Origin of the sequence: Bacteroides sp. M10 (assembly GCF_014334015.1) — a bacterium.
Lineage (GTDB): Bacteria > Bacteroidota > Bacteroidia > Bacteroidales > Bacteroidaceae > Bacteroides > Bacteroides intestinigallinarum.
On record NZ_CP060488.1, the window covers coordinates 702501 to 933186 of the forward strand.

Consider the following 230686-nt stretch of genomic DNA (forward strand, 5'->3'; position numbering starts at 1 on the left):
TCTATGGTCCCATTTTCCAAAGGGTTCTTCTCACTAAACTTCTTGCGATGTCGTGGTCCTACAACCCCAATATTGCCGTAACAACATTGGTTTGGGCTAATCCCCGTTCGCTCGCCACTACTAGGGGAATCATTATTATTTTCTTTTCCTACAGGTACTAAGATGTTTCAGTTCCCTGTGTTAGCCTCTTGCTATGCAAGATGTCATTCCTTCAGAATGACGGGTTGTCCCATTCGGAAATCTTCGGATCAAAGGTTATTTGCACCTTCCCGAAGCTTATCGCAGCTTATCACGTCCTTCATCGCCTCCGAGAGCCAAGGCATCCGCCATGCGCCCTTGCTTACTTTCTTTCAAACTTCTTAAATTGAAAATTGAGAATTGAGAATTAAAAAATAATACTCAATGACAATATCAATCACGTACGGTTTGATATATACTTTTAGCTCTTACTAAAATTTTACTTTTTGTACATCATGTCAAAGATCGTTTCTCTTTTCAGAGATGGTGGAGAATAACGGATTCGAACCGTTGACCCTCTGCGTGCAAGGCAGATGCTCTAGCCAGCTGAGCTAATCCCCCAAGAGGTTATCAAGAATTGCTGCATTCCGCTTACGCGTCATTCCTTCGTTCTTGAGCTTGGTAGTCCCAGGCAGAGTTGAACTGCCGACCTCTACATTATCAGTGTAGCGCTCTAACCAACTGAGCTATAGGACTAGTTCAACCTTGTCTACCTGTATGTTAGACTCGGCTTCTTTTTTCTCTTGTTTATCTCTATCTATACTTCTATAGATGGTTGATCTATATATTATAAATAAACAAGTACCAGTAGTACAAAAAACAGAACCTTTAAAGTCTATAAGTGGCTGTCACGTTTAGGTGACAGTTACGACATCGCTCCAGAAAGGAGGTGTTCCAGCCGCACCTTCCGGTACGGCTACCTTGTTACGACTTAGCCCCAATTACCAGTTTTACCCTAGGACGCTCCTTGCGGTTACGTACTTCAGGTACCCCCGGCTTTCATGGCTTGACGGGCGGTGTGTACAAGGCCCGGGAACGTATTCACCGCGCCATGGCTGATGCGCGATTACTAGCGAATCCAGCTTCACGAAGTCGGGTTGCAGACTTCGATCCGAACTGAGAGAGGTTTTTGGGATTAGCATCACGTCGCCGTGTAGCTGCCTTCTGTACCCCCCATTGTAACACGTGTGTAGCCCCGGACGTAAGGGCCGTGCTGATTTGACGTCATCCCCACCTTCCTCACATCTTACGACGGCAGTCTCTCTAGAGTCCTCAGCATGACCTGTTAGTAACTAAAGATAAGGGTTGCGCTCGTTATGGCACTTAAGCCGACACCTCACGGCACGAGCTGACGACAACCATGCAGCACCTTCACAAATGCCTTGCGGCTATATAGTTTCCTACATATTCATTTGCAATTTAAGCCCGGGTAAGGTTCCTCGCGTATCATCGAATTAAACCACATGTTCCTCCGCTTGTGCGGGCCCCCGTCAATTCCTTTGAGTTTCACCGTTGCCGGCGTACTCCCCAGGTGGAATACTTAATGCTTTCGCTTGGCCGCTTACTGTATATCGCAAACAGCGAGTATTCATCGTTTACTGTGTGGACTACCAGGGTATCTAATCCTGTTTGATACCCACACTTTCGAGCATCAGTGTCAGTAACAGTCTAGTGAGCTGCCTTCGCAATCGGAGTTCTTCGTGATATCTAAGCATTTCACCGCTACACCACGAATTCCGCCCACCTCTACTGTACTCAAGACTGCCAGTTTCAACTGCAATTTTACGGTTGAGCCGCAAACTTTCACAACTGACTTAACAATCCACCTACGCTCCCTTTAAACCCAATAAATCCGGATAACGCTCGGATCCTCCGTATTACCGCGGCTGCTGGCACGGAGTTAGCCGATCCTTATTCATATGGTACATACAAAATTCCACACGTGGAAAACTTTATTCCCATATAAAAGAAGTTTACGACCCATAGAGCCTTCATCCTTCACGCTACTTGGCTGGTTCAGGCCTGCGCCCATTGACCAATATTCCTCACTGCTGCCTCCCGTAGGAGTTTGGACCGTGTCTCAGTTCCAATGTGGGGGACCTTCCTCTCAGAACCCCTATCCATCGTAGTCTTGGTGGGCCGTTACCCCGCCAACAAACTAATGGAACGCATCCCCATCGATAACCGAAATTCTTTAATAAAAATATCATGCGATATTCGTATACTATCCGGTATTAATCTTTCTTTCGAAAGGCTATTCCAGAGTTATCGGTAGGTTGGATACGTGTTACTCACCCGTGCGCCGGTCGCCATCTCTTCTATTGCTAGAAGAATGCTGCCCCTCGACTTGCATGTGTTAAGCCTGTAGCTAGCGTTCATCCTGAGCCAGGATCAAACTCTTCATTGTAAAAGTATTTTTTATCATCGGTTAAGATGACTTTTTTGCTCTGTTCAGGACGCCGTAAATTTATTGACCTTATTCAAATACCTATTAGTCTTAACTGTATCGCTACTGAATAAGACAAGTATTGACGGTTCTATTTTTTTACTTGTACTACTTGTATTGTTTATCAATATTTCAAAGAACTTGTTGCTTTCGTTTTAAAAGCGGGTGCAAAGATAAGGGCTTTATTTTTAACTACCAAACTTTTTCGGAAGTTTTTTTTAGTTTTTCTTTTTACTCAATTTCTCTGGCTCTCTATGCGAAAGGGAAAGAATGTATGAAAGAATAACTCTTGCCGTTTTTCTTTGCGAATCGGACTGCAAAGATAAGAACTTTATTTATTATAATCCAAACTTTTTCGGAAGTTTTTTGTTCTTTTCTTTAAGTGGGATTCCGCTTTTTCACTAAGTCAATTTTTCAAGGCTTTCTTCTCTTGGAAAGCGGGTGCAAAAGTACGCCCTTTTCGTATACACTCCAAATATATCAAACTATTTTTTCTAATTATTTTTGAATACATTTGCTAAAGTGCTGATGCATAACGATGTTGTAGAACATATTTTTTAAGTACGGGCAGATTGTGTGCGGAAACGACGAGAGGGATACACATTATTATACCACACGCAGGCGCGTAAAGGCGTGAAAAGAGAATGAAAAGAAAAAGACGAAAAAGAAAACTACAAGAAAATAGATATTAGAAAAAAGCAAGAGGATTTAGAATCAACCGTCAGAATACTTTTTCTAAGCGGTCTAACGGTTGACTATTCCATAGGTATAGATCGGATAAATACAGAGTGGGTACTAATCAGATTCTAACTATAAAATCAGAATGTCATTCTTTTTTAGAGTTCTCTATTCGCAGGCTGACAAGTTCAACCCACTTCTTTATGCCCAAATCAAAGCCGCCTTTTTCTAACAGATGAAGGGCGCCCGCATAATGAAGGGCAGTCTCCTCCCTACTACAGCTTATCTTACAAGACAGTTCACCCAGATAGTATTCCAGCCGGGCCATTTGGATATAGTCCAATAAAGTATAATCCCCTTCGATTGACAAATCAATCAACTCCCGTATCAAAGCATAGGCTAGTTCACATTCCGTATAGGTTAAATCCGAGAGGGGTTTGTACATAACAGGATGCTGAGTCAGCTGAACAACAATTCGATTAAAGTCTCCGTACATAGGTTGCGTTTATTACCGCATCAGTTCCCGGTGGTGCGAGGGTTATAAAAAAAAGAGAGCGTGGAAACTATCTATTCATGCCATATATAGGTATCCGCTAAGACCCCTTTCGTGAACATGAATGATAGCCCCACGCCCAATTGGATATATAACAAGGTTATACAGACAATAGTGCGTGAGACCTGTCATTCATTCCATTCACGAAAGTTAAAATTTAGCGGATTTTATATATGAATGTAACAAATAACCGTTCTCAATAAAATTATTAAAAAACTACTTCCTTCGCTCGAAAGTAAGTTATCACAAAAGTAGAAATAAATATCTATTAAACAAACAATTTTGACAGGAAAAACATGATAGATCAATTAATTCAGTCCATATCGCATAAAAAGCACAACCCCAATATCCTACTAGAAACAATTTTTCTTTTTCATTTCTCATATTCTCATAACACGCACAATATTTTTCTGTAAATCAACAATATAACACAATGAGAATAAAAATACAAAACGGCATTTCACATAGTATGACCCACATTTTGTACATAAAACAACCTATTTCTCATAACTTATCAAGGTATTTCTCATAGCATTTTGACTATTTATCTTATAAATTCTCAAGCTAGATCCTAAGCTAAAGACCAAGTTGAATACCAGACTATGCACCTATTTACAATATATTATCAATGCTTATTGAAAGTATATAGAGCAGACATCCGCATATTTTTCTACCGGCATCTGTATCGTTCCACTCCAGTGGACAGGCCTGTGCACTAGAGTAGAAAGAACCGTCCACTAGAGTGGAACGATCTGTTCACTCGAGTGCAACGATACAGATAGTAGCAGGAAGAAATGGCAATGAGTAAGGGAAAACAGTAAGATATAAGGTGAATGATACACAGGAAAGCAGTAAACAATAGGAAGTTGATTAATAAACGACATAGGGAAAGGAATAATCGTAAGTCCGGCGAGAGTCCGGGAAAAGCCGCAGCCATCATGTATGAGAAATGAGCAAAACAAATAAGAAGGAGTATGAGAATAAGATGAGAAATGATTTGAAACCTATGAGAAATGCATCTTTTTTAGGGGTAAATGATGGAAATACTATGAGAAATGCCATTTCACAGTTCATTTCTCATAGTATTATATCATTGATTTACAAACTGTTATCATATCATTTATGAGAACATGAGAAATGAATATGAAAAAACGTTTGCAGAAGCTGAATTCAGCGAAGACTGCTGAATTCAAATTGTAAATACGACACCTCCTTATGAATCAGGCTGAATTTATCCGGGTAAAATTTGCTCTATTTCTTTCAACTCGTCTGCCGTGAACTCCAAATGTTCCAGCGCTTTCAAATTGTCGGCTAACTGATTCACAGAACTTGCACCTACAATCACTGATGTCATTCTTTCGTCTTTCAGCACCCATGCCAAAGCCATTTCAGCCAGCGTTTGCCCACGGCGGCGGGCTATTTCATTTAATTGACGGGCAGCTTCTACCTTTTCATGCGTCACTTGAGATTGTTGAAGAAAACCCGAAGAACGGGCAGCACGGGAACCTTCCGGAATGCCGTTCAGATATTTATCGGTCAATAATCCTTGTGCCAAAGGAGAGAAAGCTATGAAGCCGGAACCGTACTCCGCTGCTAAAGGAAGTGATTCAGCCTCAACCGCACGATCGAACATACTATATCGATATTGACTGATAAGACAGGGAACACCGGCTTTTGCCATCATCTCATAGGCAACACGGGCTTGTTCGGGAGGATATTTAGAAATTCCGATATACAATGCTTTCCCTTGCTTCACAATATCAATCAATGTCTGGATGGTTTCTTCAACTGGAGTGACTCCGTCATAACGATGACTATAAAAGATATCAAAATACTCCAAACCTGTCCGGCGGAGACTTTGGTCAATGCTCGCCATCAGGTTTTTACGAGAGCTATTTCCGCCATAAGGACCTGCCCACATGTCATGACCGGCTTTGGAGGAGATAATCATTTCATCCCGGTAGCCTTGAAAGTTCTCTTTCAAAATTCGTCCGAAATTTACTTCCGCACTTCCGGGAGTGGGACCATAATTATTTGCCAAGTCGAAATGAGTAACACCGTGATCGAAAGCATACTTAATCATGTCGGTTGCTACATTGAAGTTGTCCACACTACCGAAATTATGCCACAACCCCAAAGAGATTAGAGGTAACTGCAAGCCACTCTTGCCACAATATTTATATGGCATCTGTTCGTAACGATCGGCTGCCGGCTGATAACTGAAAGAGTTTTCCATAAAGCAGAATATTTATATTTTCCTTTCACAAAGAAAGGAAAAATATTCCAATTACGGCTTCAACCGGATATTAAAAAAAAGGCGGATCAGAACTGGAAATAGATAAACGGCTGAATCTCCGAACTCTTCATCTGAATAACAAGGTAAATCAAAGCTACCATCAATACTGCTTTTCCTACGAACGGTAAACGGATCACTCCCCGGCAAGCTGCATTTTCCCAACTATCGGGAGCAAAATGAAGCAGGAAGCCGAGCAACATTAATGCGAATACTTTCCAATATCCTTCAAGTAGCTGTGGGAACAGTTGCGGACGGAAAGTTGTGAATATCTGTCCCAGCATATCCATTGAGTTCTGAAAATCGGCATTACGGAAGAAAATCCAGCAGAAGCAGACAAAATGGAAAGTAATAATCACTCCGAACACACGCCGCCAACCATGACTTTGTTCTCCTTTCTTACGTCCGGTGATGGTCATCCACATTTTATGCAATGCTAAAGCAACACCATGGAAGGTTCCCCAAAGAACGAAGTTCCAAGATGCGCCATGCCACAATCCACCCAGAAACATGGTAATAATAAGATTCAGATATTGCCGGAACTTACCTTTTCGGTTTCCTCCTAAAGAAATATACAGATAATCCCGCAGCCAACTGGACAAAGAGATGTGCCAACGACGCCAGAATTCGGTAATGGAGGCAGACTTATAAGGAGAATTAAAGTTGAGATTAAAATGAAAGCCCAACAATAAAGCGATACCGATAGCCATGTCACTATATCCGGAAAAGTCGCAGTAAATCTGTAAAGCATAACCATACACTCCCATCAGATTCTCAACACCCGAATAGAGAGTAGGATTATCAAAAATACGTTCTACAAAGTTGATGCTGATATAGTCGGAGATAATGGCTTTCTTGAAAAGACCGGATACGATCAGAAAGATTCCGCGGCCGAACATCTCCTGCGAAACAAAGAGAGGTTTCCGGATTTGCGGGATAAAGTCGCGGGCACGCACGATAGGTCCCGCCACCAACTGGGGGAAGAAAGATACATAGAAAGCGTAGTCCAAAAGATTCGTCAATGGCTTTATGTCCCTCCGGTAAACGTCGATGGTGTAGCTTAGCGACTGGAAAGTAAAGAAGGAGATACCGACCGGCAGGAATATATCAAGAGCGGTAAACTCTCCTCCCATCAATGATGCTATCACCCCACCCAGGAAATTGGTATATTTGAAATAGACAAGAAGTCCCAGATTGATACTCAGGCTCAAAACAACTAATCCTTTACGTTTCCAATACCCCTCTGCACGGTCCATTAGCTGTGCAAGAAAGAAGTCGGCAACGGTGACTATAGCAAGCAGGAAAAAGTATGTGCCGCTACTCTTGTAGTAGAAATAATAGGAAAAGAGGGTGACAAACAAGATACGGGCAGTGTATTTACGTTGTAACAACACATACACTACCATGAAAGCAGCGAACAGCCAAAGGAAGATACCGCTGCTAAATATCATCGGGGCTTGCGGATCGTAGGTAAGTACCTCTTTTAGTCTACTGAAATCTATATCAATGGGAAACATAGTCATTATATGCTTGTATAAGTGCTTGGTATAATAAATTTCCTTGCAGGATGTATCCTTCAGGTAAATAATGTACATGATCGGGACGCATCAGGTTTGCCTCCGTCCAGTTGGTGCAGGCACGACGCTTCCCTCCGACTACATCATACATATCCCACACGAGCAGGCGATGGTCTTTAGCATAACGGCGGATAGTTTCCGCTGCTGTTGCCGTACGGGGATTGATGGCATACGTGCGTCTACGCCTCCGTTGCCGGAAACTTTCATAGGAACCGGGAGGGGTAGTCAGAAGAATGGGGATGTTAGGAAGACTGTCGCGCAACAGCTTCACAAGTTCATCCATCTGATTATAGTGCACATTTATATTATAACGCCGGTTATGGCTTTCATTGGTTCCGAAAGAGAGAATCAGCAATTCGGGTTTCAAGGCAGCAATTTCGGCAATACGATCCGGATGGGTAAATGTAAGGCAAGTAGCTCCGTTGACACCTTTATCAATATAAGAAATGGCACCAAAGGTTTCTGTCAAACGGGCACCGGTGGTTTGGGGATAGATATGTCCACGCACGTGGCTATCGCCAATATGAACGATGCGGACTGTATCTTCGGAGAGTCCTGCACGTACCTGACGGAGATGTTCAAAGACGGGAGCCAGCAGAGCAATGCTGTCAATAATCTCATTCCGTCCGGTTTCGCGAAAAGCAGCAGGGAAGGCTACTTGTACGTTGATCGTATCATTCGCCCAGTTCATTTCCCGTAAAGGCTTTATCCGCTTTGCAGTCTTTCCCAATGGAGAGCATACAGGCATACGGTCTTGCGCGATTGTTTCTGTAAGAAAACAAGGGACACTCAACATACCGGCGAGAATGAGAATAAAGATGGACAGCAGGTTACTCTTTCTCATAAGCACGCCTCCTGTCGTATTGTTCCTTACCATAGATCATGGTTTCATAAAGCAATCCTGCCAAATGCTTACCGCCACGGAAGTTTATATGCGTATAATCGTAGTTCGCCATAGAGGGTTTGGCATGGACGAGTTTTGCCATACTGCCCTCTCCGCCCATTGCTTCAAACATATTCCAGAATGCAATGCCGCTTTCAGCAGCAATGTTCTGCTGATAACGAATCAGATTCTTGACACCGGGCATGGTACGGAGTTCGCCGTTTTCGTTCTTATAATCACGGTCGCCAACGCTCAATAACAGGATTCCCGCTTGTGGGAAACATTCTTTCAGATGCTCGATAGCTGTAATCAATCCCTTCTGGTAATTATCATAATTGCGTCCCCGTTCGGTAGCCACATTCAATCCATATTCGAGGATAATCAGGTCGTAAGGACGCTGGCGGTTAAACTGCTTCAACGTTTGTACCGGAATACCGCGCAGGGAAAGACCGGAACTGCCACGCAACGAAAAGTTATCGAGAATGATTCCTTTCTTTCCATCCATTGCCAAGCCATAGAACAGGGTAGAGTCTGCACGATCTACTGTCCAACGGATAGAACCGATGCGTCCATCCACCTGAACTTGTTGCAATCCATCGGAAGGACCTAAAGAGTAATTCTTGTTTTCTCCTTTGTTCACACGGGCAGAAAGAAGAACGGAATCTTTGTTACAGAAGAAAATGGAGGCACGCTGGCAAGTATCGAGCAGGGAGGCGTATTTATTTTGTCCGCGCAGTTCTACATAAGCTCCGTTCCGGGGGACGAAATAGTGTCCGGAAATGCCTTGTTTCTTCTTATCGAAATAGACACTGTCTGTTACTGCATGACTGGACCATCCGCCAAATGTATGCCGTACCGTAGGACGGTAACCGCTTGTCATGGAAGTGATGGTAACAAAACCTACACCGCAACCGCCGAATTGTTTCTGAAGCATTTCGCGCAAGTCGGCTGTAAATATATCCGCTTCGATAAAGGAATCTCCGAATACGGCAATGCGTACCTGTTTGTCATCAGAGTCAGTGGAAGAGACACGGTTGAGTGCTTCGTAGAAAGGAGTCATTCCCCGGAGGGTGGAATCGCTATAATCTTCAATGCAAGTCATGCCTGCGCGGCAGGTATCTACAAAAGCCGGTTTTACAACAGGAGGCAAAGGGATGCTGTCCGAATCAGCTGCAGCAGTCTCCGATTCGGGGTAACGAAGATCGCTCAAAAGGTCTACCCGCCTCATCGTGTGTCCGTCAATAGTCAATACCGGAAGCCAATGAAGCCCGAGTAAGGCTGCAAATACAGTCAGTACGAACCACAACGAATATTTCAAATAATTCTTTATTATCTCCATAATGTTCCTAAAATCCAAAACGACCGCAAAGATAGACAAAAGCCACAAAAAGAAAGGAGAATCTACATTATTTATTAGATTCTCCTTTCCTTTTTATCTATCTACCGGATCGTTTTTAAATGGTCCGTTCAATGTTCCACACAAATGCGCGCAAGCCTAATTGTTGTGTTTCCAAGTCCATTTTATGCAAGGTGTCCAACAACGGATCGACTTTGCTGTCGTCTACTACTGTCAGGATAGCCGAGCACATACTTGGCCAGGCATGGCTTCCGAAATGCGGATCGCCTGTCTTCGAGCCACGTCCCTGTACTTTTTCGAGGTAGGTAAAACCACGACAACCCAAACGGTCGAGCAATGCCATGATTCGTTCGTAATAAGCCTGGTCGAATGTTATCAATACTGATTTCATATTTCTTTTCTATTATTTCTTTATAATGCTGTCTTTATTCTCCTGGAAGTAAACATCCAATTCACGTTGACGACGAAGTTTACGACGACGGTTCTTGATTCCTGTTCCTGCAAATACACAGTATAAAGTAGGAATCAAAATCAATGTCAACACGGTAGATATTGTCAGACCACCAATGACGGCAATCGCCATCGGACTCCACATTTCAGAACCCTGACCACCACCGATAGCCATCGGAATCATACCGAGAACTGTGGTAGCCGTAGTCATTAATACGGGGCGAAGACGGCTCTTACCTGCTGTTACCACAGAGTTCAGCACTGCGAGTCCACGCTCTCGACAGAGGGTGATGTAGTCGATAAGTACGATACCATTCTTCACCACAATACCAATCAACATGATTCCTCCCAACAAACTCATGACGCTCAATGTGCTGTTTGTGAAGAATAGTGCCATCAAAACACCGCTAAATGCAAACGGCAGGGAGAACATGATAATGAACGGATAAGTCAGTGACTCGAACTGTGCTGCCATCACGATAAATACGAGAATGACAATCAGGATGGCAAGTGTTCCCAAATCGCGGAATGAATCCTGCTGGTCTTCGTACGAACCGGAAATCTGGATAGTGACTTCTCCCGGAAGATCCATTTTATCTATCACCTTATTTCCGGCAGCCACTACGTCGCCCAGCGGAGCTCCGGAGATTACAGCGGAAACGGTCACGATACGTTCACGGTCTTTACGTTCGATGGTAGGAGGTGCAAAACGTTCGACTACCTTTCCGACATCTTTCACACGAACGGATTGTCCTTGTGCATTATAAATGAGGATATTTTCCAGACTTTCCAGACTTGTACGGAATTCAGGTGCGTAACGCACTTTGATATCATATTCATCTCCGTCTTCCCGATATTTAGATGCTACCGCACCATTGACACGGTTGCGCAGGTAGTTACCGGCAGTTGAAAGATTTAAACCATGCATGGCCAGTTTCTCACGGTCGAAGTCTACCTGATATTCAGGCTGGTAGTCACTACGGCTGATATTTACCTCGGTCACGCCTTTCACTTTCAACAATTCACGTTTCAGGCGGGCTGCCACGCTATCGGTTACTGTCATATCGTATCCATAAACCTCAAAGTCGGCACTTGCCTGTGCGGACATACCTGTATTACTACCTCCGAGAATTACTTGCGCCTTACTGAATTCGGGATAGGCTTTCAAATCTTCACGCATCTCATCACAGACTGTTTCCAAAGAAACGTTACGATCGCCCGGGTCTACCAAACTGATGTTGAACGAGATAATATGTGAGCCGTTGTCCTGCATGGATGCCCAGGTGTTATCGGAGTCAGCCTGACCGACTGTATAGTTACAGACTTTCATGATGTCTTTATACTTCGTCAGCCATTGGTTGGTTAACTTCTGAGATAATTCCTGCGCTATCTCTTTTCGTGTACCGATTGGAAGTTCCAACTGTACGGCAATACGGGCATTATCCTGTGCCGGGAAGAACTCTGTACCGATACCCTTTGCACACAGCAAACTGATAACGAAGAAAACGATACATCCCACAATCACAATCGGACGATGACGCACAGCCCAGTTCAACATCTTCGCATACCAGGTATCAAGTCCGTCGAGCGCTTTCTCAATCGGAGTAAAGAAGAGCTTGAACATCTTCGACGGCTTCTTCTGTAAACGAAGCAACTGGGAACAGAGCATCGGAGTCAAGGATAGTGCGGCGACCGTAGAAATAAACATGATGGCACACATCATCCAACCCAACTGTTTGAAAAGTACACCGGACATACCGCTTACCATCGTCAACGGGAAGAACACGGCAATCATGGTCAGCGTAGAAGCGATTACAGAGATTGCCACCTCATTGGTTCCGTGCACGGCTGCCTGTTTCGGATCGGAACCACGCTCGATATGGGTCGTTACATTTTCGAGTACCACAATCGCATCATCCACCACCATACCGATAGCGATAGAAAGTGACGAAAGCGAGATGATATTAATTGTATTTCCACTAACCGCCAGGTAAATGAACGAGGCAATCAATGAAAGCGGGATGGTGATACAGATAATCAGCGTCGCACGCCAACGTCCCAGGAAGAGGAACACGACGATGACAACGAAAAGCAAGGCATAAACAACGGTTTCCGTCAAACTGTCGATGGTGTTCAAAATGTTGTCCGAGGTATCGACAATGACACCAATCTTCACGTCGCTCGGCAGGTTCTTTTGAAGCCTCGGCAGCGCGTCGGCCACTTTCTTGGAGATTTCTACCGAATTGGCTCCCGACTGTTTCTGAACTACAATCATAGCACCTTGCACACCATTATTATAGGTTTCCTGTGCACGTTCTTCCACGGTATCGACAATACGGGCTACATCACGCAAAAAGACATTCGCCCCATTGTGTGTACCCACCACTACATCTGCCAACTGACGGGAATCATCAAACTCACCTTCTACACGCAGTGCATAGGTTTCGCTACCAATATCGAAGTTACCACCGGGAATGTTCTTGTTCTCGGCTCCGATAATGGAACTGATTGTTTCGATAGTCAGATGATAGGCTTCCAGTTTGTTAGGATCGCAATATACCTGAATTTCACGTTGCGGCGCACCACTGATAGACACGGTTCCGACTCCCGGAATACGTGCCAGCGGGTTTACCACACGGTCGTCCAATATCTTATAAAGTGCCGACTGGCTTTCATTGGCCTGTACGGAAAGTAACACAATCGGAATCATGTCCGTACTAAATTTGAAGATGATCGGATTCTCGACATCATCGGGAAGCTGTGAGCTTACCATGTCGAGTTTATCGCGCACATCATTGGTCAGCACGTCAATATCGTTACCAAACTCGAACTCCAATGTAATCAATGACATATTCTCGGAAGAACGGGAGGTAATATGTTTCAGGTTACTCACCGCATTCAATGTATTTTCGAGCGGACGAGTCACATTATTTTCTATATCCGAGGCACTTGCGCCGGGATAAGCGGTCATCACCATGATTGTATTCGTGTCAATGTCCGGATACAAGTCGATAGGTAACTTGGACAAAGAGAAAAGACCAAAAATCACTACTGCCAGGAAGCAGAGGGAGGTCATAATCGGTTTCTTAACCGCACCTTCGTATAAACTCATGTTGTTTTATAAATCTGGTTAATTAATTAAAGCATTAGGCGAAAGGTAGTTTGCACCTTCTATTTAGAAGAAGCTTCTACCTCTACTTCCATACCGTTCACCAAACGCGACTGTCCGGCAACTACAACCTGTGAATTATCAGGTACACCGGATTTTAACTCGTACTCTGTACCCATGCGTCTACCTAATTCGACTTTATTATAAGACACTTTGCCGTCTTTATAAACGAATACATAACGGTCGCCTGAACCTGCCTGCTTAACGATTGCCAAATCGGGAACAACAACGTTTTCTGCCGTTCCGAAGTTTAATGTGGCACGGGCAAACATGCCCGGACGTACGCGCTGGTCTTTATTGTCCAGTCTGATCTCTACCTGGAATGTACGGGTAGTAGCATCTATAGTCGGGTAAATCAGGTTGATGGTTCCTGTAAAGACTTCATCACCATATACATCGAGCTTCACGTCGACAGGCGTACCTTTCTTCACTTTCGTAAAGTAGGTTTCGGACACATTAATCAGGAGTTTCACGGGAGTGATCTGCTCTACTACCAGAACCGGTTCTCCACCACTGTACATATCGCCGTTATCATAGTTGCGTGCAGTCACTACACCATTGATAGGGCTTTGCAAAGAGGTATTCTCCAGCAAATTCTTATAAGCGGTTTTCTTCACATCGAGTTGCATCTTCGAAGCATCCCATTCTGATTTGGACGCACCGCCCACTTTATATAGTTCGTCGATACGGCTGAACTCTATTTCCTGATTGTCGAGTTGCAGCTTCGTCTGTTTCAGGTTGGCTGCATCCATCTGCACAAGTTTCTGTCCTTTGGATACGCGGTCGCCCACTTCTACGAAAATCTGATCGATACGTACGGGAGACGAAGGCGCAATATTATTCTTTACTTCAGCTTCCACCGTTGCTGTGTAATCCTGTATTTGATCTACGGGGCGGGCTTTTACGTCTGCCAGCTTCACAATAGGCTTTGCGTCCACATGTTCCGCAGCAGCTTTGTCTTTTCCACCTGTACATGAGCCCATAAACACAGTTAACAGCAGGGCTACCAATTGGATACTTCTTTTCATATTCCTTACTTGTAATTTTTTAGTTGTCTATCTTTATTCTTTTCCCAGAACCTGATCGAGGTCTGCCTTAGCAACCAGGTAATCGTATATGGACTGATTGTAGGTGAGTTGCGCCTGTGTCAGTGACACTTGGGAACTGTTCAGTTCGAGCACCGTGCCCTTACCTACATCATAACGTTTTTCGGCAATCACCACCGCTTTCTTTGCCTGCATCACATTTTCCTTGTTGCTGACTACCTGCTCTGTGCTGGCACTCATATTATTGCGACAACTGACAATCTGCATATTCAACTGTCTTTCCGTATCGATACGATTCCAATCGAGCTGGCGCATCTGTATACGGGCAGATTTCACTTTCGTAAAATTGCTTGCCTTATATAAAGGTATGCTGATATTGAACATCAGGCTGGAACTGTTGCTCCAGTTATAATCGAAAAAATTGATATTCGGATTATACAATGACTGATATTGATAGGAGAAGCTCATGGAAAGAGTCGGCATAAAGTTCGTCTTTAAAGACTTTACATTCTTTTCGAGCAACTTCATGTTCAAGTCCAACTGCTTCATAGTGGTATTGTTGTTCAGATTCACATTCTCTTCTTTCAACTGATTGGCAAACATGGTCGTCTCATAGTTGGTCAGATTATCATTAATCTTTATCTCCACATCGGCAGTGATGCCCATCAGAACTTTCAACTGTAACTTAGCCAAAGTCACCGCATTGGCTGCCGCAATCAGGTTCGGCTTAATGCTGCGCATCTGTACTTCCGCACTGATCTTGTCATATTCGCTCACAGTTCCCTGCTGATATTTGGCATTCACTACATTGTAATTATCTTCTGCCAGTTTATAGCTGCCTTGAAGCACTTCATAGCTATCCTGTGCAAGCATCAACTGATAATAAGCCTTGCTTACCTGATTCACCAGATCCAGTTTGGAAGCACGTGACTTCTCTACTGCCAGTTCAATGTCCGTCTTTGTCATCGACATAGCACGGTAAACACCCGGCACAAAGAGTGGCAGGTTAATACTCAACCCGGCATTGGCGGTGTTCGAACCGTCTTGCCCCATCTTGAACGACATATCGTTCAATTTCATTTCAGCCGCTTTAATTGTATGGTCTAAGGAACCGGCAATGCTGGCCTCCGGCAACAGACTTTGCCAGGCTTCCTTGCTGGCAACTTTCTTTAAGGCGATTTCTTCCGCTGCCACTTTCATTGTCGGATTCTCATCCAATGCAATTTCCAAGGCTTTGTCTAAGGTTAAGGTTAGGGTATTCTTCTCCGTCTGCGTGTCCTGCGCCTTTGCAAAACCAAATGCACAGAATGCCACAGCTACCAGAAGGATCTTCCGACCTGTCAATCTTTTCATCTTGTTCATAAACTGAATTTCTAATTTAATCTTAATTGTTTGTCAATAGAACCTCACTTTTACTCTAGTCTTCGATGCGGTTCTTGCGATATTCTTGTATAAAGTCTTCCAGTACCCTTGCTCCTTTTTCGGTGGAGATGCCGCGTATATAAGTAAACATGATGGATTCGTACACTTCAATGAAAGGGTATTCATTACAGATGTCCGTATTCAAAAGCACATCAAATTGCTCACGTACCAGCAAATTGACAATAGCGAAGTTTACATCCGAACGAAAGATGCCCTGCTCTACTCCTGTTTTGAAGAAGGACATGGTTTTCATCGAATCGCTGTCCTGCCGATTCTTCATCATCTCATATACTTTGGGATATTTCTTAATGTCTTCAAAAAAGCGTTTGTTCGTCTGATGAAACATCTCAATGCTTTTCTGAAAGACTGCAAGTATCACTTCCAACACATTGTGCGACTGTTCAAAGACTTTCTGCAAATACTTGTCTCTGTCTGCCTGTGCCTTCAGTATGCATTCTTTCAACAACGATTCTTTATCCGAAAAGACTTCGTAGAGCGTACGTTTGGAAATTCCTAATGCTGCTGCAATGTCATCCATTGTAATACTCTTGATGCCTTTTGAAGTAAAAGCTTCTGTTGCCGCCGTTATGATCCGTTCTCTTAACTCTACCCGTTGGGAAGCGTCCTTTCCATGCTCTGTCATCATCCGTTTTTCTATTTTATTAAAATGCAGTTTTCGTTTTCTCTTCATTTCCAAAGGAAAAACGGAACAAAGATATACAGAAAACTCAATTAACAAATTAAGTTTCCAGCTATTTATAGTCCATTTGGGATTTATTATCATTCAATAGAGTGAAATGAAAACAAGTGTTAATAGGAAATTTGGAACAAACACAGAAGAAAGGTAAAAGGAGGGAATATAGGAAGTAAAGTTTTATCGTTTATAGAAGAGAGGAGAGCCAATAAATGCCGGATAAATATCGATAAGAATCGACACTTACCCGGCAATAACAGTCACCATTATTAACGAAAAGCGAAAAAGGGTCAATTTATTGTCAGTATTCAATCTGTGTCCTCTTCAGGAAGGCGACTGTTTTATGTATTTCCTTGTACATCACAATGTCATCTTTTACAAAAGGCACTTCTTTCCGATAGGCATGGAGGAAACGCTCAAGAACGGGAGAGGTTTTCTGCGGGCGGCGGAAGTCGATGCCTTGTGCGGCGTTCATCAGTTCGATGGCAAGGATATGTTCCAGGTTGTCCATCACTTTATAGAGTTTGGTGGCGGCATTGGCACCCATGCTTACATGGTCTTCCTGTCCGTTGGAGGAGACGATGGAGTCGCTCGAAGCTGCATAGCAGTACATTTTATTCTGGCTGACCATGGAGGCGGCGGCATACTGGGGAATCATGAAGCCGGAGTTCAGACCGGGGTTGGCTACGAGAAATTCAGGTAGTCCACGGAGTCCCATAATCAATTGGGAGACACGGCGTTCGGAGATATTTCCCAATTCGGCCAAAGCGATGGAGAGGAAGTCATAAGAGATGGCAAGCGGTTGCCCGTGAAAGTTTCCGCCGGAGATGATCCGGTCTTCATCGGGGAAGATGGTGGGGTTGTCCGTGACGGAATTGATTTCGGTCAGCAGTACGGAGGCAACGTAGCGAATGGCATCTTTGGTGGCACCATGTACTTGCGGGATGCAGCGGAAGGAATAGGGATCTTGCACATGTTCCTCGTGGCGTTCGATTAGTTCGCTGCCTGCCAGTAGTTTGCGGAAGGCTTCGCCTGTCTCAATCTGTCCCTGATGGGGACGGATTTGCTGGATGCAGTCCATAAACGGGTCGATACGGCCGTCAAAGGCTTCGAGGGAAAGGGCGGCTATCAGGTCGGCCTTTTTCGAGAGGCGGAAGGCTTTGAGCATAGCAAACACACCGTTGGCACTCATAAATTGGGTGCCGTTCAGCAGGGCTAGTCCTTCTTTGCTCATTAGTTTGACCGGTTCCCAGCCAAATTCGTCGAGTACGCTGATGGCTTCGCACTTTTTTCCTTTATAGTAGACATCACCGACGCCTATCAGAGGAAGGAAAAGGTTGGCTAGCGGTGCCAGGTCGCCGGAGGCTCCAAGGGAACCGCGGTCGTAGACGATAGGCATGACGTCATTATTGAAAAAATCGAGGATGCGTTGCACGGTGATAACTTGTACGCCGCTATGTCCTAATGAAAGGGCATGGGCTTTGAGGAGCATCATCAGTTTGATGATGACGGGGCGAATTTCTTCGCCTACGCTGCAAGCATGGCTTTTTATCAGGTTCTCCTGAAGGGTTCCCAGTTCATCGGGAGATATATTTTTAGTGCATAGAGAGCCGAAACCTGTTGTTATGCCGTATAATGGTTCTTCGGAAGAAGCTATTTTTTGGTCGAGGTAGTCGCGACATTTCTGGATGCGTAACTTGGCTTCGGGAGCTAGTTCCAGTTTCAGGTTTTCGTTTATAATTCGTTCGATGATTTCGAAGGTCAGTGCTCCGGAACCGATATGGTATACATTCTTACTCATACGCGCAGGTCTTGATTTACGGCATCCAACAATTCTTTTTCTCTCTGACAGGCGGTTTGCTCGATGGCATCGGCTTCGGTTTGCAGCTGGAGGACAAAATCTCTGTCTTTGAGCGAACCGAGGTTGATACGGACATTCAGTAAGGCTCCCAATACGGCGGTACGGGCGGACATCATTGCTACACAGGCATCTGTGACAGCATTCCGGTTACCAAGACGGGCAACATCTGCTATAACGGACATCATATCCAGTGCTTTGCGGGCTACTTCCAACGGAACGAGGGCGGCTTGTTTGGTTGCCTTCTGGATAGCGGCACTTCGGGCGGCTTTCTCTTCGTCGGTTGTTTTAGGTAGTTTAAAGCAGGCAAATACTTCGTTGTAGGCAGCTGAATCTTTGTCTATAAGTGCCATAAATTCGTCCAGCAAACGGAGAGTGATGGTTTGTGCGTGCTGCATTACTTCTTCACTGACTTCATATCCTTTTTTTCCTACGGTCAGCCGTGCCACCATCGTAGAAAGGGAGGAAGCCAGCGCTCCATTCAAAGCGGCAATACTACCGCCACCGGGCACAGGGTCACTGCAAGCTACTTTATCTAAGAAATCTTTTACGGTTAAATCTGCTAACATGGTATTCTGTTTTTTAAGTGATTAATGAATGAGAGTTTTTCAACTATTAAGCGACGGGATAAAGTATGCCGCCTTTAATAGTCATGATTACGCAATTCATGCCTATATAGTAAGGTAGAATATGATAGTTGTCGGAATTGAGGATGATGAAATCACCTTGTTTACCTACTTCGATACTTCCAATACGGTCGGCTCGTTGAAGGGCGGCGGCTCCGTTCAGGGTGAGAGCAGTGATGGTTTCTTCGATGCTCATTTTCATATAGATGCAGGCCAAAGCAATGGTCAGCGGGATGGAACCGGAGAAACAACTGCCGGGATTCAGGTCGGTGGCAAGTGCCACAGCACAGCCGGCGTCAATCATTTCACGAGCTCGCGCGTAGGGTTCTTTCAAGGCGAAAGCTGTCAGAGGTAACAGGGTGGCTACTACTCCGGCATCGGCCATTGCACGGATGCCGGCATCGGAAGCATGCAGGAGATGGTCGGCAGACAATGCTCCGAGTTCGGCTGCCAGTTCGGCACCGCCGAGAGAGACGATTTCGTCGGCATGGAGTTTCAACAGGAAACCGTGCTCTTTGGCTGCCTGAAGCAGGCGACGGGATTGTTCGATAGAGAAAACGCCTTGTTCGCAAAAGACATCACAACATTCTGCCCACTTACCGGAATGGATAAGGGGAAGCATTTCACGAATCAGGAAGTCGATGTATTCGTCGCTTCTTCCTGCGTATTCTTCGGGAAGGGCGTGGGCGCCGAGGAAAGTGGAGACTATATCGACGCGTTTATGCTCGGCGTTATTCAGGCTGCGCATTACTTTTAGTTGTAGTAATTCTGTGTCCCGGTCCAAGCCGTAGCCACTTTTACCTTCTACAGTGGTTACTCCCATGGTGCTCATCTTCTTCAGGAAGCTTTCGGCGGCTGAACGAAGTTTAAGGTAGTTCATTTGCCGGGTGGCTTTTACGGTACTTGCAATTCCCCCTCCCCGCTCCATGATTGACATATAGCTTTCGCCTTTCAGACGCCAGGAGAATTCTTCGGAACGTTCTCCGCCAAATACAAAATGGGTATGGGAGTCGACGAAACCGGGTAAAAGGCAATGTCCGCGAGCGTTATAATGCCAATAGTGCTGGTAGTAACCATCCCGATCTTCACCACGGTTTTCACCAACGTAGGTAATGATTCCTTTGGTCACTTCCACGGTTCCGTTTTCTATGATTTGCAGTTGAGACATTTCCTCTCCTTTACGGGCGGAAAAGCCGATGGGGGTTACGATACGGGCGTTAAAAATGATTAGGTTTTCACTCATAAATAGTTCATCATAATTAGTTCATATAATAAATAGAGATATGAATGGCAGTTTTTTTAGAATGATGTTTGCCATAAAGCAATTGTGACTCATTCTGTTTTCTTATTGACTATTCCATGATACGAGCTTCGAGAACTTGCTGCATGGTAAAGTTTTCGAGTCCGAGATAGTAGGAAGCGGTATCAATCAGAGCTTCCATCGGTACAAGGCCGATTATTTCACTACCTACAATCGTAACACCGTAACGACGGGCTTCGATACGTACTAATTCGAAGGCACGGTAGAGTGCGGTACGGGTATAGTCGGTCATGTTAATGGATACTTGGGTAATGTTTCGCTCTTTCAGTTCCACTCCCATTGCTTTTACATAGCGAAGTCCTCCATTGATATGCCGGATATTTTTCGCTATCTTAGTGGCTATCTCCAGATTATCTGTACTCAAATTAATATTGTAGGCAACGAGTGGCATACGGGCTCCGATTGCTACGGTGCCTGCAGTCGGATGTCGTTCAGCAGGTCCGAAGTCAGGTTGCCATTCGGATAGTTTGATCTTTTCGGCCATTCCTTCAAATTCGCCTTTACGAACGGAGGCGAGATTTTCCCGGTGTGGCGCAGTAGCCGACTTTTCATACAGGAAGACGGGAAGATTATATAGCTCCGCAACTTTCGCTGCTACTTTTTTAGAGAGTTCGATGGCTTCTTCCATACTGGTGTTCTTAATCGGGATGAAAGGAATTACATCTACCGCTCCCATACGAGGATGTTGCCCGGTGTGCTGATTCAGATCGATCAAACGGACAGCTACACCAACGGCTTCAACTACTGCTTCACACAGTGCTTCCGGCTCTCCCACAAGTGTGACAACCAGACGGTTATGGTCTTCATCATTACTGTAATCAAGCAGTTTTACTCCGGCTTTACCACGGAAAGGGGCTACTATCTGATCTATTTTCTCCAAATCACGTCCCTCGCTAAAATTGGGGACGCATTCAATAATCTTATTCCAACTCATATCAAATATCTATTATAGAGGTTATACTTTACTGAATAACTATATGTTTTACATCAAATAGCCACATGGTTTATCCGAAATAACTGCATGTTTAAACTGTTCCATATATTGTGGGAATTTATCCCCTCATATTATGAGAATGTTTTCTTTTATATTGTGAGACTACTTTCCCACAATATATGGAACTATCTTCTTTATTAATTCTTCATCCGCCACATACGGCATTGTTATCTGATAATCTCCAGCATGGGACTCATTAAATGCTTCACTCGTTTCCATCGCATGCGGATTACGCGCCCACGAACGACGGGCTACTCCTCCCATCACGTCCCAAAGCATTGCCGAACGGAGTATTTCATCTACCCGTTCGCTACCGTCGCATACCATACCAAAACCACCATTGACTGCTTTGCCAATACCGACGCCGCCTCCATTGTGTAAGGCTACCAGACTCATTCCACGGGCACAATTTCCGGCAAAACATTGCACAGCCATATCTGCCATCACATTACTTCCGTCTTTGATATTCGACGTCTCCCGGAAAGGAGAATCCGTACCACTGACATCGTGGTGGTCTCGCCCCAGCATAATAGGGCCTACTTCACCCCGGCGAACCATCTCATTGAAACGGAGGGCTATCTTCATTCTTCCAACTGCATCCTGATAAAGAATACGTGCCTGTGTACCCACCACGAGTTGATTCTTTTCTGCATCCCGTATCCAATTATAGTTGTCCAAGTCCTGACCGCGCCGATTGACGTCGATACACTCCATAGCCGCATGGTCTGTTTTTATCAGATCTTCGTGTTTACCACTCAAGCAGACCCACCTGAACGGACCGTAGCCGTAATCAAAGAGTTGGGGTCCCATAATATCTTCGACATAACTCGGCCAGATAAATCCGTCTTTTTCATCAACACCATTATAGGAGATTTCTTTTACTCCGGCATCGTATATGGCTTTCATGAAAGAGTTTCCATAATCAAAGAAATAAGTTCCGCGGGCTACCAATTTCTTGATGACCTCGAAATGACGGTGCAAAGATATGTCTACCAAGTGACGGAATTCCTCCGGCGATTCGTGAAGAAGGCGTGTGCGTTCCTCGAAAGTCAGTCCGGCTGGGCAGTATCCACCTTCGTAAACGGCGTGACAGGAGGTTTGATCGGATAATAGTTCGATCAAAATCTTTTCACGCTCGGCATACTCGAGCAGGTCTACTATATTTCCATGATAGGCAATGGAACAAGGTTCACGGCGTCGCATTGCTTCAGCTGCCATCCGGTATGCTTCTATGATATCTGCAGTCACATGCCCCACCCATCCCTGGCGGTAACGTGTTTCAATGCGTGAACGATCTACTTCGGCTATGATAGAGACTGCTCCTGCTATTTCGGCAGCTTTAGGTTGTGCACCACTCATTCCTCCCAAACCGGAAGAAATAAATAAGTGCCCCCGCAAATCTTGGTCTTGTGGAATTCCGAGTTTCAATCGTCCGGCATTCAGGAGGGTGTTGAAAGTGCCATGCACAATGCCTTGAGGACCGATATACATCCAACCACCGGCTGTCATTTGTCCGTAATTGGCAACTCCCATCTGGGCGGCAATATGCCAATCATGTTGATTGTCGAATTGTCCGATCATCATCGAATTGGTAATTATAACGCGGGGAGCATCGGGACGGGAGCGGAAAAGCCCCAATGGATGTCCGGATTCAATAACCAGTGTCTGTTCCTGGGTAAGTTCTTCCAGATATTGCTTAATCAGTCGATATTGCATCCAATTTTGGCAAACTTGCCCGGTTTCACCATAAGTAACAAGTTCGTAGGGATATAAGGCTATATCGAAGCAAAGGTTATTGTCAATCATTACCTGAAAGGCTTTGCCTTCAATACATTGCCCCTGATATTCATCAATCGGCTTTGCTTTCAAGTCTCCGGCAGGACGGAAACGGTATCCGTAAATCCGCCCGCGAGTGCGTAGTTCTTCCATAAATTCAGGAGCCAGTTGTTCGTGCCACTCGGAGGGAATATAACGCAAAGCGTTTTTTAATGCTGTGATGGTCTGCGCCGGGGTAAGTGTATAACCACGGTCGGGAGCTCTCCGGATACCTTCTACAAAATCCGGATAAGGAGGTAGCGTGTTGCCAAGAGTTATTCTCATAATAAACAGAATTAAGGATTACAAACTGTAAGCAATACAGTCTTATAACTCTTCGCAATATAGAAAAAAAGAAGATAAAAGACAAGAGAAATAACAGATTTATTATCAGAAAGGCATTATTACATTTACTGTTTAATAGAATGGTAAGATACAGGCAATGTCAGGAGTCTCTTATGCTTTTACAGATACAAATGCAGGTCTTTTATCCAAACGGATTAATAGGGCTTTTATTAAAATGGATAGCGGATTTTTCCATTAAATCAAAGCTATGAGTTCTGTGTTATTTGCATAATCCGCACCCTAATCATATCACTATGACCATGATTGTATTATGAACATACTCTTTCTCTGCTATACCAACAAAGATCGACAAAATTACTTTTTTTGTTTATTCCGCAACTCCAACAAATATTTAAAGGTATGCTTCGCCTCCTGACTATCATCTTTCAAATATGCCTGTTTCAGTTCCGGATAATTCTTCAATAATTGAAGCATTTTATCTTTTCCTAGAAAATCGACTTTTCCTGTTTCACCATTTAGCTCATAACAGACACGTTTCGTAACCAAACTTGAAGCGGCAAGAGCATCGCCAATATTCCCTCCCAGTTTTACGTCATCCTCTTCTACAAAGTTTCCTCCGATAACCGATCCTAGAGGCATGGCGCAAAAATAGATATTTTTACCCAATTGAACGGCAGGGGCATACCATGCTCCAAAGCGTAACTTTTTATAGCGCAACTTACGACAATTCAAATATAAATCTCCTTTTTCGTCACGCACGGCAAAACAACGCTTCTTCAAGCGTCGACACATCGACTCGTCATCACCGGCCGTTATCCGGTAATCAGCCCCTCCTGTCAATACAATCTGATTTCTGGAACGTTTTTCTACACGCAACACGGCTGTGGTATCACCATGTTGAGCCAGCAACTCTTTCAGGTTGGAATAAATAATATTCTGCGCAATTAACGGAAGGCTAATCACGCTTATCAGCAAACATAAGATACATCCTTTCTTCATAAGCATCCTCCTTTCCTGTCTAACGCCTTTTCGAGTGGAAAGTTATAAATTTTAGCGGATAAATGCAAGAATGAGAAAAGAAATATTGAAAAAAAGCTGCTATCAGGAAATGCCCCTTACTCTTATTAAACGGAAACAGAACTTATATACCCCATTCCTTACAGCTAGTAAAGGCATTATCCAGACAAGTCATAATATGAGCTTGTTATTCCTTTCTATCTTCCGTTAATAAACAGTAAATCTGCTCTCGACAAAAACAAGCTCTTATCCCGACCGTCATGAATTATATTACCTTTGTGGAAAAGAATTAAATTTGTCATGGAAAAACAAGAACAGATCATTACTACATATCAGCAAATCATTCAGAAAACAGAACTGGAGTTACAGAATGCACGGAAACGTATCTATTATATCAGTCTTCTCCGCCTGATCTTATTCGTAGGAGCTGTAGCAAATGCCATTATCTTTTGGTCTGATGGGTGGCTATGTCTCTCTGCTTTCGCCATCTTACCTTTTATCTTATTCATCTGGCTGGTAAAACGCCATAATTTCTGGTTCTACCGAAAAGACTTTCTGAAAAAGAAAATAGAAATCAATGAGCAGGAGCTACGTGCCATGCAATATGACTTTTCTGATTTTGATGATGGAAAAGAATTTGTTAATCCATCTCATCTCTACACTCTTGATTTAGACGTATTTGGCGAACATTCTCTTTTCCAATACATCAACCGCACTGCAACGCCTATTGGCAAACTGCATCTTGCAAACTGGTTCAATGCGCATCTGGAAAACAAAGAAGCTATTGAACATCGCCAGGAAGCTATACATGAATTGTCCACAGACTTAGAATATCGCCAACAAATCCGCTTGCTCGGCTTACTCTATAAAGGAAAACCTGCCGATACCACCGAAATCAAAGAATGGGCAAACAGTCCAAGTTATTATCGGAAGCGTACACTTCTACGCATCCTCCCGACAGCGGTAACGATCATTAATTTCCTATGTATAGGTCTAGCCATTTTAGGTATTATCTCGGCCAGTATTGCAGGAGGAGTGTTTGTTGGCTTTGTATTATTCAGCACTATTTTTTCTAAAGGAATCACTAAACTACAAACGACCTACGGAGAAAAGCTACAAATTCTTTCGACATACGCTGACCAGATTCTTCTCACTGAACAGAAAGAAATGCAAAGTCATATACTGCAAAAGTTAAAAACGGAACTTACAAGTCAGAATCAGACCGCTTCTCAAGCAGTACGCCAGCTTTCAAAACTGATGAACGCGCTCGATCAACGAAGCAATCTGCTAATAAGCACGATACTCAACGGACTAATATTCTGGGAGCTGCGCCAAGTGATGCGAATCGAGAAGTGGAAAGAAATCCACGCATCCGACCTTCCTCGCTGGATAGAAACCATCGGAGAAATTGATGCTTATTGTTCTCTGGCAACATTCGCATATAATCATCCGGATTATATCTATCCTACCATTGCTGCTCAATCTTTCCATCTGCAGGCTGAAGCTTTAGGGCATCCTTTAATGGATCGCAACAAATGTGTACGCAACGGAATAGACATCGAAAGACGTCCTTTCTTTATTATTATCACAGGAGCCAATATGGCAGGAAAAAGCACGTATTTACGTACTGTAGGAGTGAACTATCTACTAGCATGTATAGGGGCTCCCGTTTGGGCAAAGCGGATGGAAATATATCCGGCTCGACTCGTCACCAGCCTTCGGACCAGTGACTCCTTAGCCGACAACGAATCTTATTTCTTTGCCGAACTCAAGCGACTTAAATTAATCATAGACAAGCTTGAAGCAGGAGAAGAACTTTTCATCATCCTTGATGAAATATTGAAAGGTACAAACTCTATGGATAAACAGAGAGGTTCTTTCGCCCTCATCAAACAATTCATGCACATGAACACCAATGGTATCATCGCCACTCATGACTTGTTGCTAGGAACTTTAGTGGACTCCTTCCCACAAAATATCCGAAATTACTGTTTCGAAGCTGACATCACGAACAACGAACTCACCTTCTCTTACCAAATGAGAAACGGAGTTGCGCAAAATATGAATGCCTGCTTTTTAATGAAGAAAATGGGGATCGCCGTCATTAACGACTAATCCCCATCCTTGTATGAAAATCAAAGTTTTCTATTGCAGTAACATCCAAAACCTGCTTTATTTAGTAGCAGCAAACTGAATATAAAATTTCAAGCTACCTGTTTTAATGTGTCGGAAAAAACAAAGTTAAACAGGTTTTGTAGATATACTTTTACTGCATTTTACTTTTTGCCAGAAATGCTATTACCGCTGAAGCTTGTTCATCAGTGAAATACTGCACTGATGTTATTGGCTGATAGGTATAAGGTATAAACTGGAATAACTGTACAGCTGCAAACTTTTTATCAGCAGAAAGTATCACATCCATACGTATATTACCACTAGCCTCACTCTTTATATGCGAACCTGCAGAGAATGAACCCGAATTCACAAGATTCCTCAAAGCATCCATGTGTTTCAAATCAAAGAATATACTATGCTCTTTAGCCACACTTTTGGTTGGTAAATAAATAACTTCTTTTGATTTCCAGAAGAGACGGAAAATCCCCATAAGGAATAGACCTGTTCCCAGAACCATCAAAGCCATACTAACCGTAGAAGACTTATCTTCCAATTCGAAAGTAGAAGCAAAAGCTAAAATACCGACCAATAACATTACAGAAGAAATTAAAACTCCTGAAACACTTGTACGTTTTGCGATATCGGGGTGTGAAGATGCGAAGATAGTAGCATCAATCGTTTGAGTAGTTGCCATAATATTTAAAGTTTAAATTATTAGTAAAAATATAAAGATAAAAAGGATATAGTCACCGGTATTACAGAAGATACCAGTAACCACAAAATAAACAATACCAATAAATAGACTACTAAATAATTATACGCCTCAAAGTATATACATAGTATTCACTTGATGGCTGGCAATAATAGGAAGTTGTTGTACCATAAATCCGCCCCCAGTGTTGTGAAAGTGAGTTATCACGATCAGCACAACATTGTAGCGCATTTTTTAAAGAAAAGAAATATTCTCCAAGTTGCACACGTTGAATACGTGTTACAGATATCTGATGGCTTTGCAAGTTGTTCAATTCAGCCACTGGCTTACCAGGAAGATCCGGTGCGCTGATTTCCCCATGCTGTCTCATTGCATATGTAATAGCACGCTCCTGCTCATCCACCACTTTCGCAGTAGAAACATTGCCTGCTATGCTATGAAAAGCAACAGTCAGCAACAGAAACAATATTACCTTTACAAATTTTGCCATATTCACCTGCAAATATAACAGATTCTCTCTATGAAAAGTTCTATTAAGATATATTTTAATGTATCTTAGTATTAGTAAACGGCAGACAAACAAAAAAGGCTACCCTCACAGGTAGCCTTTTTTATATCTATAAGAATAACTGTAAAATTATTCAGCTGATTCAGCTTTTGGTTCTTCAGCCTTAGGAGCTTCAGTTGCAGGAGCTTCAACAGCGGCAGAAGCAGCTTTCTTCGAACGACGAGTACGAGTAGCTTTCTTAGCAACTTTTTCCTTAGCCATGTTTTCATTGTAGTCAACCAACTCGATGAAGCACATTTCTGCATTGTCACCCAAACGGTTACCAGTCTTGATAATACGAGTATAACCACCCGGACGATCAGCAATCTTAACAGAGATTTCTTTGAACAATTCTGTTACTGCAATCTTATCTTGCAAGTTGCTAAATACAACACGACGAGAGTTCGTAGTATCTTCTTTAGACTTAGTAATCAAAGGCTCAACAAACTTTTTCAAAGCTTTCGCCTTTGCAACAGTCGTAGTGATTCTTTTGTGCTTGATCAAAGAGCAAGCCATGTTAGATAACATAGCGCTTCTATGAGAAGCAGTACGACCTAAATGATTGAATTTTTTATTATGTCTCATTTTTTATTCTTTATCTAATTTATATTTAGAAATGTCGGTTCCAAACGACAGATTCAGACTTTCCAGCAAATCATCAAGCTCGGTAAGCGATTTCTTTCCGAAGTTTCTGAATTTCAGCAGGTCAGTTTTGTTGAATTGTACCAAGTCGCCGAGAGTTTCTACGTCAGCAGCCTTCAAGCAATTGAGGGCACGAACTGACAAGTCCATATCAACGAGTTTAGTTTTCAACAGCTGACGCATGTGCAATACTTCTTCATCAAACTCTTCATTGCCATCAGTATCATTACTTTCAAGCGTGATCTTCTCGTCAGAGAACAACATGAAATGATAAATCAGAATTTTTGCAGCTTCTTTCAGCGCTTCTTTCGGATGTATAGAACCGTCGGTACTAATTTCAAGTACTAGCTTTTCGTAGTCAGTCTTCTGTTCTACACGGAAGTTTTCTACAGCATACTTGACATTACGTATCGGTGTATAAATAGAGTCGATTGGAATTACATTAACATCCGTGCAATACTCGCGATTCTCATCAGCAGGTACATAACCACGGCCTTTGTTAATTGTAATATCAATCTGCATAGTTGACTTAGAATCTAAATGACAAATAACTAATTCCGGATTTAACACTTCAAATCCAGTCAAATACTTACCTATGTCACCTGCTTTAAATTCACTGGAATTCTCGACAGTGATGCTCACTTTTTCGCTCTCGAACTCTTCAACTACTTGCTTGAATCTCACTTGTTTCAGATTCAAGATAATGTTGGTAACATCCTCTTTTACTCCAGGTACACTAGAAAATTCATGCTCCACACCATCGATTCTGATAGTAGTGATAGCAAAACCCTCTAATGAAGAAAGAAGGATTCGGCGTAATGCATTACCTACAGTAATACCAAAACCCGGTTCCAACGGACGGAATTCGAATTTACCGAATCTGGAGTCCGCCTCCAACATTAATACTTTATCAGGTTTTTGAAATGCTAATATCGCCATGAAATTAATTATTATTTAGAATACAATTCAACGATCAAATGTTCTTTAATGTTCTCAGGAATGTCTGCTCTTTCAGGTATGTGCAACATTTTACCAACCTTAGAAGCTTCGTCCCATTCCAACCAAGCATACTTGCTATGATTGAAACCTGCAAGAGAATTAGCAATTACTTCCAAAGATTTAGATCTTTCACGAACACCAATCAATTGTCCTGGTTTTACTGCAAATGAAGGGATGTTTACCACTTCACCATCTACAGTAATGTGCTTGTGACTAACCAACTGACGAGCAGCAGCACGTGTAGGAGCAATTCCCAAGCGGAATACTACGTTGTCAAGACGGCCTTCCAGCAATTGAAGGAGTACCTCACCGGTAATACCTTTAGCAGTAGCTGCTTTTTCAAACAAATTGCGGAATTGTTTTTCTAAAACTCCATAGGTGTATTTAGCTTTCTGCTTTTCACGAAGTTGCACACCATATTCAGAAGTTTTTCTTTTTCTTGAATTACCATGTTGTCCGGGAGGATAGTTCTTCTTTGACAAAACTTTGTCAGCTCCAAAGATTCCTTCACCGAATTTACGGGCGATTCTCGATTTTGGTCCAGTATATCTAGCCATTTCTTTTAAATATTTAATTGTTTATTCATGAACTTAATTTGTTGCAGCCGCGATTACAGAGAGAAATTAAATGTAATCCAAAAACAAAATCAAGATCATTGTGTAAGTTAAAGGTAAATTAAACTCTACGTCTTTTCGGAGGACGACAACCATTATGTGGAAGCGGAGTCACGTCAATGATTTCAGTAACTTCGATACCAGCACCGTGGATAGTTCTAATAGCAGACTCACGTCCGTTACCTGGACCCTTCACATATGCTTTTACCTTTCTCAGGCCAAGATCAAATGCAATCTTTGCACAATCCTGGGCAGCCATCTGAGCTGCATAAGGAGTATTCTTTTTAGAACCTCTAAATCCCATTTTACCAGCAGATGACCAAGAGATAATCTGCCCTTCACTGTTTGCAAGAGAAACAATAATATTGTTGAAAGATGAATGAACATGCAACTGTCCATTAGCGTCTACTTTCACATTTCTCTTTTTAGCTGCAACTGTTTTTTTTGCCATATCAACAATTATTATTTAGTAGCTTTTTTCTTATTAGCAACGGTTTTCTTTCTACCTTTACGAGTACGTGCATTGTTCTTAGTGCTCTGACCTCTAACAGGCAGACCAATACGGTGACGTACACCACGATAGCAACCAATATCCATTAATCGCTTAATGTTCAATTGGATTTCAGAACGAAGATCACCTTCCACTTTATACTCTGCACCGATAATCTCACGAATCTTAGCAGCTTGATCATCTGTCCAGTCTTTAACCTTCAGATCTTTATCTACACCAGCTTTATCTAAAATTTTTGCTGAACTACTGCGACCTATTCCATATACATAGGTCAACGCAATTTCACCTCTTTTGTTCTGAGGTAAATCTACACCAACTATTCTTATAGCCATATACTTAATTATTTTTTTTGCAAAAATAACAAATTATCCTTGACGTTGTTTATACTTAGGATTTTTCTTGTTAATAACATACAAACGGCCATTACGTCTAACGATCTTACATTCTGGCGTGCGTTTCTTTAATGATGCTCTTACTTTCATATCTTATTTTATTTATATCTAAACACAATTCTTCCTTTCGATAAGTCGTAAGGAGACATTTCGACTCTCACTTTATCTCCCGGCAAGATCTTGATGTAATGCATCCGCATCTTACCTGAAATATGTGCAGTAATCTCATGTCCGTTTTCTAATTCAACACGAAACATTGCATTTGACAATGCTTCAACTATAACTCCATCTTGTTCTATTGCAGATTGCTTTGCCATATTATATTGCTTTATCTCCTAAAACTTCTTCTATGAATTTGAATGAAGACAAAATATCAGCTTCACCAGCTCCAACAGCTATCGTATGTTCAAAATGTGCAGCACATTTACGATCTCTGGTCCTCACAGTCCATCCGTCACGTTCCATAATCACTTGTCGATCTCCCAATGTTATCATCGGCTCTATCGCTATGCAAAGGCCTCTTTTCATCAAAGGTCCATATCCTCTTTTACCATAATTAGGCACTTGAGGATCTTCGTGCATCTCTTTACCAATGCCATGACCAACAAACTCACGCACTACACCATAAGAGTGAGACTCACAATATTGCTGAATAGCATACCCGATGTCTCCGATTCTTTTGCCTTGCACTGCGTTCTGAATGCCAATATATAACGCTTCTTTAGTTACCTTCAACAAGTTACGAATTTCTTCGTCCACCTCTCCTACACAAAAAGTATAAGCAGAATCACCACAAAAACCATTCATGTAAGTTCCGCAATCCACTGATACGATATCGCCATCTTTCAGTACAATATCACCTGGGATTCCATGTACAACCTGTTCATTAACAGAAGTACAAAGAGATGCGGGAAATGGTTCTCCATATTGATTCGGAAATCCTTTGAAAGTTGGAGTTGCCCCATGATCTCTAATGAACTCTTCAGCAACTTTATCCAACTCACGTGTAGTTACACCAGGCTTCACCAGTTTGGCAACCTCTGCAAGAGTTTTACCAACAAGCAGATTACTCTGACGGAGCAATTCTATTTCATCTTCTGTTTTAAGAAATATCATTTCTAATCTAAAGAATTAATATGCCGCTACACCAGCGCGTCCTTTAATACGACCAGACTTCAACAGACCATCATAGTGTCTCATCAACAAATGACTTTCAACCTGTTGCAGTGTATCAAGAACAACACCTACAAGAATTAACAAAGATGTACCGCCGAAGAATTGAGCAAATCCTGCTTGCACTCCGAATATACCGGCAAAAGCAGGCATAATAGCAACTAAAGCCAAGAAGAAAGAACCCGGCAAAGTAATACGAGACATTATATCATCAATATACTCTGCTGTTTTCTTTCCCGGTTTAATACCAGGGATGAAACCATTATTTCTCTTCATATCCTCAGCCATCTGAGTCGGATTAATTGTAATTGCAGTATAGAAATATGTAAATAATATAATCATTACCGCAAAAACAAAATTATACCAGAAACTTGTATGATCTGTAAACGCATGCAAGAAACCGCCCGCATCATTTACATTTGAAAAACCGATAAACGTAATTGGAATAAACATGATTGCCTGAGCAAAGATGATAGGCATAACACCAGCAGCATTCACTTTCAAAGGAATGTATTGTCTAGCACCACCATATTGCTTGTTACCAACAATTCTTTTTGCATACTGTACAGGAATTTTTCTTGTACCTTGTACCAAAAGAATAGCAGCACCAATCACTAATAACAAGAATACGATTTCAATTATAAACATGATCAAACCACCACTCTTATTTGCTACTCTGGATACAACTTCTTGCAACAAAGCATCAGGGAAACGAGCGATAATACCAATCAAGATGATAAATGAAATACCGTTACCAATACCTTTATCAGTAATTCTTTCACCAAGCCACAAAATAAACATACTACCTGCTGCCAAAATAATGGTAGAGGTAACCATAAACAGAGTCCAATCTAATGAAGCATTTAAGGAAGGGCCAGCCTGCATTTTAAGATTGAGCAAATAAGAAGGGGCCTGAACTAACAATATAGCAATCGTCAAATAACGAGTATATTGATTCATTTTTCTTCTGCCGCTCTCACCTTCGCGTTGCAACTTCTGGAAATACGGCACAGCGATTCCCAACAACTGGATTACGATAGATGCAGAGATATAAGGCATGATTCCTAATGCAAAAATAGAGGCATTAGAAAATGCTCCTCCAGAGAACATATTTAACAAGGCTAAAAGGCCTTCACTTGTTTGTTCGTGCAATTTTGCCAGCATTGCCGGATTGATACCCGGTAATACGACATATGATCCGAAACGGTAAATTGCCACAAACAATATGGTGATGAGGATCCGCTGTCTCAGATCCTCAATCTTCCATATATTCTTTAATGTTTCAATAGCTTTTCTCATTGAATCAGAGTTTTACTACAGTTCCACCAGCAGCTTCAATAGCAGCAGTTGCAGTCTTAGAGAATGCATGAGCTTCTACTTCCAGCTTGTTAGTCAGAGTTCCGTTACCCAATACTTTTACCAACTGATTTGAAGATATAAATCCTGCTTCGATAAAGTCGTTTACACCAATTTTTGCCAAGCTCTTAGCTTCAGCAAGTTTCTGGATAGTATCCAGATTGATGGCTTTATATTCTACACGATTGATATTCTTGAAACCAAATTTAGGAACTCGACGTTGAAGAGGCATCTGACCACCTTCAAAACCGATCTTCTTAGAGTATCCAGATCTTGATTTAGCTCCCTTATGACCTCTTGTAGAAGTACCGCCTAAGCCAGAACCAGTTCCACGTCCAATTCTTTTTCTTGTCTTAGTAGATCCCTCTGCAGGTTTTAAATTACTTAAGTTCATATTGTAATTTCGTTTTATTATTCAACAAATAATTACTTAACAATGGCAACCAAGTGTTTTACTTTATCTACCATCCCAAGAATTGAAGGAGTGCTTTCGTGTTCAACCACACGGTTCAGTTTACGAAGTCCCAGTGCATCGAGAGTTCTTTTCTGATCAGCTGGAGCACCAATTCTACTTTTAACTTGTTTAATCTTTATAGTTGACATATCTCCTCCTTATCCTCTAAATACTTTTTCAACACTAATACCTCTGTTCTGAGCAACCATTCTTGCATCACGCATTTCACTCAAAGCTTCGATTGTAGCTTTAACAAGGTTGTGCGGATTTGAAGAACCTTTAGATTTAGCCAAAACGTCAGTAACACCAACACTTTCCAATACAGCACGCATAGCACCACCAGCTACTACACCGGTTCCGTGAGATGCAGGTTTGATGAATACTTCAGCACCACCAAATCTAGCTGATTGTTCATGAGGAACAGTACCTTTCAAAATAGGCACTTTCACCAGGTTCTTTTTAGCTGATTCAACACCTTTAGCGATAGCAGCTGTTACTTCACCTGCTTTACCAAGTCCCCAACCAATGATACCTTCTTCGTTACCTACAACAACGATTGCAGAGAAACTAAAAGTTCTACCACCTTTGGTAACTTTAGTAACACGATTAATAGCAACCAATCTATCTTTCAGTTCTATATCGTTAGTAATCTTAACTCTATTATTAACTCCTGCCATAATGATTAAAATTTAAGTCCACCGTTACGAGCAGCATCAGCTACTTCTTTTACTCTCCCATGATACAAGTAACCATTACGGTCGAAAACAACAGTAGTTATACCTGCTTCCTGAGCCTTTTTAGCAATCATTTCACCCACTTTAGCAGCTTGTTCTTTTTTAGCAACTTTATCAGTCAAACCTAAAGAAGAAGCGGCAGCCAGTGTCTTACCAGAAAGATCATCGATAATCTGGACATAAATTTGCTTGTTACTTCTAAATACACTCATACGCGGACATTCAGTAGTACCTGAAATTTTGTTGCGTACTCTATATTTGATCTTAACTCGTCTTTCTATTTTTGTTGTCATAATAATCTAATTTTATATGAATTACTTAGCGCCGGCTGATTTACCAGACTTTCTACGAATTACTTCGCCAACAAACTTAATACCTTTACCCTTGTATGGTTCAGGCTTACGGAAAGAACGTATTTTAGAGCAAACTTGACCAAGCAATTGTTTGTCACACGATTCCAATATAATAAGAGGATTCTTATTTCTTTCAGACTTAGTTTCAACTTTTACCTCAGCAGGTAATTGAATGAAAATATTGTGTGTATAACCTAAAGCAAGCTCAATGATGTTACCTTGGTTAGAAGCACGATAACCTACACCAACAAGTTCCAGTTCCTTCTTGTATCCTTCAGATACGCCCACAACCATGTTGTGAACCAAAGAACGATACAAACCGTGGAAAGCATGTTTTTGCTTTGGGTTATCAAGCATTTCTTTATCGTTTTCTGTTAAAGTTACGTGTCCGTCTTCAATGGCAACATTGATAGCAGGATTCACATATTGGCTCATTTCGCCTTTGGGTCCCTTTACGGTAACCACATTATCCTTCAGAGTGACTGTCACTCCAGCAGGGATACTAATGGGTAATTTTCCTATTCTTGACATTCTAATTCCTCCTAATTAATATACATAACACAAGACTTCACCACCGATCTTCAGTTCTGCAGCCTCTTTGTTAGTCATTACACCTTTGGAAGTAGATATTATAGCAATACCCAGCCCATTAATAACACGCGGCATATCTTTGTAACCAGTATACTTACGCATACCCGGAGAAGATATTCTTTCTAACTTTTTGATTGCGTTAACTTTGTTAACAGAATCATACTTCAAGGCAACCTTAATAGTTCCTTGAGGACCATCTTCTACAAACTTATAATTAAGAATGTAGCCTTTTTCAAAAAGAATCTTAGTGATTTCTTTTTTCAAGTTCGAAGCGGGAACTTCAACAACTCTGTGCTTTGCACCAATCGCGTTCCGCAACCTCGTTAAATAATCTGCTATTGGATCAGTCATATAAAAATAAATTAAATTAATCAGGACTACCCTGACAATATTTAAACAATAATTACCAGCTTGCTTTTTTTACGCCTGGGATCAGTCCGTTAGATGCCATCTCACGGAATTGAATTCTCGAAATTCCGAATTGACGAATATAACCTTTAGGACGTCCAGTCAGTTTGCAACGGTTGTGCATACGAATCGGATTAGAATTCTTTGGCAACTCTTGCAACTTCTGTGCAGCCTCAAAAGCATCAGCAGGGTCACCTGTTCTTACGATTTGCTTCAAAGCAGCTCTTCTTTCGGCGTATTTGGCTACTAATTTAGCACGTTTTACTTCACGTGCTTTCATTGATTCCTTTGCCATATCTATTAGTCTTTTTTAGCGTTTTTAAAAGGTAAACCGAATTCCTTCAGCAAAGCATAACCTTCTTCATCTGTTTCCGCAGAGGTTACAAAGGTAATATTCATTCCGAGAATTCTTGTAATACTATCGATATTTATTTCAGGGAAAATGATTTGTTCCTGAATACCAAGGGTATAGTTACCTTTACCATCAAACTTACTTTCGATACCTTTGAAGTCACGAATACGAGGAAGAGCTACACGAACCAATTTTTCAAGGAATTCGTACATTCTTTCACGACGTAAAGTTACCATAACACCAATCGGCATTTTTTTACGCAACTTAAAGTTTGCGATATCTTTACGAGAAATGGTAGCTACAGCTTTCTGACCTGTGATAGCTGTCATTTCATTGATTGCAACTTCGATAATCTTCTTATCAGCAACAGCCATACCTAACCCTTGATTGATAACAATCTTCTTAAGTACGGGTACCTGCATTGTAGAAGAATACTGGAACTGTGATTTCAATGCAGGTGCTATACGCTCTGCATATTCTTTCTTAAGACTAGCAGTATTACTCATTACTTAATCTCCTCTCCTGATTTTTTAGAATAACGCACTAAAGTTCCTTCCGAACTCTTTTTTCTCCCAATACGCGTTGCTTTACCAGTTTTTGGATCAACCGGGTTCAAGTTTGAAATGTGGATAGAAGCTTCCTGCTTCACGATACCACCTTGCGGATTCTTAGCATTCGGTTTTGTGCTTTTAGATACCATATTGATACCTTCTACAAATGCACGTCCTTCTTTAACAAGAACCTTCAATACACGACCAGTTTTGCCCTTATCTTCGCCAGCATTTACGTAAACTGTATCGCCTTTTTTAATATGTAATTTACTCATTACTTAAATCTTTTACAAATTAAAGTACCTCAGGCGCAAGTGACACAACTTTCATGTTTGTAGCACGAAGTTCTCTTGCTACAGGACCGAAAATACGACTACCTCTAATTTCACCTGCATTATTCAACAACACGCAAGCATTATCATCAAAACGTATATAAGAACCATCAGGACGACGGATTTCTTTCTTTGTACGTACAATCAAAGCCTTTGATACTGCACCTTTTTTAACATCACTAGAAGGGATAACACTCTTCACTGAAACTACAATGACATCCCCCACTGAAGCATAACGACGACCTGTACCACCCAAAACGCGGATACACAACGCCTCTTTCGCTCCACTGTTATCACATACTGTAAGTCTGGATTCTACTTGTATCATAATTACTTAGCTCTTTCAATTATTTCTACTAATCTCCATCTTTTAGTCTTGCTCAAAGGACGAGTTTCCATGATGCTTACAGTATCACCGATATTGCATTCATTCTTTTCATCGTGAGCATGGTACTTCTTCGTTTTACTAACGAACTTACCATATATAGGGTGTTTTTCCTTAAATTTGGCAGCAACTGTGATGGTCTTATCCATCTTATTGCTCAACACAACCCCTGTTCTTTCTTTTCTTAAATTTCTTGCTTCCATCAAGCTGATCATTTATTGTTAAGTTCTCTTTCGCGCAATTCTGTTTTCATACGCGCAATAGTCCTGCGTAATTGTTTGATTTGAGCAGGATTTTCCAAAGGAGAAATAGAATGATTAATAACCATTTGGTTATAATTAGCTGTTTCCGCCTCTACTCTTTCTACTAAATCATTAGTAGTCATTTCTTTTATTTCTGCAATTTTCATAACACTTACGCATTTTGATTTTGAATATCATAATCACGTCTTACGACAAACTTCGTTGTAATAGGAAGCTTTTGAGCAGCTAAGCGCAATGCTTCTTTCGCGATTTCGTAAGATACTCCTTCAGCTTCAATAATGATTCTACCTGGAGTCACAGGAGCCACAAATCCCTCTGGAGCACCTTTACCTTTACCCATACGTACATCGGCAGGTTTTCTAGTGATCGGTTTATCCGGGAATATACGGATCCAGATCTGTCCTTGACGTTGCATATATCTTGTTACTGCAATACGAGCAGCTTCGATCTGACGGCCTGTAATCCACTTAGTCTCCAAAGCCTTTATGCCAAAAGAACCAAAGGCCAGCTGGTTGCCTCTCTGGGCATTACCTTTCTGACGGCCTTTTTGTTGTCTTCTGAATTTTGTCTTTTTCGGTTGTAACATAGTTTCCTAAAATTCAAATTCGTTTAGCGATTATTTTTCTTTCTTTTGAAGTTCTTTCCGCCGTTGTTTCCACCATTGTTTCCACGACCACTTTCTTTGCTTTGTGTAAAGTTCGGAGCCAATTCTTTCTTACCAAACACTTCACCTCTACAAATCCAAACTTTGATACCTAAAAGACCTACTTTAGTCAATGCTTCTGCATGACAGTAGTCGATATCAGCTCTGAAAGTGTGCAACGGAGTTCTTCCTTCTTTATACATTTCAGAACGAGCCATTTCAGCTCCATTCAAACGTCCTGAAATCTGAATTTTGATACCTTCAGCACCCATACGCATTGTATTTGCGATAGCCATTTTAATGGCACGGCGATAGGCAATTTTACCTTCAACCTGGCGAGCGATGTTATTCGCAACAATCACAGCATCCAGTTCCGGTCTCTTCACTTCAAAGATATTGATTTGAATATCTTTGTCGGTAACCTTCTTCAACTCCTCTTTTAACTTATCAACTTCTTGGCCACCTTTACCGATAATAATACCCGGGCGAGCAGTGCAAACAGTAATAGTAACGAGCTTCAGCGTACGTTCAATTACGATTCTTGATACACTTGCTTTTGCAAGTCTTGCATTAAGATATTTACGGATTTTGCTATCTTCCAGCAAAGAATCACCGTAATCATTTCCACCATACCAGTTAGAATCCCATCCTCTGATAATTCCTAAACGGTTGCTTATTGGATTAACTTTTTGTCCCATCTACCTTAATTTTGATCTTCGTTATTACTTTTAGCACCAACGAACAATGTTACGTGATTTGAACGTTTGCGAATTCTATAACCTCTACCCTGTGGTGCCGGTCTCATTCTTTTGAGTGTAGCTCCACCATCAACAAAAATCTGTGTTACGAACAACTCGCCACTTTCCGCTTTACGTTCGTTTTTCTGTTCCCAGTTAGCAATTGCAGAGCGAAGCAATTTTTCCACTCTTGCAGCAGCTTCTTTTGAAGAAAATTTCAAAACACCAAGTGCTCTGTTCACTTCCATACCACGAATCATATCTGCAACCAGACGCATCTTACGCGGAGAAGTAGGAACATTTTGCAATTTTGCAAAATACATGGTCTTAAGGGCTTCTTTTCTCTTTTCAGCCGATATTTTTTTTCTTGCTCCCATTATTATTTATTACTTTATTATTTCAAATAAATCCTGTTATCTTTTCTTGTTACCAGCGTGTCCTCTGAATGTACGAGTTGGAGCAAATTCGCCCAACTTGTGTCCTACCATATTCTCGGTAACATAAACAGGAATAAATTTATTTCCATTGTGAACTGCAACTGTATGGCCTACAAAATCAGGCGAAATCATTGAAGCTCTGGCCCAAGTCTTTACTACGACTTTCTTACCAGATTCATTCATGGCAAGAATTCTCTTTTCAAGCTTAACGTTAATATATGGACCTTTTTTTAATGAACGACTCATAGTTTACTCAATTAATCAGATTACTTTTTTCTTCTCTCAATAATGTACTTAGACGACTGTTTCTTAGGAGCTCTAGTCTTAAGTCCCTTAGCGTACAATCCCTTACGTGATCTTGGGTGACCTCCAGAAGCACGTCCTTCACCACCACCCATCGGGTGATCAACCGGGTTCATTACAACACCACGGTTACGAGGACGACGTCCTTGCCAACGAGAACGTCCAGCTTTACCTGAACTTTCCAATCCATGATCAGAGTTACCTACACTACCGACAGTAGCTTTACAAGTGCTAAGAATCTGTCTAACTTCACCTGAAGGCAACTTAATTACACAATACTTACCCTCACGAGAAGTCAACTGAGCAAAGTTACCAGCTGAACGAACCAGAGCAGCACCCTGTCCCGGACGTAATTCGATATTGTGAATCACAGTACCCACCGGAATGTTTTGAAGAGGAAGAGCATTACCAATCTCTGGCGCTGCTGTTTCACCTGACATCAGAGTCGCACCAACTTGCAATCCATTGGGAGCAATAATATATCTTTTTTCTCCATCAGCATAAAATAACAGAGCGATACGAGCCGAACGATTCGGATCGTATTCAATTGTTTTAACTACTGCTGGAACACCGTCCTTATTTCTCTTGAAATCAACAATTCTAATCACCTTTCTATGACCGCCACCAATGTAGCGCATAGTCATCTTACCTTCGTTGTTACGACCTCCAGATGATTTCTTACCATATACAAGAGACTTTTCTGGTACTGATGCAGTAATTTCTTCGAAAGTACCAATAATTTTATGTCTTTGCCCCGGTGTTGTGGGCTTAAATTTACGTACTGCCATTTTTATTAAATATTGCTATAAAAATCAATAGTATCTCCTTCTTTCAATGTCACGATTGCTTTTTTGAAAGCATTCGTACGACCATTGATGATACCTGCTTTAGTATAACGGCTCTTATTTTTGCCAGCATACTTCACAGTATTCACATCAACTACTGTAACATTATAAAGAGCCTCAATTTCCTTCTTAATTTCCAGTTTGTTAGCTTCAGGACGTACAACAAAGCCGAAACGATTCAGCTTATCTGTGATTGCAGTCATTTTCTCTGTTACCAACGGTTTAATAATAATTCCCATTATTTAAGCCTCCTTTTTAAATTAAGATATTGTCAATAGCCTTCAGAGAGTTTTCAGTAAGCACAACAACCCCAGCATTCAATACTCTGTAAGTATTTAATCCCGAGATAGTCTGTACATTAGCACCCTCAATGTTACGAGCTGACAAATATACGTTTTTATTTGCTTCCGGTAAAATCACAAGTAGCTTTTTATCGGAAACTTTAAGATTTTTTGTCATTGCAACGAAATCTTTTGTCTTAGGAGCTTCAAATGTGAAATCCTCAACGACAACGATTGCATCGTTTTTAGCTTTATAAGACAGAGCTGACTTACGAGCCAATGTCTTAACTTTTTTATTCAACTTGAAGAAGTAGTCTCTTGGTTTCGGACCGAAAACGCGAGCACCACCTACAAGAACCGGCGAGTTCATATCACCACGACGAGCTCCGCCCCCACCTTTCTGGCGACCGATCTTACGAGTTGAACCACTGATTTCACTTCTTTCTTTTGACTTATGAGTACCCTGACGCTGATTAGCCATAAATTGTTTTACGTCCAAATAGATAGCGTGGTCGTTGGGCTCAATTCCGAAGATAGATTCGTTTAACGTAACCTTTCTCCCAGTGTCTTCACCTTTAATGTTATATACGTTAACTTCCATTATTTCTCAATTAATACGATTGAACCTTTGCAACCCGGGATAGAACCTTTAACCAAAAGAAGGTTATGATCCGCGATTACTTTTAATACCTGCAAGTTTTGTATAGTGACTCTGTCACCACCAAGTTGTCCACCCATGCGCATTCCCTTGAATACTTTTGCAGGGTAAGAACAAGCACCAATAGAACCCGGTTTACGAGCGCGGTTGTGCTGTCCGTGAGTAGCCTGACCTACACCACCAAAACCATGTCTTTTTACTACACCCTGGAAACCCTTACCTTTAGAAGTTCCAACAACGTCAACAAAGCTAGCGTCGTTAAACATTTCTACGGTAACAGTATCACCCAGATTCAATTCTGTCTCAAATTCTTTGAACTCAGCCAAGTGTCTCTTCGGTGTTACTCCTGCTCTTTTAAAGTGCCCCATCAACGGTTTAGTTGTATGTTTTTCCTTTTTGTCCTGGAAACCCAACTGAACAGCTGCATAGCCATCTTTTTCTACAGTTTTAACTTGAGTAACAACACAAGGACCTGCTTCGATAACAGTGCATGGTACATTTTTACCATCGGCACTGAAAACGGATGTCATTCCGATTTTTTTTCCTAATAATCCTGGCATTTCACTAATTTTTAATTATCAAACTTTAATTTCTACTTCCACACCACTTGGCAATTCCAACTTCATCAGAGCATCTACTGTCTTAGCTGTTGAACTATAAATGTCGATCAATCTCTTATAAGAAGAGAGTTCAAATTGCTCACGAGACTTTTTGTTTACGAAAGTCGAACGGTTCACAGTAAAGATACGTTTGTGCGTAGGCAGAGGTATCGGACCGCTAACAATAGCACCTGTAGCTTTTACAGTTCTTACAATTTTCTCAGCTGACTTGTCAACCAAGTTGTGGTCGTAAGATTTCAATTTAATTCTAATTTTCTGACTCATTATTTTTTTAATTAATACATTTATAATAAGATAAAGCGGCAGGCTAAGAGTCATTCGCTAGCCTGCTGCTTTAGATATTTTAGAGTAAATCAGCACGTCCTTTTACTTCTTCCAATACAGCCTTAGCAATAGAAGAAGAAAGCTGAGCGTGATGAGAGTAAGTCATTGATGAAGTTGCACGACCAGAAGTGATAGTACGCAAAGCCGTTACATAACCAAACATTTCTGCCAGCGGAACCATCGCTTTCACGATACGGGCACCTGAACGACTAGATTCCATACCTTCAACCTGTCCACGACGTTTGTTCAAGTCACCGATAACATCACCCATATTTTCTTCCGGAGTTACAACTTCCAGTTTCATGATAGGTTCCATCAAAACAGGACCTGCCTTAGCACATGCATTCTTATAAGCTTGCATTGCACAGATTTCGAACGACAACTGGTCAGAGTCAACCGGATGGAATGAACCATCAACCAAAGTAACTTTTAATGAATCCAGCGGATAACCTGCCAAAACACCACTCTTCATGGCATTTGTAAAGCCTTTCTGAACTGCAGGAATAAATTCCTTAGGAATATTACCACCTTTTACTTCGTCAACAAACTGTAAACCACCCAAAGTGAAATCCGCATCAGCCGGACCAATATTCACGATGATATCAGCAAACTTACCACGTCCACCAGACTGCTTCTTATATACTTCACGCAAGTTAACTGTCTTCGTGATAGCTTCTTTATAGTTAACCTGAGGTTTACCCTGATTACATTCAACTTTGAATTCACGTTTCAAACGGTCAATAATGATATCCAAGTGGAGCTCACCCATACCAGAAATAACCGTCTGACCTGTTTGTTCATCTGTCTTCACAGTAAACGTCGGATCTTCTTCAGCCAATTTAGCCAAACCGTTAGACAGTTTATCCATATCCTTCTGAGTCTTAGGCTCTACAGCGATACCGATAACTGGTTCCGGGAAATCCATAGATTCAAGTACGATCGGAGCGTTTTCATCACATAAAGTATCACCAGTGTGAATATCTTTAAAACCTACACCTGCACCAATATCACCAGCACCGACTACTTCAACCGGATTCTGTTTGTTAGAGTGCATCTGGAACAGACGAGAAACGCGTTCTTTCTTACCAGAGCGAGAGTTGTAAATATAAGAACCTGCTTCAATTTTACCTGAATAAACACGAAAGAAAGTCAAACGACCTACATATGGATCAGTTGCAATCTTAAATGCCAAAGCTGATGTTTTTTCATCATCACTTGGTTTACGATCTTCTTCAGCCCCTGTATTAGGATTGGTACCGATAACATTTTCTGTATCCAGCGGAGAAGGCAAGAAAGCGCAAACGTAGTCAAGCAAAGTTTGAACACCTTTATTCTTGAAAGAAGACCCACAAAGCATAGGAACTACAGCCATTTGAACTGTTGCATTGCGAAGAGCTCTCAACACTTCCTCCTCAGTAATAGTAGAAGGATCATCGAAATATTTCTCCATCAAAGCATCATCAAATTCAGCCACTTTTTCAAGCATCTTATCTCTCCATTCGTTAGCTTCATCGATAAGATTTGCCGGAATCTCTTCTACAGTATAGTCAGCTCCCATTGTTTCATCATGCCAGTAGATAGCTTTCATCTTGATAAGGTCAACAAGACCTTTAAAAGACTCTTCTGCACCGATAGGAACAACGATAGGACACGGATTAGCGCCAAGAACATCCTTCATCTGGCGAACCACTTCAAAGAAGTCAGCACCAGAACGGTCCATCTTATTTACATAAGCAATACGAGGAACATTATATTTATCAGCCTGACGCCATACAGTTTCAGATTGAGGCTCAACACCACCAACCGCACAGTAAGCAGCCACAGCTCCATCAAGGATACGCAATGAACGTTCTACCTCTGCGGTAAAGTCAACGTGTCCCGGAGTGTCAATCAAGTTAATTTTGTAAGTATCACCAGCATATTTCCATCTTGTTGTTGTAGCAGCAGATGTAATAGTAATACCACGTTCTTGTTCCTGTTCCATCCAGTCCATAGTAGCAGCACCGTCATGAACTTCACCAATTTTGTGAGTCAATCCGGTGTAGAACAGGATACGTTCAGAAGTTGTTGTTTTTCCGGCATCAATGTGAGCCATGATACCGATATTACGAGTTAAATGTAAATCATGTTTAGCCATCTTCTAATTCCTTTACTTTAAGTTTATATTTGGTTTCTTACAGTATTAGAATCTAAAATGAGCAAATGCACGGTTAGCTTCTGCCATTCTATGCATATCTTCTTTACGTTTGTATGCGCCGCCTTGTTCATTGAAGGCATCCATAATTTCAGCAGCCAACTTGTCAGCCATTGATTTACCGCCTCTTTTACGAGCAAACAAGATCAGATTCTTCATTGAAATCGATTCTTTACGATCCGGACGGATTTCTGTAGGAACTTGGAAGGTAGCACCACCCACACGGCGAGACTTTACTTCCACTTGCGGAGTCACATTATCCAAAGCCTTTTTCCAGATTTCGAGAGCAGATTTTTCTTCGTTAGGAAGTTTTGCTTTCACAGTTTCCAGAGCGGCATAAAAGATTTCATAAGATGTATTTTTCTTTCCATCATACATCAAGTGGTTCACGAACTTAGAAACCTTTTGGTCATTAAACACGGGATCCGGAAGGATAACGCGTTTTTTTGGTTTTGCTTTTCTCATTTGTTTGAAAAATAATGTTTTTTGTTCTTGGTTGTCTACTTCTTGACTTCTTCAACTCTCCCTCCGGAGAATTTACTCAACCTTTAGCATTTCCAACAAACTAAAACGTAAGTTATTACTTTAATTTTAATCAGGTCTTAATCCTTATTTCTTCTTACCTTTAGCAGGAGCAGCAGCTTGTCCCGGTTTCGGACGCTTAGCACCATACTTAGAACGTCTTTGAGTACGACCAGCAACACCTGCTGTATCAAGTGTACCACGAACGATGTGATAACGTACACCCGGAAGGTCTTTTACACGACCGCCACGTACCAAAACGATTGAGTGTTCCTGCAAGTTGTGTCCTTCTCCCGGAATGTATGAGTTCACCTCTTTTTGGTTAGTCAAACGTACACGAGCTACTTTACGCATTGCAGAGTTCGGCTTCTTCGGAGTAGTAGTATATACTCTCACGCAAACGCCACGTCTTTGAGGACATGAATCCAAGGCTGGAGATTTACTTTTCTCCACCAGCACTTCGCGTCCTTTTCTTACTAATTGCTGAATTGTAGGCATTTTAATTGTTTTTTGATTTATATTATTGTTATATTAATTTCGTAACTATACATTTTGGGCTGCAAAAATACGAATAATATTTGAATATTCAATGCGCTACAACTTTTTTTTCTTTTTTAATGTTTTTATATCATCCTCACGCTTCGCCTTTTACACTCGCCAAGGGCGGAAGAGAAGGTTCATCTGAAGTACGAATCGGACCGAATACCCGTTCATACTTTGCTATATTGTCTTCCAATGCCCGCAGCAGGCGTTTTGCGTGTTCCGGAGCCACAATAATGCGAGATTGCACACCAGCCTTCGGTATACCCGGCATTACGCGCACGAAGTCAAGGATGAATTCAGAACTAGAATGAGTAATAATAGCTAGATTTGCATAAGTTCCCTGCGCTACCTCTTCTCTCAATTCAATCTGTAATTGTCCGTTGTTATTTTGTTCTTCCATATTTTATATGATTAAAAAGTTATCCTGCAAAATAACACATTTTTCCTGAGACTAATGGTAATACACACAAGTAAAAAAGAAATAAAAAAAGAGCAATTACCCAATCTGGCAATCGCTCCTTCTCATATAGTCAATTGAATTGTATTTATTCTACTTCATTGTAGTCAAGTACTGTTTTCTTGTTAGCCAAAATACGGTCATACTCTTCTTTTGATCCAACGATGAGTTTTTCGAATTCGCGCTGACCGGTACCTGCAGGAATCAAGTGACCACAGATCACATTTTCCTTCATACCTTCCAACTTATCGATCTTACCGTTGATAGCAGCCTCATTCAAGACTTTCGTTGTTTCCTGGAAGGAAGCAGCCGACATGAAGCTTGAAGTCTGCAAAGCAGCACGTGTGATACCCTGAAGGATCTGAGTAGAGGTAGCAGCAACAGCGTCACGAACCTCAACCGGTTTCAAGTCACGACGTTTCAACATACTGTTCTCATCACGCAACTTGCGGGCAGTTACAATCTGACCAGCTTGCATATTTTGAGAATCACCAGCATCCACTACGACTTTCTTACCCCAGATACGATCATTTTCTTCCATGAATTCCAGTTTGTCTACAACTTGCTGTTCAAGGAAACGAGTATCTCCCGGTTCATCAATCTGAACCTTCCGCATCATCTGACGAACGATAATCTCAAAGTGCTTATCATTGATCTTCACACCCTGCAAACGGTATACATCCTGAACTTCATTCACGATATATTCTTGTACAGCTGTAGGACCTTTAATTGCCAAGATATCTGCCGGAGTAGTAGCACCGTCAGACAACGGAGTACCTGCACGTACATAGTCATTTTCCTGTACCAGAATCTGCTTAGACAATGCAACCAGATATTTCTTAACCTCACCTGTCTTGGAAGTTACAATGATCTCACGGTTACCACGTTTGATCTTACCCATTGTTACCTCACCGTCGATTTCAGAAACGACAGCCGGATTTGACGGGTTACGAGCTTCGAACAATTCTGTAACACGAGGAAGACCACCCGTGATATCACCCGCTTTACCTACGGCACGCGGAATCTTCACGATTACTTCACCAGCTTTTACCTTCTGACCGTTCTCGATGATTACGTGACCACCTACCGGTAAGTTATAAGTACGGATCAAATCACCATCCTCTGTCAAGATATGAGCTGTAGGAACTTTGGTTTTATCCTTGGATTCAATAATAATAATTTCACGAAGACCTGTTGCTTCATCCGATTCAACCTTATAAGTAACGTTTTCAATTACGCCCTCAAATTCGATCTTACCAGTTGCTTCTGTGATAATTACAGCGTTGAACGGGTCCCACTTAGCAATCAGCTTGCCCTTTTCTACCAAATCACCGTCACCTACATACAGTGTTGAACCATAAGGAACGTTATGAGTAGAAAGAACTATACCTGTGTTCACATCCACAAAGCGTACTTCGGCCAAACGACCTACTACCACTTTAGCAGATTCACCCATCTCGTCAACGATGTCTACCGTACGCAACTCTTCAAATTCAAGACGTGCATTGTTTTTAGCAACGATACTTGCATTAGCAGCAATATTCGCAGCAGTACCACCGGCGTGGAATGTACGCAATGTCAACTGTGTACCCGGCTCACCAATAGACTGAGCAGCGATTACACCGACAGCTTCACCCTTCTGAACCATACGGCTCGTAGCCAGGTTACGTCCGTAACATTTAGCACAAACACCCTTCTTCGCTTCACAAGTTAATACCGAGCGGATTTCAACACTCTCAATCGGAGAGTCCTGAATCTTCTTGGCAACTTCTTCTGTGATTTCTTCCCCACCGGCAACAAGCAATTCACCAGTTGTGGGATGAATAATATCATGTACGGAAACACGTCCTAAGATACGTTCGTACAGGGTAGCAATAACTTCATCGTTATTCTTAAGGTCTGTACAAACCAATCCGCGAAGTGTACCGCAGTCTTCTTCTGTAATAATCACATCGTGTGATACGTCCACCAGACGACGAGTCAGATAACCGGCATCGGCAGTCTTCAAAGCGGTATCTGCCAAACCTTTACGAGCACCGTGGGTAGAGATAAAGTACTCCAACACCGAAAGTCCTTCTTTAAAGTTTGACAAAATCGGGTTCTCGATGATCTGACCACCTTCAGCACCTGCTTTCTGCGGTTTTGCCATCAAACCACGCATACCTGACAACTGACGAATCTGTTCTTTAGAACCACGGGCACCAGAGTCAAGCATCATATATACAGAGTTGAATCCCTGATCATCCGAAGAAATTGTCTTCATCAGGATATTAGACAGCTCAGAGTTTACATGTGTCCAGATATCGATCACCTGATTGTAACGTTCATTGTTGGTAATGAAACCCATGTTATAGTTGTTTACGACTTGTTCTACTTCGTCGTAACCTTTCTGCACTAACGTTTCTTTTTCCTTCGGAATGATAATATCACCCAAGTTGAATGACAAACCACCCTTGAACGCCATCTGATAACCTAAGTTCTTGATTCCGTCCAGGAAGTCGGCAGCCTTAGCCACACCACATACTTTAATTACATCACTAATAATATCACGAAGAGATTTCTTAGAGATAATTGTATTGATATAACCAGCTTCAGGCGGAACGATTTCATTAACAATCACACGTCCCACCGAAGTTTCGCGCATTACGTCTACAATGTTACCATTTTCATCAACGTCTTTCACGATAACTTTCACCGGAGCATGAATATCTACCTTACCTTCATTGTAAGCGATCAACGCCTCTTCCGGTCCGTAGAATGTCAGACCTTCCCCTTTCGCACCAGCACGCAACTTAGTTATATAGTACAAACCAAGAACCATATCCTGTGCAGGCACAGTAATAGGCGCACCGTTTGCCGGGTTCAAGATATTATGTGATTGAAGCATCAACATTTGTGCTTCCAAAATTGCTTCATTACTCAAAGGCAAGTGAACAGCCATCTGGTCACCGTCAAAGTCGGCGTTGAATGCCGTACATGCCAACGGGTGCAACTGAATAGCTTTACCTTCAATCATCTTAGGCTGGAAAGCCTGAATACCCAGACGGTGCAATGTCGGAGCACGGTTCAACAGTACCGGATGTCCTTTCATTACATGTTCCAGAATATCCCAGATCACCGGTTCCTTGCGGTCAACGATCTTCTTGGCAGACTTCACAGTCTTAACGATACCGCGTTCGATGAGCTTACGAATAATAAACGGCTTGTATAATTCGGCAGCCATCAATTTAGGAATACCACACTCACCCATCTTCAATTCCGGACCAACGACGATTACCGAACGAGCAGAGTAGTCAACACGCTTACCCAGCAAGTTCTGACGGAAACGTCCTTGTTTACCTTTCAAGCTGTCAGACAATGACTTCAACGGGCGATTGGCGTCTGTTTTCACAGCACTTGACTTACGTGAGTTATCAAACAAAGAATCGACAGATTCCTGAAGCATACGTTTTTCATTACGCAAGATCACTTCCGGAGCTTTGATTTCAATCAGTCGTTTCAGACGGTTATTACGGATAATCACACGACGATAAAGGTCGTTCAAGTCAGATGTAGCAAAACGACCACCATCCAACGGAACCAACGGACGAAGTTCGGGTGGGATAACCGGTACGATACGTACAATCATCCATTCCGGTTTGTTGCGTCCACGTGATGCACGGAACGATTCTACTACCTGAAGACGTTTCAAAGCCTCATTCTTACGTTGCTGTGAAGCATCGTTACCTGCACGGTGACGCAATTCGTAAGACAAAGCATCCAGATCCAGACGAGCCAGCAAATCATAGATAGCTTCAGCACCCATCTTTGCAACAAACTTGTTCGGATCATTATCTTCAAGATATTGATTATCTTTTGGAAGTGTATCCAGGATATCCAGATATTCTTCTTCCGAAAGCAAATCATATTCAGCTACACCGTCTTCAGCTTTTACACCCGGCTGAATGACAACATAACGTTCGTAGTATATAATCGAATCCAGTTTCTTCGTCGGCAGTCCGAGCAAATAACCGATTTTATTAGGGAGCGAACGGAAATACCAGATGTGAGCCACCGGCACAACCAGCTGGATATGTCCCATACGTTCACGGCGTACTTTCTTTTCAGTAACTTCCACACCACAACGGTCGCAGACGATACCTTTATAACGGATACGCTTGTATTTACCGCAATGACATTCATAATCCTTGATAGGACCAAAAATGCGCTCGCAGAACAAACCATCACGTTCGGGTTTGTACGTACGGTAATTAATGGTTTCAGGCTTCAAAACTTCACCACTCGAATTCTCAAGGATTTCTTCCGGAGAAGCCAGACCAATTGAGATCTTCGAGAAATTACTTTTCGTCTTATTTTCTTTTCTAAAAGCCATACTCTATATTTAATTGAAAATGGAAAATTAAAAATTAAAAATTAAGAAACCAAAGAATGAAAACTGAAAACTAAAAACAATCCGTTCTCAATTTTCAATTCTCAATTCTCAATTTATTAATTATTCTAGGTTGATACTCAAACCTAATCCTCTCAACTCGTGTAACAATACGTTCAAGGATTCCGGAATGCCAGGTTGCGGCATCGGTTCACCTTTCACAATTGCTTCATAAGCTTTCGAACGTCCTACCACGTCATCAGACTTGATAGTAAGGATTTCCTGCAGGATATGAGCAGCACCAAAACCTTCGAGTGCCCAAACCTCCATTTCTCCAAAACGCTGACCACCGAACTGTGCTTTACCACCAAGAGGTTGCTGAGTAATCAATGAGTACGGACCGATAGAACGAGCATGCATCTTGTCTTCAACCATGTGGCCCAACTTCAACATGTAAGTCACACCCACAGTAGCTGCCTGGTCAAATTGCTCACCTGTACCACCATCACAAAGATAAGTTTTACAGTAGCGAGGCAATCCTGCCTTGTCTGTCCACTGATCCAGATCTTCCATTGTAGCACCGTCGAAAATAGGAGTTGCAAATTTCACACCCAATGTTTTTCCGGCACGTCCTAATACAGCTTCAAAAATCTGACCAATGTTCATACGAGAAGGCACACCCAACGGATTCAATACGATGTCAACCGGAGTACCATCCGACAAGAACGGCATATCTTCCTGACGAACAACGCGGGATACAATACCCTTGTTACCGTGGCGACCTGCCATCTTATCACCCACACCAATCTTACGCTTCTTAGCAATATATACTTTTGCCATCTGGATAATACCAGCTGGAAGTTCATCACCAATTGTAATAGCAAACTTCTTACGTTTCAATTCAGCATCCAGCTCTTTGTATTTCTTAATGAAATTCATCACCAGATCACGAATCATACCATTAATATGGTCATCACTGGTCCAGTTGCTTAACTGAATAGAAGTAAAGTCAAGTGAATCAAAATCAGAAGCACTGAACTTAGAACCTTTCGCAATTACTTCCGCACCCAGATAATCCTTCACACCTTGAGAAACCTTACCTTCAGTCAAAGTCATCAGTTTCTTAACCAGGATACGTTTCAGATCAGCTACCTTAGACTCAAATTCATCATCGATCTTAGGCAACAATGCTTTATCCGCTAGCTTAGAACTACGATTCTTAATCACACGTGAGAAAAGTTTCTTATCGATCACAACACCTTTCAAAGAAGGAGAAGCTTTCAATGAAGCATCTTTCACATCACCTGCCTTATCACCAAAGATGGCACGAAGCAATTTTTCTTCCGGAGAAGGATCAGATTCACCCTTCGGTGTAATCTTACCAATCATGATATCACCCGGCTCGATACGAGCACCGATTCTTACGATACCATTTTCATCCAGGTCTTTAGTAGCTTCTTCACTTACATTCGGGATATCAGAAGTCAACTCTTCCATACCACGTTTTGTTTCACGAACTTCCAGAGAATATTCCTCTACGTGAACCGAAGTCAACAAGTCTTCGCGTACCACACGTTCGTTCAATACGATAGCATCCTCATAGTTGTAACCTTTCCAAGGCATGTAAGCAACCAACAGGTTCTTACCCAATGCCAATTCACCCTTTTCAGTAGAATAACCTTCAGTCAAGATGTCACCTTTCTTCACACGTTGGCCTCTGTCACAAATCGGACGCAAGTCAATCGTCATGTTCTGGTTAGTCTTACGGAACTTAGGTATTCTATATTCTTTCAAAGCAGGTTCGAAACTTACGAATTCTTCGTCTTCTGTACGGTCATACAAAATACGGATAGTAGTAGCATCAACGTAGTCAACAACACCATCTCCTTCCGCAGTAATCTGCGTACGAGAGTCTCTTACCAACTGACGTTCTATACCTGTACCTACGATCGGCGCTTCACTTCTCAATAAAGGAACCGCCTGACGCATCATGTTTGATCCCATCAATGCACGGTTAGCATCATCATGTTCCAGGAACGGAATCAATGAAGCCGCGATTGATGCAATCTGCTGAGGAGAAACGTCCATCAAATCAACCTCTGTCGGTTCAACAACCGGGAAGTCAGCATCCTGACGAGATTTAACTTTGTTACGCACAAATGTACCGTCATCATTCAACGGAGCATTTCCCTGTGCAATAACCTTTTCTTCCTCTTCTTCAGCAGTCAGATAAATCAGACCGTTATCCGAAAGATCCACTTTTCCGTTTTCCACCTTACGGTACGGAGTTTCAATGAATCCCAGATCATTAATCTTAGCAAATACACACAATGAAGAAATCAAACCGATGTTCGGACCTTCAGGAGTCTCAATCGGACAAAGACGACCATAGTGTGTGTAGTGAACGTCACGAACCTCAAATCCGGCACGTTCACGGGAAAGACCACCAGGACCAAGGGCAGACATACGACGCTTGTGCGTGATTTCAGCCAAGGGGTTTGTCTGGTCCATGAACTGAGACAATGCATTCGTTCCGAAGAATGAGTTAATTACAGAAGAGATTGTCTTTGCGTTAATCAAATCAATCGGAGTAAACACTTCATTGTCACGAACGTTCATACGTTCGCGAATCGTACGAGACATACGAGCCAGACCAACAGCAAACTGATTAGAAAGCTGCTCACCTACTGTACGTACACGACGGTTACTCAAGTGGTCAATATCATCCACATCTGCTTTTGAGTTAATCAGCTCAATCAGATATTTGATGATTTCAATGATATCTTCCTTCGTGAGGACACGCACGTCCATATCAGTCGTCAAATTCAACTTTTTGTTGATTCTGTAACGACCTACATCACCAAGGTCATATCGTTTTTCAGAGAAGAACAGGTTGTTGATAACCTCCCTTGCACTTGCGTCATCAGCCGGATCAGCGTTACGCAACTGACGGTAGATATACAACACAGCCTCTTTTTCCGAGTTACTCGGGTCCTTCTGCAGTGTATTATATATGATAGAGAAATCGGACTGGTTCGGTTCATCTTTATGTAAAAGGATGTTCTGAACTCCCGACTCCAAAATTTCATCAATATGCTCCTCTTCCAGTACGGTTTCACGATCGATAATAACTTCGTTACGCTCAATAGAAACCACTTCACCGGTATCTTCATCAACGAAATCTTCAATCCATGTTTTCAAGACACGTGCCGCCAATTTACGACCTAGCACTTTCTTCAGATTTGTCTTGTTCACCTTTACATCTTCTGCAAGGTTGAAAATCTCAAGAATATCTTTGTCATTCTCGAAGCCAATTGCACGCAACAAAGTCGTTACCGGCAATTTCTTCTTACGGTCGATGTATGCGTACATCACATTATTGATGTCAGTAGCAAACTCAATCCACGAACCCTTAAACGGAATAATACGAGCCGAATAAAGTTTCGTACCATTGGCATGTACACTCTGACCGAAGAACACACCCGGAGAACGGTGAAGCTGTGACACAACTACGCGTTCGGCACCGTTAATGACGAAAGTAGCCTTATCAGTCATATAAGGAATCGGGCCGAGGAATACGTCCTGAATCACTGTATCAAAATCCTCATGATCGGGGTCCGTACAGTAAAGCTTAAGTTTCGCTTTTAAAGGAACACTATAAGTAAGCCCACGCTCTATACAATCATCGATGGTATAACGCGGCGGATCAATATAATAGTCCAGAAACTCAAGAACAAAATTGTTTCTTGTATCGGCAATAGGGAAGTTTTCAGCAAATACTTTATACAATCCCTCATTCTTGCGCTTTTCAGGTGGGGTATCTAATTGTAGAAAGTCTTGGAATGACTTCAATTGTACTTCCAGAAAATCCGGGTATTCGAGCGGATTCTTAGTCGAAGCAAAATTAACTCTTTGATTTACAGTATTTGAAGACATCTGTCAATGAATTTGGAGAACTTAATTTGAAATATATACACAAAAAGGTTAAGAATCCTCTTGTGAAGGATTCCTAACCGAATTACCTGATTACCAGGCCAATGTTATTTAAGTTCAACTTCAGCTCCAGCTTCTTCCAATGTTTTCTTCAATGATTCTGCTTCGTCTTTAGCCAAACCTTCTTTTACTGTGCTAGGAGCACCGTCTACCAAGTCTTTAGCTTCTTTCAAACCAAGACCACAAGCTTCCTTAACGGCCTTAACTACCTGAAGTTTAGCTGCACCAGCGCTCTTCAATACTACGTCGAAAGAAGTTTTTTCTTCTGCGGCAGCAGCACCAGCTGCAGGACCAGCAGCAACAGCTACAGCTGCAGCAGCAGGTTCAATACCGTATTCTTCTTTAAGGATAGTTGCAAGTTCATTAACTTCTTTTACTGTCAAGTTAACTAATTGTTCTGCAAAAGCTTTCAAATCTGCCATTTTTTGTATGATTTTAATTGTTTAAATACTTGTTGATTTTTGAAAATTATTCGGGATGTTATTCCCAAGGCTGTGACGCCTTTTTCCATTTTTACGCTTCGGTACGTTCACCAAGAGTCTTGAGAACTCCGTGAAGGGTGTTACCACCTGATTGAAGAGCAGAAATAACATTCTTGGCCGGAGATTGCAACAGTGCAACGATATCGGCGATAACTTCATTCTTACTCTTGATTGCAACGAGAGCATCCAATTGATCTGCACCAATGTAGAAGCTTTCTTCTGCATATGCAGCTTTCAGTCCGGGAATACCGTCTTTCGCTTTGTCTTTGATTAACTTAGCAGGAACGTTTGCAGTATTGCTAAACATAACAGCAGTAGTACCTTTCAAAGAATCGTAAAGAGGTGAGAAGTCTTCTTCCAGGCTTTCAAGTGCTTTGTGAAGTAACGTGTTTTTAACCACCATCAATTTGATGTCTGATTTAAAACAATCTCTTCTCAATGCACTGGTAGCAGCAGCGTTCATCGCTGTAACGTCTACCAAGTAGAAGTGACCATATTCCTTTACTGTAGCAGCAATTTGCTCTATAATCGTACTTTTATCTTCCTTTCTCATTATTTCTCTGTTTTATTAGATTTCATCCACTGATTTCGGGTCGATCTTAATACCCGCACTCATTGTACTAGAAAGATAAATACTCTTAATATATGTACCCTTTGCTGCGGTCGGTTTCAGTTTGTTCAGAGTAGAGATGAACTCTTTCGCATTGTCGCGAATCTGATCAGGACTGAATGAAACCTTACCGATAGAAGTATGAACGATACCGCTCTTATCAACTTTAAAGTCAATCTTACCTTGTTTTACTTCTTTTACAGCCTTAGCAACATCCATAGTTACAGTACCACTCTTAGGGTTCGGCATCAATCCACGAGGACCGAGTACACGACCGAGTGCACCAATTTTACCCATGATAGATGGCATAGTGATGATTACATCAATATCAGTCCATCCACCTTTGATCTTTTCAATATATTCGTCAAGACCAACATAGTCAGCACCAGCTTCTTTTGCAGCAGCTTCAGCATCCGGTGTACAAAGTACCAACACACGCACTTCTTTACCAGTACCATGAGGAAGTGAAACAACACCTCTCACCATCTGGTTAGCTTTACGCGGGTCAACCCCTAAACGTACATCAATATCCAGTGAAGCATCGAACTTGGAAAAAGTGATTTCTTTTACCAAAGATGCAGCTTCTTTCAGTGAGTATGCTTTCCCTGCTTCAATCTTTTCTGCAGCTAACTTTTGATTTTTTGTCAGTTTACCCATTACAATTGAAGTTTATTAATTATTAACCGGGAACTCCCCTTTTACAGCGATACCCATACTTCTAGCTGTACCTGCAACCATTCTCATGGCAGCTTCCACAGTAAAACAGTTTAAGTCAACCATTTTGTCCTGAGCAATCGTACGAACCTGTTCCCAAGTAATCTCGGCAACTTTCTTACGGTTAGGCTCAGCAGAACCACTCTTTACCTTAGCTACTTCAAGTAATTGAATAGCAACGGGAGGAGTCTTGATTACAAAATCGAAAGACTTATCTGCGTAGTAAGTAATGATAACAGGTAAAATCTTACCTGCTTTGTCTTGGGTTCTGGCATTGAATTGCTTGCAAAATTCCATGATATTGATACCCTTAGAACCCAAAGCAGGTCCAACGGGAGGTGATGGATTTGCAGCGCCTCCTTTAATCTGTAACTTGATTAGTCCAGCAACTTCTTTAGCCATTTTTTTATTGATTTATATATAAACATTAAACGAAGAACAACAACAGCGTAACAATTCCGTGTTATTCCTTTTCCACTTGCATAAAGCCCAATTCAAGCGGCGTTTTGCGCCCGAATATCTTTACCATGACCTTTAGTTTCTTTTTTTCACTATTCACTTCTTCAATGATACCACTGAATCCGCTGAAAGGTCCAAAAGTAACTTTTACAGTTTCACCCACCACGTACGGAATATTGAGTTCTTCACCCGTTTCCTGCAGTTCGTCCACTGTACCAAGTATACGATTCACTTCTGATTGTCTGAGAGGCACCGGTTTTTCGGAGCCACCTAAAAAGCCTATCACATTTGGAGTGTTGCGCAGGTGATGAGCGACCTCACCGACCAAAGCAGCCTCCACCAAAACGTAACCAGGAAGATAACTTCTTTCTTTCACAACTTTTTTGCCATTGCGAACCTGGTAAACTTTTTCAGTAGGAATCAATACCTGAGATACATATTCACCAAGGTCGCTGTTCTTAAGATCAGCTTCAAGATATTCCTTTACCTTAGCTTCTTTTCCACTAATAGCACGCAGAACGTACCATTTCTTTTCAATCTCAGCCATTTTCAATTCCTATTTTTTTAATGTGGATAAACGATTTTTTCCATGAAGTTCTGGAAACAGACATCCATACCCCATACTACCAATGCAATAAGCAGGGAAGCATATAAAACAACTACTGCACTGTTAGCAAGTTCAGAATACGTAGGCCACGATACTTTATGTACAAGTTCGTCGTAAGATTCTTTAATATAAGCTATTACCTTTTTCATTTCAATAATATTAGCACGGGAGGAGAGGCTCGAACTCCCGACACCCGGTTTTGGAGACCGGTGCTCTACCAACTGAGCTACTCCCGTGTGTACATAATCAGTTCCCGATAAAAAACCGGGAACTGATTAATTATTGTGTATTAGTCGATAATTTCAGTAATCTGACCAGCACCTACCGTACGTCCACCTTCGCGGATAGCGAAACGAAGACCCGGGTTCAATGCTACTGGGTAGATCAACTCAACTGTAATAGTTACGTTATCACCCGGCATTACCATTTCTGTTCCTTCCGGCAAAGTGATTTCACCTGTACAGTCCATAGTACGCAAGTAGAACTGAGGACGGTATTTGTTGTGGAACGGAGTGTGACGACCACCTTCTTCTTTCTTCAAGATATAAACCTCAGCTTTGAATTTAGAGTGCGGTTTAATCTGACCCGGTTTACAAAGAACCATACCACGTTTGATTTCGTTCTTGTCAATACCACGCAGCAAAAGACCTACGTTGTCACCAGCTTCACCTTGATCCAACAGTTTACGGAACATTTCAACACCAGTTACAACTGATTTCTTATCTTCACCCAAACCTAGGATTTCGATTTCATCACCAACATGGATGATACCTGTTTCAATACGACCTGTTGCTACAGTACCACGACCTGTGATAGAGAACACGTCTTCAACCGGCATCAAGAAAGGTTTATCAACATCACGCGGAGGCAGTGGAATCCAGTTATCAACTGCATCCATCAGTTCCATAACTTTGTCTTCCCATTTTTCAACACCGTTCAATGCGCCAAGAGCAGAACCACGGATGATAGGAGTATTGTCACCGTCGAAATCATAGAATGAAAGAAGTTCTCTCATTTCCATTTCAACAAGTTCCAACATTTCTTCGTCGTCTACCATATCGCATTTGTTCAAGAATACAACCAGACGAGGTACGTTTACCTGACGAGCCAACAGAATGTGTTCGCGAGTTTGAGGCATCGGACCATCAGTTGCAGCACAAACGATGATAGCACCGTCCATCTGAGCAGCACCAGTTACCATGTTCTTTACGTAGTCGGCGTGACCCGGGCAGTCTACGTGTGCATAGTGACGGTTAGCTGTTTGATATTCAACGTGAGAAGTATTGATAGTAATACCTCTTTCTTTTTCTTCAGGAGCGTTGTCGATAGAATCGAAAGAACGCAATTCTGAAAGACCTTTTTTTGCCAACACTGTAGTGATAGCAGCTGTCAACGTTGTCTTACCGTGGTCTACGTGACCGATTGTACCAATGTTTACATGCGGCTTGGTACGTTCAAATTTCTCTTTAGCCATAGCTTTACTTGTTATTTATTTGATTAATAATCAGCATTTACATCCTTATGAGCTGTTACCGGGACTTGAACCCGGGACCTCTTCCTTACCAAGGAAGTGCTCTACCACTGAGCTATAACAGCAAGAAAAGAGAGCGGAAGACGGGGCTCAAACCCGCGACCCTCAGCTTGGAAGGCTAATGCTCTATCAACTGAGCTACTTCCGCATTCTTGCCAAAGTTGTCACTCTGATTGTGGGCAAAGATGGATTCGAACCACCGAAGGCGTAAGCCAGCAGATTTACAGTCTGCCCCATTTGGCCACTCTGGTATTTGCCCTTTTCAAAATCAAGAAATAAAAGAACTATTTTCAAACAATATAATAAAGACAGATGTTCTATCTTTGTTCTTCGGTTTCTTTTTGAGCCTCTTGTCGGATTCGAACCAACGACCCCGAGATTACAAATCACGTGCTCTGGCCAACTGAGCTAAAGAGGCAAACTTACTAAAAAATGCAACCGTCACGTTCTAACGCGAGCGAAACGGCTGCAAATTTAGTTATTTATTTCTTTCCCGCAAAATATTTGGGATTTTTTTATTTGCTACGTTGCTTTTCCTTGTATTTAACCAGCTGTTTTCCGAGCGCTTCCACATCTAAATCAATTGCCTCTTCAAATGTATCGCATACTTTGCTTGCATAAAACTCTCCATTGGGGATTAATATTTTAATGCCTGCTTCTTTATTTTCAGCAACTTCTGGTTTTACTACCTTTAATGACACCTCTACTTTCTTTATATCTTCGTAATATTTTTCCAACTTGGACACTTTCTTCTGAATAAATGCCTGCAATTGCTCTGACGCATCAAAGTGAATTGATTGAATTCTAATATCCATACTTACCTCCTTTTTTTAAGCTCTTGGATGAGCTTGTTTATACACTTTTTTAAGTTCTTCAAATGTGGCATGCGTATAGATCTCGGTAGTCGTAATGCTCTCGTGACCCAAAAGTTCTTTTACCGCACCCAATTCTGCTTCATTATTCAGCATTGTGGTAGCAAAAGTATGCCTCAACACGTGAGGACTCCTTTTCTTCAGCGTTGCCACCTTTGACAGGTTCCGTTTCACTAAATTATAGACCAGATTCTTATAAAGCCGTTCGCCATTCTCTCTAATAAAGAAAGCCTCCGACCTTTCCGGAATCGTTTCGTTTCTTACATTAATATACTCAAGCATCAACTCCCGCAGTTCATCACCAAACGGTATCAGTCGTTGCTTATTTCTTTTCCCGGTCACTTTCAGAAGAGAAGCCGAAAAATCCACATCCTTATCATCCAAACCTATTAATTCTGAAAGTCTCATGCCAGTAGCATAAAACACTTCAATCACCAACCGGTCCCGACAACCTTTAAATCCTTCGCCAAAATCCGTATCATCCAATAACCGATTCATTTCGTTCTCTTTTAAGAACACAGGCAACGGCTTTTTGTTTTTAGGTCCTTTTATTTTACGCAAAGGATCTATAGTCGTTTCTCCCTGTCTTATGAGATACTTGTAAAACGTTCGGAGCGAACTTAGCTTACGATTTACAGAAGTTGAGGTATACCCTTTATCCATCAATGAAACAATCCATTCACGAATCAGTTCCGCCTCGACCTCTAACGGATTAAACTTTCCATACTCTTCCTGAGCAAACTCCTGCAGTTGCTTTATATCTTCACCGTACGCAAGAACGGTTTTTTCAGAATAGTTCCGCTCATACTGGAGATAATCAAGAAAAGATTCTATCAACATAATATCGCTACATCTAAAATCGTGCAACGAATGTATGAAAAGAATTCAATAATTCAAAGGAAATTACGAATTATTAATCTTCTACTTGCTGAAGTTGTTGTACGTAAACTGCGCGTTCTTTCTTAAGTCTTTTAGTTACAGACGGTTTGTCAAACTGCTGTCTGCTTCTCAATTCTTTTACGATGCCAGTTTTCTCAAATTTTCTTTTGAACTTCTTCAGCGCTTTTTCAATGTTTTCGCCTTCTTTTACAGGTACTACAATCATTTTGTTACTATTAATATGTTATGATTAAAAAAATTCCGCAGTCAAATTGCGCCGCAAAATTACACATACTTTCTTTATTCACAAAACTTTCGGCAAATATTTCTCAAAAACTATTCATAAACAAGTCATTAAATGCAGAAAGTTAGTACCTTTGAAACACTTACATGTCTATAATAATATAATAAGGTATGAAACAGAACATAAAAGATCGAGTACACGCTTTGCGCATGACCTTCCATCCCAATTACATCAAAGCATTCATTATCCCCAGCACCGACCCTCATCTTAGTGAGTATGTGGCTCCCCACTGGATGTCACGTGAATGGATTTCCGGTTTCACAGGTTCCGCAGGAACAGCGGTCATCCTGATGGACAAAGCGGGATTATGGACCGACTCACGTTACTTCCTTCAGGCAGAGAAAGAGCTGGAAGGCAGCGGCATCACACTCTACAAAGAGATGCTGCCGGAAACTCCAAGCATAACAGAATTTCTCTGCCAGCACTTAAAACCCGGAGAATCTGTAAGCATCGACGGGAAAATGTTCTCCGTGCAACAGGTAGAACAAATGAAAGAAGAACTAGCGGCACATCAGTTACAGGTAGATATATTTGGAGATCCATTAAAAAACATCTGGAAAGACCGTCCCTCCATACCTGACTCTCCAGCCTTTATTTATGATATCAAATATGCAGGAAAAAGCTGCGAAAAAAAAATATCCGCCATCCGTGCGGAGTTGAAGAAAAAAGGCGTCTATGCTTTATTCATATCTGCACTAGACGAAATAGCATGGACTCTCAATCTACGAGGAAACGATGTACATTGCAATCCAGTCATAGTGAGCTACCTGTTAATTACACAGGATGAGGTAACTTACTTCATTTCTCCGGAAAAAGTGACGCCGGAGGTCGAGACTTATCTGAAGAAACAACAAATAGGAATACAGAAATATGATGAGGTAGAGACATTCTTGAATTCTTTCTCCGGAGAAAATATTCTTATTGATCCACGGAAAACGAATTATGCGATTTACTCGGCCATTAATCCGAAATGTTCCATTATTCGTGGCGAGTCTCCCGTCACATTATTGAAAGCCATTCGTAATGAACAGGAAATAGCCGGCATCCATGCTGCCATGCAACGGGATGGAGTGGCACTTGTCAGATTTCTCAAGTGGCTGAAAGAATCTGTATCCACCGGAAAAGAAACTGAATTAAGTATAGATAAAAAGCTGCATGAATTCAGAGCAGCACAGCCTCTCTACATGGGAGAAAGTTTCGACACCATTGCAGGATATAAAGAGCACGGAGCAATCGTGCATTATTCGGCAACACCGGAAAGCGATGTAACTCTTCAGCCTAAAGGATTCCTACTCTTAGATTCAGGGGCACAATATTTGGACGGAACCACTGACATCACTCGTACCATCGCATTAGGCGAACTGACAGAAGAGGAAAAGACGGATTATACCTTAATATTAAAGGGACACATAGCATTGGCTATGGCCAAATTCCCAGCCGGAACCCGTGGCGCGCAACTCGATGTACTGGCGCGTATGCCTATCTGGAATCACAGAATGAACTTTCTTCATGGCACAGGGCACGGCGTCGGGCATTTCTTGAGTGTACACGAAGGCCCACAAAGCATTCGTATGAATGAGAACCCTGTAATTCTTCAGCCCGGCATGGTTACATCCAACGAACCCGGTGTTTATAAGGCAGGCAGTCACGGGATACGTACGGAAAATCTGACGTTAGTCTGCAAAGATGGAGAGGGAATGTTTGGAGAATATCTTAAATTTGAGACTATCACTTTATGTCCTATCTGTAAAAAGGGGATCATCAAGGAGATGTTGACAAAGGAGGAAATCGAATGGCTGAATAATTACCATCAGACTGTTTACGAAAAGCTATCTCCAGATCTTAACGAAGAAGAAAAAACTTGGTTACAGGAAGCAACTACTTCTATTTAAGAAATAAGATGTCTGACACCCGGGTGTCAGCACACCCAACACCCGGATGTCAAGCTTACCAAGACCCGGGTGTCAGGACGACCGACACCCGGGTGTCGGACAACATAACATAGTATCAACTAAAAAACATTATTAAATCAAACAAATCTCATGGCTTTAATAAAATCAGTACGCGGATTCACTCCCGAAATCGGAGAAAACTGTTTTCTCGCAGATAACGCAACTATTATAGGAGATGTAAAAATAGGAAATGATTGTAGCATCTGGTTTAGTACCGTATTAAGAGGGGATGTCAACTCTATACGAATCGGCAATGGCGTTAACATCCAAGACGGAAGTGTCTTGCATACATTATACCAGAAATCGACTATTGAAATAGGCGACCATGTATCTGTAGGACACAATGTCACAATCCATGGGGCAACCATCAAAGACTATGCTCTAGTTGGAATGGGATCAACCATTCTGGACCATGCCGTAGTGGGAGAAGGCGCAATTGTTGCTGCCGGTTCGTTGGTATTAAGCAATACCATTATTGAACCCGGAAGCATCTGGGGAGGAGTACCTGCCAAGTTTATCAAAAACGTAGACCCCGAGCAAGCCAAAGAGCTTAATCAGAAGATCGCTCACAATTATCTGATGTATTCTCAATGGTATAAGTAGAAGATAAACATCAGATAACTAAACAGTTATAAGATGAGAGATACATTTCAAAACAAGTATCTCTCATTTTTTTATCCACCTAATAACATTCATATAATTATTTCTCATTCTATTTTTAGCTGTCTCCCATCATTCTCCCGCTATATTATTCAACTCCAATCAATCCATTCTGTTGAGTTATTCGTAAATTTTCCGTATTCAAGTTATTTAACCTATTGGATATAGATAAATTACGAATTATTCGTAGATTTATAAATCTATCAAAGTAACACATATAATATAGAAACATATAACTCTACATCACTTATGAGAATCAAACTACTACTTATCATCTTCTTTCTTACGGCACTGCCCACCATCTATGCCCAAAACTCCGGAAAAGAATATTTAAAGAAGGTACTTACCAAACTGGAAAAGGTTGAATCCGCCACATATAACATCACTAATGAAAGCTGGCAGCATGGCGATTCAACAGCATTGTCCATCCTGCATGGATTCGTTAAAGAATACAATAATCCCATGGACTCGACCATAGGTGCAAGTTATGTTTCACTGGATGCCAATGATACAACAAAGATGGATTTTTATTATGACGGCAACATAAGAGCATTGACCTATCATGATAACAAGAAATTAGTAATTGATGATTTTACATTCAGGCCACTTCCTTTCAGACCTGTGAGCCCTCCATTCTTCAACCACGCAAAGAACATCATTCAATATGCACTTACTACCAAAGATCATACTACACTAGAACTAAAAGACGAAGGCAATAATTACTATTTCAAATTAGTAATTGATGAAAATCAGCAGGTTGAATTCTTTGGGAAAGCTTATCACCTGCCTCTTCCTCCATTCGACATTGGCAATACGACTTCCATATACGAACTATGGATTGATAAATCGAACGATCTACCTTATAAGAAACGAAGAGAAATGTCCCATGACATTAGCGTTTCAACGTGTTCGGATCTTCAGATTAATAATTTAGCAATCAACGACTTCAATACAGCTCATTATTTCCCGGAAGATTATGAAATAGTAAAATACAGCGACCTCCATAAGAAAGACGGAGATCCATCAGCCTCCGAACTTATCGGTAAAAAAGCTCCTACTTGGATATTAGAAAACATAGAAGCACAACCCGTATCATTAGCCGACTACAAAAGCAAAGTCGTACTCATCAACTTTACTGGTATCGGTTGTGGTGCTTGTCAGGCAGCTATTCCTTTTTTAAAACAGTTAAAAGATTCATTCAATAGTGAAGAGTTTGATCTCATTGCCATAGAATCCTGGAGTCGAAAAACATCTGCTATCCGGAACTATGCAAACCGAAAAGAATTGAATTATACCATTCTAAATGCAACCAATGAAATTATCAAAGAATATCAGACAGGTGGTGCTGCTCCTTACTTTTTCATTATGGACCAAGAACGAATCATACGAAAAGTAATCAGAGGCTATAGTAAAGAAAATACTGATAAAGAAATAATAAATGCAATAAAAGAACTACTATGAGAAGACTATTTATCCTTTTTTGCCTGTCTTTGTTATTCAACATGACACAAGCTCAATTACCGGTTCCCGAATATCAGAAGGGACAAGCTATTCTAAGCGGCAGGATAGCAAATTACAATCCGAATGATAATCTGACATTCAAAATCGGAGCTCCCAATATCGTGATGGGAACAGCCGAAACTCTTTATCCGACTGTTGAAACAAACGGAAGTTTCAAGATCAATATCCCCCTCTACCACGATACACAAATACGAATGATAATAGGGAATGCAGATTTAGTCATTCTATTAAGTCCCGGAAAAGAAACAAATGTATCAATCAATCTAAGTAATCCTCAAGGAAAACAATTCGTTTTTAGCGGCCAGTATGCTACCATTAACAATGAATGGTGTCAGCCGGAACTGATAACAAAGATACCTCCTGTTTATAGCAATGGCGACCTATTAGATTCCATTGCAGGTATCAGTGCCAATGAATTCAAGAAACGCTGCATCAACCAATACAAACGATATGTAATGCACAATAACGCACAGCTACAATTCTGCGAAGATACTCGCACACTAGCCAATCTCTCATGCGCATTTGATTGTCTGGAAAATCTACAGGCAACCCACTATTGCCTGCAAACAGCTTATCAGAAGAAGAAAAACATTACACGGGAACAAGCTTTTGCCGCTTTCCTCGATGTGCATTTGCCTGATGATTTCTACAATTACCTGAAGGATTTTCCTGTTAATCACCCTTTAGCACTCTATTGTTATAATTACCGTAATGCGGTTATGGATTTATATGATACACATAAAGATCCACTCGCTTACGAAAAAAATCTATTGAAAAATGCACCACTCACAAAAGAGGAACAGACACTTATCCATCAATATGAAACGGCCTTCAAAACAGGCATCCCCTTTCAGCAAGGAAACGAACTAATGGCACTTAATGTGAAATACGCCAAAGAAGCTGACCAATTCAGATGGGAATCATTCTCCAAAGCAAAAGAACGTCTTAGCAACATCATGCAAGACAGCACTAGTTTAATAGTTGACTACGTACGGGCACTCTATATGCGTTCCAGCTTATACAACCTAAAACCTCTGACCACCTCGCAGGAAATCATGGCTTCGGAAATAACAAATCCTATTTTCTTAGGTATCATTCAAGACATGAACCAACAGATGCAACCCCGACAAAAAACGACAACTAAGAAATTCGCTGTTTGCAAAGCACCACAGGTCCCGGAAAAGGAACTGCTGACCGCTCTCATTGCCCGCCACAAAGGGAAGGTGCAATTTATCGACTTTTGGGCTACCTGGTGTGGTGGATGCCGACAAATCATCAAAGAATATGAGCCACTAAAGAAAGAAATAGGTGAAGACAAAGTTGCTTTCATTTACCTCACAGGTCCCAGTTCTATAAAAAGCACTTGGGATATACTAATACAAGATATTTCCGGAGAACATTACTGGCTGAATAAAGAACAGTGGGGTTATCTTTGGAGTCATTTTCAGATGACGGGATTACCGATGTACCTGATAATAGATAAAAAAGGAAATATTACAAAACAATTCACTCACGTAACAGCCAAAGAGTTGAAAAAGCTGCTAGAGTTAGAAGTCAACAAATAAAGTGCCTGCCTACCAATATAGAAAAACAATGAGGAGTGTACCTAAACTACCTTATAAATGAAGAATCACCTTTAGCACAGATAGTTGTGGTAAAGGTGATTCTTCATTTATTATAAGTTTTTTGCACTGCCCTCTTATATCAAGGCTTACGTTAATCGATACAATATATTTAGAAATTAATCATGTGCATAATCTTCTCCGTCGCACCGGCATTGCTAGTCACATAATAACCGGCATTCGTTCCAGTTTCGCGCAAAAAGACCTCATCTGTCAGGAAACGATCCAGCAAAGTTTTCAGCTCATCGTAATCTTTGATAGAATAGGCTCCTTTTGCTTCCAGCAATTGAACAGCCTCCATGAATTTCTGATACTTCGGTCCGAAAATCACCGGAATACCATATACAGCCGCTTCCAAGGTGTTGTGGATTCCTACCCCGAAACCACCGCCGATATAAGCTATTTCACCATAGCGGTAAATAGAGGATAACAGACCGAAGCAGTCTATTATAAGGCAATCCGCTTTCAATACATTTCTTTCGTCAGCACGGGTATAGCGCACATACGGACGCTTCAGTTTACCGATGATCTCAACCAGGTGATTCTCATCGATCACATGCGGAGCAATAATCAATTTCATTTCCGGATGATTATTGAAATATTCGAGGAATAAATCCTCATCAGGCCCCCATGAACTTCCTGCAACGAAAGTAAAAGAATTGTTTCCTTTAAACTTCTCCACCAACGGGAGCTCTTTAGCCTCTTCGCGGATTTGCAGTACACGGTCAAAACGGGTATCCCCCACTACTGTCACACGACTGATGCCGATTTTCGACAAATAACGTTTGGATGCCTCATTCTGAACAAACAGATGATCGAAATCTTTCAAGACATTGCGATAAGTACCACCGTACCATTTAAAGAATATTTGTTCGCGACGGAAAATAGACGACACACTATATACCGGAATACGGCGCTTGTGCAGCTCATCCAGATAATTCTTCCAAAACTCATATTTGATAAAGAACGCCATGCAAGGATTTGCAATATCCAGGAACTTCTTCACATTCCTCGGCTTATCAAACGGCAGATAGCAGACAATATCCGCCCCCCGGTAATGCTTGCGCACTTCATAACCGGAAGGAGAGAAAAATGTCAGCAATATCTTATAGTTAGGATATTTCTCACGAATCATTTCTATCAGAGGGCGTCCTTGTTCAAACTCCCCCAGTGAAGCAGCATGAAACCAAATATACTGCTCTCCTTTTTCCACTTGCTGGCGTAAGAGTTCATACACCACCCAATGCCCCTTCATCATCTTCCGGGGCTTGCGGCTAAACGGAGCAGCCAAATGGACGATAAAGTCATAAATGACTATTGCCAGGTTGTAAAGCATAGTACTGTGTCGATTACTTCAAAACCTCTACCGCCCGTTTCATACGAGCTATCGTCTCCTCTTTGCCCAATACCCAGGAAATATCGAACATGTGCGGGCCTTTTCCTTCACCCACCAACGTCAGACGGAAAGCATTCATGATATTACCGGTATGGTAACCTTTCTCTGCAATCCAGTCCATAACAACTTTTTCCTGTCCTTCAATGCTAAAATCTTCAATACCGGCAATCACTTCTGCCAATTCGGTCATACATTTTGCAGAATCTTCTTTCCAGCGTTTCTTTACCGTCTTTTCATCATATTCGGTAGGAGCCACAAAGAAGAAGCTACATACATCCCACAGTTCTTTAATGAAACTTACCCGGTCTTTCATCATGCCAACCACAGTCACCACCTTTTCGAAAGGAGCCTCTACGCCTTGTTCTTTCAAGAAAGGCAAGAACAGTTCCGCAATTTCTTCGTTAGGTTTCTGCTGTATATATTGATGATTGAACCATATTCCTTTTTTATAGTCGAACTTAGCTCCCGACTTGCTGCAACGGTGAAGATCAAACAATTTAATCAATTCATCCATCGACATCACTTCCAGATCATTACCCGGATTCCATCCCAATAAAGCCAGGAAATTAATCACAGCTTCGGGTAAATAACCGGATTCGCGATAACCTGAAGAGATTTCTCCGGATTTCGGATCGTGCCATTCCAATGGGAATACAGGGAATCCGAGACGGTCACCGTCACGCTTGCTTAATTTTCCATTACCTTCCGGTTTCAATAACAAGGGCAGGTGAGCAAATTCCGGCATCGTATCTTCCCAACCGAAAGCACGGTACAACAACACATGCAAAGGAGCGGAAGGCAACCATTCTTCACCACGAATCACGTGGGAAACTTCCATCAAATGGTCATCCACGATATTTGCCAAATGGTAAGTAGGCAGTTCGTCAGCCGATTTATAAAGTACTTTGTCATCCAGAATAGATGAGTTGATTACTACTTCGCCACGAATCAGGTCGTTTACATGTATATCTTCATTCGGTTCGATTTTGAAACGAACCACATATTGTTTGCCTTCAGCAATCAGTGCATCCACCTCTTCTTTCGGCATAGTTAATGAATTGCGCATCATACCACGGGTAGATGCATCATATTGGAAGTTAGCAATTTCAGCACGCTTAGCGTCCAGTTCCTCCGGAGTATCAAAAGCGATGTAAGCTTTTCCATTTTCCAGCAAAATCTGCACATATTTCTTGTAGATTTCGCGGCGCTCCGACTGACGGTACGGACCGTGTTCACCACCAAAGCTCACTCCCTCGTCAAAGTGGATACCCAACCACTTAAAAGATTCAAGTATATACTCTTCCGCTCCCGGAACGAACCGGTTAGAGTCAGTGTCTTCAATACGAAATATCAAGTCTCCGCCGTGTTGACGTGCAAATAGATAATTATACAAAGCTGTACGCACACCACCGATGTGCAATGCTCCCGTAGGACTTGGAGCAAAACGAACTCTTACTTTTCTTTCTGCCATAATTTGGGTTAGTATAGGTAAATCGTGGCAAAATTAAACCTTTTTTTCCACACTATTGTTTTTTTTTGTACTTTTCGCAAAAATTTCAGTGGATATGGAACATTTGAAGAAGAAAAAAAGATTTTCATGGAGAGATTTACTATATAAATCACTGCTATTTGTGGGCACTGTGGCGCTGATTGTCTATTTCCTGCCACGTGACGGAAAATTCAATTACCAGTTCGACATCAACAAGCCCTGGAAATACGGACAGTTGATCGCGACTTTCGACTTTCCTATTTATAAAGAGGATGCAGTAGTAAAAAGGGAACAAGATAGCCTGATGGCTTTCTTCCAACCTTATTATCAACTGGATAAAAACATAGAGAAAGACGCAATCGCCAAGCTGAAAGAAAATTACCACACGAATCTGAAAGGCATTCTCCCTTCCATCGATTATTTGCGGTATGTCGAACGCACTTTAAAAGAAATCTATCAGGCAGGTATCGTTTCGACAGAGAATATACAGCAGCTTCACAAGGACAGCACTTCATCTGTCATGGTGATTGATGACAAACTGGCTAATCCACAGGCTACCGAGAATCTTTACACGGTACAAAAAGCCTATGAGCACTTGCTGACAGCAGACTCCACTCATTTCAACCGGGAAATTTTAAGGCAATGTTCACTGAACGAATACATCACCCCCAACCTTACCTTTGACGAGGAACGTACCCAGACTGCCAAAGAAGAAATCCTGAACAACTATTCCTGGGCAAACGGATTAGTAGTCAGCGGGCAAAAGATTATTGACCGGGGGGAAATCATCAGTCCGCATACCTATAATATCCTGGAGTCATTACGCAAAGAATCCATCAAACGAAATGAGTCCATGGGACAGAACCGTCTGATTCTCGGCGGACAGATTCTGTTTGTAGGAATGCTGATGCTTTGTTTTATGCTTTATCTCGACCTGTTCCGAAAAGACTACTATCAACGGAAAGGCAGTCTGTCATTGCTATTCACGTTGATTGTATTTTACAGTGTCATAACCGCTTTCATGGTAACACATAATCTATTTAATGTGTATATCATCCCGTACGCGATGCTACCTATTATCATCCGCGTCTTTCTTGATTCGAGGACTGCTTTCCTGACGCATGTCATTACTATATTAATATGTTCCATATCCTTACGCTTTCCGCATGAATTCATTCTGACACAGTTGGCAGCAGGATTGGTGGCGATATTCAGTTTAAGAGAATTATCGCAAAGGTCCCAACTTTTCCGGACGGCTTTACTAGTTATACTGACTTATGCAGCCATTTATTTCGCCTTCGAATTGATGACAGAGAACGGCCTTTCCACCGACTTCTCGAAGTTGAACATACGAATGTACACTTACTTCATCATCAATGGAATTCTGTTATTATTCACCTATCCTTTACTCTTTTTATTGGAAAAGACTTTCGGATTTACTTCCAATGTAACGTTGGTAGAACTTTCGAATATCAATAATGACCTTTTGCGGCAAATGTCCGAGACGGTTCCGGGAACATTCCAACATTCCATGCAAGTGGCCAATCTTGCTGCGGAAGCAGCCATCCGTATTGGAGCTAAAAGCCAGTTAGTACGTACAGGAGCTTTGTATCATGATATTGGTAAGATGGAAAACCCTGCTTTCTTCACAGAAAATCAGTCAGGAGGAGTTAACCCGCATAAGAACCTGAATTACGAACAAAGTGCGCAGGTCGTCATCAGTCATGTGACGGATGGATTGAAGTTAGCCGATAAACACAATCTGCCTAAAGCTGTCAAAGACTTTATCAGCACGCATCACGGACGGGGAAAAACAAAATATTTCTATATTTCCTGGAAGAACGAGCATCCGGACGAAGAACCGAATGAAGAACTGTTCACCTATCCCGGCCCGAATCCGTTCACCAAAGAACAGGCTATCCTGATGATGGCGGATGCCGTGGAAGCCGCCTCACGCAGTCTTCCGGAATATACAGAAGAAACAATCAGCAACCTGGTCGATAAGATTATCGATTCCCAGGTCACTGAAGGTTACTTTAAAGAATGTCCTATCACTTTCAAGGATATAGCAACAGTGAAAGCTGTGTTCAAAGAAAAACTAAAGATTGCTTATCACACCCGGATCAGTTATCCTGAGTTAAAGAAGTAAGCAAACCTGCACAAGCATCTTCAAGAACATCAAGTACATATTCAAAACCCTCGGCCCCTCCATAATAGGGGTCGGGGACATGATCTGCAGGAATACGGGTGCAATACTCCGTCATGCGATGAATCTTCTTCCATTCTTCGGGAGAAGGAGCTTTGTCTTTCAAATCATCTATGTTCCGGTCGTCCATACCGATTATCAAATCAAAATTATAAAAATCTTCTGTACGGACGGGGCGAGAACGATGCACCAATTGATAACCGCGACGGGCCGCATGAGCACGCATCCGGCTATCCGGCAATTCCCCCTGATGATAAGACAGGATTCCGGCAGAATCTATCACAAATTCTTTTTCCAGTCCCGCTTCTTCTATTAAATGAAGCATTACGCCTTCAGCCGTAGAGCTACGGCAGATATTTCCTAAACAGACAAATAATATTTTCTTCATATATACATGATTGTTTCTCAAAAAGAGTTCAGTATCTGATTAGCCCGGTTCACGGTTACTGCCGCCGGGATTTCCGGCATACTACCCAGATTGAACGGAGCAAGCATTTTTTCTATTTTCTTTAATCCGGCCTTATTTCCTTTTTTCTCAAATTCCTGACGAAGGATATTGATCTTCTCATGCGCCTGTATGCCTTCAATCAAACGTTCAAAACGAATACAACTACGAGCTCCCGGATATACAAGATAAGTATCTCCACCTGCCCAACTGCGGAAACGGGAATCAAGCAGCGGTTCCAATGGCCAGCTGTTATATGCCCAACGCAGATAACCATCCAGATGTTTCTTAGATGAATAATAACTCATCCAGGCTGCTTCTGCAGGATCAGAGAAAGTAAACGTGTTGGGATGGGCTTCCGTACAGCAGGTATAATAATTAGTACGCTTGTTCTCGGCAACACGACGCAGACGCACTTCTTCCGGGAAGTTCTGTCCGATAACAATACAATAATCATATAGATCGGGCTCAATCTCTTCATGATAGTTTCCGGCCAACGATACTTTAAAATCCGGATCAGCTTTACGAATCACTTTCAACGTCTTCTGCATTACTTCCATCGGACGTTCGTCCATCGCAATAGCACAGATATCAAACCATCCTTTTTCTTTCAGATGCTTGGAGAAAGAGGCAAGCATCGCTCCCCACATTTCTTCATAAGCCGCTTCACCCGGTGCAGTTTTCACGAATTGCAAAGAGTTGGTTGCCTGATCGTAGTATTGGAATGACAATTCCCATGGAACCATTGAGTAACAATTAATCTGTTTGTCAATGCCTACACTCATCATAAATTCCACCCAGCGGTCAAAGATAGTATAATCAAAAGCCCATGTTCCATCTGCCCGTTTCATCCAAGTGACCATTGTATCAAAATAATCTTCTGTCTGACCATTCCAGGGTTTATGCGTCAAAGTAGCCGTGATAATCTTCTGTCCGGCATCTGCCAACATTTTCATTAAAGGACGCATGGCGTCAAAATGCTCCTGACTCCATAAAGGAACCTGATAGTAACGTGCCACTGCATAAGGACTTTGCCATAAATCCAAGTGATAAGCCCATTCCGAAGGTTGAGGAAGTTCACGGGAAGAAACGGTAATTTCGAGATTCAGGCGTTGCAATAAACGCGAGCCGTCATTGATTAACAGTTCCCCTTGATAAGTTCCGGGAGTAACCGATTGAGGAATCCAACACTGCACCCAAACCGGTTGAACAGTACGAGCGGGCAAAGCCATCGTTTTCAGGTTGGTATCAATAGGATCGGCCACCAATAATGAATCATAATCTATGGACTTCCGGTGTCCGCAGGCACCTCTCCCATCCTTATTCAATTCATCCGTCATCACATAACGGACAAAACCACCTGTAAATGCATCTTTGGGAAGAACATTTCCCTTTTTGTCTTTGAAATCACCAAAGCTGAAATTCAGGTCTTTCAGTTCTACGCCTGTCCATACAACGGCTTGCGCGTTTATGCGCTCACCACGCCAACCTTTCAGGGAAACAGTCTGTTGTTTTTTCAACTGCGGGAGTTGATGTTTTGCATACCGTACATCTGTTGTACCCCAAGAAACTTGGGTGGAAGTCACCGCTGCCCACTCTTTATCAGAAGGTGCAGTAGGATCAGGCAACTCCTGATAAGTCAGTAAAGGGAACTTCGGTTGTCCTGTCGGAACACCACATTGAGTCACTCCCTGCTGGGCAAAAACTGCACCCATACTAAAGAGACAAGTCAGAGAAAAAATAGTAAGTCGTTTCATGGTTAGTTAATTAAATTAATAAAGGTTATTATATGGGGGAAAATTCTTCAATCACATAGGGTCTACATCATAATACACAATCAAAGATTTATAGCGTTCGTCCGCCAACATCTCGCGCTGGATACGTAACAACAATTCCCGTGCACGTCCCATCGGGGCATTCTGCTCAATCTTGACGACGATCTTTTTGATAAACAAAGTCTGGATACGGGCAACAGGAGGTTTATCCGGACCTAATACCCGATTGCCAAATACTGCCCGTAACTTATCCGCCATCACTGCCGCCATCTGATCCAGCAACGCTTCATTATGATTTTTCAGATAAACATATACCAGCCGGTAATAGGGAGGATAATGGAACATCTGACGTTCCACCAATTGTCCGCCTACCATATCTTCATAATCATTAGCAATGACCTGATGAATGATAGGATGATCGATACTCTTGGTTTGCAATACCACCCGTCCGCGTTTGTTCTTACGTCCGGCACGTCCCGCTACTTGTGCCATCAACTGAAAAGCACGTTCATAGGAACGGAAATCGGGATAATTCAACATGGTATCGGCATTCAATATACCTACTATACTGACATGATCGAAATCCAACCCTTTTGATACCATTTGCGTACCGATCAATATGTCCGTCTTTCCCTGCTCAAAGTCTGCAATAATCTTCTCATAAGCCGAGCGGGTACGTGTAGTATCCAAGTCCATCCGGGCCACGGCAGCTTCCGGGAAAAGGATTTTGATGTCATCTTCAATCTTTTCCGTACCGAAACCACGGTTCACCAGTTCCGTACCCTCGCAGGCAGGACAGGATTTCGGCAGTTGATACGTATAACCGCAGTAGTGACAGGTTAATTGATTGATTCCTTTATGATAGGTAAGGCTTACGTCGCAATTCTTACACTTAGGCACCCAACCGCAGGTACGACACTCCACCATCGGAGCAAACCCACGACGGTTCTGAAAGAGAATCACTTGTTCTTTCTGTTCCAAAGCCTCTTTCATATATTGTATCAGGAGTGGCGAGAATTGTCCGACCATCCGCTTTTTGCGATGCAGTTCCTTGATATCCACCGGAATAATCTCCGGCAACTGGATTTCTTTATATCGTTCTTTCAGTTGTACGAAACCATATTTTCCCTCTCTTGCATTCTGCCATGACTCGATAGAGGGAGTAGCCGTACCCAACAAAGTTTTAGCTCCGTACATGGCAGCCAGTACAATAGCCGCGCTACGCGCATGATAGCGGGGAGCGGGATCTTGTTGCTTATATGTATTTTCGTGCTCTTCGTCCACAATCACCAATCCCAGATTTCGGAAAGGCAGGAAAATAGAAGAACGAACACCCAAAATAATATCATACCCGTTCTCTCCCAGTTGCTTCCGCCATATTTCAACCCGTTCGGCATCAGGGAACTTAGAATGATAGATACCCAGACGAGCACCGAAGACCCGTTGCAAACGCTCCGTGATTTGAGTGGTCAATGCAATTTCCGGCAACAAATATAACACCTGCTTTCCCTGACGAATCGCTTCTTCTATCAGATGGATATAAATTTCAGTCTTACCGCTGGACGTTACCCCATGAAGCAGACAGACATTTTTCTCCTGAAAAGACTGCACGACTTCATCAAATGCACGCTGTTGAAACTCATTCAAAGGATTTAATTCAACAATCTCCTTCTCCTGCTTATCCAACCGCCCGATTTCATGGTAGTAGATTTCAAAAATCTTCTTATCCACCAATCCATTCAATACAGAAGGGGCCACATTAGCCCGCTGCAACAGTTCTTTCTTGGAGACTTCTTTCGGAGTTCCCGCTCCTAAAACACCGGAACACTCCACATACTTCATGAGTAACGCCAACTGCTTCGGAGCACGAGACAGAATATCAAACAGGATATGGAGCCGCTTTTCATCCGCTGTACCCGCAAGCCGAACCCGTGCCTCTGTTTTAGGTTTATAAGTACGCCTCAACTCTTCCTTTACGAAAATCGCTTCTTTATCGAGCAGAGACTTGATGACGGTAAGAATATTTTTGATGCCGCTGTCCTTCTCCAGTTTAGTGACGCACTGTTGCGAATCTACGGCAAGTAAATCCAAAATACGTTGCTCACGTTCCGGCAATGGCGCATCCGCTTCAAAATCAGGATTATATTCAACGATCGTTTCACTCTCCAGTTTCAGGCCGGAGGGAAGTGCCGCTTTATAAACATCGCCTTGTGTACAGAGATAATAATCTGCTATCCACTCCCAAAATTTGAATTGAGCGGGTAACAGAATGGGAGAAGCATCCAGCAATGCAGATATATCTTTCACTTCGTACTCCGTTGGAGCACAATAATGAACGTTAAGGACGATAGCCGTATAAAACTTCTTCCGCCCGAAAGGAACTACCACACGGCAGCCTATCTTCACATCTTCCGCACATTCATCCGGCAAAGAGTAAGTGAAACTCTTCGGAAGCGGAAGCGGTAATATGACATCTACATACTTTTTCATTGCAGCTACAAAAATACAATAAAAAAACGGGGATTTAAAAGAAGGGAGAGAGAACACTTAAAAAGAAAACTCTGCTTCATACGAGAATTGGAAGAAATATATTCGAGAGCGCAACAGGACACTCCCAAACAAAAAAGAGTTTCCGGTTATCGGAAACTCTTTTTCATATACTAGGTAAAGCGATAGACTACTTAAAAAATATAGGCTACAGATACTTGCCAAGTCTTAGTCTTATAAGAAGCATTTGTTCCTTCAATATCAGCTGTATCACCCAATGGGATATTGTAATTAGCACCCACCTGCAAATGGTTCAGCAACTTCAAACCGGCACCCACATTGATACCTACTTCAGCTTTCTTCTTATCAATTCCCGATTTCTTTTCAAAATCGAAATAAAAGTCAGGACCTGCAGCCAGATAAATACCAGCCAAGCTTCCCAAACCAATGGTATATTTCAGGTTTACAGGAATATCAATACCGTTCTGCTTAATGGTTATATCTCCGTCTTCATCGGAAACTTTTATACCTCTTTGAGCAAAAAGCAACGAAGCATCTACCCCCAATCCTACGATTGGAATATTAAACTCGGCCATCGGACCAATAAAGAAACCAGTGAAATTATCCTTCTTGAAGTTGTCGCCCATATTAGAGAGACTTGCCTTTGACAAGTTCAAACCTCCTTTTACACCAAAGTGTATCTGCGCTTGGGCAGGCATTGCCATACCTATGCATACAGCAATCATTAAAGCACCAAAAATCTTTTTCATAAATTTACGTGTTTATAATTCGGGACAAAGATATATATTTAGATTAAATAAACACAAATTATCGGTTGTTTGTTCATTTAAAGCCACCGTTGTTGATCCGCTCCAGTTCTCCGTACCTTTTATTTACTCTTTTTGAAGATCGAAGTTACAAAGAAGATTCACCTTTCCTTTACTTATATACCGATGATTGGTTTTACAATTTCAATCCTCAATCCTAGTGCATTCACTATTCGGTAGAATGTCCCTACGCTAGGATTTATTGCTCCGCTTTCAATACGTGAAATATACGATTTAGTCGCATTGATTCTTTTAGCCAATTCTGATTGGGTTACTTTCGCTTCCCGCCTTGCATCCAACAATATTTGACCAGTATAAAAAGCGTATGCCTCTTCATCAAACTTTTCACGTTCTGAAGTTCCAGGTGCTCCGAACTCTCTGTCAAGTTCTGCGCTGATATCAGTCAGCATGTTGTTTTTTGTACTCATAATATTCCTCCTTTATCTTTAATGCCTTATCTATTTCTGTCTCCGGAGTTTTCTGTGTCTTCTTCTGGAAACAATTAAATCCGTCAACGAGTTTTTTCATACTACTTCCTGATTTTCATACAGATTCTTTTCAGCCAACAGGTACAGCAAGTAGTCTGCCCCAAGACGAGTTCTTTTTCCAACTTCTGTACTCGGTCGCATTGTTTCAGCCATTTGATTTGTAAGGTATCATAGAGGATTCCGGCTGCTTTATATCTTGTGATTTCTTTATCTTGTTTTCCCAAGAGTGATAGGTATATTGAACAAAGTTTTGATTTATCTATGCAATAGCGTTCCAGTTTTTCGATATACATCAAGGTAGCCCCTTTTTCATTTCGACTCATAAACTCCTGAACACTGTCATCACTGATGATGTCGATGCCCGGCCTTTCGTAGTCCACAGTGATTTCTCGCATTTCTATCAAGACCCAGATATATTCTGTCTCGAATCCGTACTTAGCGGCTGCCTCTTCTATGCTAATCCATTGTGCCATAGCGTTTGTTTTTTATGTGTGATACAAATAAGGGATGAATAATATTTTATTCATGTATATTAGTACAACGAGCATCCACGCTTTTTGCAGTCCGCCGGGTGGGGATTGGCTAGGTTAAAATTGGGGCAACTTATAACCGGCCGAATACAAGAAAGACGTAGATGCTGCCGTACCATTATCCGATCTTAAGGCTAGCTACACCCACACAAAAGATAATGATAACAGCAGACACCCACGTCAATCGTTTATATATAACACATCTCTTACGAATATGTTGATATACATCCGTTCACGTGGAGTATCTACCGTATCATCTCTCTTTGTTTGGATTGGCTATTTCTAAGATCGAGAGATAATACGCTTTTACTCCAATAAGGAAATAAAACCGCTTTCTGCCTGTTCCATCACGCTGATGGGCTGAAAACGTACCGCAAAGATATATGTTTTTTTTGAAACGCAGTCGAAATATGGAAATAAATACTGGAAGTTATGTATTAAAATGAATCTGACAAAAGACAACTCTACTTCTCGTTCTTGATTATCGAAATATTTCTCACAAATAAAAGTTATAGCAGTTTTTACTCTCACACTCTCACACCTTCGCTCAATTCCTTTATTCATCGCGGTTACAACGTGTGAGGGTAAGTGCGGTAGTAGGGTGAGGGTAACTTTCTACCCTCACTACCGTCACGTAAACGCTTCCACTAATCGGCACCTACGGAGAGGCGTTATCATCTGATATACAGAGCATTAATTGTTTTCACAAGAAGTATTAACAGCTATCACCCCAAGTATTAACACTTTAGACTTCAGCCATTAATAATTGAAAAATCAGGTATTAACACATGAAAAATGGTGTGATAATACCTGATCAATGGTTTAATGTCATCTGAAACAACAGGTGAAACGAGCGTATAGATACAGATGAAAGAATCATGCCATATAAGTTTGCAAATGGCTTATCCATTAGGAAAGTTACAGTTTCCAATAGGACGAATTAAAGTTTCATGTAATGATACTAACTGTTTCCCGGTGAGAGACTATAGTTTCCCCGTAAGGAAACTACATTTTCCCCGTAGGGAAACCATCGTTCCCCCATAGGGGAAACTTTAGTTTCAAGCCTGCGAACAGATTGTTTCACACCTCTAAACAGATTGTTTCAAGCCTCTAAACAAATTCAAGCTGCCACTGACCGGAAATTAGCCAACCAGTAATCACGGGAAAAACACAACTTACCTGACAAGTGAAATCAGGATGGTCCCCACACAGCGTATGCAACTAGAAAGAGGTATTCTTACTACTTTATGAGAACAAATCATTCAACGCTTCGCTCATGCTGGGATGAGTAAAGATGAAATCACGCAGGAAAGTATAATCCTGACCTGTTTTCATTGCCATAGCAACTATATTGATGACTTCGCTGGCATCAGGCGCAAACAGCATACAACCTACTATTTTTCCCGTATTCTTATCTATGACAGCTTTCAGCAAACCGTCCGTCTCTCCCAATGTCTTCGCTCTCGGTATCGCCATAACAGGCAATTTCTTGATAATCACATCCAAATTCTGCTTACGAGCCTCATCCTCATTCAATCCGATACGCGCCAACGGAGGATCAATAAATACGGAGTAAGCAACCGGATTACGGTCACTTGTTTTCCGCTCCTTATCTCCAAACAAATCTTCGCGGATAATCCGATAATCATCCAATGAAATATAGGTGAACTGCAAACCACCTTTCACATCACCCACGGCACGTATATTCGGATTAGTTGTCTTCAGATATTCATCCACAATGATCGCTCCACGTGCATCCGTCTCCACTCCGGCAACTTCCAGATTCAGATCTTTCGTATTGGGTCTGCGCCCCGTAGCCAACAAAACAGCATCAGCCTCAAGTTCGAACACTTCACCAGTTTGTGAGTCAGAAAAGACAACGACAGCCCTATTTTCAACATGCTTCACAGATTGTACCTTCGCGTTCATCCGAAAAACAATGCCCTTTTTCTCCAATGTTTCTTTTACACTTGCAGCAATATCACGGTCTTCACGAGCAATCAGTTCCGGATAACTCTCAAGCACCGTCACCTGCGAACCGAACGAAGCATACATAGACGCAAACTCTAAGCCAATATAACCACCGCCAACAATAACCAGCCGACGGGGAAGATCGGTCAATTCCATGATTGAAGTACTAGTATAAACCAAAGAATTGTCCGCAACTCCTTCAATAGGCGGAATTATTGTTTCCGCTCCGGTGTTGATAATTATTTGCTTTGATGTCAGCCATATTTCTTCAGTAGATGTACGGACAGAAACCACATCGGCAGATACAAAAGAACCTACACCTGTATAAACTGTTACATTAGGATGATCCGCCAGATTATGGTAATTCTTGCCTCTCAACGCACTTGTCACAGACTCCTTCACAGCAATAGCATTGCGATAAAACGCACTTCTTTCTTCAAATGTGGAGTCTTTCATACCGGAAGCAATTTTAGCCTGATGAACCAACGTCTTTGTCGGAATACAGCCGATATTGATACACGTTCCTCCATACATTTTATCAGAACGTTCAACAATGGCGACTTTCCGCCCACGTTTTGCAAACTCTGCCGCAAGGGTCTTTCCTCCCTTACCGAAACCGATAATAATAACATCAAATGTATTCATATCTATATAACTTTTAATGGGTTCAATACTTGCTTATTAGGTTAACAATGAATGATATTGCAAAGTTCGTCGCTTTCGAAGTAATAAACAATAACCATTTCGCCGGATAAATTAGCAATTATTCCCGTATAAAGTCAAAGTAATAAATAATCAAAAATCGCCGGAACAGATCAATGATCTGCCCGGCGATTTCTCATCTTAAACCAATCTCCACTTACTATATATCAATCAACGATTCGGGTGAATGTCCAACTTCACCGGTTTAATCATATTCTCCGGTTTTAAGATAGTATCCAAGTCTTCTTTGGAAAGAATGTTATGCTCCAAAACAAGTTCATAAACTCCCTTCCCGGTTTCCAATGCTTCTTTGGCTATTTTGGTAGAGTTCTTATATCCGATCACCGGATTCAGGGCTGTCACTACTCCGATACTGTTATGCACATCTCTCCTGCATTTTTCTTCATTAGCCGTAATGCCGTCGATGCATAACGTGCGTAAAGTGTCGAAACCATTCATCAACAGATCGGCAGACTCGAAACAGCATTGTGCCATTACCGGCTCCATTGCATTCAGTTCCATTTGAGCTGCTTCACCGCTCATGGCCACACAAAGGTCATTTCCTATTACCTTGTAGGCCACCTGGTTCATCACTTCAGGGATCACCGGATTCACTTTTCCCGGCATGATGGAAGAGCCCGGCTGCATTGCCGGCAGATTGATTTCTCCCAATCCGCAACGCGGACCGGAAGCCAGCAACCGCAAGTCATTACATATCTTATTCATTTTAACAGCAACACGCCTCATCGCTCCCGAATAGCCTACCATGCAGGAAGTATCCGAAGTGGCTCCTACCAAATCGTCTGCAAGTTTGATATCCAATCCCGTAATCTTGCGCAAAGCGGCAATGCACTTCTCCGCATATTCCGGTTCGGCGGTGATTCCTGTTCCGATGGCCGTTGCTCCCATATTGACTGCCAGAAAATCCTGTGCGGCGAAATCGAGATTCTTCACTTCATGCGACAGAATACTTGCAAAGCCATTAAAGGTTTGCCCAAGAGTCATCGGTACGGCATCTTCCAGTTGGGTACGCCCCATTTTGATGACATGTGCAAACTCATTCGCTTTCTTCCGGAAAGACTCGATCAGAACCTCCAAATGCTTAACCAATTTCAAATGAGTATAATACAGTCCAATGTGGATGGCTGTTGGATAAGCATCGTTGGTAGATTGCGAACGGTTGACGTGATCGTTAGGCGAACAGAATTGATATTCTCCCCGCTGATGCCCCATCAGTTCCAATGCCCGGTTGGCAATCACTTCATTGGCATTCATGTTGGTGGTCGTACCGGCTCCTCCCTGAATCATATCTACGGGGAACTGCTCGTGATGCTTTCCTTCGAGTATTTCTTTACAGGCTCTCAAGATAGCATCCGCTTGTTCTTCGGTTAATAAGTCCAGTTCACGGTTGGCAACGGTGGCTCCCATCTTCGTAATGGCCAATGCCTGAATGAACAAAGGATATTCATTCAAATGAAACTTGCTGATGCGAAAGTTTTCAATGCCACGGAGTGTCTGTACTCCATAGAGTGCACTTTCCGGCACTTCACGACTACCTATCAGGTCACTCTCTGTACGAGTTTTTTTTGATAAATTTTGTTCCATATCGGTTGTTTTATAGTAATAACGTTTTCGTTAGTTCTTATAATAACCAACCAGCGATGTTATTGTTTTAATAAATATGCAAAAACTATTCAAAGACTTTTTTGTTGTAAATAGAAGAAAAAGAAAATACAAAGACAAGAATCGCTTATCTTTGTTTTTGAACTTAAAACAGCAATCTATGATATTACAATTAGCATTTGTTCTGACAGCCATTATTATTGGCGCACGCCTGGGAGGTATCGGACTTGGCGTAATGGGAGGCGTAGGGTTGGCAATACTCACGTTCGTTTTTGGTTTACAACCCACTGCGCCTCCCATCGACGTTATGTTAATGATTGCCGCCGTAATCTCTGCCGCTTCCTGCATGCAGGCAGCCGGAGGTTTGGACTATATGGTGAAACTGGCAGAACATTTGCTTCGTAAAAATCCTTCACACGTCACTCTGCTTAGTCCGCTGGTGACTTACCTCTTTACTTTTGTAGCCGGAACCGGACACGTGGCTTATTCCGTGCTGCCGGTGATTGCAGAGGTTGCCACCGAAACAAAAATCCGTCCGGAACGTCCGTTGGGTATTGCCGTCATCGCTTCCCAGCAGGCCATTACAGCAAGTCCGATCTCTGCCGCTACGGTGGCACTTCTCGGACTTTTAGCCGGATTCGACATTACCCTGTTCGACATTCTCAAAATTACGATTCCCGCCACCATCATCGGAGTGTTGGTAGGTGCTTTGTTTTCCATGAGAATCGGTAAGGAACTGGTGGAAGATCCCGAATATCAGAAAAGATTGAAAGAAGGTTTATTCAACAATAAAAAGGTGGAGATTAAAAATGTCAAGAACAAACGTTCGGCAATGATTTCCGTTATCATCTTTATACTGGCAACTGCTTTTATCGTGCTTTTCGGTTCTTTTGAAGGAATGCGCCCCAGTTTCCTGATTGATGGGGAAATTGTCACCTTGGGAATGTCTTCCATCATCGAAATCGTGATGTTGTCGGCTGCCGCAATTATCCTGTTAGTAACGAAGACGGACGGGATCAAGGCAACGCAAGGTTCTGTATTTCCGGCAGGTATGCAGGCGGTGATTGCCATCTTCGGTATTGCCTGGATGGGAGATACCTTTCTTCAGGGAAATATGGGACAGTTGACTCTCTCTATTCAGGGAATTGTGCAACAAATGCCGTGGTTGTTCGGTGTCGCCCTGTTTGTGATGTCTATCCTGCTATATAGCCAGGCTGCCACTGTCCGGGCACTCGTCCCTCTGGGTATTGCGTTGGGGATTTCTCCTTATATGCTGATCGCTTTATTCCCGGCCGTGAACGGATATTTCTTTATTCCGAATTATCCTACCGTGGTGGCTGCGATTAATTTCGACCGTACCGGGACAACAAAAATCGGCAAATATGTGTTGAATCATTCGTTCATGATGCCCGGTCTGGTATCGACCGTTGTGGCTATTGCACTGGGTTTGCTTTTTATACAAATATTCTAATAGATTCATATTATTAACCTAAACATCATTCAGTTATGAAACAATTCAAAAGCTTTGGACTGGTAGTAGTCACACTACTGTTTTCCGTAACTATGGCATTCGCTGCAAAACCGAATATTCATATTCTTGCTACGGGAGGAACCATCGCGGGTACGGGAAGCTCGGCTACCGGAACCAGTTATACGGCAGGACAAGTTGCCATCGGTGCACTGCTCGATGCTGTACCCGAAATTAAAGACATCGCCAACGTAACCGGAAAACAGATTGTCAAAATCGGTTCGCAGGACATGAACGACCAGGTTTGGTTGACGCTTGCCAAGAAAATCAATGAACTACTGAAACGCCCGGACATTGACGGCATCGTGATTACTCACGGAACAGACACCATGGAGGAAACTGCTTACTTCCTGAATCTGACTGTCAAGAGTAACAAACCGGTGGTATTAGTAGGCGCCATGCGTCCGTCTACCGCTCTAAGTGCCGACGGCCCGTTGAACCTTTACAATGCCGTTGTTACCGCAGCCGCAAAAGAATCGAAAGACAAAGGGGTATTGGTTGCCATGAACGGCCTGATCCTCGGAGCGCAGAGCACGGTTAAAATGAATACGGTCGATGTACAAACTTTCCAGGCTCCCAACTCCGGCGCACTGGGTTATGTACTGAACGGAAAAGTGTTCTACAACCAAGTAACGCTAAAGAAACATACTACCCAGTCCGTTTTTGATGTCACTCATCTGAACGCGCTTCCTAAAGTAGGTATCGTGTACAGCTATTCCAACATTGAGGCCGATATGGTAACTCCGATGCTTAGCAACGGGTACAAAGGCATCATCCACGCAGGAGTAGGAAACGGAAATATTCACCAGAACATCTTCCCGGTACTGACGGATGCCCGCCAAAAAGGTATTCTTGTCGTTCGTTCTTCCCGTGTCCCGACCGGACCTACCACACTGGATGCAGAGGTGGACGACGCCAAATATCAGTTTGTGGCTTCGCAGGAACTGAACCCGCAGAAATCTCGTGTTTTGTTAATGCTTGCACTAACAAAAACTACAGACTGGAAACAGATTCAGCAATATTTCAACGAATACTAAAAACCTGACTTACTTATGAAAAAATGGATATTCATGCTGCTCCTCGCGGGCAGCATACAGGGAGTATATGCTCAAAAAGCAGAGAAAAAGGAGAAATTCAATCCGAACACTCCCCTGTTTGAAGAGCTGACAGACGTGAAAAAGAAAACAGATAAATTCAATCTTTATCTGAATATGCAAGGGAGCTTTGACGCTCATTTCCAGAATGGTTTTCAGGAGGGTGACTTTAATATGCACCAACTTCGTATCGAAGCCAAAGGAAATATCAACAACTGGCTGTCTTACCGCTATCGTCAGCGCCTCAACCGCTCGAACGATGCAAACGGCATGATTGATAATCTCCCGACTTCTATCGACTATGCCGGAATCGGCATCAAGCTGAATGACCAGTTTAGTCTTTTTGCAGGAAAGCAATGTGCCGCATACGGTGGTATCGAGTTCGACCTGAATCCGATCGACATCTATCAATACAGTGATATGATTGATTACATGAGTAATTTCATGACCGGATTGAATGTGGGTTATAACATTACTCCCGAACAGCAACTTAACCTGCAAATATTGAACAGCCGTAACAGTTCTTTCGATAATACTTACGGAATCACAGAGGATGCCGAAGGCAATCTCCCCGATCTGAAATCGGGCAAAATGCCACTGGTTTATACATTGAACTGGAACGGTAATTTCAATAATGTATTTAAAACCCGTTGGTCGGCTTCGGTCATGAACGAGGCAAAAAGTCACAATATGTATTATTATGCTTTAGGTAACGAGTTGAATCTTGGAAAATGGAATGCTTTTGTCGATTTCATGTATTCAAAAGAGGATATTGACCGCAAAGGAATTATTACCAGTATCGTAGGTCGTCCGGGCGGACATAATGCTTTTGATGCGAACTATCTTTCGGTTGTTGCCAAATGTAATTACCGCTTTCTTCCGAAATGGAATGTTTTTGTGAAGGGTATGTATGAGACGGCTTCCGTAGGCAAGGCGTCCGAGGGAATAGAGAAGGGAAATTACCGTACTTCCTGGGGATATCTGGGCGGTATCGAATATTACCCGATGGAAACCAATCTGCACTTCTTTGTTACCTACGTGGGACGTTCGTATGATTTCACTTCCCGCGCCAAGGTGCTGGGACAGGAGAATTACAGTACTAACCGTATTTCTGTAGGATTTATCTGGCAGATGCCTGTATTCTAATCCTAAAGCAAGAAACCGAGCTGACAATAAAAAATGCCCGATAGCCTTCTTGCAAAGGTTATCGGGCATTCTTATATGTTCGGTCTTTTTAAATCAATACTCTTCCTCGTTAAAGAAGAAATCCTCCTTACTAGGATAATCCGGCCAAATATCTTCGATACTCTCATAGATTTCGCCCTCATCTTCCATCTCTTGGAGATTCTCAATAACTTCAAGAGGAGCACCCGAACGCATGGCATAATCAATCAATTCGTCCTTGGTTGCCGGCCAGGGAGCATCTTCAAGTTTTGATGCTAGTTCCAATGTCCAATACATAATCTTGAGTATTTAAAATGAATACTAAATTTGTCTCGTTTTCTATTTTTCGGCAAAAGTATAATAAAATCTATCATTTCCAACTATTATCCCAAAATATTTCATTATTTTGCTCATCAAAATTAATTTTTCGGGATAATACAAACAAATAATCTGATAATCTGTTGACAAATGCTAATACTTCGGGAGAAATTGTACAAGTTTCGGACAAAGTCAGAATACGCCTTTCAGCTCTCCTGCAAATAGTACGGCAAACATGGCAAACGGCTGCTCCACGACTTCCGCCGGGAATGATGAAAGCGCAAAGTTCGGGCAGTTGTTCGTCCAGCTTATCAATCTCCCGCTCAATATTCTCCACGTTTTCGGGAGTTATGATGCTGGCTGGTTTCAGTTGCGTTTTTTCCTGGTCGGTGGCCAGGTGTGAACCGATGGCAAATAGCTTATGCTGAATGCTCAAGATGAAATCACGATCTGATTCATCCTGCAGATAGGTGTTCAACCATCCTAAATGAGAATTTAGTTCATCCACAGTTCCGTAAGCTTCCAGACGGATATGGGTCTTTGGAACGCGACTTCCGCCGACAAGACTGGTAGTTCCTTTATCTCCGGTCTTTGTATATACAAGGCTCTTTTTCATAATCTTCTCTTTACAGTTATTATAAGGTAAACGTACAAAGGTTCTTAGAAGTTGACAATATACTGCTGTTTTATCTTCGTTTTATCAAAAAATAGTAAACCGACGTCGTAGAGGTCGAAGGTGATGCCTACTCTTTCATCAGCCTGCAGCTTTTTCCAAAGTGCTTTCATCTCTTTGGAATAGCAGATGCCATGGACTACAAATACACTTTTAGGAGTGGTGCGATGTGCACAAACCCGGAAGACTTCTTCCAGTAAATCGGGATTCCGGTAGTCATTCAGATACAGAAAGTCGACTGAAGTGTCTGCATCCAGAAACAGTTCCGACAAGTCGGAAGCAAAGAGGTAGGAAGCCGATGGTTTAGCAGATTGTAAGTAGAGGGTTGTGGACGAAGGACGCCCAACTTCTATAATCGTAGCAGGCTGCACTTTGTTCACCAACCGGAACAGGAAACGGTTTACCTTTTGAGAACCTTTAGTCCACCCACGCTCTCTTATCATCTTTTTTTGTTCTTTTTTCAAAGAAGAATAGGAATAGTAAGGCATCTTCTCATAAATCACATCGGTAATCAGGCTAAAAGCAAAAGGGGAATGTACGCCATATCCGCAACGATAACGAAAGCGGGAAAGCCAGATAAAAGGTCTTTTTATACAGAGTAGAAGATTCATAAAACAATCATTCGTATTTTTATTCTCCCGACAAAGATATATTTTTTTATTGAAAAAGGGTCGGTTCCCATAAAGAACCGACCCTCATACTCATTTATTCCAAGTTACTACTGTAGTCTGAATGATACCGGTACAGTAAATTTCACTCGAACTTTCTTACCATTTTGCACTCCGGGAGTCCATTTCGGCATAGAACTTATCACGCGGATAGCTTCTTTATCCAAATAAGGATCAACCCCTCGCACAACTTCAGGATTGGAAATCGTTCCGTCTTTGTCTACAACAAACTGAACAATGACTTTTCCTTGTGAACCTGTTTCCTGCGAAATCGTTGGATATTTGATATTACTACTTAAATATTTCATTAAAGCAGCTGTACCTCCAATAAACTCCGGCATGACTTCAACACTTACGTGAATAATGTCTTCAACTACCGTTTCTGTTTCTACCACTGGGGGTATCCAAATAACGTCACGAACTGCATTCATATCCTCTGACACTGTAGAAACGTTATCCGTCACCTCCATATTGTTTTCCACTATTTCGAACAATTCTGTTACCTTAGTTTCGGGAGGAGGAGGCGGTTCCAGTTTCTCGTCTGGGAATGTGATTGGAACTAGCTCTGTTACAAAGATGGATTCATCATCTGGTGATAGTGCTGCAACTCTGACATCATGTTGTGTCCATTCGAACGAAACGAACATGAAGGCTAGCGCAACAACCAAACCCATCAACAACCAAGAACCCCGTTGATTCTCAATTGCAGCCTTTTTTGATTTCTTGGCTTCCATAAAAAATGTGTTTAAGTAATTAATAATAGAAAATATATAGTATATATACTACTTTTCGTTTTTCCTCTTAAGCATTACTTAAAGTGCTCTCTCGCTGCAATAAATATAATCTTTTTATGGATAGGTTGTTACGAGGTCTCTTGTTTATTTTATTCTTTTCTCTTCTTTTGGATAAAATTTATGAATAATTCGTTTGAGGTTATCAGGGTTCGGACAAAGACATTGAAGTACAGCAGGGTTGCTTTTATGGTATTCTGAAGCAAATGTGTTCGATGAAACGAGGTTTGTCACTACTATTTAATATATCGTTCCAAGTCTGCAAAGACCTGTTCTCCGAGCTGATCGATGGAATTAAAATAGTAAACGATTCGCTCTTTCTCAATTTCAGTCAACAACTCCAACATTTTCTGACTGTTGTCTCCTGTTGTTATATCGTCTTTCGCATTTTTGGCAATGTAGACCAATATGGGTTTATTGGAGGCCAGTGCTTCCCTATACTCTATCTCGGTCATCGACATATTAGTATTCTCATCGACATATCCATATCGTGTTCCGAATATACCAAGATAAATATCTGCTTTTTTCACTTCATCTGTTATCACAGAAGTGACTTTATTGGCATTAGCGCCCCAATTTTCCATGCAAATCGGAACCATCCTGCGCTTTATAATCCGATCAATGATTGCCTTACGATATTCTTTCATGTCTTCAAATGTTGAACTCAGGAAAACCGATTTAAAATTGCTATTGAGCGCATCTGTACATTCCACCTCTTTTATCTCTCGCATGCACGAGTATCTGATTTTATTGTTCTCATCGAGTTGATAGTGCAATGTCTTGATCTGTTCATTATCATTTTTCTCAATAGCCTCGATAAGTTTCATCTCGAAGTTCATTCGCTGCTCTTCGAGTTTTATCAGATAACTATTCAAATGATTCAACCGCATTGATTTCATATCCCACTGTTTGGCATGGGCTTCTGTTTCAGCCGGATTCACTTCGGCTATATCAACCCCCGAAGTGAACATTCTACGATAAAATTGCTCGAAGAAAACAATATAATCAATTGCTGTTCTCCTGCCATAACGATCCATCAGATAGATATAAATTTCTAATTCTTCATCGGAGTTGGACAGAAACTCTGAAATAGCCATTGACATAAAGTGAGCAACGTCTTCCAGGCTATATCGCGCAGCTCCAGTACCTATTGCAGGAAAAGCAATGCTCTTCAATCCCAGAACGGACAATACATTCAAGCTCTTTTTAATAATACTGTTAATGGATTTCTCTACTGTAAATTCGTCTTTTTGAGACCAGTCTATCGTTATCGCATGGAACACATATTTTGCTTCCAACTTCCCTGCTGATGTAACTATCACATCCCCCATCTGGCAAGGAACGTTTTTCCGGGCATCTCTCGCTATCGCATCTCCACCTGCTCTAAGGATAGATGCAGAAACTCCTCCACCCATTGAAAGATAAGCATCATCAGAACTAACAATAACATCCGTCACTGCCGAAGTAAGATCTCCGAATTTGATTATCAATCTTGACTTACCAAACTGGTAGGCTTTTTCATCGTTCATGTTCACTCATACTTTACAAAGGTTATTACCAATCTTTTAAAAGAGTCTCTTGGTTTTAGAAGAAATCAGGAGTTCAATTATAAAAGCAAAAGTAAAAAATCTAAGTGAGCTATCCAAGTAATTGAGTTTAAAACTAGAATTCAGAAAGCTCACTCATATTCAGGATCTCCATACGAAAAAGTTCCGAACAATCTTTTCCATCATACCAAAAATTCTTTTCTTCGGATATCAGGCGCAAAGCATACGTACGTACCGATTCAAATTCTTTTTCAAAACCAAATAATAACAAAGAAGAAGCGCATTTATACAAACGAATAGGCCAGTCCGCCCAATCCTGAAAAAGATCCGGATTATCCACCATCTTGTGATCTTTCAATTTCCATCCCCACGATAACAGAAGCAATTCCACTCCGCGTAGATAACGACGTACAAAAATCGAATCCTTTTTCAATAGATTGACTTCATAATCATAGACCGTATAGGCTTCCCCATACGAACTTGGCTGGTTATATGGAAACATCCACCAATCATAATGATGACGGTGGAATTCATTCCATTTACCTGATGCAGCCCAGCATTCAAAGTTATAAAGTTGTTCCCGTTGTTTGCGCTTCAATTCTTCCAAACCTACAAAATCCGGGCTATCATTTCGTTTCATAACATTTCTATTCTTCTTTCAAAGCAGCATAGAAGCGTTGCCGGGCCTGGTACAATGTTGAAACGGCGACCGGAACCAGATCTTCCATCTTGTGTTCTTTATCCAACAAATTCTCAAAACATACCCACACACTATCGTTACTGATAACGAGTTTGGCAACTTTCATCGAATTGTTGACATTGTTGATAGCACGCAACACTTCCAGTTCATTTTCTTCACTCACATCATAGATATTCGGAATCAACAGATTGAAGAAACTTTCATCATTTTCGTCCTCCATATAAACATAGTTTGTCATCTGGAATTTAAACGAGATGCCAAAGTTTTCCATTACAGGAACTAAACCTTCATTTTTCAGCGCTTCAAAAACTTTTTCTACTGTTTTCATCATTCTAATTATTTAAGTTGAACATTTTATTTATAGGTGGCAAAACCAATTCTCCTCCGTTCCTCTATCCTGCCCGATTCCAGTCTGGCATACATAGACTCGTAAACTTCGATCTGCTCCTTATTCACAGATTGTCTGGCCTTTCCTATTTCATCCATCAAGAGTTCCTGTGAAATTGGAATATCTTTCATCGCTGCTGTCAACGCCGTTTCATTAACTATAAACGTGATATCACTGGCTACATACCCCGCAGTCTTATCTGCTAATATTTCGCAATCGATAGTTTCCTCACACCATCTATCTCGCAGTTGAAAGACAAACAACGATTTTCTAGCTTCCTTATCGGGCAATGGAATATAGATTAGCTTATCTATTCTACCGGTACGAAGCACAGCCGGGTCAATCCTGTCGGGACGGTTGGAAGTTCCTATCACAAATATTCCTCTTTCCGAACAGTTGTTGAGTTGGCTTAAAAATTCATTTACTTCTCCGGATTGCCCTACATTATCCATCCTCGAACGGTCTGGTACCATTGCATCAAATTCATCGAAACAAATCACAGTCGGTGCTTTCTTTTCAGCTTCATCAAATAATTCGGCTATCTTACCTTGCGTGCCATGAATATAGATAGAACCAAGATCGGACGCTTTTACCATCATGAAATTCAAACCGGACTCTTGAGCGAATTTCTCTGCAATATATGTCTTTCCGCATCCCGGAGGACCATACAGTAATGCACCATTCGGTATTTTCAGTTTGTATCTTTCTACTTTCTCTTTATTCTTGAGCAAGAACAATATATCCTTATAGAATATCTGTTTCACCTCCTCCATTCCGGCTACATCTGCAAATCCGTTTCCTGTCTGCTTTTTTATCTTTTCATCCCAAGAAGAGGCATTTTCCTGCTCTACTGGTATCGGGGACGTCTTTTCAACGACCGCTATCTCTCCGTCAAGCCCTTTTTTAAAGGCTTCCACATTATAATATCTTTTTTCATAATCCAATGCCAGTGCTTTTTTCAGCGTGTTTTGCTGTTCATCGGTTAGCATCAATTCTTCCGGGAACAGGAGTTCTGCTTCACGGGCTTTTTTGACTATTTTCTTATAAAGCCTGGTATCGCAGAAACAATCCGGCAGTTCTGTCTGCCAAGGAGCTTTTCCTGTCAGCATCTCATACAACAAGGCACCTACGGAAAATAAATCAGACTGTTCATCATACATCCCCGTATAAGTTTCCGGTGCACGATACCATGGATTCAAGTCATCGGTAGGGAAAGAGGCTACTCCACTTCTTCGATAAGATAAATGTCCGGTACCAATGATATATACTTTGGTCTCGTGTTCTCTACTTTCATAAAGCAAAATGTTACGAGGCGTCATATCATTATGGATAATTGCCCGTTCTTGCCGATGCAGACAAGACAATCCATTCAACACTTGGTGAATAATGGGCATTGCCTCATCCCAAGAGTAACGTTTTCCTTCAGCCAATAAATCGGAGAGACGCTTGCTTTCTATATATTCACGAACCAAGCAATGGTATTCTTTCCCATCCAATAATACAGTATCATACAAATGTATAGGGGCAAACCAATGATACATTTCGTTTCGGATATTCCCCTCCATTAAAGTACCGCCTTCTGACAATTGTCTGGATGGAAATTCTATCACATCATACAATTTCAACAAAACTTTCTTATGTTCTTCCTGTACACTGGTAGCCAGATAAGTTTGCTCATATCCGTACATTGATTTCAAGAATGCATCTACTCGAAAATCATGAATCTGTTGTCCTACATTTAATGCACTCATATCCTTAGTTATTTAGTCGGTTCTTATTCGTTTTATATAAGAGAGTACATAAGGATCAAGAATCTATCAATATCTCAATTTAATTATTAGATATGCGAATCTATAATCGAATTAGAATAAAATTACACGGAAAGGGACTAAATGGAAATTTACCATTCTATTGTTTTATTATTCAATTCTTCTATTCACATTCTTCACAGAATGCTAAACTGTCTATTTATAAAAACTTCCTGTGAACAATCGTGCTATTCTACAGTTTCACACCCTTCACAGAATACACATTTCCCAGCATTCGATGTTGCTTGAAGCTACCTTTTCATCAGGCATTTGGCGTATCGATAGATGGTCGACTAAAGTTGTCCGTGTAGTCAACAATAGTTGTCCATATAGCCGACTAGAGTCAGCTACCTAGCCAACACCAGTCAGCTGTATCAATTGGTTCCAATCATTCTTTGACATAGTAACGGCTTATGCATGATAATAGAAGTGCCGAAAGATGTTTTACAGTCTTCATTGTGAAGGATTGTGAGACAGCGTTTCCTAGGTGTTGGTTCACAACAAACAGCTGTTGGATATAGACTTATTTTCCTGTGAAGAATATGAATGGAAGATTTGAACAATAAGTGGGTTATTATACATAGTACAAGCTTTCTTTAAAAAGATAAAAGCTCTATTATTTGACTCTATAGAGACAGGATGTTTGTAATCTATTCCCTTCTGTGTATGAACCTGCGCTATAACTCTCAATACTATGAAGATAGTAAAAGCGATGGCTTAATAAAACCATCGCTTTTAACTCCTTACAATGCCTGCCCACATTCCGAACAAAACTTTGCACCTTTGATATTCCGATATCCGCAATTCGTACAGAATACCATACCGTTAATATCCAAATTCAGAGTTGTAAAAGAATTCCGATTTCTTAGTACCTCTTCAGCTATTTCGAGTGCCTTATCATCAAGTTTGGACTGTTGCACCATCCCCCAAATTTGCGTGATAAGTACCGGCCAGAAGAATAGCATAGAAATGATAGTAGGAATAGCTTGTTGCCCAAAGATCCCTATCCCAGCTTCAAACGCTATTGCATTGTCTTTAGGTATCAAGCTGACTTTCAATGCAGACTTCAAACCAAGTACAGCTTTAAATAAACCGCCCTTTGATATAGAAATATCAACACCACCACTTAATAAATTATCTATTTGTACCTCAAACTGCTCGGCCGCAAATTCTGTTTTTATTTGTTCAGCAATAACAGGAATCAAAGAAGGATTACCTTGAAGTATCTTTTTTGTTGCAAATGTTCCCATAATTCTATTTTTTAAAAGTGTAATGACTGTAATGCATGATATTGACTCGTTGTAAATAACACACCAGCTTCAACAAGCAGTTCTTTAATTTCACGCTGTTGCTCTTCCGTATAGTTCTTTTCCATAGATTTCAATATAGAAACAATTCTTTCAGCCTGCTCCTTGATCTCCTGTTCAGTAACTATACCATCTTCCATAATCTTCTTGAATGTGGGCTGATTCATGACCGCCTCGTCTAAATTCAACATTCCCTGTTCATTAAAAAACATAAGCTATTATATTTAAAGTTTATTTCCACAATACTTGCAATAAGTCCATTCATCCGCTATCGATTGCTTGCAATTCGAACATGTCTTGCCTGATTTATCTGCCGAAAGATGATCTACGATAGTCTTATATTGGGAACTTTTCCCCCATTTCAAGATTTCCTTAACCCGTACGGCCGAGAACGGATGATTCTGATTCATTATAGCTGCGACTTGCAATGTTTTATTCCATAATCCGTCATTACGAATAGCCTCATATTGGTCTGCCTGTTTTGCCCACTCCTCCAGATCAATATTCTTTGTTATAGAAGTCGGACCTCCAGATAGACGGGCCATCGTGCTTGCCACTATGGCCGGAGTAGTCACGATACTGGCAGCTCTGTCACAAGACAACTCACTCTTACGTTCCCAATACAAAATCGCATATTGGAGGGGAACTCCCAAACTTCCCAAAACGCCCAGAGAATCCAGACCATCCATCACATAATGAGCTATAGAATGATACAAGACATGATGACAAAGGATATGCCCACATTCATGGGCAATCACTGCATCCAACTCCTCTTCGGTCATCATATCAACCAAGCCGGAAGTGATAGTTATAAAAATCTTTGTATCTCCAAAGGTCCATGCATTAGGATTAGGATCCATAGAAAGATAAAACTCCGGTTGCTCAATACCCAACTTCTTACAAATCGGTGGCAGACGGTTGTACAGTTTCGGCAATTGACTCGGTGATAAACGAATTGCAGATGCCATATTAACGCCATATTGCAGTTGTTCCAATCCCATTGACATTAACTTTTTCACTAGGGTCGGGAATCCGGGAATACTTTCCAACTGCCTCAATGCAGCTGCATCCTCAGGATGGATAAAATCTGTTGCTTTAATCATGGTTACTAATATCTATAGTTTTATTACTTTATTGTTGTGAGTGCTTTTCGGCTTTATCTAAATAGCCATAGTTCATATTTCAATTTACCACATTCATTGCATACGATACAAATATACGTTATTAAAAAACGCACAGAAAGTATCCAAATGAACAAATATATTCAAATGGACAAAAAGCAGGATTATACTTCTTAAAAAAGTGTTTATCCTGCATTTTTTATTTGCTACTACTATTTATACTCAGAAACTCGGATATTTTTCTTTGAGCTTCCTCAAAAAAGGAGGAGTAATCTGTAAATTTTCCACAGCGTTAAAGGGAGGAAGCAAGACACAATTATTCTCCTTTATCAGCACCAAATAACTTATATTCAAAATAAAAGATTGACTGATTTGTGTCAAAAAAGGATGATAGTTTAATATCATTTGTGAGTTTACACTCCTTTTCAGTTTTAAAACATGCCCATCATACAACATGGCTTCCCATTGTCTTCCTTTTGAATTATAGCGAAAATACCCGATCTCTCCTAAACGAATTAATTGTAAATTTCCTGTTGCAGTCGTACATAAAAAGATATCGTTCTGATCCCCGACTACAGAAGAAATCCGTATAGCAGCAAATTCACTGCCTGAAATAAAATTTCTCAATATTTTTTCCCGTTGACTACGATTATTCGTTTCCATAATATACTTCTATTTTTTTATATTTTCTGCTCCCAAACAACTACACTCAATACAAATCAACCGCTTCATTATGAATAACAGTTCCCTTCTTGTCTATTACTCCGCATTTACCCGACATATCGTACATGCTACTATAGACATCACCCTGATATTCGGAACTCTTACGCGCTGCGTAAAATTCAACACTCACAAGAATACTTACCCAGCATAAACATAACACTGCAATAAGACCAAGAACTCGCCCAAATGTAATTTTCTTTAATGTTTTCATTGTTTCATGTATTATTTTCATTACCCTTAAAAGATATTTATCTCTTTATGAAATATCAATCTTTGTCTCTTCACCATTTATATTGATATAGATGAAGAGTAAGAAGTAAATCTAACACTGCAGATAAAAAACTTTTCTATTGATAGATTACAGACTGATACTTCATCTATATTAGAAAACAGCTAAAAACAAGAATTATTAATTTCATCATTTTAGATGGTTATGAATAAGAATATAAAAGAAATGGGAGACGGCTTCTATATCGTGACTGAAGAGGGAAGCAACGAAATGGGCGGTTTTTGCTGCCATAATGTTGAACTCCGTAAACACGACGATCCATCTTTTTGCGCAGAAATACTTCGCAATCAACAATTCGTGAATTTCCCAGGACTGGCTCATGGGAAATGGGAAAAAGATATCACGATGGAGCATGTCATTAAAGAAAACAGATTCGCTAGTTTTATCTATCCATTTGTTGATGATAGAGCCGTATTCAGTTGGACAGTACAGCCTGACGGAAGATACTGGGCGGATGAAGATGGCTATGGGATGACAGATGACAATCAAGTGACCCTATACGCACTTTTTAATAAGGAAGGGCGTTTTATTACGTTATTTTCCGATCAGGTTCCTGAGCAAATTAAATAGATGCCACCCTATCCCTATATATGAATGCTCTAAAGAAGGATAAGGACACCTCTTTAGAGCTTATTTGATACTGTCCACTATTAGATAGATATAACTACCATTACTTTTTTGCTTGTAGTTTCTCTTTAACTTCATATTCTTCATTATCTCATAAAAAAATCGCTCCACCTAAGTTGAATATATGTTTTCACCTTAAATAGAGAACATACATCCAACTTTAGTAGAACGAAAACTAAAATGTAGATTAAATAAATATTTATGAAAGAACAGGAAATAAACATAGCCTCATAACAGACAATCTTTTATAATCATCCATATGATAAGTTTAGCTTAAATTCACAGTACTTATTTTGCTTTTTTCTTTTTCTTCGCGTTATCCTTCTTACGCATATCCTGATACTTCTTATATTGTTCATCGGTCAGAATGCTTTTTATTTTAGCATCGACTTCCTTCTTTTTCTTTTGCATTTCTTCTCGTGAAGGTTTTTCATCCGATTTATTTTTTGCAGGTCTCATCTCTTCCATTGCAGCTTTAAAATCTTTGGCCTGCTTTTCATTCAGTCCCAAATCGGTAACCATTTTTTCTATGCGTTTCTCTCTATCAGCTTTTCCTTTCTGGTGATTTTGAGCCATACATACAGTTGAGCCAATCAATAGTGCAACTGCCAAACTTAAAATTTGCTTTCTCATAATTCTAAATATCATATTAAGTGAGTAATGTATGTTAGACCTCACAAAAGCTTGAAAGTTAATTCTACGATGAAAAGAAAATCTGCTTTTTTACATTATTTATTGTTTCTCCACATTATAAATATTCAGCCGGATATGAGTGTCATTCAATTATTTCCACTACTCTTCCCTACCTCCTCCTAGTGCCTGATACAGATTGATTATTCCTTGTATCTCCTGAAACCGGTTACTCACCTGTGTCAACTGTGCTGTCAGTAGAGTTTGCTGGGCGGTGAGGACTTCAAGATAAGTGGAATTTCCATGTTGCATAAGCAGCTGTGTGCTGGTAACAGCCGTTTGTAGAGAAGAAATCTGACGCTGGTAAAGATCGGACTTATCCCGGGCCGTTTGATTTTGCTTCAAAGCGTTGTTCACTTCAGCACCGGCATTGAGTAGGGTTTGCGTGAAAGACAACTTCGCTTCTTCCTGTTGCGCTTTAGCTATTTTTAGACGGGCTATATTCTGCCCCTTATTAAATAAGGGCTGCGTTAGGGAGCCAACAGCTGACAGCAACAACTTACCCGGATTCATAACCACCTCACCTACTCCATTTGTCCACCCGGCAGAACCGCTGAGGGTGATGGATGGATAAAAGGCAGAGCGTGCCTCATTAGTCGTGTAAAAGGCTTGCGCTAAAGCCAATTCTGATGATCTGACATCAGGACGATTAGCAAGAAGTTGTAAAGGGATACCTACGGATAAATCCTGTGGCAAAACCTGTCCGTCCAGTGTGCCACGACGGATAAATTGCGGAGTTTCTCCCAGCATCAGACAAAGACTGTTTTCCGCCTGCCTGATTTGTTCCTTTAGATCCAAAACAGTGGTACAGATGGAATAGTAGGTGGCTTCGGTTTGTGCCAAACCTGCTTCGTTACCTTGACCGGCATTCTTCAAAGCTTGCATAACGCGTACACTTTCTTTCCATTTTACTTCTGTTTCCTCGGAGATGGCCAATTGAGCATCCAGCATTAAAAGTGTGTAATAGGTATTCGCCAGATTGGCTATCAATTGTGTCTTAACAGCGAGTTCATATTCCTGACTTTGAATATAAAGAGCTTTAGCACGACGGTTGGCATTCGTCAGCCGACCGAAGATATCAATTTCCCAAGAGGAAGTAATAGGCAGGGAATAGCTCTGTCCAGCTTTCCCCTTATCGAAACTACTTACAGTGCCCTGCGGTGAAAAAGCGAATGAGGGCAGATAAGCCAGGCGGGCCGAACTAAGCGAAGCACGGGCTTCTTCCACTCGCCAGTGAGCGGACTGTAGATCAGTGTTATTCCGCAACCCCTGCTCAATGAGGGATTGCAGATGAGGATCGACGAACAATTGACGCCAATTCAACTTGGCAATATTATGAATTGTATCAGAAACCGTTTCCGCCGCCCCAAAAAGATCTTCAGGGACGGTCGTTGCCGGTTGATATTTTGTATAGATGCCGCAACTACTCAGCATGAGCGTCGTTATGGCAAGGGTGATGATATTTCTTTTCATTTCTTCTTATTCTCCAAATATTGTTTTCTTTCTTCATCGGCTTTCTCCACCTCTTCCTTTATCTGCCAGTCGGCAACAGTGGCATCAAACTGAATCGGTCGCACTTTCTCCTGTATTGCCTGGAAGACAATAAACATAGCCGGCACAATGAATAACAGTGCCAATGTACCCACCAGCATACCGCCTACCACACCCGTACCGAGTGAACTGTTTCCGTTGGCTCCTACGCCAGATGCTAACATCAGAGGTACCATACCGAAAATCATAGTCAGCGCTGTCATAAGAATAGGACGCAAACGATCTTTAGCAGCAATAAGCGCAGCAGACGTCAGGCTCATACCGGCACGACGGCGCTCGGTAGCATATTCGGTGAGAAGAATAGCTGTTTTTGCCAACAGACCGATAAGCATGATAAGTCCCGTTTGCAGATAGATATTATTTTCCAATCCAAGCAATTTGGCAAAGAGGAAGCTACCCATCAATCCGGCCGGAACACTAAGCAGGACGGCAAACGGAACGAAGAAACTCTCATAAAGCGCACTCAATAGCAGATAAACCATCAATAGGCAGATAGCAAAGATCACGATGGTGGTATTACTCTGATTGCTCTCCTCTCGCGCCAGTCCGCCAAAATCGAAATCATAGTTGGCGGGAAGCACACGGGCAGCAGTTTCCTGTACGGCACGGATGGCTTCACCCGAACTGTACCCTTCGGCAGGCATGGTATTGAGTGCAATGGAGTTATACATATTAAAACGGTTCAGGCTCTCGGCTCCATATACTTTGGTCAGTGTGACGAACTGACTCAACGGCGCCATCTCTCCATTGCTCAAGCGAACAAAATGACGGTTGAGCGAAGCCTCATCCAAACGATAATTCGGATCAGCTTGCACCATCACACGATAGACGCGCGAAAAGCGGTTAAAGTTACTGACATAGCTACCTCCATAATATCCCCCCAAGGTAGAAAGTACCTCATCAGGCATGATTCCGGCACGCAGACACTTAGCAGCATCCACATCGACCTGCCACTGGGGATAGTTGATTTCGAAAGATGAAAAAACCATTGCCAGTTCAGGCCGCTGATTCAACGAGTCGATAAACTGGCGAGTGATGCTGAAAAACTCTGTGAGATCACCTCCAGCCTTGTCCTGCATTTGGATATCGAGCGCATTACCCATATCATAACCAGGTATCATACCCGGAGCCATGGCAAAAACTGTGGCATCCTTGATATCTCCGGTACGGGCATAAATCTGTCCGATTACTGCCTGCACGTGATCTTCTTCCTCCGGTCGTTCATCCCACGGAGTAAGGCGAACAAAGAAAATACCGGAAGAATTACCCGCACCACCCATTGACCAACCGGTCACTTTGAGTACCTGTTTCACCTGTGGGATTTGCTGAATACGTTCTTCTACACGGTTCATAATGCCATCGGTAGCATAGAGTGAGTTACCCGGCGCAGTGGATACGGCAACAAACACCAGTCCCTGATCTTCATCGGGCACAAGGCCTGTTTTGGTGCTGTTCATCAACAAGGCAAGGATTACGACTGTCCCGGCAACAAAGGCACCTGTCAACCATTTGCGACGGATAAAGAAGAGAACTCCTTTTTTATACCGCTCTGACAATGATTCGAACGCAGTGTTGAACGCACGGCGGAAACGGGCTGCGAAGTTTTGCTTCTGTGTGCCGTCCTCATTGGTATAGGGTCGCAGAATCAAGGCGCAGAGGGCAGGACTTAATGTCAATGCATTGATGGTAGAAATACCTACCGCCACAGCCATTGTCAGACCGAACTGCGTATAGAATGTACCCGAAGTCCCACTCATGAAAGACACCGGAATAAATACCGCCATAAACACCAGTGAAGTGGTAACGATAGCACCCGACAGTCCTTTCATTGCATCCACACTGGCCATATAGGGCGAACGGTAGCCGGAATCGAACTTGGATTGCGCTGCCTCGACCACAATAATGGCATCATCCACCACTGTACCAATGACCAGCACTAATGCGAAAAGCGTAATCAAATTGATACTGAATCCTACCAACGCCATGAAAGCGAAAGTTCCGATAAGAGAAACAAAAATACCCACCAGCGGAATAAGTGTAGAACGAATATCCTGTAAGAAAACATATACCACAAGGATTACCAGCAGAATCGCTTCAATCAGTGTCTTCAATACCTCATGGATAGAGGCGAAGAGAAATTCGTTAGTACTCATCAGCTGGGTTATTTCCGCCCCTTTGGGGAGACGTTTGGAAGCATCTGCCAGAAAAGCGTCAATCTCACGATTAATCTCTGTGGCATTAGAACCGGCAGTCTGATAAACCATACATGACACACCGGGTTTACCATTGAAACTACCTTGATAAGAATACGATTCTTGTCCGAGACTGATGTTGGCAATCTCTTTTAAACGAAGTACCTCACCATTCTTAGTGCTGCGGATCACGATCTCTCCAAATTCTTCGGGAGTCATTAATCGACCGCGGTATTTCATGGTATACGCTTTAGCTTCCTTGGAATTCTCACCAATAGAGCCTGTTGCAGCTTCAATGTTTTGTGAGGCCAGTGCAGCAGTCACGTCGGAAGGAATCAGCTTGTACTGTGCCATGACGTCAGGTTTAAGCCATACGCGCATGGAATAGACACCACCCATCACCTGCACATCTCCCACTCCGGAAATACGCAAGATGGCAGGTTTCAAGTTAATATTGATATAGTTCGAGAGAAAGTTCTCGTCTAATGAGCTATCGGGACTATGCAAGGTAAATATCTGGAGCATACCGTTCTGTCGCTTGTTGACACTGACACCCACACGGGTCACTTCCGCAGGAAGTTGTCCGGCAGCTTTTGACACACGGTTCTGTACATTGACAGCAGCCATGTCCGGATTGGTACCTTGCTTAAAGTAAATAGTTATTTCGGCTGAACCGGCATTGGAAGCACTGGAAGTCATATAAGTCATGTCTTCCACACCATTGATGGCTTCCTCCAACGGAGCGATGACACTCTTCTGCACCGTTTCAGCACTGGCACCGTCGTATGCAGTGTACACCTGAACAGTAGGCGGGGCAATATCAGGATATTGCTCCACGGGTAGGGTGAATAACCCGATAATCCCCACCACTACAATCACAATGGAAAGGACGGCGGAGAGCACGGGGCGTTCTATAAATATTCGTAAGTTCATTGTTTTTTCAATTTTGAGTTAGTTACTTCTTCTTTGTTATCGGCATTCCATCCTGTAGTAGTCCGACACCTTCTGTCACGATTTCATCCCCTACGGCAAGTCCATTCGTCACGATGTAATCCTGTCCACCGTCCACACGCTCCACACTTATTTGGGTAGAATGCGTTTTGCCATCCACTACCTTATAGACAAAGACCTTGTCTTGCACTTCGTAAGTTGCTGCACGAGGAATGATGATACCGTCTTTGTAGACCGATGGAACCACCACATTTCCCGAGCTTCCACTATGCAGCAGTCCGTTCTTGTTGGGGAATGCTGCCCGTACACTGACGGTTCCTGTCGAAGCATCCACTACTCCGCTGATAGTTGCTATAATACCTTTTTCTTCGTAGGTAGTCCGGTCATTCAGCACCAGTTCGATGGCAGGCATCGACTGCAAAGCCTTCTCTTTAGAACCATATTGGCGAATGAGTCCTAAGAGTTGATTTTCCGTCATTGAGAAGTAAACATACATGTCCGAGTTGTCTGATACGGTAGTCAGTGGCTGTGCCATTCCGGCACTAACAAGTGTACCAACGCGATAGGGAAGTGTACCAATCACTCCATCCGAGGGACTTTTCACTTCGGTGTAGGAAAGGTCATTGGCAGCACTCAGCTCCTGCGCTTTGGCTTGTGCGCATCCGGCTTTTGCCATCAACAAATTATTCTCGGCCGTTTTCAATTCATAAGCCGAAATGACGTTTTGAGCAAAGAGTTCTTTCTTGCTATCGTAAGTCAGTTGTGCCGTAGCCAATGTTGCATCGGCTGCTTCCATATTCGCCCGGGCTGTGGCCAAAGCTGCCTGATAGGGAACCTGGTCGATAATGAAAAGCACTTGTCCACGTTTCACCGCCTGTCCCTCGTTTACACACAATCGGGTAATGGTTCCCGTCACCTGCGGAAAGATAGCAATATCCTGCTTACCCTGGATAGCCGCTGGGTATTGAGTAAAAAGAGTTTTATTGACTGGTGCCACCTGCATCGTCGCATATTCCGATACAGACTGCGAATATTCTCCTCCTCCGTTCTTGCATCCGGCAAGAGTAAGGAGTGTTGTCAGCATGAAGATTTGCCACATTTTGTTTGTTTCCATTTTCATAAAATTCAATGTATTATAGTGATTGATTAGTTCTCACAAGAGCGGTGCAAAAGTAGGTGTCAGCGCCCGCTCCCACAATGTAATTCTGGTCAAAGCCGGATTTTTGGGGGACGAAACCGCAGAGATAAGTGGTGAAACGGAATGAATGAAGCCAAATACCTATCCCCTCCATATAAAGTTATGATGAAGATGTAATGCTATTTGGTATTATTTACTACTTTTGCCCAAACAAAGATAAGAGTCCATCCTAATAAATAGACTTGCATTTCAGACTTGATTACGCAGTTATGATAAGAAAACGTATTTATCTCACAGCCGCAATATCCCTGCTTGTAGTAAGCTTTTCCGCTTACTACCTCTATCGCGTGAACCGCTCCGCATGCAGCCGCCTGGAGTATGCCAACGGACTCATTGAAGTGAATCCACGAAAAGCACTGGCAGATGTGGAACAGATAAACCGTACTTTCTTGAGCGAAAGGAACTATATGATGTGCGATTTAGTAAAAGCCGGTGCTCTCATCGGCATACAAGAATATCTTGTGCCGGATTCGCTACTTAACATCGTCAGTCCTTACTTCAAATATAAAGCGGACTCACTACACCTGACAGAAATATATTACTACCGGGGCGAGATAGCCCGTCACTCTAATTTCCTGCTTGAAGCCGTAGAATATTTCACCCTCTGCACACAATACAACAACGATGTGTACGATCTTCGCGAACTAAACTTCTACCTCAACAACTTCAAAGGGCAGGTTTACCACACTAAACACATGATGAAAGAAGAGAAAGAGGCCAAACTCGCCGCCCTCTCTCTGGCCAGGGAACTAAACAATCCCTCTCTCATTGCCGAAGCCTACTCTGAACTCACCCACTATTACGCCCGGACAAATGATGGCGAAGAGAGTATTCCTCTGCTCAAAACTGCTTCTATGAAAGGTTACTCCGGCTCCTTGCAAGCCCGGTTATTATTCCTCCTTAGCGAAAAATATGCCGACAAGCACATGCCTGACTCCGCTCGTATCTATGCTCTGCAAATCCCGCATTTATATCAGGACTCAGTCGACTATCTGCTCGGCAAGATACATTCCGATCTTCAACAAATCGATTCCGCTCGTTTTTACCTAAACCGAAGCAGTCAGAGCAACAACCCCTTCATCTGCCTGAAAGCCTATCGCCAGTTGACAGATCTGAATATACGTACCGGTTCTCTCAATGGTGTATCAGACTGCTTGGAAAGACTGACGCATTATCAAGCACAGATAGACAGCATCGCTTATAACGAGGACCTTGCTCAAATTGAGAATGTGGATAAACTTCGAAAAACAATCCGTGACTCCGAAGTCGCAGAGGCAGAATACTACCGGTACTGGGTCTTCTATTGCTGGATTATTGTCATTGCTTTTACCGTCATCCTCATTCTAATGTCTATCTCCATCATTCTGCAAAAGAAGAAAAAAAAACTGCAACTGAAACGTCAGCAATCACGCCTTGACGCGCTGAAGATGCAGATAGACCCGCATTTTATATTCAATAATCTCAGCATCCTGCTCGACCTGGTAGAGACGGGAGATGCCACAGCTCCCATCTACATCAAATGTCTCTCCAAAGTTTATCGGCATATCGTAGCTAATGTAGATAAGAACCTTTCATCCGTTGCCGATGAATTATCCAGTCTGGAGGCTTATATCTTCCTACTCAAAATACGGTTTGAGGATGCCATACAGGTAGAAGTACAAGTTCAGGACGCTATCCGCGAGAGACAGATCCCTCCCATTGTATTGCAGATGTTACTGGAGAATGCTATCAAGCACAATCAAGTGTCGGAAGAAGCACCGCTATTCATCCGTGTATATTCTGATGGGAACAAATTGGTAGTGGAAAACAACTGCAAACCTCTTACTCCGAACTCTTCCACCCACCACATCGGGCTACGAAATATCAAAGAGCGATATCAGCTCACTGGTGCTCCCGCCCCTGAAATCTATCACGATGAACACATCTATCGTGTCACCCTTTCAACGCTTTAAACGAAATGATAAATTCCATGAAAATTCTGATTATAGAAGACGAAAACCACAGTGCCGAACGCCTGCAACGTTACATCTGTGCACTGCACCCTGATTACGAAATTTCCGGCATCACCAAAAGTATTGTCCAAAGCATAGATTTCCTCCAACAGGAACAGCCGGATCTGATATTCTCCGACATCCGCCTACAGGATGGATTAAGTTTTGACATTTTCCGCCAAGTGAAGATAGTCTCGCCCATCATTTTCACCACTGCCTATGACCAGTATGCTATACAAGCATTTAAATTCAATAGTATCGACTATTTGCTGAAGCCTATCGACTCGGATGAATTGGAAGCAGCTATACAAAAAGCGATAAAAAGAATATCCCCCTCATCTCCTATTACCACTGCCCCCAACCTGGAACAGCTATTGGAATACCTGGGTGGGGCTATTTCCACCCCTCATTATCGGGAAAGATTTCTGGTATCCCGCAGAGACGAATATATCACTATCGAAGTCCAAAACGTCTGTTTCATTCACTCTCAACAGAACATAACCCGTCTTTATCTGACGGATGGTACCTCTGCCACCATTCCTTCCACATTGGACCAATTGGAAAAGGAAATGAACCCTGCTTCTTTCTTCCGTGCAAACCGTCAGCATATGATACAGGTGGGACACATTAAGAAAGTCAGCAACTGGTTCAACTATAAATTAAAGGTAGAAATGAATGGGTATCCGCAGGAGGAAATTTTGATAAGCCGGGAGAAAGCTGCCACATTCAAGAAATGGCTGGACAAATAACGACTGACTAGCTCTATAATCAATGATTTGCTGGGGTGTCATACCCAAGCTCAGGACACCCTGCAAACACTGGCAGTACATAGTACAACAACACGCTACACAACTACAACCTATAAAAGTAATAATCCGGAATTATTCTATTAATGAAAAGTCCGAAAGACCACTAATCATAGTAATAAAATACCGGTACTTTTTTCTTTAATGCGGGGATGTATATTTCATCCTGCTTTATCAGATCATCCACGAAAGTAATATCAAAACCCGTTACTTTATTCTTGTATTTACCATCAGTCGCCAGAAATACAGAAAAAGAATTCCGGGTTACTCCGCGAGTCACCGCCACATGAAGAGTTTCTACTTTTGTATCGGCTTCGTTATAGATATATTTCTTGCTTGTGGGATATTCATCTATCTGAGACGGTTCTTTATAAATCCTTTCTACATCTTCCAATGTTGATTTTCCACTTTCAATATTTCCGGGCAGTGCAAAACTTATAAATTCCTTATCCTCATACGCAATATCCGATCTCAAGGAAAAAATAATGCTTTCACGAATCGTCAAGCCCTCCTCTGTGGGATTGATAAAAATAGCATCTATTTTTTGCCCTTTCTGATTGACAAGAGTGACTTCCATATACCCGCCCATTGTGACTTGTTGTATTCCAGCATCTTTATATTCGAGGTTCCAGCCCGCCTTTTCCATGTCTGCAAGAGTACATGGCAAAAAGACTTCATGATTGTCTATCATCAACTTGAATGTCTCCACCGATGTCTCCTCGTTTTTCTTCTGGGCGTGGGTACAACTACTAAATCCCCAATATAGCAGGCTCATTATCAAATATATCTTTAGTTTCATAATCCTATGTTCTGATGTGTGCTGACAAAGATTTGCCAATGAAATATGTCGTTCAAAATACTTATTATGCACGCTCAGCATATAAATCCACATTTATATACCATTCGCCGTCGTCTTTTACAGTTACATTCTGCCAATGGAATTTACGCTCCTCAATTTTAACGAAAACCCATTTCTTTCTTTTATCGTCCATATTCGTAAGAACGATCATATCATCCTGCTTCCTTGCTTCAAGTCGCATAATTTTCCCTGTATAACAGTAGACAATATCCCAAGCATGTGTATCCGGATTGTAGATACGAAGTGTTGTTCCGTACTCAGTGAGAAGATGAGGGGTTTCATTTTTTATATCCCGCGAAGGCAAAATAATAACATCTTGTACTGCCATACCTTCAAGAACTCATGAAAAATGCCATTCTCCTTTAGTAGAACAGGACATGTTGTGGTCAATATAATCGAAATTCCAGCTACCAATCAGTTTCCCGAAATAATTAAATTCTTCGGGCAGTTCCACACTCTTGCCATTACTTGTCAACGCATCTACAAATGACAACACAATTTGCTTATTTTCCATATTAATAATATGAATTGATTTTAAAGCTCTACAGAAAAGACATTAGCAAAAAATATACTTTTTCCATGATAGACTGTCTTTATTGTTACTTTCCTCAAAAGTACTTCTGATATAACATTCTACCAAACAAAATGACTGTTTTCTTACCGTCATTTTACACATGTGGGGAAACTTAAATAAAACAAAAAAGCTAAGTAGTTGATTACTCAATACTTAGCTTTCTTTTCTGTACCCAGACCCGGGGTCGAACCGGGATGGAAGTGAATCCACTGGTGTTTGAGACCAGCGCGTCTACCGATTCCGCCATCTGGGCGCATACTTGATTTCTCAATTGCGGTGCAAAGATACGACATTATTTTGAATCCACAATAGTTTGGCAAAAAAAAGGAGAAAAAAATAATAAAACATATCTTAAACACTTCTCTATTCAGAGAATAAACCGTACATTAGCAGAAACTTTAAAATAGAGTCACTATCATGACAAACCAGGATAATTATTGCGTGATTATGGGTGGCGGCATTGGAAGCCGCTTCTGGCCGTTTAGCCGCAAAACATTGCCCAAACAATTCTTAGATTTCTTCGGAACGGGTCGTTCACTTTTACAGCAGACTTTTGACCGGTTCCAAAAGGTTATTCCAACAGAAAACATTTTCATCGTTACCAATGCAATGTATGCAGACTTAGTGAAAGAACAATTGCTTGAAGTGAGCGAAAACCAAATTCTGCTGGAACCTGCAAGACGAAACACTGCTCCATGTATAGCATGGGCTTCTTACCACATCCGGGCACTGAATCCAAACGCCAATATCGTAGTTGCACCTTCAGACCATTTAATTTTAAAAGAGGATGAGTTTCTTGCCGCTATCGAAAAAGGACTTGATTTTGTTTCACGCTCTGAAAAACTACTAACATTAGGTATTAAACCCAATCGTCCGGAAACAGGATATGGATATATACAAATAGATGAACCCGCAGGAGGAAACTTCTACAAAGTAAAAACATTCACTGAAAAACCTGAATTGGAATTAGCTAAAGTATTCGTAGAAAGCGGAGAATTTTACTGGAATTCCGGCCTGTTTATGTGGAATGTAAACACAATCATCAAAGCAAGTGAAGACTTGTTGCCTGAATTAGCTTCCAAACTGGCACCGGGAAAAGATATTTATGCCACCGATAAGGAAAAAGCATTTATTGAAGAAAATTTCCCCGCATGTCCTAATGTATCCATCGACTTCGGTATTATGGAAAAAGCGGATAACGTGTATGTATCGTTAGGAGATTTTGGCTGGTCTGACCTTGGAACCTGGGGATCACTTTATGACTTATCGGAAAGAGACCCGGAAGGCAATGTCACTCTGAAATGCCACTCGCTTATTTATAATAGTAAAGATAATATGGTAGTACTTCCCAAAGGAAAACTGGCCGTAATCGATGGATTGGAAGGATTTCTAATAGCAGAATCCGACAATGTTCTTTTAATCTGCCGCAAAGATGAAGAACATGCCATCCGTAAATATGTGAATGACGCCCAAATGCAACTGGGTGACGATTTCATTTAGCAGCGCAACACTTAGCTGCTATAACAAAAGCCGGATAAGACAATAATATAAATAATGAACGGTGAACTCTCTGCAAACAATCATGCAGTTCGTTCACCGTTCATCGTTTATTATATCGAAAAACTTTGTGTGTCCTTAAACAATCACAGGCCTTAGATAATTTCTATTCCCTGCTCTTTACAAAGCTGTAATCCCAGATCCTTCAATCTGAACTTCTGAATCTTTCCACTACCTGTCATCGGGAATTCATTCACAAAGAAGATATATTTCGGAATCTTATAACGGGATATCTTATTTCTACAAAAATCACGAACATCAGCTTCCTGCATTTTCACACCTTCCTGCAAGATAATAAATGCTCCGACTGCCTCACCGTATTTCTTAGAAGGAATACCTGCCACCTGAACATCTTTCACTCCATCAAGTTTATAAAGAAACTCCTCTATTTCGCGCGGATAAATATTCTCGCCACCCCGGATTATCATATCCTTGATACGTCCGGTAATTCGGTAATTTCCATCTTCATCCTTGATACCCAAATCACCGGAATGCAAGAAATTGTTTTCATCAAGCACTTCTGCTGTTGCTTCCGGATTTTTATAATATCCTTTCATGGTGTTATATCCACGGTTGCACATCTCACCTTGTACGCCAACCGGACATTCTTCACCAGTTTCCGGGTCGATCACTTTTACTTCCGTAAATTCAAAATCACGTCCTACCGTATTACAACGTACATCAAACGGATCATCAATACGAGAAGCTGTCATACCCGGTGCAGTCTCTGTCAGTCCATACACACTGGTCACCTTCATATACATTTTCTCTTCCACCTGCTTCATCAGTTCAACAGGACATAGAGAACCTGCCATAATACCTGTACGAAGACAAGACATATCAAAGAGATCAAACATCGGATGATGCAACTCGGCAATAAACATAGTCGGTACTCCATAAAGAGCCGTGCAACGTTCTTTATGAATGGAAGCCAATACAATCAGCGGATCGAAACGTTCCACCATTACTTGCGTACAACCATGAGTCAGACAGTTCATGGTGGCCAACACCACTCCGAAACAATGGAATAACGGAACACAGCAGCAAAGTTTATCATCCGCCGTGAACTTCATGTGTTCACCAGTCAGAAATCCATTATTGGCAATATTATAATGTGTCAGCATTACTCCCTTCGGAAAACCGGTAGTTCCCGATGTATATTGCATATTCACCACATCGTGACAATCCACCTTGCTTTTGAGTTCTCTCAAACAGTCGTCTTCCACATTATTTCCCAATAACAGAATCTCCGCTGTATTATACATACCACGATGTTTCTCCTGCCCTACATACACTACATTTCTCATGTACGGAAAACGTTCACTCTTCAAATGCCCGCGTTCACAGGTTTTCAATTCGGGAAGCATTGTATAGGTCATCTGCACAAAGTCACTGTCCTTCTCGCCATTCACGATACAAAGCGTATGCATATCCGAGTTCTGGCAAAGATACTCCAACTCCGATTGTTTATAGTTTGTATTTACAGTAACATATACCGCACCGATCTTCGCACAAGCATACAACAATGTCAACCAATCGGGAACATTAGCCGCCCAGATACCCACATGGGTACCACGTTCCACACCAATGGCGATAAGCCCTTTCGCCATATCATCCACACGACGGTTCAACTGACTCCAGGTAAAACGGAGATTGCGGTCGGAATAAACGATATATTCCTTATCGGGAGTCTCTTCAGCCCAGTGCTCGAGCCACTGCCCCAAAGTACGATCAAATAATTGCATGTAATTATACTTAAGTCTTGGTTCCTACTATTTCATTAAATTGGCGTGTAAACTACTGCCAGGATTTTTGCAGCCTGCCCCTCGTAAGCATGTACATGATGAGGAACAATGGAATCATAATAAATGCTATCACCCTCTTCCAGCAAATAGGTATTCTTGCCGTAGCTGATTTCCATGATACCTTCCATAACCATGATAAATTCTTCCCCTTCATGAGAAGAAAGCACGAAGTCGGTATCTTCCGTTGGCATCACATCGATAATAAACGGTTCCATGTGACGATCCGCCTTTGACTTGGACAACGAGTGATATTCCATGTGTTTGCGAGAATGAATCGCGTTATTGGAGAAACTAATCGCATCTTTGGCTTCTTTCTTACGACAAACCACCGGTCCGACTTCATCCTGATCGTCAAGGAAAGTCCCCAGACGTACTCCCAACACACGCGCAATTTTAATTAGCGGTGCAAGAGAAGGTATATCAATGTTATTTTCAATACGTTCAACCTGTTCGATAGCCAAACCCGAACGTTGTGCCAACTCTTCTATGCTTATTGATTTATCTTCGCGGAGGGCTTTAATTTTTTCGCCAACAATCTTACTTGTATCCATTTTGAAAGCATTTTAGTTATCAAAGGTGATAAATTATAATAATTAAGCTGCAAAAATAGCAAAATCTTTAGATGAACACAATTATAACCGAAGAAAATACGACTATCAGGAAGAAAAAGAAGAAACTAAAAAAGCCGCTCCTCTATAATGAGGAACGGCTCTTAATCTTTTCGCGACAAGTAGATTACTTACGCAAACCGAGCTCTTTAACAATAGCACGATATCTTTCGATATCTCTTGCTTTCAGGTAATCGAGCAAGCGACGACGCTTACCTACCAACATTGTTAACGCTCTTTCAGTACTATAATCTTTTCTGTTGAGCTTCATGTGCTCAGTCAGGTGAGAAATACGGTAGGAAAACAAAGCCACCTGGGCCTCAGCTGAGCCGGTATCAGTGTTAGACTTTCCGTACTTTCCGAAGATTTCTTGCTTTTTAGCAGCGTCTAAATACATAATTCTTAGAATTTTAATTGATAAATTATTCTTTTGAGCGTGCAAAGATAGGCATTATCTTTATATCACACAACGATTTACAAGAAAAAATTGCTATCATTGCATATATTTCTAATCCTATTTTCGTACCTTTGCAGCCAAATAATAGGTATTATATGCAAAATATTCGAAACATTGCAATCATTGCCCATGTTGACCATGGGAAAACAACGCTGGTTGACAAGATGCTATTGGCCGGAAATTTATTCCGCAGCAACCAAAATAGTGGTGAACTTATCCTGGATAACAACGATTTGGAACGTGAACGTGGTATAACGATTCTCTCCAAAAACGTATCCATCAATTACAACGGTACAAAAATTAATATTATTGATACTCCGGGACACAGCGACTTCGGTGGTGAGGTAGAACGTGTATTGAATATGGCCGACGGTTGTATTCTGTTGGTAGACGCCTTCGAAGGTCCGATGCCCCAGACTCGGTTCGTACTGCAAAAAGCGCTGGAAATCGGTTTGAAACCTATCGTGGTAGTTAATAAGGTAGATAAGCCTAACTGCCGTCCGGAAGAAGTTTACGAAATGGTTTTCGATTTGATGTTCAGCCTGAACGCAACGGAAGACCAACTGGACTTCCCCGTAATCTATGGTTCCGCCAAAAACAACTGGATGAGCACCGACTGGAAGCAACAGACTGACAGTATTACTCCGCTACTGGATTGTATCATCGAAAATATTCCGGCACCTAAACAACTGGAGGGTACGCCCCAGATGTTGATTACTTCTCTGGATTATTCTTCTTATACCGGTCGTATCGCCGTAGGTCGCGTACATCGCGGTACATTAAAAGAAGGTATGAATATAACGCTTGCGAAACGCAACGGCGATATGTTCAAGAGCAAAATCAAAGAACTCCATGTTTTCGAAGGTTTAGGCCGCGTGAAAACAAACGAAGTTTCTTCCGGTGACATCTGCGCACTGGTAGGTATCGACGGATTCGAGATTGGAGATACAGTTTGTGATTTCGAAAATCCGGAAGCATTGCCGCCAATCGCTATTGATGAGCCGACCATGAGTATGTTGTTTGCGATCAACGATTCTCCTTTCTTCGGCAAGGATGGTAAGTTTGTGACTTCACGCCACATCCATGACCGCCTGATGAAAGAACTCGATAAGAACCTGGCTCTCCGTGTAAGGAAGAGTGAAGAAGACGGTAAATGGATTGTTTCCGGCCGTGGTGTACTCCACCTTTCTGTATTGATCGAAACGATGCGTCGTGAGGGATACGAATTACAGGTAGGTCAGCCGCAGGTTATCTTCAAAGAAATCGACGGTGTGAAATGCGAGCCGATTGAAGAGCTGACCATCAATGTTCCGGAAGAATACTCCAGCAAGATTATTGATATGGTTACCCGTCGTAAAGGCGAGATGGTGAAGATGGAAAACACCGGCGAACGTATCAATCTCGAATTCGATATGCCTTCACGTGGTATCATCGGATTGCGTACCAATGTACTGACTGCTTCTGCCGGCGAAGCCATCATGGCACACCGCTTCAAAGAATATCAACCGCACAAAGGAGAAATCGAACGTCGTACGAACGGTTCTATGATTGCTATGGAAAGTGGAACTGCTTTTGCTTATGCCATCGACAAATTGCAGGATCGCGGTAAGTTCTTTATCTTCCCGCAGGATGATGTTTATGCAGGACAAGTAGTAGGTGAGCATTCTCACGACAACGACTTGGTTATCAATGTTACCAAATCGAAGAAGTTGACGAATATGCGTGCTTCCGGTTCGGATGATAAAGTACGTCTGATTCCACCTATCCAGTTCTCACTTGAAGAAGCACTGGAATATATTAAGGAAGACGAATATGTAGAAGTTACTCCTAAAGCAATGCGTATGCGTAAAGTGATTTTGGACGAAATCGAACGCAAACGTGCAAACAAGAACTAACCATTCTTTCATAATATTATAAAAGAGAATCCCGGTAAAACGCAATGTTTAACCGGGGTTCTCTTTTTCCTATAAATATTACTAATACAGCAGCAATCCTACCACGCCCGCCAGACAAATCAACAGAATAGGATGAAGATTCCATTTCCATGTAACCAAAAAGGCGGCTGCGAAAATACCGATACTTTTATAGTCTATAAAATTCTCTCTATTCATCATAAGCAATGCAGCCGAAGCAATCAGGGCGACCGACATAGGAAGCAGTCCGGACATAGCCGCTTTAATATACTTATTATCCTTACACTTCGCAAAGAAATAAGAAATGAGCAACACCAAAATAAAAGAAGGCAAACAAACGGCTACAGTGGCCAACACAGCTCCCCAAACACTTTGTGTTACCGCATAACCTACGTAAGTAGCACTATTTATACCAATCGGTCCCGGAGTCATCTGCGAAATTGCGACCACATCCGTAAACTGTTGAGGAGTCAGCCAATGATGGAGATCCACTATTTCATGTTGAATCAGGGAAAGCATCGCATATCCACCCCCAAAACCGAACATACCTATTTTAAGATACACCCAAAGTAATTGCCAATATATCATACCTGTTTATTCGCTATTTTTTCTTTCAACCATAATGTATATACCAATCCCCCTATAATTCCGGCCAACACAATATAAATAGGTGATAAGCCGAACTGCCAGATCAACACGGTGGCTATGGCAGGAGCAACCAATTGCAAATACTTCAGTTTCAAAGCTCTAACAGCAGAAATGCAAGGAAACAGAATCAATGCTACCACGGCAGGACGTATTCCATTAAAGATACGAATCATCACTTCATTATCCTGAAACTGTGCAAAAAACATGGCTATCAGCATCATGATAACGAAAGAGGGAAGAATCGTAGCCAATGCACACACCAGGCTACCACCCACCTTATGCAACTTATACCCTACGAAAATGGAAATATTCACCGCAAACACACCCGGAAGCGACTGCGTCAAAGCAAACATCTCCATAAATTCTTCCTTATTCATCCATTGCTTGTTAACAATCTCCCGTTCAATCAACGGAATCATGGCATAACCGCCACCAATAGTAAACATCCCAATCTTCGCAAATGTCACGAATAATTTTAAATACTCCAGTACCATCCTTTCTTTCTAATTTTCCGATATTTTGTGTTTAATTTTTAATGAGCCCTTTGGCTGCATCATATCCAATCTGATAACTGCGTCCTTTCACTGTTTTAAAGGAGATAGTCTGATCCGCATACTTTATGACACAGTTGCCTCCTGCATTAGAGCGTACAACAGCTTCTTTCAACTGATGATTCTCCCAGATTATATCCACCTCAAAATTTCCTTTCGCGCAGATACCACTGATAGAACCGTCTTTCCACGCATCCGGCAAAGCCGGTAATAATTGAATAAAACCCATGTGACTTTGGAGCAGCATTTCGGTAATTCCCGCTGTCCCGCCAAAGTTTCCATCAATTTGGAAAGGCGGATGCGTATCCCACAAATTATCCATGGTTCCGTTCTTCAATAAATTGCCGAATAAAGTATAAGCATGATTACCATCCTGCAAACGCGCCCACTGATTCAACTTCCAACCCATACTCCAACCGGTAGCACCATCACCACGATGCACCAATACCACTTTAGCAGCTTTCGCCAGTTCGGGAGTAGTGACCGGAGAAACAGTATGTCCCGGATGCAGGCCGAACAAATGATTCACATGACGATGTTCATCTTTCGGATCATCAATATCCACCGACCATTCCATCAACTGACCATAACGACCTATTTGATAGGGAACGAGATTGGTAAGCACATGCTCCCATTGCTTACGTTCTTTCTTATCTACACCCAACACTTTGCTTGCTTCAATCGCATCCATCAGAATTTCACGCACTACGGCATGCACAAAAGTAGCTCCCTGATCGATAGGACCATGCTCGGGCGAAGTGGACGGAGCAGCCGTATAGGTTCCATCCGGCTTATGCCACAGGTAATCGACAGCAAAATCCGCACTACTCTTAATTAGTTCATAGCCGGTTTCTTTCAGAAATTTCAAGTCTCTTGTATAGTCGTAATACTCCCATATATGAGTAGCCAGCCAGGGACCTGCCATCGGATTGAAGTTCCACGACATATCTTGACTTTCCAACGGAGTGGTAAAGCCGAAAATATTGCCGGAGATAGATGCCGTCCATCCTCTTGCTCCGAAATAAGCTTGTGCAGTCTTCTCCCCCGGTTTCACCAGTGTACGGATAAAATCAATCAACGGAAGCACGCACTCATTCAAGTTGGTAGAACAAGCAGGCCAATAATTCATCTGGATATTGATGTTATTATGATAATCCACACGCCACGGTCCATCGACATTATTGTGCCAAATCCCCTGTAGATTAGCAGGCATATTGCCCGGACGGGAACTGGCAATCAGAAGATAACGTCCAAATTGATAATACAACTCTTCCAGATAATAATCCGGCTGTCCTTTCCGATAATTTTTCAGACGTTGGGAAGTAGGTAGGTTCACTCCTTTCACCGCTGGATTCAGATTCAGCCGAACCCGGTTGAACAGAGTAGCATAATCATTATAATGTTGATTGAATAAAGCTGTATATCCCTGCGCCACTGCATTATTCATCCACTGCTTTGTCGTTTCTTCGGGGTTAACGCCTATATATGTTTTCGGATCTTTGAAATCCGGATCAAAGTTAATCTTATAGTCAGTGTCCGCTGTGATATAAAATACAACTTCGTCTGCATCCTTCACCGTCAACTTTCCATCTGCATTACACAGTGTTCCTCCTTTTGTTTCTGCCTGGATGCGCACAACATACTTCATTCCATTATTATCCAAAGAAGCTGTGTAAACCAGTCCTTTATTTCCATCAGAAACCATGCTGCCGGTAGACAGGGGATTAGGCGCATAACTGAAAACCAGATTTTGTTTCCCCGATTGATCCGCGCTGAAACGTACCACCATTACATTGGCAGGGTAAGAGATAAAAAAGTTGCGTTGATAAGCCACACGATCCTTTTTGAATTGTACGACTGCCATAGCCGAATCCAAAGAAAGAATGCGCTTATAATCGCTCATTCCTATCATATTCAGTCCGGTTTCTACATAAAACTCTCCCATTGTAGTAAAGCTACCAAAACGGAAAGGATTTTCTCCGTCAGCTTCATACGAAACTTCACTATTGAAGTTCTGTCGCGTCAGCATTTCAGCCTTTTTCTGATCTCCCTCTGTAAATGCTTTGCGTATTTCATCTAAAAGATGGGCCGATTGTTTATTGACATTCCAATAATAGTCCGCACCTTTCGCTGTGTTCGGACCACCGCGCCAAAGCGTTTTTTCATTGAAAGTGATACGTTCGGCTTCCACCGATCCCATAATATTTGCGCCGAGGCTACCGTTACCAATAGGCAATGACTGTGACTCCCAACTGGCATCCAGATTATGTCCGCTTCCTGCTGTTATCGGTTTATTTTCACCTTTCCACAAATCCGGTCTTCCGCCATACCAGGCGGCATATCCCTGCAAAGTATTGGGAGTATCAAACCAGATGGAAAGCCCTTGAGTATAATCTGTTTCTCCCGCATAAAGCCCGGAGGTAAGGAATAGGGAACTGATAAGAAAGGAATAAAGTTTCTTCATGGCTGTTGCATTATTATTCAAGATTAGTCGCTTATATAGTCCGTACAAAAGTAATTAAAATATGTCTCTAATAAAAATAAAGTAGAATCTTAATCCTCTTATAATGAGGTAAAACTATATCAAACCACCCAACAGCTTTTTCACGACCCAATACCCGACTCTGGCCTCTGAAATCCCCGGCAACAACCGATGAGGACAGACAAACGCATCATCAATAATTTCTGCTTCCATATAATAAAAGCAACAGGAAGAATCCTTTTCAAAGGCTTTCGCATATTCCAGAATATGAGTCGATATCAAAAAATGGCAATGAGAGAAGCCCTTCAATAATTCATTGACGGCAACGGAGGCTTCAAACGCATCTTTAGCGTTCGTCCCGCGAAACATCTCATCCAATACCACCAAACAGCGTTTTCCGGTCACGGCTTTTTGCATCACTTCTTTAATACGGAGCACTTCCGCCATAAAATGACTTCGTCCGTCCCGCAAAGAATCCGGCAGATTGATCGAGGTATAAATCCCTTCGTAAAGAGGACAAATCATTGATTTCACAGGAACAGGCAAACCGCAATGTGCCAACCAGACAGCCAAGGTCAATGCCTTTAAAGTTGTTGACTTCCCCGCCATATTAGAGCCTGTAAAAATGCATATATTTCCCCGGGACATCTGCCAACTGTTTGGCTGCGCATCTTTCACAAAGGATGAACGACTCCCTCCACCAAGAAGTCCATTGTCGGTACCATTACCGGCATACAACAGAAGTTCTTCTCTTTTGCCACCCGGTGAGCTGTACGGCAAACATCAAGTAGATATATAACAGCCAGAAGTTCCTTCAAAGATAACAACCGAGTACACCGGAATAGATAATCGAATTTGTCTATGACAAAGTTAGACAGTCGTTTTTCCTCATCAGAGGTCTGCTCCAATACTTCCTCCAATTCACTTCCATGGAGAATATTATCAATCATAGCAGCAGATTCTTTCATGAGTTGCGGGGCGTCCTGTGGTAGTTCTGTCGCCCATTCCTTCAGACAATGCAAGAGATGAACCACTAATTTCACCCCTCTGCAGATCACATAACGGGTCGAATCATATCGCACCAGACGGTCGATAACAGTAGCACATGAAAGTAAAATATGAGCTTCCCGTATCTGGTCACGATAAGCCAGGTAATACTCAATAAAATCCAGCTCTTCTTCATTCAAAAGAAGTTCGGGCAAAGCATCCCAGACAATAGCCTCCTGTCTTTTACGGATTTCCTCCAAATCACTTAATGGATACATAATCCAGTTTAACATCAGCGCTTTTCCTTCTTTTGTCTCTGTTTTGGAAAACAAAGAGAAAAGAAATTGCTCATTACTAGCAGTCTCTGTAATGCTTAGATCCGCATAAGTCTGTTTGTCAGTAGCTAGATATACCATAACCGCCTTTAAAGGTTAGTACTCCTGTTTTGGCAAATATAGGGAAAAGTTTTAAACAAACAGCATTTATTCTCATAGAAAGGCACAGGCATAAACAAAAAAAAGGCGGTTCGAAATCGAACCGCCTTCCATATTATATCTGATTCTCCAATTAGAGTTTCGGACCAGCAGCAACCAAAGCCTTACCAGCTTCGTTACCTGTAAATTTAGCGAAGTTCTTGATGAAACGTCCAGCCAAATCTTTTGCTTTTTCTTCCCATTGGCAAGCACATTCGTAAGTGTCGCGTGGGTCAAGGATCTTCGGATCAACACCCGGAAGTTCTGTAGGAACAACGAAGTCGAAGTAAGGCATAACCTTAGTAGGAGCTTTGTCGATAGAACCGTCAAGGATAGCGTCGATGATACCACGAGTATCTTTGATAGAGATACGTTTGCCAGAGCCGTTCCAACCTGTGTTCACCAAGTATGCTTTAGCACCAGCTTTCTTCATCTTCTTAACCAATTCTTCACCATATTTAGTTGGGTGCAATGACAAGAAAGCAGCACCGAAACAAGCAGAGAATGTCGGAGTCGGTTCAGTGATACCACGTTCTGTACCAGCCAATTTAGCTGTAAAACCAGAAAGGAAGTAGTACTGAGTTTGTTCCGGGTTCAGGATAGATACTGGAGGCAATACACCGAATGCGTCAGCTGACAAGAAGATAACTTGTTTAGCGTGAGGACCTTTAGACACCGGTTTAACGATGTTTTCGATGTGATAGATAGGATAAGAAACACGAGTGTTTTCAGTTACTGACTTGTCAGCGAAGTTGATTTCGCCTTCAGCGTTAACTGTACAGTTTTCCAACAGTGCATCGCGTTTGATAGCATTCCAGATGTCTGGTTCGCTTTCTTTATCCAAGTTGATAACTTTAGCGTAGCAACCACCTTCGAAGTTGAATACACCTTCGTCATCCCATCCGTGTTCGTCATCACCGATCAACAGACGTTTCGGGTCAGTAGACAAAGTAGTCTTACCTGTACCAGACAGACCGAAGAAGATAGCAGAGCTCTTACCTTCTTTGTCAGTGTTAGCAGAGCAGTGCATAGAAGCCATGCCGTTCAAAGGCAACAAGTAGTTCATGTAAGAGAACATGCCTTTCTTCATTTCACCACCATACCAAGTATTCAGGATAACCTGGATCTTTTCAGTCAAGTTGAATACAACTGCAGTTTCTGAGTTCAAGCCCAGTTCTTTGTAGTTTTCAACCTTAGCTTTAGAAGCGTTCATGATAACGAAATCAGGTTCACCGAAGTTAGCCAATTCTTCAGCTGTCGGACGGATGAACATGTTTGTTACGAAGTGAGCTTGCCATGCAACTTCCATGATGAAGCGCAATTTCAAGCGAGAGTTTTCGTTAGCACCACAGAAAGCATCAACAACGAACAGTCTCTTGTTAGACAATTCTTTAGTTGCCAATTCTTTAACTGCTTTCCAACATTTTGCGTCAACTGGTTTGTTGTCGTTTTTGTATTCTTCAGAAGTCCACCATACTGTATTTTCGCTGGTTTCATCTTTTACGAAGAATTTATCTTTAGGAGAACGTCCTGTATAAACGCCAGTCATTACGTTTACAGCGCCCATGTTAGTTACCTGGCCTTTTTCGAAACCTTCCAAACCTGGTTTTGTTTCTTCAGCGAACAAAACGTCATAAGACGGATTGTGCACAATCTCGGTCACACCTGTGATACCGTACTTGCTTAAATCTAAATTTGCCATTTTCTTTTGAATTAATTAAAATTGGTATTTTGTTTTCTATCTCTTTTCACCTTAACATGGGGAGCTTTGGAGAGCCCCTTGTAAATCCGGCTACAAAAGTAATACTTTCTTTGGAAAGGAAGAAGGTATTAGAGAAATTTTTCCCTAATTGAAACTCTTTTATAAATTCCTAACAATATCTGCAAACTGAATATTGCAATTTGAAAGATTATCGTTTACTTTGCAAGCCAGTATGTTATCAATACTATGAAAATGAGATTAAAATTTGATTAAAATATAATATGAAAGTAATTGATTTTGGCCAAACTAATTCGATTCTAAACCAGTACATATCCGAAATTAGAAATGTAGAAGTTCAGAACGACCGCCTGCGTTTCCGCCGTAACATTGAACGGATCGGAGAAATCATGGCTTACGAAATGAGTAAAGAGTTTAAATACTCGGTAAAGAATATCCAGACACCACTGGGAATTGCTCCGGTCAGTACGCCGGACAACAATTTAGTAATCAGCACTATTCTACGTGCAGGTCTGCCTTTCCACCAAGGTTTCCTTAGTTATTTCGACGGAGCGGAAAATGCATTTGTTTCTGCTTACCGCAAATATAAAGATACGCTGAAATTCGATATACATATAGAATATATCGCATCTCCCCGTATTGATGACAAGACATTGATTATCACCGATCCTATGTTAGCAACAGGAGGCAGTATGGAACTGAGTTACCAGGCAATGCTGACGAAAGGTCATCCCGCTGAAATTCACGTTGCTTCCATTATTGCCAGCCAAAAGGCCATTGACCATATAAAGAATGTATTTCCTGAAGACAAGACAACCATTTGGTGCGCTGCCATTGATCCGGAAATCAACGAACATTCTTATATTGTTCCGGGACTGGGTGATGCAGGCGATCTTGCTTATGGCGAAAAAGAATAAACGCTTAGAGATTCTTTCGATATTGCTGCGGTGACACTCCTACCTGTTTCTTAAAGAACGTACCGAAATAAGAAGCATTGGGAAAGCCGAAAGCATTTGAAATCTCTTGAATGTCTTGCTGCGTATTCTTTAACAACGAAATACTTTTGCGGATAATCGCCTTGAACACCAGTTCTTGCACGGTATATCCGCAAATGCTTTTAGAAACAGCGGAAAGATATTTAGGAGACAAACATAGTTTATCAGCGTAGAATGCGACACCCCGCTCTTGCATATAGTACTTTTCAATCAATTGGATGAGATGAATAAAGACTTCGTTTTTACGTCCTTCCACTTCCTGACCGTTACTAACAAGTTTCCGATTATAGATAGAACAAATCCGGTACGTCAATGCCAGTAAAAGCAATTTCTGTTCATAAAGTTTAAATGAATCCTCCTGCGGTTGCAAAGCACTGTCCAACAAAGACATATATTTCATAATCTCTTCTTCCTCACCGGTAGTCCACACACAAGAAGGGCTATCAGGCGTAAGCCGGGAATACATATACATAGAAACAACCAGGTTTCCCATAATGTCCCGTATAGGTTCTATCTGATAGACCAATATCTGTATTTCCAGATCTCCGGACTCTTCCAGCACCTGAAATTCACCATCTTCAGGAATAAACAAACTATCACCCGACTTAGCCAGGTGTATCTTCTGATTGAGCAAAAATTTGAAATAACCTTGCCGGCAAATAACCAGCCCCAACCCTTTCATTTGAAAGGGTCTTTTCAGCGAGGATGGAAAAGTCACAAATATTCCTCTCGAACTGCATATATTTTTCCCACTTAACAAATCACGGTCAAACTGTAATAAACGATTTTGTCCGGTATCCATAACACTGCACATATTAACAGATCATTATCAAAAACGACGCTAAGTTAGCAATTTTCGTTTAGGATAAGGAACAACAAGCACAAATATCATACAAATTAACCCACCGTAAATCGTCCATCCCGCCATTTCTTTAAGAGCAGAAAGCGTGGCCTGCACCTGAATACGTCCTTTGGTGGATATGGCAGCCATGTTACGGGCTTCCGTCTCGCTTTTTCCCTGATACTTCATCCCCTGTACCGTGCCAAGAAAAGAGGTGGAAGCATCCGGATTAAGCAAGTCTACATTTTGAGCATAACGGGTAACATAATGTTGCTGCCGCTCCTGCAAAACGTTTGTATAAATCGCTCCGCCAACACTCGGTCCGACAACCATACGCACTGTGAGCATGATACAAATCCATGTGGAAAGATATTTAAAAGGCATACGCTGATTGGCATAAGCGGCTGTCAACGCATACAGAATCATCATACCCGTAGCACGGATAATGACCGCATACTTCAAGCGTTCAAAAACTCCAGCTGTCTGCACCTCGAAATACATAAAAACAGCCGATAAAGAAAGGAAAAAAAATCCCATCGCAAACAAATACTTAAAATGCAATCCTTTCCCCCCTAGCACCATGGCAACCACAGCCCCAATGACATAACCTACCATACACCAATTACCCAACGAGGCATTCTGTAGATTATCGAGATGCATACCCACTCCTGCAAATACATTGACAAACATTGCACTGGAGTTTACCACCATCAACAACAGATAAAGTAATGCTCCCATGCGTATGGTACGCAGTTTAAATGCCTCCAACAAAACATAGGGCGATCGACGGGTGGCATCCATATAAAGAAAGATTCCCGCAAAGAGGATACCGATAACAGTGGTCCAACGAATAGATTCGTCATCATACCAATCGAGAACTTTTCCATACACTAACACATAAGTGAAACAGGTCAATGAAATGCAGAATGCAGTAACATTGCCGAACTTACGGAAATTAATAGGAAAGTGCCCGGGAAACTTATAATTGGGCATGGTAGTTAATAAAATCAAGATAGAAACCAGGAGAACACCCATCATAAAATAATATACATACTTCCATTCATATTCAAAAGACAACCAAGCAGTCAATGCCGTGCCCAACTGCCCCAAAATCATAAAAAACAGGTAAACAGCAGGCTGGCTCACACATCTCTCTATGTCCAGTTTATTCCAACCGGCAGCATCTTTTGGTTCCAATCCCGGAGTAATGTTGCGGGTAGCTTCCATTCCACCTGCATACCAAATGAGCGTAAACAGATTGACCATCATCAATACCATACGCAGAAAACCTGTCAGAAGACTGCAAAGCGCCAATAGAAAAATACTATCCGTCTTGGCACAGATATAGCTGAATATATACATGAGCGCAAACCCGACAATACACATCATCTTCTCCCTCCGTACACATACCAACTGATACAGAAAAGGAGCAAATGCAGCCATACCTATAGAGGTTACAAAATTAGCAAACTGGATATGCTCGGATATAATACCAAGCCCGCTCATCATTTCAGTACTGTTCACCGAATAGACCCCACCTACCGTAAGAATCGGCAGAAAGAAAAATAACAGAATGATAATACCCAGCGGTTTGGGCATCCAGCTATAGAAAGGATAATTTTTAGGATAAGAGGGCATCGGGTTCAATTAAAGATTATAAATTAAAAGTTAAAAGAGAGATATAGCGCAGGAAAAGATGACGGGGATTATTAGAGTTTGGCTTTCACCACTACCATCATGCCTGCCGCCAGCCGTTCATTATCTTCTTTAGATAAATCCGTGAAATCGATTCGTACGGGAATACGCTGCTGAATCTTCACAAAGTTACCAGCCGAATTATCCGTCGGCACCAACGAATATTTAGATCCGGTAGCTCCTGATATAGAAGTTACCTTTCCTTTAAATTCTTTATCACTGATGGCGTCTACCGTGACAGACACTTCCTGTCCGACGTGTAAATTCTCAATTTGTGTCTCCTTATAATTAGCAACAATCCATTTCTGGGTATCAGGAAGAATATACGTAATGGTTTGCCCTGCCGAAATAAACTGCCCTTCTTCTAACGAACGACGACCGAGTTTTCCGTCACAGGGAGCTACCACCACTGTGTAAGACAGATTCAAGCGAGCCATTTCAAGTGCAGCTGTTGCTCTCTGAATCGCCGCTTCGGTACTCACACGACGGTAAGACACTTCATCCACACCAGAGAGCGCAGCTTTCTTTTGCCTCTTCGTAGCTTCCAGTTTTTTACGCGTAGCTTCATAATCCGTAACAATCTGCTCCAGTTGGATAGGAGTAGCCGCATTTCGTTTCACCAGATTCTCATACCGCTTCCGGTCTTTTTCCAGTTTCGACAACCGCACTTCAATCTCGGCAATAGACGCATCGTAAACGGACGCTGTAGTTTGCGTAGTATTAAGTGTTGCGTTAATGACCGTTGCACCGGCTTGTGCATCTTTCAACGCAGCTTCTGCTTCCATGACTCGGATTTTATATTCACGGTCGTCAAGCACGAGCAAAGTGTCTCCTTTATGTACCTCCTGATGTTCTGTAAAGTAAATCTTGCCAATGTAGCCCGAAGCACGCAAATTGATAGGCGACACATATTGTTCTATTTGCGCATCGTTACTCGTCTCCGTCTGACTATAATTCAGAAAAAGACAGATCACTTCAATCACTCCCCAGACGATTATAGCTACTCCGAGAAGGCTGACCGCAATTTGCCAGCGGCGAAGCTTTTTCATTTTCTTTGCTTTCTCCTGATGACTAATAGAAGGGATGTTATTCTCCATTGTTTCCATATTTATGATTGTTATTTACGATTATTTGAGTAATGATTCTATTTGTCCGGTCAGTTTAAGCAACATCAGGTTAGTCACCCGATAATTATAATGTGCACTGATATAGTTGTTTTGTGCTTCGCTCATTTGCATCTCGTCCTGCAACACTTCTGTCATAGAAGCGATACCCTCCCGATAACGGTCGGAGGTGACTGCATATACATCTTCGGCAAGCAAATAATTATCTTTCTGTTTCTTAAAATTACGCTGGTTGTTCATCAGGTCGTTCACGGCATTCAGATATTGAGTTTGTAGATTCTTACGGGCATCTTCCCATGCCAACTTACTGTTCTCTATATCAATCATTGCCTTTCTAATTTTATAGGTTTTATCCAGCCCGTCGAAAATAGGGATACGTAAAGTCAGCCCCACTCCATAAGAACGAAACCAGTGATTGGACGGACCGGAGTGAAACCAATGGTACCCTTTATCCGTATAAGCGGCATACCGCCAACTTCCTGTCAGGCTAAGAGAAGGGATATAGCCGTTAGTGATTATCCTCTTTTGCCGCTCCGCTAATTGTACATGCGATTGTGAAAGTTGAAGTTCATAGATATTTTCCGACAAGCCGGTCAAGGCTACCGTAGTAATACTATCTGTATTGACGGGCGTTAGTGCGATTTCTTTTTCCGCCGGATAATCCATAATATATTTCAGCATATTCAATTGCTGTTTCATCATTGCCTGCGCATTATCATATTGTACTTGCAGATTCTCTAAATTGATATTTACTCTTTTCAGGTCGACTTCCATAGACATTCCGTTATCGAAAAAAGCCTGTGTAATATCTCTCAACTCTTTCAGGCGGGTGATATTAGCTTTTATCAACATGATCTGCTCGGCTGTGACTTGCCCGAGATAATACATCTTACTGATTTGAAGGATAACATCTTCCCTAGCTTTTCCATAAGACAAGCGACTGATTTCTTCCATCACTTTAGCTATGGACATTGAAGTATAAAGAGTCTGATTGAAAAGGGGCATTTGCATTTCCAGTCCCGCATTAGCAGAATGTTGCAATGTCTCCGTTATATTATAAGGAACACCATAAGAGGACCCGTCAGTAACCGATACCGGGGGATCAAAATTATTATTGTAACCGGCTATTGCATTAATCTGCGGCAATAGTTTCGAACGGTTTTCAGATACACCATATTTATTTTTTTGTATTTCTTTGCGCTTCCCTTCTAACAACAAGTTATTATCAATACCAATACGGAGACAATCCTCTAATGTCAGAACCTCCGCTTCCTGTGCTTTTCCATTTAGCACAAACAAGAAGAAAAAGGAAAAAGTGAATAGTAGTCTTTTCATAATATATGCTCTATTATTGGCTACAAATTTAGCAGCTTACAGCCTAACAAGACTATCCACAAACTATTTGTTTATATTCACATTTTCCTTTTTCAACGTATGTATGAGTATATCTCTCTTCATATATAAAAACTGAAATCCTCTTTCAACCTATCACCAGCATTATCAAACCCTTTATCCATAGTATTTTCAGAGCAGTGATAGGTTATCGGTAACCTATCACCTTATCTATCACCTATCACCATCTAAATTAAATAAGAGTTATGGCTAAAAAGAACGTCAACACGTTCTTAATTGTCTTTCCCGTATTGATACGACTTGTTTCAAGCCGTGGAACTATCAGTTTCAAGCGTTAGAAACTAAAGTTTCAAGGCGAGGAAACAAGAGTTTCACACTGATGAAACAAAAGTTTCACGCCGGAGAAACTGTAGTTTCAAATGAGGGAACGATATAGGGCTCCGTGTGTCCGTAGGACATTTGGAGCCTTTGTTGTACGCTCTCCTTATTATGGGTATTCATCTCTCTTTTCTCTTTTTCGTATAATCTAATATTTTTGTTCGTTCTTTGTTTTTCAGTGTTTTTTGTTCATCTTCCTAGCTTCCTCCAGTCTTGTTCTTCCTTCTTTTGCCGTTTTTTCTTTCGTTTCCGTTCACTATAAGCACTAGTAATCTTCCCCCGCCACCCATTAGATTTCAGAGGTATCCTTTAAATGCTTAAAATACAGATTCTTGAAGTTTTGCTTCGAACCTGTTTGGTGGTGCTCTTGTACGGGCAAATACCTCTACAGTCACCATCTGTGCCTTTCCACAATGCTTGCACAGATTATATTCTTCCCAATTCTGCTTGCACACCTCCGTCCATATCTTCTTTCCCCTCTTCATTGAAGAAGGCGTAACATCCATCTGTATCTGTATGTTTCTTAGTTTCTCCCTGTTACAGCCAGCCAGAAACCCATAATGGCGTATACGTACAAATCCATGCGGAAGGATATGCAGACTGTATTGATGCAGAAACTCTTCTCCTGTGAGCTCACGCTCTTTGTGCTTACCTGCCGCCCGGTAATCTTTGTAATCAAAGGTCACAGTCCTGTCCGTCACATTCTTAATCCGGTTGTTACTGATAGCTACCCGGTGTGAGTACCTCCCCAAGTATTCCAACACTTTGCCCGCTCCACAAAAAGGCGATTTACTGTAAACGATCCATTCCGTACGGAATAGCTTCTTTCTGATCTGTGGCGTGACATCCGCCTGTCTGGTGAGTGCCGCCATAAATTTAGCTCTGAACACCTTGCTCATAGCTTTGACCGGAAACAGGAACGGGCTCTCTTTACCGGATGAGGAAAGTTTCTTCCACATACCGTTATTGTCCAGTCCCCCACAGGGAACAATGCAATGCAAATGGGGGTGATAATGCAAATTACTTCCCCAGGTATGCAGTACGGATATCATTCCCCCCTGTACCCCTTTGTTGCGGGCAAAGGTGCTCAAAGTATCCCAAGCGGCACTGAACAGAGAGTTGTAGACAGTTCTCATGTTGCCCAATGATACCGGATCCAATGCATCGGGCAGAGTGAAAACCACATGAAAGTATTTTACCGGAAGCAGGTCTTCCTTGCGGGCTTGTATCCATAACTCACGTTCCACTCCCTGACATTTGGGGCAATGCCGGTTGCGGCAGCTGTTGTAGCTGACACGTATGGCACCACATTCAGGGCAGGCATCCACATGACCTCCCAGTTCAGCGGTACGGCATTGTTCCAGATGGCCAAAAACTTTGCGAACTTGTGGGCAGGGGGCATATTTCTCATAAAACAGAGCTTTAAAGCGGGAGATTATCTGCGCAACTTCAAACTTCGTTCTCATCCTTGTGGGGCTGATTCACTCCAGCTATTACCCTGTCAAGTGGACTAAAGGACTTTCCACCTTGCTCAAGCCGGCTTATATGAAGATAAGTCATGGTTGTAGTAATGTTCGTATGCCCCAAAAGATCCCGGATGCGTAGGAGGTTTTCACCAAACTCCAACAAATGAGTGGCGTAACTGTGACGCAGGGTATGCAAAGTACAGGGTTTACGGATACCGGCAAGCAATACGGCTTCACGAAACAAAGTGCGGATGACTTCCTCGCTAATTGGATGCCCCGGTGTGCTGTTAAAGAGATAGAACTTGGGCTGATATCTGGAAAAGTATGCGCGCAAATCCAACAGGGTTTGCGCCGATAAAGGAACATACCGGTCCTTTTTTCCTTTGCCCTGATAAATCAACACTTGCATGCGACGGCTGTCAATATGGGAGATTTGCATATGACGAAGTTCGCTTACCCGAAGACCGCACGAGTAAATAAGAGAAAAAATAGCTCGCGAACGAAGACCCTCACAACTAGAGAGAAACAGAAGAATCTCCTCGCACGAAAAAACGACAGGGAGCTTCTTGGACTTGCGGATACGCGGAAGAGAAAAATGCCAGGCGGAAAGAGACATCATCTTGCGGTAGCAACGAAGGCTATAAATGGTGTGCTTGAACTTACTGATTTTACAGGAATTGCCAGAAGAAAGACAACTCAAGTAATCACGAACCTCCTCCTGACTCAAGTCTTCAGGAACTTTCTTGAAATGGAAACAAAGCGTAGCTAACTGGTGACAGTAACCGGTAATGGTACCCGAAGAATACTGTTGAACATGAAGTTCTTTACTAAACTTTTCGTACTTTTGCCTAAACTCTGGAATAGAGTCACAGGCACGCTCAATTATACTTGCCATAATGAAAATGTTTTTTTGTTGGAAAATTGATTGTTACTCCAAAGTACAACAAAAAAACGATCCCGCATGCAGAAAGCGAAACTTTAGCTATTACGTATGCGGGATTTAGTACAACTAACAGTTTCAGCGCTTGAAACTACTTTTCATCCAAGGGCATAGATAATATAAGGCCGCAGGAGAAAGTAGAGTCGAGCTTTTGATAGACAAATCTCCGCACTTAGTCGATTTTATTTTTATCTGTTCCGATATCTGCTTAGCTTTGAGTATTAAAACAAATAAAAGCATAAGAGAGATGAGAAAAAACATGAAATTGATAGGATTGGCAGTCTGCTTAACGTGTTGTGCAGGTTTTATAAATGCACAAGAAGCCAATGAGCCGCAAGAAAGGCAACAAGAAAAGCGTCTTCCGCGTGAGGTGTTGAATCCGGAAAAGGTAGCCACGCAGATGACAGACCAAATGAATAAGTTACTCCAGTTGACAGACAAACAATATAAAAAAATATACAAGCTAAACCTGAAAGAGCAGAAAGCGTTCTTCAAGGCTATGCAAAATTCGGATGACCAACGTCCGCCAATGGGAGAAGGTCCTGGAATGCGGGGAAGACGCCCACCAATGGGTGGAGGCCAACCGCCTATGATGGGAGAAGGTGGTTTTCCCGGCAGAATGGGTGGTGGACCGATGATGAACAAAGATAACAATTCTGCCGATTCACAAAAGAAAGTTGCAGAAGCCAAAGAAAAGAAGATAAAAAAGATTCTGACAAAAGAACAGTACGAAAAGTGGCAGGCTGAACAAAATGCCGCACGGAAAAAGGCTGCTCAAAGAAGAATGCACAAAGATAATCACTCTGGCGAAAAACCGGATTTTGAACAGAAAAATCTCTAAAACATCACACTTAATATATTTCTATGAACAGCGTTTGTTTTTCATAATTTTTTAGTGAATGCAAAGTAGCGGTTCTCTTCGTGAGGAAGAGAGCCGCCCTTATTTTATAACCTTACAATACACTATAAGGTTGATGCTATTACATTTTGCTTAAGGCTTCTTCGCTATCTTGCCCCGCTGCGTCCACGCAAGAAGCATAACTCCGATTAACAATAAAGCCAATGCTGCATAAGCAATACTTTCCGTGACGTGTATGCTTTGCGGATCAAACCACATCTCGATGGTATGTTCCCCTGCCGGCATATTTATCGCACGCAAGATATAGTCTGCACGGGCAATATCCACCGGCTGGCCATCGATAGTCGCCTGCCATCCCGGATAATATATTTCAGAGAAAACAACAACTCCGTCTTTAGGAGTGGAAGTCTTATAAACCAAACGATTTGGCTCGTAACTGGTTAACTGGATGGTAGATAGTGAATCTTTATATCCTTCTGTCACACCTTTCAGCTGTTCTTTAAACCTCACATCCACTACGGCTGTTTCCGTTGGAAGAATATCGTTCAAAGCATCTATTTCTTCATTTGCATTATTTACATACTGCACCTTATCTACGAACCATGCATTACCGTATGCATAAGGATTCATAACAGGAACAGCCTGCCCTTGCTCTCCGGCAGGGAAAATGAAGTATTTGGTATTCAGCATATTCAGTACACGGAATTTGGAAGCATCCACACTGTCCATCTGTCCACCGGCAGTGGCTACAGCCTGATAAGTTTCCTCCATTTCGGGCATAATGTGATGGTCTATCATTTCCTGATAGCGACGAAGCTTCGCTGCATGATAGCCGCCGACACTCTTATGCCAATATGCTGTATTGTTTTCGTTAAACGTATTACCGGGGAAACCGATGAAGTTCAGTACACGATAATTCGGAGTCGTATCCTGAAGAATAATCTCATCCGCCTGTGTCTTCACGAATGCTTCTGACTGTTTCGACTTCGGCACGAACTGTTCATCATTCAAATAGCGTTTATTGACACTCCACATATCTATCAGACACAAAAGCGCAATACCCGCCAGTGTAAAAGAGGCTTTCAACTTTCGGAGTTGATACAAGAATAAGAACAGGCAACCGATCACTATAATAAAGAAGCTGCGCCATGCATCCGAAGCAATAATGGCTTCGCGCATTTCAGTCAGATTAGCCACAAACGGAGCCAAATGTTCGGCAGGAAGTGCTTGTTTCAAAGCAGTCATCTCCTGTGTCGTTATAAAGCTGGAGAAGAAAACGCCCGGTGCGACAGCTAAAATGAGTGCAACACCGGCAGTCAGTACCAACGCAGCAATCACTCCTCTGCAGTTCTTTTCCTGTTTCAGCATATCCGGTTTACTCAAAATCTCTTTCAAGGCAAAAATCGCCAACAAAGGTATTGTAAATTCAGCTATTACCAGAATAGAAGATACAGCGCGGAACTTATTATACATCGGGACATAATCGATAAAGAAGTCCGTCAGTCCCATGAAATTCTTTCCCCATGAAAGCAGAATCGAGAAGATAGTAGCTCCCAGCAGCGCCCATTTAAGAGGCCCTTTCACAATAAAGCACCCCAATACAAAGAGGAACATCACAAATGCACCCACATATACCGGACCGGCTGTCCACGGCTGCTCACCGAAATATTGAGGTAACTGTGAGTAAATACCGTTATACATAGGATTAGCCTTTGCCATAGCAGCTTCGCTCTGTGACATCGTAGATCCTGATCCTCCGCCCTTTACATTCGGAACCAGCAACGTCAACGTTTCACCGATACCATAACTCCAGTTGGTTATATAATCACGATCCAATCCGCTACTGGTCTGACTGGCAGCAGCTCCCTCCTGCTTCAATTCGCTCTTGCCGCGCATCGTCTCCTTACTATATTCATACGTATGATACAGATTGGAAATATTGATGCAGACTCCTACCACGGCAGCCAGTGCTAAAACCCCGCTAGCCTTGAAGAAATGAGGCAGTTCTTTCTTTTTATAAGCATCTTCAAAGTAAGCTCCTACAAAAAACAGGATCACAAACATGAAATAATAACTCATCTGAATGTGATTCGACTGAATCTGAAGGGCGATGAACAGGGCCGTAATGATTCCGCCCAACAGGTATTTCTTCCGGTAAGCCAGAACGACACCTGCAATCGTAGGTGGTATATAAGCCAATGTCACAAACTTCCAGATATGCCCTGCCGGTATCAGAATGAAGAAATAGGAAGAGAATGCCCATATCACTCCTCCTAATCCCGCCAGCCAGGCTGATATTCCGAATGCCCGCAAGAGGATATAGAATCCCAGCATCATGATAAAAGTCAGCACTACATAATTCGGGAGATAGAGGTGATAAACCTTCTCCACCCATTTCAAAGCTGTCGTCGAGTCGTAACTCGGAGCCATCTGATAGGTAGGCATACCTCCAAAAATCGAATTCGTCCAGCGTGTACGTTCTCCGGTACGTTCAAGGTACTCTTTCGATTCTTGTCCTGCACCCACTCCGGCAGCCGTGTCATGCTGAAACAAGATACGACCTTCGATATCAGCCGGAAAAAAATAGGCGAAAGAAAGAATGATAAAAGCCAGAATGGCTATTAAGTCGGGAAGAAACTTCTTCATATAATTGAGAATTGAGAATTGAGAATTGAAAACTAAAAACCGAAAATAACAACCGCCGAATCATACCTTATCCCGCCAATTATTTCTCAATTTAATTAGTATCTATAATGATCTGCTTTATAAGGACCATCCACTGACACACCAATATAAGCGGCCTGTTCGGGAGTCAGTTTAGTCAGTTTCACACCGATCTTTTCAAGATGCAGGCGAGCCACTTCCTCGTCCAGATGCTTCGGCAGGCGATATACATTGATATCATATTTCTTGTTGAACAGTTCTATCTGTGCCAATGTCTGATTGGTAAATGAATTACTCATCACGAATGACGGGTGTCCTGTTGCACATCCCAGATTTACCAGACGACCGTCAGCCAACAAGATGATGCTATGTCCATCCGGGAAATAATAACGATCTACCTGCGGTTTGATATTCACACATTTGATGCCCGGATAATGTTTCAAAGCATCTACCTGAATTTCATTATCGAAATGACCGATGTTGCAAACGATAGCCTGGTCTTTCATTTTCTCCATGTGGTCGATACGGATAATATCGATATTACCTGTCGTAGTCACGAAGATGTTACCTTCCATGCAAGCTTCTTCCATTGTCACTACTTCGAAACCTTCCATTGCAGCCTGCAATGCACAGATCGGATCTACTTCCGTTACGAGCACCCGCGCTCCGTAAGAACGCATAGAGTGAGAACAGCCTTTACCCACATCACCATAACCGCATACCACTACTACTTTTCCGGCAATCATCACATCTGTTGCACGCTTGATTCCGTCGGCCAACGATTCGCGGCAACCGTACAGATTATCAAACTTAGATTTCGTTACCGAGTCGTTCACATTGAATGCCGGGAACAGCAATTTGCCTTCTTCCTGCATCTGATACAAACGGTGTACGCCTGTCGTTGTCTCTTCAGATACGCCACGCACTTCTTCCGCTACACGATGCCAGCGAGTACTGTCTTCTGCCAACACTTTCTTCAAGATGGCATTCAGTTCTATTTCATCCTCTGCGTGTACTTCCTTATCCAATACGGCAGCATTATTTTCTGCATCATAACCCACGTGGATCATCATTGTCGCGTCACCGCCATCATCTACAATCACATTCGGTCCCTTGCCGCCGTCAAAGCTCAATGCCTGCAACGTGCACCACCAATAATCGGCAAGAGTCTCGCCCTTCCATGCAAATACCGGTACACCGGCAGCAGCTATCGCAGCAGCAGCATGATCCTGCGTTGAATATATATTACAAGAGCACCAACGTACTTCAGCTCCTAAAGCCACTAATGTTTCAATCAGCACAGCCGTTTGAATGGTCATGTGCAACGACCCCATAATGCGGGCACCTTTTAACGGTTTGGATTCTCCATACTTTTCGCGAAGAGCCATCAGGCCGGGCATTTCTTTTTCTGCCAAATCGATTTCCTTGCGTCCGAAATCAGCAAGTGTAATATCTGCTACCTTATAGGGCAGAGTAGAGAATAATTCTGTAGACATATTGTAAATCATTTATATATAATGGATGCAAAGATAGAACATTCTGATTAGTAGGGCAAAAGCTATCCGTTTTTTTTATATTATAATAACTAGGGAGGCTGTCAGCATCTCGGAATATTGTCTTATATTTGCAACAGATAAAACAATTTCTACAACATTCTAATGAATAATAATGAATCTTCTATGAGAAATTACGAAAACAAAACAAAGGAGGAACTTTTAGAAATAATCGAACAATTAGAGGAGAAAATAGATTTTCTTTCCTCCCATTCTTCTTCTGATTCTTCTTCTCCCTCCAAAGAACGTTTTCGTGATAAATATAGCACCCGGATACTGGATGCTCTTCCTGACATGCTCACCGTCTTCGACCATGACGCCAACATCATAGAGCTTGCTTCTTCTCCGGCAACTAATCACGTAGAAGGTATCAGCGCCAACAATATCACCACTACTAACGTAAAAGACATTCTACCCAAAGAGGCTTATGAAAGTGTCCGCAAAAATATGGATAAGGTGATTCTCACAGGAGAAAGTTCAACAGCCAGACATGATCTTATGTTGGACGGTGTTTTACATCACTACGAAAACCGTATCTTTCCTTTGGATAAGGAGTATCTGTTGTGCATGTGCCGTGACATATCCCAACAATGGGAGGCGGAACGAACGAATGCCCAACAACAAAAAGAACTAAAGGCCGCCAGAATCAAAGCGGAAGAGTCGGACCGGCTGAAATCTGCTTTTCTGGCAAATATGAGTCATGAAATACGCACCCCGCTCAATGCCATTGTAGGGTTCTCCAAACTAATCACTTCCGCAGCATCTGCGGAAGAGAAGAACCAATATTCGGAAATCATCGAACGAAATTCGGAAATGCTGCTGAATCTATTCAATGATATTCTGGATCTGGCATCTCTTGAAGCTGATTCTCTAAAATTCAATATCCGCCCGATCAAATTAATAGATATCTGCCTGCAACTGGAACAACAATTCTGCCATAAGACGCAAAACGGTGTCAGGCTCATTTTGGACGACGTAGATACGGACATGTATGCTTCGGGAGACTGGAATCGCATCATACAAATTATAAGCAACTTGCTTAGTAACGCTGCAAAGTTCACCCCCAAAGGGGAAATCCATTTCGGCTATCGGGAAAAGGAGGATTTTGTAGAGTTCTACGTTAAAGATAGCGGTATCGGCATTCCGGCAGCAAGAATTGCCACTATTTTCCGACGCTTTGGAAAGGTTGACGATTTTGTTCAGGGAACAGGATTGGGATTAACTCTTTGCAGAATGTTGGTAGAGAAGATGGGTGGACGTATCTGGTTGCGCTCCCAGGAAGGACAGGGAAGCAGATTCTATTTCACCCTACCCCTGATTCGCCAATAAATGTCAATACTAGACACAAACAAGAATTTCCGAGCATTATACGAGGAGTGTTTGAAAGGAAACGCCAGAATCCAATGTTAGCCAAGAAGGCTTTCCAATCAACTTACTATCCTTAATTAATAAGAGAAAGGCCATATCATTACTCGAAATAGAGTTTGATATGGCCTTTTATTTTTGTTAGTTATAGGTTGCACCTTTTCAAGCTACCATTTCAGCTTGGGGCTTCTTGAAAAATAGTCCATTATTTCTTGGCAGCCGGAGCACTAAGCATTTCTTTATATTTCACCGGATCATTCAGAATTTTCATTGCTTCCTTCAAACCGTCATCATCCTTCAACTGCTGGATGATATTACCACGTTGGTAATAGTAACGCTTGATAATTTCAGTAGCAATCATCTTCTTTATATCAGATGAGAAATAATCCAAGTCGCGGTCAAGATCATGGTTCAACTTCTTTTCAAGTGCTTTGAACTCCTCTGAAGCATCATCCATATACCCTTCAAACTCAGCAGCTTCTTTCAACGTTTTCAGAATTTTCTCGCTTTGCTGGTCATATTTGAAGTCGGCTTTCTTCACCAACGCTTTAAAATCATTATAATCGGCATCTGTCACCTCAAACTTCTCCGGAGCAACGATGGTAGGATGTTTCAAACAATACTGTGTTGCATAATCGAAAATCAGATTATCGCGTACCAGATAGAAGAGGATATTCGGTAATTTCTCCTGTTTGATAACAATATCCGGCATTACACCACCTCCGTCGCGTACTTCACGTCCGGCAGCCGTATGGAATACCTTAGTCAAACTATCAGGAATGGTTCCTACACTTCCATCTTCATTACGATGCTTGTAATCAATAGCCTGTACACAACGGCCACTTGGAATATAATATTTGGAGGTAGTCACTTTCATCGTTCCGCCATAAGGCAAAGAGCGGGGAACCTGTACCAATCCTTTTCCGAAGGTACGATTACCAACGATAACGGCACGATCGAGATCCTGCAGAGAACCTGATAAAATTTCGGAAGCAGAAGCGGTTCCACTATTTACCAGTACCACAATCGGAATATCCAAATCCAACGGTTCGCGCAATGTCTTATAAATGTTACTAGCCTGTTTGATTTTTCCTTTTGTCGTCACAATCACCTTTCCACGCGGTAAGAAATAATTCGCAATTTCTACTGCTTCATCCAGCAATCCGCCGCCATTACTACGAAGGTCTATCACCAACGAAGTAGCGCCCTGTTTCTTCAAATCCAGAAATGCTTTCTTAAACTCTTTGGAAGGGTTGCCAGAGAAAGTGCTAAGGCTGATGTAACCCACCTTATTATCCAATACGGCAGTATAAGGAATCGCCGGATTCTGAATAGACTCACGTACAATCGTGAATTCCATCGGTGTACGTCCACCTTTCTCATTCGGGCGCTCAATCTTTAGCTTAAAGCTGGTACCTGCCTGTCCACGTAACATCTGGCTGACTTCCGCGTTATTCTTACCGGCAAGATCCTGTCCGTCAATCTCCATCAGGATATCTCCCGCTTTCAGACCGGCTTTTGCAGCAGGCGTTCCCTCGAAAGGTTCAGAAATCATCGAACGCTTTAGTTTCGTATTATAAGCAATGTAAGAACCCATTCCACCAAATGATCCTTTAATCATCTGCTCCAGTTCACTCTGATCTTCTTCCGGGAAATATTCCGTATAAGGATCCAGCGTATAAAGCATATTATCGATTCCTTCCCGAATCGTTTTATTCGGATCAATGGTATCTACATAGAACATATCCAGTTCTTTCACAATCGCATTAAATATATCCAGATTCTTTGCAATCTGGAAATTACGGTCGTCTCCACTCTTGAAACTAAAGAAAGCAACTGTGGCTATCACCGCTACTGCAACAATAGCTATCTGCCTGTTCAGCAATTTTTTCATACCTCTTTCAATCTAAATGAGTCGTAAAAGTAGCTCAATCCTTTGTTATTCCGCCAGAATCCTGTTAATATTTAACTTAATTTCATCCCAGCGTTCCTGTGGTATCGTTGTTCCGATTACCTGAATAACATTTCCCGAGAGAATAGAACCTATTTTTGCACATTTATCCAACGAATATCCGCAAGTCAATCCGTATAAGAATCCGGAAGCAAAATAGTCACCGGCACCGGTAGTATCCACCACTTTTTGAACCGAAATGGCCGAAACCTTTATTTCTTCTGTCCCTTTGCGGATATAAGAACCGTTTGCCCCGACTTTTACGATAGCAATACTGCATTTCTTGGCAATCACTCTCAAAGCTTCCTCCGGCTCCTTGCCGGTAAAGGCTTTCGCTTCCTCTTCGTTTGCAAAGACAATGTCGACATATTTGTTGATTAGCAAAGTGAAGAATTCCAGATCATTAGCCACAATGTTATAACTAGCCATATCGAGACAAATCTGCAAACCGGCTTCTTTAGCCAGTTCAATGGCATGAAGAATCATTTCGTGGTCCTGAACAAGATAGCCTTCTATAAATAGGTACGCGTAACCTTTAAACATATCCAAGGTCAGTTCCTCTGCTCTCAAAGAAGCCGCTGCTCCCAGATAGGTTCCGAAAGTGCGCTCTCCATCCGGTGAAATAAAAGTGGATGCCACACCGGAAGGCAGTCGATCTGAAGTCAATAATTTGTCTTCAATCTTATTTTTCTGCAGATTTTCACGAAAAAATTCTCCATAATTATCATTTCCCACTTTTCCGATAAACCCTGTTCCGGCACCCAAACAAGCCAGTCCGAGGATGGCATTTCCTGCCGATCCGCCTGTTGCCAAGTGGGTTTTCATCTGTGAAAATTTTGCGTTAATCTGCTGTAACTTAGCGTCATCGATGAGCTGCATGCTTCCTTTGGGTAAACCCATTTCATCCAAAAGAGTATCATCCTTCAGGGTTGCGAGTACGTCTACCAGGGCGTTGCCCAATCCTATTATTTTGTCCATTCCTAATATTTTTTTTGCAAAGATATTGCATATTTCAAAAAAACCTAGTACTTTTGCATCGCAATTGAGAAAAACATTCTTCCTTAGCTCAGTCGGTTAGAGCATCTGACTGTTAATCAGAGGGTCCTTGGTTCAAGTCCAAGAGGAAGAGCAAAGTTGAAAATCTTGATTGCAAACATTCTTCCTTAGCTCAGTCGGTTAGAGCATCTGACTGTTAATCAGAGGGTCCTTGGTTCAAGTCCAAGAGGAAGAGCAAAAAAAGAAGCCACCTGAATGGGTGGCTTTCTTTTTTCAATATCATTAATAGAACTTTCTTTTAAAGAGAGTTACGTATAATCACTTTCGTCGGGTTACGCTTATATATTATATTTTTATTCAAGATAACAGAAGCCGCAGCCTTCCCCATCATCTCAAAATCTGTAGAAATGACAGTAATACCTCCTTCCAATATTTCTTTTACAGCTGTGTCATTATAAGAAATCAAACCTATTTCCTTACCTAACTCATATCCTTTCTTCTTTGCCAGTTTAATCAAGGATACATCATCCGTATCATATCTACTAAAAGTAATATAAGCATTCCCTTTACGGAAATTTTTCTCTTCTACATTCGATTCTATAGAATATGGCAGTTCACTTTTTACACAATAGTGCAGAAAACCATCAATTACTTGTTGTGCATGAATTGCTTCCGGACGCGCTATCAGAATCAGTTTTTCATATTTTTTCAACCGATCCTGCAACTGTAAAAGACTACAATAGATATCATAGCCATAATCTTGATAAATACAACTATAGTTACCACTCAATCCTTGTTGGTTATAATCTATGATTATTCTTTTTTCAGCCGGAATCAGGTTTAAAACATCTGTCACATCTTCCTTCAAAAAAGTAGCTATAATATAATGCGTATAATTGCCCAAGTTTTCTTTAATGAGTTTCTCAAAAACTTTATAGTTATGATGATGAAAGTAAATGTCAATATCTCCCACATCTTTCAAAGATTTGAAGATAGAACGATAGATCTGTTCACGCATCACATTCATCTTATCCAATAACAGAAATACATGATAAGAATGGTTTATAGAGACCTTCTTTACAAAATACCCTTTTCTATAAATTGCTTCAATTACCCCCATCTCCAACAAGTAATTCAACCCTTTCAGCAAAGTCTCCTTACTCATGCGCAATTGCGTTTGCAGTTGGTTAAGTGAAGGTATTTGATCGCCTATCTGAAGTGTTCCATCTTCAATTAGTGAATTAATATAATCCACTAACTGAAGATACTTCATTCGTGAAGCAGGTTTCTTCTGTTCCGTTATATCAAGATTTTCGTTTTGCATTACGACCAAGATTAAATAAAATTTTAGCAAATATACTTAAATACCATGATAAAGCAAACTATTAGACAGACAAAATCTTGTACCTTCTCCACACTCTCACAAGAACAATATTTTATTCAAAATATATTGAGTTATTCATAACACTTTACTGCAAATAAAGCTGCTGGAATCAGGCCGGAAGGATGTTCCAGAACGATTCTGATCTCATCCGTAACCAACTTCTCTGGAAATATAATCTCATTTATCGATTGATGATTATCATTCTTCTCATAAATCAATTGATTTGTGCCATCATATATTCTATATTTCTCTACACAGAACGGCATTTTATATTCCGGATGTGTCATTTGAACTGTTTCCATAGGCTGATCATAATCTGTATCAAAAAAGAGAGAGAGCTTCCCGACAGAAATAGCAGCATCCCATTTAATTGTCAAAGTCGGATTCGGATCTTTCAATTCTGCCACCCAAGCATTGGGTGATTGAACTGGACGGTCAATACCATTATTAATATTCGAAACAGGAAAAGCATAACAGTCTTTTTCTGTTCGAATAGCGATATTATATCCCTCTGGTCTCCGCTTCGGACACCAGAATTCAAATTCCTCTATTCCAATATCTTCTGGGGGAGTTTGTTTTCCAAAATTGGAAACAGCTTCATTCACCGTATTAAATACAGACAAAATTCCAGTAATCCTTTCTTGAGTATATTGCAACTGCACCAAAGGATTTTTCTTGAAAACAAGAAAAACATATTGCTCCTCCGGCATCACAGTTCCAAAAACTAACTCTAACTGTTGTTTACCTTGATGCAAAGCTAGTATTTTAGTTTCCAGAACCACATCCGGAGTATGATTGAATGCTTTACTGCTAATACGAAGTTCCACTTCCAAAGCTGTTTCTTCAGAAGCACAAAGATCAACTTGCACTTTTCCCAATACATCCCCTTTTTGTAAAGGAATCATTTGAGCTACAGACTCATCCAGCACCTGCATCTCCCCATCCGCCGGAAACCCCTTAAAATGGTACTCACTGGATGCAGTCAAAGTAGCTTTCGTTACCAAATTCTCTTCGTCCCTGATTATCATATCAGGGATATACTGCCCCATTCTTGATAATTTCTTCTGCAATTCAGATACTTTCCCTAAAGAATATACTTCTCTCGGAGAGATGTTTTCTTTCAGACACATCGCCGCAGCCATCGCAACAGCCTGAGCACTGTGTGCAGAAGTAGCCATTACACGGGTTGAACCGAAAGCAACATGCGATACACTAATAATTCTTCCTGCAAGGAAAAGATTCTCAATTCCCCTGCTATAAAGACAACGGTAAGGAATCTGATATACCCCTTTCGCATGCCACTGATTACAAGCAGATTCCTCACCGAACACGCCGGCTGCCGGATGTAAATCAATACTCCATCCGCCATAAGAGACCGCATCTTCATGATGTCTTTGTTCTATGACATCCTGCTGGATCAGCATATAGTCGCCTTCAAACCTTCTGCTCTCCCGTTTTCCGGGAATACAGCCTACCCATTCCAGCGTCATTGTCTCCGCTTCCGGATATTTACCCGAGTTCTTGATATAATCCCACGCTCCATAAATAACCTTCCACAGTTCCCATTTAATTTGTTCGGTATCATGTACCGTATCCAAGTCGCCACCATATTCAACCCACCATAATTTACAACCATGTTCTTTCGCATTGAAACTACGAAATCGGGGAACAGTCTTCGTAACATCCATTGCATAAGAAGGAGCTACATATTTAACCGGCTTGCCAGTATCCTTTGTGTAGAAATATAAACTGTGTCCCAAAAGTTCACCATAATCCTCTGCCGGTGCAAACTTTTCGCCAAACTCCTCTCTGCTTTCAGCCCCCATACGGTAAGGAGCCCCGGAAAGAAAACCGACAACGCCATCACCGGAAGCATCACAAAATAAAGGAGCAGTTATTTCGTACATAGTACTGTTCTGGCTACAAAACCCTCTGACACTTTCTATTTTATGACCGGCACTCTTTTTTACCTCATACACGCAAGTATTCAGCAATAAAGTTATATTTGGTTCGCTTACCACCTTGTCAAGCATGACAGAATCAAAAATGATCGGATTCCCCTCCGAATTACGGAACGTATTTTCCACCATAATTTCATCTATCACACCGCCTTCACGCGCCCAGCGATTATTATTTCCCATATGAGAAGTTGCTCCAAGCATCCACAACCTTATTTCGCTGGAACCATTCCCCCCCAATACCGGACGATCTTGTATAAGTACCACTTTCAGACCTTGGCGAGCCGCGGTTATAGCAGCACAAACCCCTGAAATACCTCCGCCTACTATTACAAAATCAGCCTGAAGGACATCCGTGTTAAACATTCTCACACTATTAAACTTATCAAGTACCATCTTCTCGTATCTAATTAATTTTACTTCTATTTTAGCTCTAAACCTACTTTTCTATCTGTATCACCTTACGCAACCGGATGTCGTCAGACGCACTTCCTACAAGCACTTCGTAACTTCCCACATCATAATCAAAATCTTTCAATTCCGTCTTATAATAAGAAAAAGCATCCTTATCCAACGTTATTTCTATTTCTTGTACGGTATTTTTCCTAATAAAATGCTTGGCAAACCCTTTAAGCTCCTTATAAGGTCTTTCAACCTTCGGGTTTATAGGTCGAATATATACCTGTGCTGTTTCTGCTCCGTCATGCTTCCCTGTATTTTTTACAGTAAACCGAATCTTAACCACCAAGTCTCTGCCTTTTTCCCTATCTATACGTAAGTCAGAGTATTTAAACGTGGTATAAGACATTCCATAGCCGAATGCAAATTGAGGTTTCGTTTCACTGACATCATAATGCCTATACCCCATAAAAAGTCCCTCTTTATATTCTACCCGCTTATCACCATCCACATCGTAATAATATGGATAGGCCGGATTATCTTCCCATTTCTTTTCAAAAGAGATAGGTAGTTTCCCACTGGGGTTTACCTTCCCAAACAGAATTTCAGCAACAGCCGTTCCACCCTCCTGACCGGCATACCACAAATGTAACAAAGAAGGAACTTTATCTATCCATTTTGACATATCCACATTTCCACCCGCATTCAGCAACACAACCGTATTGGGATTGGCAGCCGTAATACACTGTACTAAACTATCCTGATATTCGGGCAACTCGAAAGGACGATCATTACTTTCACGTTCACTACTTTCATTAAATCCAATGTTCACAATAGCCACATCAGATTTCCTGGCAATCTCTACAGCCTCATCAAAAAGCAATCTATCCTCTCTCCATCCAAAAGAAATATCAACAGGATGCACATTAGCAAAATATTCAAGGACAACAGGATATTCCTTCCCGGCCTCCAACGCCAATACAGTCTCACGAGTCGTTATTCCTTGGTCTCTCCACTCATTAATCAGCATTTCCGTACCAATCTTCAAGCGGAACCCATCGAATCCTCTGACTATGAACCGGTAATTAGCAGTCTTCTCCGGACGTACGACTCCACTCCATCGCATGGAACAGTGGTCATACGGAATACCTTTGTTTTCGGCAGCAATATGCCAGCCGTTACCTATATTAACAATCGTATCTATCACAGTTCTTGCCGGCGCTCCCTTTAAACGAATATTATCAAAGTATTCAGCTTTAAGTCCTTTAATCCGACTCCCCGCTTCTGTGTAAAAAATTGCATTAACAACTGTTTCTGTCAAGGTAGGTACTCCGGGTGCATACGAAATCTGAAGATCCTGTCCGACATTCTTTAACCCATCCAATACTGAAACAGAATGAAACGGAAATGTATAAGAACTTCCACCTCCCGATATATAAGAGTTTGCATTAGGACCAATCACAGCAACTGACTTCACTTTTGAAGGATTCAATGGAAGTAGATCATTCTCATTCTTCAATAATACAATACCTTCTCTAGCCAACTCCAATGCCACTTTTGCCGCTTCCGGATTATTGTATGGAATAGAGCTATCCAACTGTTCATTATCAAAAAAACCGAACCGAAACATTATCCTCAGAATTCTCTTCACTTTCTCGTCAATAGTCGCTTCCTTCACTTTTCCAGCTTTTATCGCAGGCATCAGATTCTCCTTATTCATCCATTTGGCACGCGGCATTTCCAAATCCAAACCACCATTAGCAGCCTCCACAGCGTCATAAGTAGCCGACCAGTCACTCATAACAATTCCATCAAATCCCCATTGTTTTCTCAACACCTGATTATTCAAATAATCATTCTGCGTGGCATGTACTCCATTCACCGGATTATAGCTATCCATAACGGCACCCGCACCAGCTTCCTGAATGGCGGCTCTATAGACAGGCAGATATATTTCATGCAACACACGCTCATCAATATCACTGCTTACATTGTTCCTGTCCCACTCCTGATTGTTCGCAGCATAATGTTTCAGAGTAGCCACCACTTTCTGATCCTGCAATCCTTTTACGTAACCTATAGCTACCTGAGAGTTCAAATATGGATCTTCCGTGAAATACTCAAAATTTCTTCCGCACAAAGGAGAACGAACGATATTCACACCCGGTCCCAATAATATATGTACACCACGTGCTTTAGAATCTCTCCCCAATTGCTTTCCCAATTCATACACCAGCTCTCTGTTCCAGGTCGAAGCAGTCAGTACCCCTGCCGGATAAGCTGTCGATTTTCCATCTTTATGCGTACCGACAGGACCATCCGTCAACTTTATCTCGGGCACGCCCAAACGTTCGATTCCCCTTATATAAAAGCCTTTATATCCTCCTATATAATCTAATTTTTCTTCCAATGTCATGCGGTGGAGCAAATCATTCGTCCTGTCCTCCACAGGAGCTGTTTTATCTTTATATATCTGAGCAAAGCCGCCCATAGAAAAACAACTCAAAATCCCAGCGATCATTAAATGCTTCATCATTCTATTCTACTATTTGTTATTTAATATACTTGGAGATAACCTCTTTCCACACTGCATAACCTTCAGCCGTCAGATGTAACCCATCCTCCCGATAATGTTCCGGAAATAATTCCCCTTTTGGTGTAAACATCGGATTATATACATCTGCGTAAGCAGTATTCATTTGTTGCTCTACAAACTCTTTTATCAACGCATTTGTCTGCTCGATCCTCTCTTTGTCCTTCAATCTCCGCACAGACGGTTTGATAGAAATAAAGATAATTTCCGCTTCCGGTTTTTCTTTCCGGAGAATAAAGAACAATCTCTTAATCTGCTCCAATATTTCATCCGGAGTCCATTGGTAACCAATATCATTATCTCCTTCGTAAACAAAAATCTGTTTAGGATGATAAGGGCTTATCAAGCGGTCTTTGTAATTAATCAAATCTATTGTTTTCGTGCCGGAAACTCCCCGGTTAAGAACCGGCTTCCCGGGAAAATCATCTGCCAAAGTTTTCCAATTCTCCATCGTCGAACTACCCACAAAAAGAATCAAATCTTTTGCCGGAGGATTGATGGAATCCGCCTTTTCATAACGCTTCATTTTCTGTTCCCACTTCAGTTGTTGTGGCAGTTTAGGCACTCCCTTTATGCGTTCGCATGGAATCGGTTTTCCACGTAAGAGTATCCTTCCCAAATAAATTGTAGACTGATCATACTTTTCAGGATGAGCTGTTATATCCTCCCATTGTTTATTACCGAGTATTTTTTTCTTGTCAGCTTTCTCAGAAGAGACTCGAATAGTTACTTGATGAATACCTTTTTTCAACTTTATCACATCATACTGCCCCCGATAACGATTGTTACACCAAGAATTAAAACGATTCAAAGTATAATTCCCGATACGATCATTCGCCTCATATAGATGAAAACCTTTAGTACTAATCTCTTTCAATCGAACAAATTTTCCATCAATCAGAACTTCCACTTGCCCTACTTCTGGACCGCCAATATCAAATAAGCCTATCATATCTCCTTCAAAGCCAAAAGAAAATGATGACCCTTCCTTACTACTAGTCATCACTGTATCGAACCAGCCAGAAAACTTCTTTAAAGAAGGGGTCACTGATGTATTAATCTCTTTCCATGAATTATCAAAAGAAGCAATCTGTGAAGGGATATACATTTCGGCTTCTTCCCACTCCGAACCGAAAAGCGGTTCAGGAAGCATATGTACCTGCGAAGCACTATTTTCTTTTCGTATTTTCTCCAGTCCTCGTGCAATCGCGGAAGCATATAAGTTCCCTCCATCAGTGATAGGGTGTACCCCGTCATTAGAGAATAAAATTTTCCCAACGGCAACTTCTTTGGTCCCTTTCCAAAGTAGCTTACCAGCCTTTTCAAGTGCTGCCGCCTCCATGCCTAAATGAATAGAAGAGAGTTGGTAATACGTTGCAATATCTTCCAATCTTTTAATCACTTGTGGAACATCCCCTTTCTGATAGACAGTAGCCTGATTCGTATAAATCGTATAAATCAAACAAATATCCGTATGAGGATTCTCTTTTATAATCTTTCGGATCATTCCCTCCATTCCGTCAGGATAACCACCATTTACGGCAAATTCAATAAAAATAAGATCCGGTTTGTACTGTAATACTTGTTCCCGAATCCGGAAAGCACCCAAATCCGTACCCGTACCAGACACTCCGGCATTAATCCATTTAAAACAGGTATTAGAAAAAGTATTTTCCATGTATCGGGTAGTTTGCAAACGATAGCAATAATCTCCTTGCGTTATGCTACCACCAATAAAAGCAACCGTAATTTCCTGCTCTTTCTTTATTTTTGAGTAAAAGTTAGGAAGCCCCTTTCTTACCGTACATTCTTTCTCATCATAATAATTTCCGAGTTGTATCAATGGAATTTCCTTATCTGCCGTTGTATACACCAAAGGAGAGGCCCCTGCCTGCGAAGCAGCAATCTTATCCAAATCAGCGCGACTTTGTCCATAAACGCAGGGAAATACCGTCATTAATACCATTCCTGCAATAATAGTCCCTAATTGTCGTATCTGTATCATTTTCATTTTGAATTAAGTATGATTTCCTCCGTTTTATCTACCTGTCCTTTCGAACTCACCGTTACTTTGACAATGGCTTTTTCGTCCATTCCCAATTTATAGAAACTCCATTCAAAGGGATAAGAAGAAACAGTACAAGATTGTCCATTACACACCACCGATACCGACATTTCTTTTTCCTTAGCCGGCGCAGTTTCAGCAAACCCATATACTGAATCCCATCCGAATGGAGAACGGATACGGAATAAGAACACCTTACCGAAAGGTTCTCCCATATCAACCACTTTTATTCCATTTTTCAATACAGGGTAACGATTCTCCTTGCGAGTTTCAGCTAAAGGAAACGCCAAAGCCCTGAAACCTTTCCCCGGAACAGATACCTTAATCGCATTTCCAACCCGGTTTACTTTTGCTGTCTTCCCTTTCTCCGTATATTGTACAATATCACCTTGACCAACCAATTCGGCAACCTTGTCCAAGCGAATAGTAAGTGATTCTTCTTGTTTAGATTCACCGGATAAAATCACCCAAAAATACTTATCGGAAACCGCAGTCAGATAGTTTACTGTCGGATTATCTATCTGAATCAACCCTTTCTTTATCCAAAGCTTTGCCTTGCTGTCTCCAAATATTTTCCCCTTCTCATTCCCGTAGATACGGTTCGTAAACCATACAAAGCCTTCCTGCTTGCAGAATGGAAAGTTAATATTCCCATTAGAACGTTCTATAGCTTCAGACACCAGGTAATCCCACGTAAATGCCAAATGGGGCGGAATATGGTGATAATAGATAGAGCTTACATCCGGACCCTTATAAGGAAAGTCTGGTGACAGAGTAATATCTGTATATCCTGTAGCATAATATCCCGGATAATTTGTAAACCGCCCAATCACTCCATTCCGGGCATAAGTCTCGTAAATAGGCTTACGAGTATATTGATAGAGACGAAGCAGATGAGGAGCCCAGTTACTCATAAAGACCGGACGCACTTGCTTTCCCTTTGTCCGCAGGAAATAAGTGGAAGGCTGTTCAAAACCTAGTCCGACCGGTGAAACAAGCCATTCCGGCACTTGCTTCTCTTGCGCATCGTTCGCCACGCGGGGGAATCCCAGACGATATTTCTCTTTTCCTTTCCACCACAGGTTTGTATTCCCATCAAAACGGTTTCCCGGATGAATCGTTTGTAAATCCTCTGTAACGGTAGGGAAAGATCTGATTCCCGCGATGGTATTAGAAGCTCCATATTGAGCCGCTTTCAAATATTTCTCTTCTTTTGTCAACTCATACAAGTCAATCAAGTCCCACCACGGAGCATACACATTCGTATTATAAAAAGACATCAATCCCACCGGTTGGGATGAGTTCTTATATATCTGCAAATCTATATACCGGTCGGCTGTAGAAGTAGCAAACCGTTTCCATTTCTCGTCTCCTGTCAAATTATAAGCGGAGATAGCCTGCACCCAAGAGAGAACTTGTGTAGAATATCCCTTTGTTTTTCTCAATGTATCCCCCGGCAAAGCAATAGAAACCAGCCACGGATTCAACCCTCCTAACAGACGATGTAAACCTTCATAATAAGAAGTATTGAACTGGGAATTAAAAGGATTGAGCCGAAACGTCTCAAGCGTCTTGTTGTATCCGCTTGGAACCAGGTCTGTAGCCCATCTGTATCCACTCCGAGACAATGTATATTCTATTGTTGGCAAAGAGCGTGACAGATAAAACTCCTCGTCTTCCGAGAGGACAGACGCTGCGATAATTGCCAAAGGAGCAGCATGTACTACCGTCGGAGCCGTTTCCGGATCCCCTTCAATATCATAGAATCCTTTAAGATGGGCATCCCATCCGCCATACTCTTCATTACGCATCAAATCCAGAATATTAAACATTGCCTCAGTCAGTGATACCTCTTTTTGCTTCCTGTAATCTTTTACCTTATATACTTGATCCGAAATATATTCTATCACCTCATTCCAACCTGCCGGAAGTATGCCTACCACAAACTTACGTTCAATCACCTGTCCTGCCTTCACATGAGAATCCTTCATCCCCATAACAGGAGCAAAAGCTACCGGCTGAACCACATTCTGCTCATTCTTGACGGAAAATCCCATCGGAGAAAAATCTACACTTCCCCATTCTTGCGGGAAAGTACTATCATCCCCACATATAAACGATGACATTACTCCACCCAAAGGAGTAGCAGATTCTGCAATAGCTAACGGCTGTTGCATCATTGAAGAAAGCATCATCACCGGATGTGAAGAAACTCGTTTATACTGAAACATCGGCGAAAGAAGTATATTACTCATATTCGGTTGGGGCACAGGCTGAAAAGCTGAAAGCCCCATACTATACATTCCATCAGTAGCCGGACGACAAGATAATCTCACCTCAACATGATTGCCTTTGGCAGGCAGCGTCCAGTAACCAGTGATAGAAGATCCATTCTTCGTAATATATTGTACTTCAATACTGTTATTGTCCTTGTTCACAGCTTTCACCGGAATAGCTTCACTGAGCACTCCCGCAACATAAGGATTCAAATAATCCTCGTCAGACTGTACCGTATATTCTTTTCCACCAACAGTAAATGAACTTTTTGACACCGCATTCTTCCAGGAAGGAAAGAATTTATCATTATCTACCGGACTTTGCTCCGCAGTAATAAGAAATACCTTATGGTCTTCCATAGTAGACAAGAAACGGCGCCAGGTTCCTTTCACCTTAATTTCTGTCCGGCAGGCAATCGCCTGGTTGTTTGCTCCAGCTTTTACAAAACTCACCCGAATATTCGGATTCTCTATATTAGCCACCACCTCTGCATCGGGCGATAATAAAAGCGGAGTAGACACATTATCAAAACCCGAACCTTTCGTCTCTATTTTAACGGGATTTTTTCTCCATTTGCCCACTTCTTTTCTATCCATCTCATTGGGGTTGATAGAGTGATCTTTTACCAATAGGATTGCGTCACATCGGCCGAAATTCCTCTTCGTATCATGCAATCGCAATAATACCTGTTTTTTTGCCAACTGCACACAGCCTGCATTTTCCCAATAGAATCCGACTTTTCCATGTTTTCCAGATTCTTTCATTGGTTTCTCATCCACACTTAAACGGAATAAGCGTGTCCCCGGCAGTTTATCATAATCCGCTGACCTCACCCATACATTATAGTCTCCTTCTTCCATTATATTGACGACCGTAAGCGCATCAAACTGTTCATCAAGACTTCCGCCACCGTTCAAACGGAGCATTGCACTCCCCATGCAATCTGCCGATCTATCTGTTGACCATTTTCCTTTGAACTGAAAAGCCTCAGCTTCAATCAAATATTTATCTTTTTGCGCATATATATTCAATCCTCCAACCACCAAAAAAAGGGTGCAAACAAGATTCTTTACTATCCAGTGATTTATGCTCATATCCTATTTATATTTAATCTTTAAAACCGTCAAGCCATATGCATCAATCGTTACATTCCAATTCTCCACTCCATCTACAAGTGTAGAATGACCTTGATTATTCAAGCTAGCAACGTTCTTCACCCGGATTTTCTTTCCAGAGAACAAACATTTCGTATCCATTTCAATCAGAGAAGTCTGCTTTTCATCATCATTATTCAGCAAGATAAGGAAAACTGTTTTCTCCTTCTCGTTCAAAGCAGCCATATATTCTATATAAGGATTATCCAGTTTAAATAATCCCGGACGCATTATCAAATCGGCTTTCGTACCAAATACCATACCAGACGTAAAACCATAAGTTAGATGGGGGCCCACTTTAGGAGTAATGAATCCACCCGGATAAGTTATCCCGCCATTTGAACGGAGAGATATTTCAGACAATAAATAGTCGGTAATCCATCCCACCTGCCACCAAGCATGATGTGGATAAGGTCCGGCTCCATTATTCATCGAGTCCCAATAATAGGAAGCGACTCCCGTTTTAAAATCCACAAATGCATCTCTTCCTATGGCAGCCGCACGTGCCATATTCAAAAATAATGAATCTTTTGTCAGCCTATACATCCGTACGAACATTCCGGCATGGCTAGCCAATAATATTGGTCCGCGATGATTGGCAGAACCAGCTACTCCACCATGCTCAAAACTCAATCCCACCTGACTGATCTCCCAATCTTTTCGTTCTATCCCTTTCACTTGTTTTACTACTGACGTCGGTATAGGATGCGTATAAACCGATGCCGTATAAATCTTAGCAGTTGATATAGCAGCTTCCTTATACTTTTCGTTTTTCGTCACATTATACAGTTCCAATAAGGCTTGTGTACTTTGGGCTGTGGCGAAATCCGGAACAAAACGAGTATCACCGCAAACGCCTAGGAAATGTCCTTTCTTTACAGCGTTCTCCACATACCAATCCGCTCCTTGTATAGCTGCCTGCAGATATTTCTTATCTTTCAATATCTCGTAAGCAATCAATAATCCATAAAACGTTGGTCGTAAATCTGTAATATCAGTAAAAGTAGGCTTTAATGTCTTATTCTCATAAGCTACTTCCCATTGTCCGTTGGGCTTCATCCATTCCAACAAACGGTCGGCAGCCAGTTTGACATGCTGTTTTAATTCCTTCTGCTGCGGTTCAAAAAGCAGAATATTACCCATATCCATCAACATATAATAAGTGGTTGCAATGGGTTCCGTATAAGGTCCCCACTCTTCGGTAAACCGTTTACTTTTATACAAATAATACTGTCCGGCAGAGGAACCACAAAGGAAATCTTCCTCCGCATGTTGTTGCATCAATTTAAAGTTCAACGCATTCGGCAGTCTTTTCTGTGTCAAGCGAGGATCATCCGTCAACTTTGCCAACATCCACATAGCTCCATAATCGGAGTTTTTCATGGCATCTTTTTCTGAATCATACACACCACCCAGATAGTCTTGTGCTCCAATTGTTACTCCCTTATATACAAGGTTATGCCATTTGGAAGTGCTGTCATTAGTAAGATATGCGTGCATATCATAAAGTCTTTGTGTCAATGAATATTTTGTCTGTTTCAACCTTAGAAAATCAGTGAAACGATAAATATCATTAATCGTATGTTTCAATACAGCATACCAATCTGCTTTCTGAATAGTATAACGGAAAGAGAAAGAAAGACTGTCCCCTACATTCATCAATGAATTCTTCTCTCCCAACACAGGATGATAAAGTGTAGGCGAGAATTCCCCTTCCCGGTTCATAACCGACAATCCGAGTTGCCATTCCGCATGCATCTTTTTATCCTTCGGCCAGGGATCTCTGCCAGTACCAGGTTCCGCTGTTACAGCAATAGTCACACCCTTTCTATCCGTTATCAGTGAGGATAATGTAGAAGCAGTACGTTCTCTTGCCACTACCGGTATGTCGGGGATTCCCTGACCATAGCCATACGCTTGTACAAAGTCTGTATTTATAGCATTCCCCTGAAATATTCCGGGAACGGTAGCCCATTGGAAATTATATTTATCTATTGAAACCAGCGAAGGGGTTGCCAAAGAATAATAACCTGTCTTCTTGGAATGCAATATAAAATCAACTTTTATATCATTCTGATGAAGAGAATCCATACACCATTTTTCCGTAATCCGCATCGTCTCATTTTCGTATCGGAAACAGATTTCTGTATCAGAAACACGTTTCACTGCCGAAGGATAAAAAACTATATTCTCTCCTGCTTTATTCATGGCAACAGCATTTGTGTTCTGTTGCCATGAAGGTATAATATAACGATATTGCGGAGCCGGGAAAAGAATCTCTTTTCCCGTATTATCATATAGTGCCTGTGGTGCCGTTTCCGGTTTTGAGGAAGCATATAAAACATTATGCTGATACTTAGCTATTTCCATTATCTCCCAACCATTCGTTCCCTTCACTTTCAACGTTTCTAATGTATATCCACCAACGCCCTTTTTCCATCCAAGTTCAAGTTGCTCATTAGTCAATCGCACAACGGACAATTCCTGGGCTGATAAAGCGATAGATAAGCTTAAAACTACGACTACAGAAAAATAGTTAATGAAATTCTTTGGCATCCCTTTCATTTTTATCAGTTATTCTTTTACTTCAATATTTAATTTCACTTGCGAATAATTACTTCCATCATACCAGTCAAATACAACCTTATAAACACCGGGAGTATTGTAAGTGTAGGTATAATCTTTGGAAGTAACACTATTTAAAGAGACTCCTTTATCGGGAGTACCTTTTCTGATATAAACAGGTTTGGAGATAACCCAATCGTCATTAGTTGGCTTATTAGTACCTCCTATTAACACTAGCTGTTGAAGAGTTACATTCCAATTTCGGTTCGGATTTAAACAGTCAACGGCTGTCCACCAATCTTTCGTAGACATCTTCGCTAAATTACTCCTAAAACCTTCCGGAGAAATCAAGTCCATTTCGAACGTTCTGACAATCCAATCATTCCGTTTCTCTACAGCTTCCTCTTCATCTTTATGATGAAAAGCCACAAATATCCGGGCATTAGGATCATCACCAGCAGCTTCTTTCAGACTAACTTCACCTGAAGGCGTTTTATCTGCTCCTGTCGAGAAAGCAAATTTATCTGACAAATCAACCCACGTAGCAGCTTCTACATGTCCCTTTTCGTACACACCATCAAAATCTGTTGATATTTTAAACTTTAAAAGTTGATCCACATCATAACGCACCCATGTCGAAAAATTCACCACGATGTCATTATCCGCATAAAACCTTTCTCTGAAATCAAAGTTATGTCCACTTTCTCCGGAATAGAAAACTACATTGCTGGCATTATTACCTGTCAAACTAAACGTTATAGGCTCTCCTACCTTACATTCCACTTTATCCGGCAAGACACTCAACGAAGCAGGAATCTCTTCTTCTACTTTACCTTGCACCTCCACAGTAAGCTTCGTCAATGCATGATCATTGCCATTATACCAGTCGGATGTGGTTTCGAATACAACCTCATAGATTCCCGGTTTAGTATATACGTACTTATACTCATCCATCGTGGTACTGATATTCTTCAACGCAACGCCCGTATCCGGAGTTGTTTTTCGGACATCAAAAGCCTGCGAAATAACCCAGTCTACATTCTTCGGCTGATTAGCTCCACCATCAATTAATATCTGGCTGGTAGAAGCAACATTCCATGTCACTGCTGGATTTTCAAAATCAACCACCTTCCAGCCCATAGTAGACATCGTAGCCAAATTGCTTCGTACCCCTTCGGCAGAAACGCAGTCAAGTGTGATGGAACGAATAATCCAGTTGTTCTGCCGTGCTTTCTGTTCATCTTCATAACGGAATGCAACAAATAACTTTGCATCCTCTTCCGCACCGACATACTCTTTCAAATTTACCTCCCCGGAAGGAGTCTGATCATCCCCTACTGAAAAACGGAACTTATCAGACAAGTCAATCCATGTAGCTGCTTCCACATTCTCCTTGTCATAGATTCCACTAAAATCAGAAGAGACTAAGAATTTCAGATTATGATAAATATCTCCATAACGCACCCAAGAATTGAATTTGACCAACAGGTCACCATCCGCATGATATCTTTCTTTATAAGCATAATTATGCCCTACCTCTCCCGAATAGAACACTATATTATCCGGATTTCCGTTCAACTTGAAAGTTACAGGTTCGCCCACCTGATAGACTTGTTTATCCAGCGCCACGTTCAGTTCCACACTTGGAGCCTCATCTTCCATGCAGGAAACCAGCCCCACAAGTAACAAACCGCAATATCTTATTATATTTTTCATGTTCGATTATTTTAAACAGATAAAAAATCAATTACCAACCCTCATTCTGCGTCATTAGCTTGTTGACGGTAATCTCCGTATTCGGAATCGGGAAGAGAACATTACGGTCCGTTATATTCTGCCCTACTCTACTTGCATATTTGAATTCCGACGGAGCAGTCGTTGAAATTTCCGTACCAAAAGCCTTCATTGTAGCCACATATTCTCCCCAACGAAGCAGATCGAGTTTACGCATCCCCTCAAAGCAAAGTTCCCTAAACCGTTCTTTTTTTACTTCTTCCAAGAAATCCGTCTTAGCCAAATCTGCGGGAAGGTCCACTGTCGCATCAACAGTATGAATCGGCTTCCCATAAGCTCTTCTTCTCACCTGGTTGATTGCGTCGTACGCTTCGTCGGTAGGACCGTTAACTTCATTCTCTGCCTCTGCTTTCATCAGCAGGACATCACTGTAGCGGACAACAGGAAAATTTGTGGAATTAAAGAGACGTGCTTTTTGTCCTATTTCGTACTCTCTTCTCCATTTACCTGGGTTACGATTATATATCTGAGTAGCCGAGAACATTACTTTCTTAGTTACCTGAACCACTTCCACCTCCTGTGTTTCCTCATTGACCTTTGTTTCTTCCACTACATTATAGTAATAAGGAGCTACATTCCAGTCCTTACGCAAATCACCTTCTCCATATGAATCATAAAGTCTTTTAGAAGCCTTCATCGGACCTCCTGAGTAGCCTATTGATTCATCACGGCACAAAATGCCATTCTCCACTCCTACGGAGCCGGCCAAATCTACCGTACCAATTTTGTTACCATACATGCCTATTTCCCAGATACACTCCTTGCTTTCATTAATATCTTGCGAATGATTAATAAAGATTTGTTTATAATCGGGGTTCAACTCATGCTTCGTAGAAGCAATCACCTTGTTGGCATATTCCAAAGCATCCGCATAGCGCGTCTCGTCTTTCAGAGGTTCACCCGCCATTTTAAGAAATACTCTTGCCAAAATAGCCTGAACCCCCGTTTTGGTAATTCGTTCGTTATAGCCAAGTGCATCAATATCCAATACCAGTTTTTCCGCCTCTTGCATATCCTTTACAATCTGTTTGTAAATATCCGTCAATGGCGATTTCGCCAAATAGTTATCATTGGCAGACATTGTCGGAGCAAGTTTCAAAGGTACTTCACCAAAGAAAGAGGTCAGCAAATAATAGTAATATCCTCTCAAGAAAAGAGCCTCTCCCTTTGCTGCTTTCATCATGTCGGTATCCAATTCTTTACCTTCAACACTATACAACAGAAGATTGGCTCTGTTCACTCCTTCATACAACACTTCCCAGAAACGTCCGACATCCAGATCAGCGGCGTCCATTACGCCTGCACGGATATTAGTGTTATTAAAATTATTAGTATAAAAAGACTCGTCACTCAGTACAAATAAGCTAAAAAGTCCCTTACTGTACATTCTTCCGTTTGTGTCAATCAGACGATTATACACTCCGTTCAACGCCTGTAACAGTTCGCTTTCCGTATTATAATAATAATCAGGAGAAACAAAATCAGGTTCCTTATCAAGTATGTTCGAGCAGGAAGTTCCTAACAGACATACAGTCATCCATAACAATATATTATGCTTCATATATACGATTTGATTTTAAAGGTTTAAAAAGAAATATCAACTCCTAGTGTTAAAGTTCTCGGCCTTGGATAAGGAGACCAATCGAAAGAGGGCGTCAACGCTGTAGGGCGAGTAGAAACTTCCGGGTCCGGTCCTGAATATCTAGTCCATGTAATCAAGTTCTGCGCAGAAGCATATACTCTCAATGACTTAATATTTATCTTTTTCAGCCATGCGTTCGGCAATCTATATCCTAATGATACCGTTTTCAAACGCAAGAAAGAACCGTCTTCAATAGTACGCGACGAATAAACAGCCGGTCCTTGCCCACCTATCCGGTAGAGTTCGTTTGTCTGGTTCTCGGGAGTCCAACGGTTGGCAAACGAAGCAAACATATTGAGTGAGGTACGAGCATTCGGATCACCACCTTCAAACTCAATACGGTTGGCATTCAGCACATCACCGCCATAGCTCCATTGAAAGAATACGTTTAAGTCAAAATTCTTGTACTGAAAGTTATTACCAAATCCGCCGATATGCTTTGGATTCGGATTACCGATAATAGTCAGGTCATAGTCATTCACCACTCCATCGCGATTAATGTCCTTGAATTTGATATCTCCCGGCTGAATTTTCTCACGTGCATTTCCATTATTGGGAACACCGTCTTTCAATATATAAGATTCCCCTACCTTATCGAAATCTGTGTACTGATAAACTCCATCAAAAATATGTCCGTAGAACATAGCAATCGGATGTCCCGGAATGGCAATATAAGGATAAGCATTGTTGAAATTACCCCAGTTCACACGGCTTGCCAAACTCGGTTCATCATCGTTCAATGACAAGACTTTGTTGCGATTGAATGATATATTGAAGCTGGAAGTCCATGAGAACTCTTTCGTTTGTATATTTTTAGTGTCAATGGTCAGCTCAAGTCCCGAATTGGAAACCGATCCTACATTTCTATAAGCACACAAAAATCCCATACTAGGTGCCAATGTAGCATTCAACAGCAGGTCTTTCGTTTTCTTATAGTAATAATCTGCCGTCAACGAAATCCGATTATCCCAAAACGACATATCCAATCCAATATTAGTCTGTACGGTAGTCTCCCATTTTAGTTTAGGATTCCCCAACGTTTTCGGCACTACCCCTTTACCCGGTGTATTACCTGTACTGTACCCAGAGTCTGCCGTTATCTGTAAGGCTGTCAGTGCAGCATAGTCCGTCACACGATTGTTACCTGTCGTACCGATACCTGCCCTCAGCTTACCACTACTAATCCATTTTACATTTTTCACGAATTTCTCTTCACCAAATCCCCAAGCAGCGGAGGCAGACGGGAAATAAGCCCAACGGTTATCTTTTGGGAACTTCGACGAACCGTCGGCACGGAATGAAACGGTCAACAGATATTTGGACTTATAATTATAATCCGCTCTTCCTAAATAAGAAACCAAGCCGTTGGCTGTCTTGCTGATATTGGCGGACGTCAGCTCACCCTCATCCAGTCCGGCGATCCCCAACGCCTCATTAGGAACATTGATTGCTCTGATTTCATCAATAAATGTACTATTATCCTGCACAGTGAAACCGCCCAACACTTTCAGACGATGTCCCTTCTTCAAAGGAACATCATATGTCAACGTATTTTCGTTCAACAGGCTAGTTCGCTCCGTGTTGGTTATCCAACCATTCACCTTGTTATTGGTATGACGATGTCCCCCTCGAGAGTTAGAGTTGAAAAAGACTTCTTTCCGTTGATGTATCTTATTATATCCACCAGTAATCTTGAGAGTCAGGTTTTTTAAAATTTTATACTCAAAATAAGCGTTACCGATGAAATTGTAAGTAAACAATGGGTTATACTCATTCTCGGCTGCCATCAGAGGGTTGATACGAAGATCAGTAGTCGGATCGGTTGTCTCATCATACAAGTCATTCAGCAAATCACCGTCATTGACACCTGCCACTGGACGGTACCCCCACAACGCATACATCAAACTTGCCGTCGGACTAGTCTGCGATTCAGATACAATGGTACCATATTTCTTCGAATACGTATAATTAGCATTAATACCTACTTTTATTTTCTTAGTGATTGTCTGATCCAATACAAAACGACCTTGATATTTTTTGTAACCGCTGTTCAACATAATACCTTGCTGATCCACCAATGAACCGGAAACAGAGTATCTCGTCTTTTCAGTACCACCCCTGACAGCTATATTGTGGCTATGCACCAAAGCATCCCTATACACCTTGTCCTGCCAGTTAATACCTTCGATATTCCGATAATCTTCCAATGTCCTTTCGCCAGCCAAGTAGCGCTTACTGTAAACGTTGTAATCTGCTTCCAACTGATAACGCACAAATTCATAAGGGTCAAGCATTTCCTGCTTCTTGATAATCTGTTGTACACCTACCCAGCCACTATATGTCACGGTAGGCGAACTAACTTTTCCTTTCTTTGTAGTTACCAAAATTACCCCGTTCGCACCTCTCGCACCATAGATAGCCGTAGCCGACGCATCTTTCAATATTTCAATAGACTCGATTTCTTCGGGGTTCAGCATATTCCCCACTGCCATTTCCAGTGGAAAGCCATCCACTACATATAATGGGGAATTATCCTGAGTTACCGAATTATTACCACGGATAACAATCTGCAAGTCACTACCCGGCTGTCCGTCGGAGGAAGTTACCTGTACACCTGCTACACGACCTGCAAGACTTTCTTCAAAGTTAAAAACCGGTGCTTTACGCATATCTTGCACATTCGCCTTTGCAATAGCTCCTGTCAAATCCTTACGAAGTCCGGAACCATACGCAGTAATCACCACTTCATCTAACAATTCTGAAACGGCACGCAAACGAATAGTCAGCTTCTTTCCATCCTCTACCATTACTGCCTGTTTTTCGTACCCAATAAAAGAAATCTCTAATTTTGTATTATCTCCATCTACCCGGATAGAAAAATTCCCATCCAAATCACTGATAGTACCCACACTTTTCCCAGCAACTGCCACAGAAGCCCCAATAATAGGTTCTCCTGTTTCAAAATCAATCACCGAGCCAACTACCGTTCGCGTTTTTGCCTGTTGGGCAATCGCTACACTGTTCATTTTTGAAACATCTTCTGCTGAATGTACTACAGAAGAAAAGGAAATAGATAAATACACAAGACTACAGCATCTAATGTACCACTTCGCTTTTGAAATAACTGCGTTCTTCATGGTGCAATACTTAATTTCTCGTTAACAATTTAAATGGTATATCTAAGTTTTCAATCTTAGCAGCTGGTCTATTCTGGTCTGCTAGATTTTGCAAACATAGCGATTATTTATTAAACTCCAAATAAATTTAAAGAAAAAAACATAATCACTCTTTCAGAGCTCACTAGAAAGCCCATAAACAAAGGAAAGTGTATTTTTATTTATTTTCAGAAACAAGAAAAAGAAAAACGGAACATACCTCTTTAATATAAAAAGGCTATGTCCCGCAAATAATTCGATCTGAAAAAACGAGGTTTCAACTCGTCCTTCTAAGAGAAGATTCCCTGATATTTAATTTTGCATCCAGAATAATCGACTTCGACAGCATTTTATCCTCATTATTGACATTATGCTTGATTTGCTCCAATAATAATTGTGCAGCATTCCGCCCCATTTCAAAAGTAGGTTGTTCCACACTAGTCAGATTAGGTTCCACAATAAACGCTTCCTTAGATTCGGAAAAACCAACTACTGCCATATCCTCCGGAATTCTAATCTTGTTTTTCTGAAGAGTTTTCATCGCTCCTATCGCCACCGGATCGTTCACTGCAAAAATTCCATCTGGCATTTTTTCCATTTCAAGAATCTGATGAGCCGCCATGATTCCTTTCTCCATCATTATTCCGCAGTCGATAATCAAAGACTCTTCAACCAGCAAGCCATACTTTCGCAAGGCATCCATATATCCATTTTTGCGTTTCTGCGCGATAAGCAAATCTTCAGAACCTGCCAAATGAACAATCCGCCTACACCCTTGCTGTATCAAATGTTCAACTGCAGCAAAAGCCCACTTATAATCATCAATAACTACATGGGGAGCACTCAACTCTGCACAAATCCGATTGAAGAAAACCACAGGAAAATTATTCCAGATCAAGTCAGAAAAGTAACTAGTATTTTCCGATTCCTGGGTAACCGAAATCAGAAAACCATCCACCATCTGCGCTTCCAACGCCTTCATATTCCGCAATTCATTCTCATGCGATTCATTAGATTGCATTATCAGCACATGATATCCTTCAGGATTCAGCACACTCTGAATACCCATAATTACTTCAGAAAAGAAAGAATTGACAAATTCAGGGACAATCACTCCGATAAACATGGACTGGCTTTGTTTCAGACTCAAAGAAATCGGATTCGGCTTATAATTCCATTTTTCTGCAAGCTCCAGAACAGCTTTGCGTGTTTCTGGATTAACATCCCATTTATCACATAAAGCTCTGGAAACAGTAGAAGTCGAAATCTTCAGTTCCTTGGCTAAATCCTTGATAGTCACTCTTGGTTTACTCATAGACTGTCACTCACTCTAAAAAATTTCCCGAATATAATCAAATTCCGGCAATTGGAATGTTAAAACTCCAAGAGTTTAATTTCGGGAACGTTTGCGGTAACGTTCCCGATGATTTATATTCCGAATTGTTTGTTTATCTGTAGAATCAAAAATATATTTGCTGTCAACTTAGATGTTTTTCAAACCTGTTTTGTTAACTAAATCATTTGATATGACTACTCTCGACATCATTACTATCGTACTATTTTCCCTTGGAGTTGTTTTAGTCGGATTGGCTTTCTCCCAAAAAGGTAAAAGTATGCAATCTTTCTTTGCCGCAAACGGAACCATGCCGTGGTACATGAGCGGCCTCTCACTGTTCATGGGATTTTTCTCTGCTGGCACATTCGTCGTATGGGGTTCTATCGCTTATTCTATGGGCTGGGTTTCAATCACTATCCAATGGACAATGGCGATCGCCGGTTTCATTGTAGGATTACTCATCGCGCCCAAATGGCATAAAACAGGAGCACTCACAGCAGCAGAATACATACATAAGAGATTAGGCAAGTCCACACAGAAGATATATACCTACCTGTTCTTATTTATCTCTGTGTTTCTTACAGCATCTTTCCTGTATCCAGTAGCCAAAATATTAGAGGTTTCCACCGGGCTGCCTTTAAATACTTGCATTTTATTATTAGGAGGGTTATGCATTTTGTATGTGTCTGCAGGCGGATTATGGGCAGTAATTTCCACAGACGTACTTCAATTCGTTATTCTGACAGCAGCGGTTATCATCGTGGTTCCTTTATCTTTCGATAAAATTAACGGAGTTACCGCACTAATAGAGCAAGTGCCCGACACATTCTATAATCTTCTGAACGATGAATATACTTTTGGCTTCCTGGTAGCTTTTGGAATCTATAATACTATATTCCTGGGTGGAAACTGGGCATATGTACAGCGATATACCTGCGTCAAAACACAAAAAGATTCCCAAAAAGTAGGTTATTTGTTTGGAGCCCTATACATAATCAGTCCAGTGCTATGGATGCTTCCACCAATGGTTTACAGAGTATATGACCCTTCGCTCTCATTACTTGATGCAGAAGGCGCATATCTGATGATGTGCAAGGAAGTACTTCCTAACGGGCTTTTGGGCTTAATGATCGGTGGCATGATTTTCGCAACGACCAGTGCACTGAATTCAAAGCTGAATATTGCTTCAGGAGTCATCACCAATGATATATTCAAAAACCTAAGGCCAAAAAGTTCCGACCGTACCCTTATGTACGTCGCAAGAATCTCGACTATTCTCTTCGGAGTATTCAGCATATTGATAGCCATGCTTATTCCTAAAATGGGGGGAGTTGTAAACGTTGTTATCAGCTTGGCGGCATTGACAGGCGTTCCTTTATATCTGCCTATCATTTGGACACTATTCTCTAAAAGACAGACTGCGACTTCTAACATCACGACTACTTTATTAAGCTTGGCTATCAATGGTTTATTCAAATTCATCACTCCACTAATGGGTTTCTCCCTCAATCGTGCCGAGGAAATGATTCTTGGAGTTACTTTCCCAATCCTATGCCTGGCCATTTTTGAGATATATTATAAAGCAAAGAACAAGGAATCGGAAAAGTATCAATCTTACTTAATATGGAATAAAGAAAACAATGCCCGGAAATTGAAAGAAATCGAAGAAAATGAATCGACAGAGAAAGCGGGCAATAATTTCAGCAAACGGGTAATCGGTTATGGCATCTTCGCTTCCGGAGCTGGCATTGCGATATTGGGTGGTATGGCAGATAACGGACAAAAACTTATCATCACAACTGGCGTCGTTTTTGCTCTGCTCGGATTACTAATGACAAGAAAGTCCAAACCAACAATATCTAAAGATTGAGAATTATGAGAAGCTACTATTTTCTTATCACACTGATGAGCATTTGTGTCATCTCCAATACTATACAGGCACAGAACAAGAAAAAGAAAAGCTTCAAACCCGGAACAGTGTGGGTCGATAACAATGGAAAAACTATTAATGCACACGGCGGTGGTATTATATATGTAGATGGCATCTATTATTGGTATGGTGAGCACAAACTGCCCAATAAATCTGAGAAAGAAAAAGCAGATGGTGGTGTACATTGTTATTCATCCACTGATTTGTATCATTGGGAAGACAAAGGAATAGTATTATCCGTTGACTATAAAAATGAAAAAAGTGATATTGCTGACGGCTGTATTCTCGAACGCCCTAAAGTAATATACAACAGGGCGACTTCTAGATATATGATGTATTTCAAACTCTATCCCAAAGGACAGGATTATAAATACGGTTATCTAGGAGTCGCTGCGGCAATTTCTCCTACAGGCCCCTTTACATACAGTCACAAGTTTTTAGGAGCAGATTCTCCATACGGTTCAGGAGATTTTTGTATCTACAAAGATGATGATGGCAAAGTATATCATTTCACGGTACGCAAGCCTGATAAAGCTTTTGTGGCAGGTGAATTAAATAAGGAATATACTTACCCACAGGGAAAGTACAAGGTAGTCACGGGAATCACTAACGAAACAGAAGCACCTGCCATCTTCAAGCATAAAGGTACCTACTATTTGCTGGGATCAGGCTCTAGCGGTTGGAAGCCCAATGCCGCGCGCATATTCACATCAAAATCAATAACGGGTGACTATACGGAAAAATCAAATCCCTGTCATGGTGTCAATCCATATAATGGACTTGGTCCCGAAAAAACTTTTGGGGGACAATCATCCTTCATTATTCCTATACAAGGAAAGAAAAATTCCTATATTGCCATGTTCGATATATGGAAACCGGAAATGCCAATTGAAGGACTTTATATATGGCTACCCATTAAAATCCAAACTAATAGTATAAATATAAAATGGAGAGATGAATGGAATTTAAATATATTCTCTGACGAAAAGAAGATTATTCCACCGTTGCCAACGTCAATATACTAATCCGTATTCCCTCCACTTTCACCAGACAAGAAGCACATGCCAGCGTAGTAGAACCGGTGGTCAACACATCGTCAACGATCAGTATGTGCTTCCCGACAAGTGCTTCGGGACGTTGAAGTTCAAAGACACCTTCCACATTATCCCGACGTTCAAGTATGGATTTGTGTGTTTGCGTCTCCGTATTTTTCTTACGCAATATGGATTCTGTATCTATGGGGATTCCTGTTACAGCAGTGATTCCACGGGCAATCCATTCGCTCTGGTTATAACCGCGAATTTGCTGTTTTTTCTTGTGAAGCGGTATAGGGATTATAACATCAATTCCTTGAAAGAAATGGGAAGATAATAGTTCTGCTGCCATATACCGTCCCATAATTGCACCTATTTCCTTCTGTCCACCATATTTCAAACGGTGAAGAATCAGCCGGAAGTCACTTCCTTTCTCATAAAAGAAAAAAGAAGTAGCCCGTTCCAGAGGAATTTGTCCCCAGAAAAGTCGCTCTACCGGATTATCTTTTCGAAGATGATAGTTCGTACGAGGTAGTTTGATATTGCATACTGTACAAATACATTCCTCGCCCTTTGCTAACGGTCGGCCGCAAACGACACAGCAACGGGGAAACAGTAAAGATAAAAAAGAACTAAGCCAGTCTTTTACAAGAAGTGTGTGTTTCATAATAATAGAGATTTTAAAGTTGCAATACCACTTACATATTCAATGGAGGGACTTCTGCCAGAAGTTTCTGAAAGAAAGAATGCAGAGTTCCGTTCGTTGCAATAATATGATGTCCTTCTATGAAGTTATCTTCGCCATAGAAGTTAGTAACCTTTCCTCCCGCTTGCTGGACGATCAATGCCGCTGCGGAATAATCCCATTTTCCGAGAAACGCTTCCATCCACGCATCGAAACGCCCAATAGCTACATAGCAAATTGCAGCGGCAGCCGAACCATTCATACGAATACCTCCCACTACTCCATAAAGTTGATCGATGAGATGAAGAGCGGTCTGTTTATATTGTAGATGATTATAAGGTAATTCTGTAATAACAAAGGCATCTTGAATATCCTCAACACTCGACACATGAATTTCTTCACCATTCATAAAAGCCTTTCCACCTTTCCAGGCATAGAAACATTCATCCCGGCAAACTTCATAAACAACACCTAAAAGAAGTTCGGTACGATTGCGTAAAGCGATACATACACAATAAGGAGCCTCATCATGAATATAATTTGTAGTTCCATCCAACGGATCAATGACCCAACAGTAGGGTTCGTCCTGATAAGTGGCAGAGCCTTCTTCTGTTATGAATCCCGCTTCGGGCAGTAGAGCAGCAAGTGCTTTCACCACTCGCACCTCTGACTCTTTATCTACATAAGACACATAATCATGTGCATGTTTTTCCTCCACACGCTCACGACGGAAGTTCTTCCGTTCTTCTTTCAAAAAATGTCCAACCTCTGTAGCAATCTGGCATACATCAGTGGTAAGTTGCTTTAAATCTAACATTCTATCTTTCGTAATTTAGGCAATCTGCAAATCAATGCCAAAATTATCACTTTTTTTGATAGAAATAAGAGTTTTACAGGAAAAAGATAAGTAATTCCAGGGCATACTCTATTAAATTACTTTTGCACAGAAAACCTATATTCCGTAACGGAATGATATTTCTCATGAGGTCGTAACACACAGGATGGAAATTCAGGATGATGTGGCGTGTCCGGATGATGGATGGTTTCCAATATAAAACCACCATATTTCTGTTGTGGACCACCTTTAGCCACAATCTTTTCAGAGAGTCCGATGCCGGTATAAATCAGTAAACCGGGCTCTGTTGTGTAAGTTTCTATTCGACGTCCACTTTGAGGTTCTGTGATCGTTGCGGCATAACGCAGATCTCCATTATAATCACGAAGTATCCAATTGGCAGAATAACCACCCATAAGTTTCATATGCTCATTGGGAGAGTTGGCACGTTCCGCAAAACTGTGAGGAGTACGAAAATCCAAAGGGCCTCCTGCTATCGCTTCTACCGAAGCCGGCACATACCACGGAGTATTAACCGTGACTGAATCCGCATTAATTTGCACAATATGATTTAAAACCGAACCTCCGTCATACCCCTGAAGGTTAAAATAGCAATGTTGCGACATATTGACGATAGTCGGTAGATCGGTTACCGCCTCATATTCTATACGCCAAGTATTATCCGAAGTCCAGAAATAAGTGACTTTACAATCTAAGTTACCAGGATATCCTTCTTCTCCGTCAAGACTGCGGCGGGTAAAAACAATTCCAAGCGTATCAGGAGTATTGATTGGCATAGCTTTCCACATAACACGATCAAATCCTTTCATACCACCATGCAAATGCCCCGGATATCCGTTGGGAGATTCATTGCACGATAGCTGATACCGAATCGAGTCAATCATAAAAGCACCACCGGCAATACGGTTGGCATAACGCCCTAATAAAGCCCCGAAAAATCTCTCGGCTCCAATCTCGTAATCTTTAAGATTCTCATATCCAAGCACTACATCTGCCATTTTCCCCTCTCTGTCCGGCACTATAATATTCGTTATACGACAACCATAGTCAATTACTTTGATTTGAGCACCTGAAGCATTAGTCAGAGTATATTGGATAACAGTATCACCGTCTTGAGTAACACCGTAAAAAGCTGCTTTTACTCCAGAACTGGAGCCACATTCCGCACAAGCAGTAACAAGTACGGCTAAAGATAAACAAGCCAAAAATTGATTCATTTGATATTCAATATTAAGGAATAAATATTTATCGAATAAACAGCCACAAAAATGCAAATGCAGAAGAAGACAATATCTCTCTTATTCGTTTGAGTGCAATACTTATTTGCGTTTCCACAGTTTTCACAGAAATTCCGAGACGTTCGGCAATCTGTCTATAAGAAAGCCCCTCCTTCCGGCTCAAGGAAAATATTTCTCTACATTTCTCCGGAAGTTGTTCAATTGCCTGATTCACCACCTTTGTTAAAGCATCCATATCAAAACAATCTTTATATTTCCTTTCTTCCAGTTGCTGATTAAACCAGTTTTCCAACAACTGATGCCTGTTTTCCTCATCACGAAGATAGTTTAATACCCGATTTTTGGCAGCCCGGAAAAGATAGGTTTTGATATAGGTTATTTCAATACAATCTTTATTCTCCCATAGTTTGAGAAACACCTCCTGAATAACATCTTCTATAACTGCTCCATCATGCGTATAGAAGTTGAGAAAACAACAAAGTTGTTCATAGTATGTATCGTAATAATTTCGAAAGGCTTGAATATCCATCGTTCCCGGAATTGTGTTTATCAGTCTCACAAATCTACAAAAAATAATCTTCTTTCGGAATACATTTTCGTAAAGAGAACCATACCCTCAAAACACTTTCTAATACTAAAACCGAAATCACATTAATTGCACTAAACAAAAATGCTGATAATGACGCGGATCATACAGATTCTTTCTAAATATAAATCTGTATGAATCCGCGTCCAAATGAGCTTTACAAAATCGTTCAGAATTGTCTTTCTGCAAAAATATTCAGAGCATAAGGATCACTCACCGCTGCTTGCTCAATATATTTCTGTGCCAGCTTCGTATCACCAGTGTAGCGATAGGCCAGAGCTAGTAAATAGCTATAATAAGCACTCCGTTGCTGTACGGCACGATCGCAGAAACTTATAAAGAAAGGAGTAGTGGCAAAATAACCCGCATCAACAGTCTTCATGCCTTCTTTCCAATCTTGCAGTTTATAATTGATGAGTATATCCCCCTTAAAAGGCATACCCGTTTCACGATAACAAAGTGCCTGATAAAATGGCAATTCCGGTAAGTTCATATTACTAAAATAATCGACCTCAATACCCGTTATAAAATCAAAATTCTCATTGGCCTTGTCTTCCTGCCCCAAAGATTTCAAACAGATTGCTTCATAATATTTAAATGGAACCAATCTAACGATATTCCACAAACCTGCTCCCAGATTTTGAGGTAAAGTTTGCGCAGCCTTAAAACAATCAGTCGCTTCTTGCATCTTATTTTCTTTCATTAATCTACGCCCTTTCAGGAAATAAGCAAACATATACTGTTCTGCAACTGCATGCTCCCCACCTTCAGCTGGGACAAAGTTACGCCCCCTAAGAAGTTCTATTGCCTTATCCTCCTGTCCTGCCATGTTATAAGCTCGTGCCCATTCAAGCATAATATCATCGCGGCTAATTGCAGACTTATGATTATTCAGGAAAGAAATGCGTTCAGCAGGAGCAACTCCTAACTTACCCATTACATAGACCGTTTCAAAAATCAACTGTTCATCATTCGGCTTCAGGGATAATGCCTGCTTCAATAAGGGTAACACTTCATTTTTACGATTCATGTGTGAATAGTAAGCGACAGCCAGATTTCGTGCAGCACGATAATCAGTACTGGACAAGCCTTCCCAAAGAGCGACTGCCTTCTCATAATGTCCTTTAGCGTAAAGGGCACATCCCAACAGCAACTGTGCCTTCTGACTTCCCTGTTTTGCCCAATGAGACAAACTGTTCATTTCAATTCGCCGGCTTGGGAAAGCAATCCCTTCCGTTGCCGAATCATTCGGAGAACCGCCTTTTATATCTGCATATATGGCAGACAGACTAAAAATCAGAGGCTCGTGTGTTTGCAACATCTCTATCAGGGAAACAGTCTCTTTCTGCAGATCAGCGACAAGCAAAGTTTCTATAAGATCGAGACATACCTGATTCTTATCCGTCCGTATCTTTTCCATAAAATCCCGGGCACTAACTTTACCGGTCAGCACACCGAAGTAACGCGCCAAATGATTAAGTTTATCATTCGCTTCTACAGACAGATATTGACGCTCCGATGCTTTTTTATCTCCCTGCAAATAAGAAGCATATATCATCAACGCATTGGCTACAGCATTATCTTTATGATAAGTAATAGCAGTAGTAAGATGTTGAACAGCCTTGTCATACTCCAGTTTACGTATATCAAGCATAGCCACATAAGTCATGGCGGAAGAAACATAAGCACTGCTCCATGCTGCTTTCTGGAAATAATCATAGGATTTCTCCTGCTCATCGAGCGCTAAATAGACATGCCCTAACAAATAGTACAGTTTCCCATTTTCAAGACGCGTATTGAACCGTGTCAACACTTTTTCCGCCCTCAAAAGATATTCCAAAGCCTCACTATAAAAAGCATTGCGTAACTTTGCTTCTCCTAAAGCGATCAATGCAGGAGCAAAATTCGGATCACGTTCAAGAGCTTCTTTATAATAGCTCTCTCCTTTAGTGGCAGGATCACGATATTGATCAACATGCAAACCTTCAAGATACAACAAATGCGGACTTTCAACCTTTTTGATATTCGGCATATCCTGTGTTGTATGAGGAATATTAAAAGTATCGTGTTTCTTCACTGTATAAGACATTAGAACAGTTCCGTCATTAGCGGTGACATCTATTGAATACCCTAACCGCATTCTTACATCCGCAGGCAACGAATATTCTTCTCTCGCCTTGATCGTCGCATTTCCCGAAAACAGAACCCGGTCATCCCCTTTGACCGTAATCTTCACATTACGAGTCTTATTCAACTGCACTTTAATCGCATCCTTGACGTATATAGCTCCTGTCGTATTTGCAAAGTCGGGAACCCCTATCTCTCCGATCGGAAACCAATATTGCGAAAAAGTTTTAGTCTCCATCGGTTCAAGCCATGTAAAATCCGGCTGATTGTCAGAATAGCTGCCTGCCATCAATTCACAATAGGCTCCATCTGTATCCGTAAGAGCATTTTCCCAAGACTGGGACAACTGATTGTAAGCCCATGTGAACATCTTCTTACCGGGTGACACATGATGATCTCCGATATGCACAACCCCGCATTTCCTGCCGGTATCATAACCGCCAAAGAAATCATACTGCGATGCAGCACTAAAATAAGAGGTAGGCTGAATCGTATTCTTATGTTTGCTTATATCAACTGCACCGTCATAACGAATACCATTAAATATTCCCGCCGCATTTGTTGCAACCGGATAAGTGGTAACCGAACGTTTGTAATGGAAAAACACATGGCTTACATCGTGCGGAAAGAATATCTCATAATTCTTATTCGAAGGTACCGCCACATTCTCCCACCATAAAAACGAATGTCTTAACGGGGTGATATTCGACAATTTGACTCTTGTCTCAAAGATAGACTCACCGGGGTTAAGCACAATACCAACCGTACCTTTCATCCGGTCTGTCGGATCATGTTCCGAAACCCAAACGATCACTCCTCCGCCCGGCAACTTTTCTATCTCATAATCAGTGGGCATAAAAGATGAAGCCCGATGATGAAAAGGCCAGTTAAACTCCAGTCCACCGGAAATCCACGAGCCCAAAGCACCGATAAGAGCTGGTTTTATGACATGGTTCTTATAGAAAAAATCATATCCATTCGTTTTATCTTTGGCAGCATATATCTTCCCACCGATTTCCGGCAATATTTGGAGTTCCAAATATTCATTCTCCAATTTGATAAGCGTATATTCTTTATCCACCTTTTGTTCCCGATTCACTTTCAAAACAATTTTATTGGGATAAGGATTGCCACTCGACCGCTGGTGTACCCTATTTTCGGCAAACATCGGCAGTTCCTCACGTTCGGGTTCTGTGTATGTCGGAATACTGACTTTACTTACAGACACCTTGACCGATTGTGCTTTCGCGCTTGTAGTGAGAAACAAAATCAAAAATAAAATATTGAAATATTTCATGAGTGTATGTATTATGATTAAAAAAAGATTTTTCATTTTACTCTATCTTGACACAACGGACAGATGCTGCCGAAGCACGGTCCAGACCTGTAAAATTAAGATTTGCATTATTATAATAGAAGTAATAAGCTCCTGTTGTCCCTGGATTACTAGTCCATTGGTACCCCCGATATTCCTGATAAGCAATCTTATTAGCTCCCTTATCCAGATAACCTCCTGTCGGGAAGTAAGAAGTTTGCGAACCATCAATCACAAACAGATGCCCGTAATTGTTATCACATTCCGTTTTTGAAGTAAAGGTGAATCCCTGATAGCAATTCTGATCGGGCACACAATAGCCTTCCGGGCAAGGATCATACACAGTCTTTACATTCTTAGTGAGGCCATCAGAATTTCCCCATAGTCCGTTATTCCGCCATTCATTATGCCAGTCATTCGCAGAAAAAATTCTTATATCAGGATTGGATATGGTATAACTTACTGTTCCCACTTCAGCAGAAGTAGTTGCATTTGCGGTCAGTTCCTTGTTATCCACAGTTGTCGCACTCGAACGGACAATATCAAGCGGACGCGGGAACGGATCTTTGCGCCCCCACTGATACCATGCACCATAAGCATTCTGATCTTTAGGAGTAACAGAAGTTGCACCCAAATTACGATCCATCATTTTGAATGTTCCCCGTTCCTCATTAATATAGGTAAGATCCGATGCTTCAGTCACCCAAATATGGAAAGACCATACATTCTTGCCCGATGCATCTCGAATAGCCACAAGGGCATTTCCTTTCACGCCACTTACAGGAACTTTTAAAGTAGTTCCCTCCAATGCAGGAACAGCAGAAAGAACATCTCCTGATGAAGACGAATTCGTTTGTGTCCACAAAACAGTTGCAGACACAGCCTTATCTACTAATTCCCCATTGACATTCACTCTCGGGCGATTTTCATAAGTATAATCTCCTGCCAATGAATAATAAGGTGTGACATCTATTTCAAGTGTTCCTGCAGATGCCGTACGATAACAGTTTGCCTTACCATAATACAACGTCACCGGCAATAATTCCATCGGTTTGACAACCCCGGCTTCAATAGTGAAAGCACCCGGAGTTGCTTGTTCGTAAATACGTCCGGCAGCATCCGTTATGACGAAAGTCAACCCTTTGGTATAATTTACCGCAGGAAGAAATAAAACAAAGTCAGTATGAGCTGAGGGATTATTATCAGCAGAAAGAGGTACACTTGTATCACAAGTAACCAATGCAGTAGCCGCAGCAGAAGGAGTGGAAGACTTCCGAAGTGATACGATTCCATCCGCTGCATTGACATCAGCTATACCCGACACCTGTTCTCCGTCATTACCGCGTACAGCTACAGACTTAATACTAATTCCCATTAACTGATAATCAGTCAGTTGTATCCGTACTCCACCACACAGATTCTTAAAAGAAAAGGCTTCACCATCAGAGACTGCCGCCATCGGCAAAGATGATATTTCACTATCGGCATTAAATGCACCCATCCATTTCTGTCCGGCAAGTGCCGAAAAGTCAACAGCAAGTGTCGTACCTTCAAGCTGGCTGCCTGACGCAGCCGACGCCGGATAAATAGCATATCGGATGGCATCATCTACAGAAGCGTCCACCGGATCAAAAACAGCGGTACGAACACTATTGGCAGCAGTAGTATAAACAGCTCCATTCGGCGTTGAAGTGCCAAACAGCCGTATCTCATCATTTTGGGTCCAAACCACATTCATGGATGCATTAAGCGACGTGCGTGTTGTGGCGGTAACAGCACAAATTGCCGTAATGGATTTTTCTCCTCCTTTTACGGTCGGTTCCGGAGAAAACGCCTCGTCATCAGTTTGCACACAACTACCCAATGATAAACCAATTACCAGAAGAATCAGAATTTTATTTTTTTTCATGGTCTCGCAAATTTAAAATGTTATCATTATTTCCATGTACCTTCCGTATCGCCATTATTCCAGGAAGGTCCAGTACCGGTATCTCCTTCCCCCGGTAGAGGTTCAGGGTCCGTAGCAGCTTTTAAAACGATTGGCAACCATTTCTCATAATTCGTAGCAGTCAGTCCAGTAAAGGTATCACTACCATTCTGATCGTATAAGGTAGCATTAAACATCAAACGGTCGGCCACCACCCGAAGTAAAGTCCGTGGAATAGCCATTTCGACTACATATCCCTTATCGGCTGCCGTATCACCAAAAGTTCCGTGAACCGCACCTTTACAAGTTACTGAAGAATGACTACATTTAATGGTATATTGAACTGCATCCGGAATAAGAGAGATTTTAAGAGGGGTTCCGGTAGCATCTCCACCCTGAAAAATCAATTCCATGCTGTCGTCTGTAGTCAAGTCTTTATCAAGACGTTCCACCAGACAATATACATTTTCTGCATCATAAGCAAAGCGGAACACGGCTTGTGTAGTGGACACACTTCCGATAAATAGTGCATCACTGACTGCACTCCAATCCAAATTGTCGGCGTCTATCACCGGTGTCATTCCGGAAGCATTAATCCGATGATTCAGAACAAACTGTCCAATCTGAATACGGGCAGCATCTTTATTCTCGCTATTGACAAAAGTAGCAGGCATGGCAGCTACAAGAGTATGCGGATCAATAATTTCCGTTGCTCCCCAATATCCTTTTCCACTGAATGGCTGATACGTTTCTCCCCATTGGGAAGCCTCTGCGTTACCCACCTGCATGGTAAAGAGAGAAGAAGCATTGTACGACAAAACAGTCTCTCCCGAAGGGAATTGTGCCAGATAAGGTGCTGCAGCCTTCTGCACAAAATTGAGTTTACGGTCCGAAGGCCCTACTTCATCTCCGGTCAATGGAGCCGAAGCCCAGTTGTCGGAGCTCCACGCCATTGAAATATGATAAACGTCGCCTTCATCTCTGAAACGTGTTTCTGTAGCTACTGCAATCTTCGTCGAATTATTTAATTCGCGGGCAGAAGGCATCTGATCCGAATAAATTTGTTTGCCCGAACCATCTATAGCCAGTCCAGTCTTTTGACGGATCACCTTTCCAACGACCGTCCATGTCCGCCCATTATCCATAGAGCGCAGCATGGCAGTCCCCGAATCGGCTGTGAGAGGCTCGCTATCCGTAAAATAGACCTGTATTTCACCCGAACGAAGTTGTAATGCATAAGGTTCCCAAGTCGTTCCCTGATAAATAATCTGGGCAGTCGACCAAGTACGTCCATTATCGGAAGAACGCCTCATCATAATACCATTACTCTGCGGATCGACCCTGTATCCCTGATTCAAGCGAAAGGAAGCGAATGCCAAAATATCCTTATTTGCCAGAACGACTGCATCACATGATGAGAAACAGCGTGTATCACTGGCACCGGAAGTTTGCTGGGCACTTTCGCTCTGAAACAGAGGACTAGATGCATTCTGCCATGTAATCAGATTAGTACTTAAAGCATAATAGACATTCCAAGCCTGTGGTCCCTGCTGGTATAGCAGCAAATAGGTCCCGTCACTCAATTTCTTGATACGGGGATAAAGAGCATTCACAGCCGATAGTGCCGGACTTTCCAAAGTCAGCAACCGGCGATAGTCTAACTCGAGAGAACTATTCCCCCATTCGTCCGCATGAGAGTTCACTGCTACATTTTCACTTTTATTGAGCGACTGAATAGAGGTAATCTCTCCGGTGACCGGTTCAGGGTCAGGATTTGAATTAGGACGCGGATTAGGCCACTCATCCGTTGAGGTATAAGATGTACAAGCAACGAGAAGCCCCATCACTGTTACCAAAAGGTATCTATGAGTTTTTAACTTTTTCATCATATTCATTCTTTTATTTGTTCAATCCGTTATCGATCAGTTTGAAGTCATACTTTTTATAAAATCAATTTCTTGTTGACTATAAGGTGTACCATCCAGACGGAATATATCATGAAACCAGATTTCAGGTTCCGGATCTCCGGCTTTGCTCGACCACTGTAAATGAAAATTACACTTTCCTGCTGTCAATCCCCAACTGATGGCACCTACCTTTTCACGTTTAAGAATCGGCATTATTTCTTCAAAAGTTGAACGAGGACGTCCCATATACTCCTGACAGATAACCGGACGATCAAACTGCTTCATGAAAGCGATGAATTTTTCCATTTCTTCAGGTCCATAATAACAGTGAAAGGTCATAACATCACAATTCTCACCCAGAAAACTGATAATCGGCAAATTACTGCGTGTGCCATGTCCTCCGGGATAAATCCATATCGGAGACGACAGCGGTTGCGAGGGATTCACCTCACGTGCCCAACGGAACACTTCGCGCAACAATGGCATACTATGTGCTTTCTGCTTGAAGTTTTCCGGTTCGTTATATAAACACCACAATAAAATACGATCATCTGCTTTAAAGGTAGTCATCACATCTTTCACGTAACGTTCCAGACGCGGATACGTTGACGGATCATTGACGGATGGTGCTCCGGGGCTCTGTATCCATTGAGAGTTATGAACACCCTGTACAGAAGCCGGTTGTACACCGAGTTTCGGACTCTCAAAACGCCCACCATTCGTAAAGAAAGTGACGATGGCACGCATACCATGTTTCTGACAGATACCCAGAAATGTATCCAGTCGTTGTTTAAACCCTGCCGGATCCGCTTCCCACACCATATCATGCAGGAATATGCGTACCGTATTGAATCCGAGTTCCCCGGCACGTCCCAACTCCAACTCCATGGTTTTCGGATCAAAAGTCTCCTCTTGCCACATCTCAAACTGATTAATTGCCGTAGCAGTAACGTAGTTGATACCCACCGGCCATTTTTGAGATGCGTACCATGCGTTTGCTTTTTCCGTCGACCATCTTTCAGTCTGTTGGGCGCAGCCGGTTGTTGTCAATAAAAAGAGAATTGTTGCAATCAATATATTCAATCTATTCATAAGAAATCAAATTAATTAAGTTGTTAATACCCAGGGTTCTGGTCTTTTGTCTGATCCAATGCCATATTATAATTAAATTCATCGGTAGGGATAGGCCACCAGTAGGCTGCATCTCCCACTTCGGATAAAGCCGAAATACGTCCGGCAGCCAAAGCTGCTTCTGCAAGCTTTCCACAACGCTTCAGGTCATTGTAGCGTTTACCTTCAAAAATCGTTTCGTAGCCACGCTCCTGCAACACCAGCGCAAGGAAAGCATCTTTACTTGCATAATCGGTCAGTTTGTAGTCTGAAGAAGATGCTTGTGTCGGTTTCTGTCCGTAAGCACGTCGCCGCACCATATTCAATTTTTCCATGGCATCATCGGTAGGAGCTCCTTTCCAGCGACAAACAGCTTCTGCATAATAAAGCAGAATATCAGCATAACGATATACCGGGTTGTCATTGGGAGTTGTACTGCTCCCTGTCCATTCCGAATCTCTGAATTTCGAGCAAATCATACCCGTTTTAGTCAGTGCATTGAGTGTTCCATTCTGCGTTTGTTTATACAATCCGAACTGATAGCGTAAATCATTCTGGTCCCAATTCTGAATAAATTTATTCTTCTGATAATCGGTATAAATCCCTACAGCTCCCATATTCACGAAAGGATTGGGCTTGCAGAGATACATATAGGCGATGGTCGATCCACTATCGCGGTTGAACTTTATATAGAAAATTTCTTCAGAAGTGGCATTAGCTGTATGACCGTAAAGGTCGAGGAAATCATCCGCTTTGCCAACCTCAACCAGAGAATATCGTTTGGATGAAATAATTAAACCGGCTGCTTCAGCCGCCTCTTCATAGCGACCGGCATAAAGACAAGCTTCTGTTTTCAATGCCAATGCGGCATAACGCGAAGGACGTCCGGCAGCTTTAGCCACTTCCGGCAGATTGGATGCAGCATAATCGGCCTCATCAATCACAAACTTCCAGATATCAGCTTCCGGAGTACGGGGTTTATTAAAGTCATTCATGTTCTGTTCATCAAAAAAAGGAACGGCGCCCCAATTTCGTGCCAGCCATGAATAGGCGAATGCACGTAGAAAACGTGTTTCCCCGGTGAGGTTGTTATACTCCTGTTGCGAGAGTGGAGTATTACCTATACCGTCAAGAATATTATTGGCAAAACGAATGGCACGATACAACACCGCCCAGCTATCTTTGGAGAAGCCCACCCCACCACTGGTAAGCCCGGTATCATAAGCTGTGGCATAGTTACCTCTTCCAATACAATAATCCGTCAGTCCTTCTTCCAGAACAATCAGATAACGACTGAATCCCGGATCACGACGGAGTTGGAAATAGATGGAATTGATAACACTCTCCACTTCTTTGGCATTCGCCATAAAAGTCGTTGCATCCACTTTCTTCGGATGTTCTTCCAAAGAACCCATATCTTCACAGGATGTATTCATTGCCAGTATCATAGCAAAAGCGGCAATATATATCAATAATTTTTTCATAAGACATCAGTTTTTATATGTTAGAAAGTGAGTCGGCATCCAATCGTATAAGTACGGGCACTAGGATAACAATACGAATCTACCCCCTGAATCATCGAGCTTCCGCCACCATTGGCATTTATATCCGGATCCCAGAAAGGGTAGCTCGTAATAGTAAACAGGTTTTGGGCACTCACATAGACACGGGCACGCTTGATGAATTTGCTACGGGCACAAGGTACATCGTAGGCCAATTCGAGGTTTTTCAGTCTGACGAAGCTGCCGTCATAAACAAACCGATCGGACATTTTATAGGAAGTCTGGTCGAGATTGGGATATTTTGCGGTAGGATTCTCGGGTGTCCAATGATTGTAGTACACCTCGCGCAACGTATTCCCGTTATATCCATAATCATAAGCTTGTGCAGCCATACTAAGCGAATATATATCATTACCTATTGAACTCTGGAAGAAAGCGCTTAGCGTAAATCCTTTATAACTGACTGCTGTAGTTAGATTGACCAGAAAATCAGGATTAGGATCACCGATGATGGTCTTGTCTGCTGCTGTGATGGCAGGATCATCATCCATATTCTTATATACGATATGACCGTTCTCATCGTATCCATCTTCAACATATCCGTAGAAAACATACATTGGCTCACCCACACGCATCAGATTGAGCTGGTCTTTCAGAATGGTGTTATCCAATTCGCCACCGAAAATATCCTTATCTTCCGAAAGGACTAACACTTTGCTGCGATTAAGCGAGAAGTTGACACCCAAATCCCATTTCACAGCACGATCAATAATCCGCCCGTCGAGTTGCAACTCAAACCCCGAGTTACGAATGGAACCGATATTACGCAGGGCAGTGGTATATCCACTTGAACGAGGCATCTCTACATTGTTCAGCAAATCAGTCGTTTTCTTCCGATAGTAATCCGCAGTCATGCGGAGGCGATTATTAAACAGGGACAGATCAACCCCCACATTAAACTGTGAGGTTGTTTCCCATTTCAAATCGCCGGTGTAGGTATCTGACGGGACATACGCCACTGTTGTATTCTTATCGAATACTACATTTTCCGTCCTCAATGTGTTCTGCGTAGAATACGGTGAGATGGCAGTGCTACCGGTCACTCCGTAACTCAAACGGAACTTTAGATCCGAAAGCCACTCTACATCACGCAAAAAAGACTCTTGCGAAAGACGCCAGGCCGCTGCCGCTGAAGGGAAATATCCCCATTTATTTCCTTTACTATAACGTGAGGAACCATCAGCACGAAGACTGGCAGTCAATAGATAGCGATCAGCATAATTATAGTTGATACGTCCCAGAAATGAGAACAAACGCCAATCTGAATAAGAAGATGTCGGCAACCCTTTAACGGTAGCTGCATCCATGTCATAGGTTTCAGTCACATCACTCAAGAAGCCTTCGGCCGTACCCGTTCCCACAGTTTTCGATGTACTCTGTTCGTAGGTAAAACCACCCATCACACTCAAATGGTGTTTTTTTAGAAAACTCTTATTATAGGTTATGATATTATTACTTGTGATACCGACTGTTTCTCCAAATGTAATAGAGGCAGCCCCTTGTGAATTAGGGTATTGTAATGACTTGTAATAATCTTTGCGGTTCTGGTTATTGTTAACGTTGGCAGATAACTGAATTGAAAGTCCGTCTATCGGTTTTATTGTCAATGAAGCATTTGCCATAATCCGGTTGGCGTACCATTTATTATCCACTTCTTTCACATAAGCCAACGGATTTACCGGTGCAATCGGTTGTGTCTGGAAGTCATTCCAGGTTCCATCGTCATAATGAGGTGTCGCTGTTGGCGGCAGAATCAGTGTAGAACCGATAACAGACGTTCCCCGGCTACCTCCCTGTGAATTCATCTGATTATGATTGGACCGGCTGAAAATCAAGTTGCTCGACACGGTGACATATTTTGAGATGTGATAATTCAGGCTCGAACGAATAGACATACGTTTATAGCCACTTTCCTTCACGATACCTTGCTGATCGAAATAGCTGGCGCCTAACGTTCCCTGAACCTTTTCCGTACCACCAGAGACATTCACAGAGTGGTCGGTAACAAGTGCATTACGAAACAGTTCACGCTGCCAGTTGGTACTATGCCGGGTAGATTTAATCTCTTCATCGGTATATATCGTAGGCTGATTATTGATCGCTGCTTTTTCATTCAGATAGTTCATATATTCCCAAGCATCGAGCAGCTCAAGTTCTTTAGCCAGACTCTGCACACCAAAGCTGGCATTGTATTCCACGGTAATCTTCCCCTCTTTAGCTTGCTTCGTCGTAATCAGGATGACACCATTGGCACCACGCGAACCATAGATAGCAGTTGCGGAAGCATCTTTCATCACTTCAACAGATTCGATATCGGCCGTATTAATCATATTAATATCACCCGGAAATCCGTTGATAATCCAAAGCGGTTCATTGTCACCCCGAATAGAATTGGAACCACGTACCCTCACTTGTATTCCGGCTCCCGGCTGGCCATTAGTTTGCTGAATCTGTACGCCTGACACGCGTCCCTGTAATGCTGACGCAACAGAAGTATTTGCATATTCAGTAATGATATCGCCTTTGACGGAAGCTATCGAACCGGAAAGGTCCCGTTTGCGTTGTACGCCGTAACCTACCACTACTACTTCATCCAATGTCTCTGTATCTTCTTCAAGAACGAAATTCATTGAACGTACCCCTGCCACCACCTTTTTGCTCTGTGGGGCGTAACCTATAAACGTCACATCAATAGTGGCACTTTCAGGTACATTCTGCAACTCAAACTTTCCGTTAAAATCGGTAACCGTACCGTTGGTAGTACCTTTTACCAGTACGCTTGCTCCGATGACCGCTTCTCCCTGTTCATCTTTCACCACACCCGAAATCGTCCGGTTGGTCTTCGTCTGCACCTTTTGTAAAACAATCTGTTTGCCTACTATTTCATACGCAATGTCACTTTTATCAAAGGCCTGTTTCAGCACATCCGAAAGATATTGAGAACCTCCTTTCAGGGAAACAATGCGTGACAGAGGGATAGAATTATCGAACACAAAAGTATAATCTGTCTGTTTTTCAACAGCTTGTATCAGATTCTTTAAAGAAATCTGCCTGGCAGCGATATTGACTTTAGTCTCTTTCTGCGCCCATAGCGAAGGGCTGGAAAGCAGGCTGCCCAAAACAAGAATGCTACATAATATTTGTTTTAGCTTCAACATTGTAAACTCATTTAAGGTTAAATAAAGGAATTAATTATTACCTTTGTCTGCATAAAGCAAGGCTATACCTGTGCCATCCGTCTGACGGATAGCATACATACGCAGGTTTTGCTCTTCGGACGTGGAAGATGGCACTCTTCTGCGTCCTTTTTTATTCTTCGATTACTTTCTCCCGGTTATGCTCACCTCCTCTCCATTAATAGTGTATGTAATCGGAGTCACCCGATTAACGATCTCAAGCATTTCTCGCAAAGATTCTGTTTTAATTGTCATCCAATAACGTTTATTTTCCGGTACATCATGCAATTGAATTTTGATGCCATACCATCGTTCCATTTTTTGAACTATTTCCTTCAGATTCTCATTTTCAATTTTCAGCTTGCCCAATCGCCATACGGATTCTACTTCAGCATCGCAAGCCGTCAATTTACACTTCTCCATTTCACGCAAAGGAATAATGGCTTTCTGATTGGGTTTCATATCTGCCAACAGCTTATCCGTTAAAGCCGAGACAACCGTCACGTGCCCTCTAAGCAGTACAACTTCCAATTCTGAATGGTCTCCATATCCATTGACATCGAATGCAGTACCATGAACCAACACTTTCACATCACCTACCGATACATCAAACTGTCTCTTACTGTCTCGCACCACATCAAAAAAAGCCTGTCCATTCAATTTTACAGAACGGCAATCTTTGGCATAATCCGTAGAATAGGTCAAAGTAGAACCGGAATTCAACCAAACTTTAGTGCCATCCGGCAAACTGACTTCTGCTTTCTGACCAACAGGAGCTGTAAATGAGACTAATCCTACTTCTTCCTCTTCCGAAACCAGCAGAGAAAGCGAGAAGCCCAACGCCAGTGCCAACATAGCAGCAATTCCCACTGTTCGATACAACAACCGCCGCGTGTACATCTTCACAGGTTTCACCAGATTCAGATTACTCATTATCTTTCCCCACACACGTTCTTTATCAGGAATTACCGGATGTATTCCCGCATGAGTTATCTGCCAGCTCTCGCACAGTTCCTGAAATTCCTGTTCATGCCCGGCATCGGCATTCCGCCATTCCATGATTTCTTTCTCCTCCTGCGGAGAAGCAGTTCCCAATAGATATTTAGATATGATAATATAAATGTCTTCCATATTTAAATGTGTTTTATAAGCTCTTTTATTAAATAGACCCGTAACTTTTAAATTACCCTGAAAGAGCTTAGCTTTTTTTTTATAACATGCATAAAAGAAACCTATTTTCTTGTTTAATGCACAAACTAGTACCTATACCCGAAAAAAATAATAACTTTGAGTGCACAAATTAATTCGTCGGACTGTAGTCTATCTTTCATCGGACTATAGTCCAACGAAAGGAACACTATAGTTAACGTTGCGTCGGACTATAGTCCGACGAATAAAATCATGCAATCGGAGACAATATTTACTGAATAACTAAAAACAAAATAAAACATGAGTGTTTATTATGATCTTTATGCCAGTGGCAACCCACAAAAAAAGGATGAGCAGCAGCCACTTCACGCACGAGTGATTCCATCAGGAACTCTTGATGCCAAGAAATTCATAGAGTTAGTATCTAAAAGTAATGGCTTCAGCCAAGCCACCATTGAAGGATGCCTGCAAGCTATTACTGATGAATTACAACATTGGTTAAAACAAGGTTGGACTGTAGAAGTTGGAGAACTGGGCCATTTCTCTTTATCGCTGAAATGCAGCCGACCGGTTATGGAAAAGAAAGAAATTCGTTCTCCTTCCATCCACCTGAATAAAATAAACCTCCGTATCAACAAAAAATTCCGCGAAAGCATGGAACCGTTACAGTTGGAACGTATGGAATCTCCCTACCGTAACGATGGCAGTCCTAATGAAGACAATTGCCGTACCGTCCTTATACAACACTTGGAAGAACAAGGCTGCATCACCCGAACAGATTTTATGAGACTGGCTGGAATAAACCGGGACAAGGCAATTGGATTATTGAATAAATATATAGAAGAGGGAATAATACGAAAATATGGAGGAGGCAAGACAGTAGTATATTTAAAAAGGTAAAACATACAGTTTACGCTCTACATTTCGGACAACATCAATAAACGTAAAGAATATAAAACATACAAACAGTTATACCACAAGGAATTATCTCAATATTAATTATTTTGTGAACGCACTTCTTCAAAATCGCTTGCCCAGCAATTTGAGACACCATATCTTTGCAATGTGATCACAAAATAATAACTAGATTTACTAACGATTAAAACTATTAAGAATTATGGCACTGAAATATGTAGTCAAGAAAACGACCTTTGGCTTTGATAAGGAAAAAGCCGAAAAGTATGTAGCTAAACCATTCAACGTGGTTACTGTTGATTTTAAAATGCTATGCGATCAAGTAACAAAAGTAGGATTCGTTCCACGCGGTACTGTAAAATCCGTCCTCGACGGATTGATTGATTCACTGATAACATATATGGAAATCGGGGCATCAGTCAGCCTTGGAGAATTCGGAACTTTCCGCCCTTCTTTCGGGTGTAAAAGTCAGGATGATGAAAAAGAGGTAACCGCGGAAACCTTAAAGAACCGTAAAATTATTTTCACTCCCGGAAGTATGTTTAAAGGTATGATAAAATCGATAAGTATCCAAAAGTTGGATAGTTCTAAAGCCAATAGTTCCAGCACGCCTGACAAGGGAAATGGAGGCAGTGGAGAAGGTGGAAACGAAGGCGGTGGTGAAGCACCGGATCCGGCAGCATAAGAAATCGTATGAATGATTAATATTTAAAGACAAATCCGGCTTAAGCTCATTTAAGCCGGATTTGTTAATTTCTCAAATAACTTGTTTTTCTCACAGAAATTCCCGATTATTGCAACCTAATACTAATCGAAAGGGCTTCATGAAAAGAGTCGATTCCGTTATTTCCTTAATATATTCACTATCGAAATCTGAAAAGAAACACTTCTCTTTGCAAGTCGTCAAAGATAAGGAGGAGAAAGACTATCTGGTTATTTATGATATTATCACAAAGAGCAAACAGCCCAATGGAAATGCAGTGAAAGAAGAATTTTATAAGCGCAGACCTAAAGGTTCTTTCGAAGTATCCATTCAATATTTATATGAGAAACTGGTAGATACGCTACTCACATTAAGAAAGAAGAAAGACATCTACTATGATTTGCTAAACGATCTATGCAAAGCCCGTATGCTTTATGAACGTTCTCTGTTCGAAGAGTGTTTCGAGATTTTATCCAATACAATAGAGCAAGCACAATTTTATGAGAATAACGAAATTCTGACGATTGCCCTGAAACAGGAACTGGAATATCTGCTACGGCTGAATTTCCCTAACATGACAGAACAGGAACTTTTTCACAAGCATTTTATTCAGAATGAATCTTTAAAGAAAATCCGAAAGATAACGGAGCAATCCTCACTACATAATTTACTGAAATATCGTCTCTCTCATATCGGGGCGATACGAACTTCAAAACAGAAACAGGATATGAATGACCTCATGGTCAACGAACTTTATATAGCCGCTTCTTCAGATGCAGAGGGGAATTTTGAATTGACACGAAACCATAAACTTTTTCAAGCAAACTATTTAATGGGAGCGGGAGATTACAGAGCCGCCCTAAACTCATACAAGGAACTGAATTCTTTGTTTGAACAGAACCAACAGTTTTGGTCGAATCCACCCATTTATTATTTGTCAGTGCTCGAAGGAGTGCTCGGAAGTTTACGTTCAGTAGGCAACTACAACGAAATGCCGTACTTTCTGGAAAAATTAAAAAGACTGATAGCTGAAGATTCTTCTCTTGAATTTAAAGTAAATGCCACCTGCCTGCTCTTTCAGTACGAACTGTTCCCTTATTTGGACAAAGGAGATTTCTTAAACTGTACAGAGGTCATGAATCGTTATCAGGAGACGCTCTACGACAAAGAAGCCTGGCTAAGTCCTATACGCAAAAGTGAACTATTGCTTTATACAACGATTGTACATATTGGTAATCAGAACTATAAAGCAGCCAAAAAATATATAAGTAACGCTATTGTCGACCATAATATTAAATACCTCCCATTGATGAGAACCATTCGTCTGGTTCGCCTCATCGCTTATTACGAAACACAAGAATACGAACTGATCCGGCACGAATCACGTTCCATTACCCGAAGTCTTTCTTCACCGAAAGAACAGACATTTAAGACTGAACGAATTATTCTATGGTTCCTGAATAAAAGGAACCTCCCTATCCTGCGCAAAGATCGGGAAGCCTTTTGGGAAAAGCTGTCTCCGGAAATCCAGGAGCTATATAATGATAAATACGAGAACCAGCTTTTACGCATCTTTGATTTCACAGCATGGATGGAATCGAAAATCCGGAAAGAAAAGCTTTCCGAGGTCCTCGGATGGCGCACAAATGCTAAAGAATTTTAAAATCAAAGATTCTAAAGGCATTTCCCCAGCATAAAAAAGCACTTTTCAAATCTCCTTTTTCTCTTTGTTATTATATAAAATGTTCTCATATCACTATTCTATATCTTCTTGTTATTAAAGACAATCTATCACATTATATCCTCTTTGAAATTATATAAATCAATTATTAATGTAGAAAATGATGCATCTTTATTTCTTTCATTTGCATTGTTTTAATTCTTAATACCATGGAAACTATATCTATTCACAAACCTAAGGTAGTAGTAATTGGAAGTTGCAACACAGACATGGTTGTGAAAGCCAACCGACTGCCTGTACCAGGTGAAACCATATTAGGAGGCACTTTTTATATGAATCCCGGAGGTAAAGGTGCCAACCAAGCTATTGCAGCATCCCGCTTGGGAGCCGAAGTAACTTTCATCTCCAAAATCGGATATGATTTATTCGGATTACAAGCATTAGAGATATATAAATCGGAAAAGATTAACACCGATTTTATCTTCACCGACCAAAAAAGTCCGTCAGGCGTAGCACTCATCTCTGTTGACTCTTTCGGAGAGAACAGTATTATCGTTGCGCCAGGTGCAAGCCGTTCCCTCTCTATTGAAGATATCAATAAAGCTGAAGAAAAAATCAAGGAAGCTGATATTATCTTAATGCAACTCGAAATACCTATAGAAACGGTGGAATATGCAGCCACTATTGCAAAGAAATATAACAAGAAAGTAATACTCAACCCGGCACCGGCCTCTACATTGAGTAATTCTTTCCTCAACAATGTACATACCATACTCCCTAATCGTATTGAAGCAGAAATGCTGTCGGGTATTAAGGTGATGGATATTGACAGTGCCCACCGAGCAGCTGAAGCTATCGGAGAAAAAGGTATAGAAAATGTTGTCATCACTTTAGGAAAAGATGGAGCATACGTGAAAGAAAAAGACCAATATGCCATGATTCCTGCCAAAGAAGTAGAGACAATAGACACAACTGGTGCCGGAGATGTATTTTGTGGAGCATTCAGTGTCTATCTGTCCGAAGGACATTCACTGGCGAAATCTGTCACATTCGCCAATGCAGCAGCTGCTCTTGCCGTGACACGCATCGGTGCACAAAGCGCTATTCCATACAAGAGAGAAATAGTTCTATAAAACAAAGAGAAACCTAGGTTAATCACATAAATCTGATTCAAATGAAAGTAGTAGTTATTGGAAGTTCAAACATCGATATGGTTGCACAGGTCAACCATCTCCCGGCACCCGGCGAAACAGTTGGAGATGCCAATTTCATGCAGTCCCTTGGAGGGAAAGGAGCCAATCAAGCTGTAGCAGCAGCCAGGCTTGGTGGTTCTGTCACATTTATCACTTCTTTGGGAAATGATATGTATGCGGATATTTTAAAGAAACACTTTAAAAAAGAAGGTATCACTACAGATTACATCATTGATGACGTGAATCACCCCACAGGAACTGCACTCATCTTTGTTGCCAATAGTGGTGAGAACTGCATAGCAGTGGCCCCCGGAGCCAACTATTCTTTGCTACCCGGATCAATTGCACATTTCTCCGAAGTAATCGACGCAGCGGACATTATCGTTCTACAAGCTGAAATACCCTATGAAACTAATAAAAATATAGCTCTATTAGCCAGACAAAAAGGCAAAAAAGTACTGTTTAATCCTGCACCCGCCTGCCTAATTGACGAGGAGCTGATGAAAGCTATTAATATATTAGTTGTCAACGAGTTGGAAGCAGCATTCATTTCCGGTATAGAATATACAGGAGATAACCTTGAAAATATTGCTCAGACATTAATGGAGACAGGTGCGTGCAACGTTGTAATCACACTAGGAAGTCAGGGAGTATATATGAAGAACCCAAAAGAAACCATCCAGCTTCCCGGCTATAAAGTAAATACAATTGATACAATTGCAGCCGGAGACACATTCTGCGGAGCACTAGCTGTCATCTGTGCCCAAAAGGAAATAGATCAGGAAGCACTCAATTTTGCAAATGCTGCAGCAGCAATTGCAGTCACACGATCGGGTGCACAACCTTCTATCCCAACTCTCGACGAAGTAAAACACTTCATACTAAAAAATGAATCAACCTTATTAAATTTAATAAACCATGAAGAATTATCCGAAACACCTCTTTAGAGATTTGAAGGATATGATTCCATCAGTCTCCAATTGTCGGGGATATCACAAAATGACGATAATCCTCGTCTGCCTGCTATTACAGACTATGAATATGTATGCACAGAATAACGTATCGGGAATCGTAAAAGACAGTGAGGGAGAAACTCTGATCGGAGTATCCATTCTTGTAAAGCAGGGAGAGAAACAGGCTGGAGGTACCATAACCAATGCTGAAGGCTTCTACCAGATCAAAACAACACCGGATGCTACTCTTGAATTCAGTTGTATCGGATACAAGACCCAAAAGATTTCTGTAAACGGGAGAGAAAAGATCAATGTTGTTCTGGAAGCAGACAATCAATTGCTGGACGAAGTTGTTGTGGTAGGTTTTGCCACACAAAAGAAAGTAAACCTTACCGGCTCAGTCAGTACTGTAGGTTCCAAGGAGCTTGCTTCTATGCCGGTACGAAATACCGTATTAGCCCTGCAAGGACAAGTTCCCGGACTGACGATCAAGCAGCAAAGCGGACAGCTATATGGTAAGAATCCAAGTATGCAATTACGTGGGTTGACAACTATCGGACAAGGATCTAGTGGTGAGATGCTAGTACTTATTGATGGTATGGAAGGAGATCCTTACAGCATCAATCCACAGGATATAGAAAATATATCTGTTTTAAAAGATGCTGCAGCCTCCTCTATTTATGGCTCGCGCGCGCCGTTCGGAGTAATTTTGATTACGACTAAAAAAGGGAAAGCCGGAAAAGCTTCTGTCAATTACAATAACAATTTCCGCTTCAATGTTCCCATTAATATGCCCAGCCAGGCAGATTCATACTCATGGGCACTTTTTTTCAATGATGGGGCCCATAATGATGGAAATGGAGATGATATTAGCCCGGTACGCCTACAACGCATCAAAGACTATATAGACGGAAAAATCTCCTATACAACCATTCCTGTAGGAAATCAATGGGGAACAGCTTATACCGAAGGCAATGATAACATTGACTACTATGATGTATTCTACAAAAACATGACTACCGCTCAGGAACATAACCTTAGTATCAATGGTGGTAATGAAAAGATGAACTATTTTATGTCAGCCAATTATCTGGTCGAAGACGGAACCCTGAATTGGGACCTGGACGGAATAAAACGTATGAACTTATTTGGAAAGATGGAAGTGAAACCGTACAAATTTCTAAACTTAAGTTACAGCACCCGTTATATCCGGGAGGATTACCATCAGCCCAGAGTGATGAGTGACGAGATGTTCCAATTGTTCGGCCAGTACTTATGGCCTGTCGGACCGTTATACGACCCCAATGGTAACTTATTTAACGACACCGTATTACGTTTCCGCGATGGAGGACAGATGAAAGTGTCAAACACAACAATGGTGCATCAGTTTAATGCAGTCTTCGAACCTATCAAAGGATGGCGTATTGTAGGAGATGTTAATTATCGCTATCGCTCCTATTTTAACCATATTGAAACCAAAAGTATTGCTCAAACTTGTGTGGATGGCATCACACCTGGTAGCGTGTGGGATGAGCATTCAGGAGTTGCCGAAGATGTGGGAAGAAATGAATATCTGAATATCAACGTTTACACAGACTTTGAAAAGATAGTTGCAGACCACCATTATTTTAAAGTAATGGGTGGATTCCAAGCTGAACAGTACAATACAAGAACTGTTTATGCTCAAAAAGAGGGACTCATCGTACCAGATATACCAACCATCAATACATCGTCCGGTTTATTTAACGGAGAACCTGTCCCTCCTCAAGTGGCAGGTGACTATAATCGATGGAGAACTGCCGGCTTCTTCGGACGCCTCAACTATAATTACATGGAGAAATATTTGCTGGAAGCCAATGTAAGATACGACGGTTCTTCCCGCTTCCGTTCCAACAATCGTTGGGGACTATTTCCTTCATTTTCAATAGGGTATAACATAGCTAAAGAAACATTCTTTCAACCGTTGACACCTTATGTCAATACTCTCAAATTCCGGGCATCTTACGGTTCATTGGGCAATCAGAACACCAATTTATACTATCCTACTTATCAGGCAATGGGATTTTCCAACGTTTCTGGAAGTTGGCTAATCAACGGGCAAAAACCCAATATAGCCTGGCCTCCTTCTCTGATTAGCAAAGGACTTACCTGGGAAGAAATACGTTCATGGAATATCGGTCTTGATTTTAGCCTACTTAACAACAGGTTGACAGGTTCGTTCGATTACTTCATCCGCAAAACGTTAAACATGATAGGTCCTGCAGATGAACTTCCTGTTATTCTCGGCACAAGTGTACCCAATACGAACAATACAGATTTACAGACTAAAGGTTTCGAACTGGAATTAGCCTGGAGAGACAGAGCCTTCAACAGTCTGAATTATGGAATTCGTTTCGTCTTATCTGATGCACAAGCCCAAATAACCCGTTACTCCAACCCCTCAGGAACACTAAGTAAATACTATTCAGGTATGAAATGGGGTGAAATATGGGGTTATCAGTCCATAGGTATTGCTCAATCAGATGATCAGATGCTGGAACATATCGCTTCACTCCCCAATGGAGGTCAAAACAGCTTGGGATCAGACTGGCAAGCCGGAGATATCATGTTCAAGGATGTAAATAATGACGGTCGTATAGACAGTGGGGCATATACTATAGATGATCATGGTGACCTTGTCGTCATAGGAAACACAACGCCACGTTTCAATTATGGTATCGACCTGACTGCTGAATGGAAAGGTGTAGATTTCAGACTATTCCTTCAGGGAGTAGGCAAACGTGATTACTTCCAACGAAGTAAATACTTCTTCGGTTCAATTGGAGGTAGTAAATGGGGAACAATGGTATTAAAACAACATCTGGATTATTATCGTGACGACCCGGATCATCCGCTCGGACTAAATAAAAACAGCTACTATCCCCGCCCCTATCTGGATAATGGCAAAAACTACCAGACACAGACTAAATATCTCCAAAACGCTGCCTATATGCGCGTAAAAAATTTACAGATAGGATATACGCTACCTTCCAGAATCACTAATTTATTGGGTATATCGAACTTCCGTTTATTTGTCTCCGGAGAGAATCTATTAACTTTCACCAAAATGAAAGATCTGTTTGATCCTGAAACGATAGGCGAAAATGGTGAAGGTAATGTATATCCATTAAGTAAAACTTATTCTATGGGATTGAGCATAACATTTTAAATCTTGGAATTATGAAAAATAAAATATTTATAGCCTGCATATCCTTGGCATTACTTACCGGATGCAACAGTTTCCTGGATCAGGAACCGCTATCCCAACTTTCTCCTGAACAGTATTTGTCGACAGAAGAAAATCTGGCAGCCTATGCAACCGACTTATACAACACTCTACCGGTACATGAAACCGGAAGCTGGGGAAGATGGTTGGATGACAATAATACAGACAACATGGCTTATGTAAATCCTAGTGACATCTTTGCGCCCGGCTACTGGAGAGTATCCCAGACCGGAGGTTCATACGAATTTGCCGCTATTTACCGGTGCAACTACTTTCTCGATTTTGTACTCCCCCTTTACGAAAAAGGAAGTATCACAGGAGTTGCCCCAAACATTCGTCATTACATTGGAGAAGTTTATTTCTTCAGGGCATGGCAGTATTTTTCTAAATTAAAAGCATTGGGAGATTTTCCAATCATCACCAAAACCTTAGCTGATGATTTGGAAGCACTGACAGCCGAAAGTAAACGTATGCCTCGTAATGAAGTAGCCCGTTTTATACTTTCTGATCTCGATAAGGCTCTTGAATATATGCAAAGCACTCCTCCTGTAGGAGGTACGAACAGGTTAGGGCAAGATTGTGTACATCTCTTCAAATCAAGAGTTGCCTTATACGAAGGAACATGGCTGAAATACTTTAAAGGAACAGCTTTTGTCCCTAATGGACCGGGATGGCCAGGGAAAGATAAAAGTTATAACAGTGATTACCAATATCCCGCAGGTAGCATTGACCAGGAGATAGAATATTTTCTCATCGAAGCTATGAATGAAGCCAAAATTGTAGCAGACAAATACGGACTGACTGATAATACCGGTATCTTTCAAAACAATGCGAACGAAGCTTCAAATCCATATTTCGATATGTTTGGCGCATCAGACATGAATACGTATCCGGAAGTACTACTTTGGAAACAATATAGCCAAGCTGCGGGAGTGGTCAATTCTGTTGTTGAATTTGCAGCAGCAGCCAATCAGGGTTGGGGAATGACAAAAAGTATGCTCGATGCATTTATCATGAATAATGGAAAACCTATTTATGCAACAGGAAGTAGCTACAATGGGGACGCAGATCTCTCAACCATTACCCAGGGTAGAGACTCGCGTGCTGAAATCTTTTTCAAAAAACCGGGAAACAGGAACCTGCACTCAGCAGCAGGACCGGAATCTTATGAAATCGAACCCTACCCGAATATTGTAAATTCCACATCATCGATGAAATATACCACTGGGCTAACCATACGTAAAGGATTAAACTTTGACGGTAGCTATTCCGTACGCGATAGAAGTATTGTAGGATGCATCATATTCAGAGCTGTAGAGGCTTATCTGAACTATATGGAAGCATGCTACGAAAAATCGGGAGCACTCGATGGTGACGCACAGAAATACTGGAAGGCAATCCGGGAACGGTCCAAAGTAGATGACTACAATATTACCATTGCCAATACCAATATGACCGTAGAAGCTCAAACGGACTGGGGAGCCTATTCCGCCGGTAAATTAGTCGACCCTGTCTTATTCAATATCCGCCGTGAACGTCGTTGCGAATTGATGGCAGAAGGTTTCCGTCCGGCAGACATCAGACGCTGGCGGTCGATGGACCAGATGATAAACACGCCTTATCACATACTAGGAATGAATCTATGGGAAAAAATGGCAAATAATCCAGACTTTTTAACAGCCAACCAAGATGGTCTGCAACAGAATAAGAACGTTTCACCAGAATCTTTCAGCAAATATCTGGCGCCATTTCATATCATAGCCAACAACCGTGTATACAATGGTTATCGCTGGAATATGGCTCACTATCTTGACCCAATAGCTATCCAACATTTCCTGATAACAGGAGCAGGCAATACCAATGCTTCGCCTCTTTATCAGAATCCGGGCTGGCCGCTACAAGCAGGCCAGGGAGCTCAATAAACCAAGTTGCTTTGACTTAGTGAAACTGTAAACAAACTAAAAAAAGGAATTATGCGAAAACTTCAATTATTAATATATTGTCTTCTATCAACTCTCTTCGCTTGTAGCAACGCAAATGAGTTAGATCCAAATTCTACAATTACAACCAAGCATCTGATGGTAAATGGGAAACCTTTCCTGATGCTGGGAGCTCAATTACGTACCGATTTTTTTCTCCAGTTGGATAAGAAAACACCGGATGAGCTAGCCCCTTATTTCGAACTGGCTGCCAATATGAACATACTTGTTGTCCAAGTACCTGTTGCATGGAGAGATATCGAATCTGAAAAAGATGTATACACAAGTTCATTGGTAGAAAAGTACATCGAATTATGTGACAAATACCAAATGAAACTGGAAATCTTGTGGTTTGGCAGTTATATGTGCGGTTATTCTGTAGAAGGGTATATCCCTGACTATGTGATAAAAGACACTTCCACTTATCCCGAACTTAAACCTAGTGCCGCTTATGAAGGATGGTTAGGAAAACAATATTATCTGAAACCCAACACCTCGGCACTAGTGGAACGCGAAGCAAAAGCTCTAAAGCAGATGATGGAGGCTATTTACCACTACGACAATAACCATGGACAAAAACACACAGTAATAGGTATTCAGGTGGAAAATGAGCCCGATATGTTAGCAACAAGACATAATCAGGAACATGGTTACACCCCCGAACAACTATGGCCGGATTTAATTTCTATGCTGGACAGATTAGGGCAAGTCGTTAAAAACTCCCCATACGATTGCTATACCCGAGTGAACCAGACCACAACTTATTCCGATTATATGGAAAAAAGCGCTGAAATTGCTGCTACAACAGGAATTGATTATGTAGGTCTGGATCCGTATGAGAACACAATGCTGGCCATAGACGGTAAATTACGGAGATTGAGAAAAATCGATGGTAACTTCGCCCATATTGCGGAAAATGGAGGCGAGTATACCAACAATGACCTTCTCACTCTCAAAGCTCTTAGTCTGGGATGTGGCTATGAAATATTCGAAGTCATTACAACTCCCCATCCTGATTTGGCAGACTGGACTCTCAGAGGTGTATACAATCCCGATTTCACTCCTAAGGCACACACTCAACGGATAGTGGACGCCTATAAAATATTCAAAGGGGCTTGGGTAGACCTCGCTTCAGCAGATGCCAAAGACATCATTGGTTTCAACCTGAAATATGATGATGGGCAAGAACAGACTACCGAGAATCAGAATACCACCCACGTAAGCATAAAATGGACAACCAACTCCAGAGGAGTGGCTTTTGCCGTAGAACATAATAATTGCCTGACTGTTGCTTCCACTAAAAATGACCAAATGGTATTCAGAGACATACAGATTAAAAAGATAGAGAAAGGACATTATGATATAGACGGTAACTGGAACTCAGAAGGAGATGTAGAACCGATGAATCAACTCACAATGGAGCCTTGCATTGTATACAAAATACAGTTTTAAACTCATTAAATCAATGTCATGAGAAAAAGTACGTTTATTATAAAGATATTACTATTGACACTATTAATCGGGTGTCAAGATGATGATTCCTCCAATCTGACAATAGAAAGTCAGCATATCCAAGTGGAATACACTGGAGGGAATATCAATATACCTATATCCTGTAATGTTGCTTCTAAAGCAAGCATCATTTATGATTCAACCAATGAATCGGGCTGGATTTTTCTGTTACCAACTGTACTGAACGGAAATGGAGTCTACACTCTAATGGTAGAAGCCTATAAAAATGTTCTGGACGACCGCCATGCGACACTTGTTATAACCGCCGGTAATGAGACCAAAGAGGTCAAAATCACCCAATTGGCAAAGCCTTCGCTGGGTATTGATCCTGAAGGAATAGCTGCATTAGAGCAAGCCAAAAATTACACGGTTACGGTCACATGCAGAGCTCAATGGAGTGCAAGTGTCAATGATGAGGCAAGTTCCTGGTGTACACTAAGTAATGAAACAGGTACTGGAGTCGGAAGTTTTACCATCCATGTTGCAGATTTGGGAAATGAACAGGCACGAACGGCTATCATTACCATTACTTCCGGTGAACTAAAAGCTACTTTGAAAGTCAGCCAGGGTGAAGGCACTATCATTAACGGGCTTATCTGGGCCAATTGCGATGTTAGTGAACCTAACACATTTACTGCCAGTCCGGATACTCGTGGATTACTATATCAATATGATTCCCGAATAGGCTATCCGAATAGCAGTCCCAATGTAGACAAGAGTTGCCCTCCCGGATTCGAAACAGGATACTACGATTCAGGATATGATACCTGGAGAGATGAAAACAATCCTTGTCCGGCAGGATGGAGAATACCAACCATTACGGAAATTACGGAATTAATAGGTACTACTGCTGATCCTAAATTCACATGGAAAGAGCCGCAGAATAGTCACTTCGCAATTCCTGGCGCCATCGTAGGAATCCCCAGAAGTGAAGGTATCATTGCAACTAAAGAGGACATGAGAGGAGGTATCTTCTTGCCACAATCAGGATATCGTCATAATGAGACAGGTTATCAAGAAACATGGTGGCCAGTAAATATAACCAGTATTTCACGTCCCAATTCACCTCAAAACTGGGATAGGCAGACAATCTGGATAGATGCTAACGGCAATATGGGAATAGATGAATATACATCCAACAGGAAAGCTTATCCGGTCAGATGTGTTATGGATATAAAATAATCAAAAATCTTAAGTATATGAATCATTATTTATTTAAAGATTTCTTTTTAAAGAAATTAGAGAGATGTACGGTTCTTGCTATTCTCATACTTCTTACCTTGTGCTCTTGCACAAGGCAGGAAGGAGTACCTGATCGCATCCCTGTCATCTTTGATACAGATGCCGGCAATGATATCGATGATGTATTGGCCATGCAAATGCTTTTCAATTATGAAAAGGCAGGAAAAATAGACTTATTAGGTATCACCATCTGCAAATCTAATCCTCATGCAATAGAATATATAGATGGCTATTGTCGTTTCAATGACAGAAATGAGATTCCATTAGGATATGCATACAATGGAGTAAACCCGGAAGATGGTAATTATCTCCGGCAGACTCTGGATACTATCATTGATGGTAACAGGATATTGCAACCTCAAAGAAGTATAAAGGACAATCTGCCGGAAGGCTATAAGTTACTACGTAAAATACTGGCTACGCAAAAAGATAACTCCGTAGTATTTATTGCTGTAGGCCCGGAAACAAACCTGGCACGTTTGCTCTCTTCCACAGCTGACGAATATAGCGAATTGGACGGACGGTCACTTGTTGCCCAGAAAGTTAAATTACTATCTGTCATGGGAGGCCGTTTTGGCAATGGAGCCGACTCACCCGAATGGAACGTCATGCAAGACTTAAAGGCAGCACAAACAACCTTTGAAGAATGGCCGACACCTATCGTTACCAGTGGTTGGGAAGTAGGAACCAGTATAGTATATCCACACCAAAGTATTCTGAATGATTTTCCCAATAGTTACAAGCATCCTCTCTGTGTATCATACAAGATCTACCAGCAAATGCCTTACGACAGGGAGACATGGGACCTGACTTCCGTACTGCAGGCTATAGAGCCGGAAAGAAACCTTTTTGGATTATCAGAGAAAGGCATCATAAGTATAGACAGTATCGGACAAAGTCTTTTTGCTCCTTCAAAAGAAGGCAAACATCAATACCTGACCATACGGGAGAAGAACGATATTCAAGCTATAACAGACGCGCTTGTGTATCAGGTTACAGGTAAAGCAAATGTCAAACCTTAAAAAAAGAGATTGTTATGTATATAGTCAATAGTTACACATTAGCTGTCGTCTTTTGTTTTATAACCATGATATGCTGGGGGTCCTGGGGAAATACTCAGAAACTGGCCAGTAAGAACTGGCGTTACGAACTTTATTATTGGGATTATACCATTGGTATTCTATTGTTTGCCTTTCTCTTGGTATTTACATTAGGAAGTTTTGGAGACTCTGGAAGAAGTTTTATAGAAGACATACAACAGGTAGAATCCCAATACATCATTAGCGCACTAATTGGAGGTATCATTTTTAATGCTTCGAATATATTACTTTCAGCATCCGTATCCATAGCCGGAATGGCAGTTGCTTTTCCTTTAGGAGTGGGGTTGGCATTAGTATTAGGAGTATTTATCAATTACTTCAGTTCTCCCAAAGGAGATCCGCTCTGGTTATTCATAGGAGTGATTCTGATTGTTATCGCAATCATTTGCAATGGTATAGCAGCCGGAAAAAATCAGAAAGCAGGCACCAACAGCAACAAGAAAGGAATCATCCTTGCCACTATTGCCGGCGTACTAATGTCTTTCTTCTATCGCTTCGTGGCTGCTACTATGGATCTTGATAATTTTGAATCACCAACAATCGGAATGGCAACTCCTTATACAGCTTTCTTCATCTTTGCTATTGGTATTTTCCTTAGTAACTTTATATTCAATACTTTTGTAATGAAACGTCCATTCGTGGGTTTACCTGTAAGTTACAAAGAATATTTTGCAGGAAAGATCAATACACATATGGTAGGCATTCTTGGCGGATGTATCTGGGGACTTGGAACCGCATTAAGCTACATTGCAGCAGGAAAAGCAGGAGCAGCTATCTCATATGCCTTAGGACAGGGAGCACCGATGATTGCTGCACTATGGGGAGTATTTATCTGGAAAGAGTTTACAGGAAGCTCCAAAGAGACAAACAGGCTATTAGGTATAATGTTTGTGTTGTTCATCTTGGGATTGTTCTTTATTATCCTTTCCGGAGGTAATTAAGAAAAATATAATACACAAAAAAGCCACAGAGAAACGTTTAAAATTTCCTCTGTGGCTTTTATCCTATTTCTATTTTCTCACTCAAAACTACCTAAACTGTAATATCCAACAAAACCTCTCCTTTCACATTCAACACCTTAATCCTCAATTCATCTTTCTTCTTTTCCAGAATCATCACCGTAGCGCTATCCATCTTATATCCTCCACCAATAATGACCGGGTAATTGTTTCCCAACTCACCTTTCGGATGATAGGCATACGTATGAGTATGAGCATTCAGGCTCACATTGAAAGGTGCTTTTTCCAATAATTTAGTCCATAGATCTGCACAGAGATTCTTTCCATCATTACCATAAAGCGGAATATGATGAATAAGAACACGTTTCTTCGCTTTCTTGAAGTCTTTGGCAGATAACTCCTCTTTCAGAAAATCGACTTGTTCATTACGTAACTGTGTGAAATCATTCAAATCGTAATACACCCAGTGAGAGTCTAGCTTATCCTCTCCACAATCAAGCATGACAATACGGGTATCGCCCCAATTAAAAGAACCATAGGTCTTATCCCCTACATAGTCATAATGGTCGCGCAGACCGATAGAATAAGCATTGCGAATCTCATGATTGCCACGCATAAAAAAAGTTGGAATGCGATCACTGCGTACACCTTCGGTAAGTTCACTAATAAAAGTCGTTGCCTGTTCGTGGTCGACAGGATCGTCTACACAATCACCATTGAAAACTACAAAGTCATAGTTGATATTCTGTATCTGTTTGCATAAAGCACGAAAAGTTTTTGTATGCTGATGCAAATCATTGAAAACAATGGCAGTGAAAGAATCTGTATCCGTTTCCGGAAGCGTAAATTCAGAGAAATCTGACTGGGCAGTATTTCCGAATACTTTCTTATATGCTTGATAAAGCAATATTTCTTGCGAACATACGCGATAATAATATTTCTGTCCCGGTATCAGATCGTTGATACGTATTTTATGTAGTTTATTATTGCAGACTACCTGCCCGTCAACAATTGTACGAGCGCGTTTCAGTTGAGTAGTGTCTGTTCCATATTCCACCCAACAGTATGCCGGAACGGTAGTTTCCCACATAACTGTCATACCATTACCTATGGGATTCTGTAAATAAGGTTTAGTACGGAATATTTTATCTGCCTTTTCAGCGGTACGCAGTTCTACAAGAATAGGGCGATGATCGGAGGCCATCGGTTCATCCAACACTTGAGAGGATATAAGAGCGAAGCCATTAGCATTTGACTTCAATGCAGTAATATAATCTATAGTCTCCTTGGGTTCAGGAGCCGGATAAGTAGATTGTTTAGGATTGGAGAGTATCTGGAAGTCTTTCTGTAACTCCTTTATAAAGTCGGATTCCGGTTCAGCATTCATGTCCCCAGCCAGAAAAAGAGGCTTTTTATAGGAAACAGTAAATGACTTCACTATTTCCAGGGACTTCATGCGATCTTCTTCCGTTAATGACAGATGAGTACAACAATAAATATAATCCTCAAATTCTGCCAGAATCAAGGTGCGGGCCTCTTCTCTACCAGGTAAAGGGATAGCTTGTAAACATAGCGGAACTTGCTTTGTCAGCAGTCCGATTCCATATTTACCTCCATCAAACTTTATGGCAGGTGCAAAACAAGCATGCATCTGTGTACGTTCAGCTATCTCACCCAGCACATATTTCTGTCCGCTCCGACGGGTCATACTGTCTACCTCTTGTATAGCCACAACATCAGGAGAAGCATTATTTATCACATTGGCTACCCGTTGAAAATTACAAATATCATCCATGCCGTTCGCATTTTTAATATTATAAGTCATCAGTCTCAATGTATGCTGGGCCTGTACCGGGAAAATAAATAGGATTACGGAAATTAGTAAAAAGATCTTTTTCATGTTTTCATTTTTGGGGGTTAATGTTAAGCCCTCAAAGGTAAGAAAAAAATAAAAAGCCACAAAGATATGAATTCATACCTTTGCGGCCTCTTATTGCCAAGAATAGCTTTTCTCTAAATGGGGGGATGAGAACAAAGCTATATTATTTACAAGGTCGATTTATTATCTTATTATTTCTTTTTCCACTTTGCGGTAGTATCCCACATTTGCGGGTCTACGCTATTAAAGTGCCAAAAACCGATTTGAGAGATTCCCAGTTCATCGGCTAGTTCAAGTAGTGCTTCTGTACTTCTGGCATCACTTGCATAAAACATATGCCGATTACCATCGGTACCATCATACAGATACATGTTTACCTTTTCGTAACATAACCAAGTAGAAGAAGGCAAAATTCCATTTATACTGTCAGGCACAGATTGATAAACCTGCCTTCCTTTAATGTCACCAGTTACAGCATAATCATTTGCATAAGCAGGCAGTGCCATCACTAATTTATCACTCGGAATGTGTTTCATCCAGAAAAGCATCGCTTCTTTAGTCCATGGATAGTTGGACGTAGGTCCAATGCCCATACAATCATCTCTGTGCTTGAGCTCGGGCTTATTTATTCCCGGTGCAAAATACATATCGTAGCACATCACTCTCACTAAATCACAGGTAGCATTCAAGACTACCGGATCGTGAAACATCTTAGTTTCGTTATCCTGATACAAAGCCGGATAAAAACTCACGCAATGGCTTAATTTCTTTCCAACAGCATGAAGTTCTTTTGAAGCAAGTTTCAGGAATTCGGTATATGCATCCTGAATATCAGGACGCAAATGTTCGAGATCAAGATCTATTCCATCATATCCATTTGCATTGCAATCGCTTACATACTTCTCAACAAGTGCCTTTCTTTTCTGTGGCGTATCAATCGTTTCTTCATTTCCACCTACAGCCTGATATACTTCAATATGATTCTGATGACACTCATCGATAAATGATTTCGGAGGATTCCCGAAAACGCTAATGGAACTAATTATCTCTTTCACTGGTTCTATATCCTTAAAAGAGCTTCCATCTATATAGACATACCAAGGAAATACTTTTTTCTCCAAAGTGGTGGAAGCGAGTGCTTCCTGCTTGCAGGAAACACTCGTCATTACCAACATTACACAGCATATAGCTGTTCCAATTATACTTAAATACCTCATTGAATGTAAAGTAAACTGTTATTCTTCATCATAGTTATACTTCTTATATTCTATATAGTCATACTTAGCTGTATACGTTTTTGCAGTAGGCTTATCTCCTTGCCAGCCACCGCCGTCAGCAAAGGTCATTATTGAGAATCCAAATTTGAACTGTGCCGGAGTATACCAGGTAGTGAATGTTTTCGCCACTTCACCGTCTATAATCCATGCCGCCCAATATGCACCATCTGCATTAAGTCTAAGGTCAATAGTCAGAGTATGTTTACCCGGATCAATAGGTACACCGTAAACTCCCATAGACTCTGTATAACAACGTACCAGCATTTGACCTGGAACAGGAGGAATAGTACAAGCCGCACGATCATTTTCAGTACCTGCGAAAACAAACATAGAGAATGATCTTTCTTCAGCGTTAGTTGCAGCGATATTACCACCTGCCAACCATTTTTCACCTACCCCTACCAAAGGAACATCTATTTCCCATGTATATTTTCCTGCTCCTATCTCCGGACCATAAACGAAGTTATTCCCGTTAGATAGATTCAAACTTCCATCTGCAATCGTTCCTCCATTATTAGTCCATCCAACAGGTACAAAACCTGCTTCCTCAAAGTCCCACTTCACTGTTGTTCCCTCTGGTTCGGGAGGAAGCTGACCTTCAACAATCGGCTTCATTGAATAATCATAAGGAACATATTCAAGATAATCAAATAAGGCATAATTTTCTTGAGTTGCCGCATGATCGCCCATACCATAAAGATTCTCGACACTAGATATAGCACGGAAATAAGCTTCTTCACCATAATCTAATTGTGCCCTCTTTAAAACTTTACCATCAACCGACCACTCCGCCAGATATTTCTTATTCTCTAACTTCAAATCCAAAACAAACGTATGCCAAGCTTCAGCCTTGATAGGCGTGAACTCAGAGAAAAAAGGATTAGCCTGACTAGTCACAAGACACAGCATATCATCTGGTCCGGCACTATGTGCTGCACGGTCTGCAGCCGTACCGGAACAAATTTCAAAATCCAACTCATGCCCATCGTCAAAATATAAGAATGCTCCAATACTAGCTCGGTCATTCATTCCGAATTTAGGAACATATATCCTCCATTCATAACGACCTGATCCGAATTGTGTTGTTGTTTGCACTTTGAAACGATCTCCATTAGTACCTTCATACTCTTTACCTGGCCGTGTATAGATTCTTAACGCTTTTCCATCTTCACATTCGTCATTGTCTACGATAGTGATCGGATTGATCCCTGCCACAAGTCCTGTTTTTTGCAATCCAGTAAAGTCACCGTAATTATAAATGGTTCCTTTATAGCCATCCTGAATAATTGTAATGGTTCGAAGTTCAGCACCTTTCGCTGCTATGGTCAAGGTTGCACTGCGTTTTGGACCGCTATTCTTATCAGCAGAAATTGTTAGCGTACCATTACCAGTTCCTGCCAAAGGAGAAACAGTAAGCCAATTACCACCTGCCTGATCCACTGCTACTTCCCAAGCTGCTTCTGACGTAATATCTACAGTCTGAACTTCAGTAGAGGAGACTCCGAATGTTAAAGCATTTGTGGAGATTCCGCATGCAACAATCTCTGTTTTCTCTTTGAAGCTATCGCCGCATGATACTAAAGAGGCATTACATAATACACCTATTGCTAAATATAAATATCTTAGTTTCATAATAATTGTTTTTATTGTTTCACTCAGTTCTTCAAATTCGGATTAATAGACGAGTCTACAAAAGGACGGGGAAGATACATCTTACTGTCATTCCACGTGCCAGATACGGAAACAGCTTCTTTCCTAAAGACTCCAGGAGCCACTTCAATCTCCGGATTTAATTTTCTGTATTCAAAATGATCTTTAATACGATTCATGCGAAACATATCCCTTGCTCTGGTGGCAATATTTCCCCAATAATATCCGGCTATTTCCCAGCCATGTTCATTATAGGCAGCTTCTGCCAGATCATCATACGACATGGTTGTCTTATAGATATCCCGGTCTGCAACAACAGATCCATTGGCACGATTACGTACCTCATTCAATAAGTTGACAGCTTCCGTGATACTACCTGTTTTTGAACGACCTACAGCTTCGGCGTACCAGCAATATACTTCTGCCAAGCGAATAATCTGATGCGTCTTTTCTCCATTCTGATTCATCGAAATTTTCGGATTCGTATAGTCGAATTCTTCTCCAGTAGTCGTTTCTACTTTCTTCATGAAACAGGGAGCAACAACCACACGTGGTGCTTCCGGATTGGGGTCTTCCCACCAATCACGCAACTTCGTCTCATTCTTCAATATAATTTTCGGGAAATAAGATGCATCTTTGCGCGAGCCTTCCGGGAAATCATACCAGAATTTAATTTCTCCGTTCGTATCTCCCCAACCACCGCCACCATAAGCATAGTCTGCCAGGAAATCGGCTAAAGGAGCATTGGTAAGTGCATCTATTCCTAAATTATAGTAAACCCCAAGTAACACTTCTGGATTATTCTTATTATACTCCATCGAATATACTTGCTTGTAATCAGGTAATAGCTTGTAGTAGTAAGTACCTTTCTTCGCAGCATCGATTACTTCTTTTGCCTTTGCAGCGGCCAGTTGATAATATTCTGTTCCTTTGTTCAACGGCCATCCCGCCATTGCCATATACACATAAGCCAATGTTGCTTTTACAGCTCCTTGACTAACAGCAATGTTTACCCCATTTCTTGCGTAGGGATCTTTAGTATAATTGGCAGGGACCATTGTTTCTGCCTTTTTCAGGTCAGACACAATCAGTTCATAAATTTCAGGAACAGTTGCCAATGGCATGTTGTAATTGATTTCATCTTTCACAACCATAGGTACCTCTCCCCAAGCCATTACAAAGTAAAAATAAGAATAGGCGCGCCAATAATAAGCTTGTCCAATGGCCGCATCTTTCTCTTCCTGACTCACCTCCGGAGTTCGTCCGGCATTATCTATAATGAAATTAGCAGCTTTTACCAATCTCCAACGAGCTCCCCACAATTCAGTCACCCAAGTGTTATTGTCCGAAACATTATAAGTATCTACCTCACGCAACCCCTGTTTATTAGCTGCAGGGTGTGTAGAAATATCATCACCCATCACTGATTCGAAACCTGCCCAGATATTTGCATACATATCACTCGCAACTTTGGAATACATTCCATTCAGAGCCAAGTCCAGATCACCTTTTGAATTGAAGAAATTAGTTACCGCCAACTGCCCTTTAGGATCTTCTGTCAGTAAATCCTGGCAAGACACCATCCAAAGTGCTATCAATGCTAGTCCGACAGATTTGAATATTCTATATATTGTTTTCATATCCATGTATAGTTAAAAGATTAAAAGTTAAGTTTCATACCAAAAGTGAAAGTTCTTGGAACAGGATAAGAGCCCATATCTACGCCATTAAAGCCGTAATCGGATTCACTGTACACTTCTGGGTCCATACCTGTGTATTTCGTTAATGTAAACAGGTTTTGAGCACTGACCGACAATTGAATATCGGCTACTTTCGTTATCTTCTTAGGAATATTATACGTAAGGCTTATATTTTTCAGTTTCACAAATGATGCATCTTCAAGCCAGAAATCAGAATCAGGATAGTTTCTATTATCTGAATTTTTATGACTTGCATACACAGCATCTGCTTTATTGGCTACTTTATCCCAACTTTTGTAATAAGCATCAGATAAAGAGATGAAACGATATACACCTGTCATAGATCCCATCGCATAGCGGCTTACATTCAGTCTATCTTGTCCTAATGCAGCATTGATGAAGAGATTGAGCGTCCAGTTTTTCCAAGTAAATGTATTATTCCATCCGAAAGTCCAATTAGGCTCGGCCTGCCCTTTAGTAACCAGATCGTCAGCACCCGGATTGGTAGTCAAACTTCCATTAGATTGATGTTTATACAAGTTGGCGCCCTGGTCATTAAAGTTTGCCCATTCATAAAGATAGAAAGAACCAATCGGATACCCTACTTTTTTAATTTGAATGGGACCACCGCCAATACTTGTATAATTCTCCCCAACGATAAAATCACTACCTGCCAGATCGATTATCTTATTCTTTAAATAAGATGCATTCAGCGATGTTTCCCAACCAAATATATCTTTGTCTGTCAAAGGAGTAGCTGTGATGGTGAATTCAACACCAGAGTTTCTAACTTCACCTTGGTTGACCCAGAAAGAGCCACCTCCGTTATATTGAGGAGCAGGTTTGCGAAGTAACAAGTCCTTAGTATCCTTCCGGAACCATTCGGCTGTAAAACTCAAGCGACCGTCTAAAACACTGGCATCCAAACCTATGTTATACTGATAGGTGCTTTCCCAAGTTACATCTGGTGTGGCAAGATTTCCAGTCCAATAACCGGTATGGATTGCATCGCTACCATAACCGTCATAATTTGTAGGAGCCAACATACCCAATGTTGTGTAAGCACCGATACTTTGATTACCAACAACACCAAAACTGGCTCTTAGTTTCAATTGCTGGACAATGTTTTGTTTGCTCATAAAGTTTTCTTTAGCAACATCCCAAGCAACAGCTGCTGACGGAAAATATCCCCATTTATTCTTCTTCTGAAACTTAGATGAACCATCGGCACGGAAAGTACCTGTCAGCATATACTTCCCTTTGTAATTGTACATAATTCGACCAAGTCCCGACACAATAGCTTCTGCGGAATAGCCATTCTCTCCATCGCGTGTCTTTGCATTTTTTGCATTCCAATAACCAACAAACTCATTGGCTAAATCACTACCGGTCAGTTTTAAATTTCTACCTTCGGCGCCACTTGCTTCAAACACAGCTGTTGCAGTCAAATGATGATCGCCGAAACTTGTGTTATAAGTCACATTATTGGTATTCTGCCAGAATAGATTCATCCTGCTCGCATTTTCCATACCACTAATTTGTCCGGGTTTTGCTAACGACGAGGTGAAAGAGTAACTCGGAACATGAGAGTAATTAGCAGCACCCTGTACAGACAATGTCAACCCTTTCATTATTTTGAAAGTCAAATCCATATTAGTATTCAAAGCATACACATATGAGTCACCATAATTTGCGACACGTGCACCATAAGGGTTTCCATTTACTGAATTATAAGGGTCCATATTATAAACGCCCGTTACCGGATCTTTCATTTCCATCGTAGGAGAATAGTTCAGGAAGTTCATAATGTCAATACCCCCATTATGACTGTGAGTACGTGAAGCATTAATTTTGGTAGAAAGTGTCAACCACTTAGTGAGTTCATTATCCAAATTTATCCGCAACTGTGCACGTTGATACTTGGTCGTGATGGTCATGGCTGTCATATTCAATACATTGGCTGAAATAAGATACTTATTTTTAGCCGTTCCACCCGAAATACCTAATTTATAGTCCTGACTAATACCGGTCTGCAACATCAAATTCTGCCAGTCAATGCCTTTGGAACCATTTTTATAGGCTTCCATCTCATCATCTGCAAACGAAATACCATTATATTCCTTTAATGCTGTCGCATATTCATAAGCATTCAATAAGTCATATTTTTTAAGGATGTTCGATACGCCTATAGCCACATCTGCATAAATCTGCACTTTACCTTCTACCCCTTTTTTAGTAGTTACCAAGACCACACCATTAGCACCGCGTGAACCATAAATAGCTGTTGCCGAAGCATCCTTCAGAACTTCAATAGATTGAATGTCAGCAGGATTTACATCTAGTCCACCAGACATAATGCCATCGATGACATACAAGGGGTCATTGCTGGTATTAAGAGAAGTAGTACCACGAACACGAACTTTAACTGTGCCACCAGGTAAACCATTTACGCTCGTCACTGCCACACCTGCAGTACGTCCTTGCAGAATATCTTCCACCCGCTTTACCGGCTGATCCTTAAATTGTTTGGAAGAAACAGAAGCCACAGCACCTGTTATATCTGATTTTTTCACTACACCATAGCCGATGACCACTACCTCACTCAATTGGTTCTGATCTTCCTGCATTGTAATCTTCAAACTGGTATTCGTTCCCAGTTTAACCTCTTTAGTCACGTATCCGATATAAGAGAATGATAGTGTAGAGCCAACAGGAGCACTAATCGAGAACTTTCCGGAAATATCCGTTACGGTACCAGTTTGTGCATCTTTAAGGGTTACGTTGACACCGATGATAGGTTCATTGCTGTCGGCATCCATAACAGTACCCGAATACTGCTTTGCAACCTGTGCATAAGTAGATGTAACTGCTGCAAAAAGAAATAGTAGCAAGCAGCCAAGCGTTTTTCTTAGATTATCCATATACTTTTCATTTAGTTAGAATATAATGATATTAGATTTTTAGGAATTTTAGATATAAGTCAAGGCATTCAAAATGTTCCCAACATTACTCCGCCTCTTCATTCTACAGTTTTAGGATGTATTCATAGTAAATAGTCTTTTTTTAAGGTTTAATACTTTTTCGTATTTAGTGTCAACTATGCAAATATAGGTGCAAAGCATGGAAATAGAGATCAAATAACATCCATAATTAGTCCGCTACTGTTCAAAAGGAGTATTCTGAATACCCTTTCGAGCCATCTAATGAGCTTTGTGGACAAAAGAAGATGAAATCTATTGTACAGTTTCATAACTTCTTTTATATTTGCTATATCAAAAGAACATAACTATGTCAAAAGCACACATACTAAAGAGGTATTCTTCCCTAATTTGGATATTATTCTTTGTTCTTTCTACAAAGGCTGAACAACAAGACTACTACTTCAGACAAATTTCTTTAGAACAGGGATTGTCACAATCAAGAGTGCAGTGCATTTACAGAGATCATTTAGGAGTAATATGGATAGGTACCAAATGGGGGTTAAATAGTTATGACCAATCTGAACTGAAAAGTTATTTTCATGACCGGGAGCAGCCCAACTCATTGCCCGACAATTTCATTCGTTTTATTACAGAGGATCGTTTCGGCGATTTATACGTTTCTACCAATAAAGGAATTGCCATCTACAATAAAGCAGAAAATCAATTTCAGCCATTGAAATATAACGGAAAACCATTTACCGCTTGGTCTTATCTTCAAATAGATGACAATTTCCTGTTTGGAGGAGAAGAAACCTTATACCAATACAATCTGGCGGATAAAAGTATTACGACGATCTTCCCCGACATCGACGGAGACAAGTTGAAATGTATCAACCGCATCTTTCAGTGGAGTCCCAATATACTGATAACCAGCAGTAAGAAAGATGGGCTTTGGATGTATGATCTAGCTAAAAAGAAAATGTATCGATGTCCATTTGTAAAAGAGCGCGAAATAAACACCATATTTGTTGACTCTCAAAACCGGCTTTGGGTGTCATTCTATGGCAAAGGAATGGCTTGCTACTCGAAAGAGGGGAAAAGACTTTTCAGTTTATCCACCAGGAATTCCGAGCTCAACAACGACATCATTTTTGATTTTCTTGAAAAAGATAATCAACTTTGGATAGCCACTGACGGAGGAGGCATCAACATACTTGACCTCCAGACTATGAAGTTCTCTTATCTTAAACATATTTCCGATGATGAGCAATCCTTACCGAACAACTCTATCTACCGGCTCTATAAAGATCAAATGGACAATATATGGATAGGCAGCATACACGGAGGATTATTCGCTATTAAGAAAGTATTCATCAAAACCTATAAAGATGTTCCACTGAACAATCCCAATGGAGTTAGCGAGCGCATCGTGGTTAGCATCTTTGAAGATAAGGATACATTGCTTTGGATTGGAACAGACGGAGGAGGTATCAACTCATTTGACCAAAAAACGAATACATTTCATCATTACCCTACTACATACGGAGAGAAAGTCACCTCTATCACAGATTTTTCTGAAAATGAGCTCTTATTATCATGTTTCAATAAAGGGGTCTATACCTTTAATAAGAGAACCGCACAGATGCAACCTTTTCCCATTATCAATGACTCTATTTCGAAAAGAGAATTTTCATCCGGCGACCTGGTAAACCTATATGCTACAAAAGATAACATTTACATATTAGGAGCAAAAGTCTATATCTACAACAAGCATACCCGGCAAACATCCATTCTCTATGCACCCCAAATAGACATTCAGCGCCAAATAGCTATGCAGGCTATTTACTCCGACGATACCCATCTGTATCTAATGGGAACCAACAACCTGTTTAAACTAAACTTCAAAACCAACGAACTGTCCTCATTGGTCAGCATGAAAGAGGGAGATGATTTCACATCGGCCTGTCGAGATGATAAAGGTAACTTTTGGATAGGAAGTAATTTCGGATTGCTCTTCTACAATAAACAGACTGGAAAAACAGAAAAGATACACACCAACTTGTTCAACAGTGTATCCAGCCTTGCCTATGATAAAAAAGGAAAAGTCTGGATAGGAGCGCAAAATATGTTCTTTGCGTATATTATTAACGAAAAGCGTTTCGTTATCCTGGACGAATCCGATGGAGTTCCTTCCAACGAATTGATATTTACCCCTATTCCTGCTCTTCGTACTCCCAATCTGTATATGGGAGGCACTATGGGACTGGTACGCATTAATACGGATATTATTTTCGAAAGCAATTTGTCTCCTATTCTCAAGCTACTTGAAGTAAAACTAAATAGTAAATCAACTCTGAAACAGGTTAATAATAACTGTATTTCGATTCCCTGGAATCATTCATCGTTCAACATCAAAGTGATTGCTGACGAAAAGAACTCCTTCCGAAAACACCTTTTCCGGTATGTCATCACAGGAAAAGACAAAATGGTGATCGAGAGTTATCTCCAGACACTCGAATTGGGTACCTTAGCATCAGGGGAATATACCATCAGCGTATCCTGTGATACCCCCAACGGTGAATGGAGCCAGCCGACAGAGATCTTAACTATTATGGTCTCACCTCCTTGGTGGAAATCTACCTGGTTTATTATACTATGCATTTTCTTTGCATTTCTAGTTGCAGGAGTAGTCTTCTTTAGTTTGATAAGAAAAAAAGAGAATCGGCTGAAACGTGAGATGCGGGAACATGAGAAGAAGATATATGAAGAGAAAATACGCTTCTTAATCAATATCAGTCATGAGCTACGTACCCCTTTGACACTCATTTATGCTTCCCTGAAACGAATTCTAAATAAAGAGGTAAAGCAAGATGAGCTGCCAGAATATCTACAGGGTGCATTCAAGCAGGCCAATCAGATGAAAGATATTATCAACATTGTGCTTGATGCACGCAAAATGGAGGTAGGACAGGAAGTGCTACACATCTCTTCGCATCCTTTGCACAAGTGGATACAGGAAGTGGCAGAAACATTTCAAACTGCATCAAAGGCCAAAGAAATTGAAATTACATACGACTTTGACGACAGCATACAATATATCGCGTATGATGACACCAAATGTAGAGTTGTTCTTTCCAATCTGATTATGAATGCTTTGAAATATAGCCCCAATCAGACTCGTATCGTCATAAAAACAATCCGTACAAATGAAAGTATACAGGTACACGTACAAGACCAAGGAATCGGATTGGATAACGTAGATATAAAAAAGCTCTTTACCCGTTTCTACCAAGGCAAACATAATGAGGGAGGAAGTGGTATCGGTTTATCTTATGCTAAAATGTTGATTGACCTGCATGGAGGCAGGATGGGGGCTTTCAATAATGAAGACAGAGGGGCCACATTCTTTTATGAAATACCGGCTAATCTACAAGAGCAGGAAGTATCATGTCCTCAACATTCCTACCTCAATGAACTTTTAAGTTCTCCGGAGGAAGAAGAGAAAATAGAATCCGGTTCTTTCTCTCTACAAGGATATTCGCTGTTGATTGTAGAAGACAAACAGGACTTAAGGGAATTCTTAAAAAGTGCCCTTAAGGATAAATTCAAGAAGATCTATCAGGCAGAAAATGGACTGGTAGCACTGGAAGTTATTAAGCAACAGCAACCGGACATTATAGTAAGTGATGTAATGATGCCACAAATGAATGGCTATCAGCTATGCAAGGAAATTAAAGAGAATCTGAATATTAGCCATATCCCTGTCATCCTGCTTACCGCCAGAGCCGATTCTGAAAGCCAGATGTTAGGATACAAATTAGGAGCTGATGCCTATTTACCCAAACCATTTGAAATGGAAATGCTCCTCAGCGTGATCCAGAATCAGATGAGAAACCGTGAATATATTAAGTCTAGATACAGGGGCAATCAATTCATTCTGTCTCCGCAAGAGGCTACTTTCAGCAATGCAGATGAACAATTTATGATTAAATTGAATGAAATGATCGATCAGAATCTGTCTCAACCAGATTTGGATGTGAAATTCCTGACTGCTCAAATGGCAATGAGCCGGACATCCTTATATAATAAGATCAAGGAACTGACCGGCATGGGAGCAAACGATTATATCAATCGTAGAAGAATCGACAAAGCAATCATTCTTTTAACTCAGTCTGACATGAGCATTACTGAAATATCAGAGCAGGTAGGCTTCACTTATCAACGATATTTCAGTACGTTATTTAAAGAAATGAAAGGAATGACTCCTTCTCAATTCAGAGCGCAACACGGTTCTACCCAACAACAATCAGAGTAGATTCAGCACTTTAGTTTATCATTTATATAGAAATTATACTTTCCGGGACAGAGCGATTAGGATTTTCAGTGCAGATTTGGACGTTTCATGATTTGAAATGACTAAAATCTGATGAGCAGAATAGGGTATTCGACTACTTTTGCAACGAAGCAATTTAAAGAAAACGAATACACTTAAATTCAATTATTATGAGAAACTGCTATTTGACTCTGTCACTCATATGCATTTGCAGCGTTTGTTTTGCACAGCAACAGACCAATGACATCAGTACTAAAAATCCGCCAAACAAAGAATGGAACTTCAATAATCTGGATGGATGGGAATATGGACATCAGGATGACAACCCGGATAATCAATGCATATTAGAGAATGGTTACTTACGGATTTTTACCCGGGCTAATTCGGTGGACCGGAAAAAGGTTCGCACTGTAGAACGGATTTATACAACAGGAAGATATACCTGGCGCACTCATATCCCACAAATGGGAATAGGAGATCAATGCAGCGTAGGTTCGTGGATATACCATGACGACCAACATGAATTGGATTTTGAAGTCGGATATGGCAAAGACACAGTTCGCAGGGAATTAAATGCCGCTCCGGACGAAATGATTGCTTATATGACATCGCAGGCATATCCTTTTTCTTCTGTTCCTGTAGTAATTAAGACCGGATGGCATCTGTTCGAAATTGATCTGACATTAAAAGATGGGAACTATTACATCACCTGGTTAATAGACAACGAGCCCAAACATGAACTTCAACTGAAATTTGGAAAAGACATTGCATTCCATATTTTTTGCAGTGTAGAGAATCTTAAATTTATTGGAGACCGACCGACACAGCAGGAAAATTCCGGATTGTTTGATTTCGTCAGATATACATATCATGACTAAATAAATGAACTTAGCACATATTTCTTAAAAGCCCCCCAAAAATTAATACCATGAGAACAACGTTCATTTCACTTTTCCTGATATTCATGAGCACTTGTCTCAATGCGCAAGATAGAGCAGACTACAAATATCTTAATATGTCCTCCTCTCCTTTCAAAGTTGATGAAAGTTATCTGTCAAAACATGATATCGTTTATTTTTCTCCGACTCAATTAGAAGCCGAGGGATTTCCTATGGGAAACGGGAACATAGGAGGCATGATCTGGAACAACGACAATGGTATTGAACTCCAGATAAACAAAAACGATTTATGGAGCAAACCAGATAAGGAAGAAAACGACCTATCCGTCCTAAAGCATGCAGCGCGTCTAAAGATAGATTTCGGTATTCCTGTTTTTAGCTGGATACACTTGAAGAACTTTGAGGGACGATTATCATTACAGAAAGGTGAAACGACTTATAAAGCCGCCACTCCTTATTCGACAACCACTATCCAGACCTGGCTGGCTCATGATCGAAACGTATGGATACTGGAATGTGAAAACCTGCCCAATGAAGAGCTAACAGGAGCTGAACAGAAAGCAACCGTTTCACTCGAAAGGCTCGGCAGTCGTTCTTTCTCCGGATGGTATGCCGGACGATTTCCCAAAGATCCAAAGATAGGCATAGGCAAAACCCAGTCATTGCTCAACGGCAATGATATGATTATTGAAGAAAATGGCGACGGACTGCATTTCGCCGTAGCGTGCAGAATCATAAAAGAACCGGCTTCGCCTGTGATTATCAATTCACATCGCATGGAACAGAAAACGGTTAAAAACAAGTTCACAGTCCTGATTAGTGTAGTGACAGATCGTGAGAATAAGGCTCCTGTAGAAGCTGCCCGAAGATTACTTGATGAAGCGGAAACAGATGGCATTGAACAATTAAAGGCAGATAAAGATAATTGGTACAAAAATTTCTGGTCTAATGCTTTCATGAAATTAGGAGACGATTATCTTGAAAACATCTATTATTTGCGCAGATACCTGATGGCTGCCGGTTCGCAAGGAGAATTTCCTGTTGCATTCAATGGAGGATTGTGGCGTTGGAATCGCGATGTCATGAATTGGGTAACTCCTCATCATTGGAATACACAACAGCAATACTGGGGATTATGTGCGCAGAATGACTGTCAACTAATGGCTCCGTATCTCGACACATACTTCAAGATGATTCCATCGGGAGAAACGCTCGCAAAAGAATATGGAGCATCAGATGATGCATTACTTATCACTGAAGCCCATTGTTTCACCGGAGAGCAGACAGGGAAAGACCGTGAAGATATGAGAAACAACTTTACTCCTGCTTCACAAATAGCTTCTCTCTTTTGGGATTACTATGCATTCACCGGAGACAAAGACTTTCTGAAAAGCAAAGCATACGTTTTCATGAAAAAGGCTGCTAATTTCTATCTCGAGAAATTACAATGGGATGCAGAAAAGAAAGAGTTCTATTTTCTTTCTTCTTTATATGAGTCAGCAGATATCAGCTATGTAAAGAATACGATTAGTGACAGGAATTGCATCGAACAGCTTTTCAGAAATTGTATCAAAGCAGCCACTCTATTAAAGACGGACAAAGATAAAATTGCCCAATGGAAACACGTATTGAATCACTTATGGAAGATTTCTTACGAGCCGTTTGAATCATGTGGAGAAGTTATCGCTCCGGCGGAAGAATACTATACAGAGTTACGATACTCTCCCTGGATGTGGGCGAGTGCCGGCTCAAGTGCCTTTCCAACAGGTCTGATTGGCATTGATGATATAGATTCGCGTATGGGAAAAGCTATAACCAATTTACTGAAATGTCGTGAGAGTGCAAATGCACACTACCCTCTCCCGGAAATTGCAGCACGAATGGGACTTGGAGACGAAGCTCTTAAATACCTAACGAATGGAGTGAACATCCATCAAATGTATCCACAAGGACTGATGCACAATGTCACCGGATATCCGGATAATATTTATGACCTCCAATCCGTTCACGACTTGTTGGGGCATATTTACACTATCCGTTCGCATGATTTCTTCCAATGTGGAATGGAGCCTATAAGCAATTATAGTACAGCAATGAATGAGATGATGCTCCAAAGCAATGAAGACAAAATCAGAGTATTTCCTGCAATACCAGCAGCATGGGATACAACACGAATAGCTTTCACCTTACTGGCAAGAGGAGCATTCATTGTGTCGTCCGAAAGAGATGAACAAACCAAAGTAACCCAGATAGGAATAAAAAGTCTGAAAGGAAATATCTGCAGAGTTCAAAACCCATGGCCAGTTAATAATATTGTGGTTATGTCAGTCAATGATAAAAACAAAGTAAAATATAAAATTGAGAAGAATAATGTGATTACGTTTACCACAATCACAGACGGAGAATATATTGTTAAGCTCAACAGTGATAAAGAAGTAAATGTTCCAACTGTTTATTCCGGAACTCCTAATAGCAAGGTTAAATATTGGAAACAGCGTACTTTAGGTAAAAATAGCGGATGGAACGACAATCCCATCCAACATTAGCCCACATCAAATGAACAGGCCTTTCACTGCCATTCAAAGAGAACGTCATGTTCTCTAAATATGAAATAGCCCTCGCTACAAATCTGTAACGAGGGTATTTTTTAGAGGAGTCATTCCTCCTTTCGCTAATGTTTTGTTTCTGTGCTTTTTATATCTGAATATATCAGATAATTCCTCTCACTCTATCATCAAATGCAGAAAGCGCAGCTTTCGCCCCTTCGCCCATAGAGATAATAATTTGCTTATAAGGAACCGTAGAAACATCTCCGGCTGCATAGATACCCGTCACATTCGTACGGCAATGTGCATCAATCATGATTTCGCCCGGACGGTTGGTTTCCACTATGTCGCGGAATACACTGCTATTCGCAGAAAGCCCGATCTGTACAAATACACCATCCAATTCCACCAAACGTTCTTCTTCCGTTTTGCGGTCTTTGATGCGCAGGGCAGTCAACTTATCACCATTTCCTATCACTTCCGTAGTCTGTGAACTTACAAACACTTCCACATTCGGCAATGATTTAAGTCGCTCTTGAAGTACACTGTCTGCTTTCAACTCATCCATAAATTCAAAAACAGTCACTTTGGAGCAGATACCGGCCAAGTCAATGGCTGCCTCAATACCGGAATTTCCTCCACCTACTACTGCTACCTGCTTTCCTTTATAAAACGGACCATCGCAATGAGGACAGAAAGCAACACCACGACCAATATATTCGGCTTCTCCCGGAACATTCAGTTTGCGCCAGCTTGCACCAGTTGCAATAATCAGTGCCGGAGCCAGGAATTTCTCACCAACAGAGGTAGTGATCTGCTTCTGTTTTCCAACCACTTCTACTTTTTCTACTTTACGATGCTCCAGTAAATCCACCGGATAGCGTAAGAGATGTGTTTTCAGATTATCGGCAAGTTCATTTCCTGTCGTTTCCGGAACAGAGATTAAATTTTCAATACCTACCGTTTCTTTCACCTGTCCGCCGACACGCTCGGCCACGATAGCTACACGGAGTCCTTTACGGGCAGAATAAATAGCTGCCGATATTCCAGCAGGTCCTCCACCGGCTACAATCACATCATATTCTTTCACCTCTGCATTCGCTTTGGTTTCGTCAATACCATATTGTTCTTCCAACTTGGCAAGCAATTCGCCAAATTCACCACGACCTACATGAAGTAATTTTCCGTCTGCAAAGACAGAGGGCACTCCTTGTATCTTCAGTGCATCTACTTCATCCTGATAAAGCGCACCGTCTACCATTTCATGCGTAATAGCCGGATTCAAAGTAGTCATTGCATTCAGGGCCTGCACTACGTCAGGGCAGTTCGTACAAGTCAAGGAAACATAAGTGGTCAGATGTATCGGACCTTTCAGTGCTTTCACACGGTTGCAAACGGCCTCATCGGGAAAGTTCTTTCCTTTGCCATCCTGATTCAGGATAGCCAAAAGCAATGACGTGAACTCATGTCCGTTAGGAATACCCCGGAATGTAATTCCGGTGCGGTCGCCATTCTTCAGTAAAGTAAACTTCAATGCGTCTCCCTCATTCACTACACAAGTGATATGATTGGAACAATCCGCTACATCTCCCAGCAGCTCCAATAATTCTGTTTTGTTTTCGTGGCTGGATGATACGGATATATCAAAAGTAAAGTTTGCCTCCAGCCCAGCAAAAATACCCTTTAATTGTTCTTTTAATGCAGATTCTAACATATCTTTTTCCCTTTCATTTTTTTAAAAGAAAGGCCGGCAGCGTCTCCCGTTACCGGCCTCCCATAATCACCATTATCAAGATCTATCAAATCTTACCTACCAGGTCGATGCTTGGTTTCAGGGTAGACTCACCCTTCTTCCATTTAGCCGGGCAAACTTCTCCGTCATGGCTGGCTACAAACTGTGCAGCTTCCACTTTACGAAGCAATTCACTTGCATCACGGCCAATGTTATTATCATTCAGTTCCACCACTTTAATCTTTCCTTCCGGATTGACAACGAATGTACCGCGATAAGCCATACCCTCTTCTTCGATATATACCCCCAATGCACGGCTCAAAGTGCCAGTCGGGTCTGCCAACATCGGGTATTGAATCTTGCGAATGCTTTCAGAAGCATCATGCCAAGCTTTGTGCACGAAATGAGAGTCAGTACTTACCGAATAGATTTCTACCCCCATCGCTTTGAACTGGTCGTACTTTTCAGCCATATCCACCAATTCAGTAGGACATACGAAAGTAAAGTCAGCAGGATAGAAGAAAAGAATCGCCCATTTACCTTTCAGGTCATTGTTGGTTACAGTCTTGAAAGCTCCGTTGTGAAAAGCCTGAACACTGAATTCAGGAAGTTGAGAATTTAAAATTGGTTCCATAATCTTTATTGCTTTTATTGTTATTAATTGATTTGACTTATAACATCAGAAACAATGTTTTGTTTTTTGTTTCTGGTGCAAAGATAAAGGCAGAAACCCCGCCTTTGCAAAAAAAGTCCAATCGAATATTTCTATGCTATGATAGATGAAATTAATAATATCCATAAAGTTCCATTTTTAAGATTTGTGCTACCACCGAATCGTTCAAATACCCACAACGAAAAAAAACAGCGCATAAAATCACGCATATATATACTATTCCCGATGATTTTATGCATACGAACAGTACTAATATACAGAAAAGAGAAGCTTTCCCCCATTATTCCCCGGTGAGAGACAAAATGTTTCTCACCGGGGAACAAAGTGTTTCTCGGTGTGGAACACTTTGTTTCAAGGTAAGAAACGATTCGAAAGACATAAAGAAGAATTCTAAACGTCTATATAGACGTACTATTTACTCTAGTTAGTATACAGATAAAAACTTATTAATATTATCAAATTGAATAGTTATCAAGAGCTTTTCTATCAATGATTCACCTTATTCAATCTGGAAGATGCTCATTGACAAGAAATAGTCCGATATAATACCACTTCCAAATACATTAATATCAATTCCTACAGATATTTTTCCTTGCTCTCACAACCAACTGCATATTTGAGAAAACAGAATGATTTAATATACAATTTTTCATATCTAGTCTTTTTCAATACTCTCCATGGTATATTCAGTTATATCAGAAAATTATCTGTCCTCTTTCTTTTTATATTCAGACGGCAACTCTCCATAAGCCTCTTTGAAGTATTTTGAGAACTGCTTGGGAGACAGCCCAACCTCGTATGCTATTTCCGAAACACCAAGCTGACTCTTTTCCAGCAATTGTTTACCTCTTTTTATCCGGATAGCCCGAATAAATTCTATTGGAGATTTTCCTGTTATCGTCATCAGCTTCTTATATAAATGTCCTCTTGTCATTCCAATAGCAGAACTTAATTCCTCCACTGAAAATTCCGGATTACTGATATTCTCCTCAACCAACTTAATAGCTTTACTAATCAGTTGCTCATCCAAAGAGCTAATAGTGATCTCACTAGGTTCAATATCTATTGTTTTAAATTTATTGTAGTTCATTTTTCTCCATTCCAAAAGCTTATTGATACGCAATAATAAAATATCGAGATTAAAAGGCTTGGTTATATAATCATCAGCCCCTTCTTTCAGACCGCTTAATACATGCTCATCGGCAGCCCGCGCTGTTAATAAAATAACAGGAATATGAGAGAATCTGATGTCTCCCTTTATCTTATTGCAAAGCTCAAGTCCATCCATTACAGGCATCATAACATCACTAATCACCATTTTTACAGGTTGATGGCTCATCACAGAAAGAGCCTTTTTACCATTAGGCGCAGCAACGACAGGATAGTGTTCCTTCAAACAGTCTATTAGAAATTGACGGAAATCATCATTGTCTTCCACAATCAGAATAGGATAATCGTTTTCAGTGCTCTCCATGTCTTCCACCGGAACGATTTCTCCCACCTGTTCTTCTTCGGAATATTTCTCATAAGTCAGGCTGATAGGAAGCGTTATAACAAACACAGTACCCCGGGGAAGATTGTTCTTAACTTCTATGTTTCCACCATGCATACTCACATACTCTTTTACAATATGTAACCCGATACCACTTCCGATATAATCAGAAGTATGTGTTTCCTGATAAAACCTCTCGAAAATAAGTTCTTTACCATCCTCACTGATTCCTATTCCAGTATCCGCCACCTGAATCCTTATCTTTTCAGCATTCGCTTCCGTAATTTTATCGACTGTTATGGTTATACTCCCATTCTCTGTATTGAATTTGTATGCATTTGAGAGCAGATTCATTAAAATACGCTGAATCTTATTCCGGTCAAAATCCATCTCAATAGACGGAGATTTCAAGATCAACTTCAACTGTATACCCTTTTTATTTGAATAAGGTTCAAAAGAACCGCATGTTTCTTTAATGAATTCCGAGATGTTTCCGTGTGATAGTTTAAGTTCACTCTTTCCATTCTCCAGCTTTCTTAAATCCAATAATTGATTCACTTCTCCCATCAATATTTCTGCATTGCGATGCATCAGTTTCAGATCTGATTTCACCTGATTATCAGAAATAGACGAAGCGAGTAACTTCTCCAGAGGAGTTATGATAAGAGACAATGGCGTACGTAAGTCATGACTGACATTGGTAAAAAAACGCATTTGAGCCTCATCAATTTCATGCTGTTTGGCTACATCCAACTCTAATTTCTGCATCTTTAGCTTGAATTTAGCTTTCCGCCGTATATACATAATTGAAGCAGCCACAATCGCACATATAAAAATCATGTACAAGATATAAGCTGTTGATGATAACCAGAATGGAGGATTTATATGGATAGTTAACGACGATATCTCATTATTCTGGTATTCATCGCCAATAACTTTCACCTGCAAATTATAAGTCCCCGGATGCAACTTATTAAAGGAGATCGTATTTCCATTGAGTTGAATCCATTCAGTGTGATCTTCAAGCCGGTATGCAAATAAAGTTTTATGCAACGCCTGATAGTTCAAAGAAGACACATCAATGGCAAAGTTATTGTTAGAATAATCCAACGATATTTCTTTAAGAAGCTGAATATTCTTGTTTAGCAGAACACGTCCGTTTATAACCTCATCTACCTCAATTCTTTTGTTTGCAATATACAAGGCAGTAAATTCCACCTTCGATTTATAAGGATTATACGGTACCGGTTCGGGCATGGTTTTAATATATCCACCTATTCCTCCCATCATGATTTCCCCATTCTTTTTACACCATATAGAATGATTATTAAACATGATATTACCCAAGCCGTCCTCATTATAATAACGGTAACACCTGAAAGTAGGCATAAGAGACATGGGATCATTAACGACCACAATATTAGTTACCCCTACATCTGTTGTTACCCATATATTCTTGTTATGGTCTTCAGTGATCCCCCTGACAAAATTGTGAGACAACCCATTATTTGAATTTAAATTAGCTATAGAGTCTTGTGTCTCATTATAAATCCAAAGCCCTTCTTTTCCTCCAATCCATAATAACCCACGGCTATCCCGATATACGCAACTAATAAAAGAGTCAAGTTGCCGTTTATGAGCACTATTCTTAGATAGTTGAGAGACTTGACGGGAATATGTATCTATTACATGTAAACCGGCAGTGGTTGCTATGTACAAATTTTGTCCATATTGACAGTATAAATCTGTAATACTATTAGAGGCTATAGGAACGTCATCCACAGTATAATCTGTAAAAGTACCATTGGTTTCATAACAATATAACCCTTTTACTACGGTTCCAATCCATATATTTCCGGCCATATCTTCATTGATGCTCCTAATATCCTGAAGAGGATTCTCTTTTCCATTCACATTACTATAATGAAGACTGGTAAATTTTCCTTTCTCATAGTAAAAGACTCCTCCCCCATACGTACCGAACCATATTCTATTTTTAGAATCAAGGAAAGAACATACAATCAAATTCTCCGAAATACTTCCATCCCGATGATTATACTTGGTCAAACTATTAGTTACCGGATTTATATAGGTGATTCCGTCTCCATCAGACCCCAACCAAATATTGCCATTATTATCTTCCAACACACAGCTAATATCATCCTGTTCCGAAATGTTTCGCCGTTTGAAAAGTGTATTATTTAAGCATGTATATGCAACTCCTCTTTTGCTTGTACCTACCCACATGATATTCTGCTTGTCGTGATAAAAACAATTTATGTGATTGGTAGGAATAGAAAACTGGTTACTTTTTTCATACTCTATTTCAGAACATTCATCACTGCTTGTATTATAAATTGTGATTCCCGTATTATCCGTACCGATCCATATATTTCCTTTACCGTCGTCCATCACTGCCGTTACAAAATAATAAGCACGATTGTCGCGGTCCGTAAAAACTTTCAGTTCTTTAGTTTTAGGGTTATAATATCGTAATGCATCTTCTGAAGAATGTGGAGTATAAAACCATAAATTAAATGCAAAATCCAAATACATTCTGTGGTGAGGATAAGTCGACAAGGATAGAAAGAGCTCATCCGAAATTTGTTTGGTTTTAAAATCAACCTTCCGAACCTGTCCATTCGTGAATAAGACATAGGCTTGTTTATTCCTACATTCGATCCATTTTATCTGGTCATTTGGAGATAATATAAAGTCGGAGAATCTGTTTTTATCTATTTCATAATAAATTAATTTATCACCTGTAGAAAACCAGATATTATTATCATAGTCAACAAACAAAAGCTTTATTTCACCTTGAATATCTACCCCCTGCAATATACCAGTAATATTGTCATCAATACAGTCTTTTACACGATCATACACAAAATACTTTTCACCGGCTTGAATCCAGATATTCTTGTTCTTATCCTCTTTGATACTATATATACTACTTTGAATGGCTATAGAATAATACTTAAAATTATAGCCATCATAACGACTTAGACCATTACCACTGATAAACCACATAAAACCATAGCTATCCTGCAGAATACCATATATATAATTATCAGGAATCCCATCCTTGACATCAAGAGATTTAAAATTAAAACTTTCAATAGGACGGATACAAATGGAAACAAAAAGAAGTCCTATCAATAATATGTATTTCTTCATATAGTACTGTTATAATTATTGTTATAGGCAAAGATACGATTTTAGAGCAATCGTTTGTTCGTATTATGTATCAGAATACTATCCCATTTGTATTATTTACCTTGCAAGAACGATGTCTTACGAGTCAGAACGGGCGATCACCCACAACTACCCAATTGTATTTAATAACCGTATCTTTTGTATTTTGTCGCATTTGAGCTATATCTATGATTCATTTTAGGAATGTACTATATTAAATTATGTTCATTTTTGCATAAGATTCTTTGCGAATCTATCATAAGAATTTATATCTTTATTATTAACTTTAATTTAATTACACAATGAAAAAACAGAATGGATTGAAATTGTGGGGGTTACTTGCAATATGCCTTGTAATACCTCAAATCATTTCAGCACAATCAACCATTACTGTACGCGGAACCGTTATTGATGATGCGGGCGAAACGATGATTGGGGTTTCGGTGCAAATCAAAGAAACAAAAAGCGGAACAATTACAGATTTTGATGGTAAGTATTCAATCAAAGCACCTGCCAATGCCACCTTGGTATTTTCCTATGTCGGCTATAAAACAAAGGAAATACCTGTTGCAGGAAAGAGTCATCGCGATGTAACGCTCGAATCCGACGCACAGGCACTAGATGAAGTCGTTGTTGTAGCTTATGGTGCACAGAAAAAAATCACCATAACAGGTGCTGTAAGCAACGTGGGAGGAGAAGAACTCTTAAAGTCACCCACAGCTTCCTTGGGAAACGCTTTATCAGGTAAATTGTCAGGTGTATCATCCGTACAATATTCAGGTATGCCGGGAGGAGACGACCCGGTTATACAAATTCGTGGAGTTGGTTCGCTCAACAATTCCAACCCGTTAGTGTTAGTTGATGGAGTAGAACGCTCCTTTAACCAAATAGACGCCAATGAAGTAGAAGACATCTCTATCTTAAAGGATGCTTCGGCTACAGCAGTATTTGGAGTACGCGGAGCCAACGGTGTGATACTTATCACAACCAAACGTGGTGAGATAGGCAAAACAAAGATCAGTTTTTCCGGTTCTTACGGGATTCAACAGGTTTCAAGTTTTTTAGATATGGTTGATTCCCATACCTGGGCGAGTTTATATAACAATGCTCAATTAGGAGATGGGACTTCTCCCGACCAACTGCGCTTTTCTGAAAAAGCTATCCGACATTTCAAAGACGGAGACCAGCCTCTCCTGTATCCCAGTGTTGATTGGCTCGATTATGTAATGAAAGATTCTGCCCCCCAACAACAATACAATGTTTCTGTATCAGGAGGTAATAAAACGGCCCGTTATTTTGTATCAGTAGGTATGTTGTCACAAGATGGATTGTTCCGTTCCTTTTCTCAAGATAAAAATTCAAACTTCAAATACAAAAGGTACAACTATCGTGCCAATATAGATCTTACCTTGAATAAAAGAAACGAATTATCCATCAATGTCGGCGGTCGTATAGAAGATCGATACGAACTGGCAGCAGGAGAAGAAAGTGTTTTTGGCAGTTTACTCAATGCTGTACCGTTCGCCGGATATGGTATTGACGACCAAGGGCGTCATATTACGGCGAATAAAAGCTATGTCGGAGATTATGATAATGATGGACTATCTGCTTTTTACGGTCAGGGATATAATCGCAAAACAACCAATGTGTTGAACTTAGACCTTATATATAAGCTCAAACTTGATTTTATTACTCCCGGCCTCGACTTTAAGGTGAAAGGTTCCTACAACTCCGATTATACACAGCAAAAAAGACGCACTGGATCTGGGGTAACTTATGAACCGCTCTTGTTAGACGATGGGACTATAGCCTTGCGAAAAAGTGGTGATGTGTGGAACCTAGGATATGAAGAATCGTATTGGTTCAATCGCAACTGGTATGCAGAAGCCAGTTTAAACTATGCCCGTAAATTCGGTAATCACGACTTCACAGCACTTTTACTATATAATCAAAGCAAGTACTATTATCCGGAACCACAAGACAAAAAAATACCAAGTTATATAGATATACCTCATGGATATGTAGGCTTGGTAGGACGAGTAACCTATAATTATAAAACCAAGTATCTGGCAGATTTTAACATCGGTTACAATGGCTCTGAAAATTTTGCTCCCGGATATCGCTATGGATTATTTCCTTCGGTATCGTTGGGGTGGATCGCATCGTCCGAAAATTTCTGGAAACCTTTAGAAAAAGTAATCTCTTATTTTAAACTGCGCACATCTGTTGGACAAGTCGGCAACGACAATATGAATGATATGCGTTTCCTTTATTTATCGGGTACCTATAAAATTAATCATGGCAACGGATATAACTTTGGCTTAGGCACATGGCTCGGTAATGCATACGAAGAGACAGCAGGTAACCCGTTCATTACTTGGGAAACCGCCACTAAATGGAATTTTGGTGTCGACATGAAATTCTTCAACGATAAACTCAGTGCCAATATTGACGTTTTCTTTGAAGACAGAAAAGACATATTAATTGACAACGCCGCTAAACTACCGGGTATTACCTCGCAAAAATCCAGTTCTGTAAATGAGGGACGTGTGAAAAACAAAGGATATGAGATAGGGCTTTCATGGTCAAGCAAAATTGGAAACGATTTCCGGTTTACGATAAACCCGAGTATCACATACGCCCGGAATGAAGTAATTGAAAATGGAGAAGTACGCCCACAGTACCAACATTTATCAGGAAAAGGGCACCCTGTAGGTCAACGAACTGGCTACACGTTCTTTGAATTCTATGATCCCGGAAATACAGAAAGCAGATATCAACAAGCCTACGGCACAGCTATGCCTGAGCAAATGGTATCTCTAAAGCCCGGAGATTGTGTATATGTGGATATTACCAATGACGGTGTAGTCGATGAAAATGATGTTTGTGCCATGTATTATAGTGACATTCCCGAATACAACTTTGCTGCAAATATTAATTTACAGTATAAAGGATTCGACTTTTCTATGCTATGGACAGGTGCAACCCATGTAACCCGTAATCTACAAGGTGTTTACAGACAACAGTTTGGCGCAATGAACAGATCAAATATGTTACAATGGGTTGCCGATAACAGTTGGACACAGGAAACGGCCCAAACAGCAACCCTCCCTCGCCTGTCCTTTATCAGTAAAGAAAACAACTCTGTCAATTCCAGTGTATATTATGCTGACGCTTCCTACGCACGATTGAAAAATGTAGAGTTAGGATATACTTTCAAGAAAATACCGGGCATTCCGCAGGTATCCAACCTCCGTGTCTATTTCTCGGGGTATAACCTGCTTACATTCTCCAAGTTCAAGGCCAATGACCCTGAAAGTCCATCCGATAAAATTAAATATCCTCTGACACGTATTTTCAATTTCGGATTAAATGTTAACTTTTAAATTGTATGACGATGAAATATATAAAATCAAAATTAGCAGTTTGGTCTTTGGTGCTAAGCATGCTTATACCAACCTTCGTAAGTTGTGTTGACGATTTTGCTGTGGGCGACTCCTTTCTAGATAAACAGCCGGGAGTGGACGTTACCTTAGATACCATTTTCTCGAAAGCCGAGTATGCACGGATGTTTCTTTGGGATAGCTACAAACATATCTATAACGGATTATCCGGACGTACTATTTATAACGCTGTAATGCCGGAAGCACTTAGCGATGTAGTTCACTCCTTCCTGGGATGGGGTGGCGTAATCAATCCTTATTATGCAGGCATGCACTCAGAAGCCGGAAACGGCAGTTATTCTGTTGATAAAATGGCATTTATTGGTAATAACGATCGCTTTGGAATTTGGGAGGCAATACGTAAAAGTTGGATATTTATTGAGAATATAGACCGTGTTCCCGATATGGATAGCAAAGAAAAGGCTCGCCTTAAAGCCGAAGCTAAATTAATAATTGCCACCCGTTATTTCGATGGAATATGCCACTTTGGGGGACTTCCTTTGGTAGATCATGCCTATGAAATCGGAGAACAATTCAAAGGGGGGTACGTAAGCGGAATAGTAGGTGAAGGAGAATTTGTACCGGGACGTGCTACCATTGAGCAAACAGCTACATTCGTTGACAATCTCCTTTTACAGGTCATCAACGAATCCGAGCTTTCATTTGCTATCGGCGACTATTTGAATGAAGGCGGACGTCTTAGCAAAGGTGGCGCTTATGCTTTACGAGCCAAACTATGGCTCTTTATAGCTAGTCCTTTGTTTAATGATACAGAGCCGTATCGGCAATACGATACCCCTCCAGTGTTTCCCGCAGGTTTTGGAGACAATGTAGACCCATTGCTTCGTATATGGTTGGGGCATAAAGATGAAAGTCTTTGGACTAAATGTGTTGAGGCTTGCGAAGATTTCTTCAAGGAAAACCAAAAGGCAGGTACTCCTTATGCTCTTGTGCAGCCTGCCGGAAATTCAGAAGGTGATTACCGCCGTGCTTATCGTTCAGCTTATTTTTCGCGAGGAACAACAGAAAAGATAATTGAAGTTAGAGGTGAAGGGAATGGCTACAGTGATGGCGAATACCTGTTGGAATGGGGAGCTAATGTGCCGGGAAATGTATCACACTATGGAGCTCATGCTCCGACAGTGGAATGGTTTAATATGTTCCCCTGGGCAAACGGTAAAAATTTTGATGGCCAGCGTGTATACAATACGCAGAACCTTGAAAACCTTGACATATTTGCTAATCGTGACCCACGTCTCTATGAAAGCATGCTTGTTCCGCAACGGAATATCAACAATTTCTATAATACTTATCAGAACAAGGATATTGATTGTTGGCAAGGCGGTAATCTGATTTCGGGAAACTGGTGGTTTACAAGTGGATATAATGCACACGGATTCGGACAATTCAAATGGGTATTGGATTATAGCCATATGGGTGACGAACGTTATTCATGGCCTTATCTGCGTATGGCAGATATGCATCTTATCTATGCTGAAGCATTGGCTCAGGCAGGACGTTCAGGCGACGCAATCAAAGAAGTAGATAAAGTACGTGCACGAGTTGGTTTACCTTCTTTAAGTGTAAACACAGATCTTAATCTCAGCGACAAAAATGTATTGGTAAATGAAATCTTGCGTGAACGTGCCTGCGAACTTGCTCTTGAAAATAGCCGGTTACTTGATCTGATCCGGTATAAAAAACAAGATGTATTTTGTTCTCCACTTCATCGCATGACTATTTATGCAAAAGATGCCCAAACCGGAGAGAAAACAGAGATTCCTTTCAGCCAAATGAATGGCGTATGGCCCAAGTTCATTTATGAAACCACTGTGATCTCCACTTTTGCAAGAGTTTGGTGGAGTGGAAACTGGGATAATAAATGGTATCTCTCTCCGATAAATAGACAAGAGATAAATAAGGACTATGGGCTTTCACAAAATCCTGGATGGTAATACCCTTTTTAATTCAATAGCATTATGAATAAATATATATCGAGAATCTGTTTGGCTGGCGTATTGGCATCTGCCTTGACAGCAAACGCACAGAATAAGCTGCAAGATAAAGACAGTATTAAGGTAGATTTGGGATTCGGTGTGGAACAAAAACTGTCTGTCTCATCAGCTGCCGCAACCATAATTACCTCAGAAGAACTGAAACAAACATCAGCAATTAATCTCCCGGATGCGCTGTACGGACGTTTGTTAGGACTAACGGCATTAAAAACCGGTGGTTTCTCCGGTGATGATAATTATGGAGCATGGTTTAATATACGAGGAGAGCAAACCACTTCGGAAAATGGGATATTAATCTTAGTAGATGGAATTAAACGCCCCATCGACCGTTTGACAGTGGACGAGGTGGAGTCCGTTACGGTACTTAAAGATGCAGCAGCCGTGGCACTGCTCGGTTACAAAGGTGTAAACGGAGCCTTATTGGTAAAGACCAAACGGGGAAAGGAAGGAAAACTGAATGTAGATGTGTCATATAACCACAAGTTCACTTTCTCTCCGAAGATTGCCGATTTTGTGAATGCCGAAACGTATGCAAAGGCTACAAACGAAGCGCGGGTGAATGACGGATTGGCTCCAACCTATTCTGAACTCGAATTGGAGCTGTTCAAGTTTGGTAGTGACCCTTATTATTATCCGAATGTCGATTGGAAGAATGAAGTTCTAAAAGATGTAGGTTCAGAAGATCAAGTGAATGTTGCTATCCACGGAGGCAGTGACAAAGTGAAGTATTTCACCATGCTTGATTATACAGGAAGCAGAGGTATGCTTAAAGGAACCAATCAGAGTGATTTCGATTCCCAATTGCGCTATTCCAAAGCTAATATTCGTGTCAATCTGGATTTCGCTGTTACTCCAACTACAAATATGGCAGTGAATGTACTTGCCAATTTTATCGAAACCAACGGACCTGCATCGAGCAGCGGAAACGATATTTTCTATCAACTCTATCGGCTTCCAGCAAGCGCTTTCCCTGTAAAAACGCCCAATGGAGTGTGGGGAGGTAATCAGAACTATGGAGATGCCAACCCTGTGGCACGCATACAAGATACCGGTCGAGGGAAAACCCATCAACGAGCTTTATATGCCGATGCTCGTCTGACACAAAATCTTAATTTTTTATTAGACGGTTTGAGCGCCTCTGCCCGAATTGGATATGATAATTATTCGCGTATTAACGAAAGTCATAGCAAAAGCTTTCAATATGGATATGTAGAATATACAGGCGACACAGGTGACAAGAATAAATCCAAAGAGGTTCTTTATGGAGATAAGGTAAATAGTTTAACTTATAGCAAAGGATTGAACAACCAATGGCGTTCTTCCCATTTTGCTTTATCGCTAGATTACCAGAAAGCGTTTGGCGACCATTCTCTAGCAACCTCCATCATTTATAATACGGAATCAGAAATCGGCATGGGCCAATACAATACGTTCTATCGGGCCAATATCATGGGCTATTTGAACTATGCATGGAGACAAAATTTAGTGGCAGATATAGTATTGGCAGCCAATGGTTCTAACCGTTCTTATCCCGAAAAGTGGGCATTCTCTCCAACGATGTCATTGGCATATATCTTTGCCAAAAAAGAAGACAGTCCTGTGCTTAACTATGGTAAAGTGAGAGGATCATTTGGTATCCAACATACCGATTATGTTCCCATCGAAGGCATTTGGCTTGAAAATTATGGTGGCGGCCACGGAAATGTAGTATTTAAACCTAGCTACGACGGCAGCTTTTGGGGGACCTATCTTTCATACTATCCGCTCAGCAGCTTTTCCCTCGAAACGGCTTATAAGTATGACATAGGAGTCGATCTGCGTTTGTTTAAAAGTCTGGATGTAACGGCAGACGTGTATTACAATCGCCGCAGTAACATCATGCTAAGTGCCAATGACCTCAACTCTTGGGTGGTAGGGCGTCCTAACTCCTATGCTGCCAAAGGAAAGGTAGATAGCTATGGAGTGGAACTCGGACTGAATTATGTAAAGCAATTCAATAAAGATTTTCTGCTCCGTGCCGGTGCTGCCTTCACATGGGGAACCAATGAAATTGTAGATTATATAGAAAACCCGTCGGAAGATTACCAATCACGCATCGGGCAACGTGTTAGTCAAGCTCAAGGACTCGAAGCTATCGGTTTCTTTAAGGACGAACAAGACATTGCCAAAAGTTCTGTACAACAGTTTGGTCAAGTACGACCGGGTGATATCAAATATAAGGATCAAAATAAGGACGGAGTAATCAACGAGAGTGATGAAGTCTATTTTGGTTATGGAAGCAGTGTACCGGAAACGAATTACTCATTTACGATTGGTACTCAATACAAACGTGTAGGGTTCAATGTTCTATTTCAAGGCATCTCCGGTTTGACTCAATACTTAGGCACAACAGGAGTTTGGGATTGTGTGAGAAATAACAATAATCTTTCAACGCATTATTTGGAAAATGCCTGGCGTCCCGGCAGTGACAATGCTAATGCA

Annotated in this window: 175 protein-coding genes, 10 tRNA genes, 2 rRNA genes and 3 pseudogenes (2 of these 190 only partly in view); 38 read left to right on the forward strand and 152 right to left on the reverse strand. The window is 41.4% G+C overall.

Annotated elements, in window-relative coordinates:
- From H8796_RS02770 to H8796_RS02865, 20 genes are all read right to left on the reverse strand, one after another.
- Positions 1 to 350: ribosomal RNA gene (locus H8796_RS02770) — 23S ribosomal RNA — on the reverse strand; it reaches 2530 nt to the left of the window's first position.
- A gap of 152 nt (positions 351 to 502) precedes the next feature.
- A tRNA-Ala gene (locus H8796_RS02775) sits at positions 503 to 579 on the reverse strand.
- A gap of 58 nt (positions 580 to 637) precedes the next feature.
- Positions 638 to 714: transfer RNA gene (locus H8796_RS02780), tRNA-Ile, on the reverse strand.
- Between the two features lie 186 nt (positions 715 to 900).
- Positions 901 to 2425: ribosomal RNA gene (locus H8796_RS02785) — 16S ribosomal RNA — on the reverse strand.
- The 16S and 23S rRNA genes sit together here with 2 tRNA genes alongside, the layout of an rRNA operon.
- Before the next feature lie 865 nt (positions 2426 to 3290).
- The gene (locus H8796_RS02790; protein WP_004296294.1) at positions 3291 to 3638 is read right to left on the reverse strand and encodes a hypothetical protein; all 348 of its coding nucleotides are present in this window, start codon (positions 3636 to 3638) and stop codon (positions 3291 to 3293) included.
- Between the two features lie 1288 nt (positions 3639 to 4926).
- On the reverse strand, positions 4927 to 5931 hold the full coding sequence (locus tag H8796_RS02795) for an aldo/keto reductase (RefSeq protein ID WP_117936405.1): 1005 nt from the start codon (positions 5929 to 5931) through the stop codon (positions 4927 to 4929).
- A gap of 86 nt (positions 5932 to 6017) precedes the next feature.
- Positions 6018 to 7505, reverse strand: a complete 1488-nt coding sequence (locus tag H8796_RS02800) for an MBOAT family protein (protein ID WP_074559192.1) — start codon at positions 7503 to 7505, stop codon at positions 6018 to 6020.
- A complete protein-coding gene (locus H8796_RS02805) occupies positions 7492 to 8409 on the reverse strand; it encodes an SGNH/GDSL hydrolase family protein (RefSeq protein ID WP_187343929.1) in 918 nt (305 codons plus the stop codon). The genes H8796_RS02800 and H8796_RS02805 overlap by 14 nt, the downstream gene beginning before the upstream one ends.
- Positions 8396 to 9787, reverse strand: coding sequence for an SGNH/GDSL hydrolase family protein (locus H8796_RS02810; RefSeq protein ID WP_117936403.1), 1392 nt, complete (start codon positions 9785 to 9787; stop codon positions 8396 to 8398). The genes H8796_RS02805 and H8796_RS02810 overlap by 14 nt, the downstream gene beginning before the upstream one ends.
- 115 nt (positions 9788 to 9902) lie before the next feature.
- A complete protein-coding gene (locus tag H8796_RS02815; RefSeq protein WP_004296309.1) occupies positions 9903 to 10196 on the reverse strand; it encodes a PG0541 family transporter-associated protein in 294 nt (97 codons plus the stop codon).
- A gap of 12 nt (positions 10197 to 10208) precedes the next feature.
- Entirely contained in the window at positions 10209 to 13367 is a 3159-nt protein-coding gene (locus tag H8796_RS02820; protein ID WP_117936401.1) for an efflux RND transporter permease subunit, read from the reverse strand.
- Positions 13368 to 13426: 59 nt separating this feature from the next.
- Positions 13427 to 14452, reverse strand: a complete 1026-nt coding sequence (locus H8796_RS02825) for an efflux RND transporter periplasmic adaptor subunit (RefSeq protein ID WP_004296311.1) — start codon at positions 14450 to 14452, stop codon at positions 13427 to 13429.
- Between the two features lie 33 nt (positions 14453 to 14485).
- Complete coding sequence (locus H8796_RS02830) at positions 14486 to 15832, reverse strand: TolC family protein (protein ID WP_004296312.1); 1347 nt, start codon at positions 15830 to 15832, stop codon at positions 14486 to 14488.
- 55 nt (positions 15833 to 15887) lie between these two features.
- A complete protein-coding gene (locus H8796_RS02835; protein ID WP_004323670.1) occupies positions 15888 to 16538 on the reverse strand; it encodes a TetR/AcrR family transcriptional regulator in 651 nt (216 codons plus the stop codon).
- A 349-nt stretch (positions 16539 to 16887) separates the two neighbouring features.
- Entirely contained in the window at positions 16888 to 18387 is a 1500-nt protein-coding gene (hutH, locus tag H8796_RS02840; RefSeq protein WP_117936399.1) for a histidine ammonia-lyase, read from the reverse strand.
- Entirely contained in the window at positions 18384 to 19013 is a 630-nt protein-coding gene (locus H8796_RS02845; protein WP_004296316.1) for a cyclodeaminase/cyclohydrolase family protein, read from the reverse strand. The genes hutH and H8796_RS02845 overlap by 4 nt, the downstream gene beginning before the upstream one ends.
- Before the next feature lie 46 nt (positions 19014 to 19059).
- Positions 19060 to 20313, reverse strand: a complete 1254-nt coding sequence (gene hutI, locus H8796_RS02850; protein ID WP_117936397.1) for an imidazolonepropionase — start codon at positions 20311 to 20313, stop codon at positions 19060 to 19062.
- A gap of 109 nt (positions 20314 to 20422) precedes the next feature.
- The gene (ftcD, locus tag H8796_RS02855) at positions 20423 to 21325 is read right to left on the reverse strand and encodes a glutamate formimidoyltransferase (protein WP_117936395.1); all 903 of its coding nucleotides are present in this window, start codon (positions 21323 to 21325) and stop codon (positions 20423 to 20425) included.
- Positions 21326 to 21487: 162 nt separating this feature from the next.
- Positions 21488 to 23485 (reverse strand): urocanate hydratase, encoded by a 1998-nt coding sequence (locus H8796_RS02860; RefSeq protein ID WP_117936393.1) that lies wholly within the window; start codon positions 23483 to 23485, stop codon positions 21488 to 21490.
- Between the two features lie 375 nt (positions 23486 to 23860).
- Positions 23861 to 24505, reverse strand: coding sequence for a DUF6563 family protein (locus H8796_RS02865; RefSeq protein ID WP_004307524.1), 645 nt, complete (start codon positions 24503 to 24505; stop codon positions 23861 to 23863).
- A 318-nt stretch (positions 24506 to 24823) separates the two neighbouring features.
- Between H8796_RS02865 and H8796_RS02870 the strand changes: the two genes are divergently transcribed.
- Positions 24824 to 26638 carry a MutS family DNA mismatch repair protein gene (locus H8796_RS02870; protein ID WP_117936391.1) on the forward strand — a complete coding sequence of 605 codons (1815 nt, stop codon included), beginning with the start codon at positions 24824 to 24826 and terminating at the stop codon, positions 26636 to 26638.
- 151 nt (positions 26639 to 26789) lie between these two features.
- Here the strand turns inward: H8796_RS02870 and H8796_RS02875 are convergent, their stop codons facing one another.
- From H8796_RS02875 to rpsU, 53 genes are all read right to left on the reverse strand, one after another.
- Complete coding sequence (locus tag H8796_RS02875; protein WP_117936389.1) at positions 26790 to 27332, reverse strand: hypothetical protein; 543 nt, start codon at positions 27330 to 27332, stop codon at positions 26790 to 26792.
- A gap of 112 nt (positions 27333 to 27444) precedes the next feature.
- The gene (locus H8796_RS02880) at positions 27445 to 27840 is read right to left on the reverse strand and encodes a hypothetical protein (protein ID WP_004296323.1); all 396 of its coding nucleotides are present in this window, start codon (positions 27838 to 27840) and stop codon (positions 27445 to 27447) included.
- 147 nt (positions 27841 to 27987) lie between these two features.
- On the reverse strand, positions 27988 to 28482 hold the full coding sequence (rplQ, locus tag H8796_RS02885; protein WP_117936387.1) for a 50S ribosomal protein L17: 495 nt from the start codon (positions 28480 to 28482) through the stop codon (positions 27988 to 27990).
- Positions 28483 to 28485: 3 nt separating this feature from the next.
- The gene (locus H8796_RS02890) at positions 28486 to 29478 is read right to left on the reverse strand and encodes a DNA-directed RNA polymerase subunit alpha (protein WP_004296325.1); all 993 of its coding nucleotides are present in this window, start codon (positions 29476 to 29478) and stop codon (positions 28486 to 28488) included.
- Positions 29479 to 29489: 11 nt separating this feature from the next.
- On the reverse strand, positions 29490 to 30095 hold the full coding sequence (gene rpsD, locus H8796_RS02895) for a 30S ribosomal protein S4 (RefSeq protein WP_004296326.1): 606 nt from the start codon (positions 30093 to 30095) through the stop codon (positions 29490 to 29492).
- A gap of 118 nt (positions 30096 to 30213) precedes the next feature.
- Positions 30214 to 30603: a 30S ribosomal protein S11 gene (gene rpsK / locus H8796_RS02900; RefSeq protein WP_004296327.1), complete on the reverse strand. Its 390-nt coding sequence runs from the start codon at positions 30601 to 30603 to the stop codon at positions 30214 to 30216.
- Between the two features lie 11 nt (positions 30604 to 30614).
- Positions 30615 to 30995: a 30S ribosomal protein S13 gene (gene rpsM / locus H8796_RS02905; RefSeq protein ID WP_004296328.1), complete on the reverse strand. Its 381-nt coding sequence runs from the start codon at positions 30993 to 30995 to the stop codon at positions 30615 to 30617.
- Between the two features lie 33 nt (positions 30996 to 31028).
- Complete coding sequence (gene ykgO / locus H8796_RS02910) at positions 31029 to 31145, reverse strand: type B 50S ribosomal protein L36 (protein WP_002558051.1); 117 nt, start codon at positions 31143 to 31145, stop codon at positions 31029 to 31031.
- An 8-nt stretch (positions 31146 to 31153) separates the two neighbouring features.
- On the reverse strand, positions 31154 to 31372 hold the full coding sequence (gene infA / locus H8796_RS02915; RefSeq protein WP_002558052.1) for a translation initiation factor IF-1: 219 nt from the start codon (positions 31370 to 31372) through the stop codon (positions 31154 to 31156).
- A 1-nt stretch (position 31373) separates the two neighbouring features.
- A complete protein-coding gene (map, locus tag H8796_RS02920) occupies positions 31374 to 32171 on the reverse strand; it encodes a type I methionyl aminopeptidase (RefSeq protein WP_004296329.1) in 798 nt (265 codons plus the stop codon).
- Positions 32172 to 32186: 15 nt separating this feature from the next.
- Complete coding sequence (gene secY / locus H8796_RS02925) at positions 32187 to 33527, reverse strand: preprotein translocase subunit SecY (RefSeq protein ID WP_004296330.1); 1341 nt, start codon at positions 33525 to 33527, stop codon at positions 32187 to 32189.
- Positions 33528 to 33531: 4 nt separating this feature from the next.
- Positions 33532 to 33978: a 50S ribosomal protein L15 gene (gene rplO, locus H8796_RS02930; RefSeq protein ID WP_004296331.1), complete on the reverse strand. Its 447-nt coding sequence runs from the start codon at positions 33976 to 33978 to the stop codon at positions 33532 to 33534.
- 32 nt (positions 33979 to 34010) lie between these two features.
- Positions 34011 to 34187: a 50S ribosomal protein L30 gene (gene rpmD, locus H8796_RS02935; RefSeq protein WP_004296332.1), complete on the reverse strand. Its 177-nt coding sequence runs from the start codon at positions 34185 to 34187 to the stop codon at positions 34011 to 34013.
- Positions 34188 to 34196: 9 nt separating this feature from the next.
- Positions 34197 to 34715 carry a 30S ribosomal protein S5 gene (rpsE, locus tag H8796_RS02940; RefSeq protein ID WP_004296333.1) on the reverse strand — a complete coding sequence of 173 codons (519 nt, stop codon included), beginning with the start codon at positions 34713 to 34715 and terminating at the stop codon, positions 34197 to 34199.
- Between the two features lie 5 nt (positions 34716 to 34720).
- A complete protein-coding gene (gene rplR, locus H8796_RS02945) occupies positions 34721 to 35065 on the reverse strand; it encodes a 50S ribosomal protein L18 (protein ID WP_004296334.1) in 345 nt (114 codons plus the stop codon).
- Positions 35066 to 35086: 21 nt separating this feature from the next.
- Positions 35087 to 35656, reverse strand: a complete 570-nt coding sequence (gene rplF, locus H8796_RS02950; protein WP_004296335.1) for a 50S ribosomal protein L6 — start codon at positions 35654 to 35656, stop codon at positions 35087 to 35089.
- Positions 35657 to 35671: 15 nt separating this feature from the next.
- Positions 35672 to 36067, reverse strand: a complete 396-nt coding sequence (rpsH, locus tag H8796_RS02955) for a 30S ribosomal protein S8 (protein ID WP_004296336.1) — start codon at positions 36065 to 36067, stop codon at positions 35672 to 35674.
- A gap of 52 nt (positions 36068 to 36119) precedes the next feature.
- The gene (rpsN, locus tag H8796_RS02960; RefSeq protein WP_004296337.1) at positions 36120 to 36419 is read right to left on the reverse strand and encodes a 30S ribosomal protein S14; all 300 of its coding nucleotides are present in this window, start codon (positions 36417 to 36419) and stop codon (positions 36120 to 36122) included.
- Positions 36420 to 36424: 5 nt separating this feature from the next.
- Positions 36425 to 36982 carry a 50S ribosomal protein L5 gene (rplE, locus tag H8796_RS02965; protein ID WP_004296338.1) on the reverse strand — a complete coding sequence of 186 codons (558 nt, stop codon included), beginning with the start codon at positions 36980 to 36982 and terminating at the stop codon, positions 36425 to 36427.
- Positions 36982 to 37302, reverse strand: a complete 321-nt coding sequence (rplX, locus tag H8796_RS02970; RefSeq protein WP_004296339.1) for a 50S ribosomal protein L24 — start codon at positions 37300 to 37302, stop codon at positions 36982 to 36984. The genes rplE and rplX overlap by 1 nt, the downstream gene beginning before the upstream one ends.
- Positions 37303 to 37321: 19 nt before the next feature.
- A complete protein-coding gene (gene rplN, locus H8796_RS02975; protein WP_004296340.1) occupies positions 37322 to 37687 on the reverse strand; it encodes a 50S ribosomal protein L14 in 366 nt (121 codons plus the stop codon).
- 2 nt (positions 37688 to 37689) lie between these two features.
- On the reverse strand, positions 37690 to 37959 hold the full coding sequence (rpsQ, locus tag H8796_RS02980) for a 30S ribosomal protein S17 (RefSeq protein WP_004296341.1): 270 nt from the start codon (positions 37957 to 37959) through the stop codon (positions 37690 to 37692).
- Positions 37956 to 38153: a 50S ribosomal protein L29 gene (gene rpmC, locus H8796_RS02985; protein ID WP_004296342.1), complete on the reverse strand. Its 198-nt coding sequence runs from the start codon at positions 38151 to 38153 to the stop codon at positions 37956 to 37958. The genes rpsQ and rpmC overlap by 4 nt, the downstream gene beginning before the upstream one ends.
- A gap of 5 nt (positions 38154 to 38158) precedes the next feature.
- A complete protein-coding gene (gene rplP / locus H8796_RS02990; RefSeq protein WP_004291234.1) occupies positions 38159 to 38593 on the reverse strand; it encodes a 50S ribosomal protein L16 in 435 nt (144 codons plus the stop codon).
- A 23-nt stretch (positions 38594 to 38616) separates the two neighbouring features.
- The gene (gene rpsC / locus H8796_RS02995; protein ID WP_008762038.1) at positions 38617 to 39348 is read right to left on the reverse strand and encodes a 30S ribosomal protein S3; all 732 of its coding nucleotides are present in this window, start codon (positions 39346 to 39348) and stop codon (positions 38617 to 38619) included.
- A gap of 5 nt (positions 39349 to 39353) precedes the next feature.
- Positions 39354 to 39764, reverse strand: a complete 411-nt coding sequence (gene rplV / locus H8796_RS03000; RefSeq protein WP_004296344.1) for a 50S ribosomal protein L22 — start codon at positions 39762 to 39764, stop codon at positions 39354 to 39356.
- Between the two features lie 36 nt (positions 39765 to 39800).
- Complete coding sequence (gene rpsS / locus H8796_RS03005) at positions 39801 to 40070, reverse strand: 30S ribosomal protein S19 (protein ID WP_004296345.1); 270 nt, start codon at positions 40068 to 40070, stop codon at positions 39801 to 39803.
- 20 nt (positions 40071 to 40090) lie between these two features.
- On the reverse strand, positions 40091 to 40915 hold the full coding sequence (gene rplB / locus H8796_RS03010) for a 50S ribosomal protein L2 (protein WP_117936385.1): 825 nt from the start codon (positions 40913 to 40915) through the stop codon (positions 40091 to 40093).
- A gap of 5 nt (positions 40916 to 40920) precedes the next feature.
- Positions 40921 to 41211 (reverse strand): 50S ribosomal protein L23, encoded by a 291-nt coding sequence (gene rplW, locus H8796_RS03015; protein WP_004296347.1) that lies wholly within the window; start codon positions 41209 to 41211, stop codon positions 40921 to 40923.
- 16 nt (positions 41212 to 41227) lie between these two features.
- Positions 41228 to 41854, reverse strand: a complete 627-nt coding sequence (gene rplD / locus H8796_RS03020; RefSeq protein WP_117936383.1) for a 50S ribosomal protein L4 — start codon at positions 41852 to 41854, stop codon at positions 41228 to 41230.
- A complete protein-coding gene (gene rplC / locus H8796_RS03025; RefSeq protein WP_117936381.1) occupies positions 41854 to 42471 on the reverse strand; it encodes a 50S ribosomal protein L3 in 618 nt (205 codons plus the stop codon). Before rplC ends, rplD begins: the two co-directional genes overlap by 1 nt.
- 18 nt (positions 42472 to 42489) lie before the next feature.
- Positions 42490 to 42795, reverse strand: coding sequence for a 30S ribosomal protein S10 (gene rpsJ / locus H8796_RS03030; RefSeq protein WP_002558075.1), 306 nt, complete (start codon positions 42793 to 42795; stop codon positions 42490 to 42492).
- A gap of 79 nt (positions 42796 to 42874) precedes the next feature.
- Positions 42875 to 44992, reverse strand: a complete 2118-nt coding sequence (gene fusA / locus H8796_RS03035; RefSeq protein ID WP_117936379.1) for an elongation factor G — start codon at positions 44990 to 44992, stop codon at positions 42875 to 42877.
- 45 nt (positions 44993 to 45037) lie between these two features.
- Positions 45038 to 45514 (reverse strand): 30S ribosomal protein S7, encoded by a 477-nt coding sequence (rpsG, locus tag H8796_RS03040; RefSeq protein WP_004307540.1) that lies wholly within the window; start codon positions 45512 to 45514, stop codon positions 45038 to 45040.
- Positions 45515 to 45658: 144 nt separating this feature from the next.
- Complete coding sequence (rpsL, locus tag H8796_RS03045) at positions 45659 to 46069, reverse strand: 30S ribosomal protein S12 (RefSeq protein ID WP_002558078.1); 411 nt, start codon at positions 46067 to 46069, stop codon at positions 45659 to 45661.
- A gap of 136 nt (positions 46070 to 46205) precedes the next feature.
- Positions 46206 to 46514, reverse strand: a complete 309-nt coding sequence (locus H8796_RS03050) for a DUF3467 domain-containing protein (protein ID WP_117936376.1) — start codon at positions 46512 to 46514, stop codon at positions 46206 to 46208.
- Between the two features lie 145 nt (positions 46515 to 46659).
- Positions 46660 to 50943: a DNA-directed RNA polymerase subunit beta' gene (gene rpoC / locus H8796_RS03055; protein WP_117936374.1), complete on the reverse strand. Its 4284-nt coding sequence runs from the start codon at positions 50941 to 50943 to the stop codon at positions 46660 to 46662.
- A 120-nt stretch (positions 50944 to 51063) separates the two neighbouring features.
- On the reverse strand, positions 51064 to 54876 hold the full coding sequence (gene rpoB / locus H8796_RS03060; RefSeq protein WP_117936372.1) for a DNA-directed RNA polymerase subunit beta: 3813 nt from the start codon (positions 54874 to 54876) through the stop codon (positions 51064 to 51066).
- 104 nt (positions 54877 to 54980) lie between these two features.
- A complete protein-coding gene (gene rplL, locus H8796_RS03065) occupies positions 54981 to 55355 on the reverse strand; it encodes a 50S ribosomal protein L7/L12 (protein WP_004296358.1) in 375 nt (124 codons plus the stop codon).
- 91 nt (positions 55356 to 55446) lie between these two features.
- Positions 55447 to 55968 carry a 50S ribosomal protein L10 gene (gene rplJ, locus H8796_RS03070; protein WP_117936370.1) on the reverse strand — a complete coding sequence of 174 codons (522 nt, stop codon included), beginning with the start codon at positions 55966 to 55968 and terminating at the stop codon, positions 55447 to 55449.
- 15 nt (positions 55969 to 55983) lie between these two features.
- Positions 55984 to 56682, reverse strand: coding sequence for a 50S ribosomal protein L1 (rplA, locus tag H8796_RS03075; protein ID WP_004296360.1), 699 nt, complete (start codon positions 56680 to 56682; stop codon positions 55984 to 55986).
- A 15-nt stretch (positions 56683 to 56697) separates the two neighbouring features.
- Entirely contained in the window at positions 56698 to 57141 is a 444-nt protein-coding gene (gene rplK, locus H8796_RS03080; protein ID WP_005791514.1) for a 50S ribosomal protein L11, read from the reverse strand.
- A gap of 61 nt (positions 57142 to 57202) precedes the next feature.
- Entirely contained in the window at positions 57203 to 57745 is a 543-nt protein-coding gene (gene nusG / locus H8796_RS03085) for a transcription termination/antitermination protein NusG (RefSeq protein ID WP_117936368.1), read from the reverse strand.
- Positions 57746 to 57762: 17 nt separating this feature from the next.
- On the reverse strand, positions 57763 to 57954 hold the full coding sequence (secE, locus tag H8796_RS03090; RefSeq protein WP_004296363.1) for a preprotein translocase subunit SecE: 192 nt from the start codon (positions 57952 to 57954) through the stop codon (positions 57763 to 57765).
- Between the two features lie 14 nt (positions 57955 to 57968).
- Positions 57969 to 58041, reverse strand: a tRNA-Trp gene (locus H8796_RS03095).
- A gap of 53 nt (positions 58042 to 58094) precedes the next feature.
- Positions 58095 to 59279 carry an elongation factor Tu gene (gene tuf, locus H8796_RS03100; RefSeq protein ID WP_117936366.1) on the reverse strand — a complete coding sequence of 395 codons (1185 nt, stop codon included), beginning with the start codon at positions 59277 to 59279 and terminating at the stop codon, positions 58095 to 58097.
- A 50-nt stretch (positions 59280 to 59329) separates the two neighbouring features.
- Positions 59330 to 59401, reverse strand: a tRNA-Thr gene (locus H8796_RS03105).
- A 10-nt stretch (positions 59402 to 59411) separates the two neighbouring features.
- Positions 59412 to 59484 (reverse strand) — tRNA-Gly (locus H8796_RS03110).
- A 28-nt stretch (positions 59485 to 59512) separates the two neighbouring features.
- Positions 59513 to 59595 (reverse strand) — tRNA-Tyr (locus H8796_RS03115).
- Positions 59596 to 59680: 85 nt separating this feature from the next.
- Positions 59681 to 59754 (reverse strand) — tRNA-Thr (locus H8796_RS03120).
- A gap of 97 nt (positions 59755 to 59851) precedes the next feature.
- Entirely contained in the window at positions 59852 to 60151 is a 300-nt protein-coding gene (gene hpf, locus H8796_RS03125) for a ribosome hibernation-promoting factor, HPF/YfiA family (protein WP_117936364.1), read from the reverse strand.
- Between the two features lie 15 nt (positions 60152 to 60166).
- Positions 60167 to 61048, reverse strand: a complete 882-nt coding sequence (xerC, locus tag H8796_RS03130) for a tyrosine recombinase XerC (protein ID WP_117936362.1) — start codon at positions 61046 to 61048, stop codon at positions 60167 to 60169.
- Between the two features lie 73 nt (positions 61049 to 61121).
- A complete protein-coding gene (rpsU, locus tag H8796_RS03135) occupies positions 61122 to 61313 on the reverse strand; it encodes a 30S ribosomal protein S21 (RefSeq protein ID WP_002558090.1) in 192 nt (63 codons plus the stop codon).
- A 188-nt stretch (positions 61314 to 61501) separates the two neighbouring features.
- Between rpsU and H8796_RS03140 the strand changes: the two genes are divergently transcribed.
- The 4 genes from H8796_RS03140 to H8796_RS03155 all read left to right on the forward strand — a co-directional run bounded on the left by H8796_RS03140 (position 61502) and on the right by H8796_RS03155 (position 67089).
- On the forward strand, positions 61502 to 63283 hold the full coding sequence (locus H8796_RS03140; protein WP_117936360.1) for an aminopeptidase P family protein: 1782 nt from the start codon (positions 61502 to 61504) through the stop codon (positions 63281 to 63283).
- A gap of 150 nt (positions 63284 to 63433) precedes the next feature.
- Entirely contained in the window at positions 63434 to 63946 is a 513-nt protein-coding gene (locus H8796_RS03145) for a gamma carbonic anhydrase family protein (protein ID WP_008997822.1), read from the forward strand.
- Positions 63947 to 64252: 306 nt separating this feature from the next.
- Positions 64253 to 65464 carry a peroxiredoxin gene (locus tag H8796_RS03150; RefSeq protein ID WP_117936358.1) on the forward strand — a complete coding sequence of 404 codons (1212 nt, stop codon included), beginning with the start codon at positions 64253 to 64255 and terminating at the stop codon, positions 65462 to 65464.
- A complete protein-coding gene (locus H8796_RS03155; RefSeq protein ID WP_117936356.1) occupies positions 65461 to 67089 on the forward strand; it encodes a TlpA disulfide reductase family protein in 1629 nt (542 codons plus the stop codon). Before H8796_RS03150 ends, H8796_RS03155 begins: the two co-directional genes overlap by 4 nt.
- Positions 67090 to 67258: 169 nt before the next feature.
- On the opposite strand, the gene H8796_RS03160 is transcribed toward H8796_RS03155, so the two are convergent.
- Both H8796_RS03160 and gltX read right to left on the reverse strand, forming a co-directional pair.
- Entirely contained in the window at positions 67259 to 68482 is a 1224-nt protein-coding gene (locus H8796_RS03160; RefSeq protein WP_117936354.1) for a 3-deoxy-D-manno-octulosonic acid transferase, read from the reverse strand.
- A 13-nt stretch (positions 68483 to 68495) separates the two neighbouring features.
- Positions 68496 to 70013 (reverse strand): glutamate--tRNA ligase, encoded by a 1518-nt coding sequence (gene gltX, locus H8796_RS03165; RefSeq protein WP_117936353.1) that lies wholly within the window; start codon positions 70011 to 70013, stop codon positions 68496 to 68498.
- A 94-nt stretch (positions 70014 to 70107) separates the two neighbouring features.
- Here gltX and H8796_RS03170 point away from each other — a divergent pair, with 94 nt between their 5' ends.
- Positions 70108 to 72180: an HD family phosphohydrolase gene (locus H8796_RS03170; RefSeq protein WP_117936351.1), complete on the forward strand. Its 2073-nt coding sequence runs from the start codon at positions 70108 to 70110 to the stop codon at positions 72178 to 72180.
- Here the strand turns inward: H8796_RS03170 and H8796_RS03175 are convergent.
- The 9 genes and pseudogenes from H8796_RS03175 to H8796_RS03215 form a co-directional block, all read right to left on the reverse strand.
- Positions 72155 to 72625 carry a low molecular weight protein-tyrosine-phosphatase gene (locus H8796_RS03175; protein ID WP_004296375.1) on the reverse strand — a complete coding sequence of 157 codons (471 nt, stop codon included), beginning with the start codon at positions 72623 to 72625 and terminating at the stop codon, positions 72155 to 72157. The two genes, H8796_RS03170 and H8796_RS03175, sit on opposite strands and share 26 nt — an antisense overlap.
- Positions 72626 to 72642: 17 nt before the next feature.
- On the reverse strand, positions 72643 to 74439 hold the full coding sequence (locus H8796_RS03180) for a DUF4091 domain-containing protein (protein ID WP_117936349.1): 1797 nt from the start codon (positions 74437 to 74439) through the stop codon (positions 72643 to 72645).
- A 51-nt stretch (positions 74440 to 74490) separates the two neighbouring features.
- Positions 74491 to 76947, reverse strand: a complete 2457-nt coding sequence (gene priA, locus H8796_RS03185; protein ID WP_074637439.1) for a primosomal protein N' — start codon at positions 76945 to 76947, stop codon at positions 74491 to 74493.
- A gap of 191 nt (positions 76948 to 77138) precedes the next feature.
- Positions 77139 to 77714, reverse strand: coding sequence for a porin family protein (locus tag H8796_RS03190; protein WP_117936347.1), 576 nt, complete (start codon positions 77712 to 77714; stop codon positions 77139 to 77141).
- 173 nt (positions 77715 to 77887) lie between these two features.
- Positions 77888 to 78199, reverse strand: coding sequence for a helix-turn-helix domain-containing protein (locus tag H8796_RS03195; protein WP_004307570.1), 312 nt, complete (start codon positions 78197 to 78199; stop codon positions 77888 to 77890).
- Positions 78171 to 78278 (reverse strand): annotated as a pseudogene (locus H8796_RS03200) (type II toxin-antitoxin system RelE/ParE family toxin); the annotation flags it as partial. The pseudogene H8796_RS03200 and the gene H8796_RS03195, both read right to left, overlap by 29 nt.
- Positions 78279 to 78300: 22 nt before the next feature.
- Positions 78301 to 78732, reverse strand: a complete 432-nt coding sequence (locus H8796_RS03205; protein ID WP_117936345.1) for a hypothetical protein — start codon at positions 78730 to 78732, stop codon at positions 78301 to 78303.
- Positions 78733 to 80034: 1302 nt separating this feature from the next.
- Entirely contained in the window at positions 80035 to 81405 is a 1371-nt protein-coding gene (locus H8796_RS03210) for an FAD-dependent oxidoreductase (RefSeq protein WP_117936343.1), read from the reverse strand.
- A gap of 228 nt (positions 81406 to 81633) precedes the next feature.
- Positions 81634 to 83067 carry an aspartate ammonia-lyase gene (locus H8796_RS03215; RefSeq protein ID WP_117936342.1) on the reverse strand — a complete coding sequence of 478 codons (1434 nt, stop codon included), beginning with the start codon at positions 83065 to 83067 and terminating at the stop codon, positions 81634 to 81636.
- 178 nt (positions 83068 to 83245) lie between these two features.
- Between H8796_RS03215 and H8796_RS03220 the strand changes: the two genes are divergently transcribed.
- The 3 genes from H8796_RS03220 to H8796_RS03230 are packed head-to-tail and all read left to right on the forward strand — an operon-like array spanning position 83246 to position 86853.
- Positions 83246 to 84556: an anaerobic C4-dicarboxylate transporter family protein gene (locus H8796_RS03220; RefSeq protein ID WP_004323663.1), complete on the forward strand. Its 1311-nt coding sequence runs from the start codon at positions 83246 to 83248 to the stop codon at positions 84554 to 84556.
- Between the two features lie 35 nt (positions 84557 to 84591).
- Positions 84592 to 85650 (forward strand): L-asparaginase 2, encoded by a 1059-nt coding sequence (gene ansB, locus H8796_RS03225; RefSeq protein ID WP_117936340.1) that lies wholly within the window; start codon positions 84592 to 84594, stop codon positions 85648 to 85650.
- 15 nt (positions 85651 to 85665) lie between these two features.
- On the forward strand, positions 85666 to 86853 hold the full coding sequence (locus H8796_RS03230) for a porin (RefSeq protein ID WP_008997810.1): 1188 nt from the start codon (positions 85666 to 85668) through the stop codon (positions 86851 to 86853).
- A 93-nt stretch (positions 86854 to 86946) separates the two neighbouring features.
- On the opposite strand, the gene H8796_RS03235 is transcribed toward H8796_RS03230, so the two are convergent.
- The 13 genes from H8796_RS03235 to H8796_RS03295 form a co-directional block, all read right to left on the reverse strand.
- Complete coding sequence (locus H8796_RS03235; protein ID WP_002558131.1) at positions 86947 to 87168, reverse strand: DUF2795 domain-containing protein; 222 nt, start codon at positions 87166 to 87168, stop codon at positions 86947 to 86949.
- Between the two features lie 73 nt (positions 87169 to 87241).
- On the reverse strand, positions 87242 to 87805 hold the full coding sequence (locus tag H8796_RS03240; protein WP_117936338.1) for a cob(I)yrinic acid a,c-diamide adenosyltransferase: 564 nt from the start codon (positions 87803 to 87805) through the stop codon (positions 87242 to 87244).
- Between the two features lie 44 nt (positions 87806 to 87849).
- Positions 87850 to 88473: a hypothetical protein gene (locus H8796_RS03245; protein WP_117936336.1), complete on the reverse strand. Its 624-nt coding sequence runs from the start codon at positions 88471 to 88473 to the stop codon at positions 87850 to 87852.
- Between the two features lie 107 nt (positions 88474 to 88580).
- Positions 88581 to 89264 (reverse strand): energy transducer TonB, encoded by a 684-nt coding sequence (locus H8796_RS03250; RefSeq protein ID WP_008997801.1) that lies wholly within the window; start codon positions 89262 to 89264, stop codon positions 88581 to 88583.
- Between the two features lie 293 nt (positions 89265 to 89557).
- The gene (locus H8796_RS03255; protein WP_117936334.1) at positions 89558 to 90850 is read right to left on the reverse strand and encodes a macro domain-containing protein; all 1293 of its coding nucleotides are present in this window, start codon (positions 90848 to 90850) and stop codon (positions 89558 to 89560) included.
- A 133-nt stretch (positions 90851 to 90983) separates the two neighbouring features.
- Positions 90984 to 91508 carry an opioid growth factor receptor-related protein gene (locus H8796_RS03260; protein WP_117936332.1) on the reverse strand — a complete coding sequence of 175 codons (525 nt, stop codon included), beginning with the start codon at positions 91506 to 91508 and terminating at the stop codon, positions 90984 to 90986.
- A 7-nt stretch (positions 91509 to 91515) separates the two neighbouring features.
- Complete coding sequence (locus H8796_RS03265) at positions 91516 to 91899, reverse strand: hypothetical protein (protein WP_229065752.1); 384 nt, start codon at positions 91897 to 91899, stop codon at positions 91516 to 91518.
- A 23-nt stretch (positions 91900 to 91922) separates the two neighbouring features.
- Entirely contained in the window at positions 91923 to 93707 is a 1785-nt protein-coding gene (locus H8796_RS03270) for an AAA family ATPase (RefSeq protein ID WP_117936330.1), read from the reverse strand.
- Between the two features lie 800 nt (positions 93708 to 94507).
- Positions 94508 to 95014 (reverse strand): zinc ribbon domain-containing protein, encoded by a 507-nt coding sequence (locus H8796_RS03275; RefSeq protein WP_117936328.1) that lies wholly within the window; start codon positions 95012 to 95014, stop codon positions 94508 to 94510.
- 11 nt (positions 95015 to 95025) lie between these two features.
- Positions 95026 to 95262 (reverse strand): hypothetical protein, encoded by a 237-nt coding sequence (locus tag H8796_RS03280; protein ID WP_233527311.1) that lies wholly within the window; start codon positions 95260 to 95262, stop codon positions 95026 to 95028.
- A gap of 33 nt (positions 95263 to 95295) precedes the next feature.
- Entirely contained in the window at positions 95296 to 96174 is an 879-nt protein-coding gene (locus H8796_RS03285; RefSeq protein ID WP_117936324.1) for a M48 family metallopeptidase, read from the reverse strand.
- 240 nt (positions 96175 to 96414) lie between these two features.
- Positions 96415 to 96855 (reverse strand): LytTR family transcriptional regulator, encoded by a 441-nt coding sequence (locus H8796_RS03290; RefSeq protein WP_117936322.1) that lies wholly within the window; start codon positions 96853 to 96855, stop codon positions 96415 to 96417.
- Between the two features lie 46 nt (positions 96856 to 96901).
- Complete coding sequence (locus H8796_RS03295; RefSeq protein ID WP_032851817.1) at positions 96902 to 97126, reverse strand: hypothetical protein; 225 nt, start codon at positions 97124 to 97126, stop codon at positions 96902 to 96904.
- A gap of 222 nt (positions 97127 to 97348) precedes the next feature.
- On the opposite strand from H8796_RS03295, the gene H8796_RS03300 reads away from it, so the two are divergent.
- Entirely contained in the window at positions 97349 to 97774 is a 426-nt protein-coding gene (locus H8796_RS03300; protein WP_147340108.1) for a hypothetical protein, read from the forward strand.
- A 345-nt stretch (positions 97775 to 98119) separates the two neighbouring features.
- Here the strand turns inward: H8796_RS03300 and H8796_RS03305 are convergent, their stop codons facing one another.
- The 4 genes from H8796_RS03305 to H8796_RS03320 all read right to left on the reverse strand — a co-directional run bounded on the left by H8796_RS03305 (position 98120) and on the right by H8796_RS03320 (position 104329).
- Positions 98120 to 98464 (reverse strand): hypothetical protein, encoded by a 345-nt coding sequence (locus tag H8796_RS03305; RefSeq protein WP_117936409.1) that lies wholly within the window; start codon positions 98462 to 98464, stop codon positions 98120 to 98122.
- A 159-nt stretch (positions 98465 to 98623) separates the two neighbouring features.
- Positions 98624 to 99994, reverse strand: a complete 1371-nt coding sequence (locus tag H8796_RS03310) for a TolC family protein (RefSeq protein ID WP_117936318.1) — start codon at positions 99992 to 99994, stop codon at positions 98624 to 98626.
- The gene (locus tag H8796_RS03315) at positions 99991 to 103197 is read right to left on the reverse strand and encodes an efflux RND transporter permease subunit (protein WP_117936316.1); all 3207 of its coding nucleotides are present in this window, start codon (positions 103195 to 103197) and stop codon (positions 99991 to 99993) included. The genes H8796_RS03310 and H8796_RS03315 overlap by 4 nt, the downstream gene beginning before the upstream one ends.
- 22 nt (positions 103198 to 103219) lie before the next feature.
- Positions 103220 to 104329: an efflux RND transporter periplasmic adaptor subunit gene (locus H8796_RS03320; protein ID WP_370449193.1), complete on the reverse strand. Its 1110-nt coding sequence runs from the start codon at positions 104327 to 104329 to the stop codon at positions 103220 to 103222.
- A gap of 293 nt (positions 104330 to 104622) precedes the next feature.
- Between H8796_RS03320 and H8796_RS03325 the strand changes: the two genes are divergently transcribed.
- A complete protein-coding gene (locus H8796_RS03325; protein WP_117936312.1) occupies positions 104623 to 106365 on the forward strand; it encodes a histidine kinase in 1743 nt (580 codons plus the stop codon).
- 17 nt (positions 106366 to 106382) lie between these two features.
- Positions 106383 to 107153, forward strand: a complete 771-nt coding sequence (locus H8796_RS03330; RefSeq protein WP_117936407.1) for a LytTR family DNA-binding domain-containing protein — start codon at positions 106383 to 106385, stop codon at positions 107151 to 107153.
- Between the two features lie 163 nt (positions 107154 to 107316).
- On the opposite strand, the gene H8796_RS03335 is transcribed toward H8796_RS03330, so the two are convergent.
- The 4 genes from H8796_RS03335 to H8796_RS03345 form a co-directional block, all read right to left on the reverse strand.
- Positions 107317 to 108009: a hypothetical protein gene (locus H8796_RS03335; protein ID WP_147340109.1), complete on the reverse strand. Its 693-nt coding sequence runs from the start codon at positions 108007 to 108009 to the stop codon at positions 107317 to 107319.
- 64 nt (positions 108010 to 108073) lie between these two features.
- Positions 108074 to 108397, reverse strand: a complete 324-nt coding sequence (locus tag H8796_RS03340) for a hypothetical protein (RefSeq protein WP_199488037.1) — start codon at positions 108395 to 108397, stop codon at positions 108074 to 108076.
- A gap of 12 nt (positions 108398 to 108409) precedes the next feature.
- Positions 108410 to 108583 (reverse strand): hypothetical protein, encoded by a 174-nt coding sequence (locus tag H8796_RS25250; RefSeq protein WP_199488038.1) that lies wholly within the window; start codon positions 108581 to 108583, stop codon positions 108410 to 108412.
- 229 nt (positions 108584 to 108812) lie between these two features.
- Positions 108813 to 108896 (reverse strand) — tRNA-Leu (locus tag H8796_RS03345).
- Between the two features lie 164 nt (positions 108897 to 109060).
- Here H8796_RS03345 and H8796_RS03350 point away from each other — a divergent pair.
- Positions 109061 to 110143, forward strand: coding sequence for a mannose-1-phosphate guanylyltransferase (locus tag H8796_RS03350; protein ID WP_187343930.1), 1083 nt, complete (start codon positions 109061 to 109063; stop codon positions 110141 to 110143).
- A gap of 152 nt (positions 110144 to 110295) precedes the next feature.
- Here H8796_RS03350 and H8796_RS03355 read toward each other — a convergent pair whose 3' ends face one another.
- From H8796_RS03355 to rpsO, 3 genes are all read right to left on the reverse strand, one after another.
- Entirely contained in the window at positions 110296 to 111945 is a 1650-nt protein-coding gene (locus H8796_RS03355; RefSeq protein ID WP_117936309.1) for an AMP-binding protein, read from the reverse strand.
- Between the two features lie 35 nt (positions 111946 to 111980).
- Positions 111981 to 112556, reverse strand: a complete 576-nt coding sequence (locus H8796_RS03360) for a helix-turn-helix domain-containing protein (protein ID WP_004296396.1) — start codon at positions 112554 to 112556, stop codon at positions 111981 to 111983.
- 184 nt (positions 112557 to 112740) lie between these two features.
- Complete coding sequence (gene rpsO / locus H8796_RS03365; protein WP_004296393.1) at positions 112741 to 113010, reverse strand: 30S ribosomal protein S15; 270 nt, start codon at positions 113008 to 113010, stop codon at positions 112741 to 112743.
- Positions 113011 to 113165: 155 nt separating this feature from the next.
- On the opposite strand from rpsO, the gene typA reads away from it, so the two are divergent.
- The gene (gene typA / locus H8796_RS03370; protein WP_009000948.1) at positions 113166 to 114965 is read left to right on the forward strand and encodes a translational GTPase TypA; all 1800 of its coding nucleotides are present in this window, start codon (positions 113166 to 113168) and stop codon (positions 114963 to 114965) included.
- Between the two features lie 81 nt (positions 114966 to 115046).
- Here the strand turns inward: typA and H8796_RS03375 are convergent, their stop codons facing one another.
- From H8796_RS03375 to pckA, 5 genes and pseudogenes are all read right to left on the reverse strand, one after another.
- A complete protein-coding gene (locus tag H8796_RS03375) occupies positions 115047 to 115571 on the reverse strand; it encodes a chromate transporter (RefSeq protein WP_004296410.1) in 525 nt (174 codons plus the stop codon).
- Positions 115568 to 116125, reverse strand: a complete 558-nt coding sequence (locus tag H8796_RS03380; protein ID WP_117938098.1) for a chromate transporter — start codon at positions 116123 to 116125, stop codon at positions 115568 to 115570. Before H8796_RS03380 ends, H8796_RS03375 begins: the two co-directional genes overlap by 4 nt.
- Before the next feature lie 31 nt (positions 116126 to 116156).
- A complete protein-coding gene (locus tag H8796_RS03385) occupies positions 116157 to 118646 on the reverse strand; it encodes a glycoside hydrolase N-terminal domain-containing protein (protein ID WP_117938100.1) in 2490 nt (829 codons plus the stop codon).
- Positions 118647 to 118760: 114 nt separating this feature from the next.
- Positions 118761 to 120067: pseudogene (locus tag H8796_RS03390) on the reverse strand (DNA mismatch repair protein MutS).
- A 151-nt stretch (positions 120068 to 120218) separates the two neighbouring features.
- Complete coding sequence (pckA, locus tag H8796_RS03395) at positions 120219 to 121826, reverse strand: phosphoenolpyruvate carboxykinase (ATP) (RefSeq protein ID WP_004302393.1); 1608 nt, start codon at positions 121824 to 121826, stop codon at positions 120219 to 120221.
- 281 nt (positions 121827 to 122107) lie between these two features.
- On the opposite strand from pckA, the gene upp reads away from it, so the two are divergent.
- On the forward strand, positions 122108 to 122761 hold the full coding sequence (gene upp / locus H8796_RS03400; protein WP_004310703.1) for a uracil phosphoribosyltransferase: 654 nt from the start codon (positions 122108 to 122110) through the stop codon (positions 122759 to 122761).
- Positions 122762 to 122765: 4 nt separating this feature from the next.
- Here the strand turns inward: upp and H8796_RS03405 are convergent, their stop codons facing one another.
- The 6 genes from H8796_RS03405 to H8796_RS03430 all read right to left on the reverse strand — a co-directional run bounded on the left by H8796_RS03405 (position 122766) and on the right by H8796_RS03430 (position 130591).
- Positions 122766 to 123641 carry an AraC family transcriptional regulator gene (locus H8796_RS03405; protein WP_117938102.1) on the reverse strand — a complete coding sequence of 292 codons (876 nt, stop codon included), beginning with the start codon at positions 123639 to 123641 and terminating at the stop codon, positions 122766 to 122768.
- Between the two features lie 39 nt (positions 123642 to 123680).
- Positions 123681 to 125318 (reverse strand): MFS transporter, encoded by a 1638-nt coding sequence (locus H8796_RS03410; protein WP_117938103.1) that lies wholly within the window; start codon positions 125316 to 125318, stop codon positions 123681 to 123683.
- 71 nt (positions 125319 to 125389) lie between these two features.
- Positions 125390 to 126481 carry an HlyD family secretion protein gene (locus H8796_RS03415; RefSeq protein ID WP_117938105.1) on the reverse strand — a complete coding sequence of 364 codons (1092 nt, stop codon included), beginning with the start codon at positions 126479 to 126481 and terminating at the stop codon, positions 125390 to 125392.
- A 21-nt stretch (positions 126482 to 126502) separates the two neighbouring features.
- Entirely contained in the window at positions 126503 to 127834 is a 1332-nt protein-coding gene (locus tag H8796_RS03420) for a TolC family protein (protein WP_117938107.1), read from the reverse strand.
- A gap of 713 nt (positions 127835 to 128547) precedes the next feature.
- The gene (locus H8796_RS03425; protein ID WP_187343852.1) at positions 128548 to 129696 is read right to left on the reverse strand and encodes an IS91 family transposase; all 1149 of its coding nucleotides are present in this window, start codon (positions 129694 to 129696) and stop codon (positions 128548 to 128550) included.
- The gene (locus H8796_RS03430; RefSeq protein WP_187343853.1) at positions 129680 to 130591 is read right to left on the reverse strand and encodes a tyrosine-type recombinase/integrase; all 912 of its coding nucleotides are present in this window, start codon (positions 130589 to 130591) and stop codon (positions 129680 to 129682) included. The genes H8796_RS03425 and H8796_RS03430 overlap by 17 nt, the downstream gene beginning before the upstream one ends.
- A gap of 292 nt (positions 130592 to 130883) precedes the next feature.
- Between H8796_RS03430 and H8796_RS03435 the strand changes: the two genes are divergently transcribed.
- Positions 130884 to 131477 (forward strand): hypothetical protein, encoded by a 594-nt coding sequence (locus H8796_RS03435; protein WP_117936942.1) that lies wholly within the window; start codon positions 130884 to 130886, stop codon positions 131475 to 131477.
- Between the two features lie 150 nt (positions 131478 to 131627).
- On the opposite strand, the gene H8796_RS03440 is transcribed toward H8796_RS03435, so the two are convergent.
- On the reverse strand, positions 131628 to 134141 hold the full coding sequence (locus H8796_RS03440) for a YfhO family protein (RefSeq protein WP_117936944.1): 2514 nt from the start codon (positions 134139 to 134141) through the stop codon (positions 131628 to 131630).
- A gap of 95 nt (positions 134142 to 134236) precedes the next feature.
- The gene (gene ahcY / locus H8796_RS03445; RefSeq protein ID WP_187343931.1) at positions 134237 to 135655 is read right to left on the reverse strand and encodes an adenosylhomocysteinase; all 1419 of its coding nucleotides are present in this window, start codon (positions 135653 to 135655) and stop codon (positions 134237 to 134239) included.
- 183 nt (positions 135656 to 135838) lie between these two features.
- On the opposite strand from ahcY, the gene H8796_RS03450 reads away from it, so the two are divergent.
- Positions 135839 to 137041: a PAS domain-containing sensor histidine kinase gene (locus H8796_RS03450; RefSeq protein WP_117937007.1), complete on the forward strand. Its 1203-nt coding sequence runs from the start codon at positions 135839 to 135841 to the stop codon at positions 137039 to 137041.
- A gap of 241 nt (positions 137042 to 137282) precedes the next feature.
- Here H8796_RS03450 and H8796_RS03455 read toward each other — a convergent pair whose 3' ends face one another.
- Together H8796_RS03455 and H8796_RS03460 are read right to left on the reverse strand one after the other, a co-directional pair.
- Positions 137283 to 138971, reverse strand: coding sequence for a S41 family peptidase (locus H8796_RS03455; protein WP_117936948.1), 1689 nt, complete (start codon positions 138969 to 138971; stop codon positions 137283 to 137285).
- A 45-nt stretch (positions 138972 to 139016) separates the two neighbouring features.
- Positions 139017 to 140006 (reverse strand): adenosine kinase, encoded by a 990-nt coding sequence (locus H8796_RS03460; RefSeq protein ID WP_117936951.1) that lies wholly within the window; start codon positions 140004 to 140006, stop codon positions 139017 to 139019.
- 77 nt (positions 140007 to 140083) lie between these two features.
- On the opposite strand from H8796_RS03460, the gene H8796_RS03465 reads away from it, so the two are divergent.
- Together H8796_RS03465 and H8796_RS03470 are read left to right on the forward strand one after the other, a co-directional pair.
- Positions 140084 to 140157, forward strand: a tRNA-Asn gene (locus H8796_RS03465).
- A 28-nt stretch (positions 140158 to 140185) separates the two neighbouring features.
- Positions 140186 to 140259: transfer RNA gene (locus tag H8796_RS03470), tRNA-Asn, on the forward strand.
- Between the two features lie 63 nt (positions 140260 to 140322).
- Here the strand turns inward: H8796_RS03470 and H8796_RS03475 are convergent.
- From H8796_RS03475 to H8796_RS03520, 10 genes are all read right to left on the reverse strand, one after another.
- Positions 140323 to 141348, reverse strand: coding sequence for a GntR family transcriptional regulator (locus H8796_RS03475; RefSeq protein ID WP_009000958.1), 1026 nt, complete (start codon positions 141346 to 141348; stop codon positions 140323 to 140325).
- A 131-nt stretch (positions 141349 to 141479) separates the two neighbouring features.
- Positions 141480 to 143732, reverse strand: a complete 2253-nt coding sequence (locus tag H8796_RS03480; RefSeq protein ID WP_032854097.1) for an FAD-dependent oxidoreductase — start codon at positions 143730 to 143732, stop codon at positions 141480 to 141482.
- 73 nt (positions 143733 to 143805) lie between these two features.
- Entirely contained in the window at positions 143806 to 146301 is a 2496-nt protein-coding gene (locus H8796_RS03485) for a glycoside hydrolase family 3 protein (RefSeq protein ID WP_099145726.1), read from the reverse strand.
- A 16-nt stretch (positions 146302 to 146317) separates the two neighbouring features.
- Positions 146318 to 148363 (reverse strand): SGNH/GDSL hydrolase family protein, encoded by a 2046-nt coding sequence (locus tag H8796_RS03490; protein WP_199488029.1) that lies wholly within the window; start codon positions 148361 to 148363, stop codon positions 146318 to 146320.
- 2 nt (positions 148364 to 148365) lie between these two features.
- Positions 148366 to 151794 carry a hypothetical protein gene (locus tag H8796_RS03495; RefSeq protein ID WP_117936955.1) on the reverse strand — a complete coding sequence of 1143 codons (3429 nt, stop codon included), beginning with the start codon at positions 151792 to 151794 and terminating at the stop codon, positions 148366 to 148368.
- A 3-nt stretch (positions 151795 to 151797) separates the two neighbouring features.
- Positions 151798 to 154410 carry a glycerophosphoryl diester phosphodiesterase gene (locus H8796_RS03500; protein WP_117936957.1) on the reverse strand — a complete coding sequence of 871 codons (2613 nt, stop codon included), beginning with the start codon at positions 154408 to 154410 and terminating at the stop codon, positions 151798 to 151800.
- Between the two features lie 18 nt (positions 154411 to 154428).
- A complete protein-coding gene (locus H8796_RS03505; RefSeq protein ID WP_081352709.1) occupies positions 154429 to 156135 on the reverse strand; it encodes a DUF5017 domain-containing protein in 1707 nt (568 codons plus the stop codon).
- A 31-nt stretch (positions 156136 to 156166) separates the two neighbouring features.
- Positions 156167 to 157774 (reverse strand): RagB/SusD family nutrient uptake outer membrane protein, encoded by a 1608-nt coding sequence (locus H8796_RS03510; protein WP_117610755.1) that lies wholly within the window; start codon positions 157772 to 157774, stop codon positions 156167 to 156169.
- Positions 157775 to 157797: 23 nt separating this feature from the next.
- Entirely contained in the window at positions 157798 to 160881 is a 3084-nt protein-coding gene (locus tag H8796_RS03515; RefSeq protein WP_233530291.1) for a TonB-dependent receptor, read from the reverse strand.
- 406 nt (positions 160882 to 161287) lie between these two features.
- Positions 161288 to 162325: a LacI family DNA-binding transcriptional regulator gene (locus tag H8796_RS03520; RefSeq protein WP_009000967.1), complete on the reverse strand. Its 1038-nt coding sequence runs from the start codon at positions 162323 to 162325 to the stop codon at positions 161288 to 161290.
- 211 nt (positions 162326 to 162536) lie between these two features.
- Here H8796_RS03520 and H8796_RS03525 point away from each other — a divergent pair, with 211 nt between their 5' ends.
- Positions 162537 to 164216 (forward strand): sodium:solute symporter family protein, encoded by a 1680-nt coding sequence (locus H8796_RS03525; protein ID WP_009000968.1) that lies wholly within the window; start codon positions 162537 to 162539, stop codon positions 164214 to 164216.
- Positions 164217 to 164251: 35 nt separating this feature from the next.
- Positions 164252 to 165013, forward strand: a pseudogene (locus tag H8796_RS03530) (family 43 glycosylhydrolase); the annotation flags it as partial.
- A 256-nt stretch (positions 165014 to 165269) separates the two neighbouring features.
- Here H8796_RS03530 and H8796_RS03535 read toward each other — a convergent pair.
- The 11 genes from H8796_RS03535 to H8796_RS03585 all read right to left on the reverse strand — a co-directional run bounded on the left by H8796_RS03535 (position 165270) and on the right by H8796_RS03585 (position 182930).
- A complete protein-coding gene (locus H8796_RS03535) occupies positions 165270 to 165977 on the reverse strand; it encodes a ComF family protein (protein WP_117936963.1) in 708 nt (235 codons plus the stop codon).
- A gap of 31 nt (positions 165978 to 166008) precedes the next feature.
- Entirely contained in the window at positions 166009 to 166812 is an 804-nt protein-coding gene (locus H8796_RS03540; RefSeq protein ID WP_009000971.1) for an inositol monophosphatase family protein, read from the reverse strand.
- Positions 166813 to 166928: 116 nt separating this feature from the next.
- A complete protein-coding gene (locus H8796_RS03545; RefSeq protein ID WP_009000972.1) occupies positions 166929 to 168068 on the reverse strand; it encodes an aldose epimerase family protein in 1140 nt (379 codons plus the stop codon).
- Between the two features lie 28 nt (positions 168069 to 168096).
- Positions 168097 to 168618: an RNA polymerase sigma-70 factor gene (locus H8796_RS03550; RefSeq protein ID WP_009000973.1), complete on the reverse strand. Its 522-nt coding sequence runs from the start codon at positions 168616 to 168618 to the stop codon at positions 168097 to 168099.
- A gap of 226 nt (positions 168619 to 168844) precedes the next feature.
- On the reverse strand, positions 168845 to 172099 hold the full coding sequence (locus H8796_RS03555) for a DUF5107 domain-containing protein (RefSeq protein ID WP_117936965.1): 3255 nt from the start codon (positions 172097 to 172099) through the stop codon (positions 168845 to 168847).
- 37 nt (positions 172100 to 172136) lie between these two features.
- A complete protein-coding gene (locus tag H8796_RS03560; protein WP_117936967.1) occupies positions 172137 to 174026 on the reverse strand; it encodes a hypothetical protein in 1890 nt (629 codons plus the stop codon).
- 26 nt (positions 174027 to 174052) lie between these two features.
- Complete coding sequence (locus H8796_RS03565; protein ID WP_117937009.1) at positions 174053 to 175930, reverse strand: hypothetical protein; 1878 nt, start codon at positions 175928 to 175930, stop codon at positions 174053 to 174055.
- Between the two features lie 36 nt (positions 175931 to 175966).
- A complete protein-coding gene (locus tag H8796_RS03570) occupies positions 175967 to 177043 on the reverse strand; it encodes a cellulase family glycosylhydrolase (protein WP_117936969.1) in 1077 nt (358 codons plus the stop codon).
- Between the two features lie 23 nt (positions 177044 to 177066).
- Positions 177067 to 178545 (reverse strand): RagB/SusD family nutrient uptake outer membrane protein, encoded by a 1479-nt coding sequence (locus tag H8796_RS03575; RefSeq protein ID WP_117936971.1) that lies wholly within the window; start codon positions 178543 to 178545, stop codon positions 177067 to 177069.
- A 20-nt stretch (positions 178546 to 178565) separates the two neighbouring features.
- Positions 178566 to 181781 (reverse strand): TonB-dependent receptor, encoded by a 3216-nt coding sequence (locus H8796_RS03580; protein WP_117610747.1) that lies wholly within the window; start codon positions 181779 to 181781, stop codon positions 178566 to 178568.
- A gap of 162 nt (positions 181782 to 181943) precedes the next feature.
- Entirely contained in the window at positions 181944 to 182930 is a 987-nt protein-coding gene (locus tag H8796_RS03585) for a FecR family protein (protein ID WP_117610746.1), read from the reverse strand.
- A 318-nt stretch (positions 182931 to 183248) separates the two neighbouring features.
- On the opposite strand from H8796_RS03585, the gene H8796_RS03590 reads away from it, so the two are divergent.
- From H8796_RS03590 to H8796_RS03640, 11 genes are all read left to right on the forward strand, one after another.
- Complete coding sequence (locus tag H8796_RS03590) at positions 183249 to 183848, forward strand: HU family DNA-binding protein (RefSeq protein ID WP_117610745.1); 600 nt, start codon at positions 183249 to 183251, stop codon at positions 183846 to 183848.
- Between the two features lie 217 nt (positions 183849 to 184065).
- Positions 184066 to 184548, forward strand: coding sequence for an HU family DNA-binding protein (locus tag H8796_RS03595; RefSeq protein ID WP_117936973.1), 483 nt, complete (start codon positions 184066 to 184068; stop codon positions 184546 to 184548).
- Between the two features lie 139 nt (positions 184549 to 184687).
- Entirely contained in the window at positions 184688 to 186229 is a 1542-nt protein-coding gene (locus tag H8796_RS03600) for a hypothetical protein (protein WP_117610744.1), read from the forward strand.
- Positions 186230 to 186456: 227 nt separating this feature from the next.
- Positions 186457 to 187380 carry a ribokinase gene (gene rbsK, locus H8796_RS03605; RefSeq protein ID WP_187343932.1) on the forward strand — a complete coding sequence of 308 codons (924 nt, stop codon included), beginning with the start codon at positions 186457 to 186459 and terminating at the stop codon, positions 187378 to 187380.
- 41 nt (positions 187381 to 187421) lie between these two features.
- Positions 187422 to 188387, forward strand: coding sequence for a ribokinase (gene rbsK, locus H8796_RS03610; protein WP_117936977.1), 966 nt, complete (start codon positions 187422 to 187424; stop codon positions 188385 to 188387).
- Positions 188359 to 191601: a TonB-dependent receptor gene (locus H8796_RS03615; RefSeq protein ID WP_117936978.1), complete on the forward strand. Its 3243-nt coding sequence runs from the start codon at positions 188359 to 188361 to the stop codon at positions 191599 to 191601. The genes rbsK (H8796_RS03610) and H8796_RS03615 overlap by 29 nt, the downstream gene beginning before the upstream one ends.
- An 11-nt stretch (positions 191602 to 191612) precedes the next feature.
- Positions 191613 to 193580 (forward strand): RagB/SusD family nutrient uptake outer membrane protein, encoded by a 1968-nt coding sequence (locus H8796_RS03620; RefSeq protein ID WP_074558671.1) that lies wholly within the window; start codon positions 191613 to 191615, stop codon positions 193578 to 193580.
- 51 nt (positions 193581 to 193631) lie between these two features.
- Positions 193632 to 195089, forward strand: a complete 1458-nt coding sequence (locus H8796_RS03625) for a DUF4978 domain-containing protein (protein ID WP_117936980.1) — start codon at positions 193632 to 193634, stop codon at positions 195087 to 195089.
- An 18-nt stretch (positions 195090 to 195107) separates the two neighbouring features.
- Positions 195108 to 196331 carry a BACON domain-containing protein gene (locus H8796_RS03630; protein ID WP_074558675.1) on the forward strand — a complete coding sequence of 408 codons (1224 nt, stop codon included), beginning with the start codon at positions 195108 to 195110 and terminating at the stop codon, positions 196329 to 196331.
- A 17-nt stretch (positions 196332 to 196348) separates the two neighbouring features.
- Complete coding sequence (locus H8796_RS03635; RefSeq protein ID WP_117937010.1) at positions 196349 to 197413, forward strand: nucleoside hydrolase; 1065 nt, start codon at positions 196349 to 196351, stop codon at positions 197411 to 197413.
- Positions 197414 to 197427: 14 nt separating this feature from the next.
- A complete protein-coding gene (locus tag H8796_RS03640) occupies positions 197428 to 198432 on the forward strand; it encodes a GRP family sugar transporter (protein ID WP_074558677.1) in 1005 nt (334 codons plus the stop codon).
- Positions 198433 to 198523: 91 nt separating this feature from the next.
- On the opposite strand, the gene H8796_RS03645 is transcribed toward H8796_RS03640, so the two are convergent.
- The 5 genes from H8796_RS03645 to H8796_RS03665 form a co-directional block, all read right to left on the reverse strand.
- A complete protein-coding gene (locus H8796_RS03645) occupies positions 198524 to 200350 on the reverse strand; it encodes an endonuclease/exonuclease/phosphatase family protein (protein WP_117936982.1) in 1827 nt (608 codons plus the stop codon).
- 170 nt (positions 200351 to 200520) lie between these two features.
- Entirely contained in the window at positions 200521 to 201504 is a 984-nt protein-coding gene (locus H8796_RS03650; protein WP_117936984.1) for a glycosyl hydrolase family 18 protein, read from the reverse strand.
- Positions 201505 to 201564: 60 nt separating this feature from the next.
- Positions 201565 to 203238: a BACON domain-containing protein gene (locus H8796_RS03655; RefSeq protein ID WP_117936986.1), complete on the reverse strand. Its 1674-nt coding sequence runs from the start codon at positions 203236 to 203238 to the stop codon at positions 201565 to 201567.
- A 23-nt stretch (positions 203239 to 203261) separates the two neighbouring features.
- Complete coding sequence (locus H8796_RS03660) at positions 203262 to 204896, reverse strand: RagB/SusD family nutrient uptake outer membrane protein (protein WP_009001007.1); 1635 nt, start codon at positions 204894 to 204896, stop codon at positions 203262 to 203264.
- Between the two features lie 20 nt (positions 204897 to 204916).
- Positions 204917 to 207877, reverse strand: a complete 2961-nt coding sequence (locus H8796_RS03665) for a TonB-dependent receptor (RefSeq protein WP_004302470.1) — start codon at positions 207875 to 207877, stop codon at positions 204917 to 204919.
- A gap of 367 nt (positions 207878 to 208244) precedes the next feature.
- Between H8796_RS03665 and H8796_RS03670 the strand changes: the two genes are divergently transcribed.
- The 3 genes from H8796_RS03670 (at position 208245) to H8796_RS03680 (ending at position 215655) form a co-directional block, all read left to right on the forward strand.
- Positions 208245 to 212192, forward strand: a complete 3948-nt coding sequence (locus H8796_RS03670; protein WP_117936988.1) for a two-component regulator propeller domain-containing protein — start codon at positions 208245 to 208247, stop codon at positions 212190 to 212192.
- Between the two features lie 188 nt (positions 212193 to 212380).
- The gene (locus H8796_RS03675) at positions 212381 to 213088 is read left to right on the forward strand and encodes a hypothetical protein (protein WP_117936990.1); all 708 of its coding nucleotides are present in this window, start codon (positions 212381 to 212383) and stop codon (positions 213086 to 213088) included.
- Between the two features lie 50 nt (positions 213089 to 213138).
- The gene (locus tag H8796_RS03680) at positions 213139 to 215655 is read left to right on the forward strand and encodes a glycoside hydrolase family 95-like protein (protein ID WP_117936992.1); all 2517 of its coding nucleotides are present in this window, start codon (positions 213139 to 213141) and stop codon (positions 215653 to 215655) included.
- Positions 215656 to 215818: 163 nt separating this feature from the next.
- Here H8796_RS03680 and ahpF read toward each other — a convergent pair whose 3' ends face one another.
- The 3 genes from ahpF to H8796_RS03695 all read right to left on the reverse strand — a co-directional run bounded on the left by ahpF (position 215819) and on the right by H8796_RS03695 (position 222729).
- Positions 215819 to 217369, reverse strand: a complete 1551-nt coding sequence (gene ahpF, locus H8796_RS03685) for an alkyl hydroperoxide reductase subunit F (RefSeq protein WP_117936994.1) — start codon at positions 217367 to 217369, stop codon at positions 215819 to 215821.
- A gap of 85 nt (positions 217370 to 217454) precedes the next feature.
- Positions 217455 to 218021, reverse strand: coding sequence for an alkyl hydroperoxide reductase subunit C (ahpC, locus tag H8796_RS03690; RefSeq protein WP_117936995.1), 567 nt, complete (start codon positions 218019 to 218021; stop codon positions 217455 to 217457).
- Positions 218022 to 218763: 742 nt separating this feature from the next.
- Positions 218764 to 222729, reverse strand: a complete 3966-nt coding sequence (locus H8796_RS03695; RefSeq protein WP_117936997.1) for a hybrid sensor histidine kinase/response regulator transcription factor — start codon at positions 222727 to 222729, stop codon at positions 218764 to 218766.
- 320 nt (positions 222730 to 223049) lie between these two features.
- Between H8796_RS03695 and H8796_RS03700 the strand changes: the two genes are divergently transcribed.
- The 3 genes in view from H8796_RS03700 to H8796_RS03710 are tightly spaced (at most 24 nt apart) and all read left to right on the forward strand, a layout consistent with a single transcriptional unit that may run on beyond the window.
- Entirely contained in the window at positions 223050 to 226133 is a 3084-nt protein-coding gene (locus H8796_RS03700; protein ID WP_117936999.1) for a TonB-dependent receptor, read from the forward strand.
- A gap of 11 nt (positions 226134 to 226144) precedes the next feature.
- Complete coding sequence (locus H8796_RS03705) at positions 226145 to 228145, forward strand: RagB/SusD family nutrient uptake outer membrane protein (RefSeq protein ID WP_158577285.1); 2001 nt, start codon at positions 226145 to 226147, stop codon at positions 228143 to 228145.
- Between the two features lie 24 nt (positions 228146 to 228169).
- Positions 228170 to 230686, forward strand: partial view of a SusC/RagA family TonB-linked outer membrane protein gene (locus H8796_RS03710; protein ID WP_187343933.1) — the 5' portion only. 279 nt of this gene lie beyond the right edge of the window; only the first 2517 of its 2796 coding nucleotides appear in the window; it begins with the start codon at positions 228170 to 228172; its stop codon lies beyond the right edge, outside the window.

Bases quoted from the DNA above. Each gene is read 5' to 3' on its own strand.
- H8796_RS02790 (WP_004296294.1), bottom strand. From the start codon at position 3,638: ATGTACGGAGACTTTAATCGAATTGTTGTTCAGCTGACTCAGCATCCT.
- H8796_RS02795 (WP_117936405.1), bottom strand. From the start codon at position 5,931: ATGGAAAACTCTTTCAGTTATCAGCCGGCAGCCGATCGTTACGAACAG.
- H8796_RS02800 (WP_074559192.1), bottom strand. From the start codon at position 7,505: ATGTTTCCCATTGATATAGATTTCAGTAGACTAAAAGAGGTACTTACC.
- H8796_RS02805 (WP_187343929.1), bottom strand. From the start codon at position 8,409: ATGAGAAAGAGTAACCTGCTGTCCATCTTTATTCTCATTCTCGCCGGT.
- H8796_RS02810 (WP_117936403.1), bottom strand. From the start codon at position 9,787: ATGGAGATAATAAAGAATTATTTGAAATATTCGTTGTGGTTCGTACTG.
- H8796_RS02815 (WP_004296309.1), bottom strand. From the start codon at position 10,196: ATGAAATCAGTATTGATAACATTCGACCAGGCTTATTACGAACGAATC.
- H8796_RS02820 (WP_117936401.1), bottom strand. From the start codon at position 13,367: ATGAGTTTATACGAAGGTGCGGTTAAGAAACCGATTATGACCTCCCTC.
- H8796_RS02825 (WP_004296311.1), bottom strand. From the start codon at position 14,452: ATGAAAAGAAGTATCCAATTGGTAGCCCTGCTGTTAACTGTGTTTATG.
- H8796_RS02830 (WP_004296312.1), bottom strand. From the start codon at position 15,832: ATGAACAAGATGAAAAGATTGACAGGTCGGAAGATCCTTCTGGTAGCT.
- H8796_RS02835 (WP_004323670.1), bottom strand. From the start codon at position 16,538: ATGATGACAGAGCATGGAAAGGACGCTTCCCAACGGGTAGAGTTAAGA.
- hutH (WP_117936399.1), bottom strand. From the start codon at position 18,387: ATGAGTAAGAATGTATACCATATCGGTTCCGGAGCACTGACCTTCGAA.
- H8796_RS02845 (WP_004296316.1), bottom strand. From the start codon at position 19,013: ATGTTAGCAGATTTAACCGTAAAAGATTTCTTAGATAAAGTAGCTTGC.
- hutI (WP_117936397.1), bottom strand. From the start codon at position 20,313: ATGAGTGAAAACCTAATCATTTTTAACGCCCGTATCGTAACCCCCATC.
- ftcD (WP_117936395.1), bottom strand. From the start codon at position 21,325: ATGAGTTGGAATAAGATTATTGAATGCGTCCCCAATTTTAGCGAGGGA.
- H8796_RS02860 (WP_117936393.1), bottom strand. From the start codon at position 23,485: ATGAGAATAACTCTTGGCAACACGCTACCTCCTTATCCGGATTTTGTA.
- H8796_RS02865 (WP_004307524.1), bottom strand. From the start codon at position 24,505: ATGAAGAAAGGATGTATCTTATGTTTGCTGATAAGCGTGATTAGCCTT.
- H8796_RS02870 (WP_117936391.1), top strand. From the start codon at position 24,824: ATGGAAAAACAAGAACAGATCATTACTACATATCAGCAAATCATTCAG.
- H8796_RS02875 (WP_117936389.1), bottom strand. From the start codon at position 27,332: ATGGCAACTACTCAAACGATTGATGCTACTATCTTCGCATCTTCACAC.
- H8796_RS02880 (WP_004296323.1), bottom strand. From the start codon at position 27,840: ATGGCAAAATTTGTAAAGGTAATATTGTTTCTGTTGCTGACTGTTGCT.
- rplQ (WP_117936387.1), bottom strand. From the start codon at position 28,482: ATGAGACATAATAAAAAATTCAATCATTTAGGTCGTACTGCTTCTCAT.
- H8796_RS02890 (WP_004296325.1), bottom strand. From the start codon at position 29,478: ATGGCGATATTAGCATTTCAAAAACCTGATAAAGTATTAATGTTGGAG.
- rpsD (WP_004296326.1), bottom strand. From the start codon at position 30,095: ATGGCTAGATATACTGGACCAAAATCGAGAATCGCCCGTAAATTCGGT.
- rpsK (WP_004296327.1), bottom strand. From the start codon at position 30,603: ATGGCAAAAAAAACAGTTGCAGCTAAAAAGAGAAATGTGAAAGTAGAC.
- rpsM (WP_004296328.1), bottom strand. From the start codon at position 30,995: ATGGCTATAAGAATAGTTGGTGTAGATTTACCTCAGAACAAAAGAGGT.
- ykgO (WP_002558051.1), bottom strand. From the start codon at position 31,145: ATGAAAGTAAGAGCATCATTAAAGAAACGCACGCCAGAATGTAAGATC.
- infA (WP_002558052.1), bottom strand. From the start codon at position 31,372: ATGGCAAAGCAATCTGCAATAGAACAAGATGGAGTTATAGTTGAAGCA.
- map (WP_004296329.1), bottom strand. From the start codon at position 32,171: ATGATATTTCTTAAAACAGAAGATGAAATAGAATTGCTCCGTCAGAGT.
- secY (WP_004296330.1), bottom strand. From the start codon at position 33,527: ATGAGAAAAGCTATTGAAACATTAAAGAATATATGGAAGATTGAGGAT.
- rplO (WP_004296331.1), bottom strand. From the start codon at position 33,978: ATGAACTTAAGTAATTTAAAACCTGCAGAGGGATCTACTAAGACAAGA.
- rpmD (WP_004296332.1), bottom strand. From the start codon at position 34,187: ATGTCAACTATAAAGATTAAACAAGTTAAAAGTAGAATTGGTGCTCCA.
- rpsE (WP_004296333.1), bottom strand. From the start codon at position 34,715: ATGGCAGGAGTTAATAATAGAGTTAAGATTACTAACGATATAGAACTG.
- rplR (WP_004296334.1), bottom strand. From the start codon at position 35,065: ATGACAACAAAAATAGAAAGACGAGTTAAGATCAAATATAGAGTACGC.
- rplF (WP_004296335.1), bottom strand. From the start codon at position 35,656: ATGTCAAGAATAGGAAAATTACCCATTAGTATCCCTGCTGGAGTGACA.
- rpsH (WP_004296336.1), bottom strand. From the start codon at position 36,067: ATGACTGATCCAATAGCAGATTATTTAACGAGGTTGCGGAACGCGATT.
- rpsN (WP_004296337.1), bottom strand. From the start codon at position 36,419: ATGGCAAAGGAATCAATGAAAGCACGTGAAGTAAAACGTGCTAAATTA.
- rplE (WP_004296338.1), bottom strand. From the start codon at position 36,982: ATGAGTAATACTGCTAGTCTTAAGAAAGAATATGCAGAGCGTATAGCA.
- rplX (WP_004296339.1), bottom strand. From the start codon at position 37,302: ATGAGTAAATTACATATTAAAAAAGGCGATACAGTTTACGTAAATGCT.
- rplN (WP_004296340.1), bottom strand. From the start codon at position 37,687: ATGATACAAGTAGAATCCAGACTTACAGTATGTGATAACAGTGGAGCG.
- rpsQ (WP_004296341.1), bottom strand. From the start codon at position 37,959: ATGATCAGCTTGATGGAAGCAAGAAATTTAAGAAAAGAAAGAACAGGG.
- rpmC (WP_004296342.1), bottom strand. From the start codon at position 38,153: ATGAAAATTGCAGAAATAAAAGAAATGACTACTAATGATTTAGTAGAA.
- rplP (WP_004291234.1), bottom strand. From the start codon at position 38,593: ATGTTACAACCGAAAAAGACAAAATTCAGAAGACAACAAAAAGGCCGT.
- rpsC (WP_008762038.1), bottom strand. From the start codon at position 39,348: ATGGGACAAAAAGTTAATCCAATAAGCAACCGTTTAGGAATTATCAGA.
- rplV (WP_004296344.1), bottom strand. From the start codon at position 39,764: ATGGGAGCAAGAAAAAAAATATCGGCTGAAAAGAGAAAAGAAGCCCTT.
- rpsS (WP_004296345.1), bottom strand. From the start codon at position 40,070: ATGAGTCGTTCATTAAAAAAAGGTCCATATATTAACGTTAAGCTTGAA.
- rplB (WP_117936385.1), bottom strand. From the start codon at position 40,915: ATGGCAGTACGTAAATTTAAGCCCACAACACCGGGGCAAAGACATAAA.
- rplW (WP_004296347.1), bottom strand. From the start codon at position 41,211: ATGGGAATTATTATTAAACCGTTGGTAACAGAGAAAATGACTGCAATC.
- rplD (WP_117936383.1), bottom strand. From the start codon at position 41,854: ATGGAAGTTAACGTATATAACATTAAAGGTGAAGACACTGGGAGAAAG.
- rplC (WP_117936381.1), bottom strand. From the start codon at position 42,471: ATGCCAGGATTATTAGGAAAAAAAATCGGAATGACATCCGTTTTCAGT.
- rpsJ (WP_002558075.1), bottom strand. From the start codon at position 42,795: ATGAGTCAGAAAATTAGAATTAAATTGAAATCTTACGACCACAACTTG.
- fusA (WP_117936379.1), bottom strand. From the start codon at position 44,992: ATGGCTAAACATGATTTACATTTAACTCGTAATATCGGTATCATGGCT.
- rpsG (WP_004307540.1), bottom strand. From the start codon at position 45,514: ATGAGAAAAGCAAAACCAAAAAAACGCGTTATCCTTCCGGATCCCGTG.
- rpsL (WP_002558078.1), bottom strand. From the start codon at position 46,069: ATGCCTACAATTCAGCAATTAGTAAGAAAAGGACGCGAAGTGCTGGTG.
- H8796_RS03050 (WP_117936376.1), bottom strand. From the start codon at position 46,514: ATGGAAGAACAAAATAACAACGGACAATTACAGATTGAATTGAGAGAA.
- rpoC (WP_117936374.1), bottom strand. From the start codon at position 50,943: ATGGCTTTTAGAAAAGAAAATAAGACGAAAAGTAATTTCTCGAAGATC.
- rpoB (WP_117936372.1), bottom strand. From the start codon at position 54,876: ATGTCTTCAAATACTGTAAATCAAAGAGTTAATTTTGCTTCGACTAAG.
- rplL (WP_004296358.1), bottom strand. From the start codon at position 55,355: ATGGCAGATTTGAAAGCTTTTGCAGAACAATTAGTTAACTTGACAGTA.
- rplJ (WP_117936370.1), bottom strand. From the start codon at position 55,968: ATGAGAAAGGAAGATAAAAGTACGATTATAGAGCAAATTGCTGCTACA.
- rplA (WP_004296360.1), bottom strand. From the start codon at position 56,682: ATGGGTAAACTGACAAAAAATCAAAAGTTAGCTGCAGAAAAGATTGAA.
- rplK (WP_005791514.1), bottom strand. From the start codon at position 57,141: ATGGCTAAAGAAGTTGCTGGACTAATCAAGTTACAGATTAAAGGAGGC.
- nusG (WP_117936368.1), bottom strand. From the start codon at position 57,745: ATGGCTGAGATTGAAAAGAAATGGTACGTTCTGCGTGCTATTAGTGGA.
- secE (WP_004296363.1), bottom strand. From the start codon at position 57,954: ATGAAAAAGGTAATAGCTTATATTAAAGAATCTTACGACGAACTTGTA.
- tuf (WP_117936366.1), bottom strand. From the start codon at position 59,279: ATGGCTAAAGAGAAATTTGAACGTACCAAGCCGCATGTAAACATTGGT.
- hpf (WP_117936364.1), bottom strand. From the start codon at position 60,151: ATGGATATTAGAATTCAATCAATTCACTTTGATGCGTCAGAGCAATTG.
- xerC (WP_117936362.1), bottom strand. From the start codon at position 61,048: ATGTTGATAGAATCTTTTCTTGATTATCTCCAGTATGAGCGGAACTAT.
- rpsU (WP_002558090.1), bottom strand. From the start codon at position 61,313: ATGATTGTAGTACCTGTAAAAGAAGGCGAAAACATTGAAAAAGCGCTG.
- H8796_RS03140 (WP_117936360.1), top strand. From the start codon at position 61,502: ATGAAACAGAACATAAAAGATCGAGTACACGCTTTGCGCATGACCTTC.
- H8796_RS03145 (WP_008997822.1), top strand. From the start codon at position 63,434: ATGGCTTTAATAAAATCAGTACGCGGATTCACTCCCGAAATCGGAGAA.
- H8796_RS03150 (WP_117936358.1), top strand. From the start codon at position 64,253: ATGAGAATCAAACTACTACTTATCATCTTCTTTCTTACGGCACTGCCC.
- H8796_RS03155 (WP_117936356.1), top strand. From the start codon at position 65,461: ATGAGAAGACTATTTATCCTTTTTTGCCTGTCTTTGTTATTCAACATG.
- H8796_RS03160 (WP_117936354.1), bottom strand. From the start codon at position 68,482: ATGCTTTACAACCTGGCAATAGTCATTTATGACTTTATCGTCCATTTG.
- gltX (WP_117936353.1), bottom strand. From the start codon at position 70,013: ATGGCAGAAAGAAAAGTAAGAGTTCGTTTTGCTCCAAGTCCTACGGGA.
- H8796_RS03170 (WP_117936351.1), top strand. From the start codon at position 70,108: ATGGAACATTTGAAGAAGAAAAAAAGATTTTCATGGAGAGATTTACTA.
- H8796_RS03175 (WP_004296375.1), bottom strand. From the start codon at position 72,625: ATGAAGAAAATATTATTTGTCTGTTTAGGAAATATCTGCCGTAGCTCT.
- H8796_RS03180 (WP_117936349.1), bottom strand. From the start codon at position 74,439: ATGAAACGACTTACTATTTTTTCTCTGACTTGTCTCTTTAGTATGGGT.
- priA (WP_074637439.1), bottom strand. From the start codon at position 76,947: ATGAAAAAGTATGTAGATGTCATATTACCGCTTCCGCTTCCGAAGAGT.
- H8796_RS03190 (WP_117936347.1), bottom strand. From the start codon at position 77,714: ATGAAAAAGATTTTTGGTGCTTTAATGATTGCTGTATGCATAGGTATG.
- H8796_RS03195 (WP_004307570.1), bottom strand. From the start codon at position 78,199: ATGAGTACAAAAAACAACATGCTGACTGATATCAGCGCAGAACTTGAC.
- H8796_RS03205 (WP_117936345.1), bottom strand. From the start codon at position 78,732: ATGGCACAATGGATTAGCATAGAAGAGGCAGCCGCTAAGTACGGATTC.
- H8796_RS03210 (WP_117936343.1), bottom strand. From the start codon at position 81,405: ATGAATACATTTGATGTTATTATTATCGGTTTCGGTAAGGGAGGAAAG.
- H8796_RS03215 (WP_117936342.1), bottom strand. From the start codon at position 83,067: ATGGAACAAAATTTATCAAAAAAAACTCGTACAGAGAGTGACCTGATA.
- H8796_RS03220 (WP_004323663.1), top strand. From the start codon at position 83,246: ATGATATTACAATTAGCATTTGTTCTGACAGCCATTATTATTGGCGCA.
- ansB (WP_117936340.1), top strand. From the start codon at position 84,592: ATGAAACAATTCAAAAGCTTTGGACTGGTAGTAGTCACACTACTGTTT.
- H8796_RS03230 (WP_008997810.1), top strand. From the start codon at position 85,666: ATGAAAAAATGGATATTCATGCTGCTCCTCGCGGGCAGCATACAGGGA.
- H8796_RS03235 (WP_002558131.1), bottom strand. From the start codon at position 87,168: ATGTATTGGACATTGGAACTAGCATCAAAACTTGAAGATGCTCCCTGG.
- H8796_RS03240 (WP_117936338.1), bottom strand. From the start codon at position 87,805: ATGAAAAAGAGCCTTGTATATACAAAGACCGGAGATAAAGGAACTACC.
- H8796_RS03245 (WP_117936336.1), bottom strand. From the start codon at position 88,473: ATGAATCTTCTACTCTGTATAAAAAGACCTTTTATCTGGCTTTCCCGC.
- H8796_RS03250 (WP_008997801.1), bottom strand. From the start codon at position 89,264: ATGGAAGCCAAGAAATCAAAAAAGGCTGCAATTGAGAATCAACGGGGT.
- H8796_RS03255 (WP_117936334.1), bottom strand. From the start codon at position 90,850: ATGAACGATGAAAAAGCCTACCAGTTTGGTAAGTCAAGATTGATAATC.
- H8796_RS03260 (WP_117936332.1), bottom strand. From the start codon at position 91,508: ATGAAACGAAATGATAGCCCGGATTTTGTAGGTTTGGAAGAATTGAAG.
- H8796_RS03265 (WP_229065752.1), bottom strand. From the start codon at position 91,899: ATGATGAAAACAGTAGAAAAAGTTTTTGAAGCGCTGAAAAATGAAGGT.
- H8796_RS03270 (WP_117936330.1), bottom strand. From the start codon at position 93,707: ATGAGTGCATTAAATGTAGGACAACAGATTCATGATTTTCGAGTAGAT.
- H8796_RS03275 (WP_117936328.1), bottom strand. From the start codon at position 95,014: ATGGGAACATTTGCAACAAAAAAGATACTTCAAGGTAATCCTTCTTTG.
- H8796_RS03280 (WP_233527311.1), bottom strand. From the start codon at position 95,262: ATGTTGAATTTAGACGAGGCGGTCATGAATCAGCCCACATTCAAGAAG.
- H8796_RS03285 (WP_117936324.1), bottom strand. From the start codon at position 96,174: ATGATTAAAGCAACAGATTTTATCCATCCTGAGGATGCAGCTGCATTG.
- H8796_RS03290 (WP_117936322.1), bottom strand. From the start codon at position 96,855: ATGGAAACGAATAATCGTAGTCAACGGGAAAAAATATTGAGAAATTTT.
- H8796_RS03295 (WP_032851817.1), bottom strand. From the start codon at position 97,126: ATGAAAACATTAAAGAAAATTACATTTGGGCGAGTTCTTGGTCTTATT.
- H8796_RS03300 (WP_147340108.1), top strand. From the start codon at position 97,349: ATGAATAAGAATATAAAAGAAATGGGAGACGGCTTCTATATCGTGACT.
- H8796_RS03305 (WP_117936409.1), bottom strand. From the start codon at position 98,464: ATGAGAAAGCAAATTTTAAGTTTGGCAGTTGCACTATTGATTGGCTCA.
- H8796_RS03310 (WP_117936318.1), bottom strand. From the start codon at position 99,994: ATGAAAAGAAATATCATCACCCTTGCCATAACGACGCTCATGCTGAGT.
- H8796_RS03315 (WP_117936316.1), bottom strand. From the start codon at position 103,197: ATGAACTTACGAATATTTATAGAACGCCCCGTGCTCTCCGCCGTCCTT.
- H8796_RS03320 (WP_370449193.1), bottom strand. From the start codon at position 104,329: ATGGAAACAAACAAAATGTGGCAAATCTTCATGCTGACAACACTCCTT.
- H8796_RS03325 (WP_117936312.1), top strand. From the start codon at position 104,623: ATGATAAGAAAACGTATTTATCTCACAGCCGCAATATCCCTGCTTGTA.
- H8796_RS03330 (WP_117936407.1), top strand. From the start codon at position 106,383: ATGAAAATTCTGATTATAGAAGACGAAAACCACAGTGCCGAACGCCTG.
- H8796_RS03335 (WP_147340109.1), bottom strand. From the start codon at position 108,009: ATGAAACTAAAGATATATTTGATAATGAGCCTGCTATATTGGGGATTT.
- H8796_RS03340 (WP_199488037.1), bottom strand. From the start codon at position 108,397: ATGGCAGTACAAGATGTTATTATTTTGCCTTCGCGGGATATAAAAAAT.
- H8796_RS25250 (WP_199488038.1), bottom strand. From the start codon at position 108,583: ATGGAAAATAAGCAAATTGTGTTGTCATTTGTAGATGCGTTGACAAGT.
- H8796_RS03350 (WP_187343930.1), top strand. From the start codon at position 109,061: ATGACAAACCAGGATAATTATTGCGTGATTATGGGTGGCGGCATTGGA.
- H8796_RS03355 (WP_117936309.1), bottom strand. From the start codon at position 111,945: ATGCAATTATTTGATCGTACTTTGGGGCAGTGGCTCGAGCACTGGGCT.
- H8796_RS03360 (WP_004296396.1), bottom strand. From the start codon at position 112,556: ATGGATACAAGTAAGATTGTTGGCGAAAAAATTAAAGCCCTCCGCGAA.
- rpsO (WP_004296393.1), bottom strand. From the start codon at position 113,010: ATGTATTTAGACGCTGCTAAAAAGCAAGAAATCTTCGGAAAGTACGGA.
- typA (WP_009000948.1), top strand. From the start codon at position 113,166: ATGCAAAATATTCGAAACATTGCAATCATTGCCCATGTTGACCATGGG.
- H8796_RS03375 (WP_004296410.1), bottom strand. From the start codon at position 115,571: ATGATATATTGGCAATTACTTTGGGTGTATCTTAAAATAGGTATGTTC.
- H8796_RS03380 (WP_117938098.1), bottom strand. From the start codon at position 116,125: ATGGTACTGGAGTATTTAAAATTATTCGTGACATTTGCGAAGATTGGG.
- H8796_RS03385 (WP_117938100.1), bottom strand. From the start codon at position 118,646: ATGAAGAAACTTTATTCCTTTCTTATCAGTTCCCTATTCCTTACCTCC.
- pckA (WP_004302393.1), bottom strand. From the start codon at position 121,826: ATGGCAAATTTAGATTTAAGCAAGTACGGTATCACAGGTGTGACCGAG.
- upp (WP_004310703.1), top strand. From the start codon at position 122,108: ATGAAAGTAATTGATTTTGGCCAAACTAATTCGATTCTAAACCAGTAC.
- H8796_RS03405 (WP_117938102.1), bottom strand. From the start codon at position 123,641: ATGGATACCGGACAAAATCGTTTATTACAGTTTGACCGTGATTTGTTA.
- H8796_RS03410 (WP_117938103.1), bottom strand. From the start codon at position 125,318: ATGCCCTCTTATCCTAAAAATTATCCTTTCTATAGCTGGATGCCCAAA.
- H8796_RS03415 (WP_117938105.1), bottom strand. From the start codon at position 126,481: ATGGAAACAATGGAGAATAACATCCCTTCTATTAGTCATCAGGAGAAA.
- H8796_RS03420 (WP_117938107.1), bottom strand. From the start codon at position 127,834: ATGAAAAGACTACTATTCACTTTTTCCTTTTTCTTCTTGTTTGTGCTA.
- H8796_RS03425 (WP_187343852.1), bottom strand. From the start codon at position 129,696: ATGAGAACGAAGTTTGAAGTTGCGCAGATAATCTCCCGCTTTAAAGCT.
- H8796_RS03430 (WP_187343853.1), bottom strand. From the start codon at position 130,591: ATGGCAAGTATAATTGAGCGTGCCTGTGACTCTATTCCAGAGTTTAGG.
- H8796_RS03435 (WP_117936942.1), top strand. From the start codon at position 130,884: ATGAGAAAAAACATGAAATTGATAGGATTGGCAGTCTGCTTAACGTGT.
- H8796_RS03440 (WP_117936944.1), bottom strand. From the start codon at position 134,141: ATGAAGAAGTTTCTTCCCGACTTAATAGCCATTCTGGCTTTTATCATT.
- ahcY (WP_187343931.1), bottom strand. From the start codon at position 135,655: ATGTCTACAGAATTATTCTCTACTCTGCCCTATAAGGTAGCAGATATT.
- H8796_RS03450 (WP_117937007.1), top strand. From the start codon at position 135,839: ATGAGAAATTACGAAAACAAAACAAAGGAGGAACTTTTAGAAATAATC.
- H8796_RS03455 (WP_117936948.1), bottom strand. From the start codon at position 138,971: ATGAAAAAATTGCTGAACAGGCAGATAGCTATTGTTGCAGTAGCGGTG.
- H8796_RS03460 (WP_117936951.1), bottom strand. From the start codon at position 140,006: ATGGACAAAATAATAGGATTGGGCAACGCCCTGGTAGACGTACTCGCA.
- H8796_RS03475 (WP_009000958.1), bottom strand. From the start codon at position 141,348: ATGCAAAACGAAAATCTTGATATAACGGAACAGAAGAAACCTGCTTCA.
- H8796_RS03480 (WP_032854097.1), bottom strand. From the start codon at position 143,732: ATGTTTAACACGGATGTCCTTCAGGCTGATTTTGTAATAGTAGGCGGA.
- H8796_RS03485 (WP_099145726.1), bottom strand. From the start codon at position 146,301: ATGATGAAGCATTTAATGATCGCTGGGATTTTGAGTTGTTTTTCTATG.
- H8796_RS03490 (WP_199488029.1), bottom strand. From the start codon at position 148,363: ATGATACAGATACGACAATTAGGGACTATTATTGCAGGAATGGTATTA.
- H8796_RS03495 (WP_117936955.1), bottom strand. From the start codon at position 151,794: ATGAGCATAAATCACTGGATAGTAAAGAATCTTGTTTGCACCCTTTTT.
- H8796_RS03500 (WP_117936957.1), bottom strand. From the start codon at position 154,410: ATGCCAAAGAATTTCATTAACTATTTTTCTGTAGTCGTAGTTTTAAGC.
- H8796_RS03505 (WP_081352709.1), bottom strand. From the start codon at position 156,135: ATGAAAAATATAATAAGATATTGCGGTTTGTTACTTGTGGGGCTGGTT.
- H8796_RS03510 (WP_117610755.1), bottom strand. From the start codon at position 157,774: ATGAAGCATAATATATTGTTATGGATGACTGTATGTCTGTTAGGAACT.
- H8796_RS03515 (WP_233530291.1), bottom strand. From the start codon at position 160,881: ATGAACAGTGTAGCGATTGCCCAACAGGCAAAAACGCGAACGGTAGTT.
- H8796_RS03520 (WP_009000967.1), bottom strand. From the start codon at position 162,325: ATGAGTAAACCAAGAGTGACTATCAAGGATTTAGCCAAGGAACTGAAG.
- H8796_RS03525 (WP_009000968.1), top strand. From the start codon at position 162,537: ATGACTACTCTCGACATCATTACTATCGTACTATTTTCCCTTGGAGTT.
- H8796_RS03535 (WP_117936963.1), bottom strand. From the start codon at position 165,977: ATGAAACACACACTTCTTGTAAAAGACTGGCTTAGTTCTTTTTTATCT.
- H8796_RS03540 (WP_009000971.1), bottom strand. From the start codon at position 166,812: ATGTTAGATTTAAAGCAACTTACCACTGATGTATGCCAGATTGCTACA.
- H8796_RS03545 (WP_009000972.1), bottom strand. From the start codon at position 168,068: ATGAATCAATTTTTGGCTTGTTTATCTTTAGCCGTACTTGTTACTGCT.
- H8796_RS03550 (WP_009000973.1), bottom strand. From the start codon at position 168,618: ATGGATATTCAAGCCTTTCGAAATTATTACGATACATACTATGAACAA.
- H8796_RS03555 (WP_117936965.1), bottom strand. From the start codon at position 172,099: ATGAAATATTTCAATATTTTATTTTTGATTTTGTTTCTCACTACAAGC.
- H8796_RS03560 (WP_117936967.1), bottom strand. From the start codon at position 174,026: ATGAAAAAAAATAAAATTCTGATTCTTCTGGTAATTGGTTTATCATTG.
- H8796_RS03565 (WP_117937009.1), bottom strand. From the start codon at position 175,930: ATGAAAAAGTTAAAAACTCATAGATACCTTTTGGTAACAGTGATGGGG.
- H8796_RS03570 (WP_117936969.1), bottom strand. From the start codon at position 177,043: ATGAATAGATTGAATATATTGATTGCAACAATTCTCTTTTTATTGACA.
- H8796_RS03575 (WP_117936971.1), bottom strand. From the start codon at position 178,545: ATGAAAAAATTATTGATATATATTGCCGCTTTTGCTATGATACTGGCA.
- H8796_RS03580 (WP_117610747.1), bottom strand. From the start codon at position 181,781: ATGTTGAAGCTAAAACAAATATTATGTAGCATTCTTGTTTTGGGCAGC.
- H8796_RS03585 (WP_117610746.1), bottom strand. From the start codon at position 182,930: ATGGAAGACATTTATATTATCATATCTAAATATCTATTGGGAACTGCT.
- H8796_RS03590 (WP_117610745.1), top strand. From the start codon at position 183,249: ATGAGTGTTTATTATGATCTTTATGCCAGTGGCAACCCACAAAAAAAG.
- H8796_RS03595 (WP_117936973.1), top strand. From the start codon at position 184,066: ATGGCACTGAAATATGTAGTCAAGAAAACGACCTTTGGCTTTGATAAG.
- H8796_RS03600 (WP_117610744.1), top strand. From the start codon at position 184,688: ATGAAAAGAGTCGATTCCGTTATTTCCTTAATATATTCACTATCGAAA.
- rbsK (WP_187343932.1), top strand. From the start codon at position 186,457: ATGGAAACTATATCTATTCACAAACCTAAGGTAGTAGTAATTGGAAGT.
- rbsK (WP_117936977.1), top strand. From the start codon at position 187,422: ATGAAAGTAGTAGTTATTGGAAGTTCAAACATCGATATGGTTGCACAG.
- H8796_RS03615 (WP_117936978.1), top strand. From the start codon at position 188,359: ATGAAGAATTATCCGAAACACCTCTTTAGAGATTTGAAGGATATGATT.
- H8796_RS03620 (WP_074558671.1), top strand. From the start codon at position 191,613: ATGAAAAATAAAATATTTATAGCCTGCATATCCTTGGCATTACTTACC.
- H8796_RS03625 (WP_117936980.1), top strand. From the start codon at position 193,632: ATGCGAAAACTTCAATTATTAATATATTGTCTTCTATCAACTCTCTTC.
- H8796_RS03630 (WP_074558675.1), top strand. From the start codon at position 195,108: ATGAGAAAAAGTACGTTTATTATAAAGATATTACTATTGACACTATTA.
- H8796_RS03635 (WP_117937010.1), top strand. From the start codon at position 196,349: ATGAATCATTATTTATTTAAAGATTTCTTTTTAAAGAAATTAGAGAGA.
- H8796_RS03640 (WP_074558677.1), top strand. From the start codon at position 197,428: ATGTATATAGTCAATAGTTACACATTAGCTGTCGTCTTTTGTTTTATA.
- H8796_RS03645 (WP_117936982.1), bottom strand. From the start codon at position 200,350: ATGAAAAAGATCTTTTTACTAATTTCCGTAATCCTATTTATTTTCCCG.
- H8796_RS03650 (WP_117936984.1), bottom strand. From the start codon at position 201,504: ATGTTGGTAATGACGAGTGTTTCCTGCAAGCAGGAAGCACTCGCTTCC.
- H8796_RS03655 (WP_117936986.1), bottom strand. From the start codon at position 203,238: ATGAAACTAAGATATTTATATTTAGCAATAGGTGTATTATGTAATGCC.
- H8796_RS03660 (WP_009001007.1), bottom strand. From the start codon at position 204,896: ATGAAAACAATATATAGAATATTCAAATCTGTCGGACTAGCATTGATA.
- H8796_RS03665 (WP_004302470.1), bottom strand. From the start codon at position 207,877: ATGGATAATCTAAGAAAAACGCTTGGCTGCTTGCTACTATTTCTTTTT.
- H8796_RS03670 (WP_117936988.1), top strand. From the start codon at position 208,245: ATGTCAAAAGCACACATACTAAAGAGGTATTCTTCCCTAATTTGGATA.
- H8796_RS03675 (WP_117936990.1), top strand. From the start codon at position 212,381: ATGAGAAACTGCTATTTGACTCTGTCACTCATATGCATTTGCAGCGTT.
- H8796_RS03680 (WP_117936992.1), top strand. From the start codon at position 213,139: ATGAGAACAACGTTCATTTCACTTTTCCTGATATTCATGAGCACTTGT.
- ahpF (WP_117936994.1), bottom strand. From the start codon at position 217,369: ATGTTAGAATCTGCATTAAAAGAACAATTAAAGGGTATTTTTGCTGGG.
- ahpC (WP_117936995.1), bottom strand. From the start codon at position 218,021: ATGGAACCAATTTTAAATTCTCAACTTCCTGAATTCAGTGTTCAGGCT.
- H8796_RS03695 (WP_117936997.1), bottom strand. From the start codon at position 222,729: ATGAAGAAATACATATTATTGATAGGACTTCTTTTTGTTTCCATTTGT.
- H8796_RS03700 (WP_117936999.1), top strand. From the start codon at position 223,050: ATGAAAAAACAGAATGGATTGAAATTGTGGGGGTTACTTGCAATATGC.
- H8796_RS03705 (WP_158577285.1), top strand. From the start codon at position 226,145: ATGAAATATATAAAATCAAAATTAGCAGTTTGGTCTTTGGTGCTAAGC.